This is a genomic window from Paenibacillus tundrae (genome assembly GCF_036884255.1).
Classification (GTDB): domain Bacteria; phylum Bacillota; class Bacilli; order Paenibacillales; family Paenibacillaceae; genus Paenibacillus.
Window position 1 is genome coordinate 2,155,488 of the sequence record NZ_CP145605.1, and the last position, 230,686, is coordinate 2,386,173.

At 44.4% G+C, this 230,686-nt stretch carries 195 protein-coding genes, 2 tRNA genes, 1 other RNA gene, 2 pseudogenes and 1 riboswitch (2 of these 201 only partly in view); of the genes and pseudogenes, 139 read left to right on the forward strand and 61 right to left on the reverse strand.

Annotated elements, in window-relative coordinates; genetic code table 11:
- Nucleotides 1-462: the 3' portion of a MarR family winged helix-turn-helix transcriptional regulator gene (locus V6W81_RS09740; protein ID WP_338542898.1), read on the forward strand. It extends 60 nt beyond the left edge of the window; the window shows 462 of its 522 coding nt (coding positions 61-522); its start codon lies beyond the left edge, outside the window; it ends in the stop codon at nucleotides 460-462.
- Nucleotides 463-692: 230 nt separating this feature from the next.
- Entirely contained in the window at nucleotides 693-2,045 is a 1,353-nt protein-coding gene (locus tag V6W81_RS09745; protein ID WP_338542899.1) for an FAD-binding oxidoreductase, read from the forward strand.
- A gap of 103 nt (nucleotides 2,046-2,148) precedes the next feature.
- Here V6W81_RS09745 and V6W81_RS09750 read toward each other — a convergent pair whose 3' ends face one another.
- The 3 genes from V6W81_RS09750 to V6W81_RS09760 form a co-directional block, all read right to left on the reverse strand.
- The gene (locus V6W81_RS09750) at nucleotides 2,149-2,448 is read right to left on the reverse strand and encodes a putative quinol monooxygenase (RefSeq protein ID WP_338542900.1); all 300 of its coding nucleotides are present in this window, start codon (nucleotides 2,446-2,448) and stop codon (nucleotides 2,149-2,151) included.
- A 70-nt stretch (nucleotides 2,449-2,518) separates the two neighbouring features.
- The gene (locus V6W81_RS09755) at nucleotides 2,519-3,169 is read right to left on the reverse strand and encodes a nitroreductase family protein (protein ID WP_338542902.1); all 651 of its coding nucleotides are present in this window, start codon (nucleotides 3,167-3,169) and stop codon (nucleotides 2,519-2,521) included.
- A 26-nt stretch (nucleotides 3,170-3,195) separates the two neighbouring features.
- Nucleotides 3,196-3,615, reverse strand: coding sequence for a MarR family winged helix-turn-helix transcriptional regulator (locus V6W81_RS09760; protein ID WP_056695410.1), 420 nt, complete (start codon nucleotides 3,613-3,615; stop codon nucleotides 3,196-3,198).
- A gap of 421 nt (nucleotides 3,616-4,036) precedes the next feature.
- Between V6W81_RS09760 and V6W81_RS09765 the strand changes: the two genes are divergently transcribed.
- The 4 genes from V6W81_RS09765 (at nucleotide 4,037) to V6W81_RS09780 (ending at nucleotide 9,624) form a co-directional block, all read left to right on the forward strand.
- Nucleotides 4,037-6,052: an AraC family transcriptional regulator gene (locus tag V6W81_RS09765; RefSeq protein ID WP_338542903.1), complete on the forward strand. Its 2,016-nt coding sequence runs from the start codon at nucleotides 4,037-4,039 to the stop codon at nucleotides 6,050-6,052.
- A 51-nt stretch (nucleotides 6,053-6,103) separates the two neighbouring features.
- Nucleotides 6,104-7,705 carry a helix-turn-helix domain-containing protein gene (locus V6W81_RS09770; RefSeq protein ID WP_338542905.1) on the forward strand — a complete coding sequence of 534 codons (1,602 nt, stop codon included), beginning with the start codon at nucleotides 6,104-6,106 and terminating at the stop codon, nucleotides 7,703-7,705.
- A 107-nt stretch (nucleotides 7,706-7,812) separates the two neighbouring features.
- Nucleotides 7,813-8,793, forward strand: a complete 981-nt coding sequence (locus tag V6W81_RS09775) for an ABC transporter substrate-binding protein (RefSeq protein ID WP_338542907.1) — start codon at nucleotides 7,813-7,815, stop codon at nucleotides 8,791-8,793.
- A complete protein-coding gene (locus tag V6W81_RS09780; RefSeq protein ID WP_338542908.1) occupies nucleotides 8,794-9,624 on the forward strand; it encodes a (2Fe-2S)-binding protein in 831 nt (276 codons plus the stop codon).
- On the opposite strand, the gene V6W81_RS09785 is transcribed toward V6W81_RS09780, so the two are convergent.
- Nucleotides 9,613-10,332, reverse strand: coding sequence for a hypothetical protein (locus tag V6W81_RS09785; protein ID WP_338542910.1), 720 nt, complete (start codon nucleotides 10,330-10,332; stop codon nucleotides 9,613-9,615). The two genes, V6W81_RS09780 and V6W81_RS09785, sit on opposite strands and share 12 nt — an antisense overlap.
- Nucleotides 10,333-10,463: 131 nt before the next feature.
- Here V6W81_RS09785 and V6W81_RS09790 point away from each other — a divergent pair, with 131 nt between their 5' ends.
- The 8 genes from V6W81_RS09790 to V6W81_RS09825 all read left to right on the forward strand — a co-directional run bounded on the left by V6W81_RS09790 (nucleotide 10,464) and on the right by V6W81_RS09825 (nucleotide 19,384).
- Nucleotides 10,464-11,348, forward strand: coding sequence for a helix-turn-helix transcriptional regulator (locus V6W81_RS09790; RefSeq protein WP_338542911.1), 885 nt, complete (start codon nucleotides 10,464-10,466; stop codon nucleotides 11,346-11,348).
- A gap of 159 nt (nucleotides 11,349-11,507) precedes the next feature.
- Nucleotides 11,508-11,747: a DUF896 domain-containing protein gene (locus tag V6W81_RS09795; protein ID WP_145045950.1), complete on the forward strand. Its 240-nt coding sequence runs from the start codon at nucleotides 11,508-11,510 to the stop codon at nucleotides 11,745-11,747.
- 375 nt (nucleotides 11,748-12,122) lie between these two features.
- On the forward strand, nucleotides 12,123-13,547 hold the full coding sequence (locus tag V6W81_RS09800) for an NAD(P)/FAD-dependent oxidoreductase (protein WP_338542912.1): 1,425 nt from the start codon (nucleotides 12,123-12,125) through the stop codon (nucleotides 13,545-13,547).
- A 210-nt stretch (nucleotides 13,548-13,757) separates the two neighbouring features.
- Entirely contained in the window at nucleotides 13,758-14,240 is a 483-nt protein-coding gene (locus tag V6W81_RS09805; protein WP_145045952.1) for a hypothetical protein, read from the forward strand.
- Between the two features lie 417 nt (nucleotides 14,241-14,657).
- Nucleotides 14,658-15,404 carry a DeoR/GlpR family DNA-binding transcription regulator gene (locus V6W81_RS09810; RefSeq protein ID WP_338542913.1) on the forward strand — a complete coding sequence of 249 codons (747 nt, stop codon included), beginning with the start codon at nucleotides 14,658-14,660 and terminating at the stop codon, nucleotides 15,402-15,404.
- Between the two features lies 1 nt (nucleotide 15,405).
- Nucleotides 15,406-16,317, forward strand: coding sequence for a 1-phosphofructokinase (pfkB, locus tag V6W81_RS09815; RefSeq protein ID WP_338542915.1), 912 nt, complete (start codon nucleotides 15,406-15,408; stop codon nucleotides 16,315-16,317).
- Between the two features lie 79 nt (nucleotides 16,318-16,396).
- Nucleotides 16,397-18,364 carry a PTS fructose transporter subunit IIABC gene (locus V6W81_RS09820; RefSeq protein WP_338542916.1) on the forward strand — a complete coding sequence of 656 codons (1,968 nt, stop codon included), beginning with the start codon at nucleotides 16,397-16,399 and terminating at the stop codon, nucleotides 18,362-18,364.
- A gap of 237 nt (nucleotides 18,365-18,601) precedes the next feature.
- On the forward strand, nucleotides 18,602-19,384 hold the full coding sequence (locus V6W81_RS09825; protein ID WP_338542918.1) for a class I SAM-dependent methyltransferase: 783 nt from the start codon (nucleotides 18,602-18,604) through the stop codon (nucleotides 19,382-19,384).
- Between the two features lie 184 nt (nucleotides 19,385-19,568).
- Here V6W81_RS09825 and V6W81_RS09830 read toward each other — a convergent pair whose 3' ends face one another.
- Both V6W81_RS09830 and V6W81_RS09835 read right to left on the reverse strand, forming a co-directional pair.
- On the reverse strand, nucleotides 19,569-20,708 hold the full coding sequence (locus tag V6W81_RS09830; RefSeq protein ID WP_338542919.1) for a zinc-dependent alcohol dehydrogenase: 1,140 nt from the start codon (nucleotides 20,706-20,708) through the stop codon (nucleotides 19,569-19,571).
- A 75-nt stretch (nucleotides 20,709-20,783) separates the two neighbouring features.
- Nucleotides 20,784-21,947, reverse strand: a complete 1,164-nt coding sequence (locus V6W81_RS09835; RefSeq protein ID WP_338542920.1) for an oxalate decarboxylase family bicupin — start codon at nucleotides 21,945-21,947, stop codon at nucleotides 20,784-20,786.
- 220 nt (nucleotides 21,948-22,167) lie between these two features.
- Between V6W81_RS09835 and V6W81_RS09840 the strand changes: the two genes are divergently transcribed.
- From V6W81_RS09840 to V6W81_RS09860, 5 genes are all read left to right on the forward strand, one after another.
- A complete protein-coding gene (locus V6W81_RS09840; protein WP_338542922.1) occupies nucleotides 22,168-24,783 on the forward strand; it encodes a hypothetical protein in 2,616 nt (871 codons plus the stop codon).
- Nucleotides 24,767-25,450 (forward strand): DUF1266 domain-containing protein, encoded by a 684-nt coding sequence (locus V6W81_RS09845; RefSeq protein ID WP_338542924.1) that lies wholly within the window; start codon nucleotides 24,767-24,769, stop codon nucleotides 25,448-25,450. Before V6W81_RS09840 ends, V6W81_RS09845 begins: the two co-directional genes overlap by 17 nt.
- 4 nt (nucleotides 25,451-25,454) lie before the next feature.
- Nucleotides 25,455-26,357: a LysR family transcriptional regulator gene (locus V6W81_RS09850; protein ID WP_056695376.1), complete on the forward strand. Its 903-nt coding sequence runs from the start codon at nucleotides 25,455-25,457 to the stop codon at nucleotides 26,355-26,357.
- A gap of 148 nt (nucleotides 26,358-26,505) precedes the next feature.
- Nucleotides 26,506-27,243: a spermidine synthase gene (locus V6W81_RS09855; protein ID WP_338542926.1), complete on the forward strand. Its 738-nt coding sequence runs from the start codon at nucleotides 26,506-26,508 to the stop codon at nucleotides 27,241-27,243.
- A 162-nt stretch (nucleotides 27,244-27,405) separates the two neighbouring features.
- Entirely contained in the window at nucleotides 27,406-29,019 is a 1,614-nt protein-coding gene (locus V6W81_RS09860) for a sensor domain-containing diguanylate cyclase (RefSeq protein WP_338542928.1), read from the forward strand.
- A gap of 44 nt (nucleotides 29,020-29,063) precedes the next feature.
- Here V6W81_RS09860 and V6W81_RS09865 read toward each other — a convergent pair whose 3' ends face one another.
- Both V6W81_RS09865 and V6W81_RS09870 read right to left on the reverse strand, forming a co-directional pair.
- A complete protein-coding gene (locus tag V6W81_RS09865; RefSeq protein WP_056695373.1) occupies nucleotides 29,064-29,426 on the reverse strand; it encodes a winged helix-turn-helix transcriptional regulator in 363 nt (120 codons plus the stop codon).
- A gap of 278 nt (nucleotides 29,427-29,704) precedes the next feature.
- Nucleotides 29,705-30,697, reverse strand: coding sequence for a Gfo/Idh/MocA family protein (locus V6W81_RS09870; protein ID WP_338542931.1), 993 nt, complete (start codon nucleotides 30,695-30,697; stop codon nucleotides 29,705-29,707).
- 246 nt (nucleotides 30,698-30,943) lie between these two features.
- Here V6W81_RS09870 and V6W81_RS09875 point away from each other — a divergent pair.
- Nucleotides 30,944-31,028, forward strand: a tRNA-Leu gene (locus V6W81_RS09875).
- Between the two features lie 77 nt (nucleotides 31,029-31,105).
- Here V6W81_RS09875 and V6W81_RS09880 read toward each other — a convergent pair.
- Both V6W81_RS09880 and V6W81_RS09885 read right to left on the reverse strand, forming a co-directional pair.
- Nucleotides 31,106-31,291, reverse strand: coding sequence for a hypothetical protein (locus V6W81_RS09880; protein ID WP_338542932.1), 186 nt, complete (start codon nucleotides 31,289-31,291; stop codon nucleotides 31,106-31,108).
- Between the two features lie 280 nt (nucleotides 31,292-31,571).
- Entirely contained in the window at nucleotides 31,572-32,168 is a 597-nt protein-coding gene (locus V6W81_RS09885) for a helix-turn-helix domain-containing protein (protein WP_056695369.1), read from the reverse strand.
- Nucleotides 32,169-32,614: 446 nt separating this feature from the next.
- On the opposite strand from V6W81_RS09885, the pseudogene V6W81_RS09890 reads away from it, so the two are divergent.
- The 10 genes and pseudogenes from V6W81_RS09890 to V6W81_RS09935 form a co-directional block, all read left to right on the forward strand.
- Nucleotides 32,615-33,010 (forward strand): annotated as a pseudogene (locus V6W81_RS09890) (phage holin family protein); the annotation flags it as partial.
- Between the two features lie 266 nt (nucleotides 33,011-33,276).
- Entirely contained in the window at nucleotides 33,277-33,564 is a 288-nt protein-coding gene (locus V6W81_RS09895; protein ID WP_145045974.1) for a Dabb family protein, read from the forward strand.
- Between the two features lie 176 nt (nucleotides 33,565-33,740).
- Nucleotides 33,741-34,196, forward strand: a complete 456-nt coding sequence (locus V6W81_RS09900) for a DUF86 domain-containing protein (RefSeq protein ID WP_145045976.1) — start codon at nucleotides 33,741-33,743, stop codon at nucleotides 34,194-34,196.
- Nucleotides 34,197-34,214: 18 nt separating this feature from the next.
- Complete coding sequence (locus V6W81_RS09905; protein ID WP_338542934.1) at nucleotides 34,215-35,183, forward strand: DUF4261 domain-containing protein; 969 nt, start codon at nucleotides 34,215-34,217, stop codon at nucleotides 35,181-35,183.
- Between the two features lie 168 nt (nucleotides 35,184-35,351).
- Nucleotides 35,352-35,747 carry a YtxH domain-containing protein gene (locus V6W81_RS09910; RefSeq protein ID WP_145045980.1) on the forward strand — a complete coding sequence of 132 codons (396 nt, stop codon included), beginning with the start codon at nucleotides 35,352-35,354 and terminating at the stop codon, nucleotides 35,745-35,747.
- 232 nt (nucleotides 35,748-35,979) lie between these two features.
- Nucleotides 35,980-36,789: a glutamate racemase gene (gene racE / locus V6W81_RS09915; protein WP_145046501.1), complete on the forward strand. Its 810-nt coding sequence runs from the start codon at nucleotides 35,980-35,982 to the stop codon at nucleotides 36,787-36,789.
- 233 nt (nucleotides 36,790-37,022) lie between these two features.
- Nucleotides 37,023-38,240 carry a M14 family metallopeptidase gene (locus tag V6W81_RS09920; protein ID WP_338542936.1) on the forward strand — a complete coding sequence of 406 codons (1,218 nt, stop codon included), beginning with the start codon at nucleotides 37,023-37,025 and terminating at the stop codon, nucleotides 38,238-38,240.
- Between the two features lie 205 nt (nucleotides 38,241-38,445).
- On the forward strand, nucleotides 38,446-38,703 hold the full coding sequence (locus tag V6W81_RS09925) for a hypothetical protein (RefSeq protein ID WP_338542938.1): 258 nt from the start codon (nucleotides 38,446-38,448) through the stop codon (nucleotides 38,701-38,703).
- A 142-nt stretch (nucleotides 38,704-38,845) separates the two neighbouring features.
- On the forward strand, nucleotides 38,846-39,148 hold the full coding sequence (locus tag V6W81_RS09930; RefSeq protein WP_056695357.1) for a hypothetical protein: 303 nt from the start codon (nucleotides 38,846-38,848) through the stop codon (nucleotides 39,146-39,148).
- A gap of 21 nt (nucleotides 39,149-39,169) precedes the next feature.
- On the forward strand, nucleotides 39,170-39,391 hold the full coding sequence (locus tag V6W81_RS09935) for a DUF1450 domain-containing protein (protein ID WP_056695355.1): 222 nt from the start codon (nucleotides 39,170-39,172) through the stop codon (nucleotides 39,389-39,391).
- A 65-nt stretch (nucleotides 39,392-39,456) separates the two neighbouring features.
- Here the strand turns inward: V6W81_RS09935 and V6W81_RS09940 are convergent, their stop codons facing one another.
- Entirely contained in the window at nucleotides 39,457-39,864 is a 408-nt protein-coding gene (locus V6W81_RS09940) for a hypothetical protein (protein WP_338542941.1), read from the reverse strand.
- Nucleotides 39,865-40,074: 210 nt separating this feature from the next.
- Here V6W81_RS09940 and V6W81_RS09945 point away from each other — a divergent pair, with 210 nt between their 5' ends.
- Nucleotides 40,075-40,356 carry a hypothetical protein gene (locus V6W81_RS09945; RefSeq protein ID WP_056695352.1) on the forward strand — a complete coding sequence of 94 codons (282 nt, stop codon included), beginning with the start codon at nucleotides 40,075-40,077 and terminating at the stop codon, nucleotides 40,354-40,356.
- A gap of 140 nt (nucleotides 40,357-40,496) precedes the next feature.
- Nucleotides 40,497-41,327 (forward strand): aldo/keto reductase, encoded by an 831-nt coding sequence (locus tag V6W81_RS09950; protein ID WP_145045988.1) that lies wholly within the window; start codon nucleotides 40,497-40,499, stop codon nucleotides 41,325-41,327.
- Between the two features lie 224 nt (nucleotides 41,328-41,551).
- Here V6W81_RS09950 and V6W81_RS09955 read toward each other — a convergent pair whose 3' ends face one another.
- The 3 genes from V6W81_RS09955 to V6W81_RS09965 form a co-directional block, all read right to left on the reverse strand.
- Complete coding sequence (locus V6W81_RS09955; protein ID WP_338542944.1) at nucleotides 41,552-42,283, reverse strand: DsbA family oxidoreductase; 732 nt, start codon at nucleotides 42,281-42,283, stop codon at nucleotides 41,552-41,554.
- 159 nt (nucleotides 42,284-42,442) lie between these two features.
- Nucleotides 42,443-44,422, reverse strand: coding sequence for an LTA synthase family protein (locus V6W81_RS09960; RefSeq protein WP_338542946.1), 1,980 nt, complete (start codon nucleotides 44,420-44,422; stop codon nucleotides 42,443-42,445).
- A 218-nt stretch (nucleotides 44,423-44,640) separates the two neighbouring features.
- Entirely contained in the window at nucleotides 44,641-45,792 is a 1,152-nt protein-coding gene (locus V6W81_RS09965; protein WP_145045993.1) for a THUMP domain-containing class I SAM-dependent RNA methyltransferase, read from the reverse strand.
- A gap of 297 nt (nucleotides 45,793-46,089) precedes the next feature.
- Between V6W81_RS09965 and V6W81_RS09970 the strand changes: the two genes are divergently transcribed.
- Nucleotides 46,090-46,722: an O-methyltransferase gene (locus V6W81_RS09970; protein ID WP_338543977.1), complete on the forward strand. Its 633-nt coding sequence runs from the start codon at nucleotides 46,090-46,092 to the stop codon at nucleotides 46,720-46,722.
- Between the two features lie 81 nt (nucleotides 46,723-46,803).
- Here the strand turns inward: V6W81_RS09970 and V6W81_RS09975 are convergent, their stop codons facing one another.
- Nucleotides 46,804-48,015 (reverse strand): asparaginase, encoded by a 1,212-nt coding sequence (locus tag V6W81_RS09975; protein WP_338542949.1) that lies wholly within the window; start codon nucleotides 48,013-48,015, stop codon nucleotides 46,804-46,806.
- Nucleotides 48,016-48,433: 418 nt separating this feature from the next.
- Between V6W81_RS09975 and V6W81_RS09980 the strand changes: the two genes are divergently transcribed.
- Nucleotides 48,434-49,636, forward strand: coding sequence for a cytochrome P450 (locus V6W81_RS09980; RefSeq protein ID WP_338542951.1), 1,203 nt, complete (start codon nucleotides 48,434-48,436; stop codon nucleotides 49,634-49,636).
- Between the two features lie 127 nt (nucleotides 49,637-49,763).
- Here V6W81_RS09980 and V6W81_RS09985 read toward each other — a convergent pair whose 3' ends face one another.
- Entirely contained in the window at nucleotides 49,764-50,975 is a 1,212-nt protein-coding gene (locus V6W81_RS09985; protein ID WP_145045999.1) for an MFS transporter, read from the reverse strand.
- 202 nt (nucleotides 50,976-51,177) lie between these two features.
- Here V6W81_RS09985 and hemE point away from each other — a divergent pair, with 202 nt between their 5' ends.
- From hemE to V6W81_RS10015, 6 genes are all read left to right on the forward strand, one after another.
- Nucleotides 51,178-52,242, forward strand: coding sequence for a uroporphyrinogen decarboxylase (gene hemE / locus V6W81_RS09990; RefSeq protein WP_145046001.1), 1,065 nt, complete (start codon nucleotides 51,178-51,180; stop codon nucleotides 52,240-52,242).
- A complete protein-coding gene (hemH, locus tag V6W81_RS09995; RefSeq protein WP_145046003.1) occupies nucleotides 52,235-53,185 on the forward strand; it encodes a ferrochelatase in 951 nt (316 codons plus the stop codon). Before hemE ends, hemH begins: the two co-directional genes overlap by 8 nt.
- On the forward strand, nucleotides 53,185-54,609 hold the full coding sequence (gene hemY, locus V6W81_RS10000) for a protoporphyrinogen oxidase (RefSeq protein ID WP_145046005.1): 1,425 nt from the start codon (nucleotides 53,185-53,187) through the stop codon (nucleotides 54,607-54,609). The genes hemH and hemY overlap by 1 nt, the downstream gene beginning before the upstream one ends.
- A gap of 154 nt (nucleotides 54,610-54,763) precedes the next feature.
- A complete protein-coding gene (locus V6W81_RS10005; RefSeq protein ID WP_338542954.1) occupies nucleotides 54,764-56,176 on the forward strand; it encodes a CapA family protein in 1,413 nt (470 codons plus the stop codon).
- An 80-nt stretch (nucleotides 56,177-56,256) separates the two neighbouring features.
- Nucleotides 56,257-57,009: a glycerophosphodiester phosphodiesterase gene (locus tag V6W81_RS10010; protein ID WP_145046009.1), complete on the forward strand. Its 753-nt coding sequence runs from the start codon at nucleotides 56,257-56,259 to the stop codon at nucleotides 57,007-57,009.
- A gap of 102 nt (nucleotides 57,010-57,111) precedes the next feature.
- Complete coding sequence (locus V6W81_RS10015; RefSeq protein ID WP_338542955.1) at nucleotides 57,112-57,744, forward strand: fumarylacetoacetate hydrolase family protein; 633 nt, start codon at nucleotides 57,112-57,114, stop codon at nucleotides 57,742-57,744.
- Nucleotides 57,745-57,854: 110 nt separating this feature from the next.
- Here V6W81_RS10015 and V6W81_RS10020 read toward each other — a convergent pair whose 3' ends face one another.
- Nucleotides 57,855-58,271: a hypothetical protein gene (locus V6W81_RS10020; protein ID WP_338542956.1), complete on the reverse strand. Its 417-nt coding sequence runs from the start codon at nucleotides 58,269-58,271 to the stop codon at nucleotides 57,855-57,857.
- A 265-nt stretch (nucleotides 58,272-58,536) separates the two neighbouring features.
- Here V6W81_RS10020 and V6W81_RS10025 point away from each other — a divergent pair, with 265 nt between their 5' ends.
- From V6W81_RS10025 to V6W81_RS10040, 4 genes are all read left to right on the forward strand, one after another.
- On the forward strand, nucleotides 58,537-59,346 hold the full coding sequence (locus V6W81_RS10025; RefSeq protein WP_338542957.1) for a DUF92 domain-containing protein: 810 nt from the start codon (nucleotides 58,537-58,539) through the stop codon (nucleotides 59,344-59,346).
- 13 nt (nucleotides 59,347-59,359) lie between these two features.
- Nucleotides 59,360-59,938, forward strand: coding sequence for a TetR/AcrR family transcriptional regulator (locus V6W81_RS10030; RefSeq protein WP_056700222.1), 579 nt, complete (start codon nucleotides 59,360-59,362; stop codon nucleotides 59,936-59,938).
- A gap of 54 nt (nucleotides 59,939-59,992) precedes the next feature.
- A complete protein-coding gene (locus V6W81_RS10035) occupies nucleotides 59,993-61,939 on the forward strand; it encodes an ABC-F family ATP-binding cassette domain-containing protein (protein WP_338542958.1) in 1,947 nt (648 codons plus the stop codon).
- A gap of 250 nt (nucleotides 61,940-62,189) precedes the next feature.
- A complete protein-coding gene (locus tag V6W81_RS10040) occupies nucleotides 62,190-63,131 on the forward strand; it encodes a hypothetical protein (protein ID WP_338542959.1) in 942 nt (313 codons plus the stop codon).
- Nucleotides 63,132-63,318: 187 nt separating this feature from the next.
- Here the strand turns inward: V6W81_RS10040 and V6W81_RS10045 are convergent, their stop codons facing one another.
- From V6W81_RS10045 to V6W81_RS10065, 5 genes are all read right to left on the reverse strand, one after another.
- The gene (locus tag V6W81_RS10045; protein ID WP_338542960.1) at nucleotides 63,319-64,359 is read right to left on the reverse strand and encodes a M42 family metallopeptidase; all 1,041 of its coding nucleotides are present in this window, start codon (nucleotides 64,357-64,359) and stop codon (nucleotides 63,319-63,321) included.
- Between the two features lie 117 nt (nucleotides 64,360-64,476).
- Nucleotides 64,477-64,857: a LapA family protein gene (locus V6W81_RS10050; RefSeq protein ID WP_338542961.1), complete on the reverse strand. Its 381-nt coding sequence runs from the start codon at nucleotides 64,855-64,857 to the stop codon at nucleotides 64,477-64,479.
- Between the two features lie 135 nt (nucleotides 64,858-64,992).
- Nucleotides 64,993-66,783, reverse strand: a complete 1,791-nt coding sequence (gene pepF / locus V6W81_RS10055; RefSeq protein WP_338542963.1) for an oligoendopeptidase F — start codon at nucleotides 66,781-66,783, stop codon at nucleotides 64,993-64,995.
- Between the two features lie 199 nt (nucleotides 66,784-66,982).
- Nucleotides 66,983-67,168, reverse strand: a complete 186-nt coding sequence (locus V6W81_RS10060; protein ID WP_145046026.1) for a hypothetical protein — start codon at nucleotides 67,166-67,168, stop codon at nucleotides 66,983-66,985.
- Nucleotides 67,169-67,172: 4 nt separating this feature from the next.
- A complete protein-coding gene (locus V6W81_RS10065; protein ID WP_056700248.1) occupies nucleotides 67,173-67,406 on the reverse strand; it encodes a hypothetical protein in 234 nt (77 codons plus the stop codon).
- Nucleotides 67,407-67,569: 163 nt separating this feature from the next.
- Here V6W81_RS10065 and V6W81_RS10070 point away from each other — a divergent pair, with 163 nt between their 5' ends.
- Complete coding sequence (locus V6W81_RS10070) at nucleotides 67,570-67,767, forward strand: cold shock domain-containing protein (RefSeq protein ID WP_056700251.1); 198 nt, start codon at nucleotides 67,570-67,572, stop codon at nucleotides 67,765-67,767.
- A 168-nt stretch (nucleotides 67,768-67,935) separates the two neighbouring features.
- Here the strand turns inward: V6W81_RS10070 and V6W81_RS10075 are convergent, their stop codons facing one another.
- Nucleotides 67,936-69,108: an MFS transporter gene (locus V6W81_RS10075; RefSeq protein ID WP_338542966.1), complete on the reverse strand. Its 1,173-nt coding sequence runs from the start codon at nucleotides 69,106-69,108 to the stop codon at nucleotides 67,936-67,938.
- A gap of 36 nt (nucleotides 69,109-69,144) precedes the next feature.
- A complete protein-coding gene (locus tag V6W81_RS10080) occupies nucleotides 69,145-70,485 on the reverse strand; it encodes a multi antimicrobial extrusion protein MatE (protein WP_338542967.1) in 1,341 nt (446 codons plus the stop codon).
- Between the two features lie 178 nt (nucleotides 70,486-70,663).
- Between V6W81_RS10080 and V6W81_RS10085 the strand changes: the two genes are divergently transcribed.
- Together V6W81_RS10085 and pfkA are read left to right on the forward strand one after the other, a co-directional pair.
- Complete coding sequence (locus V6W81_RS10085) at nucleotides 70,664-71,743, forward strand: tetraprenyl-beta-curcumene synthase family protein (RefSeq protein ID WP_200956179.1); 1,080 nt, start codon at nucleotides 70,664-70,666, stop codon at nucleotides 71,741-71,743.
- Between the two features lie 54 nt (nucleotides 71,744-71,797).
- Nucleotides 71,798-72,769 (forward strand): 6-phosphofructokinase, encoded by a 972-nt coding sequence (gene pfkA / locus V6W81_RS10090; protein WP_056700260.1) that lies wholly within the window; start codon nucleotides 71,798-71,800, stop codon nucleotides 72,767-72,769.
- A 64-nt stretch (nucleotides 72,770-72,833) separates the two neighbouring features.
- Here the strand turns inward: pfkA and V6W81_RS10095 are convergent, their stop codons facing one another.
- From V6W81_RS10095 to V6W81_RS10110, 4 genes are all read right to left on the reverse strand, one after another.
- Complete coding sequence (locus V6W81_RS10095; RefSeq protein WP_338543978.1) at nucleotides 72,834-74,183, reverse strand: MATE family efflux transporter; 1,350 nt, start codon at nucleotides 74,181-74,183, stop codon at nucleotides 72,834-72,836.
- A gap of 203 nt (nucleotides 74,184-74,386) precedes the next feature.
- Nucleotides 74,387-75,568 (reverse strand): putative glycoside hydrolase, encoded by a 1,182-nt coding sequence (locus tag V6W81_RS10100; protein ID WP_338542968.1) that lies wholly within the window; start codon nucleotides 75,566-75,568, stop codon nucleotides 74,387-74,389.
- Between the two features lie 160 nt (nucleotides 75,569-75,728).
- Nucleotides 75,729-75,917, reverse strand: a complete 189-nt coding sequence (locus V6W81_RS10105) for a hypothetical protein (protein ID WP_186380855.1) — start codon at nucleotides 75,915-75,917, stop codon at nucleotides 75,729-75,731.
- Between the two features lie 174 nt (nucleotides 75,918-76,091).
- A complete protein-coding gene (locus V6W81_RS10110) occupies nucleotides 76,092-76,913 on the reverse strand; it encodes a YitT family protein (protein ID WP_145046037.1) in 822 nt (273 codons plus the stop codon).
- Between the two features lie 303 nt (nucleotides 76,914-77,216).
- On the opposite strand from V6W81_RS10110, the gene V6W81_RS10115 reads away from it, so the two are divergent.
- The 4 genes from V6W81_RS10115 (at nucleotide 77,217) to V6W81_RS10130 (ending at nucleotide 80,610) form a co-directional block, all read left to right on the forward strand.
- Nucleotides 77,217-78,791 (forward strand): DEAD/DEAH box helicase, encoded by a 1,575-nt coding sequence (locus V6W81_RS10115; protein WP_145046039.1) that lies wholly within the window; start codon nucleotides 77,217-77,219, stop codon nucleotides 78,789-78,791.
- A 202-nt stretch (nucleotides 78,792-78,993) separates the two neighbouring features.
- Nucleotides 78,994-79,803 carry a YesL family protein gene (locus V6W81_RS10120; RefSeq protein WP_145046041.1) on the forward strand — a complete coding sequence of 270 codons (810 nt, stop codon included), beginning with the start codon at nucleotides 78,994-78,996 and terminating at the stop codon, nucleotides 79,801-79,803.
- A 51-nt stretch (nucleotides 79,804-79,854) separates the two neighbouring features.
- A non-coding RNA gene (gene ssrS / locus V6W81_RS10125) (6S RNA) lies at nucleotides 79,855-80,045 on the forward strand.
- Between the two features lie 172 nt (nucleotides 80,046-80,217).
- Complete coding sequence (locus tag V6W81_RS10130) at nucleotides 80,218-80,610, forward strand: DUF1499 domain-containing protein (RefSeq protein WP_145046043.1); 393 nt, start codon at nucleotides 80,218-80,220, stop codon at nucleotides 80,608-80,610.
- Between the two features lie 119 nt (nucleotides 80,611-80,729).
- Here V6W81_RS10130 and tpx read toward each other — a convergent pair whose 3' ends face one another.
- Complete coding sequence (tpx, locus tag V6W81_RS10135; RefSeq protein ID WP_056700278.1) at nucleotides 80,730-81,248, reverse strand: thiol peroxidase; 519 nt, start codon at nucleotides 81,246-81,248, stop codon at nucleotides 80,730-80,732.
- Between the two features lie 144 nt (nucleotides 81,249-81,392).
- On the opposite strand from tpx, the gene V6W81_RS10140 reads away from it, so the two are divergent.
- Both V6W81_RS10140 and V6W81_RS10145 read left to right on the forward strand, forming a co-directional pair.
- A complete protein-coding gene (locus V6W81_RS10140; protein ID WP_145046045.1) occupies nucleotides 81,393-82,019 on the forward strand; it encodes a rhomboid family intramembrane serine protease in 627 nt (208 codons plus the stop codon).
- Between the two features lie 84 nt (nucleotides 82,020-82,103).
- Nucleotides 82,104-83,015 (forward strand): LysR family transcriptional regulator, encoded by a 912-nt coding sequence (locus V6W81_RS10145; protein WP_056700281.1) that lies wholly within the window; start codon nucleotides 82,104-82,106, stop codon nucleotides 83,013-83,015.
- A gap of 39 nt (nucleotides 83,016-83,054) precedes the next feature.
- Here the strand turns inward: V6W81_RS10145 and V6W81_RS10150 are convergent, their stop codons facing one another.
- Together V6W81_RS10150 and V6W81_RS10155 are read right to left on the reverse strand one after the other, a co-directional pair.
- Complete coding sequence (locus V6W81_RS10150; protein WP_056700283.1) at nucleotides 83,055-83,735, reverse strand: zinc metallopeptidase; 681 nt, start codon at nucleotides 83,733-83,735, stop codon at nucleotides 83,055-83,057.
- 28 nt (nucleotides 83,736-83,763) lie between these two features.
- Nucleotides 83,764-84,192: a MerR family transcriptional regulator gene (locus V6W81_RS10155; RefSeq protein ID WP_128101265.1), complete on the reverse strand. Its 429-nt coding sequence runs from the start codon at nucleotides 84,190-84,192 to the stop codon at nucleotides 83,764-83,766.
- 351 nt (nucleotides 84,193-84,543) lie between these two features.
- Between V6W81_RS10155 and V6W81_RS10160 the strand changes: the two genes are divergently transcribed.
- From V6W81_RS10160 to V6W81_RS10170, 3 genes are read left to right on the forward strand one after another with little or no spacing between them, the layout of a single operon-like run.
- The gene (locus V6W81_RS10160) at nucleotides 84,544-85,947 is read left to right on the forward strand and encodes an ammonium transporter (RefSeq protein ID WP_145409400.1); all 1,404 of its coding nucleotides are present in this window, start codon (nucleotides 84,544-84,546) and stop codon (nucleotides 85,945-85,947) included.
- Between the two features lie 41 nt (nucleotides 85,948-85,988).
- Nucleotides 85,989-87,074, forward strand: a complete 1,086-nt coding sequence (locus V6W81_RS10165) for a DUF294 nucleotidyltransferase-like domain-containing protein (protein WP_338543979.1) — start codon at nucleotides 85,989-85,991, stop codon at nucleotides 87,072-87,074.
- On the forward strand, nucleotides 87,071-87,808 hold the full coding sequence (locus V6W81_RS10170) for an exonuclease domain-containing protein (RefSeq protein ID WP_239289714.1): 738 nt from the start codon (nucleotides 87,071-87,073) through the stop codon (nucleotides 87,806-87,808). Before V6W81_RS10165 ends, V6W81_RS10170 begins: the two co-directional genes overlap by 4 nt.
- On the opposite strand, the gene V6W81_RS10175 is transcribed toward V6W81_RS10170, so the two are convergent.
- Nucleotides 87,794-88,279 (reverse strand): Mov34/MPN/PAD-1 family protein, encoded by a 486-nt coding sequence (locus V6W81_RS10175; RefSeq protein WP_338542973.1) that lies wholly within the window; start codon nucleotides 88,277-88,279, stop codon nucleotides 87,794-87,796. The genes V6W81_RS10170 and V6W81_RS10175 overlap by 15 nt on opposite strands.
- Before the next feature lie 207 nt (nucleotides 88,280-88,486).
- Here V6W81_RS10175 and V6W81_RS10180 point away from each other — a divergent pair, with 207 nt between their 5' ends.
- Nucleotides 88,487-89,038, forward strand: a complete 552-nt coding sequence (locus tag V6W81_RS10180; RefSeq protein ID WP_338542975.1) for a TlpA family protein disulfide reductase — start codon at nucleotides 88,487-88,489, stop codon at nucleotides 89,036-89,038.
- Nucleotides 89,039-89,164: 126 nt separating this feature from the next.
- On the opposite strand, the gene cimA is transcribed toward V6W81_RS10180, so the two are convergent.
- Nucleotides 89,165-90,784, reverse strand: coding sequence for a citramalate synthase (gene cimA / locus V6W81_RS10185; RefSeq protein ID WP_338542977.1), 1,620 nt, complete (start codon nucleotides 90,782-90,784; stop codon nucleotides 89,165-89,167).
- Nucleotides 90,785-91,477: 693 nt separating this feature from the next.
- Here cimA and V6W81_RS10190 point away from each other — a divergent pair.
- The 3 genes from V6W81_RS10190 (at nucleotide 91,478) to V6W81_RS10200 (ending at nucleotide 94,754) form a co-directional block, all read left to right on the forward strand.
- On the forward strand, nucleotides 91,478-92,779 hold the full coding sequence (locus V6W81_RS10190; RefSeq protein ID WP_145046057.1) for a DNA polymerase IV: 1,302 nt from the start codon (nucleotides 91,478-91,480) through the stop codon (nucleotides 92,777-92,779).
- A 118-nt stretch (nucleotides 92,780-92,897) separates the two neighbouring features.
- Nucleotides 92,898-93,140: a ferredoxin gene (locus tag V6W81_RS10195; protein ID WP_056700300.1), complete on the forward strand. Its 243-nt coding sequence runs from the start codon at nucleotides 92,898-92,900 to the stop codon at nucleotides 93,138-93,140.
- Nucleotides 93,141-93,332: 192 nt separating this feature from the next.
- Nucleotides 93,333-94,754: a L,D-transpeptidase family protein gene (locus V6W81_RS10200; protein ID WP_338542980.1), complete on the forward strand. Its 1,422-nt coding sequence runs from the start codon at nucleotides 93,333-93,335 to the stop codon at nucleotides 94,752-94,754.
- Nucleotides 94,755-94,852: 98 nt separating this feature from the next.
- On the opposite strand, the gene V6W81_RS10205 is transcribed toward V6W81_RS10200, so the two are convergent.
- Nucleotides 94,853-94,990, reverse strand: a complete 138-nt coding sequence (locus tag V6W81_RS10205; RefSeq protein WP_164848664.1) for a hypothetical protein — start codon at nucleotides 94,988-94,990, stop codon at nucleotides 94,853-94,855.
- Nucleotides 94,991-95,330: 340 nt separating this feature from the next.
- Between V6W81_RS10205 and V6W81_RS10210 the strand changes: the two genes are divergently transcribed.
- The 3 genes from V6W81_RS10210 to V6W81_RS10220 all read left to right on the forward strand — a co-directional run bounded on the left by V6W81_RS10210 (nucleotide 95,331) and on the right by V6W81_RS10220 (nucleotide 97,845).
- Nucleotides 95,331-96,428 (forward strand): quinone-dependent dihydroorotate dehydrogenase, encoded by a 1,098-nt coding sequence (locus V6W81_RS10210; protein WP_145046061.1) that lies wholly within the window; start codon nucleotides 95,331-95,333, stop codon nucleotides 96,426-96,428.
- A 132-nt stretch (nucleotides 96,429-96,560) separates the two neighbouring features.
- The gene (locus V6W81_RS10215; RefSeq protein WP_145046062.1) at nucleotides 96,561-97,376 is read left to right on the forward strand and encodes a GTP pyrophosphokinase; all 816 of its coding nucleotides are present in this window, start codon (nucleotides 96,561-96,563) and stop codon (nucleotides 97,374-97,376) included.
- Nucleotides 97,363-97,845, forward strand: coding sequence for a DUF309 domain-containing protein (locus V6W81_RS10220; protein ID WP_338542982.1), 483 nt, complete (start codon nucleotides 97,363-97,365; stop codon nucleotides 97,843-97,845). The genes V6W81_RS10215 and V6W81_RS10220 overlap by 14 nt, the downstream gene beginning before the upstream one ends.
- Before the next feature lie 230 nt (nucleotides 97,846-98,075).
- Here the strand turns inward: V6W81_RS10220 and V6W81_RS10225 are convergent, their stop codons facing one another.
- On the reverse strand, nucleotides 98,076-98,621 hold the full coding sequence (locus V6W81_RS10225; protein WP_145046066.1) for a thioredoxin family protein: 546 nt from the start codon (nucleotides 98,619-98,621) through the stop codon (nucleotides 98,076-98,078).
- A gap of 242 nt (nucleotides 98,622-98,863) precedes the next feature.
- Here V6W81_RS10225 and V6W81_RS10230 point away from each other — a divergent pair, with 242 nt between their 5' ends.
- From V6W81_RS10230 to V6W81_RS10260, 7 genes are all read left to right on the forward strand, one after another.
- Nucleotides 98,864-100,555 (forward strand): RsmF rRNA methyltransferase first C-terminal domain-containing protein, encoded by a 1,692-nt coding sequence (locus tag V6W81_RS10230; RefSeq protein ID WP_338542984.1) that lies wholly within the window; start codon nucleotides 98,864-98,866, stop codon nucleotides 100,553-100,555.
- Complete coding sequence (locus tag V6W81_RS10235; protein ID WP_338542986.1) at nucleotides 100,552-101,298, forward strand: pseudouridine synthase; 747 nt, start codon at nucleotides 100,552-100,554, stop codon at nucleotides 101,296-101,298. Before V6W81_RS10230 ends, V6W81_RS10235 begins: the two co-directional genes overlap by 4 nt.
- A 721-nt stretch (nucleotides 101,299-102,019) precedes the next feature.
- Nucleotides 102,020-102,823: a Cof-type HAD-IIB family hydrolase gene (locus V6W81_RS10240; protein WP_338542988.1), complete on the forward strand. Its 804-nt coding sequence runs from the start codon at nucleotides 102,020-102,022 to the stop codon at nucleotides 102,821-102,823.
- Nucleotides 102,824-102,932: 109 nt separating this feature from the next.
- The gene (locus V6W81_RS10245; RefSeq protein ID WP_338542990.1) at nucleotides 102,933-104,057 is read left to right on the forward strand and encodes a hypothetical protein; all 1,125 of its coding nucleotides are present in this window, start codon (nucleotides 102,933-102,935) and stop codon (nucleotides 104,055-104,057) included.
- 100 nt (nucleotides 104,058-104,157) lie between these two features.
- A complete protein-coding gene (locus tag V6W81_RS10250; protein WP_338542992.1) occupies nucleotides 104,158-104,712 on the forward strand; it encodes a GNAT family N-acetyltransferase in 555 nt (184 codons plus the stop codon).
- A 241-nt stretch (nucleotides 104,713-104,953) separates the two neighbouring features.
- Nucleotides 104,954-106,090 (forward strand): glycosyltransferase family 4 protein, encoded by a 1,137-nt coding sequence (locus tag V6W81_RS10255; RefSeq protein WP_145046076.1) that lies wholly within the window; start codon nucleotides 104,954-104,956, stop codon nucleotides 106,088-106,090.
- A 211-nt stretch (nucleotides 106,091-106,301) separates the two neighbouring features.
- Nucleotides 106,302-106,880 carry a hypothetical protein gene (locus V6W81_RS10260; RefSeq protein ID WP_338542995.1) on the forward strand — a complete coding sequence of 193 codons (579 nt, stop codon included), beginning with the start codon at nucleotides 106,302-106,304 and terminating at the stop codon, nucleotides 106,878-106,880.
- A 107-nt stretch (nucleotides 106,881-106,987) separates the two neighbouring features.
- Here V6W81_RS10260 and V6W81_RS10265 read toward each other — a convergent pair whose 3' ends face one another.
- On the reverse strand, nucleotides 106,988-108,046 hold the full coding sequence (locus V6W81_RS10265) for a YkvI family membrane protein (RefSeq protein ID WP_145046080.1): 1,059 nt from the start codon (nucleotides 108,044-108,046) through the stop codon (nucleotides 106,988-106,990).
- 202 nt (nucleotides 108,047-108,248) lie between these two features.
- Between V6W81_RS10265 and V6W81_RS10270 the strand changes: the two genes are divergently transcribed.
- From V6W81_RS10270 to V6W81_RS10285, 4 genes are all read left to right on the forward strand, one after another.
- On the forward strand, nucleotides 108,249-108,830 hold the full coding sequence (locus V6W81_RS10270; RefSeq protein WP_145046082.1) for a xanthine phosphoribosyltransferase: 582 nt from the start codon (nucleotides 108,249-108,251) through the stop codon (nucleotides 108,828-108,830).
- 97 nt (nucleotides 108,831-108,927) lie between these two features.
- Nucleotides 108,928-109,257 (forward strand): hypothetical protein, encoded by a 330-nt coding sequence (locus V6W81_RS10275; RefSeq protein ID WP_024629266.1) that lies wholly within the window; start codon nucleotides 108,928-108,930, stop codon nucleotides 109,255-109,257.
- A 120-nt stretch (nucleotides 109,258-109,377) separates the two neighbouring features.
- Complete coding sequence (locus V6W81_RS10280) at nucleotides 109,378-109,596, forward strand: hypothetical protein (protein ID WP_056700334.1); 219 nt, start codon at nucleotides 109,378-109,380, stop codon at nucleotides 109,594-109,596.
- A gap of 112 nt (nucleotides 109,597-109,708) precedes the next feature.
- A complete protein-coding gene (locus tag V6W81_RS10285) occupies nucleotides 109,709-110,038 on the forward strand; it encodes a carboxymuconolactone decarboxylase family protein (RefSeq protein WP_056700336.1) in 330 nt (109 codons plus the stop codon).
- Nucleotides 110,039-110,128: 90 nt separating this feature from the next.
- Here the strand turns inward: V6W81_RS10285 and V6W81_RS10290 are convergent, their stop codons facing one another.
- Complete coding sequence (locus V6W81_RS10290) at nucleotides 110,129-110,593, reverse strand: C40 family peptidase (RefSeq protein ID WP_145046084.1); 465 nt, start codon at nucleotides 110,591-110,593, stop codon at nucleotides 110,129-110,131.
- Nucleotides 110,594-110,598: 5 nt separating this feature from the next.
- Nucleotides 110,599-110,730: riboswitch (cyclic di-AMP (ydaO/yuaA leader) on the reverse strand.
- 444 nt (nucleotides 110,731-111,174) lie between these two features.
- Between V6W81_RS10290 and pelA the strand changes: the two genes are divergently transcribed.
- Both pelA and V6W81_RS10300 read left to right on the forward strand, forming a co-directional pair.
- Entirely contained in the window at nucleotides 111,175-112,131 is a 957-nt protein-coding gene (gene pelA / locus V6W81_RS10295) for a pectate lyase (RefSeq protein WP_430701209.1), read from the forward strand.
- A gap of 190 nt (nucleotides 112,132-112,321) precedes the next feature.
- Nucleotides 112,322-112,406, forward strand: a tRNA-Leu gene (locus V6W81_RS10300).
- A 159-nt stretch (nucleotides 112,407-112,565) separates the two neighbouring features.
- Here the strand turns inward: V6W81_RS10300 and V6W81_RS10305 are convergent.
- Nucleotides 112,566-114,251 (reverse strand): carbohydrate-binding protein, encoded by a 1,686-nt coding sequence (locus V6W81_RS10305; protein ID WP_338543000.1) that lies wholly within the window; start codon nucleotides 114,249-114,251, stop codon nucleotides 112,566-112,568.
- A 338-nt stretch (nucleotides 114,252-114,589) separates the two neighbouring features.
- Here V6W81_RS10305 and V6W81_RS10310 point away from each other — a divergent pair, with 338 nt between their 5' ends.
- Complete coding sequence (locus V6W81_RS10310; protein ID WP_260985311.1) at nucleotides 114,590-115,513, forward strand: divergent polysaccharide deacetylase family protein; 924 nt, start codon at nucleotides 114,590-114,592, stop codon at nucleotides 115,511-115,513.
- On the opposite strand, the gene V6W81_RS10315 is transcribed toward V6W81_RS10310, so the two are convergent.
- Nucleotides 115,488-116,264 carry an N-acetylmuramoyl-L-alanine amidase family protein gene (locus V6W81_RS10315; RefSeq protein ID WP_145046088.1) on the reverse strand — a complete coding sequence of 259 codons (777 nt, stop codon included), beginning with the start codon at nucleotides 116,262-116,264 and terminating at the stop codon, nucleotides 115,488-115,490. The two genes, V6W81_RS10310 and V6W81_RS10315, sit on opposite strands and share 26 nt — an antisense overlap.
- 194 nt (nucleotides 116,265-116,458) lie before the next feature.
- Between V6W81_RS10315 and V6W81_RS10320 the strand changes: the two genes are divergently transcribed.
- Nucleotides 116,459-116,677: a YqzE family protein gene (locus V6W81_RS10320; protein WP_338543003.1), complete on the forward strand. Its 219-nt coding sequence runs from the start codon at nucleotides 116,459-116,461 to the stop codon at nucleotides 116,675-116,677.
- A 129-nt stretch (nucleotides 116,678-116,806) separates the two neighbouring features.
- Here V6W81_RS10320 and V6W81_RS10325 read toward each other — a convergent pair whose 3' ends face one another.
- From V6W81_RS10325 to V6W81_RS10335, 3 genes are all read right to left on the reverse strand, one after another.
- Nucleotides 116,807-117,811 (reverse strand): hypothetical protein, encoded by a 1,005-nt coding sequence (locus V6W81_RS10325; RefSeq protein WP_338543004.1) that lies wholly within the window; start codon nucleotides 117,809-117,811, stop codon nucleotides 116,807-116,809.
- Between the two features lie 181 nt (nucleotides 117,812-117,992).
- Nucleotides 117,993-119,189: a YqhG family protein gene (locus tag V6W81_RS10330; protein WP_338543006.1), complete on the reverse strand. Its 1,197-nt coding sequence runs from the start codon at nucleotides 119,187-119,189 to the stop codon at nucleotides 117,993-117,995.
- A gap of 3 nt (nucleotides 119,190-119,192) precedes the next feature.
- Nucleotides 119,193-120,953, reverse strand: a complete 1,761-nt coding sequence (locus V6W81_RS10335) for a DEAD/DEAH box helicase (RefSeq protein ID WP_145046096.1) — start codon at nucleotides 120,951-120,953, stop codon at nucleotides 119,193-119,195.
- Nucleotides 120,954-121,287: 334 nt separating this feature from the next.
- Between V6W81_RS10335 and V6W81_RS10340 the strand changes: the two genes are divergently transcribed.
- The 9 genes and pseudogenes from V6W81_RS10340 (at nucleotide 121,288) to V6W81_RS10380 (ending at nucleotide 140,093) form a co-directional block, all read left to right on the forward strand.
- Nucleotides 121,288-123,987 (forward strand): adenosylcobalamin-dependent ribonucleoside-diphosphate reductase, encoded by a 2,700-nt coding sequence (locus V6W81_RS10340; protein ID WP_338543008.1) that lies wholly within the window; start codon nucleotides 121,288-121,290, stop codon nucleotides 123,985-123,987.
- A gap of 657 nt (nucleotides 123,988-124,644) precedes the next feature.
- Nucleotides 124,645-125,709 carry a ComEC/Rec2 family competence protein gene (locus V6W81_RS10345; RefSeq protein ID WP_338543009.1) on the forward strand — a complete coding sequence of 355 codons (1,065 nt, stop codon included), beginning with the start codon at nucleotides 124,645-124,647 and terminating at the stop codon, nucleotides 125,707-125,709.
- Complete coding sequence (locus tag V6W81_RS10350) at nucleotides 125,706-126,980, forward strand: ABC-three component system protein (protein WP_338543010.1); 1,275 nt, start codon at nucleotides 125,706-125,708, stop codon at nucleotides 126,978-126,980. Before V6W81_RS10345 ends, V6W81_RS10350 begins: the two co-directional genes overlap by 4 nt.
- The gene (locus tag V6W81_RS10355) at nucleotides 126,970-127,533 is read left to right on the forward strand and encodes an ABC-three component system middle component 1 (protein WP_338543011.1); all 564 of its coding nucleotides are present in this window, start codon (nucleotides 126,970-126,972) and stop codon (nucleotides 127,531-127,533) included. Before V6W81_RS10350 ends, V6W81_RS10355 begins: the two co-directional genes overlap by 11 nt.
- Entirely contained in the window at nucleotides 127,530-130,649 is a 3,120-nt protein-coding gene (locus tag V6W81_RS10360) for a hypothetical protein (protein WP_338543012.1), read from the forward strand. The genes V6W81_RS10355 and V6W81_RS10360 overlap by 4 nt, the downstream gene beginning before the upstream one ends.
- Nucleotides 130,650-130,923: 274 nt before the next feature.
- A pseudogene (locus tag V6W81_RS10365) lies at nucleotides 130,924-131,106 on the forward strand (HAD hydrolase-like protein); the annotation flags it as partial.
- Nucleotides 131,107-131,762: 656 nt separating this feature from the next.
- Nucleotides 131,763-133,832, forward strand: a complete 2,070-nt coding sequence (locus V6W81_RS10370; RefSeq protein ID WP_338543014.1) for an acyltransferase family protein — start codon at nucleotides 131,763-131,765, stop codon at nucleotides 133,830-133,832.
- 341 nt (nucleotides 133,833-134,173) lie between these two features.
- Complete coding sequence (locus V6W81_RS10375; RefSeq protein WP_338543016.1) at nucleotides 134,174-138,754, forward strand: alpha/beta hydrolase-fold protein; 4,581 nt, start codon at nucleotides 134,174-134,176, stop codon at nucleotides 138,752-138,754.
- A gap of 304 nt (nucleotides 138,755-139,058) precedes the next feature.
- The gene (locus tag V6W81_RS10380) at nucleotides 139,059-140,093 is read left to right on the forward strand and encodes a LacI family DNA-binding transcriptional regulator (RefSeq protein WP_338543018.1); all 1,035 of its coding nucleotides are present in this window, start codon (nucleotides 139,059-139,061) and stop codon (nucleotides 140,091-140,093) included.
- A 190-nt stretch (nucleotides 140,094-140,283) separates the two neighbouring features.
- Here V6W81_RS10380 and V6W81_RS10385 read toward each other — a convergent pair whose 3' ends face one another.
- Both V6W81_RS10385 and V6W81_RS10390 read right to left on the reverse strand, forming a co-directional pair.
- Nucleotides 140,284-141,072, reverse strand: a complete 789-nt coding sequence (locus tag V6W81_RS10385) for an FAD-dependent monooxygenase (RefSeq protein WP_338543019.1) — start codon at nucleotides 141,070-141,072, stop codon at nucleotides 140,284-140,286.
- A complete protein-coding gene (locus tag V6W81_RS10390; RefSeq protein ID WP_338543020.1) occupies nucleotides 141,066-141,410 on the reverse strand; it encodes an FAD-dependent oxidoreductase in 345 nt (114 codons plus the stop codon). The genes V6W81_RS10385 and V6W81_RS10390 overlap by 7 nt, the downstream gene beginning before the upstream one ends.
- 287 nt (nucleotides 141,411-141,697) lie before the next feature.
- On the opposite strand from V6W81_RS10390, the gene V6W81_RS10395 reads away from it, so the two are divergent.
- Entirely contained in the window at nucleotides 141,698-142,180 is a 483-nt protein-coding gene (locus V6W81_RS10395) for a MarR family winged helix-turn-helix transcriptional regulator (protein ID WP_145046109.1), read from the forward strand.
- Between the two features lie 204 nt (nucleotides 142,181-142,384).
- Here V6W81_RS10395 and V6W81_RS10400 read toward each other — a convergent pair whose 3' ends face one another.
- Nucleotides 142,385-142,684, reverse strand: a complete 300-nt coding sequence (locus V6W81_RS10400; RefSeq protein WP_145046111.1) for a hypothetical protein — start codon at nucleotides 142,682-142,684, stop codon at nucleotides 142,385-142,387.
- A gap of 237 nt (nucleotides 142,685-142,921) precedes the next feature.
- On the opposite strand from V6W81_RS10400, the gene V6W81_RS10405 reads away from it, so the two are divergent.
- The 5 genes from V6W81_RS10405 (at nucleotide 142,922) to V6W81_RS10425 (ending at nucleotide 147,855) form a co-directional block, all read left to right on the forward strand.
- A complete protein-coding gene (locus V6W81_RS10405; protein ID WP_338543022.1) occupies nucleotides 142,922-144,946 on the forward strand; it encodes a Na+/H+ antiporter in 2,025 nt (674 codons plus the stop codon).
- Nucleotides 144,947-145,039: 93 nt separating this feature from the next.
- A complete protein-coding gene (locus V6W81_RS10410) occupies nucleotides 145,040-145,978 on the forward strand; it encodes an aldo/keto reductase (protein ID WP_145046115.1) in 939 nt (312 codons plus the stop codon).
- Nucleotides 145,979-146,071: 93 nt separating this feature from the next.
- The gene (locus V6W81_RS10415; RefSeq protein ID WP_338543024.1) at nucleotides 146,072-146,854 is read left to right on the forward strand and encodes a polysaccharide deacetylase family protein; all 783 of its coding nucleotides are present in this window, start codon (nucleotides 146,072-146,074) and stop codon (nucleotides 146,852-146,854) included.
- 159 nt (nucleotides 146,855-147,013) lie between these two features.
- Nucleotides 147,014-147,220, forward strand: a complete 207-nt coding sequence (locus V6W81_RS10420; protein ID WP_145046117.1) for a YwbE family protein — start codon at nucleotides 147,014-147,016, stop codon at nucleotides 147,218-147,220.
- A 20-nt stretch (nucleotides 147,221-147,240) separates the two neighbouring features.
- Nucleotides 147,241-147,855 (forward strand): DUF4269 domain-containing protein, encoded by a 615-nt coding sequence (locus V6W81_RS10425; RefSeq protein ID WP_338543025.1) that lies wholly within the window; start codon nucleotides 147,241-147,243, stop codon nucleotides 147,853-147,855.
- On the opposite strand, the gene V6W81_RS10430 is transcribed toward V6W81_RS10425, so the two are convergent.
- A complete protein-coding gene (locus tag V6W81_RS10430; protein WP_338543029.1) occupies nucleotides 147,850-149,283 on the reverse strand; it encodes a hypothetical protein in 1,434 nt (477 codons plus the stop codon). The two genes, V6W81_RS10425 and V6W81_RS10430, sit on opposite strands and share 6 nt — an antisense overlap.
- A gap of 342 nt (nucleotides 149,284-149,625) precedes the next feature.
- Here V6W81_RS10430 and V6W81_RS10435 point away from each other — a divergent pair, with 342 nt between their 5' ends.
- The 20 genes from V6W81_RS10435 to helD all read left to right on the forward strand — a co-directional run bounded on the left by V6W81_RS10435 (nucleotide 149,626) and on the right by helD (nucleotide 177,571).
- The gene (locus V6W81_RS10435) at nucleotides 149,626-151,449 is read left to right on the forward strand and encodes a sensor histidine kinase (RefSeq protein ID WP_145046123.1); all 1,824 of its coding nucleotides are present in this window, start codon (nucleotides 149,626-149,628) and stop codon (nucleotides 151,447-151,449) included.
- On the forward strand, nucleotides 151,449-153,068 hold the full coding sequence (locus V6W81_RS10440; protein ID WP_145046125.1) for a response regulator transcription factor: 1,620 nt from the start codon (nucleotides 151,449-151,451) through the stop codon (nucleotides 153,066-153,068). Before V6W81_RS10435 ends, V6W81_RS10440 begins: the two co-directional genes overlap by 1 nt.
- A gap of 621 nt (nucleotides 153,069-153,689) precedes the next feature.
- Nucleotides 153,690-154,676, forward strand: a complete 987-nt coding sequence (locus V6W81_RS10445) for an ABC transporter permease (RefSeq protein ID WP_338543030.1) — start codon at nucleotides 153,690-153,692, stop codon at nucleotides 154,674-154,676.
- A gap of 17 nt (nucleotides 154,677-154,693) precedes the next feature.
- Nucleotides 154,694-155,602 (forward strand): carbohydrate ABC transporter permease, encoded by a 909-nt coding sequence (locus V6W81_RS10450; protein WP_056700379.1) that lies wholly within the window; start codon nucleotides 154,694-154,696, stop codon nucleotides 155,600-155,602.
- Between the two features lie 124 nt (nucleotides 155,603-155,726).
- The gene (locus tag V6W81_RS10455; RefSeq protein ID WP_145046126.1) at nucleotides 155,727-157,256 is read left to right on the forward strand and encodes an ABC transporter substrate-binding protein; all 1,530 of its coding nucleotides are present in this window, start codon (nucleotides 155,727-155,729) and stop codon (nucleotides 157,254-157,256) included.
- A 191-nt stretch (nucleotides 157,257-157,447) separates the two neighbouring features.
- Nucleotides 157,448-158,146: a hypothetical protein gene (locus tag V6W81_RS10460; RefSeq protein ID WP_338543033.1), complete on the forward strand. Its 699-nt coding sequence runs from the start codon at nucleotides 157,448-157,450 to the stop codon at nucleotides 158,144-158,146.
- Between the two features lie 303 nt (nucleotides 158,147-158,449).
- On the forward strand, nucleotides 158,450-160,219 hold the full coding sequence (locus tag V6W81_RS10465) for a sensor histidine kinase (RefSeq protein ID WP_338543035.1): 1,770 nt from the start codon (nucleotides 158,450-158,452) through the stop codon (nucleotides 160,217-160,219).
- Between the two features lie 78 nt (nucleotides 160,220-160,297).
- On the forward strand, nucleotides 160,298-161,917 hold the full coding sequence (locus V6W81_RS10470; protein ID WP_338543037.1) for a response regulator: 1,620 nt from the start codon (nucleotides 160,298-160,300) through the stop codon (nucleotides 161,915-161,917).
- Nucleotides 161,918-162,040: 123 nt separating this feature from the next.
- Complete coding sequence (locus V6W81_RS10475; RefSeq protein WP_338543039.1) at nucleotides 162,041-163,729, forward strand: sugar ABC transporter; 1,689 nt, start codon at nucleotides 162,041-162,043, stop codon at nucleotides 163,727-163,729.
- 246 nt (nucleotides 163,730-163,975) lie between these two features.
- Nucleotides 163,976-164,866 (forward strand): ABC transporter permease, encoded by an 891-nt coding sequence (locus V6W81_RS10480; protein ID WP_128101310.1) that lies wholly within the window; start codon nucleotides 163,976-163,978, stop codon nucleotides 164,864-164,866.
- A gap of 29 nt (nucleotides 164,867-164,895) precedes the next feature.
- Nucleotides 164,896-165,774: a carbohydrate ABC transporter permease gene (locus V6W81_RS10485; protein ID WP_128101311.1), complete on the forward strand. Its 879-nt coding sequence runs from the start codon at nucleotides 164,896-164,898 to the stop codon at nucleotides 165,772-165,774.
- A gap of 40 nt (nucleotides 165,775-165,814) precedes the next feature.
- The gene (locus tag V6W81_RS10490; protein WP_338543041.1) at nucleotides 165,815-166,894 is read left to right on the forward strand and encodes a glycoside hydrolase family 53 protein; all 1,080 of its coding nucleotides are present in this window, start codon (nucleotides 165,815-165,817) and stop codon (nucleotides 166,892-166,894) included.
- Nucleotides 166,895-166,960: 66 nt separating this feature from the next.
- Complete coding sequence (locus tag V6W81_RS10495; protein ID WP_338543043.1) at nucleotides 166,961-169,033, forward strand: beta-galactosidase; 2,073 nt, start codon at nucleotides 166,961-166,963, stop codon at nucleotides 169,031-169,033.
- A 217-nt stretch (nucleotides 169,034-169,250) separates the two neighbouring features.
- Complete coding sequence (locus tag V6W81_RS10500) at nucleotides 169,251-170,690, forward strand: NAD-dependent malic enzyme (RefSeq protein WP_338543045.1); 1,440 nt, start codon at nucleotides 169,251-169,253, stop codon at nucleotides 170,688-170,690.
- 73 nt (nucleotides 170,691-170,763) lie between these two features.
- On the forward strand, nucleotides 170,764-171,426 hold the full coding sequence (locus tag V6W81_RS10505) for an HD domain-containing protein (RefSeq protein WP_338543981.1): 663 nt from the start codon (nucleotides 170,764-170,766) through the stop codon (nucleotides 171,424-171,426).
- Between the two features lie 304 nt (nucleotides 171,427-171,730).
- Entirely contained in the window at nucleotides 171,731-172,795 is a 1,065-nt protein-coding gene (locus V6W81_RS10510) for an FUSC family protein (protein ID WP_145046141.1), read from the forward strand.
- A 219-nt stretch (nucleotides 172,796-173,014) separates the two neighbouring features.
- Complete coding sequence (locus tag V6W81_RS10515; RefSeq protein WP_338543046.1) at nucleotides 173,015-173,482, forward strand: pyridoxamine 5'-phosphate oxidase family protein; 468 nt, start codon at nucleotides 173,015-173,017, stop codon at nucleotides 173,480-173,482.
- A 72-nt stretch (nucleotides 173,483-173,554) separates the two neighbouring features.
- Complete coding sequence (locus V6W81_RS10520; RefSeq protein ID WP_111270792.1) at nucleotides 173,555-173,872, forward strand: transposase; 318 nt, start codon at nucleotides 173,555-173,557, stop codon at nucleotides 173,870-173,872.
- An 11-nt stretch (nucleotides 173,873-173,883) separates the two neighbouring features.
- Nucleotides 173,884-174,747 carry an IS3 family transposase gene (locus V6W81_RS10525; RefSeq protein WP_338543928.1) on the forward strand — a complete coding sequence of 288 codons (864 nt, stop codon included), beginning with the start codon at nucleotides 173,884-173,886 and terminating at the stop codon, nucleotides 174,745-174,747.
- 448 nt (nucleotides 174,748-175,195) lie between these two features.
- Nucleotides 175,196-177,571: an RNA polymerase recycling motor HelD gene (helD, locus tag V6W81_RS10530; RefSeq protein WP_338543048.1), complete on the forward strand. Its 2,376-nt coding sequence runs from the start codon at nucleotides 175,196-175,198 to the stop codon at nucleotides 177,569-177,571.
- A 391-nt stretch (nucleotides 177,572-177,962) separates the two neighbouring features.
- Here helD and V6W81_RS10535 read toward each other — a convergent pair whose 3' ends face one another.
- Nucleotides 177,963-179,498: a PQQ-binding-like beta-propeller repeat protein gene (locus V6W81_RS10535; RefSeq protein WP_145046147.1), complete on the reverse strand. Its 1,536-nt coding sequence runs from the start codon at nucleotides 179,496-179,498 to the stop codon at nucleotides 177,963-177,965.
- Between the two features lie 523 nt (nucleotides 179,499-180,021).
- On the opposite strand from V6W81_RS10535, the gene ade reads away from it, so the two are divergent.
- Both ade and V6W81_RS10545 read left to right on the forward strand, forming a co-directional pair.
- Complete coding sequence (gene ade, locus V6W81_RS10540) at nucleotides 180,022-181,848, forward strand: adenine deaminase (protein ID WP_338543982.1); 1,827 nt, start codon at nucleotides 180,022-180,024, stop codon at nucleotides 181,846-181,848.
- A 603-nt stretch (nucleotides 181,849-182,451) separates the two neighbouring features.
- Nucleotides 182,452-183,372 (forward strand): hypothetical protein, encoded by a 921-nt coding sequence (locus V6W81_RS10545; RefSeq protein WP_338543050.1) that lies wholly within the window; start codon nucleotides 182,452-182,454, stop codon nucleotides 183,370-183,372.
- Between the two features lie 210 nt (nucleotides 183,373-183,582).
- On the opposite strand, the gene V6W81_RS10550 is transcribed toward V6W81_RS10545, so the two are convergent.
- Nucleotides 183,583-184,497: an AraC family transcriptional regulator gene (locus tag V6W81_RS10550; RefSeq protein ID WP_338543051.1), complete on the reverse strand. Its 915-nt coding sequence runs from the start codon at nucleotides 184,495-184,497 to the stop codon at nucleotides 183,583-183,585.
- A 206-nt stretch (nucleotides 184,498-184,703) separates the two neighbouring features.
- On the opposite strand from V6W81_RS10550, the gene yicI reads away from it, so the two are divergent.
- The 3 genes from yicI to V6W81_RS10565 all read left to right on the forward strand — a co-directional run bounded on the left by yicI (nucleotide 184,704) and on the right by V6W81_RS10565 (nucleotide 189,597).
- Nucleotides 184,704-187,022 (forward strand): alpha-xylosidase, encoded by a 2,319-nt coding sequence (gene yicI / locus V6W81_RS10555; RefSeq protein WP_338543052.1) that lies wholly within the window; start codon nucleotides 184,704-184,706, stop codon nucleotides 187,020-187,022.
- A gap of 133 nt (nucleotides 187,023-187,155) precedes the next feature.
- Nucleotides 187,156-188,166, forward strand: coding sequence for an aminoglycoside phosphotransferase family protein (locus tag V6W81_RS10560; protein ID WP_338543053.1), 1,011 nt, complete (start codon nucleotides 187,156-187,158; stop codon nucleotides 188,164-188,166).
- A gap of 132 nt (nucleotides 188,167-188,298) precedes the next feature.
- Nucleotides 188,299-189,597, forward strand: a complete 1,299-nt coding sequence (locus tag V6W81_RS10565) for an MFS transporter (RefSeq protein ID WP_338543054.1) — start codon at nucleotides 188,299-188,301, stop codon at nucleotides 189,595-189,597.
- Between the two features lie 108 nt (nucleotides 189,598-189,705).
- Here V6W81_RS10565 and V6W81_RS10570 read toward each other — a convergent pair whose 3' ends face one another.
- The 6 genes from V6W81_RS10570 to V6W81_RS10595 form a co-directional block, all read right to left on the reverse strand.
- Nucleotides 189,706-191,007: an MFS transporter gene (locus V6W81_RS10570; protein WP_338543055.1), complete on the reverse strand. Its 1,302-nt coding sequence runs from the start codon at nucleotides 191,005-191,007 to the stop codon at nucleotides 189,706-189,708.
- 30 nt (nucleotides 191,008-191,037) lie between these two features.
- On the reverse strand, nucleotides 191,038-191,460 hold the full coding sequence (locus V6W81_RS10575) for a MarR family winged helix-turn-helix transcriptional regulator (protein WP_056700415.1): 423 nt from the start codon (nucleotides 191,458-191,460) through the stop codon (nucleotides 191,038-191,040).
- A 147-nt stretch (nucleotides 191,461-191,607) separates the two neighbouring features.
- Complete coding sequence (locus V6W81_RS10580) at nucleotides 191,608-192,723, reverse strand: GerAB/ArcD/ProY family transporter (protein ID WP_338543056.1); 1,116 nt, start codon at nucleotides 192,721-192,723, stop codon at nucleotides 191,608-191,610.
- A 22-nt stretch (nucleotides 192,724-192,745) separates the two neighbouring features.
- On the reverse strand, nucleotides 192,746-192,952 hold the full coding sequence (locus V6W81_RS10585) for a hypothetical protein (protein WP_145046162.1): 207 nt from the start codon (nucleotides 192,950-192,952) through the stop codon (nucleotides 192,746-192,748).
- Between the two features lie 41 nt (nucleotides 192,953-192,993).
- The gene (locus tag V6W81_RS10590) at nucleotides 192,994-194,142 is read right to left on the reverse strand and encodes a Ger(x)C family spore germination protein (protein ID WP_338543059.1); all 1,149 of its coding nucleotides are present in this window, start codon (nucleotides 194,140-194,142) and stop codon (nucleotides 192,994-192,996) included.
- Entirely contained in the window at nucleotides 194,139-195,587 is a 1,449-nt protein-coding gene (locus V6W81_RS10595) for a spore germination protein (RefSeq protein ID WP_338543061.1), read from the reverse strand. Before V6W81_RS10595 ends, V6W81_RS10590 begins: the two co-directional genes overlap by 4 nt.
- 205 nt (nucleotides 195,588-195,792) lie before the next feature.
- On the opposite strand from V6W81_RS10595, the gene V6W81_RS10600 reads away from it, so the two are divergent.
- Nucleotides 195,793-196,290 carry a GNAT family N-acetyltransferase gene (locus V6W81_RS10600; RefSeq protein WP_338543063.1) on the forward strand — a complete coding sequence of 166 codons (498 nt, stop codon included), beginning with the start codon at nucleotides 195,793-195,795 and terminating at the stop codon, nucleotides 196,288-196,290.
- Between the two features lie 60 nt (nucleotides 196,291-196,350).
- On the forward strand, nucleotides 196,351-196,971 hold the full coding sequence (locus V6W81_RS10605) for a conjugal transfer protein TraX (RefSeq protein ID WP_260866019.1): 621 nt from the start codon (nucleotides 196,351-196,353) through the stop codon (nucleotides 196,969-196,971).
- Between the two features lie 79 nt (nucleotides 196,972-197,050).
- Here V6W81_RS10605 and V6W81_RS10610 read toward each other — a convergent pair whose 3' ends face one another.
- Both V6W81_RS10610 and V6W81_RS10615 read right to left on the reverse strand, forming a co-directional pair.
- Nucleotides 197,051-200,728: an amino acid adenylation domain-containing protein gene (locus tag V6W81_RS10610; RefSeq protein WP_338543983.1), complete on the reverse strand. Its 3,678-nt coding sequence runs from the start codon at nucleotides 200,726-200,728 to the stop codon at nucleotides 197,051-197,053.
- Between the two features lie 85 nt (nucleotides 200,729-200,813).
- Entirely contained in the window at nucleotides 200,814-202,556 is a 1,743-nt protein-coding gene (locus V6W81_RS10615; protein ID WP_056701142.1) for a methyl-accepting chemotaxis protein, read from the reverse strand.
- A 577-nt stretch (nucleotides 202,557-203,133) separates the two neighbouring features.
- Between V6W81_RS10615 and rpiA the strand changes: the two genes are divergently transcribed.
- The 12 genes from rpiA (at nucleotide 203,134) to V6W81_RS10675 (ending at nucleotide 215,938) form a co-directional block, all read left to right on the forward strand.
- Nucleotides 203,134-203,808, forward strand: coding sequence for a ribose-5-phosphate isomerase RpiA (gene rpiA, locus V6W81_RS10620; protein ID WP_338543066.1), 675 nt, complete (start codon nucleotides 203,134-203,136; stop codon nucleotides 203,806-203,808).
- A 19-nt stretch (nucleotides 203,809-203,827) separates the two neighbouring features.
- A complete protein-coding gene (locus V6W81_RS10625) occupies nucleotides 203,828-204,409 on the forward strand; it encodes a GNAT family N-acetyltransferase (RefSeq protein ID WP_338543068.1) in 582 nt (193 codons plus the stop codon).
- A 40-nt stretch (nucleotides 204,410-204,449) separates the two neighbouring features.
- Nucleotides 204,450-204,911, forward strand: a complete 462-nt coding sequence (locus V6W81_RS10630; protein WP_338543070.1) for a MarR family winged helix-turn-helix transcriptional regulator — start codon at nucleotides 204,450-204,452, stop codon at nucleotides 204,909-204,911.
- 303 nt (nucleotides 204,912-205,214) lie between these two features.
- Complete coding sequence (locus V6W81_RS10635) at nucleotides 205,215-206,303, forward strand: cobalamin B12-binding domain-containing protein (protein WP_338543072.1); 1,089 nt, start codon at nucleotides 205,215-205,217, stop codon at nucleotides 206,301-206,303.
- Between the two features lie 15 nt (nucleotides 206,304-206,318).
- Nucleotides 206,319-208,019, forward strand: coding sequence for an ATP-binding protein (locus V6W81_RS10640; protein WP_338543074.1), 1,701 nt, complete (start codon nucleotides 206,319-206,321; stop codon nucleotides 208,017-208,019).
- A 104-nt stretch (nucleotides 208,020-208,123) separates the two neighbouring features.
- On the forward strand, nucleotides 208,124-209,098 hold the full coding sequence (locus V6W81_RS10645; protein WP_056700433.1) for an alpha/beta hydrolase: 975 nt from the start codon (nucleotides 208,124-208,126) through the stop codon (nucleotides 209,096-209,098).
- Nucleotides 209,099-209,122: 24 nt separating this feature from the next.
- Nucleotides 209,123-209,470, forward strand: coding sequence for a hypothetical protein (locus V6W81_RS10650; RefSeq protein WP_145046181.1), 348 nt, complete (start codon nucleotides 209,123-209,125; stop codon nucleotides 209,468-209,470).
- A gap of 69 nt (nucleotides 209,471-209,539) precedes the next feature.
- The gene (locus V6W81_RS10655) at nucleotides 209,540-209,974 is read left to right on the forward strand and encodes a GNAT family N-acetyltransferase (RefSeq protein WP_338543077.1); all 435 of its coding nucleotides are present in this window, start codon (nucleotides 209,540-209,542) and stop codon (nucleotides 209,972-209,974) included.
- Between the two features lie 223 nt (nucleotides 209,975-210,197).
- Nucleotides 210,198-210,656, forward strand: a complete 459-nt coding sequence (locus V6W81_RS10660) for a MarR family winged helix-turn-helix transcriptional regulator (protein WP_338543079.1) — start codon at nucleotides 210,198-210,200, stop codon at nucleotides 210,654-210,656.
- Complete coding sequence (locus V6W81_RS10665; RefSeq protein WP_338543081.1) at nucleotides 210,653-213,820, forward strand: MMPL family transporter; 3,168 nt, start codon at nucleotides 210,653-210,655, stop codon at nucleotides 213,818-213,820. Before V6W81_RS10660 ends, V6W81_RS10665 begins: the two co-directional genes overlap by 4 nt.
- 267 nt (nucleotides 213,821-214,087) lie before the next feature.
- Nucleotides 214,088-214,714: a GDSL-type esterase/lipase family protein gene (locus tag V6W81_RS10670; protein ID WP_338543083.1), complete on the forward strand. Its 627-nt coding sequence runs from the start codon at nucleotides 214,088-214,090 to the stop codon at nucleotides 214,712-214,714.
- A gap of 159 nt (nucleotides 214,715-214,873) precedes the next feature.
- A complete protein-coding gene (locus tag V6W81_RS10675; protein WP_338543085.1) occupies nucleotides 214,874-215,938 on the forward strand; it encodes a phosphotransferase in 1,065 nt (354 codons plus the stop codon).
- Between the two features lie 154 nt (nucleotides 215,939-216,092).
- Here V6W81_RS10675 and V6W81_RS10680 read toward each other — a convergent pair whose 3' ends face one another.
- Entirely contained in the window at nucleotides 216,093-216,770 is a 678-nt protein-coding gene (locus V6W81_RS10680; RefSeq protein ID WP_338543086.1) for a tetratricopeptide repeat protein, read from the reverse strand.
- 227 nt (nucleotides 216,771-216,997) lie between these two features.
- Nucleotides 216,998-217,867 carry an AraC family transcriptional regulator gene (locus tag V6W81_RS10685; RefSeq protein WP_338543087.1) on the reverse strand — a complete coding sequence of 290 codons (870 nt, stop codon included), beginning with the start codon at nucleotides 217,865-217,867 and terminating at the stop codon, nucleotides 216,998-217,000.
- Between the two features lie 191 nt (nucleotides 217,868-218,058).
- Here V6W81_RS10685 and V6W81_RS10690 point away from each other — a divergent pair, with 191 nt between their 5' ends.
- A complete protein-coding gene (locus tag V6W81_RS10690) occupies nucleotides 218,059-219,576 on the forward strand; it encodes a tagaturonate reductase (protein WP_338543089.1) in 1,518 nt (505 codons plus the stop codon).
- Nucleotides 219,573-221,087, forward strand: a complete 1,515-nt coding sequence (locus V6W81_RS10695) for a UxaA family hydrolase (protein WP_145046197.1) — start codon at nucleotides 219,573-219,575, stop codon at nucleotides 221,085-221,087. Before V6W81_RS10690 ends, V6W81_RS10695 begins: the two co-directional genes overlap by 4 nt.
- A 117-nt stretch (nucleotides 221,088-221,204) precedes the next feature.
- Here the strand turns inward: V6W81_RS10695 and V6W81_RS10700 are convergent, their stop codons facing one another.
- The 3 genes from V6W81_RS10700 to V6W81_RS10710 all read right to left on the reverse strand — a co-directional run bounded on the left by V6W81_RS10700 (nucleotide 221,205) and on the right by V6W81_RS10710 (nucleotide 224,978).
- Nucleotides 221,205-221,885: an AlkZ-related protein gene (locus V6W81_RS10700; RefSeq protein WP_338543090.1), complete on the reverse strand. Its 681-nt coding sequence runs from the start codon at nucleotides 221,883-221,885 to the stop codon at nucleotides 221,205-221,207.
- Between the two features lie 39 nt (nucleotides 221,886-221,924).
- Nucleotides 221,925-222,659 carry a helix-turn-helix transcriptional regulator gene (locus tag V6W81_RS10705; protein WP_145046201.1) on the reverse strand — a complete coding sequence of 245 codons (735 nt, stop codon included), beginning with the start codon at nucleotides 222,657-222,659 and terminating at the stop codon, nucleotides 221,925-221,927.
- Between the two features lie 294 nt (nucleotides 222,660-222,953).
- Nucleotides 222,954-224,978 carry a beta-galactosidase gene (locus V6W81_RS10710; RefSeq protein ID WP_338543091.1) on the reverse strand — a complete coding sequence of 675 codons (2,025 nt, stop codon included), beginning with the start codon at nucleotides 224,976-224,978 and terminating at the stop codon, nucleotides 222,954-222,956.
- Nucleotides 224,979-225,106: 128 nt separating this feature from the next.
- Here V6W81_RS10710 and V6W81_RS10715 point away from each other — a divergent pair, with 128 nt between their 5' ends.
- The 5 genes from V6W81_RS10715 to V6W81_RS10735 all read left to right on the forward strand — a co-directional run.
- Nucleotides 225,107-225,940 carry an AraC family transcriptional regulator gene (locus V6W81_RS10715; RefSeq protein ID WP_338543092.1) on the forward strand — a complete coding sequence of 278 codons (834 nt, stop codon included), beginning with the start codon at nucleotides 225,107-225,109 and terminating at the stop codon, nucleotides 225,938-225,940.
- A gap of 220 nt (nucleotides 225,941-226,160) precedes the next feature.
- Nucleotides 226,161-226,949 carry an alpha/beta hydrolase gene (locus V6W81_RS10720; protein ID WP_338543093.1) on the forward strand — a complete coding sequence of 263 codons (789 nt, stop codon included), beginning with the start codon at nucleotides 226,161-226,163 and terminating at the stop codon, nucleotides 226,947-226,949.
- A 72-nt stretch (nucleotides 226,950-227,021) separates the two neighbouring features.
- Nucleotides 227,022-227,681, forward strand: coding sequence for an SGNH/GDSL hydrolase family protein (locus tag V6W81_RS10725; protein ID WP_338543095.1), 660 nt, complete (start codon nucleotides 227,022-227,024; stop codon nucleotides 227,679-227,681).
- Nucleotides 227,682-227,778: 97 nt separating this feature from the next.
- Nucleotides 227,779-228,681 (forward strand): SMP-30/gluconolactonase/LRE family protein, encoded by a 903-nt coding sequence (locus V6W81_RS10730; RefSeq protein WP_338543097.1) that lies wholly within the window; start codon nucleotides 227,779-227,781, stop codon nucleotides 228,679-228,681.
- 472 nt (nucleotides 228,682-229,153) lie between these two features.
- Nucleotides 229,154-230,686, forward strand: partial view of a X2-like carbohydrate binding domain-containing protein gene (locus V6W81_RS10735; RefSeq protein ID WP_338543099.1) — the beginning only. Its footprint extends 1,554 nt past the window's final position; the window shows 1,533 of its 3,087 coding nt (coding positions 1-1,533); its start codon is at nucleotides 229,154-229,156; its stop codon lies beyond the right edge, outside the window.

The window sequence follows — 230,686 nt, forward strand, 5'->3', positions numbered from 1 at the left end:
AATGCTTATTCAAATACCTATAAGCTGCAGCGAAGTTATGGTACAGATGTTATGTTCTCTGCTTCGCAGATTCAAACCTTGGAATATATCCTTGAAGCGGAGGATAAAGAGGAGAAAATGTCTGAAATGGCGTTACGTCTTGGTGTTAGTCGCAGCACTTTCTCGAAGAATGTGAAGAACTTGAAGGAGAAAGGTTTGCTTGAAAAATATCATTTAAGCGGCAATCGCAAAGACATCTATGTTAAACCTTCGACTAAGGGTCGTGAAGTGTATGCTGAGTACACGGAGTTTGTGCGCAAGCTTTGTTTCGATGAGATTTTTCAATATGCAGATCATATTTCAGCGACGGATCAAGCTAATTTTATTCGCATCTTGGATAAATTAGCTGATGTCTTAGTCTGGTATGGTGAGAAGGAACAAGAGCCGCGCAAGCTCGTTAAGATTGATCCGGCCGACGAATAAACATATACCTACCGAGGATAGTTAATCATGAAATCTCATCTCATAGGAATTTTCCTAGAGCTGCAATTAGCTCACAGGAAGATTCTTTTTTTTATATAAAGGGAAGAAAATAACTTTCTTATGCCCGTAATCATTACATGTGCCCATTCCCTCCGCGAATGTCCTTCATACAGTATAGGGTGCTAACGTGGAGTGGCAATTAACAATAGGTCAATGGGGAGTGGCGTATATTGAAATCATCAACAAAGCTTACTGGAAGGGTCATTTATAAAGGAGATCCAGGATATGAGGCGGCACGCAAAAATTGGGACCCTCATACGGACAGGAAACCTAAAGTTTTCGTATTTGCCCAACAAACGAAAGATGTATCCAATGCCATCAAATGGGCTCGTGAAAATAACGTAACGATCAGACCACGGAGTGGAAGGCATGCACTTGAAGTCAATCTATCACAGGTTAACGGTGGCATTGTCATCGATGTTAGTGAATTGAATACCATTAAGCTGGATTCCAAAAAGGGAACGGTCGTTGTAGGCACAGGAAACAGAGTAGGGAGAATCGCCCATACGCTGGCGAAAAAAGGCTTCATTGCTCCCTTTGGTGACAGTCCAACGGTCGGTATTGGGGGAATTACTTTAGGTGGGGGAATTGGACCACTCCAACGTACTATTGGATTAATTAGCGATAACTTGCTCGAACTCGAAATGGTAGACGCTAATGGAAAAGTAATTCGTGCAAGCCGAAATTGCAACGCAGATCTCTTTTGGGCATCACAGGGAGGCGGCGGCGGGAACTTCGGCGTATACACCAAATATAAATTCAAAGTACGTCGAGCACCTGCAAAGGCTACAGTATATCGGATAACTTGGCCTTGGGCTCAATGGGAAAACGTGCTCAAAGCTTGGCAAAAGTGGGCTCCATCCGTGGATACGAGACTCGGCAGTGAGTTGTCCATTGGTCCTAAAAAGGGCGGAAATGTGAGTATGGAGGGATTATTTCTCGGCTCCAAAACAGAAGCTCTCCGGCTGTTAAAGCCGCTTACCAGTGTCGGCACACCAACTCAAACAATTATACGCTCGGTGCCTTATCCCGATGCAGTAACCTTCTTGTTGCCTCCAGATCCGGTACTTACTCAAAGGTATAGTAACCAGTTCTCTTCCGGTTTCGGCAAGCGTCCATTTCCAGACCAAGCGATTAAGTCGATGCGTAGATTTTTGGAAAATGTAGAAGGGGAGTTTGCCGGGTTCTTTTTCCTCAACTGGGGTGGTGCAGTAAGTCGTAAATCACCTAAGTCTACAGCTTTTTTCTGGCGCAAAGCAAAATTCTATGTTGAATGGAACAGCTCGTGGACGAAACCATCCCAAGCCGCTAAAAATATTGCAATCGTGCGTAATACACGCCAAAAATTGCAGCCATACATTGTAGGTTCATATATTAACGTGCCAGACCAAGGTATTAAGCATTCTGGGCCAGTATATTACGGTGCGAACTACGCCAGATTACGCAGAGTCAAAGCCAAATATGATCCCAAAAATGTGTTCAACAACCCGCAAAGCATCACACCTGCTCGTCCGATTAGATAGGTATCAGGAAAATAAAAAGCCACATGAAATCATCTTACGATGAACTTCATGTGGCTTTAATGTTCTATATATATCGCATAGCCAGGTATGCTAATTGACGATATTAATTCGTTTTAACGGCTTCGCCAGCAAATACTTCAACGTTCATAGGTGCAGCCATGAATGCTGCACCTTGTTGAACAAAAGCTTGAAAATGTGCACTTGCGTTATGAGAAGCAGTAGCTGCTTCATCTTTCCACAGTTCAACCATTGTATATTTTTGTTCTTGCTCAGTATGTTTCAACAATTCATAGCTGATGTTGCCTTCTTCTTGGCGAGTTGCAGCGACCAATTCTTTTGTTGCAGCAAGGAAAGCTTGTTCTTGATCCGGTTTAACTTGCAGATGAGCGTGAATGATAATCATAGTAGTTTACCTCCGGTATTTTGAATTATGAAGTGTAAGAATTAGAATCTATGGTGACCAAGTGCTAATATTATGCCCAAGTTGTGATTGTATCTACAGGCAGACGGTAAGAAGGATGACCTTCTTTTGCGGATTTACCGATGGAGATCAGCATTACTGGTTGATAGCGATCTTTGTCCATCCCGAACGTTTCTGCAATTTGATCTTTCTCATAACCACCAATAGGGTTGGTGTCATAACCGTGTGCACGAGCAGCCAGCATCAACTGCATGGAAGCTAGACCTGCATCAATCAGGTTAACGTCACGCAGATCTGCTGCAGGCATGTTATCATAATAAGGTTTAACAAATTTAACTTGTTGATCTTTGATATCTTGTGGCATGAAACCATGCTCTACAGCTTTGCTGAAAATCTCTTCCAGGTATTCAACATTGTTCATGTCGATAAATACACCAATGACAGCAGCGGAAGTCAGCACTTGATTTTGGTTGAATTTAGCCAAAGGAGCAAGTTTTTCTTTGCCTTCTTGTGTGTCTACAACTAGAAAACGCCATGGCTGCATATTAACAGAAGAAGGTGCACGTGAAGCTTCTGCCAGAATCTCTGTCATTTCTTCACGACTGATTTTAACTTCAGGATCGTAAAGTTTAACGGAGCGACGGCCGTAAGTAATTTCGTTAAAATCATTTGTCTTTTGGAATTTGCTTTCAATTGTACTCATGGATAGTTCTCTCCTCTATATATAGGTTAAAAGTTGTTTTGCATACGTTCCAAGTAATCAGCGAGTGCCAGTACTTCCTCTTCGCTAAAATCTTGTAGAATTTGGTTAATAAAATTGGTTTTCTCTGTCTTATAGCCTTCAATCTGCTTACGACCATGATCGGTCAGACGAACAAACGTTACCCGGTTATCATCGGGGTTCTTACGTCTGGTCACCATCTGATCTGCCTCAAGTTGTTTTAAGTGACGTGTGATAGCAGCACTATCGATATTGATAATTTTCTGAAGCATGGACTGGTTGATCTCATCAACCTGATCTAGCTCATGCAAAATTTCAAAACGAGAGGAACTGATACCTGTACAGCGCTCAAACTTGGGACTAATTTTGTTGCCTAGTACATTCAGCAGATTGATGATCTGTTCTTCCTTGGAAACCATACGTGTCATGACTAGACCTCCCGGGTGAATCTGAATCATGAACAACGGCGTATGTTAACAAATAATTAAAGTTGCCAGTATACAATGCCATTGCCTAATGATTACTACATCGGCTGCTGTCGATCATTGATGGATCAATATTTGAGGCATCAATCATTGACGGCTCAACTAATATATCATGCCTTTTATGAATTTGCAACAGGTCTCAAAAAGATGGAAATTGTAATTTACGCAGCAGATATACATCTAGGTGGATGTAGTTTATCCGTTTGAAGGCAAACATATTGGCTGTAATTCATTGAGAATTATTATCATTTAAACTATAATATAAGAAATTCTTCATGTATGAATAAAACACATTAGACTGGTTTCCTTATCGGTAAGGATTAATGTATAGAGCTGCTCCAGGACAGAGGAGGATAGTACAACAATGAATTTAAATGATCACATCCTTCTATGGAATCATGTTTTTATCAAAATATTGGATGTTCGCAAAAATGCTCTAGAACCTGGCGAGAAGTTAAGCCATTATCAATTACCTGCGAGTGCTTACTTTTATATGATTGACGGAACTGCACGGGTAAGAATTGATCAACATTGTTATATCGTCGATGGTTTCCATGTCGTTCATGGGGGCAAGCTTGCCAATCTAGAGATAGAGACCGATTCCGGCGTTGCTTATTATATGATTTTGTACAAAGCAATTTTGACATTGCCCTGTCGGATGGAGATCCAACAACTGATGGAACATGAACGTCCATTCCAGAATCAGTTCGGCATGATTCCAGCCAATCCGCTGGATATGTATCAATGTATTGAAGCGCTTTACTGGGAATGGGAACAGCCTACCAAGCTGGCTAAACTGCATGCCAAAGTGTTGTTCCAGCAATGGGTCTACTCTTTATTGGAGGATTTACACAACCAGTCTATACAGCCTTTCAAGCCGGATTTGGTGACAAGAGCTGTGGAATACATGAACACACATCTGCAAGAACCTCTTGGTTTGGACAAGATGGGGGAGGAATTGGACTGTAGTGTGGGGCATTTGTCTAGACTGTTTAAACAAAAGTTAAATGTCAGCCCAATTCAATATCTGGCACAGAGACGTGTGGAGAGAGCGGCATATCTAATGACGCATACCGATGCGACGTTGCAACAGATTGCAGAGCAGGTTGGTTATCCAGATGCTCATTCACTGAGCCGGAGCTTCAAGAAAATCAAAGGACTTTCACCTGTTCAATACAAAAAGAAACAGCGTATGAATGGAGCCAAGCAAGCAATCCCATTTCATAAAAAGCATGATTTGCCCCATTTGATGCAAGAAAATGCCCTTCAACCTCTATATCCCCGCCTATATAATGATATTGATTATCAATATCAGAAGAATGTTGGAGGGGAATTATTTATGCAAGGAAAATTTAAAATGACGGCATTGTCGATGCTGCTATGTTTCACACTACTGCTCGCAGCTTGTTCTAGTCCTGCACCGTCGGCAAGCAATACACAACCAGCAACGACTACGCCTACAGCACAATCCAGTAATCAGGCAACGACGGACGGAAATTCAGCTACACCTGTAGAGACGCGGACAGTGTCTACGTTGCGGGGCGATGTTGTGATTCCAGCTAATCCACAGCGTGTAGCCTCAGATCAATATATGGGATACTTGCTAAAGCTCGGAATTATACCTGTCGGTGTGAGAACATTTATGCTGAACGAATCGTGGATTGAGAAGTCTGGTATCTCCGAGGATCTTATCGCAGGCATTGAAGATTTGGGTGGGGAATTCCCAATGAATCTGGAGAAGTTGGTTTCACTTGAGCCAGATCTTATTATTGGTTCGATTGACAAAAATATTGAGGATTACGAGAAAATTGCAACGACCGTCTTTTTACCTTATTGGGAAGGGGAAACGACTTCAGGGCCGCTGGAGAAGCTGCGCCGAATCGCTAGTGTGTTTGGGAAAGAGCAGGAAGCCGAGCAGTGGATTACAACGTATCAAGAAGAAGTGGAAGAAGCGAAGAAGCAAATCGACGGAATCATTAAAGAAGGCGAGACCGTATCCATTGTACAGGTGGGGAATAAAGCGCTATATGTTATGGCGGCCGAAGGTGGGAATTACGGTAGCTCTACCATCTATGATATGTTAAAGCTTCCCCCTACTCAGCAAGCGTTAGACATGAAGGAAGGATTCGTGAATATTTCTCTTGAGGTACTGCCCGAGTATATTGGAGATCATGTCTTCATATATGGTTCACAGGATGAAGGGGCTAACGAAGTGTTGAATAGTGAGGTGTGGAAACACCTTCCTGCTGTGCAGAAAGGCCAGGTCTATGCGTATGGTTCCTTCGGAGACAAAGGGGACGAATTCGTGATGGAAGATCCATTCTCACTGGAATTGCAGCTAGATACAATCAAGAATCTGTTACTGAATGCCAAAAAGTAGATTGTTATTTATGGATTAGTGGGTTTGATCCAAACAGGAAAGGAAGTCAGCATGGAAGAAATGGATTGGATAAAACGACTGGAGCAGCTGTATTTCTCTGCTGTGCATGTCCGTCAATACTCCAGCAATCCGGGAGAAATTCAGCGAAGAACCTGGAATAGATTTGCCATATGTAGAGTTATCGCTGGAAAGGGAACTCTTATGATCAATGACGTTGTACATACCGTGTCACAAGAGGAATGGTTCCTGTTAAAGCCTGGCATGCATGTGGAGCTCCAGACGTATACGGAGGCACCCATCCGATATCAGATCATTTTATTTTCGTGTGTGGCACTTAATCGCAGTCAGCATAATTGGCATGCGTCGACGTTTGATTTTCCTGTTACGGGCAAGCTTCACATGTCATCGAATACACGAGATATTCATGAGCTTATGAATAAACTGGTAAGTGGTAAACGTCCTACAGAGAGTCCAGTAAACTTACGTAGGAAGCATCTCGTGCACCAGTTATTGATACAGCTAATGAATCAGGTCAAGCAAGCAGCTCCACCTGTAGCAGGTATGGATCTGGCTCTTGAATACATGAAGGATAACTATACCGAAGATCTTCGCATGGAGCAGATGGCCCAAATAGCGGGGCTTAGCGTGAATCATTTTACAAGAACGTTCAAACGGCAACTTCATATGACGCCAATGGAATATATATTGAAACAACGCATGGCCAAAGCCAAACAATTGCTGTTCTCCTCCGATAAGATTAAAGCGATCGCAGAGCAGGTCGGCTATAAAGACGAGCATTATTTCAGCAGGATGTTCAAGAAGAAGGAAGGCATTGCTCCAACCCTGTATATGAAAAAGAAAGTAAATCGTATTGCGACCACGTATTACGGGTTGGATGATTACGTCATTACCCTTGGTCTGACGCCGGTATCTGCTCTATCCTATGATCAGAGAGTGGCACATCCAGTTGCTATTCCTATGCTCCAAGCACATCGTCATCAGGGGATAATGTTGAACAGCTTCGATGAGAGTTACGACAAGCTGCGAAGGTTGCAACCAGATTTAATCATTACGAGTGATCGGCTAGAGCCTAATGAAGCACTGCATCACATTGCCCCTACGACTATGCTGGAACACAGTAATCATTTTGATGAAAGGCTTCTGTATATGGCGGACATTATGGGACGAACTGAACAGGCTGAGCGGTGGATTGAAGAGCATGCAGAACTAAGTCAGCTGCTTCGAAGGCGCATTCAATCGAGATGGGGAAAGCAGCGTGTGATGTTTCTTCGGGTGACCGCGACGTTTTGCCGAATGTATGGACGCAATAGCCAGACAGGGGCTTTACTGTACGATGATCTAGGGTTTCATTTGCCATATCAATTTCCAGAGAAGCAGTGGGCTGTTGAAATGCAATGTGATGCTGTGCGCTTATATGAGGCAGATCATATTTTTGTCATGGTCGATCCGACAACTGAGGCTAGGGCTCAACTGCGTCAGTTGCAGAGTTCGGCTGAGTGGTTAACATTGAAGGCGGTTCAAGAGGGTCGTGTATACAATGCAGAGGATATTTTCTTCAAAACGTTAGGGCCTACAGGTCGCATGTGGGCTATGAAATATGTAGCAGAACAGCTTGGTATTACTGCACGGTGAGATTGTCCAAGTGAAGAGAGTGAAATAATCCATGGCAAGCAAGAACTCTTTTCCCTACTATAGTGATAATGATTATTATTATTAAATAGTAGAGGGGTTTTACTAGAATGTTTAGACAGAGAGCATCATGGATCGTACTGATAACCCTGCTTGTGTTTGTTCTAGCGGCATGCGGGAAAACGTCGGAAGTAGCGGAGACTACACCTCAGGATCAGAACACATCGGCAGAACAGAGTGGTACCCAGTCGATTGAACATCTTAAAGGAACAGCGGTTATACCACAGAAAATTGATCGTATGGTTGTCTTGTCTGCTGCTTATATTGATCACATGTTGACGATAGATGAGAAGCCAGCGGGTGTAAATGTAGAAGTGCGTTATGGAGGAGATTACCCTCCTTATCTTGCAGATCAATTGGCTGGAGTTCCGACCGTAGGTTCTGCAGACAGCCCTAACTTAGAAGCTATTCTTCAGATTGATCCAGATGTTATCGTAATTGAGAGCCGAACGGCTGAGAATGCGTATGAGCAGTTGGAGAAAATTGCGCCGACCATCGTTATTGGCACCGAATGGCTCGATTATGAGGACGATACCACCTATTGGACACAGGACTTGTTAACTATTGCAGGGATGTATGACAAGGTCGATCTGGCCAAAACAAAAATTGCTGAAGTGGAACAACAAGCCAACCAGCTTAAAGCAAAAATTGAACAATTGGATGAGAAGAAACTAGCTTATCTACGTGTAAGAGAAAAAACATTACAGATCTATGCGGCAAAAGGACATCCAACCAATACGCTGTTGTATCATGATCTTGGATTTGAACCTACTGGGGTGACACCAGCCGAACAACGTGAGGATCTATCTATGGAGAAGATTTCAGATATTGACGCTGATTTTGTAGTTCTTGAGGTTGACCCAAACGCTGAGGATTATCTAGATGGCATTAACGGAAGCTCCCTTTGGAAGAGTGTTCCTGCGGTCGTTGCAGATCAGGTCTATACCACGGATTCCTTCTGGTTGTTCAAGGGCTGGGGAGCTATTGGACGTAGCGAGATTATCAACGAAATTGAAGATATGATTCAATAGATGGGACGTTATCCAGGTTCAGATCATGATTCAGATCCAAAACACTCCGAGCTAGTTGAGACTTTACAGCATTTTTTTGTGACGACGATTAGAAGTTCGTGGGAGATTTCCGAGTATTCCTTTACGGTGAAGGATCTGCTCAATGGGGAGCAACGGAGATCGTTCCTGCGTGAACAGGCTACGCAGCAGGGGCTTGAGCTTGGAGGTACGGGAAGTATTGCTGTAGGCACACTCTTCGCAAAGCGCTATTCGGTATGGGTTATGGCTGTCATCTCTGCGTTTAGTCTCTATGACACCTTACTCCGAATTGAAAACGATGTTGTACGTGTGGAACTGACTGGATCAGGCAGGATGCGTTATGAGAGCCAGTTGGAGCAGGTCACCGTTGCGTATGCAGATCTTGCTAAACGAAAATCCCAGCTCAGCATGCTCAAAGGAAGACTGCAGCTACAGCTGGGAATGATCTTACAGGGTGTAGCTGCTGATACAGGAGCGAGTGAGAAGGTCATGTGGGCACTTATTGCACACAATGTGCAACAGCTGTATGCACAAATGATCCATGATGAAGGCATATGGAAAACGGCTGAACGATTAACACGAATACAAGAGGATCGCAGCGTATGGCTCGCTCCGCAAGGTGATACCGAATCTCCGTTTGCAATGAAGCACAAATGCTTTGAGCATCCTAAGTGGCAAGGACAGCCGTTTTTGATACGTCGATATTGTTGTTTGGCCTATCAGGTAGGAAGCGGCAGTCATGCACATGGATACTGCAACAGTTGCCCGAAGTTAGATTCGGAATCCCGATTGCGCAATCTCCTACAATCGTGAGCTAATACATTTGTACCGCATCGTGCGAATCTGTTTCAGCTGCTCCATGTTCTCTTCAAAAGTAATACCTGAGGCTCCAGCCAGCCCGAGTCCAAAATCCTTTTTATACTTGAAAGGGGCTTCTGGATATAGCGCTATAATATGAAGCTGGTTCCACCCAGGGTAGTCTGTATGATGCGTCCACACCTGTTCAGTCTCCAGTGCGTAGAAGCTATGACACCATCTTCGTTCATTACAAATAAAGTGCATGGCTGGTCCATTTCGCTGCATCATGATCTCGCGGAATTGTTCCAATTTATTGTGCTTTACATCAACATATTCAACAACCTGCAGCGGCTTCAGCCAGCGTCTGCGGGTTTGTTCATTTTGAATAGGGAAATGACTACGTGGCGTACTAGAGAGCAATTCCTGACGAACAACAACAGCTTCAGGAAACGGCTGTATACAATCTAGTTCATTCTGAAGCGCATCGGCTTGCTCGCGATGATGAAGTTGCAGAACATGTAGAATGTTCCAGACGGGAAAATCACCGTGTTTTTCAATCGTTAACTTGTGCGTGTATAGCTTGTAATCCGTAATCATCGTATTCCAATGGCGGTCATAAACGGGAATAACGTGTGTTTCAAGGTATGTGCGGTATGGTTTAAGCTTCTGCTTGGGGATGTGAAAGGTGAGTGCAACGTAATAAATATGATCTAGGGATTCCATGTAAACTGCTCCTTGTCGAGGTTAGATATGATTACAAGTTAAAGGATCTTGTTGATGTATATGTTACATGGTCTGCTGATGCACTTGTTAGCTCAATCGGGAGCTTGAATAGCTGAAAAAGGAGGAAGCACATGACGACATTTGATGTTCCTGAACATGTAGGGAGTGGGCTGTTTCAATCGTTAAGGCTGGGAGCACACGCCACATGGTCATGGTCAGATCTTACCCCACGCCGGAATACATTCGTAGACGAACAAGGTGAACATGCAGGGGTCGTGCTTGCTTTTAACCTCATGGGTGAGCAGAGATGGCGTAATCGAGATACGGGGCGTGAACATCTTCTGCCGGAGAATTATTTTGGTATATATGATGGTGGTGCATATGCGGCGACCAATACATATGAAGAAAATGAGCGCAGTATGCAAATGGGGTTCCAGATCGCTCCTGGATTCTGTTCCATACTGTTCGAGAAGATTCGGGAGACCGGAGCAATTAGCAGCTTTAATCATGTGCCTAGAATAGCCGGAATGGACATCCCGCCAGTAGCCCGACGCGTTATACAGGACATGCTTGGATGTACATATTCTGAGGACCTTCGTGATCATTATTTGCAAGCCAAGTTGACGGAATTAATCGTTGTGCTTACTGGAGAGCTGACCGATCGATCACAGCCACAATTGCCAGAGATAAAGTTAAGTGATTCCGACCGGGCTGGGCTGAAGGAGGTAAAGCGAATATTGAATGCTTGTTATGCAGATTCACCTACGATTCCGGAGTTGGTTCGCCCCGCGATGATGAACGAAAATAAGTTGAAACGAGCATTCAAGCAGCAATATGGGAAGTCCATTCATGCATACATTATCGAAAAACGAATGGAGAAGGCACGTGAGCTGCTAGAAAGTGGCGAAGTCGGTGTATCAGAGGCTGCTCATCAGGTAGGTTACACGAATACAAGTTACTTCATCAGTAGGTTCAGGCAGATGTACGGTTATAATCCAGGCTCACTTAAACGGTGAAGCAGTTAGATTAGAGCGTCATAAAAGGAACATGAATGACATGAATACTGTCTCAGCGTCATGAGCCTATAGACAAAATCGTAAAGTTGTATTAACTTAGTTTGAAGATATTCGAAATATCTGTTTGAACATTGCAGTAACAAAAGTGAGGTGAATGTCATGATTCCTATTTTGGGACGCATCAACGAATTAAGTAGAAAACAACGCAGCAGTACCGGACTGACGCAAGCAGAACAACTAGAGCAGCAAGAGCTGAGAAAACAGTATTTGCAGGCCATTCGAGGTCAAGTACTTACAACTATGCTAGGCGTGTCCGTTGTGGATCCACTGGGCAATAACGTGACACCTGAGAAATTAATTATTGAAAAAATGCAGCGCCGTAAACAGGCGGAGCAATAGATTCATATATAAAGACAGATCAAGGTAACTTCTTGGTCTGTCTTTTTTGTTACTACACTTTCACTTTTAAACAGGAAAAGTACATAAATTATCAAGCCACCTCAATAAGTGGAGTTTCGTGTAATTTAACAAGTATGCTTGTTGTTTTTAGAACGGATGACAAGAAATCTCCCATCAACTTCAAATGAAGCTTCACAACTCATATAATAACGCTAATCTATTTCCATAAGGACATGAGAAGTGACGAGAATATTCAATATAACGAACAATAAATGAACAATAAACTGACAACGGAAAAGTGAACTGACAGAAAACTAACAATGAAAAATGATCGGTAAATAGTTCATAAGGGTACCAAGAGAGGGTTGATGAGTTGTGAGCCTTGAAGCTTTGAATGAACGTGTTATGCATGATCTTGCTTGTTTGTCTTATGGTGGTGCGGACTGGACATGTGCAAAACAACATACAGAAGGCCATGTCTATGATGTTGTCATTGTGGGCGGGGGGCAGAGCGGACTAGGAGCTGCGTTTGGACTTCTTCGTGAACGAATCTCCAACATTGTTGTTATTGACGAGAATGTAGCTGGATTTGAAGGGCCTTGGGAGACTTATGCACGGATGGTTACTTTACGAACACCCAAACATCTGACCTCCATTGATCTGGGCATCCCGTCGTTAACCTTTCGTTCCTGGTGGGAGGCGCAGACTGGTCGTGAGGGCTGGGAAGAGGTAGACAAAATTCCTCGAGGAGATTGGATGAACTATTTACGATGGTACCGGGAAGTATTGAAACTGCCAGTGATGAATGAGGTGAAATTGACACTTATTGAGCCTATGGAGCATGGCATATATCGACTTCAGGTGAATAGAGCAGGAATGAAGGACTTCCTTTTTGCACGTAAAGTGGTGCTCGCGACGGGAATACAAGGTGGCGGTGAGTGGCATGTGCCGCCGATGATTGCGGATAAGCTACCTCGGGAGCTATATGCACATACTTCTGAAACGATTGATTTTGAACGATTAAAGGGGAAAAAGATTGCCGTGCTTGGTGGTGGTGCCTCCGCTTTTGATAATGCGAGTTATGCGCTTGCTGCCGGTGTGGCAGAAGCTCATGTATTTGTACGACGAGACCAGCTACCGCGCGTGAATCCAATTCGTCAGATGGAACAGTCGGGCATGATTGAACGTTTCCATGCACTACCTACATCAGATAAATATGCAGTTATCTCCCATTTTTTTAAATTTAATCAGCCGCCAACGAATGATACGTTCAATCGAGCAGCGGTCTGGCCAGGATTCAGACTACATCTGAACTCACCATGGCAACAAGTCGAGGCTCAAAATAATAAAGCGATGGTTACAACGGAGCAAGGTACCTTTACGTTTGATTTTCTTGTGGTCAGCACAGGCTTACTTAGTGATCCGGCTCTTCGTTCAGAACTGCGATTAGTTGAAGGTCACATTGCACGCTGGGCAGATCGGTATGAGCCACCTGTAGAACATCGCAATGCCTTACTTGACGCCCACCCTTATTTAACCCCAGGGTTTGCGCTGACAAGTCGAGATGAGGAGGGCACATCTAAGTTACACGGGCTCTTTGTGTTTAATTATTCTGCACTGGCAAGTTGCGGCTTATCCGCGTCGGCTATCTCGGGAACCAGAAGTGCAATCCCCAAGTTAGTTTCATCCATAGCGGATCAACTATTTATGGATGATCGTGACACGATATTACAACGATTTTTTGCTTATAATGAGCAGGAGTTCACAGCCACATGGGCAGAGAATACTGCACTGAAATGAGCATCTATTAACACTGTAGGCACATTCGCAGAGTTATTTAAGTCTGTTCGAAAGTCAGATCATTGAATACTACCCAGTAACTTCAGTTTAAACGTGTGCGCAGGCATGAGCATACGTTTTTTTGCTTTTTTTGTGCGAAAAGATTACACTTCCCGACGATTTGTTGTAAAATGTCGATTGGAACACGTTAGAAGGCAGGTGGTAGTAGAGATGGTTGAAGTTGAGATGAGTTATGAACAATTCAGAGCACATATAAAAAAAGCTTCACGGCAGCGTAATGTACCGTTAATTAAGATCGTTGCTTTTCAAGAAAAGTTCATGAAGATTGAAGAAGTTCAATTTTTTGATGTAGAGAAGAACTATATGAGTGTGCAGGCATGTAATACCGTATGGATGAATCTGGGAAATAAGTCGTTTCACAATCTGGTGTCTCAACACTTGAATGATTTCAAGAACATGGAGAACCTTGGGCGTAATTCGTTTGAGAATTTAATCAGAGAATTATATGACACGGCTGTGCCTATACTTATAAACTACGATCCGAATCAATATTACACGTCAGCCCAGTTGGCAGAGATTTTGGCAATTGATGAGGGCAAGCTGATCGAGCAACTAGAGATGGGGCGTTATAAAGGTGCGTTCATCAATGAAGAAGGGCAGTGGCTTAAGCCAAAACCGCAGATGAATGGATAAAGGAAAATCCTGTAGTGCAGCAGAATGTTGCATTTCAGGATTTTTATCGTTCTAATATAGAATCTATATTGAACTAGACATTTACACAAGAACGGAGAGGACAGAAATAACGTGAAGAAGCGAAGCGTTCGCCTTTATCACCGGATTTTCCCCTTTGAAAAAGGGAATCAAAAAAATCTGGGGAACAGCGATCGAAAGGTTGTTCTGTCATAGGAGTGGTCAGTGTAAATATTTATGGTTCAATCTCCAGAGTCCATGGTTTGAATGAATTTGAACGTTTGGGGTTAATGTGGTTCAATATTGAAAGGTTATAACGTCGAAAATTGCATGTTTTTGAAGGTTTATAAATTATTTTGAACGAAAATGATTGTTTTTTACTGGATTTATGATACTATAGAAGCAGTTGGAGGAATGAAGATGCTGACTGAAGAACGATATGCTGCAATTATAGAGCGCTTACATTTACAGGGGATTGTGAAATTACAGGAGCTTGTCGATGTGCTTGGAGCCTCTGAATCAACAATCAGGCGTGATCTTATCGATTTGGAAAGTCGTCAAATGCTCAAACGAATTCATGGCGGCGCTGCATTGGTCAATGAGAAGTCATTGGAACCTGGCATGGAAGAAAAAACGTTCAAAAACATCCAACAAAAGGTGACGATTGCTCGTTTGGCTGCACAGGAGATCCAAAATGGCGAATGTGTCTATCTCGATGCAGGGACAACGACCCTTGCTATGATTCCTTTTATTGAAGCAAAGGATGTCACCGTTGTGACAAATGGACTATCTCATGTGGAAGCCTTGGTAAGCAAGCGAATTCGTAGCTACTTGCTAGGCGGTATGATGAAAATCCATACAAAAGCTGTGATTGGTAGTATTGCGTTACAGAACATGGATAACTTCCGCTTCGATAAATGTTTCCTTGGAACGAACGGGGTAGATCCCGAAATGGGGTATACAACTCCTGATCCGGAGGAAGCCTTGATTAAAAGGCGTGCACATCAGTTGTCGGGGAAATCTTACGTACTGGCTGATTCCAGCAAAATCGGGGAAATTACTTTTGCCAAATTGTTTGATTTGGAAGAGGCAGATCTGATTACGGAGCAGGTACCAGAACACTGGCGGCACTTAATCGCCCAGAAAACTAAAATAATCGAGGGATAACATGATATATACGTTAACACTTAATCCTTCCATCGATTATATCGTGGAAGTGCATGATCTGAAACTTGGTGGACTGAATCGAATGAACCGGGACTTGAAACTTCCGGGTGGTAAAGGCATAAACGTATCACGCATTCTTAATCAGCTTGGTGCCACGAACACAGCATTTGGATTCCTTGGTGGATTCACAGGACGTTTCATTAATGATCGATTGCAAGAAGAAGCGATCCGTACTGACTTTGTTACCATTGCAGATGACACGCGCATCAATATTAAGCTGAAGCATGGTGAAGAGACAGAAATCAACGGACTTGGACCTGCGATTAGCTCTGAAGAGTCTGAACAATTGCTTCAGAAGATGTCAGGATTGCAGCAAGGGGATATCGTAATTCTGTCGGGAAGTGTTCCACCTGCGCTGGGAGCCGATTTTTATGATCGTTTGATCAAGGTATGTAAACAAGCTGGCGCTGAATTCGTTATTGATACGACAGGTAAGGCATTAATGGATGCTCTTGTCCATGAACCGTTGCTTGTGAAGCCAAATCATCATGAACTTGCAGAACTGTTCGGTGTAACGATTGAAACTCGTGAAGAACTCATAACCTATGGTCGAAGACTATTAGAAGCAGGCGCCAAGCATGTACTTATTTCCATGGCTGGCGAAGGAGCATTGTTCATAACACAGGAAGAAGTTCATCATGCCAATGTTCCTAAAGGCGTTGTCAAAAACTCGGTAGGTGCCGGAGATTCCATGATTGGCGGATTTGTGGGTACTTACGTTCTGAACGGGGATCTGCTTGAAGCCTTTCGTACAGGTGTTGCATCTGGAAGTGCCACTGCGTTCTCTGATGATCTTGCGACAAGAGAGCTTATTGATGAATTACGCACGCAAGTCAGCATTACTAAACTGTAGTTGAACTACAGAAGGTTTACATTGTATACATGATCGGCCTGCGAATGCAGGTCGACTGAACCTAAGGGAGTGTACCAAAATGAGAATAACAGATCTGATGATCCAAGAAACGATGATCATGGATTTACAAGCGACAACAAAGGATGAAGCAATTGATGAATTGATTGCCAGTCTGAATAAAAGTGGACGAATCAACGATCCTGTTTTGTTCAAAGAGATGATCTATAAACGTGAAGCTGAATCCAGCACCGGAATTGGCGGCGGTATCGCTATGCCACATGCCAAAACATCCGCAGTCAATGAACCTACGGTTGTATTTGCAAAAAGCCGTAAAGGCCTTGACTTTGCTGCTCTTGATGATGAGCCAGCTCATGTATTTTTCATGATTGCAGCACCAGAAGGTGCGGGCAACACCCATCTGCGTACACTTGCTGCACTTTCCAGGTTGTTGATTGATAGCGATTTCATCTCGCAGTTGATGAGCACGGATACACCGGCAGAAGTTAGCGCATTGTTCGATGCTAAGCAAGCTGAAGAGGCGAAGAAAGAGGAAGCTAAAGAGAAAGCAAAAGCAGAGAAGGCGGCCGCAGCGGCAGCTACTGCATCAGCTAACAAAGAGCAAACCTCTGGTGTGATCGTTGGAAATGCTAACTCCGAAGACTTTGTCGTTGCGGTTACGGCGTGTCCAACGGGGATTGCCCACACCTTTATGGCAGAAGATGCACTTAAGAAAAAAGCGCAAGAGATGGGCATTAACATCCGGGTAGAGACGAATGGTTCCGAAGGTGCTCAGAATGTTCTGACCGCTGATGAAATTGCGCGTGCCAAAGGCGTTATCGTTGCAGCAGACAAAAATGTAGAGATGGCTCGTTTTGATGGGAAGCCAGTTCTGCAAAGACCTGTAAGTGACGGTATCCGCAAATCCGAAGAACTGATTCGTAAGGCCGTTAACGGCGATGCACCGATCTATCGTAGCCAGGGTGCATCGGGTAAGAATGACGAAGCTGCAGCGGGTAAAATGAGTGTAGGTAGCAAAATCTACAAAGACCTGATGAACGGGATCTCTCACATGCTTCCATTCGTCGTGGGTGGCGGTATCCTGCTGGCAATTTCCTTCCTGATTGAGCAAATTGCAAGCCCGGAAAACCCGCTTGTACAATTGCTGCAAACGATCGGTGGTGGCACAGGTGCATTCCACTTCCTAATCCCTGTTCTAGCTGGTTTTATCGCGATGAGTATTGGTGATCGTCCAGCGTTAATGCCAGGTATGGTCGGTGGTTTAATGGCTGTGAACTCTAATGCTGGTTTCCTTGGCGGACTTGCTGCCGGTTTCCTTGCAGGTTATGTTATCATCGGGCTGCGCAAGGCACTTAAAGGATTGCCAAAAGCAATCGATGGTTTGAAACCTATTCTGTTGTACCCTGTGCTTGGTCTATTGATCGTTGGTACAATCAGTTACTATATCTTTGATCCGATCTTCGGATCTTTGAACACATGGCTTGTCGATGTACTTGGCAATATTGGTACAGGTAATGCGGTATTGCTAGGCTTGTTGCTCGGTGGCATGATGTCCATTGATATGGGTGGGCCGTTCAACAAAGCAGCATATACTTTTGCGATTGGTGTCTTCACATCCAGTGGTAACACAGACGGTGCTTGGATGGCTGCTGTTATGGCAGGCGGGATGGTACCGCCACTGGCGATTGCTCTAGCAACAACATTCTTCAAATCTAAGTTTACCGATCAAGAGCGTAAATCTGGTTTGACGAACTATGTACTGGGCTTCTCGTTCATTACAGAAGGTGCGATTCCATTCGCAGCTGCAGATCCGCTTCGTGTACTCACATCCTGTATCCTTGGTTCAGCTGTTGCAGGTGGACTGACGCAATTATGGAATATTAACGTACCGGCTCCACACGGAGGAATCTTCGTTGCATTTCTGGCAAACCACGCCCTGTTGTTCCTGCTTGCAGTAGCGATTGGTGCAGTGATCTCGGGTCTTATTCTGGGATTGTGGAAGTCGAAATTGCCTAAGGTTGTAAAATAAATAAAATTCAATCATAAGTTATGAATCATGATAAGAGCATCTTCTGAGTAACGTTACTCGGAAGATGCTCTTTTTTTGATTGTTACTTCATTCAGAGGTATGTTATGATTTAATGGTAATTAATGAAACTTAGTTTCATATAGTGAAACGATCGGGATAATGAAAAAAAAAGAAGAGAATGCATTGAAGTTTAAAATCAGATGAAGTTAGATCAAGTGGAACGGAGGAGAAGATTTTATGTCTAATGAGATTAAAGGACAGGTTCAAAAGCAATTTGCTAGTAATGCGTACAAATATGTCACGAGTGCTCGGCATGCCAAAGGTGAGGATCTAGCATGGCTGGTTGCATCCTCCGAAGTGAACGCTTCGATGAACGTACTTGATATTGCTACAGGTGGAGGGCATGTTGCGAACGCGTTGGCACCGCTTGTGAGCCGAGTAACTGCATTAGATCTAACTGAGGAAATGTTGCAGGTAGCACAGCAATTTATCCGCGGGAACGGACACACCAATGTTGATTTTGTAGCAGGCGATGCAGAGCAGCTTCCCTTCCCGGACAATACCTTTGATCGCGTGACCTCTCGGATTGCTGCACATCATTTTCCAGACGTTACAGCTTTCGTTAAAGAATCACTACGGGTCTTGAAGCCAGGCGGCAAGTTGCTTCTCATTGATAACGTTGCACCTGAAAGCGATGTGTATGACCGTTTTTATAATGATATTGAGAAATGGCGTGATCCAAGTCACGGTCGTGCATGGCGTAAATCTGAATGGATCTCAATACTCGAAAAGGCAGGCTTCCGGATCGACGCTATGGTGACTTTTGAGAAGCCTTTCCAGTTTACGGATTGGTGTGAGCGTGCTGCATTGCCAGCAGAGGCGATGAGAGAGTTGGAAGTGAGCATGTTACATGCTGAAGATCAGATTCATAAGTACTTTAAGCTTGAAACATCAGAGGATGGGAACCTGTTAAGCTTCGAGGGAGAAAGTGTGTACATTCAGGCTCGTAAACCTCTGTAGTTGTAGAGGAGTCTAATCAACGGGGACACAGGGTCATCATCGTTGAATGTCATCTTAAGTACTTAACTTATTCATTTGATTTCTCCGAAAAAAATAGGTAGACGTGCCCATCAAACTGTATGGGATGTCTACCTATTTGGGGATGGATTTCATATCTAATGATCTATCATAAGATACATCTGAGTTACGGTTTTAAGATGACTTTGGTACACTCGTCTTCATGATCGTTGAAGATTCTATAGGCTTCGCTGGCATTTTCTAGTGCAATGCGGTGGGAGATGATTTCCGTTGGATCGAATTCCCCAGCCGTAATTTTGCGGAACAATTCTGGCATATAGTGAATAACAGGAGCTTGTCCCATTTTAATATTAATGTTTCGTTCGAACAGATTCCCGAGAGGGAACATGTTGTAGGAGGAACCGTAGACGCCGGTAAGATGAAGTGTACCGAATTTCCGCACGGCCTTCATGCCAATCTCAATGGCTCCGAGGGAACCGCCATGAAGTTTGAGCTTCTGCCCAATTTCCTCAAGTGTCGATTTTTTGCCGTCCATACCCACACAGTCAATAACAACGTCAGTACCTCCCTGCGTGATTTCACGGATGTACTCGCCCATATCATCGTACTCCTCGAAATTGTACACTTCTGCATCATTCATGCGTTTGGCCTTGTCCAGTCGGTAGGGAAGACGATCCACAGCGATCACTCGCTTAGCACCCTTCATCCAAGCAAATTTCTGTGTCATGAGTCCGATGGGGCCACTTCCTAGCACTGTAACGGTATCCCCGGGTTTGACGCCAGCGTTCTCTACACTCCAGTATGCCGTAGGGAGCACATCAGATAAGAACAGTAGTGCCTCATCCTCCAGTTCACATGATTCAGGAATGACGAATGGCATGAAATTCCCATAAGGTACACGCAGGAGTTCTGCCTGCCCTCCGGGATAGTTACCATAACGATCGGTAAAACCGAGATAACCACCGGTATGAATTTCAGGATTTCCATTGGAATTATCGCATTGACTCTCCATGTCGTGGTTACAGTAGAAGCACTCTCCGCAGGAGACGTTAAAAGGCAAAACGACGCGATCTCCTTTTTTTACCTTCGTTACTTCGGGACCAACCTCTTCCACGATCCCCATCGGTTCATGACCAATAACGTAATCTTTCTGAGCAGGAAGGGCTCCCTGATAGATATGAAGATCAGACCCACATATGGCGGTGGAGGTAATGCGAACGATAATGTCATCCTTTTGTTCCAAACGTGGATCTTCAACCTGCTTTACCTGAATATCCTTAATACCTTGAAACGTAACAGCTCTCATTGCAAAATTCCTCCTTAAAGTTGATTTCTCTCTTCTTTACCCAATAATTTCTAATCTAAAAATAATATCGATCGTTTAGACCACAGGCCATTTCTGTTTACGTAAAGCATTGAGCAATTCAGCAGAAGCGTTCAGATTATCCCGAACCAGCTCCCGTGGGGTTAATGCCATCCATTGATTAAGTGAAATATCTTCGAAACGATCGCTTCTGAAAATCTCCAAAAACCATAGTGTGTCCTTACCCGTGTTCTGGATATAATGCCCCATGGCTACAGGAACATACCCTACATCCCCAGCCCGATAGTCAAATGTACGCGCAATACCATTGCCTCCAAAAACAGTCATTCGCCCTTGCCCAGTCAAATAATATTGCCATTCATCTGCATTGGGGTGCCAATGAAGTTCACGCATGCCTCCAGGCTTAATCTCAACCAGTGCGGCTGCTACCGTTGTGGAGATGGGGAAGTTACTCGAATCTACAATTCGCACACTTCCTCCAGGAGTGATGATCGGTGTCTGAGCTAACAAACGATGCTTGAAGGACAGAGGAACGGTTCCGTAGGGTGACTGTACTTCCTGACTTGCGAGGGAACCAGGAACCTGATCTTGAAAAATATACACCTGCTCTGCCGGCATGCCTTCAAATGCGGCTTCAGATACACCGAAATTCAGAGACAATACGTCCTTCGGTGTGTGTGCAAACCAATCGGAAATGGATAGTGTGTTGAGATCTGAGAAGGCTCCATCATCGAAGACGAGTAAAAATTCACAGCCTTCGTCTAGTCCTTGAATGGAATGAGGCACACCCTTGGGGAAAAACCATAGATCCCCTGGACCAACATCAGCGATAAAGTTGCGACCGTTCTGATCAACGGAGGTAATTCGTGCGGTACCTAGAATCATATAAGCCCACTCCGATTGTTGATGCCAGTGGAGCTCCCTTACACCTCCAGGGGTGAGGCTCATATTAACGCCTGCAAGCGTCGTTGCAATAGGAAGATCCCGAACCGTGATCTCGCGTGACCATCCGCCATGATTCAATTGCATATGTGTATCAGAGAAGGACATTCTCAGATTGGGCAACAATCCGTTATCTGTGGATGGAGGTACGAGCATATCCGGATTTTGCAGATCTCTCATCACATCACGCGGCCCACGATCTGGCCCGCCTGCACCATCTTTGCGTATCGGCTGGGGTACAATGAATGGTTTACCATGCTTTTGTGTTCCTTTGCTCATAATCTACAATCCCTCCTTGGAGTGTGCGCATGGAGACGAACCCTATGAAGCTCATATTCATCTACTCGCGATGTCTTTCTTACACCTATGAAGAAGAGCTCGTCGATTATGTTCATTCCGAATATGATATATTAAGGAAGGATTATAGCGAGTGTAGCGCTAGTATGTAGAAAGCAAACTATAGATTGATAAGAATTCTAGAATAGAAGGGAACAACATCATGGACTACTGGGGCATACTCGGTATTGAACCTACCGAGGATTTGAGCGCAATTAGGAAGGCATACACGTCACAATTAAAACATAATCATCCCGAAGACAATCCAGAAGGCTTTAAGAAGCTTCGAGCAGCCTATGAGCAAACTAGAAAGATGGCATCAACGGGCATGATTGCTTCAACCACAGATACTCCATTAGAGGATGACCCTACAGATTATGCAGATCACATCACAGAAGTTGGAGCAGATCCATCACAAAATATACATATTGGAGACCTGCCAATAGGCACTCTGAAGCAGGAAGATCCAGTCGTAGAAGCTGTGAAGCATTTTATAGATAGTACGATTAAGCTTTACGATGATTTTGATTCTCGTATTCGATATGACCTATGGATGCAGCTTGTGGAAGACGAACAATTCTGGAGTATACAGGTTCGGGAGATTTTGCATACGGAATTGTTAATGGTTCTGAGTGAACGTAACTGGCTGCCAATCTCGGTATGGAGGTTGCTGGATGAGACATTTGAATGGACAGACAATGAATTTCAGTTAACCGAGCAATTCTCTTCATCGTTCCTTAGCCATGTTCATTACCAGTGTCATAGCCCGTACGATCTGCAGCTTGAACACTTGCAACAGGCTGTTGCAGAGGGGCTGCCGATAGATGAATATGTATATCTCCGTGAATATGCAAGGCGGGCAATTATCCACCAAGACTTGAATATTGCGCATGAGATGCTGGGTAGAGCATACGAGCTGTGCGAACAAGATCCCGTATTGTTACGTTTAATTGGAAGATATTCGATCAATGTGGAGGACTGGGAGACCGCACTCCATATGTATTCAAGACTGGCCGTTATATCTCCCGATGATCCTCAAATTCTACGCCACTTGGCAGACATGTTACTGAAGACTGGGCACGCGGAAGAAGCGTTATCTGTAAACATGCAATTATCGGAAGCTGCGGAGCCGGTGATCTACAGTCCAGCGCTATCTTCTGCAGCACAATGTCTGGCTCTATTAGGACGCAATCGTGAGGTTATTGATTTATATCAAACAGCGTTAGAGCGCTTCCCAGCGGATCTTGAACTACGTACTCGACTATGGCAGGTTCGAAATGAATATGAGCTAGTACGCATTGCAAGTTTGGAAGCTGAGCTTCAAGATAGTCCCCTCCCTGTAACAGAGCACATAGAGGAGTTAATTGAGCTTTATCTTTTAAGGAAACGATCAGACAAGGTGTTATCCATGTTTGCAGGATTTGATTCCAAGGTGCAGTTAAGCGGTAACGCTTGGTTTTCGGTTGCCCAGATCGCATATGAAGTGGATCTCAATCTTGCTCTAACGTACCTCAATCAGGCTATAGAAATTGCCAACGCGCAAGCTGTTGTCCATACAGAAGCTTTGTATTTACGCACAAAAGTCAATTATGATCTCGACTACTATGAGGATATGATACCAGATGGTTTAATTCTGAAAGAATATATGCCAGAAGTGCCGGAAGTCTATTATTATCTTGGTGAAGCCTATCGAATGTTAGACCAGAACGAACTGTCTGTAGATCATTATTTGCAGGCAAGATCATTAAACGGTCATACAGGATACAACTATGGATTGGCGTTCAGTTACTATAGCTTAGAACAATATGAAGAGGCTGTAACATGCTTTGAGACGTATATGCAAGAAGGTAATAAAAGTGCTAGTCTCTATTACTATTTAGGCATCTCGTATATGAATATTGACAGATTAGAAGAAGCTATTGCGTGTTTCCAAGCATGTTTGAAGATGGAGGATATGCCATCTGCGTTGTATTACCTGTTCAAAACCTATCAAAGACAGAGCAAAATTGACCTTACGTTGTCTACAATTGAACTCTATTTGAACTCGGGTGAGACATCGTACAAAGAAGAGGCTCTTGGTTTGGCGGCAGATTTATATTTCGCTCGAAAAAACTGGAGTATTGCCCATGATTTCTATTTGGCGCTTCATCATGAATTATTGGATGCCTCCATGTTACCTAAAATGATTGCCATCTGTCTGCTTGCAGAACGCAAATTTGAGGAAGCAGCAGTGTGGATTCGAAAGATTCTAAATAAAGAGCCTCAGAATCCGTGGGCACTTCTGCAGATGGTTCGGATCTTGGCAGAACAGAAACGGTGGGAAGAGCTAGACACTGCAATCGTGCATTATTATAAAACGGTAGAACCTACTAAGATTGACGGTTACAGCTACTTTTATGGTGGATTACACTTATATGAAGCACGTAAATACGATGTCGCTCGCAAAATGCTCACTCGTGCATATGAATTTGGTTTACGAGGGGATACCTGTAGTTTGCTGAGCCTGACCTATATGCATCTTGGACAAGGAGAGCAAGCACTGGCTTATGCAAGAGAGGCGGTGGCAGATCGACCGCATCATGCTGATTATATTGCACGTCTTCAGGATATCGAAGAACGTCTGAGTCAGCGTGGAGCCTGGTTCAACAAGTTGAAGTTTAATCTATTCCAGGGGGGATTGAAACAAACGGAACCTCTGCAATTCCCGGATCTTTTGAATGATGAAGAGCTTAGACCGTATTATAACGTGGAGGTATTCAACGATGCATTCTTTGCTTGATGCAAGACAACAGTGGACATTGGCAGCAGGAGCCATCTTACTTGAGGCAAATCGTTTGGAATTTGCTACAGGATACGATATTGATATGTTGGAGGGGAAAAGGGAAGGGATCACGGAGATGCTTGATCGGGCATGGAGTATTCGGGATGAAGAATCATTTCAAAGGCAAGTGGAAAGTTTCCGCGAGAACAGAGGGCACGGCGCTGACTTTGATCAAGATCGAGCATTGCTGTCTGTCATGAATTACCAGGAACAAGAGAATTATATTCGTGGCATCATCGATGAGAAGCGGTCGGCTCAGTTTAAGATTATCCAAGTTTATGATAGTCGCCTGAACACGGCAGGAGTCAGTGCGTGGGATTGGGGAAGAGCGATATCCATTACTCGGATGGCGATGCAGATTGGTTATATGGCCGAGGACGCCGCATGGGCGTTTATGCATGAAATGGCACAGCGGATTCAACGGGCGTATTCAAGTTGGGCAGAATATGCATTAGCATATATTATTGGCCGTCAATATTGGTCAGAGGAGTTCAATGAAGATGAGGCATTGGCGCATTTCGAGCTAATCGAACCTTTGTTGGAACGAACAGACAGTCCTTGGAATTTGGTGCGTTGGGAAGAGGAGAGTGTTGCTCTACCAGTTAATTTAGAAAGAGAGGGGTGAAACGTTGACACTACAACAATTAAAATATGTGATTGAGGTTGCCACACGTGGCTCCATGAATGAAGCGGCCAAGCGGTTGTTTATTTCCCAGCCGAGTCTGTCGAATGCGATCCGTGACTTGGAACAGGAACTGCGAATTACGATCTTTGAACGAACTAATAAGGGCATCTCTCTATCTAAAGAAGGCGTCGAATTTCTAAGTTATGCTCGCCAAGTTGTGGAGCAGGCGGAATTGCTGGAGAATCGTTACCTCAATGCGAAGCCCTCTCCGCAGCATTTTTCTGTATCCACTCAGCATTATGCATTCGCAGTGAACGCTTTCGTTCATCTGGTTCAGCAGTATGGTCAGGAAGAGTATGAGCTTGCGCTACGAGAAACGAAGACGTATGAGATCATTCAGGACGTCAAAAGTCTTCGCAGTGAAATTGGCATTCTCTATTTGAATGAGTTCAATTCGAAGGTCATTAATAAACTGTTGAAAGATGCAGGTCTCGTATTTACGAGCCTGTTTACGGCGAAACCTCATATCTTCATCAGTGTGCAGAACCCACTTGCGAAGCAAGCTTCTGTTGCGATTGAACAGCTTCAGGATTATCCTTACCTGTCATTCGACCAAGGTGAGTACAATTCGTTTCATTTTTCTGAAGAAATTCTAAGCACGTTATCTCATCCCAAAAGCATACAAGTCAATGACCGTGCGACGTTGTTCAATCTGCTCATTGGCTTGAATGGATATACGATCTCAACGGGTGTGCTTAGTGCGGACTTAAACGGCAATGAGATTATTCCGGTTCCGTTAGAATGCGAAGAGACGATCAATGTAGGTTGGATTAGTCACAAAAGCACATCGTTATCTAATCTAGGCGTTGCATATGTACAAGCATTACACGAAGCCATTGGATCATAAATAGACAGGCTAGGGTTTATGTATACGTTAAAACACCGTTTCGGGGGCTTATACGAGCGGTGTTTTTTGGTTTTGTTAAGTGGATTAGTGCCTTATAAGGATTTGATCTATAATAAGTATTTTATAGATGATGGAAGGGTGGATATGGGTGAGAGTTTTGTATCGCAATAAAAGTGAACAGCATGAGCTGAAGGTCTATGACACGAAGCATTTATATGAAGAGCAAGGACATTTTCGCGTATTGGAGTTTTCTAATGAAGCTGTTCAGGGGGCAATGGATCTGAGCTGCCCTGAACGAATCGTATTGGAATATCCGAGAGCCATGGTACATCTCATGGAACGGAATGTGTCTAACTATGAATCTGTATATATTATTGGACATGGGATTGGTACGTTACCTACATATTTGTCGGAGAAGCAGGTAAAGGTAGCAGAGCTTGATGAAGAAGTGTTAGAGATCAGTCGGACATTCTTTAATTATGGGGGAGATGATGTAAGTGTAGGTGATGGACGTGAATTATTGCAGCAGGAACCTTCTAGCGCATACGATTATATCGTTGTTGATGCATTTACAGCTGAGGGAACTCCCAAACAGCTCATTTCAATCCCTTTTTTCAAGATTGTGAAGGAGAAGTTAAGAGCAGATGGTATGGTCATGCTGAATGTATTTGGCCGGGCAGGCAATGATCAGCTCGTGAATGCAATTCATACGACGTTATGTGAGTTATTTGACTATACACGCTCATTTGCATTGCCTGTTGAGACGGAGGACGAGCAGCAGAACAGAATTCTTGTAGCTAGTGATCAGCCGATTGCCTTTCAGACCAAACATATGGCGGGATTTGTTGAACAGGAGCTAGGGGAAGGATATGTGATTCAAGATTAGATCTGATCTGCGTAATCGATTCAAAGAATGAATGGGGTTCATTAAATCGTCACTCAATCGTAAGTTATTGTAAATTCTTCACAAACTTTTTATTTCTTCTTAACATCATTCGTATAGAATGGTAGACATATGTCTTTTCAAGAAAAACCGGGGGAAGTAATAATGACCGCACAGAACAAAGCAGCAACATTAAAAAGCAAAATAAGAAACGTGAAGAAAATTAGTCTTACCGTCTTATTGGGCGGTCTTGTTACCATCGCTGTTTTAATGACTTTGACCATCATCTTTATATCTTTTTATACATCTCAGAAGCAGTCATTAATCGATAACACACTGGCTAGCAATTATTCGAGTGCTACACAGATGAGTCAGACGCTTGATTCATTGTTTCAATCCATGCAGAGTAGCTTGGATTATGCAGCACACTCGTTCTCGGATGCGGACTATACAGACACTGCTAGAATTGGAGGAACGTTGGACCTGATTCGCGGTAGCAGTAACTACTTTAACTCTTTGACGCTTGTGGATAAAACGGGACTTGTCCGAGGTGTCTCGCCAATGGGGGGCAGACTGGGACTTCATATCAGCTCTACGGCAGCTAAGAATGCACTACACTCCAGAACGCCTTATATTTCGGAGCCTTATGTTACGCCGATTAGTCAGCGCAGAATCGTATTTCTGAGTCAACCGATTTTTGGTTCGAATCAAACCTTTGAGGGATATGTCAGTGGGAGTATTTATTTGCAAGAGGGTAATATTCTAAGTCATTCTTTTGGAAGTCAGTTGAAATCCAGTAACGGTTCCTATTTCTTCATCGTGGACGCGAAGGGCACACTGTTATTTCACCCCGATACGGAGCGGATTGGCGAGAATGTCAGCAATAATACGGTTGTACATAAATTGTTAAATGATCAACAAGGGAAAGAAAGATACAAGAATCTATCCGGTCTCGATTCACTTGCAGGGTATACTAAAGTTCCAACTACCGGCTGGGGAGTCGTGGTAGTTTCACCAACCAAGATTGTATTCGACCAGCTTAGTCATCATATTCGCATGTTGCTGATCTATACATCAGTCCCTTTTGTGGTGTTGACTCTAATTGTCATTCGTGTTGCTCGTAAACTAGCCAGTCCTTTCGTCATTCTTGCAGATTTGGTTAACCGGGTGGATCAAGGCAAGGTAGACTTACCTGTGATGAAGCCACACTGGAATCGTGAGGCAGACCTTCTTACACAAGCCGTGCTCGGTGCGCTTGCGAGCTTTCGCAAGCAGACGGATCAGCTAACGTATGATGCTAGAACGGATGTACTGACAGGTATGACGAATCGCAGAACGTTTGAAGAAGTTATTCAGCATTGGATCGATGAGGAGATTCCTTTTTCTCTTATCGTTATCGATATAGATCGATTCAAGTCCATTAACGATACGTATGGACATCATACAGGAGACATTGTGTTGAAACATATTGCTGAACTGATTCGACAGGCCGTACGACCTCAGGATGTATGTTCCCGCTTTGGAGGAGAAGAGTTCGTCGTACTGCTGCGTCAGACCAAATCAAGTACTGCCTACCAAGTGGCCGAATATATTCGTTCCAGTGTAGAGAATAGTGCAATGCCTATCGATCGAACGGTTACAATATCGGCAGGTATAGCGGAATATCCTATTCATTCAGCGGCAGCGATGGAGTTATTTCATTTAGCAGATACGGCTCTGTATCAGGCCAAAGAAGAAGGGCGCAATCGGACAATCACCATTCAATCGGTAGAGAAATAAAACAAAAAAGAAGCTGCTTCGTATACACGGAGCAGCTTCTTTCCTTATTCCGCTTGCTGTGATTTGGCGATAACTTCGTTAGTATATTGTTCTCCCCAGTCTCGCATGCTGTAAATGATCGGCCTTAACGTTTCACCAAAGGGAGTTAACGAGTATTCCACTTTAGGTGGAACCTGAGGATACACCTCTCGGTGTACGATACCGCTATTTTCAAGCTCTCTTAACTGCAAAGTGAGCATCCGCTGTGTGATATCAGGGAATAACTTACGTAACTCATTGAATCGCAAAGAACCTGAGAACAGGTGATATAAAATAGCGCCTTTCCACTTTCCCCCAATGACACTAAGTGTGACTTCTACAGAACAACCATATGGCTTGGGACAAAGGTTAGCGGAATTCTGTTTCATGGATTGCACCTCCAATATAAGGGTGGATATGCAGTACCTAGATTGATACTACAACCTTATATAGACTGTATACTTCTAATGACAGCATATCATGGTTAAGGTACATTATAAACCCTGCAATGAGATATATGAGAGGGATACGTATCCCAATAAGACCTCCAAAAAAACAGAAAAACCCCGAAATTCGCAATGCGAAACATCGAGGTTTAAAGATATATAATTTCTGAGTAGGTGTGGGTATGTTCAACGGATTGTTGTTAATGAATAGCGTATAAACGTCATACGAGTGCCGAAAGGATCGCGTCACATAATGCCATGGTTTTAATATTATCTTGACCACTAGAATGTGGCAAAGAATGATCGTGGCAACATTCCGTAAAGTGTACCATTTCCCCGACGAACCCTCTTAGATAAAGGTCTCGATGAGTTCCAGACATGGGGGAAGCAGAAGGTGTGTACACGATATCCTGCTCCGCTAGAGATTTCCAAGGTAGATTATCAAAGGTCTGAGAGGAATGAATCGTAAGTTTAGTTATCTCATCTGCTGACGCAAATCCGTTGTCGAATGTCACTAGTATGTGTTCACTCTCACGTGACCAAGCACTCATACCTGCAAAATACGCGCTGCCGACGATGCCTTGCTCAAACACGAAGGAAATACTCTGATTGATGTGCTCGCCATCCCTAACTGTCGTACCCGTAACCTTCACCATATCGCCGAAGAGGAAGCGCATCAGATCCACCATATGAATGGCGGCGAGCTTGATGAACTGTTCTTCATCTTTGCAGAAGGGAGTGCTATCGACAGCGAACCTCAACTGAAATGACCGGACTTTCCCCAGTGTCCCGCCATCGATTAATTCTTTTAATTTCAGATACACGGGAGCATACCGTTTCATAAACCCAACCATGAGCACCACTCCAGCTTGCTCGGCTGCGTCAGATATCATCTTGGCTTCTGCTGCATTCCATCCCAGTGGTTTGTCCACATAGACGTTTTTGCCTGCGCGGATACATTCCATCGCCAGAGTAACTTGATCCTGGGGCTGTGCCACGACAACGACCCCGTCACAGTCCTCATGCTCAAGCATAAGGTGTACATTGTCATAAGCCTGTCCTATGCTGCCGAAGCGAAGAAGAGCGGCTTGGGAGCGCTCCAGACTACGGGTAGCAATACCTTGGATGATGGCTCCAGCTTCAATAGCGGAAGGATAGATATTGGTAGATGCATGAAATCCTGCACCGATAAAACAAAGCTTTATTGGATTCAATGTGACTCGCTCCTTCGTTGTGATTACCAAACGTCCACATCATTGACGAAACGGATTGGGTTATACAAGCTAATTCTGTCCTAACGATAGGAGATTCTATGATATTTAAAAAGGACATATGTCCCATCTGTTATACAAATGAAAACGTATTGCATTCTTCTTCCATAACATGTATACTCTACATTACCGCACAACGATTCTTTGTTGTCTGGATGCTTTTCATCATAGTGAAAAGTTACATATTATGCGGTCGTGGCGGAATTGGCAGACGCGCACGGTTCAGGTCCGTGTGGGCTAACCCCCCGTGGAGGTTCGAGTCCTCTCGACCGCATCTACGTTCATAGAAAGACCCGTTCATTGCGATGAAGCAAAGGACGGGTCTTTTTATATTGCGCCTGCATTCAGGCTTCAACGATTCATACGGAGCCCATACTTGGCGATGAATAATCCAGCAAAGGCTCCGATCATCCCAAAGATTGCGACACTACCCATAACACCATAGCTTTGGAGACGAAAGAGAAATGCGACCCCACTGCCAAATGTCGTTCCTGCTAGAAATCCGAGAGAAATGCCGATATCCTTACCTAATTTCATATGATCACCTGTCTTCGAGTGTTGTAGTGAATGGAGTGAACCCAACACAACTAGCCTGAACCGAGGTTGGATTATTTTTGTTCAGGTTAGTACGTTCTGGCGGTGTACTGTCTTAGTGGTATTGTGTGGATTTTCCAGTGAGAATATACAATAGATCTATCAAGATCAGGGAGTGAAAAGAACGCTTATAATTCCGGTAGAGAAGTTATATCATTTTGTCATATTAAAAAGGCTCTGTATTCCTTAAGGAATAACAGAGCCTTTTGGTTGCTCGCTAATTTTAGTTATTGTGACGATCTTTCAAGATGACATCTGCGAACAAAATGGTCTTCGGAATGCGGAAAAATTGCTCCGCTTGTTCTTGAAACGCAGCAGAAGGCAGCGTTCCCTGATGCAGCCATTTGCGGAAGGTGCCGGGGTGAACCCCGATCCAGTGGCTGACATCTGTCACCGACAAATCATGGACCATGCACAAGCCTGTCAAGATACGGTTACTTACCGGGGAACGGGTCACCGTACGCTTCATGAAACGGGAAGGCTCGGGTTGACAAATGACCGGACTTTGACGCACAACCTCTTCATTAAAAAGAATGTGTCGTGGATATCCAAGTAATTGACAAGCCTTGTCCAAATTGGTACTGCCGGGTATCCGCCCTTCATACACCCACGCGCTTACACTGCGTGAAGAGATGGACAAGTCTTCAGCGAGCTGGGACAACTTAATATCATTGGCCATCAGCACGGCTAGAAGAACACGGTTGCGAATTTGACAGCGTGTCGGTTTACGGAACCGTTTGACACGGACGCCTTTTCCCAAATATTTACGGTTGATCAGAGACCACGCCTGGATGGAATGTTGTTCTGGTTGATTAGGCATATTTCCTCCGATTTTTTTAACCAAATACTACAATAAGAGTTGGGGTACTTTCAAGTGCCTGTTGAACTGAATCGAATTATATGAGCTGTGGAGTCGGTTAGGAAGGAGGAGTTATGGACTAGTGGGTGTGCAAATTGCATCCTAGTATATTCCTAGATTACAATGATTCACTAAATTTACGAGGACAAATAGAGCGTATTGAATAATAAAGTGATTCTTAAGAACTATTTATAGGACTATTTTACTTTTTCCTGAATTTTGTTGATGCAATGCGGTTTATTTACCTTATTTCACCAAGATTATTGGATTTTCGTGAATGGCGTGTATCAGTAATGTGCACAAATCTGAAATATGAAATCCGCAAGTTTAACTAGGTAGTTGGCTTGTCAAAATCTCTTATTCTTACATATCTTGTAGGATGACTAAAGGGGAGAGAGGTGGGAAACGTGTATCCAGCCGTAAATACACTTGCTGCAATTTCAGGGGCGTTCGTGACGTTTGCTTTTGGAGGATGGGATCAATTGCTTAGTCTGCTTGCCATTGCGATGGCTATCGATTATATAACGGGGCTTGCAGCTGCCGTGAGGACAGGAACGGGGTTAAACAGCAATATTGGGTTCTGGGGGCTTGCGCGCAAGGGCTTGATGCTAACCGTTATTCTGCTGGCACATCGGATCGATTTATTAATGGGGACGGATATTATCAAAGGCGGGGCGATATATTTTTATCTGGTGAATGAATTGATATCGATTACTGAAAACTATGCCAAGATCGGTCTTCCATTGCCGAACAAGCTTAGACAGGCCATTGCTGTACTTAAGAAACAGGAAGAGTTGTCCGATAAGGAGTGGGCAAAGCCGACGAATACAGAACATCAGAAGCCCAAATCCGAGCAAGAGAAGCAGGATAAACCTGTGGACAGCACCGATGAGCCTGAAGAAGAACAACCCACAAAGTAGCCTTTTTAGATGGTGTATTTCTTTATTTTGCTTGTTCGTCTAGAGAACGTTTTCAAGTATCCTTTCGTAATAGATAACGTTATGATATATTTTGAATACATGAAAAAACATTCATTCCACTATTAATTCACAAACGAGGTGTTTGTTCGATGATTAAACATATTGTCCTGTTCAAAATGAAAGATCGTTCACCAGAACGCATTGAAGAAGCTGCCAATGTGCTTCGTAACTTGGAAGGTAAAATTGATGTTCTTGTATCGCTGGATGTAGGTATAGACGTGCTTCGCTCGGACAGATCCTTTGATATTTCTCTGACAGCCGAGTTTGCATCTCTTGATGATCTGCAAGCTTATCAGGTACATCCGCTTCATCAAGAAGTAATTAAGTATATGAACGAAGTTAGAGAGCAATCGATCGCTGTTGACTACGAATTTTAATTTGCGTATCTCATTAAGAAGCGACTAAAGGAGAGCGGGCATGAGCGATTTAAGAGACGTTATGGAATTTTTATATATTTTTATCGTGTTCCTGATCGCTTGTCCTGTGATGATATTCTGGTTGAAACGAAGAGGCAAACGGAACCGATAATTCACTGAACAGGAAGTGAAATGTATTGTACTACGTAAATAAAGAGCAGATTGCCCATAGGCTTGCTGCGGTACCGGAGGTAGCTGAGGGGCTACGCCTTTCAACACAAGCCTGGGATGGCGGTCTTATGATGGGACTGGTGCAGGAACGATGTCTGCATTTGGCGATTGAGATCGTCACGGACGTCGGAAGCTATCTCATCGATGGTTTTATTATGAGGGATGCAAGCAGCTATGACGATATTATCGAGATTAATCATGAAGAGAAGGTATTTGACGCTTCAATATACGAAGTGCTTCGTCAGCTTGTTACTTTGCGGAAGCCACTCGTACAAGATTATTTCAGTTGGAATCGAGGAGAACTGCATCCACTGAGTTCAGACCTACCCGAAATACTTGAACGCTTTGCAGACCAAGTGAGCGCTTATGTAGATCGAGAACTCGATCCTTTTACGAATCAGGCAGATCGAGGGACAGAGTAAGGAATGAGGGGAAGCAGCATGACAGATATACAGAATGAAGAATTACAAGGAAATGACAAGCAGGAGGCACCATCCGGATTTCATCCGGTTTACATGGTTGAACTGTTGTTTGACAAGTGTCCGGAAATTAATCACGTTCGTTTGCAGGAAGCACTAAGTCGTTATACGGGACAAGTTCGACTTACTGTAAAGCAACAAACTGCAGTTACGAACAACGACAAGCAACCGCAGGAAACGAATTCGCAGGATGAGACACGTACTGCTCCAGAGGCGAAGGAAGAGATGCTGGTTTTCTACCATCTGGATCACAAGGTTTCATTCCAGGAAGGGGATATCCCAGCACAAACCTGTATGCTTGCCGCGACTGAGATGAAGGATATATCACGCTTTGCAGGTGCACTTCAGCAAGCTTGGCATTGGACAGAGGCAGAACAGGCAGTCCAGGGAGCTACGTATTCGATTCGGATTCACGATATGTTTACTGCAGCGATGCCGCGCAAGCAGCGTTTAGGGCTGTTCCAGAAGACGTTGCAGGCTGTGCTTGAAGTCTTGCCGTGTGAGGCAATGTATTGGTACGGCAGTGATAAACTTGTTGAACCAGCAGCGTATAAGCAATCACAGGAACGAGAAGAGCATCTCTATGCAGCGATGAACGTCAGAATGTATCAGGCTGGTGGAACAGAAGAGCAGCGCGAACTTGTGATGGATACGGTTGGACTGTCCGCGCTCGGGGTTCCTGATGTTCAGTGTCACTTCACTGGTCTTGATCCAGATACAGTGGCTCAAACCTTGCTTGGAGCAGCATACTACATATTCGATCAAGGTGATGTGCTACAGGATGGACAAACACTGGGTTCCTCGGGCGGGCGACGCTGGCGGTGTGAACACCAAGCCGCACTGATTGCCCCGGGACGGTATGTTATTGATCTTGATCCTGGGAATACAAATGAAGATTCTTCGTTGGAACCAGCTCAGCATAACCGTTAAACATAACGGTGAGAGTATGACCATGAAAGTTTTTTGATATTTGGAGTGTCAGGTCAAGCCCTTACTGACTATACTGCATCAACAGAGTAGGCATTCGCCCGGGTTAGTAAGTCACAACATCAGTGCTTGTAATCCGGTACTTAACTCGAAGAAGAGGAGAGATGTTGCGTGAAGGAATCAAACAAAAGTTTATTGTGGGGCGCATTAATCGGCTCAGTGGTTGGTTCGGTAACCGCGTTATTGCTGGCACCAAAGTCAGGACGTGAGCTTCGTCAGGATATTTCCGAAGGTGCGCGTCAGGTGACGGAGAAAGGTCAAGAGTTAGCTGTTAAGGTTGGCGAACAGGGTAATCAGATCGTATCCAAAGTGAAAGAAACAGCTGACGTTGTCATCCAGGACATTCAGTCATGGCGCAATTGTGCCGAAGGTAAAGAACTGCGGGTCTCCGCAGTAATTACAGATTCGAATGCGCCAGTTCAGTCTGACAGTGACATCTTGGCAAATGAATCGGACAGTGTTGTTGTAGCTAAACTGCCTTCCGATGATTCAAAAGACGATAACTAAGCCACGCTTGACATAAGCAGCAGGCTTTCCTCATGCAGATGGAGGAGAGCCTGCTTTGTTGTGTGCGCCAATCGCGAGAGAGGTGCACTGTGGGTATTTTTAATTGAACCCTATGATAAAATCGGGTAAGATGGTGGTACCTTTTTGCCTGAAATGTCATACGGTAGGAAGAAAGCACTTGAGCTTTACTAGATATGAGAACCAATTCAATGAAGAAGGAAGCGGTGTGTTCGTGCAGCAAGCAATCGCTATATTAGACTCGGGTGTGGGGGGATTGACGGTCGCTAAGGAAGTGATGCGCCAGCTCCCGCGGGAAAAGGTCATTTATTTTGGAGATACTGCCCGGACACCGTACGGACCCCGTTCGTCCGAACAAGTTAAACAATTCACGGAACAAATCGTAGATTTCTTGATCCAATTTGATCCGAAGGTCATCGTTATCGCCTGTAACACGGCTACAGCAGCAGCGCTCGACTATATTCGGGCTAAGGTGAACGTTCCAGTAATCGGCGTGATTCACCCAGGAGCGCGTGCCGCTATTACAGCTACACGTACAGGACGTATCGGTGTCATCGGCACCGTGGGAACGATCGGCAGCGGCGCATACACCTCCGCACTCAAACAATTGTCACCCTATATTGATGTAGTCAGCCAGGCTTGCCCGGCTCTTGTGCCGTTAGTCGAGCAAGGTGAATTCCGATCCGAACAGACAACTGTGACGGTAGAGCAGTCCTTAAGCCAGATTAAGCAACAGCCGATTGATTGTCTGATCCTAGGTTGTACCCATTATCCATTCTTGATGGAAACCATTCAGGAAGTGATGGGACAGGAAGTGAAGCTCATCAGTTCGGCAGATGAGACGGCGAGAGAAATCAGTACGATTTTGTATGATAAACGAAAATTGGCCAGTGGAAACGATACGCCGGTGCATCAATTTTTCTGTACAGGGGATCCTCGTATGTTCCAAAATATTACAAGGCAGTGGCTCGGTGAGCAAATCTCAAAAACGCCTGTTGTATGGCAGGTCACGCAATTGTCCTAATCCTTTCGTTTCATTCGTATTCATATGATCCAATTCGTTTTTCTTCATCCCAGAGGCCGAAGGCTCTGGGATTTTTGTTATCTATAGAGAGGGAAGAAGTCTGCGAAATATGTCACATGACGGACGAGCGGGTGAGCATACATATATAACATGATCAGGATATAGAGGAGAACAGGCGGTAGTAAGAACAGATCGCAAAAGAGTAAATCTCGCTCAGTGAAAGGAGATTGCACATGGAATTACAGTGGATCATTGTACAGCCAGGTGACACGTTGGCTCGTATTGCGTCGGCGCATCACATGACGAGCGAACTGCTCGCCGCGCTAAATCCAGAAGCAGCATCCCAACCTTATTTGCTGGCAGGACAGATGTTGCGGATCTTACCTGGAACAGGGCGGAGATATGCTGTTCAGCCAGGTGAGCATGTCGGTACAATAGCTGCTCGTTTTGGTCTGGGCGAAGATGAATTACGGAAAGGCAATCCTGAAATCACCAACGTGAGCGATTGGTGTGGTCGGTGCATTCATATTCCTGAATCCGGTGGAAAAGCTATAGTCAGGTTAAATGGAGAGTATGGCTTCCGTGAATTACATCGGGATATTGCATTACTGAGCAGTCATTTTCCCTTTGTGGAGACAGGTTCAATCGGCACAAGTGTGATGGGCAAACCTTTGCACTATTTACGGATTGGTGAAGGTTCGAGACATATCCATGTCAATGCTTCCGTCCATGCTAATGAATGGCTAACCACAGCCGTTGTGATGCGGTTTATTGAAGAGTATGCTAGAGCCTTTAGTTGCCAAGAACCGTGGTATCGGTTTGATCCTCAGCGCTGGATGAAGGAAACAACACTGTGGGTGGTTCCGATGGTTAATCCGGATGGAGTCGAGTTGGTACAAGAGGGTATTGTTAATCAGCATCCACATGCTGAACAACTGCTGGCTTGGAATACAGGGCGGGCTCACTTTACTCATTGGAAAGCAAACATAAGGGGAGTGGATCTGAATGATCAATTTCCAGCTCACTGGGAGGAAGAGGCGGCTAGAAGGGGAATGGCGTCACCGGGCCCTCGTGATTATGCAGGAACAGCTCCGTTATCTGAGCCGGAAGCGCTGGCTCTAGCCGAGTGGACGCGGCAGCATGAGTTCGATGTAGTCGTAACCTTGCATAGTCAAGGGCAAGAGATCTACTGGAACTACCGGGATTTGGAGCCTAGAGAAAGTGCGCCGTTATCCCGAAGATTGGCGAAGGTATCTGGATACAAAGCTGTAAAATTAGGCGGAAGTGATGCAGGGTACAAGGACTGGTTCATCCAGGAGTATCGCAAGCCTGGTTTTACCGTAGAAGTCGGTCTCGGAATTAATCCATTACCCATAGATCAGTTCGATGATATCTGTGTGGAGGTTGGCATGTTGCTGGCAGAGTTATTATCCTATGAATCTAGTGATTAAAAGGTAGAGAATGAAACGATAAGAATGTATTGTTCGTATAACAGACACAGGTGTCGTTACGTGGCCTGTACGCAACAGAGGTTTTCTAAAATAAGATCCACTTTTGGGCATTCGTTGTTCCTTCGGTCAGCTGCTTCGGATCGGAGGAATAGCCCATGTGTGAGTCACTCACATATTATAGATAGTCAGCATGAGGAGGAATCATATGAAGTGGAGAAGATTGTTGTCATTAAAACGATGGTCGGAAGTGTTCAGAAGACTCCCGCGTCTATTGCGGGCAAAGGAGATTCCGATACGCGAAAAACTGCTATTTATTATCCCGGCATTGTTATACTGGGTTTTACCTGATGTGATGCCGTTCATGCCAATTGATGATATTGGGGTCACGCTTATATTGATGAACTGGTTTGTAAGCCGTGCTGAACGTAAATATCCAGTCCTTCCTTCCGGTACAACATCATAAATATATGCAAAATGCATCATTCTAACGTCTGTCTAGAATCATTGTTATTGCGAAGAGCCAAAACTTTCTTTACAATAGATGCTGGAGTTTAAGAATGCTGAAATTGTTGTAACCAGCAATTACGATATAGGAGATGAAGCACATGAACTGCAAAATCACTCGCAATGCGGCTAAAGTATTGAAACTTGAATTGGACAAGCCTGAGAACGAAGGCAAAAAATTGCGTGTTGTTATTACACATGCACACGGGGATCATGCTCACTACGGACTTGATTTGGATACACCAAAAGAGAATGACACGGTAGTATCTACGGATAAAGACATCGATGTCATTATTGAGAATGATCAACCATTGCTGGATGGCGTGAAAATTGATTATCTGTATCTTCCTCAAGAAGGCTTCGTTATTACGAATCCCTCCAAAGGCAATCACGGCGATCACTAGGAGCTTGAAGAAGGGGAAATCATGGCTAACGATATCCGCGTATGCGAAAAATGTAATCACATTCGGTTGAAGTCAATCGTGCCTAAGCTGGAGAAAATGGCTCCAGACACAGAGATTAAGATTGGATGTAAATCCTATTGTGGTCCTTGTGCGAAACGTGCCTTCGTTTTTATTAACGGTCGGTACATCAGTGCTCCTTCGGAAGAAGAAGTATTGGCAAAAGTAGCGAAATTCGTCAAATAAACGCTTTATAGATGATACGAGCATGATATGCTTGTTATCCAGCAGAGAGAGGCCTATGGCCTCTCTTATTTTTGTTTGAATTTGAAATCCGGCTTCATTTCGTATATTTTGAAGGTGTCTTCACGGATGTCAAGGGCAATGATGCGGTCTTCTTTTTGCAAAAAGTGCACATGACCTAAGCGTTCGTTCTCGATTTCTATCCAGCCTTCTTCGGCTAGTTTTTGAAAATAATCAGGTGGAGGATAGAGACCCAGTTCTCCGCCTATATTTTTCAATTCATAGGTGACAGCTACCTTAATATTGGGATTCCCCGAATTTGTTGTTAAGTTAATTTGCTTGGCATTGGTTGGAACCGGAAACTGGGCATTTATCGATGAAGCGGTATATCCGGTAATCTCATACCCTGCCCGATTGCAGGCAGTGGTTAGACCCACAAGACATACGAAGATGAGCAACATAAGCCATTTACGCAAAAATGATTCCTCCTCTTAAAACAACTTACTCTAATTAACGAAATGGATAAGTATAAAGTTACGACATTTTACGTTCGGAAAGGTTGTTTGTCTTAAGGTAAACGAAAAGGTATCCCTTTTTGTAATGTGTCTGAGAAAAAGAGAATAAGGGAGCCTTGGGTTAACCATCCTATAGAGGTAACAGGAACATGATCCCAAGGAGGAATAACTATGCCGAAGCGTTATGATTCCAGTTTGCAGGCGGGTACAACCGTATCTCAGGCGCAGAATGCGGTGAACAAACTTCACTATGCTGTTTCTCAAGCAATGTCTCATCCAACAGAACAAACCATTGAGCAGGCAAGTCGTCGTTTGGCTCACACCGAACAGGCGATGCGGCAAGCGGAGCGTTCACTTGGTGGTCAAGGCGTGGAATTGGCGGAGGAAATGTTCGCCGAGGAGAAGAGAAGATTGAACTCGATCCGGAATCAAAAGCAACCAAAGGATTTCTAAACGTTCCTGTCACCAAACGAAACTCGCAGAGCTAACCGCTTTGCGAGTTTTTTTGCATGTGATCTCCGATGATTCCGCTTGAAATTTTGTCAGAAGGTTAATTAAGCATGAGCAGGCAAATTCCAAGCGGGAGGTAGACGATGACAAAACATATTACAGACTGCACGATACTGAACAACGGAGTAACCATGCCATGGCTGGGATTCGGAACATATAAAGCGAAGGGAAAAGAAGTACACCAGGCCGTTGAAACGGCATTGGAGGTAGGATACCGGAGTATAGACACTGCTTCCGTCTACGGAAATGAAGAAGAAGTAGGACAAGCCATTGCCAGCAGTGGTATTGCTCGGAATGAATTGTTTGTCACAACAAAACTTTGGAATGAGGATCAAGGTTTTGACTCCACCCTTCGCGCATTTGAAGCGAGTCAGAAGGCTCTAGGACTTAATGTCATTGACTTATACTTAATCCATTGGCCTGGACGAGATCAATACAAGGAAACGTGGAGAGCGTTTGAACGGTTATATAGTGAGGGGAGTGTACGTGCCATTGGTGTAAGTAATTTTCAGGTACATCATTTGCGCGATATTATAGATGAAGGCGGCACAGTACCTGCTGTGAATCAGGTGGAATTACATCCGGGCTTGATCCAGCAGGAATTACAGGACTTCTGTGGGGAGCAAGGCATTCAGCTTGAGGCGTGGAGCCCGATTATGAAAGGCAAGCTAAATAATGAATCCACGTTAAAAGCAATTGCCCAAAAGTATGGCAAAACACCTGCACAGGTTATTTTGCGTTGGGACATTCAGAATCAGATTGTGACCATTCCGAAGTCCGTGACACCAGAGCGTATCCGTGAAAATGCAGATATCTTTGACTTTGAATTAACTCCGGATGAGCTTAGACAGATTGATGCTATGGATGCGGACAAACGGACAGGTCCACATCCGGATCAACTTTTCTGGGATTAAGGAGTAGGCTCAGTTGTAATACAAGTGTTTAATCATTAGTTAGTGAGGATATGGAACGGATCGTTCTTCCGATCGCTTTGCTTCTACAGAATCGATTCCGTTTCCTTTGCTCTAACTGTTTACTAAACAAAAACTTATTACAATGAGCTGTGTGTATGTTATATATAAAAAAGCAGCAGGATCGGGGAGGGTTCCCTTGCTCCTGCTGCTTTTGTGTTTGTTTATTATTTTGAATCGCGCTTTGGAACTTCACAGCCTTCTTCTGTACACACTCCGCTACCTTCATTGTCTGCTGCACTTGACTCAACCATCGTGAATGGGGAACGCTCGTCCCATGCTTTCTTGATGGCATCAAGGAACACTTCGTCAGGCTGTGCGCCAGATATAGCGAATTTACGATCCAGTACGAAGAACGGTACGCCGCGAATACCGAGCTGTTCGCCTTCAGCTTGATCTGCGCGAACTTGTTCAGCAAATTGATTGCTTTCCAAGACGACAGCCGCTGCACTACGATCTAATCCCACTTCTTCGGCCAGTTGGAGTAATACCTCATGATCTCCGACATGCTTGCCCTCAATGAACACAGCTTGGAATAACCGCTCACTTAGCTCAAGCGCTTTGTCTTGAGACTTCGCCCAATGTGTCAAGCGATGAGCAGCGAAAGAGTTGGTAGGTACCATTGCATCAATGTTGTACTCCAGACCTGCTGTCCGAGCATTGGCATTCATCTGTGCATTCATGCCTTGTGCTTGTTCTTTACTAATATTGTACTTAGAAACTAAGTAATCTGTGTTGGTTTTGCCTGTGTGTACTTCAGCATTAGGGTCAAGTTCGAAGCTCTTGAACTCAAATTTCACTTCATTCCGGTGTGGAAATTGCTCCAATACATTCTCTAAACGACGTTTACCAATATAGCAGAAAGGGCACATAAAATCAGACCATATCTCAATATTCATTCGAATAACCTCCGTTTTCTGTACATCAACTTTAAATGAAACTATTGTAGTTACAATTATAAAGCGACTTTATATTTTTCGCAAGGGTGCAATTTGCATTGGATAAAAGAAAGAAGTGCTGAAGACATAAATAGTCTTACATCAGCACTTCCGATTTGCTTATAGCCCCTCACGCAAGCGTGTAATTAAATCATAGGTAATGATTGTGTCGGATACACGAAGTCGTTTCGAAGCTTCATCATGTCCTGCCCGGCAGGCGTTAATATCCGTTTCATCACGGGAAGATAAGTCATAGCAGGAACCGTGCTCATAGATGTAATCATCGGACGGAATATAGAACACAGAACCATCCGTAAACGCACCATTACGCAAAACTACAGTCCGACTAGAGCCATCGTAAACATCATTGCCCATATGGTAGTAGGATTGATCGTAAACGCCCAATAGATGGAGCACAGACGGCGTGATATCAAGCTGCCCAGCGGGTTCATCAAAGGTTCCAGCCTCGCCTCCATCTGGGAGATGTACAAGCAGTGGCACCTCATTCATAATCTGCTCCATATCAAGCTGGTTTAACGATCTACCCAGAAATTTTTCGTATTGCGCCTGTTCCTTAATGGAATTATCGTGATCGCCATAGAACATAAATATCGTGTTATCCCATAATCCGCGATTTTTCAAATCCTCGACCAGACTACCCAGTGCTGAATCTACATAATGAACGGATTGCAGGTAGTTACCGAACATTGTACCTTGGAATTCCCCCACATCAAGCTGCTGTTTATCAACCGGTAGAGCATACGGATGATGACTGGAAAGTGTTATAAGGAAAGAGTAGAAAGGCTCTGATACCTCGCTATCCATTTTCTCAACAGACTGTCTAAAAAAAGAGAGGTCAGATAAAGACCAGCCAAGTGGATCATCCTGTGCAAAATCATTTTTGCTATAAAACTTATCATATTTCATATTCTGATACATCGTATAGCGATTCCAGAACCCGCTCTCATAGGCATGAAAGACATTTGTGCTGTATCCATTGTCCTTCAGGATAGAAGGTAAGGAATCATAGGTATGGTCTGCGTAACGTACAAATGCCGAGCCGATAGGCAAGGGGTGTAACGAAATGTTAGCTCCAAAATCAGCATCTGATGTCCGGCCCTGCCCGGTCTGGTGATAGAAATGACTGTAATACTGGCTTTCTTTCATTAATTCGTTGAAATGAGGCGTAATCTCCTGACCACCGATACTCTGGCCAATCATGAAATTCATAAATGCTTCACCTTGAACGACGATAACGTTACTGTCTTTATATTTACCAAACAGTGCGCTGTCTGCCTGTGAGGATTGATTCTGTTTTTCGGCAAAAAAGGATTTGACCAGCTCTACATCAGCAAGATCAACTTCAGGTCCTGATCCGATCTGATCCTTGGCGTAGTTGTACAGATCATAACCGTGGAAAGCCAACAGCCCAGTAACGTTATACATGGAGACATTCCACCAATTGTTATCGAACAGCCCTTTTGCCCAGGTTTTGCTGTAGTAATAAATCGGCCCAACTGCAAGGGATAGCCCTAACACTAAAGCGATGCTGCCGGCCGTAAAACGACGTGTACGAGTCTTGCTGCGATTGTGTCCGTAAGGTAGATCATTGTATCCGTACCGACTTGAGCGGGTAGCGCGTGAACGTCTCGTTAGGATGCGTGCAACACCATAGACCACGAATGCCATCCAGTCGGCAAAGAACAGCAGATCACTAGGTTGAAGAAGGGTTGCAATACTATCTCCAAGTGCATCGACCTGTTTAGCTTGTAAGAGGACAGGAATGGTAAGGAAATCCTGGAAATAGCGATAATAGACCATATCTGCGTAGATTAGTGCTGTAAGGATTATGTTTAGTGCGATTAGCGATATCTTATAGCCTTTCCGAGGCAGCCACCATGTCCAAAAGGAAATGAGTAGCAGGGATCCGATCGCGATAATATTGTCCAACAGTCCCATCGTAATGTTGTAAGCATGCAAGTTGTGGTGTAACCACATTAATTTGAGTAGCATGAGTGCAATGAATAACAGATACAACGATAAAGGATGATGTAGAAGTCTACGTAGCGTGCTGCTACGTGAAGACGAAGTGAAAACCATGAATGTTGTCTCCCTTTGTAAAAGTTTTGTTATCGGAATGTAAATGGAGCTTCATTCATTATAGCGTGGCTTGGTTGCTTTTCAACCAGCAGGTGGCGAATAACCTTAGTATTACGCTGTGTAGTATGGAAATTTCTAAGAGATACCATACAAGTGCGCACAAAAAAAAGAGCGTCCTCTCCTAAAAGGAGCGAACACTCAGATCATCGCGTTTACGTTTAAGCTTGAGTAGATTTATTTCGTGGAGGGAGTGGTCCCAGATACTGATAATATTGGGTCTCGATCCGTCCATTAAACAGTTTGCGGCGCTTGTCCGCTTTGTGTCCGAAGTACTCTTCAAATGCTTTGGTGGAGGTGATTGCAAAAAACGACCATGTTGGCATCTCCAGATAAGAACGTCCAAGGGAACGGAGCAACTTCTGCACTTCTTTTTCTTCACTCAAACGTTCACCGTAAGGTGGGTTGGTAATGATTACGCCATATTCCCCTTGTGGTTTTGCGCGGTGAGCAGGAAGAACGCTTACCTCAATATCCTTGGCAAAGCCTGCGCTTTTGATTGCCGCTTGTGCAACTTCAATTGCCTCAGGATCAATATCACTACCCGAAATCTGTAATGGTACATCATCACGAACAGCGTCAAAAGCTTCTTCCCGTGCTTGTTCCCATAGTTCAGCAGGGATTACATCCCAATTCTCCGAGTTAAATGTGCGGCGAAGCCCTGGTGCGATATTCCAGCCAATCATAGCAGCTTCGATCAGCATGGTGCCTGAACCGCAGCATGGATCGTAGAACGGGCGGGAAACATTCCAGCGACTAAGCTGAATCAGAGCAGCTGCCAGTGTTTCTTTAAGCGGCGCTTCCGTAACAAGTTTGCGGTATCCACGTTTGTGAAGTCCTGGCCCTGTCGTATCGAGCGTAAGCAAAGCGCGGTCATTCAGCAGAATAACCTCAATCACATAGCGTGCTCCATTCTCAGGAAACCATTCCGTGTGATGAGTGAGCTTTAATTTCTCAACAATCGCCTTTTTGACGATACCTTGGGATGCAGGTACGCTACTCAGCTGGGATTTCTGGGAGCGTCCTTCCACCGGGAATTCACCATTTGCGGGAATCCATTCTTCCCAAGGCAGTGCTTTGGTGCCCTCAAACAATTCATCAAATGTGGTTGCGGGGAATTCGCCCATGTTAACCAGCACGCGATCTGAACTTCTCAGCCACAGGTTACAGCGACAAATATCAATATAATCTCCTGTGAAAAATACTCGGCCATTATCGACCCTGGCATCCTCATACCCCAGCTGTTTCAGTTCCCGGGCAACAACGGCCTCAAGTCCCATTGCAGAGGTTGCAATCAATTGCAATCGAGCCATATGAATTCATTCAACTCCATTTCGAGCCGCAGGAGCTTTCCCTTGGCGGCAATATAGTAACGGTGCGGCCTTGCCGCTTTCCGTGAAAAAACTTACAATGAGTAATGCGGCTTACCCGCATAGACTTCAATGCAGGTCATTCGTGTGTAGTGCGTGCGTTGCACTGCGTTGAATAACAAACATTCATTATAAAACATTGGCATCCATATGGAAAGCTATCCAGGGGCATTTATACGGAAAGCTGTCCAAGGGCATCTATATGGAAAGGAATCCAAGTTTGCAAGGAGGAACTTCGTGGTGAATCTGACCCCTGACGAATATGTAAATCAATTATTTCAAGAGGATGAGCTCTTGTTAAAAGTTAAAGAGGCCATTCGTGCGAATGGCATGCCGGAGGTTTCAGTGGCTGCGGCGTATGGACGCCTGCTGACCTTTCTGGCGAAAACCTCGAAAGCGGAAGCTGTGCTCGAAATTGGTGTGTTGGGCGGGTACAGCGGCATCTGCCTGGCTCGTGGTTTAAGTGAAGGCGGAAGCTTGACTTCGCTTGAACTGAAAGAAGAGTATGCAGCCATGGCTCGCGGGCATCTGGAGGAAGGTGGATTTGGCAGCCAAGTGCAGTACCGGATCGGACCTGCGGCAGAAAGTCTGGAGCAATTGGTACAGGAAGGGCGTACCTTCGACTTCTTCTTTATTGACGCAGATAAGGAAAATTATCCGGTTTATCTCGATTATGCGATTCGTTTGGCGCGTCCAGGTGCAGTCATTGTAGGGGATAATTGTTTCCTGCGCGGTCGTACGCTTAATCCGGACAAGCAAGGCCCGGCTGTGCTTGCTGTGCGTCGTTTCAACGAGCAGATGGCAACTGACCCACGTCTTGTCACAACCATGCTGCCTGACTATGACGGCTTGGCGCTGGCTTGGGTGAAATAAGCGCAAGAAAAAAAGGTCGAAGCAGGATAAACCCCAGCTTCGGCCTTTTTCACGTGCATCTGGCAATTGTTCGTTACTGACTTATACCTCTGGTGTGCCGTATGTTTCAAACCATGTTTTGATCTTTTCAAAATCATCACTGAAGGATAGTCCAAGCATCAATAGAATTCGTGCTTGTTGTGGACTGAGATTATCCCCAGCAATAATACCATTACCACCGCCGTAGACGCTACCCGAGCCTGTACGTGTCGTCGTTACAAAAATAACCCCTTCTTCAATCGCTTTTGTACGAGCTTGTCCCATCGCTCTAGAGATGCCGCCTGCCCCTGTACCGGAGGTGACAATGCCCTTTACGCCGTTTTTCACGAAACCTTCTATAGCTCCGCCCCCTGCTTCCTGATAGGAGATCACAATCTCCACTTTGGCGAGATCGGCCTTATTGATTTTACTAAGATCAAATGCAGGTTTTGCAGTACCTTCCGGTTTCATCGCGCGAGCAGGAGCACGGTAAATTCGGATGTTCTCTTCGTCAATATAACCAACAGCACCTAGCATTGGCGTTTCAAAGGTGTCTGTCCGGTAGTCATTGGACTTCGTTACACCGCGGGCGAGCTGAATGGTATCATTCAGCATTAACACAGTGCCGAACGACTGGGTTCGGCCGCTGCCGGCCAGTTTGATGGCATTGTAAAGGTTCGCTTGAGCATCAGAGCCGATTACCGTCCATGGTCGCATAGAGCCTGTGATGACAACAGGTTTATCACTTTGAACCGTCATATCGAGGAAGTAGGCTATTTCCTCCATCGTATCCGTGCCCGTAGTCACCACCACGCTATCATATTGAGCCAGTGCTTTATCTACCGTTTGAGACAAGTCGTACAGATCGGCCATTGTATAGGAGCCTGATCCGGAATTGCCGAACTGCAGTGTGTTCACATCTGCGATCTTCTGCTTATCCGGCAAATCTTTGACCATGTCTGCGATGAGCAGTGTGCCAGCCTTGTAATTTTGGAAACTGGTTGCGTCCTCTGATTGTCCGGCAATTGTCCCTCCTGTACCAATCACAAGTACATTAGGAAGTGGGGATTGCTTGGAAGATTCAGGTACAGCCGGGATAGTGGTGTTGCGTGCCGGCGTGGCTGGAGCGCTCTGCACAGTGGCTGTTGTGCCGTTTACCTCTACTGTAGCAGCTTGAGCAGCAGAAGTTCCCATAGGGGACAGGGAAAGAGTTAGTGCGGTTAGTGCGGCTGTACTCCATACGGCCCAAGGACGAAGGTGAGATGGTTTTTTCATGCTGACACGCTCCTTTAAGTGATTTTTGTGTGAGGTATTTTCTTTTTAATATGTAAATAGATTGAGATCATTTTATTTTATGTTAGATAATATGACAAATATAGATATTGGTAGAGATAACGTTTACATTCGTAGAATTAGAGAGTTATACTGGATTTTTATGCGGTAAACGGCATAATTAAAAAGTATTTTCGTACCGATTATGAATAGTGAATAATAGTTTTTGCGTTAACTTTGAGATATTTATGTTAATAAATATTACATAAAATCTATTCGACAAAATTAAGGTAGTTAGACGCAGAAGATGGGCCAAGAGGCTTATTTACGTTGATTTAGTTGGAATCTCCATCCAGTTGTGTATATAATGAATACGAGTTTATATGTAAATAAATATATATAATTGATTGGAGGAAGCACGATGAAACAAGCGCCCCGAAAATATGCCAATTATATTCCTATTCGGGAATTGCACAGCAAGGAGCGGCAATTATCTCCCTTCCAGGTGTATGCAGAGCTTCGTGAGAACACTCCAGTCCGATATGATGAGCATCGGGAGTGCTGGGATGTATTTCGATATGAAGATGTACAGTATGTATTGAAAAATCCAAAGCTGTTTTCTTCTGAGCGTAACCGCGCGAGTTCCAGTATGTTAACGACAGATCCCCCAAAACATAAACAGCTTCGTGATCTGGTCAATCAGGCTTTTACCCCGAAGGCTATAGAGGCTCTTGCGCCACGGATTCAGGAAATCACAGATGAGCTGCTGGCTCCGCACCTATCGGTAGGAAAGATGAACCTAATTGATGACCTTGCAACACCGCTGCCCGTCATTGTCATTGCAGAACTGATTGGGGTTCCGGCTTCAGATCGCCGTGAATTCAAGCATTGGTCTGATGTGCTTGTGAAAGGCGCACGCGATGACAGTGAAGAGGCCTTTCAGGCGTTGGCGAGAGAGAAGCAGGAGAACATGCAGGAGTTATATGCCTACTTTACAGACATTATGGAACAGCGCCGTATAGAGCCAAAGGACGACCTGATCTCCTTGCTACTCGCTGCAGAGATTGAGGGTCAGAAGTTAACGGAGGAAGAAGTGGTCAATTTCTGTATTCTCTTGCTGGCCGCGGGGAATGAGACAACAACCAACCTCATCGCAAACGCAGTGCGTATCCTCTCTGAACAACCCCAATTACAGGATGAATTGCGTGAGCATCCGGATCGGGTCGCGAGTGCCGTAGAAGAGACTCTGCGTTATTATCCGCCGATTGTGGCGATTGGTCGTGTTGCGAGGGAGACGGTGGAACTAAGAGGCGTAACGATTAAGGCAGGTGAACAGGTAATATCCTGGGTCGGAGCTGCCAATCGTGACGGTGCCCAGTTTGAACATGCAGATCAATTCGTATCCGATCGTAAGCCGAACCGACATATGGGATTTGGATTTGGCATTCATTTCTGTCTGGGTGCACCGCTGGCTCGTTTGGAAGCGAGAGTTGTATTGCACACACTGCTTCAGCGCATGGAACAGATACAGTTAGTCCCTAAAACGCCATTAGAGCCGATTCAAAGCGGTTTTGTCTTTGGTGTGAAGGAATATCCGATTCAATTTCACGCACGACGACTATAGATGATTATAAAAGAAAAGCCGCTCCCAGCCCTGAAATGGCGCTGAAGCGGCTTTTTGCTGCATGTATGCATACATGCGAACACTGCAAATGGCGATGCTATGTTGCTGTACCAAACGTATATTATGTTCAGGTCTCTTCAATACGGACAGGTCTTTTGTACAATTTGAACCGAACCCAGACCATATTGAGAAGTAACAGTCCACCAGAAACGATGAACAAACCTTCGATGCCGATAAATCCGGCCATGAAACCACCGATAATTGCACCTAGCATGTTCCCAAGCGCAAGCGTACTCGTATTGAAACTGAAAGCACGGCTGATCATGCCATCTGGCGTGTACGAACGTATCAGGGCATTCACGCTTGGTAATAATCCGCCCATAAATACCCCCATTGCAAATCGAACTAAGATGAGCTGCCACACGCTCTGCACAAATGCTTGGGGTATTAACATAAGGCCAGTCCCAATGAGCGAAAATGTAAGCACCTTGTGTGCACCAATTCGGTCACTTAGCTTCCCTAAGAATGGTGACATCACCATGTTGGACATACCGGTAACTGCCCCTACAAGTCCTGCCCAGAACGCAACATTTAGAGCTGAACCATGAAGCTCCTGCACGTATAGCGGTAATAGAGTCATTGGACTAATCATCGCAAACTGTAGCAGAAACGTTACGGCGAAGAGTACAGGTAATTGTGGTGACTTATTCAGTTCCTTCAAACCGGACAATACGGATTGCTCAGGTAGCTTGGCTGCTTCTTGGCGATCAAACTTCTCTCTTACAAGGAACATAGCAAGCATAGAAGCGGCGAAGATTAATCCACCTGTAATATAGAATATAGGTCGGAATCCCACAGCATCAGCTAACAAACCTCCCATGAGTGGACCTAAGATTGTGCCGGCAACTTGTCCTGATTGACTGATTCCCATCGCGAATCCCATACGATCTTTGGGTGTAGTTCCCGAAATGAGTGAGACTGCGGCAGGGTTGAAGCCAGAGATTGTACCATTCAGAAGGCGTAATAAGAGCAATTGCCAAGGGTTTTGTGCAAGACCCATCAATGCAATAACGATTGCCATCCCGAACCCCGAGCGCAGCAGCATAATTTTGCGCCCGTATTTATCGGATAACTTGCCCCATAAGGGTTGGAACAAAAAGGACGTCAGGAAATTGGCTGCAAAAATGAATCCCGCCCAGATGCCAATTTCATGCTCGCCCACCACGCCCAGATCCCTTGCGAGGTAAAGGGACAGGAATGGGGTAATCATGGTCATACCAGAGTTGACCAGAAATTGTCCAAACCAAAGCACAATGAGATTAACTTTCCATGTTTTCAAAGTGCTTTCACTTCCTTTCAGAGCTTTTTCTGTAATTCTCGAAAAACACCATCTTACTATTATAACACAATTGGCATATGGATGAGGGGTGTAACGAATGTCATAGTATTGTCATTGGAACACATCTGTATGAGGTTGTTACGGAACTTCAAAAAGGGCATAATGGTAATTATGAGTCCAAAAACTATTGGAGGCTTCTTACATGAGCTATAATGATCGTCTGATTCGGGCGAGTTTCAAACAACAGGTCGACCGTGTTCCGGTATGGTACATGCGGCAGGCTGGACGTTACGACCCTGAATATCGCAAAATTAAAGAAAAGTATTCTTTGCTCGAAATTTGCCAGCGGCCCGAGCTCGCGGCTGAAGTAACCCTCATGCCCGTCCGTAAGTTGGGCGTAGATGCGGCTATTTTGTATTCAGATATTATGAATCCGGTTGCTTCGCTGGGCATTGATTTTGATATTGTCAAAAACATTGGACCGGTCATTGATAATCCGATTCGGACAGCGGCTGATGTGGAGCGTTTGCGTCCCATTGATGTTGAAGGTGATCTGTCACATATATTAGAAACCATTCGAATTTTGGATAAAGAATTAGATGTGCCACTTATTACGTTTGCTGGTGCACCGTTCACGATTGCTAGTTACCTGATTGAGGGTCGACCTTCAAAAGGATACATTCGAACCAAAACGATGATGTATAGTGAGCCGCAAATGTGGCATCAATTGATGCAAAAATTAGGCGATATGGTGATTACATATGTCCGTGCACACATTGCCAACGGCGGTAAGGCATTTCAGTTGTTTGATAGCTGGGTAGGTGCACTTTCACCAAATGATTTTAGAACATTTGTATTGCCTACGATTACTCGTATCTTTACCGAATTGTCCGATTTGAATGTACCGAAAATTTATTTCCCTGGTGTAGCTTCAGGCGAACTGCTGCCAACCCTGGTAGATCTGCAAGCTGATGTGATCGGATTGGACTGGAGAGTATCTATTTCCGAAGGTCGCAAAAGACTAGGTGGTAAATTTGCCGTACAGGGTAATCTGGATCCGTATGTGCTGACTGCACCGATGGAGTTACTTAAACAACAGGCAAAAGTAATCATTGATCAAGGTATCCAAGAGCCTGGCTATATATTTAATCTGGGACATGGACTATTTCCGGAAGCATCTCTTGATAAATTAAGAGAGCTGACAGCATATATACATGAGTATTCATCTGAAGCTTTGAAGACTGAGGTGACTATAACTAATGACTAATACTGTAGGCGTACTGGTGATGTCGTATGGCACACCTGAAAATATGGAGAGCATCGAGGCATATTACACCCATATTCGGAGAGGTCGTGCACCTGAGCCGGAGCAATTGAAGGAACTTAGTGATCGTTATGAAGCGATTGTTGGAGGCGTGTTCCCCCTTCGGGAAAACACCGATAATCAAGTTCGAGCGTTGCAAGAAACATTGAACAAGGATGAGCGTGCGAGTGAGGTAGAATTCAAATGTTATCAGGGGCTCAAGCATGCTTATCCGTTCATTGAAGATGGTGTGGAGCAGATGGCAAAAGACGGAATTCAGTCCGCCATTGGGATTGTACTTGCTCCCCATTATTCGACGATGAGTGTGGGCAGTTATATTAAGCGCGCACGCGAAAAGGCCGAAGAAATGGGCATTCAGATGTCCTTTATCGAGAGCTATCATCTGCATCCGAAGCTGATTCAGGCTCTGTCTACACGCGTAAGTGCGAAGTTAGATATGTTTGAAGAAGCAGGAGCCAAACGTGGGGATGTTCGTGTATTGTTCAGCGCACATAGCTTGCCGGCACGAATTGTAGATATCGGTGACCCATACCCACAACAGCTACTGGAAACGTCTGAGGTTATTGCTTCTCGATTGGGTATCACGAACTGGCAATTTACGTGGCAGAGTGCGGGGCGTACAGCCGAGCCTTGGCTTGGTCCTGATATTTTGGATACACTTCAGGAGCTTTCCCGTGAGCAGGTAGAGGATGTGTTAGTCGCTCCAATCGGTTTCGTATCGGATCACCTGGAAGTCCTGTATGATCTGGATATTGAGGCCAAAGCGATTGCTAAAGAGATCGATATGCGCCTTATGCGTACAGATTCTCTGAACAGTGACCCACTCTACATGGAGACGCTCAGTGACGTCATTCTAAGCCAGTGGCAGCAAGGAACGGATGTGTAATGGAAGATAAGAAACGGCGTGTCGTCGTTGTAGGCGGCGGACTAACCGGCCTCAGCGCGGCATTCTATATACGGAAGCATTATCGGGAAGCAGGGTTTGAACCTGTAATTACTCTAGTGGAGAGAAGCTCCTCCATGGGTGGCATGATTGAGACCCTTCACCGTGACGGATTTGTTATTGAAAAGGGACCGGATTCGTTCCTAGCTCGCAAAACAGCGATGATTGATCTGGCTAAGGAACTTGAGATTGACCATGAACTCGTGAGTCAGAATCCGGAGTCTAAGAAGACATACATTATGCAGCGTGGCAAGCTTCATCCAATGCCAGCAGGACTCGTTCTGGGTATTCCCACGGAGCTTAGACCTTTTCTGCGGAGTGGTCTGGTATCTCCCGCAGGCAAAATGCGTGCGTTAATGGATTTCTTCATTCCTCCCAAACGTACAACAGAAGATGAGTCATTGGGCTATATGATTGAACGACGCCTAGGTACGGAAGTGCTTGAGAATCTAACTGAACCGTTACTAGCAGGCATTTATGCAGGGGATATGCGCCGACTAAGTCTACAAGCTACCTTTCCTCAATTCGGAGAGGTTGAGAGAGATTATGGTAGCCTGATTCGAGGCATGATGACAGGCCGTAAACCTGCAGAAACTCACACAGGCACGAAAAAAAGTGCTTTTCTTAATTTCCGTCAGGGGCTTCAGAGTCTTGTTCATGCACTTGTGCATGATTTACAAGATGTCGAGCAACTGCTGAATACCTCAGTACAATCACTGAATGTTCAGGCTGGAAGTGAAGCTAGATATACGGTTCAATTGGACAATGGGCATAGCCTTGATGCGGATGAGGTTGTGATTACAGTGCCTACGTATGTCGCATCATCGTTACTGCAACCTCATGTCGATACGGCGGCACTTGATGCGATTAATTATGTATCTGTAGCCAATGTTGTGCTTGCCTTTGAGAAAAAAGATGTGGAGCATGTATTCGATGGTTCTGGCTTCCTCGTTCCGCGTAAGGAAGGCCGCAACATCACTGCCTGCACCTGGACATCTACGAAGTGGCTACATACTAGCCCAGATGATAAAGTGCTGCTGCGCTGTTATGTTGGCCGTTCCGGGGATGAGCAGAATGTGGAGCTTCCGGATGATGCGCTTACAGAATTGGTGATGAAGGATCTACGTGAGACAATGGGCATTGAAGCCACGCCAATTTTTGCTGAGATCACTCGACTTCGCAAGTCGATGCCTCAATATCCGGTAGGTCACTTAGAGCATATCTCCGCATTGCGTGAAGAGCTTGGCAAACAGTTGCCTGGTGTATATATCGCGGGTGCGGGTTATGAAGGTGTAGGGTTACCTGACTGCATTAGACAGGCAAAAGAAATGTCGATGCAAGCAGTACAGCAACTTGCTGCAAATTAACAGAGTTTGAAAGTTCAAAAGAAACTCTGTTGAACAATCTCATATAGAGCTGTCTTGAGCGTAGATTTTCTACAGGAAAGACAGCTTTTTTTATACCATTCCATACCATGGCTGGTATAATGATTAAGATTGCTGTATAGAAGAGGAGTTGCCTATGTATCCGCCAAGATCCCAACGAAGTGAAGTAAAGAAAAAAACGAGACGTACTCGCAAACGGATTGTTTGGGTCATTAATTTGTTGCTGATAGTAATGATCGGACTTGTATGCTTGTATTATGTCATTGAAATGAGAGAGCAGGCAGATCGTGCGGTGGAGGTGACAACGGTCACTCCAGAATCTTCTGGTGAGGTAGAACCTCAAGGCGGTGACCCGTTAACGACACCTGAGGCAACCCCTGAGACGGATGATACTGCGGAAGAGGAGCCGGCTGTGTCCAATGACCAAGATGCTGAAGAAGCTAGTAAGGACCAGACGAATAACACAGAAGATGCTACCAACGCGGATTCGAAAGATACGTCTGGAACGGACGTCAAGCAGCCGGCCAAACCGTCTAAGTCAGACAGCTCTAAAGGGAACGGTAGCTCAGCAACAGCACCGGTGAAGCAAGAGCCTGTTAATTCAGCTAATGACGTAACGATTCATTTTGTCGGGGACATACAGTTCTCGGGAAAAGTAGCTGAGCTGCTGGAGAAGAATGGATACGATTATCCCTTTCAGAAGTTAGGCAACCTTTTTAAGGAGGATGACCTGACAATTGGAAACCTGGAAACACCGGTAACGACTGGTGGTACGGGTGCAGCTAACAAAACATATGTATACAAATCTTCGCCCAAAGCGTTAGCGGCTATGGCAGATGCTGGATTTGATGCGGTTAATCTCGCGAACAATCATATTTTGGATCAGGGTGTCGAAGGTCTAGTGGATACGCTAGGTTATCTGAAGGAATATGGAATCGCTCACACCGGAGCAGGTATGAATCAGGATGAAGCATATGCGCCTACATATCTGGAGCGTAAAGGAATGAAAATTGCATTACTCGGCTTCAGCCGTGTCGTACCTGAGGCGAGTTGGAAGGCAGAAGGCAATCGAGCTGGAGTAGCTGAAGCCTACAATTCCACTGCCGCGGTAAAAGCAATTCAAGATGCACGTAAGAATGCGGATCTCGTTATTGTTGTGGCGCATTGGGGTGTAGAGCGAGTAAGCACGCCCAATGATGATCAGACGCGCTTGGCACATGAATTTGTAGATGCAGGAGCAGACCTTGTTATAGGGGGTCATCCGCATGTGTTACAGGGCATGGAATACTATAAGGGTAAATGGATCGCATACAGTACAGGTAATTTTATTTTCTCCAAATCAACTACAGAGGAAACATGGAAAACGGCTGTATTTCAAGCTCGCTGCAGTGCAGAAGCCAAATGCAGTATGAAGGTAATTCCTTATGAGGCTGCACTGGGTCAGGCCATTCCTATGCTAGGCGAAGCTAATAAGCTATTGTTACAGCAGATGACTCAGCTTTCACCAGGTGTTCGCTTTGATGCCAGCGGTGTTGCTTCCCCTATTTAATTAGTCTTGAACATATCGATGATGTAAATGGGTAAGTAGTATATGAATGAAGCTAGAACGTTGTGGAGGAGTGGATCAGATTGAATAATAGCTGTGTCGCGCACCGTGGTTTTTCTTCCATTGCACCAGAGAATACGATGGCAGCCTTTGAGCTTGCTATGGAGCAGCCCCAAGTACAATGGATCGAACTGGACGTACAATGTTCACGTGATGGTGTTCCCGTTGTTATTCATGACTTTACCTTTAATCGAACAACAGACGGAGAGGGTCTTGTACGGGAGACGAATTGGTCGGACATCGAGAAGTTAGATGCAGGATCATGGAAAGGAAAAAGCTACGTAGGAGAACGGATTCCTTCTCTTGGCGAGGTGTTAGATCGCTGTTGTGGAAAGGTTCGACTGAATATTGAACTGAAAACGCAAGGGGACATGTATCCAGATCTTCCTGCCGCCGTCATTCATGAAGTAAGAAAGAGACATATGCAGCATGATGTGGTGTTGACTTCCTTTGAACCAAAAGCATTAGCTAAAGCTAAAGAGATTGCACCAGAGTTTCAAACGGGATTGATCATTGATGCTCGTCCAGGTGATCTAGTAAATCGTTTAAAGCAATTGCAGTGCAGCTTCCTGTCCATTGGTTATACCAATGTGGATAAATCCTTGATGCGCGAGATGCAACACGAAGAGATTCAGGTGATGGCTTGGACCGTGGACGACAAAACGATTATGAAGCGTCTCGCGGCAATTGATCCTACGCTGATGTTATGTACGAACTGTCCTGATGTGTGGGAGAAGGCATTCCACGAAACAGCACGTCACTTTTTTAGACCCTAATTTGCAATCCATTCGAAGTGAATTATAATATGTGCTTATATGAAAAAGTAAAATACATTCTTCATCCGCGCTAATGAATCTGATAAAGGTGGTTATCAACCGATGCTGACAAATATTCGTAATGTATACTGTGTAGGACGCAATTATAAACTTCACGCTGAAGAATTGGGTAATGCAGTACCGGATGAACCGATGATCTTTATGAAACCTTCTCATGCGGTTGTACCGCTTAATGGAGAAACAATTGCATTGCCTTCTACCCAAGGCGAAGTACACTATGAAGCCGAATTAGTGATTCGAATCGGACAGAACTATCAGCCTGGAATCTCTATTGTGAACCTCGTTGATGCGTATGCTTTTGGTATCGATTTTACATTGCGTGATGTGCAGTCAGTGATTAAGAAAAAGGGACATCCGTGGACTGCAGCCAAGGGATTCAAAAATTCAGCGCCGATCACGGAGTTTCAAGCCTTCACAGATGTAGATTCATTGCAAAAGGCTGATTTTACGCTGAACAAAAATGGTGAAGAGGTTCAGCGTGGTAATATTCGTAATATGATCTTCGATCTCCAGACGATTGTGGATTACGTGGGACAACACTACGGTCTTGGAGAAGGTGATGTCATTTTCACAGGTACACCTGAGGGTGTAGGATCAACTGTAGCTGGCGATGTACTTGAACTCACTTGGAATGGCGAGTCTGTAAGCCAATGCACGATTGTGGCAGCCAATTAATCAAGGAGCATTTGCTCTTGAGTAACATGAGTAACAAGAGGGGCGTGCAAACGCTCCTTTTTTATATGCCAATGGATGGTTGTTAAGCCTCTATTAACTGTTTCTGCAACTTATATGGATAGATATGAGGTGTTGACGCTCTCAGTCACTAACGAGGTGAGTTCTGCTTGTTGTGCAGTGTGCTGTTCCAAGCTAATGCTTCCGTTCGCGAGTCGCTCATCCAACTGTTTGTTTAGCTCAGCGACTTGTAGTTCAATGACCGCATCAATATCACCGTCGTTCGCCTCAGCGATCATTCGTAGCGATTTACCGGCATACAAATCTCGAACGAGTGCGACGTCCGAAGTTTGATTAAGCGCACGAAGCAAAGCATCCTCATTCTGTTCCCTCTGTTCCGTTGCGTTCATGCTGATAATAGACCATTTGGCAAGGGGAATCGGTGTAATTGCGGACTTACTCCAAGCCGTTCCGGCAAAAGACATCGTTACAATCATCGTACCAACAATAATTACCCGTTTCATATTCATAAAGGTCATCCTCATTTCCATTTAGAATTAAAGTTCACTTGCTATGTACTAGTTCTAGATTTAGTGTAATTGAAGAACCTGAAGTCAAACTTAAATAGACATAAAACGCATGTGGTAATGAATTCCATTCTTATGAGCGGAATTTATCTTGTGATTAGCTAGTGAGTTCGTATTTCGGCATTGGGATCAAACCGTGGTATAATTAGATTTCAAAAATAAAATGATGTCATGTGGGCGATGTGAGCTACCACGTGCAGGAGAATGTATGAACTGGATCATTGGCGCGGTGTGCGCTTTAATCGTAGCTGGAGCAGCCTACCGGAAAAAATCACTTACTCGATCTGGCAGCCTAGCGGCTGTGCTGATGGGTACGATTTATTATGGGGCAGGTAACCTGTTCTGGTTTGGAACGCTGCTATTATTTTTCATTACTTCAACGCTACTCTCCAAATATCATAAGGATCGCAAGCAGGAGCTGGAAAAGTCGTATGCCAAAACAGGAAACCGGGACGCTGGTCAAGTGCTGGCTAACGGTGGGATCGGCATGGTGCTGTGTCTAGGAAATTGGATTGCTCCACATCCATTCTGGATGTATGCATTTATCGGTGTAATGGCTACTGTTACATCGGATACATGGGCGACGGAGTGGGGAAGCCTGAGTCGTAGACCCCCACGCTCAGTAGTGACATGGAAGGTACTTACACCTGGTACTTCGGGAGGGGTATCTTGGCTAGGAACTATGGCTGCTGCTGTGGGTGGAGCCTTAATCGGATTAGGTGCATTTTTCTTTTCCTGGATTGCGGGACTGGAAGGACTAGGCTTGTTTCGGTGGATGATGGTTGGACTAGTCGGCGGGCTTGGAGGCGCATTTGCAGATTCTTATCTAGGTGCAACGCTACAGCATATGTATCGATGTACAGTGTGCGGACGCGAGGTGGAAGTTGCAGAACATTGCGGCCACGCAACAGTGCATTCACGTGGATGGTCATGGATGAGTAACGATCTGGTAAACGTGCTAAGCTCGGTTATTGGTGGATGTTTGGCTATTGTATTGGGGATTATTTTGGCGTTGTAGGGAGGGAGTACTGTTGAGTACTGTTCAAGGAGACAAATCAGAGGCTATTTTGGATGCGGCTTATGGTATCTTTGGTTCAAAAGGATTTTATGAGACCAAGATGTCTGATATTGCAGACGAGGCAGGCATTGCAAAGGGCACGATTTATTTATATTTCAAAAGCAAGGAACAATTATTCATTGCCGTATCGAAGCGGGATTGCAATAGCTTTATTAGCCGGCTTGATTATGCTCTGAAATCCAATGAAAATACGGGTGACAAGCTTGGTGCTATCGCGAAGACGCACTTAACTTATTATTATGAGCGGCGTAATCATACTAAACTATTTTTTATGGCACCTAATAATGACCCTGACCTGATGAAGTTTATGAAGGGGTTCATGAATGAATATATGAGTATGGTATGCGAGGTGCTGAAAAGCGCTAATGTACCTGAGCCTGTGCTGTTAGCCGAGGCTTATATTGGGATTCTGGATCGGCTGAAAATGGACATTATGCTTAACCCGGAGTTTAACGAGGACGATCTGAACAAACGTATTTCCTTTGCAGCTGCGCTGTTCTTGGATGGCTGCCGTTCGTTCATTCAAGTATAGAACGTATTAACAACTTATATAGAATATCAATTTACAGAGAAGTAGGTACAAACAATGAACATAATGACTGTAGAGCAAATTTCAAAAAGCTATGGCGAAAAAATATTGTTCAAGGATGCCTCATTTGGTATGGGGGATCAAGACAAAATTGGGGTCGTAGGTGTGAATGGAACAGGAAAGTCAACGTTCCTACGTGTAATAGCAGGCATGGAGCCTGCGGATAGTGGACAGATTGCCACCGGGAACGATGTACGCATTCAATTTCTCGCACAAAATCCTCAATTTAATCCAGACAATACCGTACTGCAACAAGTGTTTGAAGGCGACAGCCCTGAGATGAAGACAGTGCGTGAATATACCGAGACGATGGAATTATTGGAACTTAATTCTTCTGACCCAGCCTTGCAAGAGCGACTGATGCGTTTGAATCAACAGATGGAACAGCTCCAGACTTGGCAGATGGAGAGCGAAGCCAAAAGCATTCTATCCAAGCTGGGCATTCGACAATTCGATGCACGTATGGGCACATTGTCTGGAGGACAGCGTAAAAGGGTAGCTCTAGCTTCCGCGTTAATTCACCCGTGTGAACTGCTTATTTTGGATGAGCCGACCAACCATATTGATAATGACTCTGTTGTGTGGCTGGAGCAATATTTGCAAAAGCGTCGTGGAGCTCTCTTGATGATTACGCATGACAGGTACTTCCTCGATCGTGTTGCTAATGTCATGCTTGAGCTAGACCATGGACGATTATTCCGGTACGAGGCGAACTATACGCGTTTCCTAGAATTGAAAGCAGAGCGAGAAGAACGTGAGTCTGCATCAGAGCAGAAACGGCAAAATCTGCTGCGTACAGAGCTTGCTTGGATTAGACGCGGTGCAAAAGCTCGTACGACCAAACAAAAAGCGAGAATTGATCGCTATGAGCAATTGAAGGATCAACAAGGGCTGAATCGTTCCGGCTCAATGGACGTTTCTGTTGGCTCCACCCGTTTAGGGAAGAAGATTCTGGAGATTGAGCATTTATCCAAATCTGCAGGTGGACGTAAACTGATTGAAGATCTGAGTTACATCGCTGTACCAGGAGATCGAGTAGGGATCGTTGGCCCGAATGGTAGTGGTAAATCGACGCTGTTACAGATGATTTCCGGTAAGCTGGAACCGGACGCAGGTGAGGTTTCTGTGGGGCCAACTGTTAACCTCGGTTACTTCACACAGGAACATCAGGAGATGGATGAATCGCTTCGCGTTATTGAGTACATCAAGGAAGTTGCTGAGAACGTGAAAACGGCAGATGGTTCGCTAATAACTGCATCGCAAATGTTAGAACGTTTCCTCTTCACGCCTACAGCACAATGGACGCCAATCTCTCGGTTGTCGGGTGGGGAGAAGCGTAGACTTTATTTGCTTCGTGTATTAATGGCTGCACCTAACGTTTTACTGCTCGATGAGCCTACGAATGACTTGGATATTCAGACATTAGCTGTACTAGAAGATTATTTGGATGATTTCCCTGGCGTTGTATTCGTTGTATCCCATGATCGATACTTCTTGGATCGTACGGTAGATAAGGTTCTTTCCTTTGAAGGTGAAGGTGCTGTGAGGGTTCATGTGGGCGATTATAGTGAGTATGCAGAATGGATGTTGAAGAATGTGACATCTAATACGGCTACGGCCTCTCAGACAAACAGTGCGGCGGCAAGTACTGATTCCAAATCATCAACGGATGAGCGTAAGTCGGCTACTTCTACAGCGAAGCCTAAGCTGAAATTCAGCTTCAAGGAACAACGTGAGTATGATCAAATTGATGAGAATATTGAGAAAGCTGAGTCCAATCTGGGAAGGATCAATACCGATATGGAGGCAGCCTTCAGTGACTCTGCCCGTCTGCAGGAGTTGATGTCGGAACAGGCAGAGGCCGAGCGTCATCTAGAAGAACTGATGGAGCGTTGGACGTACTTGAATGAACTGGCAGAGCAAATTGAGCAAAACAAATCGTAAAATTGTTTTATGGTTTGCTCGGCAAGGGCGATGCCGAAATGTAAGTAATGATTCATTTAACTCATTAGCCCAAAGCAAGGCTCTTTTTCAAATGCGACATCACGTGCTGATGAAAAAGGGTCTTTTTTATATTCAAAAATTTCAGCCTTTGTTTGATTTCTTTAAAAGTATGAACCACTAAATATGAAACGTTTCTCCTGTTATTACGTTGTAATAAGTAAAGAATTCCATAGGAGGGAGCCGGTACCACATGAATTATAAAGAATTGAATGAGCAATTGGCGATTCTGAAGGAAAAGGGGAGAATTTACGAGAAGTGGAAGAGCAGGCTTGCGAAACTAAACGAGGAAGAGAACGAGTGGAAAGCCAAAGTAGAGCGACGCTTGGAGCATCTGGAAAAGGAACAAAGCGATGTAGATCGTCTAAATAGCATGACATTGTCGGCATTTTTCTATAACTTAATTGGTAAGAAACAGGAACGGTTAGAGAAGGAAGAGCTGGAGCTTATGGAGAGCAAAGCTGAGTATGACACGGCATGCCGCATGTTACAGGATGTGCAAGAACAGCGTTTACAGGTACAGCGTGAGCTGGATGGACAACGTGAACTTCAGTTCTGGGAGAGTGATTACAAGCAGCTATGGGGCAAGAAGGAACACCATTTGCTAGCCAGAGATCATGAACTACAACAGATGGCAGAGGATCGTGAACATGTCATCGGGGAATTGAAGGAGCTACAAGAGGCGGAGCGAGAAGGTAAACGTCTAATGCTCGCTTTGGATCGTGCAGCAGAGGCTCTAAAGTCAGCTGGGAACTGGGGAGTGTATGATATGATGGGTGGCGGGATGATATCCACTCATATCAAGCGTAGCCGGATGGATGATGCACAATCTGCCATAAATGAAGCTGGACGACATCTGAAACGTTTCCAGAAGGAGCTGGATGATGTCAAAATGGCAGTAAAAGCCGATTTAGAACTCGGAGGTTTATTATCGTTCGCTGATTATTTCTTCGATAACCTCTTCGTGGATTGGATGGTTCAGGACAAAATTCGTAAAGCTGAATCTCAGGTGCAGGAGGGACAAAGTACGATCCGTCGTACTATGCATGTGCTCAAAAATGAAATACGTGCACATCAGGCAACCAAGGAAAGCCTGGAGCGTCGTTATCATCAACATATTGAGCTTGCCGATTAGCTTCATGCTTCTATATCCTATAAAAAAATCTAAAACAGGGTACACCCTGCATCCATGAAGTTATGGTGCAAGGCGTACCCTGTTTACGTTAATTACCGGTTACTGAGTATTCAACTTGATAAGACGGATAGAAGACGGAAAGTGCTTCTTTTTACATTATGAAATTGCCTATTGTACGACGATCAGATTATTTGGTTGTTATATATGCTGTAAGCAGTCGCGCGGTGTTTAACACAGCATCTTTATGAGTACGCTCCATGGAGTGAGAGGCGTGTACCCCTGGGCCAATGAGTGCAGCTCGAATGTTGTTGCCAGCACGTAAGGCGGCGGAACCGTCTGATCCATACTGTGGATAAATGTCGATGGCATAATCCATTTTGCTTTCTTTGGCTAGCTCAATTAAACGGCTTGTCATCTCATAGTCGTAAGGGCCGGAAGAATCCTTGGCACAGATTGATACATCGGTTTCTTTACAACTGAGATCATCACCCATAGCTCCCATATCTACAGCGATCATCTCACTGATCTCAGCAGGAATATAGGATGCCCCGTGTCCAACTTCTTCGTAGTTGGAGATTAACAAGGACACGTTATGTAGAGGTTTCCAGCCCTCGCGGTGAGCTGACTCCAGTATGCCAAACAAGGCAGCTACGCTGGCTTTATCATCAAGATGTCTTGATTTGATATAACCACTTGGTGTAATCACAGCTCTGGCATCGAAGGAAATGAAGTCACCGACACAGATGCCGAGTCCTAATACATCCTCTTTGGAATGAACGACCTCATCAATTCGGACTTCCATATGATTTTCTTTTCGCTCGAAGGTACGTGCATCCGGATAGACGTGTACTGAGGGGTGGAGAGAGAGAATGGTACCTGTGTAACTTCTACCATCCCGAGTATGAATTGTACAGTACTCATTTTCAATACTCTGCATAGAGAAACCGCCAACCGACGTTAGCTTCAAGGTGCCGTATGAAGTAATTGAGCGAACCATCGCGCCTAGTGTGTCAACGTGTGCACTAAGTCCAATTGTTTTGGATGAATCTTGCCCAGCCAGCGTGAGAATGGCGCCGCCTTTATTGTTTAGTTCAAAAGGAATGGATAATTTCTCGGCTTCCTCACGAATCATCTCGATGATATGGTGAGTATATCCACTTGGACTTGGTGTATCGAGCAATTTTTTTAGCAGAGTTAAGACATAAGATTCATTAATGGTAAATGTCATGGTATAACTTCCCCCTTCAAAATCATTGTTGTGGAACAAACGCGGTAACAAATACAGCCTGTCTGGCAGGAATGTTAAAACTCACCCATTCCTTAGGCCAGCAGGCTGTCTGCTTTTTTACAACGTACCCGTCGGATTTCCTTTACGCTGGCTTTCGATAGATTCATTAGAAATAGAACCTTCCGGTTCAGTTGTTCCGATTGTATCCATCGAAGCGTAGGAATCGAATGTGTCAGTGCTTGATTTGGCATTCTCTAATTCAGATACGCGTAACTTCAACTGTTTGTTCTCACGCTGCAGTCGATATTGGCGATAGATGCCGTATGACCCTACAATAATTCCACCGATCAGCGTACAGCCGAGAATCAGAAGAATTAGCGGGATTTGGAACGTGTTAAAGAGCAGGTTAACCTCCACCGAATTCACATTAATTACAGCAAATATTCCGGTAAAAAGTGCAAAAACAAGACCTGCAATAAGCGCCCATTGCATTTTCATGGTGTTGCCTCCTTGTTGAACAATTCAGGACTAAGATACATTACCCCATTAGCCTGAGGATGTATCCTGCAATGATTATAAAATCCCCTGCCCGAATGGGCAAGGGATGCAGGTCGTAGGGATGGAACAACAACCTTATTTAGTTAATTCCTCCATCTGCTCGATCAGTTCTTTGAACACGCTCATAGCTTCACGGATCGGCTGTGGCGAGGACATATCTACGCCAGCTTTTTTCAAGATGTTGATGGAGTAATCGCTACCGCCACTCTTCAGGAAACCAAGATAGCGATCTACAGCAGGCTGACCCTCTTCCAGAATTTGCTTCGAGAAGCTTGTTGCGGCTGAGAAGCCTGTAGCGTATTTGTACACGTAGAAGCTGTTATAGAAGTGGGGAATACGTGCCCATTCCATTTCGATTTCTTTGTCCACCGCCATATCTTTACCATGATATTGTACATTCAGATCATAATAAATTTCGGATAGCAGCTGTGGAGTGAGCGCCTCACCTTGTTCCGCACGTTCATGAATGATCTTCTCGAATTCGGCAAACATCGTTTGGCGGAATACAGTGGTGCGGAATTGATCTGCATAATAAGTTAATAGATACAACTTCTCTTTTGGATCGGTTGATTTATTTAATAGATAATCCATCAATAATGCTTCGTTCGTGGTAGATGCAACTTCAGCAAGGAAGATGGTGTATTGCGCATCACGATATGGAAGAGTGGTATCTGAATAATGAGAATGCAGCGCATGGCCCATCTCATGAGCAAGTGTAAACATGCTGTTCAGATTATCCTTGTGATTGAGCAGGACATAAGGATGGGTGCCGTAAGCTCCCCATGCATAAGCGCCTGAGCGTTTGTTTTCATTCTCATATACATCGATCCAGCGATTTTCATAACCTGCCTGAAGAGTATCTGCATAATCCTGACCTAGTGGTTTCAGGCCATCTTTGACGATTTGTTTTGCTTCATCATAAGAAATATCCATCTTGTATTCATCTACGAGTGGGGCAAAAAGATCGTACATATGCAGTTGATCCACATTAAGCAGTTTCTTACGCAGATCCATGTAACGGTGCAGCAAAGGAAGGCTTTCGTGAATGGTATCCACGAGGTTGGTGTATACGTCCTTCGGAATGTTGTCACCGTAGAGGGACATTTCTAGTACAGAAGGGTACTTACGTACGTCTGCATAGAACATATTTTTCGTTACATTGGCATTAAGGGCAGCAGCAATTGTATTTTTTTGTTTACCATAGGTTTCATAAACTGCCTTAAAAGCGCGTTCGCGAACTTCACGGTTCGGATTCTCCAGGAATTGAATGTAACTGCCATGTGTCAGTTCAACTTCGTTTCCATGCTCATCCTTGATTTTTGGGAACTTGAGATCCGCATTGTTCAACATGCTAAATATCGTTTGCGGAGCTTGAGAGAGGTTACCTACTTGGGCGAGCAAAGCTTCCTCCGTTTTGCTCAGGACATGCGCTTTTTCACGTTTCATTTCTTCTAAAGTGAACTTGTAAGCTTTAAGCTGCTGATCAGCAATTAATGCATCCAGTTGATTGTCTGGAAGTGCCAAAATCTCAGGTGTTACAAACGAAAGTGCTTCCCCAACTTGAACACTCAGCTTTTGCGCTTTTTGGGAAAGATTTTGATATGTAGGATTAGCTGTGTCTTCATCTTGGTGCATGCGTGCGTAAACAAAAAGGCGCTCGATCTTGAGAGATATTTCATCTTCCAATTCGAAACATGCTTTTAATGCTTCGGGTTTATCCAGTTTGCCTTGAAATTCGGAGGCTTTCTTCGTCAAAGAAGAGACTTCTTCATACTCCTGATCCCAAGCTTTCTGATCGGCAAACAAATCTTCCAGTTTCCAAGTGTGTTCAGTTGGTACCTCGGAACGTTTCAATAATTGACTCATGGGAATCCTCCTTAATGGTAATGATGAATCTATGGATGAAGCAGTCTTCGCCTCGACCGCTGAAATGGGCAGAGACGAAGGAATCAAGCTAAATACCAGTAAAATAGCAAGTGATCTGCGATATTTCAACGTACTTCCTCCTCAGCCATACCAATATTTCATATAGTATGACCTGGCGTACGTTGAATTATTTGAGAAGCTAAGCTCCCATATTGTAGAGGAAATATACAATCAGGAAAAAAGCAAAGCAAATCATAAGCGTGGCGATAAGAGCCATGCCTCGTCTCAGTCGATCTGGGATGGACTCACGTCCTAGAATCAGCACAATCCCTAGAGAAAAGGCAAGAATAATAAATATGACGACATTACTTGAGTCAAGCTGCATCAATTTAGACCTCTTTGAAGGCAGCCATCAGCTGGCGCCATTCATCCTCGCGGTTCTCGAAATCAGCTTTTGGGAAACGGCGCTCAGCCCAATGCATTAAGGCTGGACGGCTTAAGAACGTATGACATTCTTCGCCCCATTCTTCCGAGATTTCACGAAGCACGAGATACTTGCCTTGTACTTCCACAGTCATCATATTCCATTTGTCTGTTTTGTATATTTCATGTTTTTTTATCATAGGTAGTCTCCAAACTAACGGTTTTGGTAAAATGATACCGTACCCTTCGATTCAAAGCAAATTTTTTCGGGATTTATAAAAAAGAAAAATTGCAAAATGGAGGGGCTTACAGTATAATAAGGGTATTCGCCATAGATGGCGATATTTTTAGGAGGTTGTTCATTTGAAAGGTACAGTTAAATGGTTTAATGCAGAAAAAGGCTATGGCTTTATTTCAGTTGAAGGCGGCGAGGACGTATTCGTACATTTCTCCGCAATCCAAGGCGACGGCTTTAAAACATTGGAAGAAGGTCAAGCGGTAGAATTCGAAATCACTGATGGAAACCGTGGTCCTCAAGCAGCTAACGTAACTAAATTGTAAGAATCTTTCCGGTCAACGGACTTCTTATAAATGACTTATAGCTGAATATACGAACACAAGCACAGTCCCCATTTAGGAGGCTGTGCTTTTTTTGATGATTATTTATCATTATGTGTAGTTTGACGTATTTAATTCAGTTAGCCGAGAATTTGAATGAATTCCATTTCATCAACCTGTTCGACGCGTAACGCTGAATAATAGCTTAAGGCCGAATCCAAGCAACGCGGTTAGAGAGAAGGCCATCGCGGTCAGGTAAAAGGTTTGTCGGCCAGCATGCTGAATTAGAAGCCCACCCAGTGTGCCACTAAGCAAACCGGCTAAGCTAGACCATACGATCGTAAAGAGAGCCATGCCCGTAGCGCGGTATTCATCTGGCACAAGGTTGGTAATGTATCGAACTGCGGTAACGTAGAATATGCCGAATGTTACACTGTGCATGAATTGAATAGCTACCACTGCTTCAGGCGTATGAGATATCGACATCAGTAATAGACGTAGGGCATACATCAGTGCAGCAAAGGCAATCAAAGGCAACTCCTTATATCGACTGCCGTATTTACTCAGTAACATGAAAATTGGAATTTCGCTCACAGAAGAGATCAGTAGTGACCAGCCAATTAAACCTTCGCCAGCCCCTAATTCTTTGAGCGTAATGGTGAGAAAGGCTTCATTCATTCGGTGACCCATGGCAAGCAAAAAAACACAGGCGAAGAAGCTCAGCACATCTCGGCGTTTTAGAATAGCCCATAACCCCGACAGATCCATCTTAGTGCTGCCACCGGAAGGTTGATCCTGCAGTCGTAAGCTAATGAGGAACGTCGTTCCAGCTAGAGCTATACATAACCACATCGTCCAACCTACGCCAAACGAGCCAAGAAAGTAGCCGATGGTGAGGGCGAAGAACGCATATCCAATTGAACCAAATACACGTATGGTCGTAAAATTCCTGCCGTATTTATTAGCGGTCGTAATGGCCATCGTGTCTGCAAGCGGATAGATCGGATAATAGAAAAAGTAAAATAATGAAACAAGTATAAAGACTTCTCCAAACGTTGTCGCATTGGCTAGCAAGATCCCAGTAATAAATTGTCCTGCTAGCAAGATGATCATGACTTTACGTACTGTTTTGTAACGATCACTCGCCATACTCCAGAACATGTTGGAGAATACAGATACAAGTGGGCCAATCCCGTACAGGTAACCAATTTCTGCGCGAGAGAATCCAAGGTGACTGAAGAATAGTTGGAAGTAAGAAACCACCAGTACGGTTGACCCAAAAATAGTAAACATCAGTGCCCGCAACCAGGTCTGATCTGGGCGGGCGTTGTGACTTAATTTCATGTTGAGAAAACTCCAATCCTATATAACTTTCTAGCATTAACCCTTAAGGGAAGTTGATTTCCTAGAGGATCGAGAAGACATCGAAGGTTCCTTGGTCGTACGTCGAATGACCAACCACACGATAACCAGTTCCGCAAGTAACCCCAGAGATTGCGCAACGGCTCCAATCATTCCATTCCAGGCAGGGAAGATGCTCACTAGAATAAGAAGGACGATAATTGTGCAGATTGCATTGGCTGTTTGTGAGCGAAACATCGTTTTGGTCTGTCCTCGTAATAGGATGAGCCCATTGCTGTAATCCAGAAAAGGCGAGATCAGAGGAAAGAGGACAAAGGCACGCAGCGTCCACAGACTTTGCTCTAATAGAGTTCCCTGAACACTCATGACATTTTCCATCACCCATGGGCCCAGCGGTGTATACGCTATCGACACGGTCATGGCAAAAGGGATAAATCCAGTGACGAGTGCAAACTTTTTGACTAGTTTAGCGTCAATCTCATAAAAATTCAGCACAATCTGGTGAATGTACGTAAAAAAGCTTAGCATCAGCTGCATCAAACTGCTGGCAATAGCAAAAGAAGAGATTGCTAAGGCAATGCCTGTTGTTTTGCCAAGCACGATATTAATGACCGGTCCGATGAAGAGCGCGACAAAGCTGGACAGCAGTAAAGGTTTGTAGAATCGAAATACATCATTTCTCGTTTCGACGGGATGATCCTCAAGCTTAGCAGGCATGTTACGTTTAATGTTATTTCCTTCGATAAAACTGACCAATGCCTCAATCATCATGCCTGCCGCAAAAATGATGGCACCTACACGTCCGCTATTAATGGTATCAGTATAGATAAAATATAGGGACAGACCATACATTCCGGCTAAGCGAAATAACATGCCGATGGTCAGCCACTTTGTTCGATTATTCGTTATGATAATGCCTTGATAGACGTTACGGATAACAGAGAAAATACTGACGTACATCAGAATTTCATACACATCGATTACATGGGATAACAAATCTGGACTTACGCCAAATAAATATTTGAAAACACCTGTACCGATAGGGGAATAGACAATGGCGAATCCGATCAAAAGGACACAGGCGAGAAAAATTTTGGTTACAAAGGTGAGTGCTTGAAAAGAAAGTCGATCCCGAACGAGTGCAGAACAAGTTTGCCGTAACAAGGTAGAGGGGCGTTCGGTGAGAGTAAGCAAGCTGCCGGCAATTGCATAACTAGCAATGATCGTCTCTGGGTGAGCAGAGCGGGCAAGCGTGCTATTGATGATAACGTGAGAGATGGTGACAAGAGAGGCAGATATGCCGAGAGGCACAAAAAAAGCAAATAACCGTCTCCACGAGAGCGGTTCACTTGACGTCATGTGAAGGACTCCTTTGATGATTCAAATAAAGCTAGTATATCATAAACCCTTGACAGTGGAAGCGATTTTTTGCCCTGATTATGCGGTACATCATTTGTACAATTAAGGGGTTCATATTATAATAGGATTGGTTAAAAATCGCTCTAATACGTATCAACCAAGTGGAGGCACATTTATTTTGAGCCAATCAAATCAGAGTCGTCATCAATATCCACGAAATTCATTGGATTTGATGAGAAAGGTGTACAAGTACACGATTCCGGAGACGCGGAAAAAATTAGATGAGTGGCGTGAACAGGCTGAGAAAATTCCGAATGAAGAATTGCGGAATCAAGCTCTTGCCAGCATCAGGGACAAGCAATTCCACTGCGAAGGCGGTACGGTCTATGCTTTGCCCGATATGCCGAAGAGGCATATCTTAATTCCGCTAATTGTTGCTTACCAAACCATCAGTGATTATTTAGACAATTTGTGTGACCGCAGCACATCGATGGATCCGAACGACTTCCGTCTGCTCCATCAATCCATGCTTGATGCGGTAGATCCCGAGGCGACACCAGTCAATTATTATGCTCTTCGTGAGGAGCAGGATGACGGTGGGTACTTGCGGAATCTGGTGACTACATGTCAGGAGTTGACTCGTCAGCTGCCTGGATATGCGTCCGCCAAGCCTCAAATTCAGGATCTGGCAGGCCTATACACGGACCTGCAGGTATATAAGCATATCAAACCGGAACTGAGAGAAACGGCTTTGCTCGAGTGGTGGTCGGAGCATCGTCACCGCACGCCTCAGTTTCGTTGGAACGAATTTGCCGCCGCTACTGGCTCTACGCTGGGCGTATTCATGCTGTTTTTGGCTGCGAGCGACGAGCAGTTAACTGAAGAGCAGGCTGCCTCGATCCACACCGCCTATTTTCCGCATGTATGCGCATTACACATTATGCTCGATTATTTAATCGACCAGGATGAGGATCGTGTCGGGGGAGATCTCAACTTCTGTAATTACTATGAGAATGTAGAGACGATGCTGGACCGAATTGCTTTTATTGTGGAGATGGCGCGCAGTGATGTGCAGAACATTCCGGGAAGCTCCTTTCACCGAATGATCATTGAAGGATTACTTGCCATTTACCTGTCTGATCCCAAAGTAAGCGAACAACATGAAGTTCGCGCCATTTCCAAGCGTTTGATGAAGAAGAGTCCAATGACAAGAGTATTTTTCTTTATCTTTAGTCGCTGGATTCGCAAGCACATGTAAGTCAGGCGATTTGTTGCGGGAGCCTGAAGTGAAACTAGAGGAGGAAGAAACATCATGACAGCAGTAAAAAAAATCGCAGTTTTAACGAGCGGTGGCGATTCACAAGGGATGAACGCGGCCGTTCGTGCGGTGGTTCGCAGCGGACTATTTCACGGTCTTGAGGTATATGGTGTGCAGCGTGGATACCAAGGCCTTCTGAACAACGATATTTTCCCAATGGATCTCCGTAGTGTTGGTGATATCATCCAACGTGGGGGCACCGTTCTACAATCAGCGCGTTGTAAAGAGTTCTACACAGCCGAAGGTCAGGAAAAGGGAGCGGATATTCTTCGTGCTCGTGGCATCGACGGTTTGGTTGTTATCGGTGGAGACGGCTCTTACAATGGTGCGAACAAGTTAAGTAAGCTGGGCATCAACACGATGGGTCTTCCAGGAACCATTGACAACGACATCTCATTCACTGATTACACCATCGGATTCGATACAGCGGTAAGTGTAGTTGTTGATGCAGTGAACAAATTGCGGGATACGATGTCTTCCCATGAGCGCTCTTCCATCGTTGAGGTCATGGGTCGTCATTGCGGCGATATTGCTCTGCACGCAGGACTTGCTTCTGGTGCGGAAACGATTCTCGTTCCTGAAGTACCGTTTGATATGGATGAAGTAGCAGATCGAATGAAAGCGAACTTCGCTCATGGCAAACGTCACAGTATCATCATCGTTGCAGAAGGTGTAGGTAAAGGTGAGGATGTTGCAAAAGAATTAATGGAGCGTTGTCCTACGTATGAACCGCGAGTAACGGTGTTGGGTCACATTCAACGTGGAGGTACACCAACTCCATTCGACCGTAACTTGGCAAGTCGACTAGGTGACTTCGCTGTTCGCAGTCTGATTGCAGGTGAGACGGATAAAGGTTGTGGTATTATCAAAGGTGAGCTTGTCCTCACTGATATTGATAAAGTCGTGAATACGAAAAAAGATTTTGATGTGGAAACGTATGAACTGGCACAACGTTTGTCCCAATAATAAATAAGTAACAACAAAAGAGCACAGCCCTTATCAAGGGGCGTGCTCTTTTTGCGTTTGCCATTTATGCTTCAGTGGCAGCTTTGCGCTGTACCAGGAACAGTCTCCACAGCAATGCTACCGCACCGACAGCCAGACCTGTAATCAATCCAACCCAGTAACCAAAAGCACCAAGGGACGTATACGTGGCTGTAATATATCCAACCGGCAGCCCGATGATCCAATAGGCTACAAACGTAATGATAAGAGCGGGGTTCACGTCCTTATACCCTCGAAGCGCTCCCTGCGTCGGCGTAGCGATGGCATCCGAAATCTGAAAGAAGATCGCATAGATCAAAAAGTGCTGCGTCAGTGCAATAACTTGCTGATCATTCGAATAGAGACCGGCAATTTGTTCACCGAATACAAGCAATACGACGGCGGTTAACAAAGACAACACAATCGCCCCGCCAATGCCAAGGAGGCTATATTGTTTCGCATCTTTGGCTCGCCCAGCACCTGCTTCAAAGCCTACTAGGATCGTAAGAGCCATACAGATGCTTACAGGTAACATATAGAGCGTAGAAGCGAAATTCAGGGCAGCCTGATGAGCAGCAATCGTAATCGTATCGAAACGACTCATCAACAGCGTAACAGCTGCAAAAATAGAGGTTTCAAAAAAGGTAGCGAATCCGATGGGGATTCCAATTTTGAGAAGTTCTTTCCACTTTCCAAATGATACTTTAGACATTTGACGGAAAATGCCATACTGAGCGAATGGTTCTACCCGATGTACAACGAAAAGACTGATAAGGAATATGAGCCAATAGGTAACGGCAGAAGCTACACCAGCGCCTACTCCGCCTAATTGAGGAAAGCCCCAACGTCCGAAAATAAGCAGGTAGTTCAGCAGTATGTTCACAGGTAATGAGATCAACGTAATTAACATACTAATTCGCGTCTGCCCGAGAGCGTCCATAAAGCTTCGAAGAACGGTATACCCGAATAGGGGAGTTATGCCGAAGGCAAGGGCGCTCAAAAAGTAAAGAGCAACCTGAGCCACTCGCGGCTCCAGCGGCATAGCATTCAAAATGGGCTTTAACAACAAGGCTCCAGCGGCAAGAACGAATAAACTGACTGCAAAGCCAAGATATAAAGCCTGTATAACATTGTAGCCGATCTGATCCTTGCGTTTAGCGCCGAGTAAATGGGAAACAACAGGTGTTATTCCGATTAGAATACCACTAAGACCTGTCTGTACAGGCATCCACAGACTTGTACCAATGGCTACACCTGCCAGGTCAGATGGAGAAAATTTGCCTGACATGTTGGTATCGAAGAATGACATGGCAGATAAGGCAATCTGTGTGGTGAAAATAGGTAGAAATATGATCAAAAATTGTTTTGCTTTCTGTGAAAAGCTTGTTGTGGTCATGTTCACGTGAGGCGCCTCGCTATTCTCATAAAGTTATCATCATCGTGTCATTACTGGACAGCTACTTATTGTAGATGATTTTATTCTGTTTGAACAGAGAAGAGCGTTGTAGCATGAAAAACCCGCTCCGTCTAATACGGTGCGGGCTGTCATTGCTCGTTACATAATACATAAGAAATTCAGATAAGTGCCTTCTTCAATATTTATTCGTAATTAACACCTGGCGTATAACGATTGGATGCATTCCATAGTAGATATTCATCCACATTCATATCTTTCATAGCTTTAATCTGGTCTTCGACTTGTTTCTTCCCGTATTTCACGTAATGCCCACTACCTAACCAGCTAGCCGTAAAATCTTGAATCCATGGCCGTATAATCGGCTTAAGCTCCTTGGTTGGATCAAGCTTCTTATGTGTATCTTCCATGGATCCTTTGATCGTTGTATATGGGTCTTTGTCCGGATCCTTCACGCCGTACCAGCCTGTAGAGTAATGACTAGGGTATACCATGGGTGAGATCACATCTACATTCTCTGAAATCTTCACAAAATCCTGTCCAATCCCTTCAGCAGCAGGGACAGATGCCGCATATCCAAATATATCGACAGATACTCTAACGCCCAATGGAGCAAGCTCTTTACGAGCGTACTGTACGAACTCAGCCACAATATCAACTCGTGATTTGTCTGTTTTCGTATATTTTAACGTATCCGCGCGATTCTCAAAGCCTTCCGGGAACCGAACATAGTCAAATTGAATTTCTTTGAATCCTAGTTTTGCTGCTTCTTTGGCAATTGCAACATTGTAATCCCACACCTCTTTGCTATAAGGGTTCACAAAGCTGTCTCCCTTACTGTTGGCCCAGACGCTTCCGTCTTTGTTCTTGAAAGAAAGTTCCGGATTCTTTTCAGCCAAAATGGTATCTTTGAAAACGACGACTCGTGCGATGGGATACACCTCATGTTTCTGAAGTCTTTTCATCAGTGCATCAATATCCCGAATAAAAGGTTGGGATGTACCCATTTCCAGTAACGTTTTATTTTCTGTGGGGTATGTAATATATCCTAGATCGTCTTTAATATCGATGACCATGGAGTTCAACTCTGAATTGTCTATTAGTTCCAGTAATTCTTTCATGCGTGCCCCACCAGCACTATAGGCAGTTACATAAATACCTTTGACAATGGGTGCGTCGGGTTGAGGATCAATTTTAGCAGGGGGATTGTCTGCATCGATGACCACCTGATCTTGTTGAGATTGAATAATAGCTGTATTAAAGTTATTCGTTATCGATGGAAATGCCTGCACTCCCTGATCTGATGTTACCGAAGAACCGCTGAAGCTTCCCCAGGCCATGGCAAGTAAGGCCCAAAACATATTCATTGTATTCCACTCCCTTAATGTATTTCCATGTCTGCGTTATACAGTAAACCCCTCCCGGCTTTTAACCTTATTAACCAAGTAATGAAACATGTGTAAAAAATGAAAACCGCTTCCTGTATGGGGACAACCCTCACAAGAAGCGGCGTGATCAATCTAAAGATTATTGAATGTAAATATCGTTCTGATGCTCACAAATACTGTACTGAATGATTTCCATTGCATCTCCCTGCTCCAAGATGCCCAGCCCATCTCGGAGGACAATCAGTGAGTCGAGCTCATTCGGTTTCAAGAAAGGGAGCATTTCCGGGCACCATTTGTTGACGATCTCAAACAGTTTTACCGTTTCCATATCCACAATAATCACCCTTTCCTACTCGAATTCCAAAATGGTAAGTCATTCGGCGCGAATCGGAAAAGCAAAGTGCCTGTGAAATTGAAGGGCAGATCCTGCTATACATCATATTTAGGAGCCGTGCACAATTATTATACCACATTTATGATAATTGTTAACCGTACAGGTGTCTTAACTTCGACGGAAGGAACCCATAACGCCAACCGTTTCCACAATATTCACAAATGCTTTTGGGTCGGTTTCTTTAATGATTCGTTTGATCTCAACCAGCTCATATCGAGTCGTTACAGTCATTAACATGTCCTTTTCGATATCGGTATATGCTCCTTGGGTTTTAATCTTTGTAACTCCGCGTGGACGAACGAGTAATTTCTTCAGCATGGCCTCGGTCTCATTCGTAATGATGTACAGTGTTACTTTGATGTGGCTGATGTGGATCAGATCCAGCACTTTACCTGTGATATAGATGGATACCATGGATGCCAAGGCAATAGTCCAATTATCACTCAAGTAACCAGCGAGCATAATAATCGCTCCGTTCATACCGGCCATAACGGTACCGATAGGGAAGTCACGGTTACGTGTGAAGATCGAACCGACAATATCAAGCCCACCGGTTGAACCGCCCACTCGGAACGAAATGCCTGTGCCCAATCCAACAAGAATACCACCAAACACACAGCTAAGCAGAGGATCTGGTGACACAGCAAAAACAGGCAGCAAACCGATAAACCAGGATGTGGCTGCTACAGAGACAATACTCAATATAATGAAACGTCGTCCAAGAATAAACCAACCTGCGATGAGCAAGGGAATGTTAAGAACAAAATACATTATACTAAGATTCAGGGTTGTGAAATAACCCAGAAGCATGGAAATACCGGATACCCCGCCGCTAAGCATTTGATGCGGAATTAAGAACCAGTTGAAGCCGCAGGCAATAGCTGCAGCACCCAAAATGATCACTAAACAGTGCCAAATTATTTTGGGCAATTTAATCACCTCATTTATATTTAAAACCAGATTGCTGGTAATCTTGAATTGTTTTGTGATATAATGATTTGTGGATATTCTTGAGTAGGAAACTTTTTCCAAATGTATCAATAAAATTTGAAATGTTTCAAACGCATGTGTGTAGTTTTAGTCTTATGTTGGGGACCCATACACGAATTATAATGAATTGTGATAATAATTTGACCAGATGGGATAACCTATAAATATTAACGCTACTTAAGAATACAGACAACAAAGTGGATTGTCCACCATGTCCACCATATAGAAGGAGTATGAATAATTTTGACAAATTTAAATTTCGCAGATTTCAATCTTGAACCACTGGTGCTACAAGCCATCACTGAGCTCGGGTTTGAGGAAGCAACACCGATTCAATCCAAATCGATTCCTATCGCACTTCAAGGCAGAGATTTGATCGGTCAAGCTCAAACAGGTACAGGTAAAACAGCAGCATTCGGTATTCCATTGATTAGCAAAATCTCCAAGACTGACGACAAAATCCGCGCCCTCATCATGGCACCTACACGCGAGCTTGCGATCCAAGTTGCCGAAGAGATCGAAAAACTCACTCGCTTCAAAGGATTGCGCTCCCTGCCAATCTACGGAGGACAAGATATTGTTCGCCAAATCCGTGCACTGAAAAGAAAACCACAAATTATCATTGGTACACCTGGACGTCTTCTAGACCACATCAACCGTAAAACAATCAAACTTGATGATGTACAAACGGTTGTATTGGATGAAGCAGATGAAATGCTCGACATGGGTTTCATGGAGGATATTCAATCGATCCTGAAACAAGTTCCAGATGACCGTCAAACAATGCTGTTCTCAGCAACAATGCCTCCTAACATTCAAAAATTGGCTCAACAATTCCTTAACAACCCTGAGCATGTATCCGTAATTCCGAAACAAGTTAGTGCACCTCTGATTGACCAAGCTTACATCGAAGTGCCTGAGCGTCAAAAATTCGAGGCATTGAGCCGTTTGCTGGATATGGAATCTCCAGAACTGGCAATTGTATTCGGACGTACGAAACGTCGTGTTGACGAATTGGCTGAAGCGTTGCAAAAACGTGGTTATTCTGCTGATGGTCTCCATGGTGACCTATCTCAAAACCAACGTGATACAGTAATGCGTAAGTTCCGTGACGGCAGCATTGATGTACTCGTTGCAACTGACGTTGCTGCTCGTGGTCTCGACGTATCCGGCGTAACTCACGTTGTGAACTTTGACCTTCCACAAGATCCTGAGAGCTATGTTCACCGTATCGGTCGTACTGGCCGTGCTGGTAAAGAGGGTGCTGCTTGGTCATTCGTTACACCACGTGAGATCGATCACTTGCACTTTATTGAGCGTGTAACGCGTCATCGTATTCCACGTAAACCATTACCAACAATGGCAGAGGCTGTAGAAGGTAAACAACGCTTGACAGCTGAGCGTTTGCTTGAGATCGTACAATCTGGTGAACTGAATGAATACAAAGGCATTGCTATTCAGATGCTTGAGCAATATGATTCGGTTCAACTCTTGTCGGCTGCTCTGAAGCTCCTGACAGGTGACAAAAAAGATGCACAAGTTGATCTGACTCCAGAAGATCCAATCCGTGCTAAACGTCGTAAACCAGATGTTCGCTCCGGTGGACGTAAACCATCAGGTTACAGTGGTAACCGCAGTGGCGGTGGCGGCGGCTACAACCGTGATCGCAACAGCAGTGGCGGCGGACGTGGTGGCTACAACCGCGATCGTAACAGCGGTGGAAGTGGAAGCAGAGAAGGTGGTTACAACCGTGACCGCAAACCTCGTCCAAGCAACAATGAAGGACGTCGTCCTGCCAAAGATTCATCTTTTGAATAACATTTAATTCAATAACATATAAGCGTGATTTAAGGAATGGGGCAGGTGACTGCCTCATTCTTTTTTTTTGTATGTGGAAGATCAGAGGACGAGATCAGTTGAATCATCTCTTTTGCGGAAGTACTGGCTTTTACTATATAAAATAAGGTATATTAATATTAGACTTCAGGTTACACGCAAGGCTGCGGAGGAGGAGAAATGTTTGGAATTTAAAGGAGCTATGGGCGGGATATACAGGCTTACAGAGTGGATTACACGACTTGCCGCAACCAACTTGTTGTGGGCTATTTGCTCGTCTCCATTCTTGTTTTTCATGATTATGAAGGTCTTAGTAATGCAACAGAACTTGGCTAACGAATCATTGCAAATGAACTGGGCTATGGCGATTGTGGCACCGCTTACACTGTTCCCGGCAACCTCGGCTTTATTTACGGTTGTGCGTAAATGGAATATGGGTGATACGGATGTACCGATTTTCCGCACGTTCTTTGTAGGTTACAAAGAGAATTACAAGCAAAGTTTGATCGGTGGTATATTCTATACACTGCTTTTTGCCATTATGTATCTAGATTACACGGTTTATATGACACAGTTCAAAAATATGCAGCTCGTAGGTATCATCATGCTTGTGTTGCTGCTGCTATTGTTCGTTTCACTGTTTAACTTTTTCTCAATGGTTGTGCACTACCATATGTCGATTGGATTAATTATCAAAAATGCAGTTTTGTTAACGCTAATTAGACCGTTTCGTGTATTTTCAACCTTGCTGGGAAGTGGGTTGTTAATTTACATCGGCTCTAGGTATCCAGTATTGTTTGTCTTCTTTATTGTAAGCATTATCGCTTGGTTCGCGTTCTTTAATTTCTATGCTACCTTCATGAAGATGCAAGAGCAGATGGAGAAAATGCAGAAGCAGAAGGAAGAAGAGGAAGCGGCACAAGCTGGAGATGCTGTCGAAACAATTGAGGGTGCAAACCCTGTGGAAGACAAAAACGAAACACTGCGAAAATAAAACTTACGTTGTCGGCATTTACTTTTTACACAGTTAGGGATATAATAACTGTACATCCTGCGATGTACGTTTCGGTTATTCGTTGTTTTGAACCAATGATGATGTCTTCGGGAGATCTATACAAAATGTTGCTGAAACGCCCTGTCTATACGACATGGGGACTTCAAATTCATTTTTGCGGCCACCCACCTGCCAAGCAGGTTCATAAGACAATGTAGCCGGACGGCATAGGCGGGTTCCTATGTTACAAGTACAGCACCCTGACACTTTCCTCTAATCCAGGAGTATCAGGGTGCTTTTTTGTGAGGAGAAACGTATTTTTGTTAAAAATGCGGCTTACCCTTTTGTTACTTCTTGAACAATGTTACACTAGAATACATAAATGGAACGGTTACACTCAAAGGAGGAAGGGTCTTGACCTTAAAGAGAACGCTCGTAGGTATCATCCGAAGCATGGAGGGAACCAGCGATCGAGCCAAGGATCCCAAATTAAAAACACGGTATTATAACCTATCTAAAGAGAGAGCGTGGGAAGAGGTTTCTTCTACACTAAAGAAAATCCCAGGTTATAAAGTGCTGCACGAAGTGCCATCTGTTGGAGAGATTATCTTGGAAAAGCGTACAACGTTTGGCCGGACGATGGATATCACCGTTTCTATTATCTCCGTTAGCCCTGTGCGTAGTGCGGTAGATATGTATTCTGCTTCACGTGGTTCACTTGGAGATCTGGGATCGAATTATCGTACAATTATGAATCTATTCTCTGTGCTTGATAAGAAGCTGGCAAAATACAAAGCAAATGATTAGGGCGTGTCTGAAAACTGCGTCCTTCAAGGTTTTCAAACACGTACTAAATAGATGATGACAAAACAAAAAGCGAGAGAAGGTGAGCCTTCCTCGCTTTTGTTCTGGGACGTGTATGACTTCTACAGCAGAGCTTTTACTGCAGCAATGGCTTGCTCGAAGTTAGGGGATTCTGTCATTTCAGGCAGATACTCCACATATGTAATCTTATCTTCGGCATCCACTACGAAAATGGAACGCATGTCCAGTTGGAATTCCTTGATCAGAACACCGTAATTTTCACCGAATGAGCGTGTTTTGTAATCAGACAAAGTAACAACGCGGTCTACGCCGGCTGCTCCGCACCACCGTTCCTGTGCAAACGGAAGGTCTACGCTTACAGTCAGGACAACTACGTTGTCTCCGAGCTCTCCAGCTTCAACGTTGAAGCGACGAGTCTGCGCATCACATACGCCGGTGTCCAGGGAAGGAACAACGCTAATCAATTTAATTTTGCCTGCATAGTCTTTCAGAGATACTTCTTCAATCAGGTTTTTGCTGAGTGTAAAATCAGGTGCTTGATCGCCTACTTTCAGTTCAGGACCGATCAATGTGATAGGGTTACCTTTGAATGTAGCTGCGCCTGTACGTTCTTGTGCCATAATAATGTTCCTCCTTATTAATTGGTGATCCGTGCCAAAATCCATTATAATCTTTTATGAAAGACATTGTCCAATGTGGACGTAGTTTATTACGATGGATCAGATGAAAGCCGATCTGACAGGGTGGAGTGAAAGTAGAAACGTATGATATTTATTAGGTATGAGAACTGGAAGAGTTATTTGAAGTTTTTCCCTTTGACGTCAATGTTATTAGTTGCAAATGTAGTGATGTTCATTCTTTTGTCTTTGAATGGTGGTTCAACCAATCCTGTAACCTTGGTCGAGTGGGGGGCACTGACGAACCTTCCGGTTTATTCGGAGGAGTGGTGGCGGCACTTTACGTCCATTTTCCTACACGCTGGTTTTAGTCACTTGTTATTCAACAGTTTTGCTCTCGTTGTGTTTGCGCCTCCGATGGAGCGAATCCTCGGGTCAATCAGGTATGGAGTGTTGTACCTTGCTAGCGGTGTTTTGGGCAATGTGCTCGCACTTGCTTGGTACAATTCATTGGGGCAAACAACTATATCCGTTGGTGCCTCGGGCGCGGTGTACGGTATTTATGGTGCGTTTCTGTATGTTGCCTTGTTCCAGCGAACCATCATGGATGAATCTTCGCGCAAAACGTTATATACACTGCTTGTATTCGGGATTATATTCTCGTTTGCGATGTCGGGGATTAACTGGATGGCTCACTTAGGTGGATTATTAGGTGGATTCTTTATTTATGGACTTATCATTCGGTTGTGGCGTCCGCGGATGTTAAAGAGGTAACAATAATGGTAATGAAGATGATCTGTGATCTTGGTATGCATGTAAGGATAAGTAGGGTATAGCAGAATGGAGCGATCAGGCTAAGTGGAATTAAGACAGTTGCATTACTTTTTGAAAGTAGCACAGAAGGAGCATGTTACCCAGGCTGCAGAAGAATTGCACGTGGCGCAGTCTGCGGTAAGTCGACAAATTCATCAACTAGAGGAAGAGCTCGGTGTGGATCTGTTTATGCAGAAGGGGCGGAATCTGCAATTGACTGCTGTGGGGCAGCTCTTCTGTAAACGCATAGAAGGAATTTTGAAGGATTTGGACAAAGCAGTTGGAGAAGTCCATGAATTTTTGGATCCTGAACATGGCGAGATTCGGATTGGTTTTCCGCACAGTCTGGGTATTCATCTAATTCCATCTGTTGTGGCCGCATTTCGTCAGCGTTATCCTAATGTTAAATTCCGATTCAAGCAAGGCATGTTTCCTACTCTAATTCGTGACGTGCTGTCCGCCGAAGTGGATCTAGCGTTCATTTCTCCTTTTCCGGAGAAGCACGATCAGGTTGCTGGGGATATTGTACTTACGGAGGAATTGCATGCAATCCTTCCGCCTAACCATGCACTTGCCAATGAAGAAACGATTGCGTTAGAACAACTGAAAGATGACAAGTTCGTGTTGTTCAGCAAAGGCTACTCGCTGAGACCGATTGTATGGCATGCTTGTCTGGAAGCTGGATTCACACCCAAAATCGCCTTTGAGGGTGAAGAGACAGATACGATTCGAGGATTAGTTGCAGCGGGGATGGGGGTCAGTCTTCTTCCTGAGATGGCTCTATTTCAAACGAATCCTTTGCAACCAGCCCATGTAGCAATCTCCCATCCCAAAGTGACACGTACGATTGGATTAATTCATCGGGCGGATGATAAGCTTCCTCTTGTGGCACAGTCGTTCCGATCATTTCTATTAAATTATTTCGGTCTACAACAAAACAATACCCCATCCGGTTAACGGTGGGGTATTGTTTTGTTGTTTATGTTAGATATTTAATTAGTCACGGCTGTTGAAAATCCCGATATAACGGATCAATTCAAGCAATGAGATTAATGCTGCAGCAACGTAAGTTAGAGCTGCGGCGTTCAGTACTTTTGCCACACCTTTTTCTTCCTCGTTGCGGATATATCCTTCGGATACCATAATCTCACGTGCACGGTTGCTGGCGTTGAATTCTACCGGCAAGGTAATTAGTTGGAAAGCAACGGTAACGGAGAAGAAGATGATACCGATCCCGACAAGGTTCATAGCGTTGAAGAGGAAACCGGCAATCAGCAAGAATGGAGCTAGGCCAGATGCAAAGTTCACGATTGGGAAGATCCGGTGACGCAGTGCAAGCATTGGGTAGCTTTCTTTATGTTGAATCGCATGTCCAACCTCGTGACAGGCTACAGAAACGGCTGAGATCGAATTCTCGTAGTATACGGGCTCTGACAATCGTACGACTCGGTTCATCGGATCATAGTGGTCAGAGAGGGTTCCGCGAACGGGTTCAATCGGAACATCGTGCAGACCGTTAGCGTCAAGCATGTGACGAGCAGCATCGTAACCAGTCATTCCATTTAGGTTGGGTACATCAGACCAACGCCTAAACGTACTTTTTACACGGAATTGCGCCCATAAGGAGAGCAAAAACGCGATAATGATCAAAACGAACATACCGTTATTGAAACTCATATTCATTCCTCCACTTTCTAATAATAAGTTACATCATGGTGTTTTCGAGCAGAATTTTCAGTGCTTCCATCGTACCTGCGCTCTTCGTGAGCAGTCCTGCCATCATTTTGCGTGCTTGTACAGGTTTCATCTCGCCAAGGAGAGGTTTGAGCTCGTTAACCTCACGCTCAAGCTGCTGCACATGAAGTTCTAAGGTAGTCAGTTTATGGGCAACCTGCTCTTCAGTGCTCACCAGACTCCACTTCTGAAGAGATTGTTTAATCTCGTCGAGACTATACTTCTCTTGTTTCATTTGTACAATACGTTCTAGTCTGGTTAAGGTTTCACTACTATAGAGACGATAATTTTTCTCTGTACGCTCTTCAGGGTCAATGAGTCCCAGTTTTGTGTAATAGTCAATCGTCCGTTCGCTTACACCCGCGGTCTTGGCAAGTTCGCCAATTCTAAATAGTTTCATATCCCCAATGATATTCACCTCGCTTGCAAGTTCAAATGTAGGGAATTGTAGATTCCACCTGCGGCTTAATACAGTTCGCCCAGTTTTTCTTACTATAGATATGATACATGATCTTTAACCATACAGTCAAACGTTATGCTTTGAAGATGAGAGGTGTATCCATCTATATCTATGTGCTCACACCCTATGATTATGTACTTAAGTGCAAGAAAAAGACGTATGACTTTATTCCCAGAAATAATTTTCAATTTTGTTGAAAATACTCTTGTCAACTTTCCTGTCTTCTGCTTATAATGACATTAAGAGTTTCACGATGTGTGAAGAAACTTAACATGTGAGGGAGTGGGGTTCATGAGAAAGAAATGGTTGGTTTCGGTGTTAGTAATGCTTACTTTATTGGCTTTTCCGGTCAGCGCATTCGCTGCTGCTGAGGGGCCGACTAATATCGAGCTTCAAAGTGGTTTGAACTCAGCCTTTACGTTCTTGGCTGTTGTGTTGGTGTTCTTGATGCAAGGGGGATTTGCTCTACTTGAAGCAGGCTCAACACGAATGAAAAACGCAGGACATATTGCGGGTAAAACGATCCTGACGTTAGGAATCTCAGTAATTGCGTTCTGGGCACTAGGTTTCGGCCTTGGATTCGGTAACGGTAATGCCTTCTTCGGAACAACAGGATTCTTCCTGAGTGGGGACAAAATGGCTGCTTCCTTCGAGTCATTAGCATTCTCCGATGTTCCACTGACCGTTAAATTTGTATTCCATCTAGCTTTTGCTGCGGTGTCATTAGCCATTGCTTGCGGTGGTATGGCTGAACGCGCAAAGATGAGCGTATATATCGTTTTCGGTACTCTTTATACTATTATAATGTATCCTGTTGTTGCTCACTGGGTATGGGGTGGCGGCTGGCTCGCAGAGCTGGGTATGCAAGACTTTGCAGGTTCGACAGTCGTTCACTTAACGGGTGCTACAGCAGCATTGGTTGCTACAATCTTGTTGAAACCTCGTATCGGTAAATATAACAAAGACGGTAAACCTAACATTATCCCAGGTCACAACCAAGTGTATTCTGTACTCGGGGTTATCATTCTCTGGATTGGTTGGTTTGGTTTCAACCCAGGTAGTACATTAACAGCTTTGGATGATGGATTCTTCGGTTATGTTGCTTTGACTACCAACGTAGCTGCGGCTGCTGGTGGTGTAGCTGCACTCTTGATCTCTTGGGCAGTTCTTGGTAAATCCGATATTCCAAGTATGTTGAACGGTGTGCTTGCGGCACTCGTTGCAATCACTGGTGCTTGTGCGTTCGTTGAGCCTTGGGCAGCTCTCGTCATCGGTGCTTTGGCAGGTATTATCACATTCTTCACAGCTCAATATTTCGATCGTAAAGGTATTGACGATCCAATCTATGCTTTCTCTGTTCACGGTGTTGCTGGTATGTGGGGAGCGATCTCTACAGGATTGTTTGCTACACCAGAGCTTGCTGAGCATGCGGGTGTAGGTCAAGCGGGTCTGTTCTATGGCGGTGGTTTCCACCAATTGGGTGTACAGCTTCTCGGTCTTGTAGGCGCATTTGCCTTCGTACTTGTTGTATCCTTCATTATCCTGGGCGGTATGAAAGCGATTATGGGTATCCGTGTTACGGAAGAAGAAGAAACAATGGGTCTGGATATGAGTGAGCATGGTACTTACGGGTATCCTGAGCAAATGAAACATGCGGAAAGCAAATCCAACGGAGGCGGTACGTTCAGCTCCTAAGTTGAAGATTGCTGAATCATGCTTCAAGGAGGCCGGACATGATGGAACCCATCCCGTTTATCAACCATTCTTGGTCCTATACGGAAATAGATGTTGCAGCATCTGTTGAAGAATTGCGCCAGGCACGAATCGTATTACAGAATGAGCTCCAGGAATTGTTGTCCGCTTCCTTGTCGAAGGTTGAATGGTACCAAACGGTAAATGAGCTGCATGACCGGATTGCCCGGAAAGCAGTAGAGTTATGCATCCAGGGGATGGTAGAGGAAGGCTTCGGCCAACCTCCCGTCCCCTATGCCTTTATCGTTTTTGGTAGTTCAGGCAGGGAAGAGTCAACATTATGGAGTGATCAGGACAATGGCATGATCATTAGTGATATGCCGCATGAAGAAAAAGAATCCTATTATGCTGAACTTGGTCAGCGCATTACGGATGTGTTAGAAGAGCTTGGGTATGCCAAATGTGAAGGTAAGGTCATGTGTTCCGAGCGGCTGTGGAGAAAGACGCTGGAAGCTTGGAAACAACAGCTGTCGGAATGGCGTTCAGATCTAGCCTGGGAGCCAGTTCGTAATCTCATTATAGCTTCAGATATGCGCTTTATTACAGGAGATCATCGACTTGCGGAAGAATGGATTAACGAATTTTACGAAGGGTTCAGACAGGTGCCTGAGCTTTCCGATGCTGTTCTACGCAATACAGTCAAACATAAAGCTACATTAAATATTCTTGGGCAGGTGGTCACTGAGCGTTTTGGTGAACATGCAGGAGGATTTGATGTGAAATATGGTTTATACATTCCGTTGGTCAATAGCGCAAGATTTCTAGCATTACAGCATGGGATTAAAGAAACATCCACACTCAAGCGGATAGAGCGATTGGTTTCGCTGGAGGCTGTTCCACTTACCTTGTTGGATGCGGCTGGCAGAGCATTCGTATCCGCACTTGAATTTCGTCGTAATACACCGGCTGTGCTCAAACGGGATCTACAGCAGAGCAGTGGTTTTTTGGATGAGAAACAAATGAAGCAAAAGCAAATGCATTATGAACTGAGGAATACATTAGGGCTGGTACGTCGTGTGCACCGCGCACTGCAACGACAGCTGCGTTTCGCGGAGAGGAGACGTCCATGAGAGAGCCGGCACGGGGCAATACAGGATTTTGGAATTCGCTGCGCCAGGGAGGGGTTCCTTCCGCCATCGCTTCCATAATGGGAGCCCCTACGGCGCAACACATGGCTTTTATCCGTTCCATGATGAGAGAACAGCGTAGACCTGAGGTGCTTCACACCCCGTTGAACGAGTTGGACGCAGTTGTGTTCGATCTGGAAACGACGGGCTTTTCACCTCAACATGGAGATGAGATTCTTTCGTTTGGAGCAGTACGGATTAATGGAGGTGTCATCGTGGAGGGTGAGCAGTTCTACACGTTGGTACAGTCCAAGACGGCAGTTCCAGAACATATCACTGAACTCACGGGAATTACGCAGGAGATGACATTGGATGCACCCTCCCTCCTAGAGGGATTACATGATTTTATGTCATTTGTCGGAGGTAGTGTGCTCGTCGCACATGCGAGTGGGCATGATCGTGCTTTTCTGAATGCAGCGTTATGGCGCACAACCAAGGTAAGGCTTACGCACCGACTGATCGACACGATGATGTTGGCGCGGTGGCTGGAGCCTGGTAGACCAGGTTACGGGCTGGATGAGCTGCTGGAATCGAGAGGCATTACCATTCAGGGTCGTCACCATGCTCTGGAAGATGCGAAGATGACCGCACAACTGTGGTCATGTTACTTGGAAGATATGATTCAGCATAATGTAGAAACGTTGGGGGATCTGTACACTCAGTTAAGTCATGCGTAATTGTAATGGCTGTAATCTATATTCGATACCTTCGTCAGGTGTCTGTGTCGCGGATTCAATCTCATAAGCACGTAAGTTCATCTTGTTATGACTTGTTGAATCACTGGGATGAACAGGTGATCCAATGAGATATACGTTTAGCAAACCGGCAAAAGTCGGAAGGGCGTCGATGTCCTCCAGAGATGGTAACGGCTCTGTTCGAGGATGGGAGTGGAATACGCCAACAAGCGTAGGTTCCTGAAAGATGCAACGAATCCATTCCGCCTGCTCCAGTTGGAAATGATGCAGCGGGTCAGGTGCTACGTTACGAATGGGCTGAAACCGACTGATTCGTATGCCGCCCGCTGCAGCTTCACCCAGCACAACCCCGCAGGCTTCCTGTGGCAGCGAATGGAACATGTAATCTGATATTTCTTGCTCCACGGAGGAAAGGATGTAGATTGTGTTCTGCTGTCCACGAAGTGCTGCCATTTGTATTCACCCCTCTCTCTTTGGCTCCTGTTTCGGCAGGAGTCCTTTTTCATTTTATTTTATAGAAGCTGTTCAAAAAGTCCAATTTTTATGGATTCAGATTGTAAAAATTTTAAGGAAAAGGGTACAATATGAGAGAAGATCTAGGTTTGTTCCATATGAACGTTAAAATCATGCGGGATACTGACGATAAGAGGGTGAATAACCGTGAAAAGAAACCTATACATATGGATTGTTGCTGTATTACTCATTGGTTTTGCGTTAGCGCAAAATGCAGGGGATGGGATTGCAGCGGTATTCAAGCAGGAGGAACCTCTTCCTACGGAGACTGGGCCTCGTGCAGGGTTGCTTGCTCCTGAATTTTCTCTAACAGCCATGGACGGGAAAACCTACAATGTAGGTGGAGCTAAGGATAAAGCGATAATTGTGAACTTTTGGGCGTCTTGGTGTGAGCCTTGCAAACAGGAGGCACCAGAGCTAAATTCCTTGGCAGCAAAGTACAAAGATAAATTAGACGTGTATGGTGTTAATGTGACATCTTACGATAAACTTAAGGATGCCAAAGCCTTTGTAGATGAGTATAAGCTCACCTTCCCAATCTTGCTGGATGAAGACGGAGCTACTTATGCAAAGTATAACGGAGTGGCCTTTCCTACAAATGTACTGATTGATGCCAACGGCGTGATTCAGGAGGTTATTCTTGGCATTTTGCCTGAGGAAGAGTTGGAACGTAAAATAAAGGCAGTGATTAAAAAGTAACTGTCTTAAAGGAAATCCTAATGATGTCTTCAATAAGGCGACAAACGATGGATTCAACCAAAAATAAAGCGCCCATTCTCCGTTGCTGGAGAAGAGCGCTTCTTTTATTTTCCGGGAAATATGCGTTTAATGATTATTTAGCCCATGTGCAGCGATTGAAACGATGCTAGGCTCGTCCTGTATGTTTTCCTGAAGTAACGCGTAGCGGAAACTGTGCACGAGTGCTTCCCAGCTCGCTTCAATAACGTTCTCAGATACACCAACTGTATTCCACGTGTTTTCCGTATTTTTGGATTCAATCAGAACACGTACTTTGGCTGCTGTAGCATCTTTCTCATCTAAGACACGTACTTTGTAGTCAGAAAGATGCATGTTGCCGAGTGAAGGGAAGTATTGTACAAGCGCCTTACGAACAGCATTATCGAGTGCGTTGACAGGACCGTTACCTTCCGCAGCGGTGTACACACTGTTTCCGCCTACATTCAGTTTAACAAAAGCTTCGGAAACAACGGGTTTTCCGGCTGTTTTCTCCACTAACATTTTGAAAGATTCAAAGGTGAATAGTTCTTTGATGTCTCCATTGGCCTCACGAATCAATAATTCGAGTGAAGCATCCGCACCTTCAAACTGGTAGCCTTGGTGCTCCAGACCTTTAATTTTCTCAATAATCTGGCGAGAATTTTCGCTGCTAGGGTCGAACTCAAGCCCGAGTTCTTGAGCCTTAGACACAATGTTACTTTGTCCAGCGAGCTCAGAGACAAGTACACGTTGTTTATTCCCAACAAGTTCTGGCACGATATGCTCATACGTTCGGGAATCACGCAAGATGGCGGAGACGTGAATTCCACCTTTGTGTGCAAAAGCAGCATTACCAACGTATGGCTGGTTAATTGGCATGTTAACATTCGCGATCTCACTTACGTAGCGTGCTACGTTGGTCAGTTGTTTCATCGAATCTTCAGACACGCACTCATAGCCAAGCTTCAATTGTAGGTTAGGGATAATGGAAGCCAGGTTGGCGTTACCACAACGTTCTCCATACCCATTCATCGTACCTTGTACCTGTCTTGCACCGGCTTGTACGGCGCTTAATGTGTTGGCAACAGCCAGTTCACAGTCATTGTGCGTATGAATGCCAAGCTGAGCCAAGGGCAGTCCCTGGTAGAGTGTCGATACAATCTCATGCACCTCATGGGGCATTGTTCCGCCGTTGGTATCACACATAACCAGCCAGTCTGCTCCAGCTTCATGCGCTTTGGTCAGCACCGCTTGGGCATATTCTGGATTATGTTTGAAGCCATCAAAGAAGTGCTCTGCATCAAAAATGACTTCCATTCCCTTTTGTTTAAGATAGGCGATAGAGTCATAGATCATGGAGAGGTTTTCTTCTAAAGTGGTTTGCAGTGCAGTGTGCACGTGGAAGTCCCATGACTTCCCAACAAGTGTCGCTGCATGAGCACCTGATTCAAGAATTCGTTGTAAGTTAGCGTCCCCACTGGCGACAGAGCCTTTCCGACGTGTGCTGCCAAATGCAACCACCTTGGCGTTCAAGTTCAATTCCTTGACTCTTTTGAAAAACTCAATGTCCTTGGTGTTGCTGCCCGGAATTCCGCCTTCAATATAATGAGCACCCAGGTCATCGAGCTTTTTGGCAATTTTGAGCTTGTCATCTGCCGATAAGCTGACACCCTCCCCTTGTGTGCCGTCACGTAAAGTCGTATCGAAGATGGAAATGGCCTTTGACATGAAGATCCTCCTTTGAGATAAAGCGCTTTTTTAAAAGTTAATTGGTTAGTTGGGAAAGTAATAAAGTTTAAGTTGTGTAAATCCTTCGATTCTGCAACGCTACACTGTGTTAAACTGGCTGCGTTGATTTGTCCTAAAGTCGTGAATTTGTATAATTAATTATTATAGCACCATTATAGCCAAATGCTACATAGAATTCGCAGTTTCATGTAACAAAAATAGGATTTTTGAGTTTTAGCACAGCGTGAATGACTGAGAAAATTATGTTATGCTTGTTAGAATTGGATAAAGGAGGGAGATATATTGAGCTTTGTTTGGGAAAATACAATTATTTCATTAATAGCTACAATCATATTTGGAGTCGGCATATGGGCAATTGTTCGGTTGATCATCAAGTCCTTTCAGAAATAAACGCCATCTAGCTCATGATGAAGCTAGTATAAATATGATGGAATTCAATTGAACGATAAGCATTTTGCATCTAATCAAAATTTATACAAGTCCATTGAAGCAGTTTGAATTCCATGATGATGATTAACAAGATGCAAAATGCTTGTATAAATGAGAGTTCTTGCACAACCTCTATAAATAATTTTACATAAGAAACTGGAATATTATAAACTATAGAGTGTGGGGTGTGATGTTACATTTCCAATGGTCTACGAATCGGTATGCGAAGGGCGGAGGTTAAATATGTCTTCAGACGGAACGCATTATACCCATGTTGAACAATATTATCCTGCCGCCGGGCGGGTCATTTTGCATGTGGATATGAACGCTTTTTACTGTTCTGTGCATGAAGCGGAGGAGCCAGAGTTATATCGAGGCAAGGCGACGGCTGTGGCTGGCAGCAGCGAGGTGCGAAAAGGGGTCATTGTGACCTGCTCCTACGTAGCTAGAGGTAGAGGAATATCAACAGGCATGGTTGTCCATCAGGCCATGAAGAAATGTCCTGATTTAATTGTGATTCGACCTGACTTTCATTTATATCGGAAGTATTCCAGAGCATTCATGCAAATTGCATACAGCTATACACCGCTGCTTGAGGCAACCTCTATTGATGAGTGTTATCTTGACATCACCGGTTCGAAACAGTTCGGCACACCTATGGAAATTGCAGCCAGCATACAGGATCGAATTCGAGAGGAGTTAGGATTACCCTGTTCTATTGGAATCGCGCCTAATAAGCTGCTGGCTAAGATGGCATCGGATCTGAAAAAGCCTAATGGGATTTCCATTCTGCGAATGAGAGACGTGCCCAACATTCTATGGCATAGACCATGCAATGAACTGTTTGGCATAGGTAAGAAGACAGCGGAGAAGCTAAAGAAAATCGGTATTGAGACGATTGGACAGCTTGCCCATTCAGATGAGCGAATGCTCACAGATCTATTTGGTGTCAACGGTACCTGGTTGAAGAATTCAGCTAAAGGGATTAATCATTCGCCTGTGCAGGCTGAGCGGGAAGCGAACAAGTCCATCGGACACACAACAACATTGCCAGCGGACATATCGGATATGAATGATGTGCAGCGAGTTCTATTAAATATTAGTGACCAGGTCGCCAGAAGGCTGCGTAAGCATGAAATGTTGAGTCAGGGTATTCAGATCACCATTCGCACGCCGGACATGAAGACCATTACCCGCTCTCGGTTAATGGAAGTGCCTACAGAGGATTCGTCCATCATATATCGGGAAGCTTGTGCGTTGTTCGCTAAACACTGGGGAAGTGGGAAACCGGTTCGAATGTTAGGAATCACCTTACAAACGTTGATCCCGCGTGAAGAATCTGCCATTCAGATGGATCTGTTTGAATATGAGCAGAAGCCGAAGAAGGAGAGCTTGATTCGGATCATGGATCAATTGCGTGACAAATTTGGGGAAAATGCAGTTGTAACCGCGGGCATGATCGGTGACGATCCATCCGTGTTACTGCGCGACCATAAAGTAAGGGGAACTTCCTTGCAAAAAGATAATTTGCAAAGTCTTGATTAAATAAGGCATAATAGAGACTTGCGGTTATAAAATTGTTTGTAATTACTCTTACTTTGTATTAATATGTTTCTAGATAAAAATACTGTACGTTTGTGAATTTTTAGGAGGAGAGATTGTAATGAGTAAATATACTTGGGTTGAAAAAGATACATGTATTGCGTGTGGAGCTTGCGGAGCAACAGCACCTGACATCTACGATTACGACGATGAAGGCTTGGCAGAAGTAATCTTCGACGGTGATGCAAACAAAGGGATCAAAGCTATTCCAGATGAGTTCTTCGATGATATGCAGGACGCTTGCGACGGTTGCCCTACAGATTCCATTAAAGTTGCGGATGAGCCTTTTAACAAAGAAGGTTAAATCATTATCTATATTGTAACATGCTAAGCACTTTCTGCTGTCTTCCACAGTGGGACGTGCTTTTTCGTTGTTTACACGTATGTGTCAGAAGATAGTGGAAAATAATCCGAGGACTCAAGTCCTATGGATTTCAATCGTTAATCTGCCGATATATAAGAAGAAACGGAAAATGGCGAACTGATGGAGGATCGGATGCAAAATACTCATTTACGTACATATGTGAAGAAGCACCCAGACAATAAAATGGCTTGGTATTTGCTTGGCAAGGAGTACTTGAATGAAGGCCAAGAAGCCAAAGCCAATTACTGCTTTCAACAGGCTGGGGAGGTATATGAAGCTTTTGAGCGCAGTAAAGCGCCAGCAGATATATGGGTGGATTATCAGAATAAACTCGTGGAGATGGGCGAGCAAAAAGAGAAGAAACAACGGGTTCGCAAGTTATGGTTAACCTTGGTCATGTTGCTAGTGCTTGCGTTGGTACCGCCTGCCGATGCTCCTGGCTTCAGCCGTGATACAGCCACAGCACTCACAGATGCGCTGGCTGCAACAGATGATCAGGAAGAACAAGCTGGGGAAGCATCAGTTGCAGATCCAGAGGGGAATGATTCCAGTGTATTTACTGCCGGGAGCTTCGGGGGTGGAAGTCAGGGCGAAACTGCATTAGCTGCAGCCTGGGCTGGTGCGGGATCGAACGTGCAGACGTCAGCCGTTCTCGGTATGCAGGTGTCTGGTCAATGGTCGTTGTGGAAGCGTATTATGCCAGTAAAGTACATCATACAGACCAACAACAAAGGAAGATTGACAGCCCAAAGCTATGATGCGAAACAGTGTGACTGTGAACCTCCAGAGGTTTCAAAGGAAGTGAAACAGTTGGCGGCGGCTTGGACGGCCAAGCAAGAGGTGGCAGTATCGCTGTCTAGTGCAATCGGATCTTATCGGAAAAAGAATGGAGCTTGGCCCAAAAATGTAAACCAACTTGCGCAGCCGTTTCCTAATAATGTGCTAGGTGAGACCTCGCCCGGCATGAGTCAAATGTTTCCTGTTCTACTTGCAATGCATCAACAAGGTAAGGCAACTAAGCCTCAAATGGGTACCGCTGCAGGCGACAATACAGTAGATTCAGCCGATGTGTTTGGAGATACGCTAGGTGGTGTGCCTTTCCTGAAGGAACCGCTCGAGATTGTTGTGGATAAGAAGAATCACAGGCTTGCGCTCCTCAGTGGGGACACGATTATTCGCAATTATGAGGTGGGTCTAGGCGGGGATCGAACGCCAGAAGGTACCTTTGTCATCAGCGATAAAGTGGTTAATCCAAATGGCCGCTCCAACGGAGAGTTTGGGACAAGGGGAATGCAGCTCTCGGATACCAATTATGCCATCCATGGGACCAACGAGCCAGATAGTATCGGACTAGATAAATCCCTTGGATGTGTGAGGATGAACAAGGCAGATGTGGAAGAGCTATTCGCACTTGCTCCTCAGGGAACTCCCGTGCGGATTGGGGCGGATCTGCTTCCGAATACCGTGGTTGTTCCAGAAGCGAAAGATCGCTACAAGGACACGCTTGTGCCTAAGCAAAATAATCCGAACAAGACGTATCACTGGTTGAACTAGGTACATACATGGCACATTAATGCACCTTCATTATCATCGAACTGCCCTTATACAGCCTGCTAATGATTATGTAAAATGTAAAGCATGGGTTGGTTCATTTACATATTGGCGATAATAATCAGTGCGCTGATAATAATGATTAATCCGACCACACTGGCTGCTGTCCAGATGATAGCTTTTCGATTCACTTCTTCTTTTTTCTGCTGAAGTGTTGGTGGTTTACGTTTGGGAGCCATAAGCTGTTCCTCCTTATCATCGAGCTGTTGTTCATGTGACTATGGTATCATTGTAAAGAATTCCCCTTCTCTTTTCCAGTATGCAGGTAGATTTCTTATCATGCCTTTTTGAAATAAGAAATCAGGTATCGCGTGTAAGGTTCTGATCATAGCATTCTTATGGAAAGCGTATACTTGTATCCGATCTTTGGATGATCTGAATAAATGATTGTGTCTATACGTAAATTACTTTCCTTTTGAAGAAGAAACGGATAGACTTGTGTATAGAGTGTTTTTTTACATATGAAAAGACGGGAGAGCCTTTTTTAAAAGCGTACCGGACGAGAACGGAGTGAACGATTTGTTATACAGAAGTCTTGCAAAACCGCTATTGTTCAAAATGGATCCTGAGCAGGCTCATCATCTCATTATTGGTGGCCTTAGTGGTATGGGGAGCATACGCCCGGTGCCTTCTGGTTTACGTGTAATGTATGGTGTGCGTGAAACGGCTGATCTCGCAGTGGATATGTTTGGATGCCACTTCCCTACGCCTGTAGGATTAGCAGCAGGCCTGGACAAAAATGGACAAGCTGTAACGGGGTTCTCTTCAATTGGATTTGGGTTCATGGAGGTTGGGACTGTGACGCCTCTAGCACAGCCAGGAAACGATCAGCCACGATTGTTCCGTTTGCCTCCCGATGAGGCGTTAGTGAACCGTATGGGGTTCAATAACCTGGGTGCGGAAGCAATGGCAGGTGAACTATCTCGTCTGAAGGAACGCCGTATTCCAGTTGCTGTGAATATCGGTAAGAACAAGGCAACGCCAAATGAAGAGGCACATCTGGATTATGCGAAGTGCATCCGAGCACTATACCAATATGCTGATCTGTTTGTCGTGAATATAAGCTCACCAAATACACCGGATTTGCGTAATCTGCAACATGGGAATGAATTAAAAGAATTGCTTGCTGCAGTTATGAATGAGATGGAAGCCCAGCGAGCAAGTGTTGGTGGCGCAGCCAAATCCGTTCTTGTGAAAATTGCACCAGATGTTAACGATCAGGAGCTTGAATATATGGTGAGAACGATAGCTGATAGCGGTGTAGCTGGTATTATCGCAACCAATACGACGATTAGTCGGGAGGGGCTGTCTCACCAACACGCGAAGGAAACAGGTGGACTAAGCGGTAAACCGCTCCGTGATCGCTCTACGGAAATCATTCGTCAGATCTATCGCCAGACCGAAGGTAAGCTCCCGATTATCGGCTCAGGTGGTATTTTTACAAGCGAGGACGCTTATGAGAAAATTAAGGCGGGAGCAAGCCTTGTGGAAATTTATACAGCTCTGATCTATGAAGGGCCAGAAATAAACCGCCGCATCCATGCCGGATTACGCGAATTGTTGCGCCAAGACGGGTATAGTCATATTTCCGAAGCGGTAGGTGCGGAGCACAAGTAAGAAGAGAAGGAAGTTCCCCAACAGCAAAACATAGAAGCTTGGAAGAGGTTAAGTGTACGGGACTCTTCCCCCCGACAAACATCATGTATAATAGGTAATATAGGGGACGCTATAGAGACAGGAGGCATAAGCATGGACGGTAGAGACTGGGGTACATTTTTACTTCCTTATGAACAAGCGGTAGAGGAATTGAAGGTTAAGTTCAAGACGATGCGGGCGGAGCTGAAGAAAAGGGAAGAATACGCTCCAATCGAATTCGTGACGGGTCGTGTCAAAAAAATATCCAGCATTTTGGAGAAGTCCAGGCGTTTGAATGTGCCGCTGGATCAGGTAGAAACCGGGATAGAGGATATTGCAGGAATACGGATTATGTGTCAGTTCGTGGATGATATTCGTCGAGTAGCCGAATATATTCGCGCACGTAAAGATCTAACCGTTCTCATTGAAAAAGATTACATTACCAACTTCAAAGAGAGTGGATACCGCAGTTTCCATATGATCATTGAATATCCTGTTCAGACGGCACTTGGACAAAAGATCGTGTTGGCCGAGATTCAGATCCGGACGTTAGCGATGAATTTCTGGGCGACCATCGAACACTCCCTCAGTTATAAGTTTCGGGAGAGTCTTCCCGATGATATGCGAGCTAGGCTGAAAAAGACGGCTGAAGCGGCATTTGTACTTGATAATGAGATGTCTGCAATTCGATTGCAAATCCTTGAGGCACAGAAGGCATTTGAGGATGACTCTAATATCGTATCAAGAACACTGAACATCATACATCAATTGTATTTCTACCATCTGGTGAATGAAGCAATTGAAGCTCAGAAACGGTTCAATGATTACTGGGAGCGTCATGACATGGAAGGGCTGAAAGACCTTCTAGATGATGTGAAGGCACTTTTGAACAATGCGAGGAAGGGCGAGAACCCAGATGAACAGCTATGAGCCACTGTACATCGACTACTTAATCTACTTTAATCGTGATCAGGACTATTTTGAATGCCATGAAGTGTTGGAAGAGCTGTGGTTGAAATGTGATCGTGATTCATTCTATAAAGGGATGCTGCAAATTGCTGTTGGACTGTATCATTTTAGAAACGGCAATCTTCGTGGAGCGCGGATGATGTTTCAAAGTGCAGTAGAGCTTCTGGAGGCGTATCCTGCTGCTCAACAGGGAATTGAGCTTGGACGATTAGTCCAAGAAGTTCGTGAGCTATTAGAGGGGCTGACAGTTTCAGATTCGGGCAGCTTCCCTTATCGTGATCTCACGATTGTGATTCAAGATGAAGCGCTGATTCAGGCTGTTAGCCAAAGAAGCCAGCACGTCAAGCCTAACATACCGCAGCGGCGAAGTCCGACGCGTGGACGGATCTATGAAGAGAAGATGAAGGCTTTGCAGCAGAAAGAGCAATAAGACGGAATACATGATTACTCAAGCATAATTATCCTTACTGATAGGGCTGTGATAGCCTTGCAGGACAAATATAAAAAACACCCCGATCAAGCCATTCAGGCTATCGGGGTGTTTCGTATTCTAGCGATGGATAAAGAAGGAGGGACAAGCATTGAGCAGTGCAACCTAAATGCTTGTCCCTCCATCAACAACATCTCCAAGTAACGGTGTCCATAACAGTGAACTTGTGCTTAGCTTGCTGCAGGCGTTGCGTTTTCCTTGTATTTGTCAAAGAATTGTTTGTAGTCATCCAGGGTATAGCCGTTATCACTGCCATTCTCCTGAAGTCCGCCCACCATGCGATCCTTCTCAACACCGTCTTGGTAATAAACAAGCGTTGGTGTGAACTCGATATTGTAATCTGTCCATCCAGAGTCAAACTCACGTAGGTTGAACTGCGGCAATTGGATACCTTCTTGATCTACGAGCGGCATCAATTGAGGCGTTGTAGCACGGCAGTGTGAGCAATCCGATGCGAAGAAATAAACAAAAAAGCTTTCTTTGTTATCAATCTTAGCTTTCATGTCATCAGGCAAAATAATTTGTTGGTAATTCGGATCATCGAGTAATTCGCGAGTAGCTGAAGTGAGCTTGGAAGCCGGAATACCATACGCATTCTCTACAGCATCCATCTGCTTCTTGGATTGTTGATTCACCAGTACAAGTGCAGCTAGCAAAATGACAAAAATGCCTAGGAAAATAAGGATCGTGGCACTTTTCTTTTTCTTAGATTTCATTGAACATCCCCCATTATTGATATCATGATATGGCTTTGGCAAAAATAGAGTCTGGGATAATATGCATAATAAACCGAATTTTTGCTCAAGAATTAACCTACTTGTCATTATACAACATTACAGGCTGTAGTGGAATATCTACTGAACCGATAAGACAGCAAAACTCGGATATGATAACATAGAGCAAGATGTAGGCATTCTAAGAGATGCTGGTATTTTAACAGGACAGGATGAGTGCAATTATGGCTGTACAGCTACCTTTGAAATTTGCTGAGCGCATGAAAACATTGCTCGGTAATGAATTTGAACAATTTATGTCATCATATGATCAGTCCCCACACGCGGGGCTTAGAGTGAATACGTTAAAAATATCCATGGAGTCGTTCGAGCAACTTGCTCCATTCGATCTGCGTCCTATTCCTTGGTGTGGGACAGGTTTTTATGTGCCTCACGGGGTGAAGCCGGGCTTGCATCCTTATTATCATGCGGGTCTATATTACATTCAAGAACCAAGTGCGATGGCCCCTGTTGAATTATTAGGCGTACAGCCAGGAGACCGAGTGCTTGATCTGTGTGCTGCGCCAGGAGGGAAGTCTACCCAGATAGCAGGCAAACTGCAAGGTAAAGGTGTGCTTGTAACCAATGACATTCATGCTGAACGAACGAAGGCACTCGCCAAAAACGTGGAATTGTACGGAGTTCGAAATGCAGTTGTGTTGAACGAATCTCCAGAGCGCATAGCAGGTGCATTTGAGCATTATTTTGATAAGGTCTTAATAGATGCTCCTTGTTCAGGGGAAGGTATGTTCCGCAAGGATGAGGACATGGTGAAATCATGGGAGGATCATTCCATTGATAAGTGTGTTCTGATGCAACGAGACATTCTAGAGACGGCTGCAAGATTGCTGGCTCCAGGAGGTACGATCCTTTATTCGACATGCACATTCGCACCTGAAGAAAATGAAGCAATGATTGCGGAGTTTCTGCAGTTGAATCCTGATTTTGTTGTGAAAGACATCCCTAAGAAAGCAGGATTTGAGCCGGGTAGACCTGATTGGGTGCGTCAAACTATGCCAGAAACGGCTCAGGAGACAGCATTGGTATTGGATCAAGTGGCTGGAACAGCGAGATTATGGCCTCATTTGTTAGAAGGGGAAGGTCATTATGTGGCAGTGCTACAGCATCGGAGTCAATCTTTCGCTGGACAAGATCTGGTGGATTCAGAAGTGGATGACATTGCGGACGGAGTAGCAGATGATATAGCCCATGTCGATACTGAGCATGATTCAGAGCAAGAGCGTTTCATTGCAGCGTCTGCCCCCCTTAGTAAAGCGGATCGTAAACGAGAGCGTCTTCTGAGAACAGAGGCGAGAGAGAACAAACCTAGACAGGACTATGATGGGAAATCGAAGGGGAAACAGGTGAAAGGAAGCGAACGTGGCGGACGCAAATCAGAGCGACGTGGACAGGGGCGTGGAACAGAGCAGCTGGAACCGGAGATCATCTACAAGCAGTTTGTACAAGACCATCTGGGGATAGAGCTTCCAGGAGAAACGGTGTATTACGGTGACCGTGTATATCAATCTGCGGTAGGTGCTGAGCGTCTAAAGGGACTTAAAGTCATTCGTCCTGGATGGTTCATGGGAACGGTGAAAAATGGACGATTTGTGCCATCCCATCCGTTGGCGTGTGCGTTGCATATTGCAGAGGCAGTGCGAGTGATCAACCTGGATTCTGTAAATGGTGAGGCAGTAAGGTATCTAAAAGGAGAGACTTTAAATGTTGAGGAGTCTCGGGTTCAGCTCAAGGCGGGAGTAGTTGCCAAGGGTTATGCTTTAGTGTGTATTGATGGTTATGCCGCTGGCTGGGGAAAATGGCTGGATGGCGTGCTGAAAAATGAATATCCGGCAGGCTGGAGGTGGACATCGGTATGAGTGGAAAGGGAAAACAGACCTTACGTCTGGACAAGATCCTGAGTCATATGGGTGTGGGTACACGAAGTGAACTCAAAAAGTTAGTGAAGCAAGGCCGCATACAAGTGGATGGCAAGGCTGTGAAAGATAGCGGATTACAGGTGAATCCAGACCTGAATGTCATCGAGGTAGATGGCGAACGGATCGTCTACCGGGAAATGATCTATCTGATGTTGCATAAACCCCCGGGTGTTGTGTCGGCTACCGAAGATAATAGAGATCGAACGGTATTAGATTTACTCCGCAAAGAGGATCGTGTCTTCAACCCGTTCCCGGTTGGACGTCTGGATAAAGACACAGAAGGTCTGCTGATCCTAACCAATGATGGGCCGCTTGCGCATGATCTTCTATCCCCACGTAAACACGTTCCTAAGACGTATGAAGCTCGTGTATTAGGACGGGTGGATGAAGAGGATATCCGGCAATTCAAGGCAGGTATACAGTTGGATGATGGCTATAAAACTTTACCGGCGGATTTAACGATTCTTCATCACGAAGAGACGGATGAGGGTGTGTATTCATCCATATCGTTGATTATTCACGAAGGCAAGTTTCACCAAGTAAAACGTATGTTTCAGGCTGTTGGCAAACGAGTGGTTTACCTTAAACGAGTAGCCATGGGTGACCTGCAGCTAGCAGCCGATCTACCGATTGGCAGCTATCGCGAACTTACCGCAGAAGAATTAAATATTCTGCGCAAATAAGCTCCCGCCCTTCGCGGAGCGGAGCAGGGAGCCCGGGCAAGGGGCGAAGCCTTGCCCCCGCGCCAAAGGCGCAAGCTCCCGCCCTTCGCGAAGCGGAGCAGGGAGCCCGGGCAAGGGGCGAAGCCTTGCCCACCGCGCCAAAGGCGCAAGCTCCCGCCCTTCGCGAAGCGGAGCAGGGAGCCCGGGCAAGGGGCGAAGCCTTGCCCACCGCGCCAAAGGCGCAAGCTCCCGCCCTTCGCGAAGCGGAGCAGGGAGCTCGGGCAAGGAGCGAAGCCTTGCCCCAGCGCCAAAGGCGCAAAGCTCCCGCCCTTCGCGAAGCGGAGCAGGGAGCCCCGGGCAAGTGGCGAAGCCTTGCCCCCAGCGCCAAAGGCGCAAAGCTCCCGCCCTTCGCGGAGCGGAGCAGGGAGCTCCGGGCAAGTGGCGAAGCCTTGCCCCCAGCGCCAAAGGCGCAAGCTCCCGCCCTTCGCGAAGCGGAGCAGGGAGCTCGGGCAAGGAGCGAAGCCTTGCCCGAAATGGTCCCAGTAAGCTTGGGCAGGATCACCGCTATATTTAGCGGTGATCCTGGCAGACAAGCGCTCCCACACCAACCGTGACATAGCAAGACCCGACCCACCGCCGTTTCCGCAAACGGGAGTCCAGAGGGCAGAGCCCTCTGGGGCCCTCCCTCGGAAGGGAGGGTTTGGGAGGGTGCGATCCCCCCTAATTAAGGAGTGAATACAAAATGACATATAAATTAATTGCACTTGATGTCGATGGAACATTGCTGAACGATCACCATGAACTAACTGAGATGACACAAGAAACCTTGATTCGTGCATCCCGTCAAGGGATAGAGATTGTGCTGTGCTCAGGAAGAGGACCAGCCAACACGATTCCTTTTATGGAGCAGATGGGTTTGGCAGGCTACGTGATAACACATAACGGAGCGGTAACTGCTGAAGTAAGCACACGTGAAATTGTTCATCGTTTTGCTATGGAGGGTCAGGGGCTAGAGCCGTTTATCACGTATTGTCGGGAGAACGGGGTTCATTTTGACATTAACACGGCATTTGGATTGTATGTGGATCAGCCGGAAGGGCTGGAATTGCAAGTACAAGAGATGTATCGCAACTTTATGATGAAGCCACAACAGTTGCCACAATGGGCAGATCTAACTGAACCACTGGTCAAATTTACGGCCTTTGGACCGTTAGAGCAAATGAACACAGTACAGCAAGAGTGGGGGAACTGGAATCTTCCCTACTACATGACACGTAGTGGAGACTTTTTCATTGATCTGATGCACCCCGAAGCAACCAAAGGTACAGCATTGAAAAGATTAGCTGAATCCAAAGGCATTCAGCCCTCTGAGGTAATGGCTATTGGTAATTATTATAATGATATAACGATGCTGACCTATGCAGACAAAGGAATTGCGATGGACAATTCTCCTGATGAAGTGAAAGCAGCTGCAGATGAAGTGACACTTTCGAACAATGATCAGGGCGTGGCACATTCGATTCGAAAACATGTATTAGGTGAATAGGATCAAATTAAACGGACGAACTAGAAAACGCTAAGGGTTGATCTCATAATCTACTGTCTTCCTGGGCAACCTAAGAGAATAATCTTAGAAGACCAAGGAGGACGGATTCATGGAACTACATGTGGAGCTCATTCCGAATCTGCGAACATTAGGCGGCGAAGTACTGGATGTAATGGTACATGGTCAATACGTAGGTTCGCTTTTAGTCGTGTATAGAGAGAATGATCGGTTATCGGGAAGCCTTCAATTGGAACGTGGATCGCTAACAGAAGCATCTGAAGAAATCGTTATGGACAAGGTACATGAATATGTTCGTGCGCTTGTTGATGCGGTGGAAGCTGATTATTACGAAGTGTTAGTCAACTGCGGAACACTGCGTTCGGTGTTGCTGAAACCCGATACCGAGGTTGAGGTGGAATGGTACGAAGAAGAGAGCCTATATGATAGGGATTACGATGATACGGATGTGAGTGAGATTCAGATCATTCCAGGCTCGCAAGATGAATCTTTTACATATCAGGATCAGGAGCATCTGCTGGAGATGGAACTAGTATCAGCGGGACGCAACATATCGACGTATGTATTTAATGATGTACAAGGTCAGGAACTTGCCGAAGCGACGCTGAAACAGTATGGAGCAGATGTCCAAGGTGAAATTCACTGGTATGACGAGCCGGATGAACAACAGCAAGAGATTGCTGCAGAGTTGCTTGTGCGAGAGTTGGATGAAGAATTGATCGATACGATCACGATTCACTTCTGGCATCAGGGGAACCAATTCGATTCGGTAGAGTGGGTGCACCGTGACTTTGCTGGGGAAGATGACCACGAAGATGAAGATGATGTAACTTCGGATGACGAATACCGAGCAGTTGGTGCGCTAAGTAATGCTTCTCATTACGATACAACAGGTCGAACTGTAGATGAGATGCAAGACAGAGATGCAGAGGATATCTCTTACGTCATGCTTGTACGTAAAGACCGAGAGTTCCGTGAGTACGCACTGTACCTTCAGGAACGTGGTGGACTGCCAGTGGGAACAGCTACAATTGATACTTCACATCCGGATCTAACCGGATATATAGATTATCAGATTCCGGGTACCAATGTGCAGCGACAGAGCTTAGTTGAGGTGCTTCTGAAGGAACTGGACAAAGAGCTTGAGTTCGATACGTTGCATCTGACGATGTTATATCGCAATCAGATTATTGATGAAGCAAGGATTGACAGGTAAAGGGCTGCGGCTCTTTACTTTTTTATTTGCTTTTTTGACGAAATATACATTTCCGGGTATAGTTCCATTATTCATTAGAGACAAAGGAGTGCGGAGAAAGATGGAGCAATCATTTACAATCATCCAAGACATCATTAACGAAGACTTTCGAGCTAAGTTGGCAGAGCCAAAAGATACGGAGGCGGTCATGGCTCTTCTGACAGAGACAGCGGAATGGCTGCGTAGTCAGGGTTCATCCCAGTGGAGTGCCCTACTAGAGGGAGAGGATTCGCATGATACGGAAGGCGCTATTCGGCGTGGTGATGTTTTTGTGTTCAAAAAAGGCGCTGATATCGCTGGAATGGTCATTCTGATGCGTAAGCCGAGTGCTTGGGACAGTCAACTATGGGGAACGAGAGCACATGCGGAAGATGGAGCAGTTTATTTGCACCGCCTAGCCATTAGTAGAGAGTATGCTAAAACAGGTCTCGGACGTAGTATATTGGATTGGGCAACCGAAGGCATTCAGTTTGAGGGTAAACACACGATGCGATTGGATTGTGGTGCGGACAATGCTACTCTCAATGCGTTTTATGCTCGTCATGGTTACACGTTTGTAGGTGATACTGAGGGATACAGCACGTATGAGAAGTCTTTAGGGTTAAATGAATGTTAAGTTGGTTGCGTATTGAATAAAATAAATATACTGAGCCGGGAGCGTAGATTACAGCTCACCGGCTCTTATTATGCAACGTATAATGATAAAGGGAGAAATGACTCATCATGTAACATGTTATCCCAGTGTAAGAAGAATGGAGAGGAAATGTTCAGTTATTGCTTTACTGAAACATACGTTCTAATATATCATAATTGAAGATGTACTTATAAGATCGAAGCAAGAAAGGGGGAAACTAACGGTGAAATTGCTGCAGGCGCTATTCTTTCCTCCGGAGCAGCCCGGAGGTGTATCCTCTATGATACCGTATATGCAAGAGAGGTTCACAACTCCCCGATGGGAAATGGATCTGTTCTCGCTACCCAAACGTATTCGCAACAAAGGTAGAGAAGATATTGCTTTTGAGACGTTCGATTGGACCTTGTATCAGGACAGTCCGATTGTTCAGAAATATATGCAAACGTATCGTGATTACTTATGGTGGACTAAATTACGAATTCAGAAGCCGTATGATCTCATCCACGCACATCATCCAATTGCCGGTCTTGCGATGAAAAAGGTTTTCCCAGACACACCTCTCATTCAAACGATTCACTCTAGTTATGAACGAGAGTTGATTCTGAATGGTCGGATCGAGCCCGATGGATTGGAACATCAATTCCTGGTGGCGATTTACCGTGAGCTGGAGCATCAAGCAGAACGGTTGTTAACCGTGTCTGACTCGTTCCGTCGTTATTTGGGTGCTTATGTTCAACAACCGGATACCATCGGCATAATACCGAATGGATTCGATGAAAAAAGGTTTAAACCGATTGCGCATGACAATGCCATCCCACAGTTAGTTACCGTATGTCGCCTTGTGCCGGCCAAAGGTCTGGATATTCTGTTCAAGGCATGCGCGGAACTTAAGGATCGAGGACTAGATTACGTTCTTCATATTATCGGAGATGGACCGATTCGCCCTGATCTGGAGGAGTTGGCACAGCGCCTTGGGATATATAACGAAACGATATTTTATGGTTACACGCTGCATCCTGAGGAATTTATGCCGTTCTTTGATATTTTTGTACTTCCTTCACGTGCGGAGGCCTTCGGATCTGTCTTTGCAGAGGCTGCACTGAGCTGTCTAGCGTTGGTTGGTACAGATGTTGGAGGAATCCCTGAACAGATTGAGAATGGTAGTAACGGACTGTTGGTTCCTTCTGAGGACCCGTCTGCGCTTGCAGAAGCTTTAGAGAAGGTGATGGTCGACCCAGCTTATCGTTATGAGCTTGCACGCTCAGCATGTGAGAAGGCGAAGACGCATTATTCTCTAGGTAGATCAGTCAATGAACTAAAAAAAATGTATTTGCAATTCGCTAAACCCTCTTTAACCTAATAAAATAACGATATCTTAGAAGAACACAACATAATTGCTGATACATAAGCAGTTATGCTGTGTTTTTTATTTTCTGACTTTATGGTTAAGTTCTAAATAGTAGTCATTAATAGCGTGTATTAAACAGATAGATGCGAACGTGTACTACAAATTAGATACTTACTGAATTGAAATGTTCAATTCGAAGGAAAGGGAGGAAGGAAGTTTGAAGATGTTGGCTAAACCTCTTATAGCCTGTACGACCATAATAATGCTTCTTATTGCTGGTTGTACTGATCCGAATCATCGTGGACAATCCAAGGAATTAAGTGATATGGAAAGTAAGATTGCGTATCAGCCTGAAGTATTTTTAACTGATGTGGTGAACGATCATTTCAACATTACAGCTACGATTAACTATCGTAATAAGGAAAATGTGGAGCATATCATTTACGAAATGTTCATTGAAGAACCCAAAGTGGAGATGGAACAGCTGCAAATGAGCTTTCATCTTCATCCACAAATGCTGAGTAAAATAGGTACAACCAACATTTTCGAATCAAATGTCCTCTTTGATAACCTGCCAACAATTGCACCACATGGCACAAGTACAGGGGCATCCCTATTTAGGGCGTTCTTGTTAGATCCATCGAAGGTAGATCGTGAGACATTGGAGATTTATACAGATCTGTACGTGAAGGTAAGCTATCAAGTAGATCGAGAAGAGTATGTTCATTATTTCAAGTTAAACGCAGAGCCCTCGGATGAGCTTGTGAATGTTCTTCATAATACTGCGATGACGCTGATTTGACTTTTAAAACTAAACAATAGATAAAAAAATACAAATAAAAACCGACTCTTAAAATAAATGAATTATCCTAGAGTCGGTCTATTCAGCTCAAGTTGCCACAAAGTGAACTAGTATTTTTCTTTTGTCCCTCGGAAACTGCCCCAACGATCCATAATTAATTTAAAAGCCCAGATGAGTGCCAAACATCCGAAAATGGGGTAAAGAATAGATAATAGAGAGCTGAAGCCAAATTGACTAAAGGAGTAACATAGCAACATAATAACCAGCATAATGACCCGCGGGTGTACACGAATGTTTTGTCTGACCTGTAGCGTCATACCATAAATATCTGCCACAAAGGTGCTGAATATTTCCATGAAAATCAGGGATACATAAACGGACTGAACGATCCAACCAAGCTGAAAGGCAATGCTGCCCATCGGAATTTCAAATTGTGTTATTCCCGGCATCTGTGCAGACATTGCAAAATGAGCAGCGAGCAGCATAAAGCCTACTCCAATTCCGCCTAGTACGCCGCCCCACTTCAGCATGTTTCGACTATGAATCTGGTTACCTAAAGGTACGAGTACAGCTTGAGCCAATACCAGATTAAATGAAGTGTACAAGAGTGGGGACAGCCATACCTGTATCAGACTTTTATCGGTTGTTAACGTGATAAATCTAGAAGCCCCAGGATGATGGAGTGTGCTGGTAATCATAAGTAGCGAGAGCAGCAGCATCATCGGCACAACGATACTATTCATCTGCATGATGGCTCGGATACCTCGTCCCAGAAGAAGGTAAGTACCGACAAGTGTAACGAGCAAGCCGGTCTGGTAATGCAAGCCGAGATGTTCAACAAAGACGGAGCCTGCTCCAGCCAACATGACGCTGTTCACTCCAATGAGAATGAGAAGGGTAATCCAAGTGATCCATCTGCCTGCTTTGTAACCGAATAAATGCTTATTAAGATCTTCATAGGAGCGGGAGCCTGTATCGTGTGCAATGAGCATCATTTTGGTGCCTAGCCAGACAAAAAGTATGGTGGATAGGCCGATGGTGAGTGTTGCCCATTTGCCATACTGGGTAAAAAACTGCAGGATTTCCTGACCTGTTGCAAAGCCGGCACCTACCACCGTTCCAATGTATGTAAATGCGATCTGCAGCACCCGAAATGCCTGTTTCATGCGTTTCCCCTCTCAGGCCCCTGAATAGTTTGGACATGCGGGTGCCATGGTACAAGGTATGCTTGACCCTGGAAACTCATGACAATGAGCTCATTCTTTAAGCACGATTGTAAGGCTAAGTAACAATAAAGCTGATTCGCTTGAATTGACAGTCATATCTATGATACTTTTACGTCATAGGATAGGCTTGGGAGGTCAAATCATGGAAGTGTTGAAACAACGTATTTTAGAAGAAGGAGTAGTCATCTCTGATCAGGTGCTTAAATTGGATGGACTGCTGAATCATCAGATTGACCCTGGTTTGACAATGGAAATGGGACGTGAGTTTGCCTCACGTTTTCGTGAGAGTGGTGTAACACGTGTTATTACGGTAGAGTCTTCTGGCATCCCGGTAGCTTTTGCTGTTGCACATGAGCTAGGAGTACCTCTTGTATTCGCTAGACGCAAAAAAACGCTACTGGCTGACCCTGATGCCTACTGTGAACGTGTACCATCGTTTACGAAAGGAATTGTGACCGATATTATGGTGTCTCGTGAATATATTCATGAGAATGATCGTATTTTGTTCATAGACGATATTATTGCTAATGGGGATGCAGCTCGCGGTGTTATCAAGATCATTGAACGCTCTGGGGCTGAATTAGTTGGTTTCGGAGTAGTCGTCGAAAAATGTTTTCAAGCAGGAGCACGAACTATTCGTGAACAGGGAATTCCTGTTGAAGCCTTGGTACGTATTCGTTCCCTGAACGATGGAAGCATTCAGTTTGACGATAACGAAATGTGACATTTTAAAGGAAAAGGGCCTATTTTTTGAACAATGCCTTTGCATGACCGCAGAATTCATTTATAATGGGGTTATGTTAGGGAGAGGAGGCAACACCATGGGGAACCAACCGGCAACAGAACAATTTTTCATTGATAAGCTGGCGGAATCGAAAGTTCATTTTGAACGTGCCCTGGATTGTAAACATACGGAATTCGATGACCTTTATCCCTATATGATTGAACATCCTCAATTTTTCTGGTACAAACGCTATGTTGCCTGGTCAGAACTTCTGACGATTGTAGGCTTGTGTGAAGAGTTGTCCTTCTCTTGGAAAGAGCAATTTACACCGCATCAAGTGGAGTACCTTGAAGAACGTGTGATGTCCGCCAAAGTGCTTGATTTTTGGTTTGAGAAGAATGACAGCAAAGAGCACGCGCAGCGGTAAATTTCAGTCGGGACATACGTTTCGTATGACATGACAGTCCAATACAGTCACGTGAGACCTAAATGAGTTGTCATTTAGGTCTCTTTTTGTAAATTAATTTGGAACATAGGAGCCATAGACATGATTAGTGATACAGAGCTGGATGCCCTGCGTTTGTCAGGTGAAAAGGTTAGAGTGGTAAGGGACGAGCTTGAGTCCAATGATGTAACAGGAATTGTTGTTGCTTGGGATGGAGAGCAGGTACTCATTCGGCGGCAGAATCGACGTGTGGTTAAGCTCGATCGTAGTTATCGCTATCAGCTGTTCAGCGAGCCGCGCCAGAGTCCACTTAGCGAGTAGGAAATGAGCTAACGGGATTTACCATCCTCCTATAGGCATAATCGATTCGCTCAGGAGAAAGGATAGTTACAGTGAAGGATGTGGAACTATCTCCGAGAGGGCGTGCAATGATATGACATTGATGAATGAAAAGGTTCACGCGTATAAGGATCAGATTGGTGAGTTGAGCGATGTGCTACCGGGAGTGGTGAAGTCTTACCATGAGTTTACGGGAGAATGCTTTCAGCCAGGAGCCATTGATGCCAAAACGAAACAATTAATCGCCTTGGGCATTGGCTTATTTGCGAATAACGAAGTGTGTACCTTCTATCACGTGGAGGAAGCTCGTGCGAAGGGTGCTACCGATCAGGAGATCATGGAGACCGTTGCAGTGGCGGGTGCCGTAGGCGGCGGTCATGCACTATCTCAGGGCGCAATGCGCGTACAGAAGGCGCTGCACTAAGCAGGATGGGGCTATATCAATGAAAATAAGGACGTATTCCTTGGCAAATGCTACGGGAATAGGTCCTTATTTATGTACATCGAAGTTATATTATATTTTTCCAATCATTTTATTATACATAAACTGGCCAGTAACTCGGCGAGCCGTAACATAACGGTCTTTGAAGTAAGGGTTAGACAATTTAGTGATGCTGACACCTTTGCTGCTTGATGCGTGTGCGAATTGGCCGTCACCGATGTAAACACCTGCGTGTGAAACACCTTTACCCATTGTATTGAAGAATACGAGATCGCCTGTGCGAAGGTTCGCTTTGGATACAGGAGTTCCTGCTTTCGCTTGCTGCTGGGAAGTGCGGGGTAGATCGATGCTATATTTATCAAAAAGATATCTCATAAATCCAGAACAATCGAAGCCGGCCATTGTTGTACCGCCCCATTTGTAAGGAATACCTGCCATGTTATTAACGACGGTGTTGATTGTGCTTGCCTCTGTACTTGTTGCACCTGAAGTAAATAGTACTGCTGCTCCAAAAATGGAGATGATAAGTTTTTTCAAAATCAATGTTCTCCCTTCGTTGCCTACGGAGTTAGCTAAGGGTTCGGTAGAAGGTTCCCTATATTTCCTATGTATAAGAATAATTCACCCAAAATGGTTCCCCCGTTTTCAAACATGAAACTCGGCAAATGAATAATTAAGTTTTTGTAACCTTTTGAAACTATATTGCATATATGCGTAAATGTCAAACCCATCTTAATACCTTCTTTATCGCCCAATGTTAACGGAACTATTGATTTTTATGAAGAATAAACACGAAATGACAGCGTAACTAATTACAAAATAGTAATATGTGATTCAAATCCAAACTAGAGTGTATACCACTCGAGGTTTGTCATGTGCAGTTTGAACTATTCTGATAGATACAATAATCGCGGAATGTTACAAGATGTTGCATTAATTGACAAAGTTATTTTTTTTGCATAAGATCGTTCTATCCAATCCACATATTGGATAAAAATATAGTCGTTATAATTTAATTCAAATAAAGGAGTTGGTGGAGAGACGTGTAATTAGAGGGTGAAAGTAAGTGGAATGAAGAATTGGATGATTTCAATAATAACGGGGAGTGTGTGATCATTTTGAATACAAAAACAAAGTTAGTTACATTAGTTCTAGCATTTTCAATGGTATTTTCTGCGGTAGGTATGGTCATTCAACCGGTTAGGATTGTATCTGCTGCGGATGCTTCGGGAACAACAGCAAGCATATCCGATATCTTGAAGAATCAAAGAGCCGATGGAGGCTGGAGAAAAGAATATAAGCAATCCACTGGTGAGTGGGCGAAATCTACGATCGACAATAAAGCTACATACTCAGAAATTAGAAGACTAGCTAAAGAATTCAAAAAGACAAACGACCCACGTTATTCTGCTGCCGCGATTAAGGGAATTAACTTTTTGCTGAATATGCAGTATTCCAATGGTGGGTGGCCTCAAGTTTATCAAAGTTCTGGTTATCACAAACATATTACCTACAATGATGATGCGATGATTAATGTAATGTACATGTTGGATGAAGTTGCGACACGAAAAGGTGACTTCTCCTTTATTGACAGCAACCTTGCCAATCGTAGTAAAAATGCGGTTGCTAAAGGTGTGGATGCGATTTTGAATACACAGGTAGTTTCAGGTGGCAAGCTCACAGCATGGGGGCAACAGCATGATTCAAGCACACTTAAGCCTGCAGGTGCAAGAATCTATGAAGTACCATCATTAACAGCTGGAGAGAGTGTAACGATTGTTAAATTCCTGAAAACAAGACCTTCCAACGCCAAAATTACAGCATCCATCAAGGGAGCCGAAGCTTGGTTTAACAAAGTGAAGATCACCGGTTACCGATATGAAAGAGCGAACGGCGATAGCAAAATTATTGCTGATTCCAAAGCTGCACCAATCTGGGCTCGTTTCTATGAAGTTGGAACGGATAAACCCATCTTTATCGGTCGTGACGGCATCGTGAAATACAAATTGAGCGATATTGACAAAGAAAGAAGAGGCGGTTATGCATGGTATGGTAACTGGCCATCCAAGCTGTAACTTAATTTAGATTCTAAACTGGTACCAATCGTGCCAGATCATATGCCAGCTCCTAAACATGAAGCCCGATCCGGAAGTGACTATCTGGATCGGGTTTCTTCCTGAGCATTTGTATATTGACATGTAGATGCTTGCGTGATATATTATTTTTTGTCGCCGAGATACATATATATCACGGAGATATACATATGCGGTCGTGGCGGAATTGGCAGACGCGCACGGTTCAGGTCCGTGTGGGCTAACCCCCCGTGGAGGTTCGAGTCCTCTCGACCGCATCGAATGAAAAGGTTCCCTGTTAGACATTAGTCTATCGGGGAACCTTTTTTTGAACTCATATGGGGGATCTCACAGCTTGTCCATCCATTGTCGGTTACAACGACCTACGACTAATCACAGGCTTGGGCAATTTTTTGCCAATTATATTACTACACGTATTATGATGCTGTAACTGTAATGTTATCGATATTAGGCCCTTCTGTACCTGTTGTTACAACTCTGATGGTATTCGTTCCAGAATTCATGGGTACCTGAATGGTTTTCTCGCCCCATGTCGACCAGCTTCCTGTTGCTGAAAAAGAGGTATTGCTGATCACTTTGTTTCCGTTAACGTACACATCGAGGTTACGCGTGCCACTCTCTAATGCATAACGAAACTTTACGTTTTTGGTACCACTTGTCGCATTGTTAATATTATTCCATTGAATGGCAGAGTTCGTTAGTGCATTGAAATTAACATACCCCGAGCCGGTGTAACCTGGGTAGATTGTCTCAACTACAGCATCAGTTAGGGTAGTTCCTGTTTCAGCTTCATACGTTGTACCACTTGTGTTACCACTTCCTGGCCCAGTGATATTCGCTACAAATGTGGTTACACTTTGAGCAGGAAGCTGTGCAGTAAATGCGCCGTTAGACACATTGATCGGTGCTCCACTTGCTAGGTTACGGCTGCTATCCGTTACCCATGAGGATACAGTAGAGGCGTTACCATTTTGCAGGACAAATCGCTGACTGGTTGCAGAAGTTCCTTTGTTAATTGCGACGACGACAACCTTGTTATCTCCTTTGTAGGCAGACACAAACGTATTGGTATCTGGGTTTTTCGTTGCATCCACTCGCAGATAGCCTGGACGTACGAATTTGGAGAAATGAGCCATATTATAACCGCGTTTGCTAATCGTGCCATCCTCTTTCATCGGTCCGTACTGTCTACGGATGTACCACCATACATAGGCTTGAAAATCTGCTTCTACCATTGCATTGTGCATGTGATGGGAGACTTCCAATGCTTCTGGCCAGCGGTCTGCAGAATTGTTATCACTGTTTGGATAATAAACTTCGGTCATCCACAGTTCTTTGCCTGCACCTTTTTGCTTGAAGAGTGGGTATGCAAAGTTATTGACTTGAGTACCGTACAAATGTGCTCCTAGAATGTCCATATTCGCGAGCGCTTGTGGATCATTGAGAATCGGGTCAGATATGTTTTTTAGGTATTGGAAGGATTCAGGCGCCATCACTTTGGTGTTCTGGATCGATCCTGCATTTTCTTTCATGAAGCGAAGGATCTCCTGTGGTGTCCACCAGGTCCAATCGTGAGCGTAATCTGGTTCATTTTGAACGGAAATGGCATACAAGTTTACGCCGTTATCTTTCATGTACGTAACGAAGTCATTCAGGTGCTGAGCGTAAGCAGCATATTTGTCATATCTCAGACGTTTAGCATTCGTATCGCCATTCCGGTTGAACGTCTCGACCATGTCACTTGGAGGATTCCATGGGGAGGCGAACACTAGAGCTCCTTGTTCAATCGCTCTTTTGGCTGTATCTACTTCCTTAGACCAGTTACTTCGATTAGGATCGACACTGATTCTTAAGATGGAGAAGCCTAACTGGTTTTGCCCGTTGCCAAAGGCTGTATCACGTTGAGCTGGCGTCAAGTCACCGATCCAAACCGGGTGATTAATTCCTCCGAAGCCCTTGATGAGCTGCTTCTCCGAGGATAAATTAATGGTAGCATCACTTGCTGCCGAAGCTTGTGTGGGTGTTAACATCAGTGGCAGAGCCGTTAAGCAGGCGAGTAAAACGTTAAAGGTTTTTTTGAATTTAAATTTCACTGCGATCATCCTCCTCGAAATGGTTATCCTGAGAACTGCTAAACCAATGAAATCTTAATTTTGCTTAGATTCAGTTGTAAGCCCTTACATAACCTCCTTTCGAAAATAAAAGGAAAGAAAATCAATTTATTCTTTCTTTTGTTTATTTTAATAAAATATTGTTGAACTGAATACCTGACAAATTTCAGGTCTTTTACTAATTTATCTCAAATTATCGGGAATCGATGACATTTTTTATCCCTATTCAGAAGTTACAAATTTTCCTTTAGTTACGTCAAACCGTTTTTTACATAGAACTCCCTACAATATCAAACAATGAGAACAAAGATCTAAGGGAGGGAATCAACATGGAAAAGAAAGTGAGTAGCAAGTGGTATACACGGTTAGTGGGGGGCTTCGTTCTTTTACTACTTGTTAACGTGGGATGTATGGCAGGTGGAGAGATAACGGTGGCATCTCAGGTGCCAAAAGAAGCGGATACAGTCAATGCTTACGCACTGTCGAATCGTGATCGGATGCATGTGGCAGCTCAACCTAAACAATCCGTAACCCCTCATAACCGTATGGCAATTATCATTGATGATGTAGGTAATGACATGAAGGGTACAGCAGAAATCTTGGCGATGCCAGTCAAGCTGACCGTTGCGGTCATGCCCTTTCTGCCAACAACTCAAAAAGATGCCGCTGCGGCACATGAAAAGGGAATGGATGTGATTGTACACATGCCTATGGAGCCGAAGAAAGGAAAACCGGAGTGGCTGGGCCCTGGAGCAATTACGTCCAATCTAACAGATGAGGAAGTTCGTGAACGGGTGGAAAAAGCAATTGATGATGTCCCGTATGCCATTGGCATGAACAATCATATGGGTTCTAAGATTACTTCGGACAAACGGATCATGTCGATTGTGTTGGACGTATGCCGAGAGCGAGGTCTCTTTTTTGTAGACAGTCGAACCAATTTTCGCTCGGTAGTAGGTGAACTGGCAGCGTCCAAAAATATGCCACCTGTCGGTAATGACATCTTCTTAGACGACCAGAACTCTAAGCCGCACATTCGCAAGCAAATGGAACTGGCCGCTAAGCGTGCCGTGGATAAGAAAAGCTGTGTAGTCATCGGTCATGTGGGTCACACGGGACTTAACACATCTGCTGTTCTTCGTGAAACCGTCACCCAACTACAGGGACAGATTGAATTTGTAGGTATTGGTGATCTGGTGCGAGAGGTGTGGGATTGGCATATTGCGCCTACACTACCGACAGGTAATAAATAATGCCGTTTGCGATGGATTCAGCAATGCGCTTTTGCTCGGCAGGATCACTTATTTTGGCTCGGTCTGCTGCATTACTCAGAAATCCAGTTTCTACAATGACGGCAGGGTGCTTCACATAATTCAACAGGTAAAAGGGTTTACCCCACACAACTTGCCGTTTAGTTCCATATAAGTCATTCATGGCATCTTGAATTGATTGTGCTAAGAGGTAGCTTCTACCTTCTTTTTGGTGCAGTACCACCGGACCGTGTGTTGCAGCTCTTGAACTCCAATTGGCATGGATACTGACAACGATATCCGTGCTGACTTCTTCGCTGAGACTTTTGCGTTGTGCTAAATCTCTGCGATGCCGGGAGCGACTGTTAAGCCAGCGGTTATCATCGCTGAGCGCATAATCACCAAGTCGGTTAATGATGACGGCATATCCTTTGCTGCGCAAGAGAAGATAAACCTTTTGACTTATAGCTAGGTTAATGTCCTTCTCCAGCACACCTTGTGCTGACGTTCCTCCATCGACTCCTCCATGTCCTACATCAATTAGGATTACGGGAGCTGCGAAGGCATGATGGCTGGAGCGATAAGCTTCACCGTCGGTTATTGGTAACATGGATGGACTGTTCGTTGATGGTTTAGCTTGGATGGGGGCAACAGATCCAACTGGTTGGATTGCCTGTCCCTGAACAAGTGGAAGAACCGGAAGACATAACAAGCTAACTAGCAAAGCGGTCGAAGCAACCAGCAGCTTATACATGGGACATACACTCCTTCATGATCTTGGTGTTTGGTGTATATTAGGGATTCGATGGATAGCTTTGGCATTAGACTGTGCATTCTGCCGATTTTCATACACGTGGCTCACAAAAAAATGTTTAACGAGAACACTTCCTGCACACAATAGAACTATCGTAAGCTTCGTCAAATGATGGAGCCAGGGAGGCAGAGGGTATGGCCAAAAGTGATGAATTGGTAAAATATATAACGCAACGTGTGGTGCATTATATTGATACTCCGAAGGATGAGCGGAAGGGGCGTACCAAACAGAAGGAACCATGGGCCATGAAATGGTTTGGCATGATTCCGTTTGCCGTGTCGCTGTGGGTTGGCAAGAAGGGAAAATCTGTGGAATCGAACTCGAGGACACGAAGCTCTTCAGACAAGGAATAGATGGACGGGAGCGGTTACCTTACTGAAGATCGATCATTGAATAAACGATGTCTGTATACAAAATAGACGCACTTCCTGTATGGTCAGGAAAAGGCGTCTATTTTTGCATGAAACTCGTAATCTATCATTTCAGGGGTTAGCGACATAGAATTGTCCGTCTTCCAATAGAGTATCCAATGGTACGAATCGTTGCGTGGAAGTATGTCCACCAATCGCTACATAGAGAACTGATTGTGATTCAGCTTTGTTATGCCACAACTGATAACCACTAATGGGTAAAGGGCCACCGTAAAAAATATTTCGATCATTCGCTGAATAAACAATTCCAAGCTCCTTATGAAGCTGAATCCAGTCTTGCACACGGGTGAGCTTCACTGGTTTGGAGGTGATCCATAACAGGTTGTCCATTGGGTTAAAGGTAGGTCGCATATGAATAGAATCGACAAGCCAGGATGAGGTCGCGGAAGCTACGGTATCTATGATGACCATTGGTTTGGAAGTCGTCTCGATCTGTCTCAAAGTCTCTGAGGGTAAAAGGTCACCATTAGTGGCATCGATATAAAGAGCTTCTTGGTTCGGTCGTTCTACCTTCCAGTAAGCAAGTAGAGGAAGAGCATAACGAAGCCCGAGCTCTCCTCCATCAGCATGTATCATCGTAAGGCTGAGGTGTTGTCGTTCTAACGCATGGCTTAGCAGCTCGCGATCATAGGGTGACTGTTCTCCTGATCCGTATTCGCTAAGCTTCAATTGTCCCTGATCTGTGGCAGAAATAATCATATACCCCATTAATTTCTCTTCAAAAGTAGCTTGCACGAGCCAGCTATGTGTACCTGGCCCAAGTGGCGTAAAGTTGAGTTCAGCCTTCTTCCAGTTGAACTCCCCATCTACTGAACCAAGCGCAAGAGCGTGCTCATGAGCAAACTGTTGTACAGCAATAGGAGCTAGCTTGTCATGCTGGAGAGCAGTGATGTCGTCTTCGAGATCAGTTAATGACATGGGAGCAAGCGAAGGAGTGCTTCGACCTTCGGCACTTGCAGTCGACCAGAAAGTAGATAAGGCTGCACAACTGAGTACAGCTAGAGTGATCAAGGTTATACGTTGTAGTAAGATCCGTTGCGTAACGGTTCGTTCCAAATAAACACCTTCTTCTTCGAGATACGCTGAATGAAAAGTATCTACGAGTATTGGTTGCGCATGCGACGCTAATATTCATTCTAGGGGACGAGTTATGCAAAGGTTGCTGTAACCTGTCGGGCAACTGCTTATGAATAAACACTACTTTTGCCAGCATTTGCAGGAAAAGTAGTGTCTTCGTCTATCTTAAGTGAAACATGCCGCTGCTAATAGCGGTCACCTTCACTTTGGGTTCATATTGCCAGATCATTTCAGTTCGGCGTGTCTCATATTGCAGTTTCATCGCCTCACGGTCAATGACCGCCTGTTTGGCTTTTTCTTGCTCCGGATCTGCCTCAGTTTCTAACGGAGCAGCTGGCTCTGCTGCCTGCTCTACATCCTCACGAATACGATGGTTCGCCCCCGCATAATCGGTTGTTACATTTGTTCGTAAAGGGAAAGGTTCGGGCGTTGAAACGGCACGTTGATTGTCAGAGTCAGTTGTGCTCGTAGTTTCTATCTCAGGCATCTCCTCGCGCAACACAGCTTCATAATACGTATCTACAACGTCAAGCTCCAGTGCAAGCCGTTCTTTGGCTTTTTCTGCCCAGCCGTAATCAAGCTCAAGCAAACGGTTCGTGAGATGGGACTCTAACGCTGCTCCGGCAGTAGATAATGAAATTTTGGCCGCCTGCGCATGCATATTCTCTGCCAATCGCGGGCTAAGATCGCGCCGGTTAAGCTTTGCCCCGAATTGTTCAATGATCTCACCGGAGCGAAGAGAGATGCCGAGAAAATGAAGTTCCTCCCGTTTCAGATCACAGGCGAATTCCACCTTGAAGCAAACGCCTAGCCAAGGCTCATAAACGGCCGGCGCTGTCGCTCGCAATTGTCGTTTGGCCGCTTGTTCGAACAGATTAACAAAAGCCCCGCCCTCACGTGCCGCATCAAAAATTTGCTGAAGTCGGCGGCTGCCATAAACGACGTCTTCACGCAAAATCCGTCCTGGTCCCAATTGCGGTAAAGACGGCGTTATGCCAAAGTAACGTCCTAGAATGGTTTCTTTTGCAGGTTCAGCACCAGGGATGCTGGTACTGGTTCCGCCACTGGCTGCACCAGATCCATTCGAAGAGCTCGCCTGTGCTGCTGTGGCTTCCGCTGCCTCAATGGCTTGCTTATAAGCTTCCGGATCAAATACAAACGTAAATGACATGGTTTCTGCTGGTGCGCCAGTGCGCTCCACAAATCCCCAATAGTACGGTCGATTCGTCAGCGCTTTATCAGCCTCGGGTGAGAGTTTAACCGTCACATGGGCGGGAGAGCGTTCTATGATCTGACAATCCAAGGCTTCGAGATAGGTAAGTACATAAGCCTGAATCTCGTGGGGTGACATGGTCATAGGTTAGCCTCCTCCTTTACGAAGATCGAGCTTGGTAATCAAAGGCACTTCATCTGCGACCTCGCGCTGGATGGAGTTCAGTGATTGTCCTAGTGAATCCATCTTGAGACGTAGATCCTCTTCATTTTGCGATTCCAGCAAAATTTTGGTTAAGCTTTTCTCGATGGATTCCTTCTTCTCAAGCCGCTCCAGAATAACATCTAGTCCACCGATCACCATCTCAAACATGTTGATTTTCTCATGTAGTAGATGCAAAATATGCTCTTCAATGGTGCCTGTCGTGGATAGATTGAAGATATTAACGTCATTCTGCTGTCCCAACCGGTGTACCCGTCCGATTCGTTGCTCCACCCGCATGGGATTCCAAGGCAGGTCAAAGTTAATCATATGGTGGCAGAATTGTAGGTTAATGCCTTCACCGCCGGCTTCGGTTGCAATCATGGCCTGAACCCGTCCACGGAACAGATCCATCATCCAATCCTTTTTCCCCCGGTTCATGCCGCCTCGGTAGGGTACAGCAGTAAGTCCGTTATTGCGAAAATAATTAAGGAGATACTCCTGCGTTGCCCGGTATTCAGTGAAAATGATTACCTTCTCATTCATATTGCGAATCAGTTCCATCGTTTTCTCAGCTTTGGTATTTTCCTTAATCGCTTTGATATGAGCAACGAGTTCCCAGATTTTGTCGCGAAGAGGGGAGTCGAGTGGAAGCTTCTTCGACAGGTTGACGAGTGTTACGAATACAGCATCCCTACTGCTACATACTTCTCGTTGTAATGTAACGAGTGAGAGCATGCTGCTCAGATTGCCACCAGCTTCCTGATACTGGTCCTTCACAAACGAGGTCACACCGTCATATAGTGCCTGTTCTTCGGGTGATAGTTGCAGATTGACGTTGGAGACGTTCCGCTTGGTGAACTGAACAGGCCCTTCGCCGCGTCTGTTACGGATCATGACTTTGGACAATTCATCCTTAAGCTGTTCTTGGTTTTTCGGAACGCGCTTATCCACGACGAAGTTGGCGGCAAAATCACCCTGACGGCCAAGCTGACCCGGCTTGAGCAGATTAATCAGATTAAACAGTTCACTCATGTCATTCTGCACCGGTGTCGCTGTAAGCAAGAGACAGTATTTTTTGCGCAATTTGAGCATGAATTGATAGTTTGTTGTTTTCTTATTTTTGAGCTTATGAGCTTCATCGATAATAATCATGTCATAATCGATATTCAGTAACATGTCTTTGTGCGGATCACGCTTGGCAGTGTCCATGGAAGCAACAACAACTTCATTTTGCCAGGAGTATGCTTTTTTCTGAGCAACGGCAGGAATGCCGAATTTCGAATTCAGCTCTCGTACCCACTGCAGTACAAGTGAGGCAGGGACAAGGATAAGCACTTTGGATACAAGACCACGAACCATATATTCTTTGAGGATAAGGCCGGCTTCAATCGTTTTACCCAGTCCCACTTCGTCGGCGAGAATGGCTCGGCCAGACATTTCAAATAACACTTTGCGCGCCGTGTCCATCTGGTGAGGGAGTGGGGTCAGACCTTGCAAATGCTTCAAACATTGGATTTCGTCAAAATTCGGAATTAGATTCGTCTCTTCGGCCTGAATACCTAATTGAAAGAGTCGATAATCTCCCCAAGGCCCCCCTTTATCCAAACGGGATTCAAGCTGGGTAAGCCAGCTTCGATCAAACTCCAGTGGTACCGGCATTTCGGATATAGTCTGTTTGCTGTGGAGCGGATTTTTCCGGTTCATGCTGCTACCTCCCATGCCATTCGAGATGACGTTTATTCGTAGGTAATAGTATGGACGAATGAGAGACAGTTCATAACCAGATTCAGAATTCTATATGCACGGCTGTATTTTCCCAAAAAGTTCACAGAGTTCGTATTCATACGTCTGAGGGTGATTGAGGAAGCTTGTCCGAGTATTCATGAATGCGAGGAACGGCTATGATATAAATCACATGGAAAATCAATATATGGTGTAATATACTTGAATATAATCACTATATGTGGTGTTTAGTCATAATTTAATCGTAGAGCAAAATTGAACCGTTACTGTTATTCCGGGGAGGCTGAGCGTGGCGATGAAAACGAACAAACGATCACACAAGTTAGAGGGACTAAGCGAGAAAATATTTCTAGACCGATATGCCTGGAAGAACGCAGATTCGAATCATGCAAAGGTCGGGGATGTTGTATTGGTATTAACAAAGGATGACCCTAAATTTCCAACGAAGGAAGTTGGGGAGATCATAGAACGTGAGGGTCAGCTGGTTCAAGTGAGAACCCGAAGCGGAGAGATCGTCAAGACGGATGTAGAGAAGCTGACGCTTAATATAGAAAAGACACCTGAAGAGATGTGGGATCGCCTGGCTAAAGCGATGGCCTCCGTTGAATTCACCCCTGAACAACGAACGACATGGGAATCTCGATTCCGCTCGGTATTAGATGATTGGAAGCTCGTACCAGGAGGTCGGATTGCTGCGGGTGCTGGTGCAAGTGATGAACTCACGCTGTTTAATTGTTATGTTATCCCTTCGCCGCAGGATAGCCGCGGTGGTATTATGAAAACGTTGACTGAAATGACTGAGATTATGGCACGCGGAGGTGGCGTGGGGATTAATTTGTCTTCCTTACGACCTCGCCGAGCTGTTGTTAAAGGGGTTAATGGATCATCGAGCGGATCCGTGTCTTGGGGTGGCTTGTTCAGTTATACTACCGGACTGATTGAACAAGGAGGAAGTCGGCGAGGCGCCTTAATGCTGATGATGAACGATTGGCACCCTGACGTGCTTGATTTTATTACGGTGAAACAAACGATGGGTCAGGTCACGAATGCGAACCTATCCGTATGTGTAAGTAATGGATTTATGGAAGCCGTTAAACAGGACGGTGACTGGGAGCTTGTTTTTCCAGATACAACTGACCCCAATTATGATAACGAGTGGAACGGAGACCTTCAGAAATGGAGAGATGCTGGTCGCTCTGTCATTCCATATCGTACAGTTAAAGCCCGGGACATCTGGCGTACTATCATTGAATCTGCTTGGAAATCCGCAGAGCCAGGCGTTGTATTTATGGAGTACTACAATCAAATGTCGAACAGTTGGTATTTCAACCCGATTATCTGTACGAATCCCTGTGGAGAACAGGGCTTGCCAGGGTGGGGGGTATGTAATCTGTCAGCAATCAATCTATCCAAATTCTATGACGCAGATGCAGATGATGTAGCTTGGGGAGAACTGGCGGAGACTACACGTGTTTCGGCGAGATTTTTGGATAATGTAATTGATGCGACGCCGTATCATTTTGAAGAGAATAGACAGAACCAGCAGCATGAACGTCGGGTGGGGCTGGGCACGATGGGACTCGCAGAGCTAATGATCAAACTTCGTATTCGATATGGCAGCCCAGAGTCACTGGAGTTTCTAGATAAGCTGTATGGATTCATTGCGAAGGAAGCCTATCTGGCATCGGCAGAGATCGCGGCTGAGAAGGGCTCGTTCCCTGCTTTTGAAGTAGAACCATATCTGCAGAGCGGTTTTATGAAAAATATGGTTGCGACGTATCCGGAAGTGGGGGAGGCTATACGGAAACAGGGCATTCGTAATGTCACCCTAATCACTCAGGCTCCGACTGGAAGTACAGGAACGATGGTGGGTACATCAACAGGTATTGAACCATACTTTGCTTTTAAGTATTTCCGTCAGAGCCGGCTTGGTTATGATGAACAGTTTGTACCGATTGCACAGGAGTGGCTGGATGCCCATCCAGATGAGTCACTTCCAGCGTACTTTGTAACCGCGATGGATCTATCCGCTGAGAATCATATTCGCGTGCAAGCAGCCATTCAGCAGTGGGTGGATAGCTCTATATCCAAAACAGCTAACTGTCCAGCCGATTTTACGGTCGAAGATACTGCGCAGCTCTACGAGCTTGCCTATGATCTGGGTTGCAAAGGGGTTACGATCTATCGAGATGGTAGTAGGGATGTGCAGGTGTTATCCACTTCGAAGAAGGAAGAGGTAAAGGAAGAACGACAAGTAGCGGCAAAAGCACAGGAAGCACACGAAATGCAAGAAAAGGCATTGAATACACAAGAATCTACGTCAGAAGCAAAAGCAGGATTAGAGACAGTAGTTGGATCGGATGTAGCAGCCACCTCTGCCAAAGTGCTGGATAAACAGTACAGAAGCCGCCCTCAGGTGCTGCGTGGAGCCACTTACAAAATTAATACCCCATTTGGAATGGCTTATATTACGATCAATGACCTAGAAGGTATTCCAGCCGAGATTTTCCTAAATGTAGGTAAAGCAGGTTCAGATGTATTTGCCATGGCAGAGGCTCTTGGACGGGTCTGCTCTCTGTTTCTGCGGTACGGTGACCATGGACATAAAGTGGAACTGCTCATTAAGCACTTGAAGGGCATCGGAGGTTCAGGAGCAATTGGATTTGGCGTGAATCGGGTTGAATCTATTGCAGATGCAGTTGCCAAAGCTTTGGAAAGTCATGTACAGAATCAAGGTATAGAGAACGAGCCAAATTTAAGCATAAATCACAGTCATTCGGATTCCCTCCAAACGGATACGGGTAACGTAGAGACATGGAGAGAAGATTTAATCAAGGACACGAACCATGCTGCTACGCTTGAATCAACAGGAGGAACGGGGCGTGTTTCTATTACTGAATCGAGAGACTTATGTCCTTCATGTGGTTCAGCAACCCTAATCAATCTGGAAGGATGCAAAACGTGTAGCAATTGCGGGTACAGTAAATGTAGTTGAATGAAAAGATTGAATTAATCAAGACGAAACTGTGATTGTGTAAAATAAGAGATAAATATTGCAATAATAGCGAAGAAATTTCGCCAGAAAAGTGATAAAATTAATTTTGCAATAGAATGTATTAATATTCATCTATGTTTCAAAAAGCTTGTAGCTATTAAGTTACAGGCTTTTTGAAATATTTTTATTTTTAGTGTTCCTCATGAGTTCCGAGTTATTAAGAGTTCAAATGCATTCTTGCTAAATTTTAAAATCGATTAATAGCTGATCTTTTTTAATTTTGTCACCAGTAGCCATATTATGTTCAAATCACTTTTATTTTTATGAAACAGAGTTCATGTCTTGGATAGAGTTCTGTGGTGCTGGTCTCCGGGACTGTAAATTGTAGGGAAACGAGGGTAAACTCCAGCGCTTTTAAATTACAGGTCTGGATTAAAATACGAATTAATAGCAGGGTCTTTTAATCATCAAAATTTCTTGAAAATCGAAGTTCCGTTTTTGAAAGACTAATTTTTGTCAAAAATAAGGCGTGTAGTTCAAAAGAATTATATAAAAGGTAGGGCTAATGTATAAAATAATTGAAATTTTATGTTATAATTTGGATAAAAGAGATCTCTAATATGTATATTATATCTTTGAAAGGAGAGTGTTGCTACTTTGTCTATTCATGTCAAAGTATTGCCTGCGACTTACGGTGACTCAATTATAGTAACTTTAGTTAATGATTTAAAAGAAAAGCGAAATATTTTAATTGATGGCGGAGTAGGGTGGTCAAGCTATAAATCATTAAAAAATGAAATAGAGTTAATTTGTGGACGGGGGGAAGAAATAGATTTATTAGTAGTGACCCATATCGACGAGGATCATATATCAGGGATTATAGAGTTGTTTGAAGACAGTGATATTAATAAACAAATATTTAAAGAAATATGGTTTAATACTGGTCAAAATGTTGCTGAGTTATTTGGAGAAGTGTGGGATGAAAGTCGCGGTTATCCCATTGCAGATACAAGAAAAATTGAGAAAAGTATAACAGATGGTGTGATTTTCGAATCTTTAATTGAAAATTTAGAAATGTGGAAGAATGATTTATGGTACTTTCAAAAGGATGCCATTATTGAAAGATTTGGTGCTGAAATTAAGATACTGTCGCCTAGTAAGTTGGGTTTGGAAAAATTACATAAAGAATGGACCTATGAGAAAAATAGTAATGTGAAAATGTCACGTCCATGTTCAACAGATTATCATTTACCACTCAGCGAACTAATTAAGAAGAAATATAGTAAAGATCGCTCCATTCCAAATTTAAGTAGTATTTCGTTACTTATAAAGTTTCAAGAAGATAATGTTCTTTTACTAGGTGATTCTCATGCGGAGACTATTGTAGAGTCGCTTACAGTATTGGGCTATACAACTCAAGATAAGCTTCAAGTTGCTTTAACAAAGGTATCCCACCATGGTAGTAAAAGAAACACGAGCGACGATCTGCTTAGTCTTATTGATTGTAAGAATTTTGTTATTAGTACAGATGGTAGTAGTCATTGTTTGCCGAATAAGGAGACAATTGCAAGAATAATTTCGAGCCAACCGGATTGTAACATCATTTTCAACTATAGAATCCCCGGTATCTTTTTGGATGATGACTTAAAATCTTTTAATTTCACATACGAATATTTAGAAGATAAGCAATACACATTTGTTATAGGAGAAGATGAGGTTTGAGAGCTGAAGAAGTATTACAAAGAGTTGCAGTTATTGTTGATGGTGTCGGGAATTCCGGAAGTGGATTCTTAATTCAGCCAAACACGGTGGAGTTCTCTTATGTCATAACTGCAAAACATTGTTTAGGAAAAAGCGATAGCTTTCCTGTAATTCGTACTTTTAATTTGTCTACAGGGTATCAACAAAATATAACTGTCTTAGATGTCACATCAACAAACGATGAAATTGACGTTACAATAATAAAGGTAAACTATATTGAAGGACTTCCTACTTTAACCTTTGGTGAAGCTGAATTAAATATGGAAGCATTCGTTTATGGATTTCCAAATAAATTAAAAGTTGGGGAAGTTAAAGATAAGAGACATGCTGTAAAGGCAAAAGTTTCTTTTCGTCAAGAACCAAAAATAGAATTAACATCTGAACCAGCAATGTTTACATTTGGTAGTAGTGCAGCTGCAAATTTTGAATCTCTCTCTGGTTCAGGAGTTTATTGGTTAGCGGAAGACAATATTAGCGTGATTGGTATGTTTACTGGTTTTAAAACACCAGATGGAGCATGGGATTGCTTAGTGGCTACAGATTCAAAAATGATAAATATTCATTTGAATTCTGTAGGCTGGCCATTAATTATACGGCAGTCTCATAAGGATTTTAAGCAATATATTGAAGAAACATTTACTCACTTAGATGAATATGCACAAACATTATTAAAGGTGAAAGCAACACAACTAAAGCAAATAACGCCCTCACATATTATCGAAACTTTTCAGGAAAAGTTATATCTTCCACATGATGATACATATAATCATGACCAGGAATTATGGAAAGGTTGGTTGGCATTACTGACATACCTTTCCTTAGAAATGGATATAAATAAGCTTAACCTTAATCAAATTAAAAGAAACGAAAACAATCTACGCTTTTATTTCACAAAGGATAGATTAGAAGATGTTGTAAAAGTGATTTTCACTAAAGGACTGATTTTCGATTTTGAACAAAATGATACTATTCTTATTAATAGTAAAGGTAAAGTCGGAGTAGCCACTTTATCTAAAGAGAGTGTCAAGAGAATTGCTAGTAGAATTGATCAAGCTCTACTGTATGAAAAAAGAATTAAAATTGATCAACCTAATATTACTAAAGATATTTCTTGTCTTCATTTAGATCAATTTAACCGAAAAATCTCCGAAATAGGATTAGTAGATAGTATTTATGAATTAGAGGAATTGCTAAAAAATGTTGTTGCAGGGGTGTTTGAAAATGTTGAATAAAAGAGATGATATATTGAAACGGATTTCAATCGATGATTCTCCAATTAATTATTTACAAGTTGATGTCTGGTCGAAATCAGAAAAAAACTATGATTGTTATGTTTTTGTCTATCATTGTAACAATGTTGAGGATCTAGAGGCTTCTTGGCAATATTTTAGTAATGATATAGCTGTGAGGTTTCAAAGTAAGCTGCAGAAACCCATAGAGATATGGAATATATACCTTGTTTTTATTGTTAGGGATGTGGTGTTAAAGGAAGTCAAATATAAAATAGAACAGGATAAATATTCTTGTCGAAAAGTAGTGATTGATAATGTCAACTCAAACATTACACAAGAAAACATTATTAACAAAATTATGAGAAAGCTATTTCAACTAAGTATAAATACTAGAAGCGAAGATGAAGAAAACATCGATAGTGTCAAAAGTAATGAGAAAAGTTTAATGGAAAAGTTAGATCCTATCAACTCACGATTATCTGCGCTGATAAACAAGGGAATTGAACCATCATTAATATATAATTTATATTTGAAGGAAGGAGAGCTCACATGAAGCTTAGGTCAATTGAAATAACTTCTTTTCGGGCATACAATAATTGCCAATTATTTGATTTTGAAACACAGAACGGTGAGCTCGCTAATCTTATAGTTTTATACGCTCCAAATGGATTTGGGAAAACTTCATTTTTTGATGCAGTTGAATGGGCAATAACTGGTGAAATCAGTCGAATTTCTAATAATTCTATTCTCAAAGCGGATGCGAAAAGTCATAAAGGTTTTATTTTGAAAAATGGAGATTCATCTGATGATTTTGGTAAAGTTATTTTCAGAGATAAGCAAGGGGGAATTTTTGAACGACATACCAAGATAAAACGAGGTAGAATGTTCAATGATTATCACGAAGGTCAGTATGATAAACTACCTTTAATCTATAGAGATATCGCAAAAAGCGAATATCCCAGTACGCATTTATTGCCACATGATAAAATAGATTCCTTCTTGAGAATGACTAATCCAAAAGGGCGATATGATTCTCTAAAACCTTTTTGGGATAATAGTAATGATAGTGAATTACATAAAGAAATTATAAACATTAAAACAGAAGGCGAGAAAAAATATACTGAGTTAAACTCAAAAAAAGATAAGCTTTTGTGTGAACTCTCTAATCTATCTAGTGTGGATTCTCAAATTTCAGTAGTAGTAGAAAGGATTAAAATTTTTAATGATCTAGGTATTCAGTATAAAATTGATTTTGATGAACAGAAAGTTGATTTTAATACAGTGAAAAAATTAGTAGAAGAGTGTGTCGAATTTAAGAGAGCATTGAGTGCTGAAAAAGATAATCTAATTAATAGAAACACAAAGTTAATATTCTTGATTGAAAATTATGAGCAAATTCTTAGAATTAAAAGAAATATACAATTGCTTTTAGTGGACTTAGAAAATAATAAATCTTTAAGTAATCGTTTTTTGCATAGAGACGAAGTTCAAAAAAAGCTTAGTATTATTGAATCTAATTTATCTGGCAAATTGCTCGAAAAGAAAGGTTACGACGACACCATTAAATGTTTGCCCAAATACTTAGAAGCAATTAATAAGATCAGTAGAGTAGAAGAAGAACTTAGACAAATGAAATCTAATACAACAATTACAATGAAATTGTTAGCCGAGAAACAAAAAGATCAAAGTATATTAACTAGAGATATATCCCTTAAGAGAGAAGAATTAGAGAATGTGACCAAATCACTTCTTCAATTAGAAAGCAATTCATTTAAATTAAAAGATATGGAGATTAGAAGGGGACGTTACGAAACAAGAATAAAAGTATTATCACAAATTATCACCAAAAGAGAAGAAAAACGTGCATCTCTTCAAAGTGAAGTAACAAAATATCAGAACTTACTTAACATATTAGATTATGATTTTGTTAATAATGTAGAGTTGGCATCGTTTGATATTAAATTATTTATTCAAACTACAGAAGAATTTCATAGTTTAGAGTCATTAAAGTTAAAGCAACACTCATTAGTTGATCTTTATCAGAAAGAATTAGAAACTAGTACTCAAGTTGAAAACTTGATTGCTTTAGGTATGAACATCATTGAATTATCCAATGATCCGTCTTGTCCGCTATGTAATGCAAGATATAATAATATTGAAGATATGCTAAACAATATTAATCTTCATGAAAAAGCTTCGAATAATTTAAACTCTTTAAAGCAGCAAATGGATGAGATTCAGTTGAATATTAAAGAAAAAGAATTGATTTTTTATCATTTGAAGCAAAATTTAAAAGATAAGATATCTGAGAAAATAAATATAAATTTAAAACAAGTTTCTAACGAAAGTACAAAAATTATGTGGAATTATGAATTGCAGAAAAGATTAAATGAGAAACTCTTTTTAATCCAGTCAGAAGTCAAACTTCTAAGAGACTTTTTTAGCAGCTTAGAAAGACAGATGGGCAATGTATTAATTACAACTGATAATCTTGTATTAATATCTAAAGAATTACAATTTCGCCAAGAATCAATATCAAAAGAAATCTTAAACCTTGAATTGAATCTGAGCGAAGCAACTTCTCAAGTTAATGATGTTTTACTTGCATTAAATGTTATTGAAAATAATATAAATATCGAGAATGCATCATTAGAAGAACTGAAATCAAATAAAATAGTGCAAAATGTCAAGGGTTTCCTTTACTCTGCTCGAATAGTAGATGATATTGAAAGGAATTTAACAACGAAAAGAGATGAACTTGTAATAACGATATCCAACGATTTAAAGAGTTTAGAAGAGTATAAACAATTAATGAACGATATAGGTACTGAACTAACTGGAAAGGAACAAAAAGAGTTATTAGATGAACAAAAAAATTTAAGAGAACAAATTTCTGGGCTGGAAGAACAAGTTATCAGGTACGACCAACTGCTAGTGGAAATATTCGAATCAAAGGAGGTTGATCTAAAAATAATAGAAAAGGAATCTTTCCAAGCGAATTTCTCTGCTAAATTAAATATCTCTGCTCTAGAAGTTTTATCTTATATAACAGAAAATATTCGGTATGTTGAAAGACGACTTGAGTTATACAAACAGGAGAGTGATCTAAAAGAAATAGAAGAACAAATTAATAGAGTAACAAAAGCGAACAATGAAATCGACTTGCTTTTGAAAATTAGTAAAGAACACATTGAGGAAAGAATTTCACAGGCGTTTAACTTTGAAATTATCAATGAAATTTATGAAAAAATTGATCCACATCCTGACTTAACATCTATATATTTTGAACCGATTTTTGATAAAAATTCAGAACCAGAATTAAACATATTGACAGGAAGAGACTCTGCGGAAGTTTCTCCAACACTATATCTTAGTTCGGCTCAATTAAATATTCTTTCGCTAAGTATTTTTTTTGCAAGAGCTTTGCGTTCAGGGACTAAAAGGTTAGAGACTATCTTTATGGATGATCCTATCCAACATCTCGATAGTATAAATATACTGTCATTTATTGATTTGCTAAGGACAATTACATCAGATATGGGAAGACAAGTAGTAATATCAACCCACGACGAAAACTTTTATCATTTAATAAAACGGAAAATTGATCCGGAATATTACAATTCAAAATTCATTGAGTTAAGTTCATATGGCACTGTAAAACTTGATTAATTTGCAAGAAATTGTTTTGTGTAAACTTTAAATACATTTGAGACAGACGGGATAAGGCAGAAGATAGTTGCTTCATCCTGTTTGTGCTTTTTTGAAAGTTTTTAAAAACGACTTCGTATGGGAATAAGTACTATAAACTGAAAAGGAGAAGGTATGAAAAAAAATAATGAAACAAAAATAAGAAGAGCTTCGTGATATTTCAGGTATGAAAGAGCTATCAACTAAAGTAACAAAATAAAGAGTTTAAAACATGCAGAAGTATAAGATCACTCAAGGGATTGTCGTTGGAGATCGGTTGTCCGATATCCGAGCAGCCAAGGAAAATGGGTTGAGGTCTATTGGTTGCAATTTCGATTTTGCTCAACCAGATGAGTTAGCACAGGCCGATCGTGTGATTAATAGCTTAATAGAATTAAGAACCGAGATCTCGCATAGATTAGAATCAATGAGTTACTAGCGTAATGGGATTGTGGAGATGTCAGTTCGAAATTGTCAAGGAGCTTAGCTGATTAAAGCTCTTATCTAGTGAATGTTTGTAAAATTTACCCTTTTCGGCTCTTGAGTCCTAGGCTTCGAGATGCATTTATGAGCAAAACTTTCAATCCAGCAAAGGATAGGTTTATAATGGTTAGTGGCTGCTGAGTAAGTCGGCAGCCTTTTTCCATGGATTACATGTTTCTTAATCGTAATATATGAGGAATCTCTCATTTGACAATGCAAGGTAATATTCTCCATTCGATGAAAAGCACTGTATTAAGCTATGAATATAGAGTATGATTTTACAGCTATAGAAGCTTGGAAGATAAAGTTACATCGTTTTAAACTGTTGTAACTGTTCTTGTAAATTCTACCGAATTGATCGAGCGTATACTGTGATATAAACGCATGGTGCGATCAGATGAATCTGACTATGTTATCCACGTCGTGGATTAATAATATTGATGTTATAGATGCAACGCAGAAGATATGTTATACGTCTTCTTTAATGTGGAAATGAAAGATGAAAGGTGCAATACGTATGTTAAAGACAACGAGAACCAGTACCACTGCGAGCTTCAAATTGCCCCAGACAGCGAAGATGTCAACTTGCATGAGTAAGGAGGGGCACAGCATATGTCACAATCTTTGAGTAGCAAACGCCACATGAACGGATTGGATGGTTTACGAGCCATCGCGGTGCTTGGCGTAATTGCGTATCATCTAAATTTGGATTTTATCCCTGGTGGATTGCTCGGTGTGGGCATATTCTTCGTACTATCGGGTTACTTAATCACAGACATTCTCCTGACACAATGGAAGGAACATGGCCGAATATTACTCGGTGACTTTTGGGTAAGACGGGTGAGAAGACTGTTACCCGGCATGTTAACGATGACAGCAGTTGTTATGATCTGGTTGCTCTGCACCGATCCTTCCCGCTTGGCCGCTCTTCGTGGTGACATTGTCGCAGGGGTATTATACATAAGCAATTGGTGGTATATCTTTCATCATGTATCCTATTTCGAAAGCTTTGGTCCACCGTCCCCATTTGGTCATTTTTGGTCGCTAGCTGTAGAAGAGCAGTTCTACATCGTGTGGCCTTTATTGATGGTCGCGGCAATTGTTTTATTCAAACGTAAGGGATGGCTAGTTGTCTTTATTGTGATCATGGCTGAATTATCAGCAGGTGCAATGGCAATTATGTACAACCCAGATCTGGATCCAAGCAGGGTCTATTACGGAACAGATACCCGTGCATTTGCGTTACTAGCGGGTGCTGCGCTAGCTGTAGTCTGGCCTAGCCGGAAGTTGTCTTCGTCACTCGCAAATGGTAATCGATTGGGCATGGATGCAGCAGGTATAGCTGCTCTATTACTGTTAATCTATATGATGCTGAACTCCAGTGAATACGATTCTTCGTTATATCAGGGGGGCATGGTAATCCAAGCTATTGCAACGACGATATTAGTTGCTGTACTTGCGCATCCTTCGTCGTTCCTGGCACGGATCATTGGTGCTAAACCACTACGTTGGATAGGTGAACGTTCATATGGGTTGTATCTGTGGCATTATCCGGTGATCGTGCTGACGAGCCCAACTGTAGATACGGGTGGTGCACACCCGGTACGAATCATTCTACAGGTGCTGGCAACGGTTGTTCTGGCATCACTATCACTTAAATATATTGAGAACCCCATCCGTTATAATGGATTCCGTAACACGTTATCGAGGATGTGGGGGCGAGGTCATCGGCATGGAGTTTCCCACATGTGGTGGAAACGTTCAGCTCTCGTTCTCTCCATGCTCCTGATGGTTGTAACGGTGTCACAGATGGTGATTGCCTCTGAATCGAATTCAGATTCCCATTCGGAGTCCATGTCAACCACGCTTAACAGCGATCATTCGGTCACGGAAGAGAAGGGACAAGATGTTGTACCTGCAACGGTCGCTCCATCTGACCCAGGTAATAAGCAAGATGAGAAGACCGATAAGCCGGTTGCCGGGTCAGATGATCATTCAGGTAAGAATGACCCACCTGCCAATCCGCCAGATTCCTCCTCTAAGCCCGAGGAGCAAGCAACGGATGGAGGTAAAGAAACACCTACGGAACAGCAAGATAACAGTGGAGAATCGGGAGAGGGTGCGGAAAATTCTACCGATCAGGCTACCCAGTCACCTGAGGAATCTGATCACACATCGGATGAGCCTAAAGGCGATACCAATTCAGCAGCTTCAGACGAGAAAATCCGCTATACAATCATCGGTGATTCAGTCATTCTCGATGCCAAGCCTTATCTGGAACAGACAATGGCAGGCGTGCATGTCGATGGGCATGTTGGTCGTCAGATGTGGCAGGCTGCGGATGTATTAAGTGAATTGAAAAAGAACAATCAGATGGGCAGTAAGGTTATATTGGAACTAGGCACCAACGGGTCATTTAATTCCAAAAATCTAAAATCGGTTCTCGAATTCTTGAAGGACGAGGAACATGTGTATCTGGTTACGGTACGAGTGCCTAGACCTTGGGAACGGACAGTTAACAAAGCATTGAACGAGGCGGCTACGGAGTATAGCAATGTCTCACTTATTGATTGGAATGCTGCGAGCGAAGGCCAGGATGCTTATTTTGAAAAAGATGGCGTACATCTCACGGCTGAAGGCTCAGAAGCTTTTGCTGCGCTCGTGAAAAATAGTATCAAATAAATGGCTGGAATGAGCCGATTCTGCTTCTACTTCATTAAGCACTTATTCAATTTATTTTGTATTAATCACCATTTTCCAACGTTTCAACGAAAATGTTCATGAAACAGCCCTCCTAGTGAGGGCTGTTTTTTTTACCAATCAGATGGGGTTATAAGTTACATTTCAGCTATTCTTAACGCTAAACATCGGATTACGCTACGCTTAGAGAAAAGGAAAAATGTACTTTGAAAATAATTTTACTTAATACTAGTAAAATTTTATTGATTTTTTACTAAAAATAATGATAAATTAGTGATGTTCAATTGTAAACGTTCTCATAAAGTAACTAGGGAGGTTAGTTCATGAAAGATTCTAGATCCAGATCCAAGAAAACGAAAAGAAAGACAATCCCCATCGCCGCATTGTCGGCAGCTCTGATGTTAACCTCATCGCCAAGTCTCATATATGCGGAAACAACAACGGCTGTGCAGGAGGAAACTGTGCAGGGAGAATCTATACAAGAAGAGTCTGTAAAAGAAGAGTCGATACAGGGTGGACAGGAAGCTGTGGTCGATGATCCATCTGTAACTGCACCAATAGAACAAGAGTCTGCTATACCTGTCACTCAGCAGAACACCCAGCTGAGCACTCAGTTAATCTCCAGCACTCCGGAGGGATCACCTGAAGCACAGAAATCTAGATTTTACACAGCAACGTATGTGTCCGATAGCTTGAATCAGAAGGAAATGAGTTATCGGGTATACCTTCCAGAAGGATATTACGATAGCACAAGAACGTATCCTGTTGTCTATTTGCTTCATGGAGAGAATAATACCAGTGAGCAGTTTGAGTCCAGTGGCATTGCAAACAAGCTAGATCAGTGGATGAAGGATGGAACACTTCAGAAAATGATTGTCATTATGCCAGACTCAAGCAAAGGGAGCTATTTCGTCAATCAGACGGAAGGTGATGATCAAGGAAACTGGGAGAATATGATTGTAAATGATCTGGTTCCCGTAGTTGATGGTAAATTCAGAACAATTGATAAACCACAGTACAGAGCAATTACGGGTATTTCCATGGGTGGTTTTGGTGCTTTTGTCGTCGGGCTTGATCATCCAGAGGTATTTGGTTCGATTGGAAGCCATCGAGCTCCGCTGGGCATGACCATTGCTGGAAAGAATCCGATGGAGATGATAAAGAGCAAATCAGAGAATGAGTTGAAAGCGTATTCCATTTATCTGGATGGCGGTGCGGATGACCCTAATACATATGCAGATAACTCCACGAATGCTATTCACGCTCATCTGCGTTCCAAATCCATCTCACATGGCTACCAGATGCGTCCGGGAGATCATACCACCGATCCACTCGTGGATCTGAACCGTTCTTTGGGTGCTTTTAATGCTAAGTTTGCCAAAGGCATTCTAACAGGCAGCTTTACGGCTACGCCTCAAGCATTGGGTACCGATACGAATGAGGTTCGTGTAGCCTACACAACTCAATTGGATCGGACTGCGGCACAGCTGTTCCAGAATAACGGTACAGATCAGGATTTTGAGTTGTCTGTATCGCTGAAGGTAACTAATCCAGCGGGTGAGCTCTTGTACAGTGATACGAATAACGCAGGGGACATGATTACGGGTTCGGCTGAATCTACTTTTGAGGACAGTTTTAATATTCCAGTGGATCAGCTGGGCAGCAGTAAAAGTACAACTGTTTCTCTCGAAGCCTCGTTACTTGGCTCAACGATATCGCTGGGTTCCAAACCCTTAATCCGCGTTACGCCAACAGGTACGTTGCCTGAAGATATTCAGATTGATCTGCTTGGTGATTGGAAATTTAAGAAAGATTCATATCCAGGGCCATCGCTACATGGAGAAGCCGACAATGTGGACACGACGGATTGGGCAACTGTGCAGCCGGGTCTGGACTGGTGGACAGACGGGTTCGGCGGTTATGAGGGGCTGAATAATTATTACGGAGCTGCTTGGTATCAGAAGACATTTTTTGTTCCTGAAGATTTCCCAGATCAGGATCTGACCTTAATGGCTGGCAAAATAGATGATGCTGACATCACCTATATTAATGGGACTAAAGTTGGCGAGACAGGTTTCGAGAACGGCGTGTATAAGTCCTCTTACTGGGCAGCATCACGTGAGTATAAAATCCCGAGTAATCTGCTGAAACGGGGTCAGGTCAATACGATAGCCGTGTACATGCTTAACGATAACGGCGGCGGTGGCTGGTATTCGGGGCCTATAGGCATTTACACGAAGGCGGCGATGCAAAAAATTAAAGACCTACCTTCTGAGGTGCCTAGTGAGAATGAAGTAACGTCAGTGAAGGAGTTTGCGGCTAAGCAGTACCAGGCCATAGATCAGAAAAATCTGACTGCTTACGCAGATACATTGTCGGCTAAATATTTTGAGAAAGGCATTGATAAACTGAAGTTGCTGGAACAACGTCAACAGTGGACTAAAGATTATGCAACAATCAAAACCAAGATCAACAATCCGTATGTGTTCACACTGGATAACCGTTACTTGTATACGGCTGAAGTTGTCGTAACAGGAACCAAAGCAGATGGAACGGAGACGGTACTCCAGCAGGGAACGGTATCCCAATATTATCAGCAGGAGAACGGTAAACTTCGAGAAACAGGTGACCAAAAACTGTTCTTTGTGACGGAGTTTTATTCCGAAAGTGCGAAGCGGACGGTCAAATACAGAGTTTATCTGCCACAGAGTTATTTGACGAATCCAGACAAGCGTTATTCTAGTGTGTATTTACTTCACCAGTTTAACAGTGATAGTGAGTCCTACGAGATTGACAAAATCGATCAGATTTTGAACAAAGAGATCGCTGCAGGACGATCCAAAGATATGATTGTTGTTATGCCTGACTCTTCCGGAATGAGCTGGTGGGTAAATGGTGCAGAGCCTGATGGTGTGAAATGGCAGGACATGGTAGTTAAGGATCTGGTACCGCATGTAGATCAGGAATTCAGAACGATTGATGATGCACGTTACAGAGGAACCTCCGGTGTGTCTATGGGCGGATTCGGTTCCTTCGCGATTGGTTTCCAATACCCGGATCTATTCTCTTCAGCAGCAAGTCATATGGGGGCAATTAACTTTACTCAAGCAGGCCAGAATCCAGTTGAGATTATTAAATCTTATCCTGTTGAAGCGTTGAAACGGTATTCCATTTACTTAGATTCAGGTAATGAGGATGTGTACAAATTTGATGTGCCGGTAACGACGCTTCACAAGTATTTGAAGGATAATCATGTAGAACATTATGCCGAGATTCGTGACGGACTACATGACAGTGCCTTCTATACCAAGTCGATAGACTTGTCGTTCGCTCAGCACAGCAGACATTTTGCTGATGCACATGTTGCAGACGGAGTTTTGGCTGGAAGTCTCAATATCCAGAGTGGAGCTGGCAACAAAACAGTGGCATATCAGGTAACTGCAAAAGAACAGTTAAACGCTTATGTAGATCACATTCCGACTTCACCTTATGTGAAAAATCAGACGCCAGATCTACACATTCCTGTCATTCTTGAACTCGTTAATCAGGCTACAGGAGAGCGAGTTGCAGTACAACAGGATGCACTTAAAGCTCGTACTGGCGGTGTATCGAAGGAGGGTACACTAACTGTTCCTGCTCTTCAAGATGGCAATTACAGCTTAAGACTGAAAGCTTCGGTACTAGATCGCACGTTTACACTTGCTACTGCGAATTACACGGTAGGTGGTTCAACGGGAGGATCTTCCGGTAATACTGGGGGGAGCTCCACAGGAGGTTCTTCATCTGGTACACCAGCTGTCACTCCGGCTCCACCGGTTGCTACACCAGGAGCAAATACGAATACGGACGGTGTTAACGGTGCAACCACGGTAAGCCGTGAAGATGTTGCTGCTGCGCTGGAGAAGCAAACAGAATTATCGATCAAACTCGCAGAGGGAATCTCACTTGTGCTTCCATTTGATGCTTTGAAACAAATCGTGTCAGAGCTGGGTTCTGAATTCAAGTTATTGAATCTGAAATCAATACCTGTTGCAGCCACTGAACAAAATTCGAAGATTGCGTCGGCTGGACAGCGTTTGGGCGGTCAGCTCAAGTCAGCCGGATCGTTCATCAGCTTGGAACTGTCTGCTACGCTTGAAGATGGCACAGTTCGCCAGTTGAATCCTACGTTTGGGCGGCCGGTTCAAATTGAACTTGCAGCAGATGCTGGAACCGATCACCACCTTGTCGGTGTGTATCACTGGAACGAGAAGGGTGAAGTAGCATTTAAGCGCAGTACATGGAATAGCGAGACAGACACAATGGAAGCCCAGATCAATGAATTGGGAACCTATAGTCTGATGACTTTTACGAAGCCATTCAATGACGTTCAGTCCGGTTCATGGTATAACCGTGCTGTCGAAGTGATGGTTGCTCAGCACATCGTTAAAGGAGTTAACGATGCGGATTTTGCACCTCAAAGTCCTGTGACGAGAGCAGAGTTTGCCGCTCTACTTACCCGTATGCTGGGGCTTGAAGAAACAGCAAATGCACCGTTTGCTGATGTGGCTCAGGACAAATGGTACGCTTCCTCCGTTGCGGCTGCATATCAAGCAGGTATTATCAACGGTGTGTCTGATGCGGCTTTTGAACCAAACAGACAGATTACACGAGAGCAGATGGCTGTTATGACTTATAATGCATTGCAAACGCTATACCCAGGCGAGGGTGGAACCAGTCATGATGCGTTGGCTGAATTCACCGATGGAGGAGATATTCATCCTTGGGCTCAGCAGCAACTGTCTACACTTGTACAGCTTGGATTAATCCAGGGTAATGGTAAGTCTATGAAGCCTCAGGGTACTGCAACCCGAGGTGAAGCTGTGCAGGTGTTATTGAACCTAATGGAACATAAGGGTCAGTAATACCCTACGGAACAGCTAATTGATAGATACGTAATAATCTTAAAAGGACAGACAAGTTTTAAACCTTCTGCTCGCGGCCACGCGGGCTGGAGGTCTTTTTTTCATAATAGGGTGTTACTCTGTGCAGGGGATTCTTCAAGGTTCTAGGATGTTATTGTTGGGCATTCAACCAGACATCTGATACACTATTTATCAGGTGAATTAATTGTGATGATCTCACTGAATTCGCAACAGGCTAACGTATTCGGAATTGCAGAATTGTTCATGATGGGGTCATAGCTGGAAGAAAGGAACGTTATGTATTATGGCAACGATTAAGGATATCGCAGGTCAGGCAGGTGTATCTATTGCTACCGTCTCTAGAGTACTGAATTATGACCCAACCCTCTCCGTATCAGACGAGACGCGTAAGCGTATACTCGAAATTGCTCAACAATTAAATTATCGGACGCCAAGGGAGCGTAACGGTAGTGGGGCTGCACATGGGGTACCCAAAGAAACTCGGCGTATTGGACTCATGAACTGGTATACAGATCAGGAGGAGATGTTGGATCCGTATTACCTGGCTATTCGACTTGGCATTGAAAGAGAATGCTTCAAGCATCAGTTCGAACTTATGAAGATGTATAAGCACAGCACTGGAGAGGGCATTGACTGGAATGGGGAAGCCCCTGATGGAATCATTGCCGTTGGAAGGTTTGAGCAGAAGGATATCGATTGCTTTCCGGCTAATCTAGATGCAGTTGTGTTTGTCGATTCATCACCGGATGAAGAGCATTTTGATTCGGTTGTTTTTGATATGCGTCATGCGGTTCGAGGAGCGCTGGATTATTTAAGTAACCTTGGTCATAGCAGAATTGGTTATATTGGAGGACATAATGAGTCCTATGCTAGAACGACGCGTGATGAGAGGGAGCTTGCTTTTGGTGAATGGCTTCAAGAACACAATTTGCATGACTCTGCCTTCGTATATATGGGAACTAATTGGTACCCAGAGGACGGATATCAGCTAATGAAAAGTGCCCTGGAATCGCAGCTATGCCCAACGGCTTTTTTAGTTCAAAATGATTCGATGGCTGTAGGGGCTCTTCGTGCCCTTCATGAAGCAGGCGTCAAGGTGCCTGAAGAGATGTCCATTATTGGCTTCAATGACATTGCGATGTCGGCATTTATGCAGCCACCGTTAACGACCGTAAAGGTACATATGGAGTACATAGGCGAGACCGCCGTAGAACTGATCGCCGAGCGGCTTCTCTCCAAGCGTGATATAGCCAAAAAAGTAGTTCTTCCTACGAAACTTATCATCAGAGGAAGCTGTGCTGAACTTAAAACTCCGTAGCAGGAAAAACAACAACAATTGGTTAAACCTTATTAGATGGTTGATCTCTTGATTAGAATGAATACCACCATAATAAGCCATGAACTCCGAGCTGGAGGGTCATGGCTTATTGTCGTATAACGTTATGATGATTGTATGGGGCGAGCCCTAGTCAGCTCAGTCATATGAGCAATTAGACCATCGTGCTTCCTTAATTAAGGAAGGATGCATAGCGTTGCTGGAAAGATACCTCCATCTCGATCTGCCGTGCAAGCTGCTGTTTCACTTTATCTCCGCGTAATGACTGCAACTGTTGCAGGGGCTTCATCGAAGCGAACTGATCCTGTGCCATACGGGTCAATAGTTCTGCAAGTGTATCCGCATCCTCTAGAGCAGCATTGAGTCCGAATGCACCTGTTGGAGTCATCGTATGGGCAGCGTCACCGATAAGAACGATATTATCTTGCGTCCAAGTCTCGGAATAACTGCTTTCTACAGATAACAATACAAAGTCACTCCATGTTTGGATGTGCGCTTTAACCGAGTCAGCCAAACAAGGGAACGCCGTGACTAGTTTCTGAACAAATGGTGTAAAGGGTAGCTCGCGTAACTTGGAATAAGATCCTTGCGGGATGTTCCAGCCGATCTGAACATAGCCGCCGAATTGAGAGAAGAGAGCCAGCTGTTGCCCATCCATGCTTGCCATGCGTACCGCAGGTTCCCAGCCTACAGGTGCTGGGATGCGAGCCCATAACAGGTCATATCCATGCTTACGAATATCGGGGATCATTCCCGAATGTTTCCGTACAGCGGAGTATCGACCGTCAGCGCCGACAATAATGGAAGCTTCAATGGATGACGGAACACCATTTTGACGGATATTGACGCCAACAGGCTTGCCGGCCTTATCTCGCAATATCCCGGTCATGATTGTATTGAAGAGAATATGCTCCTGGGTGTGCTCTTGCTGTTGTGACTGGGAGACGATAATCTCTAACAAATATCCTGTGGTACATGGATGCCAACGTGCGAGACTTCATCACTTGGGAAAATGGTTTTAATAATTTTGCCGTCTTCCCAATATTGAATCTCCTCCAGCGGAAGTGCACCGCGCTCAGCAATAATGGAGTACAGTCCATGTTTGTTTAATATAGCTTCTCCATCGGTATTCAGCAGCTCTCCGCGGAACGACTTGTGAAGATGAGGCTGTCGTTCAATTAAAGCTGTGGATATGCCTTGTCGATTCAACAGATTCGATAAAAGCGCTCCACCAGGCCCAGCCCCAACGATACAGACATCGACGGTCAGCGTTTGATTTGTTTCATTTGTTTTATTCATATGTTAGAATTCCTTCGCTGTATTATAGGTGACAATTCATATACTTTATAACAATAAATTTATAAAAATAATTAAGTAACTAAAAGTAACTTTGAGCATAAGTAATTATAAACAAACTCCTTAAGATATTGCAATAGGTTGTTTGAGTACCTGTCTCTAAACTTGCCTAAACGTTTGACATTCATCCCATTTGAGCCGGTTGAATGCCAACGCATATTTCACAAACAAAATAGTACAAATATGTTACAATATAAGGTAGGTTATGATCATAGGTAGGAGGGACAGTTATGAGTCCGGATACGGAGCGAAACTCTCAATTGGCAAATATCGATCAATTGTTGGAGGCCTTCTTCAGATATAAAAATAAAGTGTTGGATCAGCAACAGAAGAATGAAACAAACTGCAAACTGAATCCAACCAAAAATCATATATTGGCCATGATATTACGTGAAGAACGTTGCATGGCTGTTGATGTGGCAAGACAGCTCAGCCTATCTTCGGGTGCAACGACAATTGTCCTGAATCAGTTAGAGAGTGAGGGGCTTATTCAACGAGTGCGCAGTGAAGAGGATCGGCGGATTGTCTGGTTATCCCTTACTAGTGAAGGAGAGCAGCTAGCCCGTACATTGATCGCGAATCGTGGCCGTATGACTTGGGAATTGTTGCAGGCACTTACAGAAGAGGAACAACAACAGATGATCGGCATGCTCAAAAAAATTGAGCTGAAGCTGCTGGAGAATATGAAAGCACTTGAGCAAGCGAATCGATAAGGTAATACGTCTCAAGCTAAGGCGTCAGCCTTCAAGAATTTCAGACCTTCGTTAGGTCTAACTCTTGAAGACTGGCGTTTTTTTATTGTAGATCTTAATTTAATTCATTCACTACAGGTTCATAAGTGGTCTTTGAATTTGGAGGAATATGCATTTCATATCGCGCATCCTTCGTAATCAAAAGCGGACTTTTTGAACAACCTCTTATAGGTGGAATCGGCGAATATGCTCTGTAAGGCCTTCAAGCTGCAAGATTTGCTTTTGCTTCTCACCCAGAAGATCAAAATGAGGAAAAGGCTCACGTCGATGAATATAACGAGGATTAAGTCCATGTGCACGGCACCATTCTTCGAGTCTTTCCAAATCTGCACATCCCACTTTGGTCACACTCTTCACGCCAGGGAAACGGGGGTCAATCCAAAAATGAGTGAGATAGGCAATTTCGCCACGGGAGACACGCTCTTTCCAGGCTGTCAGTTCATTCCGCTTAATTCCAAATGCCATAATTACCAAAATCCTTTCCAAACGGGTATTGTCCTGAACGTATTGTAACATCTTATAGTGGTAGTTCAAAAAGTCCGCTTTTGATTACGAAGGAACAGATTCAATCACAATTGTTCAAACGAAGCTATTATAAAATGTCGTGGTTGGGTAAATGTATATGACAACATTTTTATAAGAAGTATTCGTTATATGCTAAAATAAGGCATCAATGTCCTCATGCGGAAAGGGAATGACATCATGGAACTATTTATCGCAGTGCTCGTTTTACTGGTTCTGATCGGTTTATCCAATATCCTGAACCGATTTGTACCTTTTATCCCCGTTCCGCTCATTCAGATTGCGCTTGGTTTTGCTGTAGCGTTGCTACCAGCAGGCGTTCATCTGCCACTGAATCCGGAATTGTTCTTTGTGCTGTTTATTGCTCCATTGTTATACAACGATGGCAAACGAACACCTCGCAATGAATTGTGGAATCTTAGAGCGCCCATTCTGCTTCTTGCTCTAGGGCTTGTATTTGTCACCGTACTGGTGGGCGGATATGCGATTCACTGGCTTATTCCTACCATTCCACTTCCTGCTGCCTTTGCGCTAGCTGCAATTTTGTCCCCGACAGACGCTGTAGCTGTTGGAGCGATGGCAGGACGTGTACATCTTCCCAAAAGCATACATAGGTTACTTGAAGGAGAGGCGTTAATGAACGATGCCTCTGGATTGGTTGCTTTCAAATTTGCAATTGCTGCAACGGTTACAGGTGTTTTTTCACTTGCGGAGGCCTCGGTTAGCTTCTTAATTATTGCCATCGGCGGGCTACTTGCCGGTGCATTATTGTCGTTTCTGCTGATCCGGCTTGGTGTATGGATTCGTCGTCTTGGAATGGAGGATGTCACCATTCATATGCTTCTGCAGATTCTGACGCCATTCGTTATTTATCTCGTGAGTGAAGAGATCGGTGTCTCGGGGATTTTGGCAGTCGTGGCTGGTGGCATCATTCATGCGATTGAGCGTGATCGGACGGAATCCGTGCAACTGAAGATGCAGGTTGTATCGATGAGCACGTGGTCTGTAATTTTGTATATTCTGAATGGTCTGGTGTTTGTCATTCTAGGCGTGCAGATTCCAGATGTGTTAAATACTATTTTTGCCAATGCTTCGTTTAATAATGGACAGGTTCTCGGCTACGTAGGTCTGATTACGTTGTTGTTGTTAGTATTACGTTTTGCGTGGATTTATGTATTCTGGCGTGGGAACAAATGGTTTCGTCCTCAATCTTCGATTGGGAAGCCAAAATTCAAAGCAATGAGTTTGATTTCTCTCTCAGGTGTGAGAGGGGCAGTGACACTAGCAGGTGCATTCTCCATCCCATATGTACTCGAAGATGGGTCGCCTTTCCCAGAACGGGATCTCATTATATTTTTGGCGGCAGGTGTCATTCTGTTAACATTAATTGCAGCGAGTGCCTTGCTCCCGGTATTAGCCAAAAATGATGAGAAAAACACGGATGGCGAGCCACTTAGAACCGAGCGTAAAGCTCAGGATATTATGCTTAATGCAGCCATTCGCGCGGTAAAGTCAGAGATGAACGAGGAGAACAAGGCAGCAGCGCTTGCTGTAGTTTCAGACCTATCGAAGTATATCAGACAGGCAGCTGGTCAGCTCACTGCGGGTAAACGCAAAGATATCCTTAAACAGGAAGCGGCCCTTAACCTGATCGGTACACGTGCTGAGCGTAAGGAAGTGCAGAAGATGCTGGATGAAAATGTAATTGCATCTGACGCAGCATTCCGGTGTAATAGCTGGCTGGATCGCAAAGAAATGATGCTGGCTAACCGCACCAACACGCAAATGATGTTTTCCATCAGTGAAATTGGACGTGTGATCGGACATCTGTTCACCGAGCGCCAAGAAGCACCGACACCGCAGTTTATGATCGAAAATGCAGAACTGTATCAACAGGTTAAACTTCGTACCTCTGAAGCAGCAATTAAGGCGATCCGTGCCCAGATGAACGATGCTAATCGTACGGTGGCGATAGCGGTCATTGCCAAGTATGAGCGCGTCATTTCCAAATTGCGTAGCTGGAATCAAGGACAGAAGGAAGATCCATTCGATCAGAACAAGATGGAGCTGCAGATGGTAGCGATTCAAGAGCAGCGGAATACAGTACAGCAACTGTATGAGAATGGTGAAATTAACCGGGATGTGGCTGCTAAATTACGGCGTTTTATCAATGATGTGGAGGCAACCGTGCTCAAAAATAGTTAATCTGACAAATCCGATATTTTAAATGTGGTTATTCGTTTGATATAATACAGGAAGCACGTGAACATACCTTCAGAAAAAGGAGATAGATGAGATATGGCAGAACAACACACTCGTTTAGGCAAAACAGATCTAGTCGTTAACCCCATCGGGTTAGGTGCAAACGCAGTAGGTGGACACAATATCTATCCAGATATGTTGAATGATGAAACGGGTAAAGAAGTCGTTCGCACGGCATTGAAGCAAGGGATTAACTTTGTGGATACAGCCTTCATCTATGGTCCGGAGCATTCTGAGCGATTAATTGGCGAAGTTCTCAAAGAAACAGGTCAGCGTCAAAATACAATCATAGCAACCAAGGCTGCACATAAATTGGTCGATGGAAAGGTTGAGATTGATAACTCTCCAGCCTTTCTAACCGAAGCTGTTGACCAAGCACTAAGACGTTTACAGACGGATTACATCGATTTATTCTATATTCATTTCCCAGACAAACAGACACCGAAGGACGAGGCAGTAGGTGCGTTAAAGCGATTAAAGGATGCAGGCAAAATTCGGGCAATAGGTGTATCCAACTTCTCCGTTGATCAGCTTCGGGAAGCCAACCGGGATGGGCACGTGGACGTCCTGCAATCCGAATACAATCTATTCAAACGAGAAGCAGAACAAGAATTGCTGCCCTATACAACAGAACATCAGATTTCATTTGTTCCTTACTTCCCACTGGCGGCAGGGCTACTAGGCGGTAAGTATAATCGTGATACAACATTCCAAGACGGACGTGCGACGAATCCACTCTTCACTGGCGAGAACTTTATTCGCAATTTGGACAAGGTAGATCAGCTTCGCAGTATCGCAGAATCCAAAAATGCTGAGGTTGCTCATCTTGTCTTGGCATGGTACCTATCCCAACCTTCCATTGATGCCCTGATACCAGGAGCGAAGAAACCTGAACAGGTGATTAATAATTTGAAGACGTTGCAGGTAGAATTGTCTGCTGAAGAAATTGCAGTGATAGATCAGATTTTTCGCTAGGGCGAGTTTTTAGACACGTTCTAAATAGTTCCGGGGAATCGGGTAATGCTAACAGGGAGAGTGTAGGTTCAACAACATAGAAAGGACATGAACATGACCCTGATCCCAAAAAAAGCCCGAATGCTCGGAATATTCATTGTGATTCTCTTATTGAGCTGTAATACGGTATATGCGAAGCCGGCGCAGAAGAACCGGCAGTATTACGAGGAACGTGGAGAGATTGTGTGGGAAGTGCCTACACAGGATAAGCTTATCGCATTAACGTTTGATGATGGCCCTGATCCTGTGCAGACACCCGAAATTTTGGCTCTGCTCCGCCAGTATGAAGCCAAAGCTACGTTTTTTGTGTTAGGTAAATGGGCTGAGAAATTTCCGCAGCTTGTCATGCAAGAGCAGCAGGAAGGACATGAGGTAGCTAATCACACGTATGCACATACGTATGCCGTGCGATCTACGGGTGCTGACACCTATATCCGAGACATGGATGATGCCGAGAAATCTATCCTTGGTGCGGGGGTTGCTCGTCCTATGTTGTTTAGACCTCCCGGTGGCTACTATAACGATATGGTGATTCAAGCTGCCAAGCAAAAAGGGTATACCATCGTGTTATGGTCTTGGCATCAGGACACTCGCGATTGGGCTTCCCCAGGAGTCACTACCATTGCCAACAAAGTGTTGAAAAACGTTCGTAACGGGGACATTGTTCTATTCCATGACAAAGTGGAAGGTAAGTCTCAGACGGTGCAGGCGTTAGCACGAATCTTGCCTCAACTTCAACAAGAAGGCTATCGCTTCGTGACCGTTTCCGAGTTGCTAGCTGTTAAAGCTAAGGAGGCAGCGAAGAACGGCGTATCATCTTCGAAAGTTCACCCGTAATTGAAATTCAAACCCGCCGTCTCTGGAATTCAGAGCGAAGCGGGTTTTTGCATTTGGCAGGCACAGCTTTTGTTTTGATCTCAAAACGTCTACAATAGATGAAGCTTTGGTACAGGTGGCGTTATGAATTAGGACTGACTTATATAAGGAGGAGAACGGATGAACGGACAACAACGGGTTAACATTAGAGCAGGCTTAGAAGTGGATATCGTGCTGAAGCAGGATCAAGCTACTGGCAAGCTGACACGGGGGATCGTAAAGGATTTACTGACCAAGTCACCCACACATCCTCATGGAATTAAGGTTCGTCTCACCAATGGACAGGTAGGACGAGTTAAGCAGATTATCGGTGGAGCAACGCAGTGATTGAATGCGTGAGACAATAGATGAAGAGCACAGCAGATGTAATGGCACATCTCGCAGGAGGAAATGAACGACAGCAGGATGCTTATCGAGTTCTCCAAGAAAGTAGAGTGTTACTTATCTTGGCAGCATTTCAGGCTTATCCTGCGGGAACTGTACCTATTGATATCGACATTCCAGGTAGTGATCTAGATATCCTTTGTGAGGCATATGATCTGGATGCTTTTGCAATTCATATTGAACGAGACTTGGGTAACTTGCGGCATTTCCATTGTAATCGTGGTACCCGAAGTATGGATGGAACATCTTACGTGACATGTAATTTTCAGATTGACCATTGGCCTATAGAGATTTTTGCTCAAGCTGTCCCCATTCAACAGCAGAACGCATATCTTCATATGAAGGTAGAGTGGGAGCTGTTACAACTATGGGGATCCGAGGGACAACGTGAAATTCGAAGATTAAAACGTTCTGGACTCAAAACTGAGCCAGCCTTTGCTCAAGTACTTGGGTTACAGGGTGATCCCTATGTGGAGATGCTGCATCTGGCAACGTGGAGTCAGATCGAGCTTAGAGACTGGGCGCGTAAGCAGCCGTCATTCTTACAGTTTTCTTCAATGATTACTGAATCATCATAATAAGAAAATGGCTACAATCGTCGTGACTGTTAAGCCCAGTAATACAGGCTTCAGGTTTCGACGAGCAAGTTCAAACGGACTAACCCCGCATATGGCGGCGGCTGGAATCAACGCCCAAGGAATTAAGGTTCCACCGCCGACCCAAATCGCGGCAACCTGCCCGAGAGCGGTAAGTGTAGCTGCAGATGAAGCTGTATCCGCAAACATTGTTGCAATCGAACCAACGAGAGAGATCCCCGAAAACCCTGAACCATCCATACCTGTGACCGCACCGGTCAGTGTGAGTGTAATTGCACCGATCGAATCATTCAAAGGTACGAGTCCCGCTAAGGCAACGCCTAGATCATTCACAATACCGTGAGATCCATCAGGTAATGGATTGTTGAACAGCTCAGTGATGGCTGAATCTCCGAGATAAAAGAACGCTGCGATTGGGATAACGGGGCCAAATACTTTGAATCCAAATTGAAACCCTTCAATGAGGTAACTCGTTGTTTCTTCGGGGCCTGTGAGGCGATGGGCTACAAGGGTTACTGCGATCAGAATCAGCACAGCGGTACCGCCAATCAGGGCTGTAGCATCTCCGCCTTGAAGATTTAACACAAACATAAGAATAACATCAACTGCAAATAACAACGGAATTAGAATGGCGAATGCCCTTTTCCAAATGGAAGGCAGAGGTTGTTGTTCAATGGAAGGGGGCGTAGCTTCCGGTGCAGAAGTGGATGCGGTAGGATTCACGTGCAATTCCCCTGTGACTGGGTTGCGAAGGGTATTGGTGTGATTCGCCTGCATCTCTTTGCGAAGCATCCAGAATGCCGTAATGGTGGATACGACACCCATAACAATGACGAGAGGAATACTCGCCGTAATGACAGAGCTGACTGGAAGTCCGGCAGCATCTGCTGTGAGTTTGGGCGCACCTTGGATGATGAAATCTCCTGATAAGGCAATCCCGTGCCCAAACAGATTCATGGCGATGGCCGCTCCGATGGGCGGAAGCCCTACACGAACCGCAACAGGCAGCAAAACGGCTCCTACTAGAGCAACTGCAGGCGATGGCCAGAAAAAGAAGGAGACCACCATCATAATGAGGCCGATGCCCCAAAAAGCGACCTGCGGGGAACGGATAAACCGTGTCAGTGGCGCTACCATCACTTCATTAATACCTGTTCGAATGAGCACCCGGCTCATAGCTACAATGATCGAGATGATGAATATAGTGCTGATCAGCTCTTTCACCGCATAGATAAAACTGTTAAATATGCCTGACACAGAACCGGTTAATGATTCGGTAGCCAGCAGACCAATGGTCATAATACCAGCGACACAGATAATGGTTGTATCTCTTCGCCGAATCATTACAGCGATGATAAGTACGATAAACGCCAGATATACATAATGCAACGGAACAAGTTGAATATTCACATTGTAAGTCTCCCTCCATCTTAAGAGCCCAAGGCGTGCTATATCGTATGCATGTCAGCATCAGGCGTTCATAGAGAAATGCATGGTGTAGGAGGATTTTTTTTACAGATAGAGAACTTAATTAACTATACAATGTGTATCGTTCATACTACTGTAGGTCACCAGAGTAGTAATTAGAGGTCACCAAAGTGCATAGACAATGCAAAGCGAGCATGATTACAATGAACATGCCATCATAAGGAAGAAAAATGGAAAAAAAGTCGATCTATCCTCTACATGAATACGAAAGAACATGTATTGTTGATAACGTTTACAATTAAGGGTTATGGCAAGAGGATTTTAATGCTGAACAAAAAAGGGCGGTCATCTATGAACTTCATCCGTTCATTACGTTTCAAATTTATTGTCGGTCTGACACTCATCATGCTGCCCCTGTTTCTTTTGATGTACTATAACAATGTGTACGCTATGAATGTTGTACGTGACCAAGTATCGCTTACGAGTATGAATCATCTAGTCAAGAGCGTTGAACAAAATGAACGAGTCCTTCAAGAAACGAATCGTTATCTATATAGCTTGGGTGAACGCGACCCCGATATCATTTCCTTGTTTTTTCTAAAATACGGCAGCGGGGATTATATTATTGCTAAACAACGGATTATGAATAAATTTATGACAGATATTGGCTTCTACAATCTGATCGATTCCTTCTTTTTATACGACGCTATCAATGATGATCTACTGCTCGCCACCTCCGGTGATTACGACATCAAAATGTCACTCGTGCAGCAGAGTATGCCCGTGCAGATGCAGCAATTCGAAGGGGATATTCAGCAGCCTGAATGGGGGATCGTCCGCGGCGAATCGAGAAATGCACTTGTGAAGACGGTTCGCATTAACCAGCAATTCTACGCGGGTGCTCTTGTGGATATGAACGCACTGAATTATCCAGAGCAATTCACGGAATCGGGAGATCGTGGTGGAGCAGTTATTGTAGGGATAGATGGTGTCGCTTTGTCCAATTCATCCTTGAGTGCAGATCAGATTAAGCTGGCGGCTGCCCATCTTCCCGGATTGAAGAACCCCTATCAGGTTATCTCGGAAGAAGTACCCAAAGGTAAGGCACGTCAATATTTGATGCTCGGCTTGCCTTCGGCGATGTCGAAGATGAACTACGTTGTGCTCTTGCCCGAAGAAGACATGATGCGAAACTTACCGTTCTTCCAGCGGATTATTCGTTTGCTGCCTATTGGTGCAGCTGTCATTCTTATTACTGCTCTTGTCTTTGTCCGTCAATTACTGTTCCGGCCGATGAATATGCTCATCCGTGGTATGAGAAGGGTGAGTCGGGGAGAACTGGATGTTAGGTTAGAGCCTCCCGCCTCTTCGGAGCTGGAGTTTGTTACTCGAAGCTTCAATCAGATGACGAGTCAGATCCAGCATCTTAAGATCGATGTTTATGAGGAGCAGCTAAGAACGAGGGAAGCAGAGTTCAAGCAGCTCCAGATGCAGATTAACCCTCACTTTTATCTGAACTCCCTCAATATCATTCATAGCCTGGCCTCTCTACAGAAGCATGAGCTGGTGCAACAGATGGCGGGTCATCTAGCTGACTATTTCCGTTTCAGTCTACGAGCAGGCAAACGTGTCATTAGACTTGATGAAGAACTGGAGCATATACGCCATTATTTGGAGATTCAGAAACTTCGTTTTCCCAACAAGCTTAGTTTTTCGCTGGAAGTTGAAGCTGGCCTGGGGCATTATGTGCTGCCACCGTTAACGCTACAACCCTTCGTAGAAAATGCAATTATACATGGATTCCAGCGGCGTACAGAGCCTTTTGTCATTCACATCAAAGGTCAGGGTACAGCAATCGTACCTGGTTCTACTGCAAACGATGAGGAGACAGAACAGCTTCCGATGTTATTGATTACGATAGAGGACAATGGCGTAGGCTTTAACCAGGAGTTGCTGGATCGTTTGCAGCAAGGGCAATATGCAGAAGATCCAGGGGGACAGCATATTGGGATCTGGAATGTAGCACACCGATTGATGGTGAAATATGGAGATGTAGCTGGGCTTGCCTTCAACAATCAAGCAGATGGTGGTGCCACAGTCGTAATTCATATACCCGCTCAGACGGAAGAGGAAGAAGGGGGAGCCTAATGCGGAATCTATTAATTGTGGATGATGAAGTATATGCCCTACAGGCCATGGTTGAAGGGGTGGACTGGCACTCGGCGGGCATTGATCAGGTATTTAGTGCAGGAGATGCTGAAGAGGCGAGAACAATACTGAAGCGACACGCTATCGATATCATGATCTGTGATATTGAAATGCCTGGTGAGACAGGGCTCGATCTACAGAGCTGGGTTCTTAAGCATGATCCAGGTATGTTAACTATTTTCCTTACAGGTCATGCTTTGTTTGCATATGCGCAGTCGGCAATTAAGCTGAACAGCTTTGATTATGTGCTTAAGCCAGCTCCTGCGGATCAATTGCTCAAGATAGTAAGTCAGGCCGTAGATAAAATCAAAGCAGGTGAGCAGCGCACACATACAAATAAACTCTACGAGACCGTCTATAAACGGTGGCAGACACATAAGCCATTGTTGACAGAGCGGTTCTGGAAAGATGCGATATCTCAACGAATGACGTTAACTAAACAGCGCTTGCAGGAATTAGCCGAAGTGTATGGAGCCGAGATTGATCCGAATGCACGAATTGTACCAATCGTCATTTCGGTGGAGGAATGGGTTCGTGAATTTGACCTTCGGGATGAAGAGGTATTGGAATATGCGCTGCGAAATGCAGCCAAGGAGATGCTGCTCGGGGACAGACCTGGTGAGGTGTTTCAAGACCATGGAGGTCTAAATATTGTGCTTGCGTATGAACAGGATGGCATCGTGGCCTCGGCGAAAGAGATGGAAAAGGATTGCCAGATCTATATTCGAGAATGCGGTACGTACTTCTATTGCCGATTATCCTGTTATGTGGGTGTCCCTGTAGCGGTTACTGAGTTACAGGGGATGCTCAATGAGCTGATGGATATGGAGCGTCGCAATATTAAGGAACTCGAAGGTGTATTTGTATACGATGAGCAAGGCCGAGATACTGAAGATCGCTTTTTACCGATTCCGTGGTTCTCCGAATTGTCCATTCTGTTCGAGACAGGCAAAGTAGGAGATTTACATGAACGTGTCGATGAGATTTTCGAGTTGTTGGCTGGTCAGGAGAGGTTATCACCGGAGATTCTGCGACTGTACTATCATGCGATGCTACATGTGGTATACCCTTTGCTTCATCAGAAAAATGTATCTGTACGCAGTCTTTATCCAGGGGAACGCGAGCCGGAAGAGAGTGTCGTAACACGTTCTTTGCCACAGTTGAAGCAGTGGACCCTAGATCTAATTAGCCGTGTGGTACCTGTGCTGTATCCAGACGATCATAGTCCAATGACAATCGTGGATCAATTGTGCATCTACATTGAGAATCATATCGGTGAAGAGCTAATGCGAGAAGAGCTAGCTTCCTTTGCAGGATTTAACCCCGCTTATCTGTCTCGTCTCTTTCGGAAGGAGAAGGGCATGTCTCTTTCGGAGTTTATTTTACAGCGCAGAGTAGCGAAAGCGAAAACGTTATTATCCCAGTCTACCGTGAAGGTAACGGATATTGCCGGCAAGGTGGGATATTATAACTATTCTCATTTTACAAAAATGTTCAAGAAGTGCACCGGCATTACCCCCCAGGAATTTCGCAAACAATCGCGTACCGTACAGCTATGACGCAGCATGCTGCGTCTTTTGTATTTTTAGAAGTTGTTCAAAAAGTCCGCTTTTGATTACGAAGGATGCCAGGCGGCATCTCAGCGTCGAATATGGGATTCAGCCGAAATGTCCGTTGCTCACGTAGGTTTGCCTACGCTCCGCTACTCCATTTCTAGCTTCATCCCATCTTCTTGGCACTGAAAATCGAACGTTTTGAACTTTAATGGTAAGAGGTTGTTCAAAAAGTCCGATTTTGATTACGAAGGATGCCAGGCGGCATCTCAGCGTCGAATATGGGATTCAGCCGAAATGTCCGTTGCTCACGTAGGTATGCCTACGCTCCGCTACTCCATTTCTAGCTTCATCCCATCTTCTCGGCACTGAAAATCGAACGTTTTGAACTTTAATGGTAAGAGGTTGTTCAAAAAGTCCGATTTTGATTACGAAGGATGCGCGAGTGGCATCTCAGCATCGAATATGGGATTCAGCCGAAATACGAGAAAGTCATAATTTGATCATTGAACAGGTCACCACAGTAGATATTGGATCAGATCTCACAGCCGTATACTTGAACCACAGGAGACACAATCGGTGCTAAGTCCTGAGGAAGAATTCAAGAGGAGTGAGGGAGAAGAGGCTATGAAGACACAACCCGAGACGGGTAATCGCGCACGGATATCAGATGTAGGAGTGGGGTCAGTTCGCAAACGTAAATCGGTCTTGTACAATCTTGGAAAGTTTAAGGTGCTGTATCTCATGTTTCTGCCAGGGATTCTGTTTCTTCTGGTAAACAACTATATGCCCATGTTCGGCGTACTCATTGCATTCAAAAATGTAAACTATGCCGACGGTATCCTAGGTAGTCCTTGGAGCGGATGGGATAACTTCAAGTATTTGTTCTCCACGAGTGACGCGTGGGAGATCACGCGGAATACACTTGCGTACAATACCGTGTTCATCGCACTAAATCTATTTGTCGGCGTAGGCCTCGCGATCTTGCTCAATGAAGTTAAGAACAAGGCTATGTCGAAATTATACCAATCACTTATGCTGCTGCCTTATTTCTTATCCATGATTGTAGTCAGTTACCTGGTACTTGCGTTCCTGGGTAAGGATTCGGGGTTCATGAACTCTACCATATTACAGATCTTTGGTGGACAGCCAATTGACTGGTACTCTGAGCCGAAGTATTGGCCTTATATATTGCCACTGGTGAATACGTGGAAGAATATAGGATATTATGCTGTCATTTATCTGGCAGCCGTCGTAGGCATTGATGAAGAGTATTATGAAGCGGCTGTCTTGGATGGAGCAACGAAATGGCATCAAATTCGTTTCATTACGGTTCCGTTTCTCATTCCGCTGATTGTCATTATGACGCTGTTACAGATTGGCCGTATCTTCTATGCAGATTTCAGTTTGTTCTATCAGGTTCCTTTGGAATCGGGTGCGCTGTTCCCTGTAACGAACGTACTTGATACTTATGTGTACCGTACATTCTTGATCGGCGGCGATATAGGGATGTCCTCTGCTGCAGGTCTCTATCAGGCTATCGTCGGCTTCGTGCTTGTCTTGGTATCCAATACCATCGTAAGGCGAATTGACAAAGATAATGCATTATTTTGAGAGGGGGCAAGTCAACTGTGAAAACACGTGATCCATTGGCCGTTTCGCGGCGTTCCGCTTCAATTATTCACGGCATGTTTCTCTTTTACGCCATAGCCTGTATCGTGCCGATCCTGCTTGTCTTCGCCATCTCTTTCTCGGACGAAACAACAGTAATCGCAAACGGCTATAAGTTAATTCCTGAGAAGTTCAGTCTGACAGCTTATGAGTTTTTGTTCAAGGATATGGATCAGATCATTCACTCCTACGGCATTTCCATCATTGTAACTGTGGTGGGAACGATTACGAGTGTGGCTCTGACTGCATTATATGCTTATCCGCTATCACGTAGGGATTTACCATACCGAGGATGGTTTGCTTTCTTCATCTTCTTCACTATGTTATTCAATGGTGGCTTGGTACCGTGGTATCTCGTCTATGTGAATGTGCTTGATTTGAAAAATTCGATTCTGGCACTTATTTTGCCGCTGCTTCTATCACCGTTCTTCGTACTCGTTATGCGTACGTTCTTCGCGAATTCGATTCCAGTCTCCATACTGGAATCGGCACGAATCGATGGGGCGGGTGAGCTGAGAACGTTTACGCGCATTGTACTTCCGCTCTCACTTCCAGTTATGGCAACGGTTGCACTCTTTAGTACGCTTAATTATTGGAATGACTGGTATTTAAGTATGATCTTTATATCGGATAACCGGACGATCAGCCTTCAGTACCTGATGTACCGAACGCTGCTCGATATTCAATATTTGACTTCTAACTCGAATGTGTCCTCACAGATTTCATCACAGGGTGGATTGCTGAATCTACCGAACAAAACATTGCAGATGGCAATGGCTGTAGTCGGAATTGGACCTATTGTGCTAGCCTATCCGTTCTTCCAACGGTATTTCATCAAAGGGCTTACTGTAGGTGCAGTGAAGGGCTAACTCCGGCCGGTTAGCGGAGGAAGAGTAGGAACACGAAGATAGCTGAAGGGGCATATACAAAATCGTGAATTGGGGTAATTGGCGGTCAGGTTGTAAGGTTTAACACACGACGGGAGGGGTTCATTTGGTTAAAACATTAAAAGTATGGCCGCGACTTGCGGCGGCAGTCATGGCACTGAGTCTCGTGCTTGCAGGCTGTTCAACGGACAAGAGCGGAACAACAACGCCTGGGGCAGAAGGCGGAGGTGCAGCAGAAGGTGGAGGGAAGCCTTATGAAGTCACGCTGTATTATCCAGGAACACCACAGAAGGATGTTGCCTTGGTGGAAGCTGAGATCAATAAAAAGATGGAACCGAAAATCGGAGCAACGCTTAAGATTAATGCGATCGACTGGGGACAATGGGACAACAAGTTGAATCTGATGATATCCTCCGGTGAGAAGTCAGACATTATCTTCACAGCAGCGTGGCAGAACTACACAGTTAATGTTGCCAAAGGAGCTTTCCTGCCGCTGAACGATCTGCTTGAAGAGCATGGTCAGGACATTAAGAAAAATCTAGACCCAGCCTTCCTTGAGGGTTCACAAGTAGATGGGGTCAACTATGGTGTGCCAACGAATAAGGAACTTGCGGCAACGCGTGGTGTGCTTGTGCGTCAGGATCTAGCTGACAAATACAAGTTGGACTTAGCGGCTGTGAAAACTTGGGCAGACCTAGAGCCTTTGCTCAAAACCATTAAGGAAAATGAACCAGGCATCACACCGTTCTACATGTCCAATACCAACGGTAATGGATTGTTAGAAAATCTGGATTGGGATTACCTTGGAGATGCATCTGTACCAGGTGTTATCTCGAAGACAGCAGGCTCCACAACGGTATTAAACGAAGTGGAGACGGCAGAATTCAAGGAAGCTGCTGAACTTGCCCGTAAGTGGTACCAAGCAGGATATATCAATAGTGATGCAGCGACATCCAATGTGTTCCCGAAAGACCAAGCCAAAGCAGGCAAAGCATTCATGTGGACAGACGGTATGAAGCCAGGTAAAGATAAGGAAGAGGAAGGCTATGTTGGCTTCCCGCTCACACAGATCGAAATGACTCAACCAACAATTACAACGGGTGATGCTTCCGGTGCGATGCTTGCAATCTCTCGCTCTTCTGAGCAACCAGAGAAAGCGATGCAAGTGATCAACCTGTTGCACTCTGATAAAGAAATTAATAACTTGCTTAATTTCGGTATTGAAGGTCAGCATTATGTCAAAAAAGACGGAGCAGAAAACATCATCACACTGCCTGACGGCGTAGATGCGAACAGCCGCACTTACAACCCAGGTGCACAATGGCAACTCGGTAATCAATTCCTGAACTTCCTCTGGGATAATGAAGACCCTCAGAAATGGGAGAAATTCAAAGAATTTAATGCCAAGGGTGTGAAGTCTCCTGCCTTAGGATTTACGTTCAACAGCCAATCGGTCAAAAATGAAATTGCTGCGGTGAACAATGTGAACAAACAGTTTAAACCAGGTATGACATCTGGAGCAGTAGATCCAAACGAGATGATCCCTAAATACTTGGAAAAACTGAAAGCCGCAGGAATTGATAAGATCATTGCAGCGAAACAGGAACAACTGGATGCATTCCTCTCCAAAAAATAATTTAGTAGGTAAACGAACCAAGCCATAAGCAGATTTTGATGATCTGCAGAATGCTTACAGAGTTTACCCATGCAGACATCTTCGGTACAAAACCGAGGATGTCTTTTTGTCGTTTGATACATGCATTTGGATTGTTAATGATAATTAGGAAAAATATGATATAATCAGGTGGTTGATTAGGGGGTGTTTATGTGTCGAGGGCGAAACTCACGTTCTCAATCATTTTTTTGCTATTTTCGATCATTTTTACCTTCAACCATCATCTAGGCTTCTCGGTAGGCGATACGATATTGAGTAAAGTGGGATTGTTACCTTATACAACGACATATGTTAGAGGTGTTCATATCACGCTTTTTATAGGTCTGGGCATGCTGGTCTGTAGTTATTTCATTACACGTAAATTGTTGGGGTCATCGTTCCCACGACTTGCCAGCAAGTTATGGTTGATGGTCTTGGTCATTGTTCTTAGCTATTCCTTCATCACGGATAAAGTTATGTACGTCGTCAAATGGAATGCAACGGGAACCAATGCCGTTTCTTATGTACAAAACCAAAGTTCGTGCATGTACGATGTAGTTGATGATGGCGATACCTTAGCGAGCTGTTATCTAATCATCAAAAACTACAGTGGACAACTCGTGGTTGCTATGGTCAAACCTGATCTTGCACGTAGTTACAGAAATCAAGATGATCCTCTCTACGAATCGTTAAGCTCTGTTGAGCTGAAGCCTGTGCGCATTGAGATTGAACCCCGTAGTACCTTTGCGGGTCAGCTTGCATTTAGCGGTCTAGCAGGATCACCACTCCCTTTTCAAGGCAAATTACATGATATTGTGCTTGATATCGGGATTGAAGGGCAGAATATCGTATTTGATTATGAGATGCCTTAGCAGCATAGAATACATACATACATAATTTCCATTACAATGGATTAAGAAGGGTCGGCGAAAGCCGGCTTTTTTGGATTATATAGCTAGAATTAGTGCAGAAATATTGAATTTGTGACCTGTACCTTAGGCTTGGAAACGCTTACGATGGAGAGTGAGTTACTCTGCTTGTATAGTAAGAAGGGTGTAAGAAAGTGATGATGTGAAAACGGATCAGGTGAGAGTACGAAAATAATCATTTATGTTTATAGCATGTATAGCTAAAATAGATGTCACTGACAATTTGAGACAAGGTGAGATGAGAAAATGTCATATCGGACAAACCTATTTTCCAAGATGGTTATTTTGATTTTAATTATGTTAATTCCTGTCGTATTGCTCTATTGGTATTCCAATCACAAAACAACAGCTGTGCTTCGGGATGAGCTCAATCGCTCAAACAGCAATCAGCTTGAGTTCTTTCAGAATCAGGTGAACACACATATTGAATTGTTATCATCTTGGCCGAATCTGCTCATTCATGATCCCGATATAGCTAGCTTTCGACGGATCTTTGCAGATAGCTCGTATTTTGATCTGGATACCATCAATCTGGTAAAACGAATCCAGAATAAGTTAAGCATTCAGGAGAGCTCCTCTAACTGGGAGACAAAATTGTACTTATACTCACCTTCCTTGGGCAGGGTTGTATCTGAACGTGACGCCCGCTCATATGACAAGCTGTCCTTACAGAATTCAATCTCTTCAGGCTGGGACGTACGCCGAATTGCTGGTGTAGCAGGAGAGGACGATCGCTTCATGTTCAGCTGGATTACGGTATCGCCCTATGGGATTAGTGACCCGGCAGTGAATGCCGAAACGATCATTAAACTGGAGTTTGATAGCAGCAACATCCGTGACATGTTAGACAAGTTTAAGGATGACGGAAGGCATGATCCCTTCTATTATCGCGAAGATGCAGGGGTGATCTATAATCGTACCTCGGATCGAACGCTAACCGGCCAACTTATTAATCAGTTGTCCATTCATCAGCTGAAGGATGTGGACAATCGAACTGTTGTTATTGATGGGGAGCCTTACATGGTCAACACGGTGAAATCAAGCACAACAGGCTGGTATCTGGTAGATTATATGCCGCTGTCAGCGATTTTGAAGCCGATCCATCAATCGAATCTATTATTTTATTCCTCGATGCTCTGCCTATTTCTAATGAGTTTTCTGGCAGCGTATATGTTATATGTTCAGGTACAGGTTCCGGTGAAGCAGCTGATTCGTGGTTTCCAACGCTTGAAGCAGGAGGATTATTCTGTTCGTATTCAGCCTAAAGGACGTAATGAATTTAGCTTCCTGTCCGAACGGTTCAATTCAATGGTAGATCAGATTCAGCAGTTGTTTGAACATGTGTATTTGGAACGAATTCATGTGCGTGAAGCTAGGCTGAAGCAGCTACAGTCACAGATTAATCCGCATTTCTTCTATAACTGCTTCTCCTTTATTACTAGTATGGCTAAGCTCAAACGGGTGGATGCCGTCGTGGCGATGTCCCATAATCTGTCTAGATATTATCGTTATACAACGAGACAGGAACGGGATGTCGTACCACTTACAGAGGAGATCGAATTCGTAAATTGTTACTTAGAAATTCAGAAGATGCGTATGGATCGCATTCACTACACCATTGACTTATCCGAAGATATACTGCTGCAGGAAGTTCCGCCACTGATTGTTCAGCCATTGGTAGAGAACGCGGTGATTCATGGGATTGAAGCAAGTGCTGAAGCGGGAGAGATCAAGATCACGGGGGAATGCCGAGATGGCATGATGATCCTTCAGGTCGAGGATGATGGTCAGGGGATGAATGCAGAAGGGCGAGAAGCTCTGCTGTTAAAACTCAGAGGAACGATGGATCAGGAAATGGGCTGTGGCCTGTGGAATGTGAACCAGCGTTTGCAGCTGAGATATGGTGAGAAGGCAGGTCTTCATATTGAAGAATCTCAGCTTGGCGGATTGCAAGTGACGTTAAGATGGTCTGTGGGTGCAGAGAAAATACCAGCATTACAGGCGCCGATGGATTAAGAGTAGATGTGATGTAGGACTATGACGATGTGCTATGAGAGCTAAGAATTGCAGCGTTGAAGATGAGGAGTGTGCAAATTGATTGATATTTTATTGGTGGATGATGAGACGTATGTAACAGAAAGTCTGGAACTGACGATCCCTTGGGGTGAGCTTGGGGTAACGACAGTGTTTCGTGCTGCTTCTGCAAAAGAAGCATTAGACATTATGGAAGAAAATGCAGTGGACATTGTAGTGACAGATATTCGTATGCCAGGCATGTCGGGACTGGATCTTGTTGCAGAAGTCAGTACCCGATGGTCGCATATCCGTTGTATTTTGTTAACAGGTCATAGTGATTTTGAATATGCGAAAAAGGCAATTCAGTTGCAGGCTGCCGATTATATACTCAAACCAGTTAATGATGATGAATTCATGGCATCCGTATCCGCAGCGATCACGTCACTTCGAGATGAATGGGATGAATTCGATAAATATCACCGCTTGTTATATAGCCGCAAGTCCGATTACAAAATTTTGCGCGAAAATTTGATGCATGATCTATTGTTAGGCCGTGAGATTACAGCTCGGGCACTCGGTGAACAGTTGCAACAGTACGAAATTCAAATGGAACCAGAACAACCAGCTGTTATGATGTTAATTCGCCTTGCCGGTCGATTCTCAAGTATGGATCAACAATCATTAGATCTGATGGATTTTGCAGTGGGAAATATCGCGGAAGAGGTGTTTGGTCCACAATTTAATGTTTGGTTTGGTCATGGCCCTCATGAATGCCTAGTCATGTTGATACAGCATCAGAACTTAAACGGAGTCGAAGTGATGACTCAGGACGAGATTAAGGAACCTACCGCTACCTTCAGGGAGCATGTCATTCGATATTTGCAGGGAGATATCTCTATGGTCGTAACGCAGCCCTTTGCTTTTGAAGAACTAACGACGGCTTATCGCCGAGGATTAGGCTCACTTGTGCTTACCGGACCCGAGGAGAATATGATTCAGTATCTCGATACGAACACGACCAAGCGCTCTGATAATGATGCGCAGGCATTGGATGAGCTATACAAACCGCCAGTTCTGCCTCAGTTGCTGGAAACCAAACAGTGGGATGCAGCCGCACGTAAGCTTGATGCTGTATTTGATGAGGCAGAGCGTGTGCGATTGTCACGAGAGCATGTCTATGAGATGTATTTATCTGTAACGAATGCATTTATGTATATTGCGCATAAGCAGGGGCATCTCGTACATGAGATTGATCATGCCGGCTTTGACTTACTATTGGCACATCAGCTGATTCAATCACCCGAGAAGCTGCGCCGCTGGGCAACAGAAATGTTAACCAAGCTCCAAGAAGAACTATCGGATCAAGAAGGAACACAGAGCCGAAGACATGTTATTAAACAAGTCCAAGAGCTAGTCACCCGTGAAACAGGGCAAGAGTTATCTGTGAAGATGATTGCGGACAAAGTGTACTTGCATCCAGTATACCTTTCCAAAATCTATAAGGCAGAAACAGGAGAGGGTCTAGGGGACTATATGATTCGCATGCGCATGGAGCGTGCACTGTATCTATTGAAAAATACGAATAAAAAGATATACGAGATTACGAGTGAGCTTGGGTATCAAAATCCGCAATATTTCAGCAAAATGTTTAAAAAACATTACGGGATGACCCCAAACGAGTATCGAGATCAGTCGTAATTACAACATGATTCCAGAATATAGGTTGGCAAAGGTGCAGAAATCTTGATTTCGTATCATAGGAACAAAGGCCTGGCCAGCCTATAATGAAAGGGTAACCAAAACGATTGAAGGGGGAACAACATGAGAGCGCAATCAACGAAAAAGAAATTTTTGTCGCTTCTCGCTACAACGCTGAGTCTGACTGTCGTTCTTGCAGGATGTTCAGGAGGCAGTGCGGAGGAGAGTGCAGCACCAAGTACATCTGGTGTTCAGAATGAATACAAAGAAAAGTATGACCCAGAGGTAACCATCACGACTGCATGGGGGATTGACCCTGAACTGAAATTCAAAAATGGTGAATCCATGGAAAATAACGTAGCGACCAAGTGGGCGAAGGACAAATTCGGCATTAACATTAAATCACTTTGGTCGGTAACGGATACAAACAGTGCGTTTGCAACTAAACTGCGTCTTGCGATGTCTTCAGGGCAAGAAATGCCTGACATTGTAACGATCGGCCAGCCAGATAACCTGGTTGCTCAAGATTTGATCGACTCCGGCATGTATCAGGAAGTAGGGCCATTGTTCGATAAATATGCTTCGGACACATGGAAAGAGGCTATGGCTCAGGATTCAAACGTATGGAATCAGTACAGTCGTGACGGCAAGAGAATGGGAATTCCCGTACTCGACTATGCATACAACAATGATTACCTGCTCTGGATTCGTCAAGATTGGTTGGATAAGCTGAACCTTGAAGCACCAAAAACAATTGACGAGCTGGAAGTTGTTATGGAAGCGTTCAAAAACAAAAACCCGGACGGTTTGGCTCCGGATAAAGTAACACCACTTAGCATCGGTTTCAAAACATCCATGAACACATGGATGGGAGATCCATCTTGGATCTTCGGTGCATACGGCACGCTTCCTACCCAATGGAATGTGGGAGCAGATGGCAAGCTGGAATATGGTTCAATTAACCCAGGCATGAAACAAGGTCTTGTTAAATTGAATGAATGGTTGACCAAAGGTTACATCCCTCAAGAAGCAGCACTTTGGGATGAGAACAAAACTGCAGAACCAGCAGTTGCAGGTACAGCGGGTATTATCCCTGGTCCTTATTGGATGAGTGGCTGGCCATTGGCTGATACAGTGAAGAACGTATCTAGCGCTGTGTGGAAGCCAATTGAAATTCCGGTAGGCCCTGAAGGAAAAGCAATGCGTCACGGTACGCAATTCGTTAACGGTGTTACGCTGATTAAGAAAGATATGCAGAATCCAGAAGCATTCTTCACATATCAAAACTATCTGTTTGACAATTATGCTAATCCAGCACCAGGCAGTGAGTATGATAACGGTCTCTTTGAAGGCTATGACTTTGAATTAGATGCAAACGGAAAACAAAAACGATATGAAGATATTGAAGGCGGGTATGTTAACGTAGTACGTTACTTGCTCGTGCGTGATGGCGCTCGTATTCCAGATGCACAAATGAAAGCCTTGATGAATCTGGCTGATGGCAAAGAGCCAGAGACGAAGCTTGAAAAAGATGTTGCCGCAAACTATGGTACAGAAACACCTGCCGCAGCTAAAGTGTTGCTTGCGCAGGAAGATATCTCATTCAAAAATATGTTTACTGGCCCTACGACAGCGACAATGAAATCCAAATTGGATTACCTCAACAAAATTGAGAATCAAACCTTCAATGAAATTATCTATGGCAAAAATCCGGTAGATTCGTTTGATACGTTTGTTCAAACGTGGAAAGCCGGCGGTGGAGATCAGATCACTCAAGAGGTTAACGAGTGGTATGACGGTGTAAGAAAATAAGGTTTTAACCAGCGCGCAGGCTACTTGTAGTCTGCGCGTTTTTTTGTTTTTTTGAGAGGATAGGAAGACGTCATTCATGGAAATTGGTTCCAAGACACATGAAGCTTTGTATGGTTCTAAAGTAGTTGCTTTTGTGCCATTTATATTGCTTTTATGCGCTGTTTGAGTGCCTCAAAAGCTTGATATAATCGCATTATAAGCCACTCAGGGAGTACTTGAGTAGGAAGAACTACAGGGGGAGCAATCATGAGAACTTTGAAACGTACTTGGCCATTCCACGTAATGCTGCTGCCAGCCATCATCTTTCTGATCATCTTCAGTTATGTGCCTATGGGCGGGATCGTTATGGCATTTCAGAACTATAAGCCATGGCTTGGAATTAGTGGCTCCGATTGGGTCGGATTGGACAACTTTAGATACTTGTTTGAACGTGAGGACAGCTTGCAGGTTATCTGGAATACATTAATCATTGCTGTGCTCAAACTGATCTTTAACTTATGTGTACCGTTTGTGTTTGCGATCCTGTTGAACGAGGTTCGTAAGATGGCTATTCAGCGGACCATTCAAACGTTGGTATATCTGCCTCACTTCTTGTCTTGGGTTATCCTGGGCGGGATTTTGCTAGACTTGTTGTCAACTGGAGGATTGGTTAACCGAGTATTGGGAAGCTTCGGACTCGGACCATACTTCTTCCTAGGAGATAACAGCTTGTTCCGACCAACGATCATTCTAACGGATGTGTGGAAGGAATTCGGTTATAACATGATTGTCTTTCTGGCTGCACTTGCTGGTATCAACCCGGCGCTATATGAAGCAGCTGAGATCGATGGAGCGAATCGTTGGAAGCAAACCCTTCATATCACCGTTCCGTCTCTCGTACCGATGCTGATGGTTGTTGGAACACTGGCACTGGGAAATGTATTGAATGCCGGTTTCGACCAGATTTTCAACTTGTACAACCCGCTCGTGTATCAAACAGGAGACATCATCGATACATTCGTATATCGCTCGGCACTGGAAAATGGAGAGATGGGCTTCGCTACTGCGATTGGATTGTTTAAATCCGTCATCAGTATGGTGCTGATCCTCGTATCGTACAGCTTAGCCAAGAAGTATGCCGGATACCGCATATTCTAATCGAATGAACAGAGAAGGAAGGGACTACGATGTATCATAAAACGAGATCATATCGCGTGTTTAACGTTATCAATATTTGCTTTCTACTGTTAGTTGCCATCATGTGTATCGTCCCGATGATTCACGTACTGGCAGTCTCCTTTAGTAATAAAGCTGCTGCGGATGCTAACCTGGTCAGTCTCTGGCCAGTAGGCTTCTCGCTTGAAGCTTACAAAAAGACCATGAATAATCCCATATTCTTGAACTCTCTCTGGATTTCACTGCTTCGTACCGTGATTGGTACAGCGATTACCTTGCTGATTACGTTCTTGGCAGCCTATCCGTTGTCTAAAGAAAACAGTGAATTCAAAGGCAGAACGATCTATTCCTGGATTTTTGTATTCAGTATGATTTTCAACGGTGGACTGGTTCCATTCTACATGGTTATCCAAAAGATCGGATTGATGGATTCCTTCTGGGTGCTGGTACTCCCAGGTGCAGTAAACACATTCCTTGTCATCTTGATGCTGAACTTTTTCCGTGGTATTCCAAAAGAGCTGGAGGAAGCAGCACTGATGGACGGAGCGAACCATTTTAGAACATTGTTCAGTATCTTCCTGCCGATCTCCATGCCGTCGATCGCAACTATTGCATTGTTCAGTATGGTATTTCACTGGAATTCCTGGTTTGACGGTTTGTTGTATATGAACAATGCCAAGGATTACCCGCTGGCTACATTCATGCAGACCGTTATTATCAAGCGTGATATGAGTACGATGGCGATGAATCCGAAAGAACTGGAAACGATCTCTCAGACAACGGTAAGAGCTGCACAGATTTTCATTGGTAGTGCGCCGATTCTGATCGTGTATCCTTTCTTGCAGCGCTTCTTTGTTAAAGGTATGACACTGGGCTCAGTTAAAGGCTGAGCTCAGAACGTAATTACTTCGTTCAATGGAGGTTGATCGTGTGAATAACCGGTATAACGGACCATTCATTCTTGGAATGGATGTGTCATTTATGGATGAGATCGAACAGCATGGAGGCAGTTTTAGTGATGTAGATGGTAAGGAACAAGATCTGTTGTCTATTTTGAAACATAACGATACCAATGCCATTCGACTGCGGATCTGGAATGATCCGGCTGGTGGCTTCTGTAACCTAGAGCGAACAGTCGCTGTAGCCAAACGTATTAAGGCTCATGGGCTTCAATTTTTGCTTGATTTCCATTATTCAGACCGTTGGGCTGATCCGGCTAACCAGTGGAAGCCGAAGGCATGGGAGGAGCTGTCTTATGAAGAGCTTCAACGTGCGGTGTGTAACTATACGGCAGAGGTATTACGAACGCTGAAGGAGCACGATGCATTGCCGGATATGGTGCAGGTAGGTAACGAGATCACGCCTGGTATGCTGTGGGATGAGGGTCGAGTAGGTGGAGAGGAACATGATACCGATGAACAATGGGAACGCTTTGCAGGGCTTGTGAAGTATGGTATCGCTGCCGTGAAATCGATCGATTCAGATATTAATATAATGATCCACATTGATCGTGGCGGTGATAATGCTGAGAGCGTCAAGTTCTATGATCGCTTTGAAGCGCTCGGTGTAGAGTTTGATACCATTGGTCTCTCTTACTATCCTTGGTGGCATGGCACACTCGACGCATTGAAGGAGAATATGCATGATCTGGCGAAACGTTATGGTAAAGAAATTGTCGTTGTAGAAACCGCTTACCCATGGACGTTAGAAGAGCTTGAAGGTCATGAGTGGATTATGAGACAGGAAGATATGCTGTTGCCTGAGTACCCAGCGACCGTTGAAGGTCAACGTCGTTATCTGAGAGATATGTTGCAGATTATTCGCGAAGTACCCGGTGGCTTAGGTGTCGGATTCTACTATTGGGAGCCGGCATGGATTCCTAGTAAACCCGAATGGTCGGTTGGACATGCGAATAACTGGGCGAACTTAGCGATGTTTGACTACAAAGGACGTAAGTTGGAATCGTTTGCAGCATTAACGGATGGTCAAGATACATTAATAACTAAATAGTGTATAGCTACAGTTTGAACAGAGTTATCACAACAATAGATTACATCATTAAAGGAGTTTTTCCCTATGACATACAAATTTCCACCTGTAAGCTCGAAAGCACCACACATGCTTCACGGAGCAGACTACAATCCGGAGCAGTGGCTTCGTTACCCTGAGATCCTTGAAGAGGATATTCGCTTGATGAAGCTTGCCAAATGTAATGTGATGTCCATCGGCATTTTCTCTTGGGTATCCCTTGAACCGGAAGAGGGCGTATACACGTTCGAATGGCTTGATCAAGTATTGGATCGTTTTGCGGCAAACGGCATCTATGCTTTTCTAGCAACACCAAGCGGAGCGAGACCGGCTTGGATGTCTGCTAAGTATCCAGAGGTGCTGCGTGTGTCCGAGAACCGTGTTCGTAATCTTCATGGTTTCCGTCACAATCATTGTTATACTTCACCGGTTTATCGGGAAAAGGTGACTGCAATCAACTCCAAGCTTGCTGAGCGTTATTCGGATCATCCGGCAGTGATTGGTTGGCATATTTCCAATGAATTCGGTGGGGATTGCCATTGTGATTACTGTCAAGCAGCATTCCGCGAATGGGTTCAGAACAAATATACAACGCTCGATGAGCTTAATCATGCATGGTGGACTACATTTTGGAGTCATACCATCACAGATTGGAGTCAAGTTGAGTCTCCTGCTCCACATGGGGAGACACAGGTACATGCCATGAATCTGGACTGGCGCCGCTTTGTGACAGACCAGACAGCAAACTTTATCGTTCACGAAACTAAACCTTTGAAAGCTAAAAATCCGGATTTACCGGTTACAACCAACCTGATGGAGTTTTACGGTGGATTGAACTACTGGAAATTTGCCGATATTCTGGACTTCCTCTCCTGGGATAGTTACCCGACATGGCATGACGCGGATGAAGATGGCAAACAAGCATCCAGAATCGCGATGATGCATGATATCGTTCGTTCCATTAAAGGTGGACAACCATTCTTGTTAATGGAAAGCACACCTAGCTCAACGAACTGGCAAGAAGTGAGTAAGCTGAAACGTCCAGGTATGCACCTGTTATCTTCATTACAGGCTGTAGCGCACGGATCAGACAGCGTGCAGTACTTCCAATGGAGAAAGAGCCGGGGTTCTAGTGAGAAGCTACATGGTGCAGTGGTAGATCATGTTGGAACGGAGCATACACGCGTATTCCAAGATGTGACTGACGTAGGTACAGCACTAGAAGGCATGGAGGCGATTGTTGGAACAGCGGTTCCGGCAGAAGTAGCCATTATCTTCGATTGGGAAAATCGCTGGGCGGTTAACGATTCACAGGGACCGCGCAATATCGGTGTGAAGTACGAGCAGACGGTGGAAGCGCATTACGAAGCGTTCTGGAAAAAGGGAGTCGCTGTAGACGTTATCGATATGGATGCAGACCTCTCCAAATACAAATTGCTTGTTGCACCAATGCTTTACTTGATGAGAGAAGGCGTTGGAGAGCGCATCGAGAAGTTTGTTGAAAATGGCGGAACCTTTGTGGCAACGTACTGGTCCGGCATTGTAAACGAGAATGATCTATGCTTCTTGGGTGGATTCCCAGGTCCGCTTCGCAAAACGCTGGGCATCTGGTCAGAGGAAATTGATGGATTACATGATCGTGAACTTAACGGAATTATTCCAGAGAAGGGGAATGAGCTTAAGCTGAACACAGAGTATGATGCAATTGAGCTGTGTGACCTTATTCATCTGGAAGGTGCAGAGTCCCTCGCCACGTATCGTTCTGACTTCTACGCAGGACGTCCTGCATTGACAGTTAATCGTCTCGGATCAGGTAAGGCATATTATATGGCGGCACGTCTGAAAGCACCATTTTATGATGATTTCTACGGTAGCTTGATTCATGATCTGAACATTGAACGTGGATTGCAAACAGAGCTTCCAGCAGGAACCACTGCTCATACTCGAACCGATGGAACAGCAGATTATGTGTTTGTGCAAAACTATACATCGGAAACGAAACAAGTGGAACTGGACGATCAGTCCTATACCGATCTGCTTCGTGGAGAAGCGGTTCCGGCGCAAATCACACTGCAACCGTATGATATCCGTGTATTGCGCAGAGCTGTAGAGCGTAAATAAAAATATCCATCTTATCAAGGCCGCCTTGAACGTCGCTTAGACGTGCAGGGTGGTTTTTTTGCATGGGTTAGGTTAGTCGGTGATCACAAGGGTATATTCATAAGGCCAATGAACCCTTTTAGACTTTTTCTGGGTAAGATAAAGGAAAAGAGTGCATGTGCAGCGAAGAGAAAAAGGTAACATGCAACTCAAGACTTACAGTCTGGGAGGAATTGGAATGAATCAAAGAAATCTAGATGGCAACAGCATTATTATTCGGCTGGAAATGACAACGAAAGATATCAAGTTTGGCGAAGTGGCATCGGCCATCTCGGAAGCTGGCGGAGACATCATTGCCATTGACGTGATTTCAACGAACCAGGATGTTAGTGTCCGTGACTTAACTGTGGCCGTAACTGATTCACAGGATAACAGCAAAATTATAGACGCGGTACGCGAGCTAAAAGGCGTATCCATCGTTAACGTATCAGATCGAACATTCCTCTTACATCTGGGAGGTAAGATTGAGGTAACTCCGAAAACACCGATTCATAACCGGGAGGATCTGTCCCGTGTGTATACACCTGATGTGGCTCGTGTGTGCTCAGCCATTGCGGATGAGCCAGGCAAGGCCTTTTCACTAACAATTAAGCGTAACACTGTAGCAGTTGTATCGGATGGAAGTGCTGTTCTTGGTCTTGGCAATATTGGCCCGCGTGCCGCAATGCCTGTAATGGAAGGTAAGGCGATGTTATTCAAACAATTCGCTGGTGTGGATGCTTTTCCAATATGCCTAGATACGCAGGATACCGAGGAGATCATTCGAACTGTGAAAGCGATATCACCAGCATTCGGTGGTATTAATCTGGAGGACATTTCCTCACCGCGGTGCTTCGAAATTGAACGCCGCTTGAACGAGGAGTTGGATATTCCTGTTTTTCATGATGACCAGCATGGCACAGCAGTTGTGCTATACGCTGGATTGATCAATGCACTGAAATTGGTCGGAAAGTCGATTACGGATGTGAAGATCGTTGTATGTGGTATTGGTGCGGCAGGCGTGGCTTGTAGCAATATTTTGTTGTCCGCAGGGGCTAATCGACTAATTGGCGTAGATCGTGAAGGTGCTCTTGTACGCACCCAGACATATGAGAGTGAGGTCTGGAGCGACTACGCTGCTCGAACGAATCCGGAGCTTGAGACAGGCTCTCTGCGTGACGTTATCCGTGATGCAGATGTATTTATTGGTCTCTCACGAGGCAATCTGCTATCTAGGGAAGATGTACAATCGATGGCAGCAGATCCAATCGTTTTTGCCATGGCGAATCCTGTACCAGAGATTATGCCTGCTGAGGTGGAGGATATCGTAGCCGTGATGGCGACAGGACGTTCGGATTACCCGAATCAGATCAATAACGTGCTGTGCTTCCCGGGAATGTTCAGAGCTGTGCTGGATTGCCGTGCGACAGAGATCAATGAGGAGATGAAGTTAGCTGCGGCGAAGGCCATTGCTGCTGCGATCTCCGATGAAGAGCGTTCTCGCTATTATATTATCCCAAGTGTGTTTAACGACAAAGTTGTCAAGGCGATGCGTAATCGTGTGGTCGAGGCGGCGGTAAAAACAAGTGTGGCTCGTCGTGTACCACGGGAACAAACGCGTGAAAGCGAGGAATTGTAAGATGGGTGAGCATGCTTCTGAGCGCTCTACAGCAAATCTGCAGGATTCAGGTATGAACCATCAGAACGATGGCATGCGGGTTGGCGAGGGAATTCTTCAAGCCGCGCGTACCTTTGTTCAGGCAGATTTAGCAGAACATGCGGATGGCCATGACTGGTCTCATATTGAGCGGGTCACTGCTCTGGGGGTAGAGATTGCTCATCGGATGGGAGCAGATCCATTTATCGTGGAACTCGCAGCGTTACTGCATGATGTGCCTGATGAGAAGCTGAATGCAAGCTTGGAGGCTGGCATGGCGAAGCTGCACGCATGGCTGGATACACAGCCGCTTGAGGCAAGTACACGCGATACGGTCGTGAACATTATCAGTACGATCTCTTACGCAGGTGGACAACGCCCTGAAGTCTCCAGCTTAGAGGCTCAGGTTGTACAAGATGCAGATCGTCTCGATGCGCTAGGAGCAATCGGGATTGCCCGTGCTTTTTCATTTGGCGGTTCCAGAGGACGGCTGATGTATGATCCTACCCTTCCCCCACGGGAACAGATGACACGGGAGGAATATCGCAATGGGCGCAGCACAACGATTAACCACTTTTACGAGAAACTGTTTAAGCTGAAGGATCTTATGAATACATCATATGGTAAAGAGCTGGCGGAGGAACGACATGCTTATATGGTGCAATTCGTAGAACAGTTCAAACGTGAATGGGAAGGAACCGATAAAGACAACGTATAAGCAGCGTATCCTACATCAATTTGGGGGATAACATGAAAATAGCATGAATAGACCGTTACCTCTCCCGCAGAGTGCGGTCTATTCTTGTTGCAATGGATTGAGGAGGAGTCAAAATCGCTTCTCTCCTTCGGATTAGTGTGTATGAATGCACTTTCGAATAGCACAGACTACATATTCCGTGGTACAATGAATCGTTCTTGTGAGAATATGACATGAAACTAAAGATCAATACAATGAAATACGGGGTAATAATGATTAATAATGCAGTTTACAGAAAAGATAGGTTAGGTAAGGAGGGGTTGCCGTGTCGTTCGGAGCACGAGTGCTTAAGACAGGGATTGCGGTAACGCTTGCTCTGTACCTCAGTATGTTTCTTAACCCGCAGTCGCCTGTGCCGGCTGCGATCGCGGCAATTTTTGCCATGCAGCCATCCATTTATCGATCATGGAAATACTTCTTGGATCAGTTGCAGACAACAACACTTGGTGCCATTGTTGCCCTACTTGGTGGTATGGTTCTGTCCAATGAACCCATAGCGGTTGGGTTGATTATTGTGCTCGTCATCATGATCTGTCTTAAGCTGAACATGGGCGAAACCGTTGGTCTGACATTGGTTACCGTTGTTTCCATTATGGAAGCTTCGGGAGATTGGCATTTTGCACTGAATCGGTTTCTCTTAACGCTTATTGGTATCGTGTCAGCCTTCCTCATCAACATTACAGTCTTTCCTCCCAAACCGAAGGTGCAGTTTGTGAAACAGATTCAGAATGTATTTAACAGCATGTCGCTCTTGCTACGAACGTCGATCTCAGATGAGATTAAGGAAGCTGTATTCCGAGACGAGAAGAGCAATTTGGGAGGCTCCATTAAATCCCTGTCAGATAAGTACAATTTGTTTGAAGAAGAACAGAAGAAGATGAAACGCTCGAAGTTCAGTCAGACCCGCCAAATGGTTGTGTATAAGCAGATGTTACTGAGTCTGCAAAAGGGTTATGAAGTATTGGACTCGGTTGAACGTCACTATTTCCAAGCACAGCGAAGCCCTGAGTTGGATCGTTTCTTCGATACGCACTTGGAGAGATTGATTAAATTTCACGAGCACGCACTTCTCAAATTCGAAGATAAGCTGAAGCCTAATGGTGAAGAGGCGGAGCAATTTATTTTGGACAATGATCATTTTATGGAGCAAGCGATCACGGAGTTTGATGTTGACCAGAACGGCATGCTTCGACTGTCCATTGTTGCTGCGGCAATCTATGATTATGGCTATCAGCTGGAGCGCCTCAACCGCCTTGCTGATCATGTACACAGTGGCAGTGATGATAAGGATTCACAGGATCATATCCTGAATTGGATTAAGTGGCCATAACAGTGAATTGCAGTTGGCGGCATACTCATATACAATAGAACCACAACTTAGCCCGGGCAGTCTTGTCCGGGTTATTTTGTTGCAGGTATTCAAACATTTTTTTATTATAAGTGCGTTCAAAATTCTAACCCCTTATTCGATGCTGAGATGCCACCAAGCACCTTCGTAATCAAAAGTGGACTTTCGGAACTGCCTCTATAATGAACTGAAGGAGATATTATGACTTCAATAATAACAGAACTTAACCCTGAATTAATGCAGTGGTTCGATGGGCAGCATTTACAACATAAAAAACATGAAGCCATGCAGCTACTAACCGTTTCAGAAGATGCATGGCCACATCAAGCTATGATTAGTGTGGGGGAACTGGTTGCGATAAGTCCAACCGTGCTGAGAGTTGCATTGTGGTCTGGCACGCAGACAAGCCAAAATATGGAGCGGACAGGCAAGGCTACTTTGATGGCCATTATAGATCATCAGTTGTTAACCATTCGACTGACGTTACGTGCGCTTCCTCCCTTACCTGAGTCTGTTCATCCAAGGGATCGCTATGAAGGTGAGATAAGGAATATTCGTGTAGATCATGCACCTTACGCGGATATCACTTCCGGGATTACCTTTCAATTGAAGGATGAGCCTGGCACATTAAAGCGGTGGGAAGAGACAATTGCAGAGTTGCGACTATGAATGGAGCTAGAATAAAAAGTGGACACCCAATAACGGACAGAAGGATAATAAGGCTAACGGAGGTGTGTCCACATGGGAGAACAGCGGCAACGATACAATGAAGAATTTAAGAAACAAACGGTAAAATTTATCCAAGAACAGACCAAGACACTCGGAGACTTGGCAGAAGAACTCAACATTCCAAAAAGTACATTACACCAGTGGATGGGCAAGTATCGCGAACTTAAACATGAGCCCGTAGCTAGCGTAGATCGAGTGAAAGAACTGGAAGCAGAGCTTAAAGAAATGCGCCGGTTACTTCAAGAGAAAGAGCATACGCTTGCGGACACGCAAGAGGAACTGGCTATTGTAAAAAAAGCAGTGCACATCTTCAGCAAACCAAAGAGCTAAGGTTTCAGTTTCTGGAAAACCATCGCTCCCTGTTTTCTTTGGAGAAGATGTGCACTCTGTTACACGTGTCACGGAGCGGATATTACAAGTGGCGGATGGATCGAACAAGTAAACAGCAGCACCGGAGAACTGAGATCATGAAGCGTATTCGATTTCATTTCTACGACCACCAGAAGCGGTGTGGAAGTCCGAAAATTACGTATGCGCTCCATCTGGAAGGATACAGAATCTCTTCCCGTACCGTCAGTATATACATGCGTCAAATGAATCTTCGTTCCGTGCACACTCCTCGGTATCGTGTCCAAACGACGGATTCTAACCATCATCATCCCATTGCACCAAATACGCTGAACCAGCAATTTCAAACGTCCAAACCGAACACCGTATGGGTCACCGATATCACCTACATTCCCTGCCGAGGAGGCCGGTTATATCTCGCCAGTGTTCTGGATTTATGTACGCGTGAAATTGTAGGCTGGCGTCTGTACAACCATATGGAAACGAGTCTGGTGCTAGGTGCATTGAATGATGCTTACCGGGCCAAACGCCCCGCTCCAGGACTGCTACATCACTCGGATCGTGGCTCGCAGTACACGTCAAAAGAATACGTGGAGCAACTGAAATCGTATGGTATGGAGCTCAGTATGAGCCGCCGAGGAAACTGTTACGATAACGCATGTATCGAGTCTTGGCACAGTATTTTGAAGAAAGAACTCATTCACTGTAACCCTCGTTTTAAGAATCCAGAAGAGGCTTATAACACCATTTACCAGTACATTGAGTTCTATTACAACCGCAAGCGAATGCATGGTGCGCTAGGTTATCTTTCCCCTGCTCGTTTTGCGAAGAAATTTACGGACAAATCCGTCGCGTAAGTGTCTACTTTCTTGACATAGGTCCAGAAGATTGCTTAAAGATCTCTTATCAGTACGTAAACAATCATAATTACCATGTGAAATTATCTATATCGATCCATATGGTGGGTAATAATAAGCTAAGAAGAGATGATGTTGCATAGGATATATGGGTGTTGGAGAAGAGCTAACAGCAGGGTAGTGCGTCATTAAACGTAATGAACCCAAGAGCATACGACGATACATTGAAGAAGTAGGAGTTAGAAAATAACATTAGAAAACAACAAAAAACGCCTCCACTTGCATCGGGACGTTGTCACTGGTACAATAAAAAATGGTTTTCAAAAAATTAGAACTAATTAACATAAATTTAAAATGTTTACTTTCTAATAATTATACCATGGCCTAGTCGGGCATGTCAAATGAGCTTTTGAGGACACATTCCGGGGAAAGAGGGGCATAGGATTATATGAGTACAGATCAGCAATGGAGCGAAGAACAGCATCGGGTCGACAGTGTAACCAATCAGATTGAACGTAAAATTACAACTCTTGAACAAGAGGTTGGTTCCTTTCGAGACGAAGTTGTAGAGATGAGAAAGGACTTCTGGGACGAGGTTACGATGAACTTTAGTGAAGCCGATGATGTAGGGGAAACCTCTACAAGTATGCGGCAGCAGTCACAGGTTCTATCGGATCGGGAGCGTAGCCATTTGAATACGGCAGCGGCACTCGACAAAATGAAAAGACTACATCACTCGCCTTATTTTGGACGCATCGATTTCAAAGAGGACGGATATCCGCAGGCAGAGCGCATTTATCTTGGCATTGCTTCCTTATTGGATGAGAAGGAGGAATCCTTCTTGGTGTACGATTGGCGTGCCCCAATATCCAATCTGTATTATGACGGTGCGCCAGGACCGATCACATATGAGACACCTAGCGGTGAGATTAGCGGCGACATTGAGATGAAGCGGCAATTTGTCATCCGTGAAGGTCGTATCCGGTTCATGTTTGACACAGGCGTAACCATCGGTGATCAATTGTTGCAGGCCGTTCTGAGCCGGACGTCAGATGCGCAGATGAAAAGTATTGTGGCGACGATCCAGAGAGAGCAGAACCGTATTATCCGTAATGATCGAACACGTATGCTGATTGTACAGGGGGCTGCTGGAAGCGGCAAAACGTCGGCTGCCCTTCAGCGAGTGGCCTATCTTCTATATAAATACCGTGAACATTTGTCAGCGGATCAGATGGTACTTTTCTCGCCAAACCCAATGTTCAATAGTTATGTATCAACGGTATTACCTGAGCTAGGGGAAGAAAATATGTTGCAAACGACGTTCCAAGAGTATTTGGAGCGCCGTCTTGGACGGGAATACCAGCTTGAGGATCCGTTTATTCAACTTGAATATGTGCTCTCGGCTACAGAAGACGCAGCTTACCCTGCGCGCATGTCTGGGATTCGATTCAAATCGTCCGAATCGTTCCTGAAGGTGATTACGAAATATAAAGACAACTTAATGCTCGCTGGTATGAAGTTCAAGCCGGTTCGTTTCCAAGGACGTGCTGTTGTTACGGCTGAAGCGATGGAGGAGAAATTCTACAGTTATGAACCATCGGTAAAACTGGTGAATCGGCTCGAAATGTTAAGAGACTGGATGTTGAAAGAGCTCTCCGCATTCGGGAAAAGTGAGCTAGAGGCACCTTGGGTAGATCAGCAGCTTGATCTGATGGAGCCAGAAGAACTACAACGAGCGTTCCAGCGTCTGAAGCGTAAGCAAAAAGGGAAGGTGGATACATTTGATGATTTTGTGCAGGAACGTGAGATTCTTGCCAGAATGGTTGTAAGTAGTCGCCTTAAGCCTTTACGAAAATGGATCAAATCTTTGCGCTTTGTTGATGTTCGCAAGCTTTATTCACAATTGTTCAAGGATCAAGGACAGATTGTTCGACTGCTGGATAACGAACCATTGCCTGCATACTGGGAAGAAATCAGCGATATGACTCTTCGGAGAATGAAAGAACAAGAGCTTGCCTATGAAGATATCACACCGTATCTGTACTTACGTGAACTATTGCTTGGGTTCCATATTAACTCTAACATCCGGCATGTAATTATTGATGAAGCTCAGGATTACTCTGCGTTCCAGCTGGCTTTTATGAAAAGACTGTTTCCGCGAGCCAAGATTACAGCGCTAGGTGATTTCAATCAGGCGATTTATGCCCATTCCTCTGTGCTGAGTGGGACAGGACCATTGACGAACCTATACGGCCCTGAAAATACCGAACTTATTGAGTTAACCCGTAGTTATCGCTCAACCCAAGAGATTGTGGAGTTCACGAAGGGAATGGTTCCGGGTGGAGAAGAGATAATTCCGTTTAACCGCAGTGGGGAGAAACCTCAAGTTATCGTTACAACGTCTGAGCAGAAGCATCTTGATCTGATCACTGCGGACCTTAACGCCTTAATTGAGGAAGGATATGAGTCCGTAGCAGTGATCTGTAAGACCGCAGAAGAAAGTAGAGAAGTGCATGAATCACTCAGTAAGGTATTAACTACCGCGCCGAAGCTGATCAAAAAAACGACTTTAGCGTTTGAACGAGGTGTTCATGTCATACCTGCCTACTTAGCAAAAGGTGTAGAGTTTGACGCCGTACTCATCTACGATGGTTCTGAGGAGCATTATGCCCAAGAGCATGAGCGCAAGTTGTTCTACACGGCGTGTACACGGGCTATGCATTTGCTTCATATCTATTGTTTAGGTCAACCGAGTCCATTTATCACTTCGCAATCAGAAACGTTATATGATACGGGGAAGGTATCTGCCGCTCAGGCGGATTAAGCAAGGTGATATAGATTTAATGAAATGAAATAGCGGCTGTTTCGAAAGTCAGAAAAAGCATAAGAATTAAGAATATAACAACGTAAGCCCAAAATGGGACAAAGCAGAAGTTTACTCTGCTTTGTCCCATTTGCTTTTTGATGCAAATAAGCACTTTGATAAGGTAGATACGAATTGTTCAGACACTAACCAACAGCCTATAGTTTATAACCCAAAAACGTAATGCGTCTTCGCACATGTTTAGGGATTTCCTAGTTTTATAAGATTCCATTGGCGATTTCAGAGAAGTCGGGTTCTACATGAATTGCATCTTCTTGTTTGGATTACTTTATTAAAAAAAAATAGGCTGTCCCAAGCCATTTAATGACTTATGGGATAGCCCTCATAAATATTAGTATTCATTTACCTCGAAAGTAATGATTTTGTCGTAAATAATGTAATCTTGTCTTTGCTTAAACGGACCAATATTATTGTTGTGTTTATTAATGGCAAATGTAATTGGTGCACCTATTGCTCTGTTTTCGTACCATCTAATAAATTCTTGTACTTCGGCCATTGAGAGATCATATTCTTTAACTGTCCCGTTAATTAAGGTCAGGACAAAAATAGCACGCTCACCTACAGGGTTTGGTTGGTTTGGTTCTTCTGGGTCAGGTGTCTCCGGGTTTGGTGTTTCTGGATCCGTTGGGCTCTCTGGGTCTGTAGGCTGCTCGTTATCAATTGGGAAGTCTGACTCATGGAGATCATTAGTTCCTGTTATGAGCATAAGGGTGTTTAGTGAGTTCACTAACAAATCTCCATTTTCGGCAATGGAGATAAAACCACTTAAACCAAAATTATTACTAAATGAGCTATGTACCTGACCGTTAGGAGTAACAGCACTAATGCCGAGAGTACTATGTTGGACAAAGATCATCCCAGTTTTATCAATCACAGCATTACTAGTATTATTTCCAACTGTCTCTGATGTCCATTTAATTGATCCATCGAGATTAACCGCGGTTAGTTTATTGGAAGTAACATAAAGTGTCTCTCTTGCTTCATCTAATAATAGACCCGAGTTGGTATTTACATTATCTAATTGTAAAGTCCAGTTCAGATCCACACTAGGGCTTATTGAATAGATTGTAGCATTGTTACCAGTACTCATAACATATATATTTCCATCTTTATCAAGTATGGGAGCGCCACGTTTCATCGATATTTGGTTAGCGGCAGATCCATTCAGCTTTTTGTTCCATTTGAGAGTGCCATCAGGATTGATTGCAGTTAATGATAGTCCGCCGTTCATATGCGCAATGTATACTGTTCCGTCAGGTGCAATAGCTGGATGACTATTATAGTTACCTATCACACCCTTATAGGACCATAACAATGTTTTGTTTGTAAGATCGAATGCATGTAAAGTTCCATTTCCAGTTCCTAAATAAGCGACATTGTTTCCGCTGATTGCATACTCTCTTATTGATCCACTACCTGGGTAGGCTATTTTTGAATTAAGTGTTCCATCTGGATTAATGGCGTATAAGTTCGTTCCACCGATAGTAAAAATTAGCCCATCTTTACCTATAATGGGTTGATTGGTAGCATCTTTGAATGTCCATAACGGTGAGCCATTGGCCGAAACCGCACGAAGACCAGAAGATGTTATGGTATAAATGGTTCCATCTTTACCGATAACAGCAGGATATCCAGCGGTCGAACCAGGAATGCTCCACTTCTCTAAAAAGTTACCATCAACCGCATCGAATCTTGATTTCCCTGTCCAGTTGAATTTGGTAGGTTGTACTGCTTCAAGATCATAACCGCCAATAGAGTATCCAGATCCTTGCTCAAAATCAGGAGAGGCGGCGTGAGATACACCTCCCAGTAAGGTTAATGCGATTGTAAACCCGGTTAGCATACTAAGGCATTTTTTAAATCTCAATCAAAATCCATCCTTTCCTAATGTGATTATGTAATTCGTCTAACGATGTACTGATGATTTATCGGTTTTAATTTCCCTAATGTTTATACTTATATTAATATTGTTTTTTTATTTAAAACTAACTCATTATTACCATTTAATATAATATCTAACGAGAGAACATTGTAATAATACGAGATGCAAACAGGAACTCATAAGACTTGAACAGAGCCGTGATACCATGAGTTCATTCATCTTTACTAGTCTCTTTAAGCTATTGCGTAACGGTATGGAAGACGTCTATAACGGGAAAATTACCTGAATTAAGATGTATATATTTTCTGACATTATCGATGAGCAAAGTTAGGTGGTTTGGATGCTTTGGATAAATTTAGCATCTGAATTTGGATTTAAACACAATTGGTGTAAATGTTCTTTACACTTAGAGTTCGGGCTCATATAATCGAAACAATATACTTTTTTGGAGCGTTTAATTCAGGAGGAGGCAACAACATTGAACAACTCATCTTTTGACCGACCGCTAATGGCGGATTGTGTACCTGATCTAGTGGCGACAGCACGCGGGGATCTGCCAGCAACATTGGTCATACGTGGCGGGACACTAGTCAACGTAATATCCGGTGAAATTTTAGAAGGTATGTCTGTAGCTGTACAGGGCGCACGGATTGCATATGTCGGCAAAGATGTAAGTCATACGATCGGAGAACACACTCGAATCATCGAGGCGAAAGGCAAGTATATAGCTCCGGGACTACTGGACGGTCACTGCCATATTGAAAGTACGCAGATGAAGGTGACAGAGTTTGCACGAGCCGTGCTTCCGTCTGGTACAACGGGTGGATTCTTTGACCCTCATGAAATCTCCAATGTCCTTGGACTTCAAGGTCTGAGAATGATGCTTGATGAAGCTCGGACGACACCAATGGCTGCCTATATGCAGGTTGCATCATGTGTTCCTTCCACGCATCCAGGACTAGAGACGACTGGCGCTCACATTGGTCCAGAGGAAGTCGCTGAAGCTCTCTCTTGGGGGCCAGATATGATTGGCTTGGGAGAGGTGATGAATTTTCCAGGTGTTGTGTATGGTGATGAAACGATGATTGGAGAGATTCAGGCTACGCTTCGAGCAGGCAAAGTAGCTGATGGACACTTTACCTGGGCAGCAGATGACTGGCGGTTGCCAGCCTATGCGGCTAGTGGAGTAACTGGAGATCATGAATGTGTGACGAAGGAAGATGTGGTTGAACGTCTGCGACTAGGCATGTATGCCAAAATGCGTCAAGGATCAGCTTGGCATGACGTAGCTGAGACGATCAAGGCTTGCACGGAGCTCGGCTTGGATACACGCCGGATGATGCTGGTTACGGATGACCGCAGTTCAGAGTCGTTGTTGAAGGAAGGACATATGGATTTTGTCGTGCGTCTCGCGATTTCACAGGGCGTGAAGCCGGTAACAGCGTTTCAGATGGCAACCATTAATACGGCTGAGCGGTTTGGTGTGGCTCGGGATATTGGCGCAATCATCCCGGGTAATATGGCTGATATTATTTTGCTGGATGGGCGACTCGCGGATGTGCGTGTTGGTATGACGATTGCGGCTGGGCAAGTCGTGGCAGAGAATGGTCAGATGACTGCCGTATGGGACAATTTCATCTATCCTGAAGAGGCATTGAATACGGTAAAATTGGAACCTACCATTACGCCTGAGCAGATGGAACTTGCTGCGCCGATTGAAGAAGGCACGATTGGGGCTAAGATTATCCATGTAACGGAGAATCATGTGGATACGAAGGAAAAACACCATCCTGTTGCTGTACAGGATGGTCGGGTTGTCGTATCTACAACAGGTGATGTATGTAAAATTGCAGTGCTGGAGCGCCACAAACAAACCGGGAACCGGGCTGTAGCTTTAGTTGGAGGTATTGGCTTCACGGCACCAGCGGCCATCGCAATGACGGTAGCTCATGATAGCCATAATCTATTGATCATCGGTAATGATGATGCTTTGATGGCTGAAGCAGGTAACCGGGTCATTCGCATGCAAGGTGGCGTTGCAGTAGTAACAGGTTCAGGAGTGACGGAGTTCCCGTTACGGATTGCCGGATTGATGTCAACGGAGTCCTTTGAAGAGGTGGCTGTTCAATCCGCCGCCGTTAGCGAAGCGTTGCAATCGGTTGGCTGTACACTGAATAATGCATTTATGACCTTATCATTGCTGGCATTGGTTGTCATTCCAGAACTGCGGTTATCTGATAAGGGGTTGGTACGGATCTCCGCAGAAGGGATCGAGCTGGTTTCTTTGTTTGATGAGACAACAGAGAACGTGAATGCTGCCCCGGCTGGTTCGTAAGTAGTTTAATGTATCATTACAACGTCACATTGGAATTGAAATGCAATTGACGATAAATGAGCAAGCCATCTAGAGCGGATCTAGATGGCTTTTTTTGTGCTTTTAACTGAGCAAAACATATTGAATTTTGTGCTTAAAGGCGAAGATGAAACGGAGCGATTGTCTGAAAATTGTCTAAAAAGCAGAGTGAACCACCGGAAGCAGCGAAATAATCCGTCGGACGTAGCCTAGCAGAAGCTTGTTGCAGAACCACACAGAGGGATATAGTGAGCGATGCAATTTGAACAAACTAGCAAGAAAACGCTTCCTAGGTCTTCTGTCTGTAGGTTTTATATGTTCATAATGACTGAAGTCTTGTGTGTTAATTCGCTAAATAAGAAAAATTATCGTTAATTGAGACTTTAGAACTATAAATACAGAAGTGTGAATACCCGAAATAATGTTATATGATTCTTTCGTCGTAAGTCTTATAGATGACGTTGCATATAGAAGCAATTCACTAGAGAAAGCATTTGGTAAATACGTCAAAATGCTTAAATTACGACAGTTTTTTGCCGGGTGCTAAAGGTCAGAGAGATATAACATTTGAGGGAGTGTACGAATATGCAACAGAAGTCCAAATACCATTTTATCAAACTTGTTAGTTGTCTAATCCTCGTCGCTGGTGTTACGTTTTCTTCGAGAACAATTGCAGAGGGTTCAGTTGAAAGTTATGAGAGCATTCACGGTGCGATTGAACAGCCTATCCGAGCTACATGGGTTTGGGATACTACGCAGATTCAAAGTCGTCCACAAGAAGTGCTGAAATTTGCCAAAGAAAAAAAGGTGAATACAATTTACCTGCAATTGAATCGGGATGTGAAAATTCCTTATTATACAAGCTTTATTCGCGAGGCTAGAGCGAATCATATTGCAGTGGATGTGATGGATGGCAGATCTGCATGGGGATTGACCGAAAGTAGAGGACAAATCGCTGATTTTCTGAACTGGATTGAGGCGTATCAAAATCAGGTACAACCAAATGAGAAGTTTGCTGGCATTCATTTGGACATTGAACCCCATGTGCATCCACAGTGGAAAACGAATCAAGCGAGTGTTATTGCGCAATGGATGGGAAATGTGCAGTACATTATGGATCGTGCTAAACAGATGAAGATGCCGGTTGGGGCAGATCTGCCGTTCTGGCTGGATAATTACAAAGTTCCTGGTTCGACGCAGGCGGTTAGCAATTGGATGATTCAGAAATATGATTCAATCACAATCATGGCCTACCGGGATACAGCAACCGCAATTTATAATGTGGCGAAGGATGAACTTATCGATGCAGCACAACAAGGCAAGAAGATATCCATCGCTATAGAGACGAAGCAAAGTAAAGAGGGCGACTTTATTACCTTCTATGAAGAGGGTTCGGAGTACATGGAGTCTCAGCTTAAGCTGGTGGAGAATATGGCAAAAGTACATTCATCCTTTAACGGATTCTCAATTCATGAGTACACGTCTTGGAAAACTCTAAAGAACTAGTGAGTATAAGCTTCTAATTTTAATGTAGAAAAAAGAAAACACCCTTCCCAAAGATGTCGCGACGATTCCTGTTGCTGACATCTTTTTTGACTTAGGGAAGGCTGTGAGATGCTTGAATCAAGAGCTTTTGAATGAATTTTAGCGAACATGCCGGGATCCATGTGTATGAGCTAATATGTTACCATGTACCCGCAGGCTAAGTAATGACGATCAGATTAGCATGGGCTCTACGTCAACTTTCTCATAGAACATTTTTCGATACTGTGATGGGGTGGTGCTCTTATGTTTCTTGAACGTGGTAATAAAGTAGCTTAGGTGCTCAAAGCCAACGTCCATCGCAATGTCTACGATTTTATGATCGGTATTCTCCAGCAGGTAGCAGGCCTGTTGCACTCTGTAATAATTAATGTAATCGACAGGACTTTTTTGCACCATCTGTTTGAAGAATCGGCAAAAGTGGCCTTCACTCATGTTTGCCTCATCTGCTAATTCCTTCAGCCTTAATGCTTCTGGATAATGTTGATGAATGTACGATAGCACCGACTTCAAGCGTTCCATTTTATCATGGCTGCCTGTAGGAAGAGTACCATTAGTAGTAGCTGGAAGCATGTGCTCGAACATCTGTGCAAATATAAGATACAAATATGCTTTGGTGGTCATTTCACATGTCTCTGAGCTCGTTGCGTGTTCGGCAAATATGCGTTGTAAATACAGCAGGATTTCTTGTCCCCAAGCATCGCTAGGCTTGATGTGGTTGGGAGGCACGAGTGTCTTGTGAACGAGCGGATGAATAAACTTTTCTTGAATCGTATCAAAAGTGCGACTCCCTAGCAGTTCAGCGCTAAACACAATGGAAGAAAAGACGCAAGGAGTAGTACCCTTCAAATAACCAACGTGAATTTCTCCGCGGTTAACAAAAATGGCTTCCCCAGCCTGTACCTCAACGGTGTTCATATCAATCTGAAAGACCGCACTTCCCTGTGTAACCATAGTAAACTCCATCTCGTCATGCCAGTGGCAATCAAGAATGATATCACCGTCCAACTGTTGAATATCCGGATATACACTAACAGGATACATGGCATCTCCGTGTACCCGATCCTCTCGTAAACGTTCGCGTTCCATGATGTGACTCCTTCAATGATCATTATTAATGAGGCAATTAAATGTAAATGAAATTGATGCTAATGTAATCGTTTCCATTGATTGGTGTTATTTATCGAGAAAACGTTCAGAAATATCAAAATCGTGATATATTTGGTCAAAATAAGAGAAGAAATTCATGATTAATATCAATATTATTATAGTATAACCGAAGGGGGTAATCAAAGATGAAATTTACGGACGGCTATTGGCAAACCCGCGAAGGATATCATGTACAAAATCCTGCGGATATTCGAGATATCGTACAAAAAGGTGATTCCTTTACAGTATATGCAGCAACGAAACGCATTGAACGCAAGGGAGATACGTTGAACGGCACATTGCTCAAAGCAACGTACAGCTCACCGATGCCAGATGTGATCCGGGTACAACTGAACCATCACAAAGGCAAAGTGAATCCTGGTCCCGAATTTGCTCTGAACACATTAAATACGGATGTAAAGATCACTCGTGATGAGAACGGTGCAGAGTTGCAAAGTGGCAACTTACGTGTAACCGTTAACAAAGCAAGTGGTTGGGACATCGGTTTCCACTATAATGAGAAACGTTTGACAGGCAGTGGCTGGAGAGGCCCAGCATACATTGAGTCTGCGACTGAAGGCGCATTCTTCCGCGAGCAGCTTGAGCTTGGAGTTGGGGAATATGTATATGGCTTGGGTGAGCGCTTTACGCCGTTTGTGAAAAATGGTCAAGTCGTGGATATCTGGAATGAAGATGGTGGTACAAGTAGTGAACAAGCGTACAAAAATATTCCATTCTACCTGTCCAACAAAGGATACGGTGTGTTCGTAAACCACCCAGAGAAGGTATCTTATGAGATTGCTTCCGAGAATGTATCTAAAGTACAGTTTAGCGTAGAGGGCGAGTCCCTGGAATACTTCATTATCGGTGGTAACAATCCGAAGGAAGTTCTGGACAACTATACGAAGCTCACTGGCAAACCGGCATTGCCACCGGCATGGACGTTCGGTTTGTGGCTGACAACTTCATTCACAACAGACTATGATGAAGCAACGGTTAATCATTTTGTAGATGGCATGGCTGAACGTGATCTGCCACTTTCCGTATTCCACTTTGACTGCTTCTGGATGAAAGAATACCAATGGTGTGATTTTGAATGGGATGAGGATATGTTCCCAGACCCAGTAGGTATGCTTAGTCGTTTGAAAGACAAAGGTCTCAAAATCTGTGCATGGATTAACCCTTACATTGCTGAGAAATCCATTTTGTTTGATGAAGGTATGGAGAAGGGTTATCTAGTCAAAACAGCAGACGGAAGCGTATGGCAATGGGATAAATGGCAAGCGGGTATGGGTCTCGTAGATTTCACGAATCCAGAAGCTACCGATTGGTATAAAGGTAAATTGAAAACATTGATTGAGCAAGGTGTAGATTGCTTCAAAACGGACTTTGGCGAAAGAATTCCAACGGATGTGGTCTATTACGATGGTTCCGATCCGGTGAAAATGCACAACTATTATACGTTCCTATACAACAAAGCTGTGTTTGAAGTATTGGAAGAGAACCTGGGCAAGAACGAAGCGGCATTGTTTGCACGCTCTGCAACCGTTGGTGGCCAACAGTTCCCTGTACACTGGGGCGGCGATTGTTCTTCCAACTACTCATCGATGGCAGAATCACTGCGCGGTGGATTATCCCTTGGTCTGTCAGGCTTCGGCTTCTGGAGCCACGATATTAGTGGATTCGAGAAAACAGCAGAACCAGACGTATACAAACGCTGGGTACAATTCGGTCTACTCTCATCCCACAGCCGTCTCCATGGTAATGAATCCTATCGTGTACCTTGGTTGTTCGATGAAGAAGCTGTTGATGTGGTGCGTGACTTCACGAAGCTTAAACTTAGCTTGATGCCATATCTGTTCAATTCTGCAGTGGAATCGACTGTTCGGGGATTGCCAATGATGCGTGCAATGGTGCTGGAGTTCCCTGAAGATCCAACATGTGCAACAATTGATACGCAATACATGTTTGGTGATTCTATTCTGGTCGCACCAATCTTCAATAAAGAAGGCGATGTAACATATTACCTACCAGAAGGCACATGGACGAACTATCTGACAGGAACCAAGGTAGAGGGTGGACGTTGGGTTAGCGAGAACCATGACTTCAAAACACTGCCTATGATGATTAAGCCGAACAGTCTTATCGCTGTAGGTGCAGTTGATGGCAAACCAGACTATGACTTCGCTCAAGATGTTTCCTTGCACTTGTTCGAATTAGCTGATGGTCAGCAAGCTCAAGCGGTAGTCGTGAATCAAGGCGCTGAGCAGGAGCTTGCTGTTCAAGTATCACGTAATGGTTCGGTTCTAGAAGTTACCGCAGAAGGTGCGGGCAAACCTTGGAGTCTTGTACTTCGTGGTCTTGGTAGTGTATCCAGTGTTGAAGGTGGCTCCTACGTTTCTGGTGAGCATGGTGTAGTTGTTACGCCAGCATCTGATGCAAAACAAATCTCCATTCAATTGTAATGTTCTAATCGTCTAAATGAAGATAGAATAGAGAAGAAGGACGGTGCCGAAAGGTGCCGTTTTTCTCTTGCTGTTGTTATCCGTTTTCTCTAAATAGCTTCAACATATCATTACAGTTAGGGGATTAAGCTATATGGACTCCATTCACTCCAAATTACATCAACCTATTACGCCAGAAATGCTGTACACCTTAGTAGAACATACATTTGGTGCAAATACTCATGTAAAGCAATACGGTCTGTTACAAGGTGGTTTGTTTAACACCACTTATCGTATAGAGCTCGATCATCCTAAGTACCCGGATGTCATTTTAAGATTAGCACCTGAGCGAGTACAAGGAGATGGCAGTGAACATTCACTCCTTGATCCTTTATTTTCATTTGAACGTACCATGATGGCATCTGAACCGATCATCTATGAGTATTATCGCGAGCAAGGCATTCCATGTGCATCGGTTATTGCCTGTGACTCTAGCGGGATGAAAATACCAAGAACGTATATGTTCATGGGATTTATCCCTAGTCAGCAGTTAAATGATTCTTCGTTGTTAGCAAAAGACAAAAAAGAACTTTATCGCCAATTAGGCGCATATACCGCTACAATGCATACCATTCAGGCAGATACATTTGGATGGCCACAAGCAGATGGAACGATAAAGGGGTCTACACGTTGGTCGGAGGTGTTAACAGCCTATGCAGCGGAGACAGCAGCTAAGGCAGCACAGGCACAGTATATGGCTGGAGTAGGCGAAGAAATCTTAGCGATTCTAGAAGTTAATCAACTTGTCTTAGACCAGGTGACGGAGCCAGTTTTAGTTCATAATGACTTATGGGAAGCTAATGTGTTAATCCATGAGCAACAGGGACAGCTAAGTATTGCGGCCATTATTGACGGAGATCGCTCCATGTTTGCTGATCGTGAGTTCGAGGCGATCTTATCGACTGAATCAATCGACTTTCATGAAGGTTATGGACGCTCGCTTGATATGTCTGAAGAAGGACAGTTACGGCGGTTTATTTACCGCCTAGTGTCAGCTTATTTTAATGCCTATGTTCATGAGCATCAGGTCAATCAGCATGAAGATGCACAGAAGTATCAACACAGGACGTTGAGTCTGCTCAAGGAATGGAGAGAACGGAATTAGTCGCATCGTGTAAAGGTTCATGAAGTGTTGCTCTATGTAATTCAACGAACTTTTTACATATCCCGAATAAACATCTGCACAATGACCCACAATAACATTGATATTCCTGATCCCTTTAAAGGTGGTTGAGGTATGAGTGATAAAAAGTGGGATCTTGTCGCACTTGCTTCTATTCCGGTAATTATGACCTTGGGAAACTCCATGTTAATTCCGATTCTTCCTCAGATAGAGCGTGAATTAAAGGTGTCGTCCTTCAAAGTCAGTATGTTGATTACCGTGTACGCCATTGTTGCTATCCTCCTGATCCCGATTGCCGGATATTTATCTGATCGGTTTGGGCGTAAGGTTGTTATTATTCCCAGCTTGATCATCGCGGCTGCTGGAGGTGCGGTGGCGGGTGGTGCCGCATGGTTAATGAACGGAGATGCCGCTTACTGGGTGATACTCGGAGGCAGGCTATTGCAAGGTATAGGTGCTGCAGGTGCATTCCCCATCGTCATTCCGCTTGTGGGTGATATGTTTAGCGATGAAAATGAAGTCAGCAAGAGCTTAGGCATCATTGAAACATCCAATACCTTCGGTAAAGTATTAAGTCCTATCCTTGGTGCAGCTCTGGCTGTCTGGTTATGGTATTTACCGTTTATGGCAATCCCTGTATTATGTCTCATTTCACTGTTGCTGGTTATCTTCTTGGTGAAAACACCTAAGAAAAAAGAAAAACCTCCTACGTTCTCGGAATTCATCGCTTCTATACGGAACGTGCTCAAGCAAAAAGGTCGTTGGCTCTATGCGCTGTTTGCCATCGGTGGAATCTGCATGTTTGTTATTTTTGGTGTGCTTTTTTATTTGTCTGAGACCTTGGAAACGGAGTTCAAGCTAAAGGGTGTGCTAAAAGGGCTTGTGTTAGCTATTCCATTAGCAGCGCTATGCCTGGCTTCGTTCCTGGCAGGAAAGTGGATTGGCAAGAGCAAAACCCGTATGAAATGGATTGGATTCTCGGGTTTAGTGATTTTGACTGCCTCACTGGTTGTTATGGGGCTATGGGACAATATATATGCTGTCGTAGGTTTATTTACCTTAGGCAGTGCAGGAATCGGTGCAACGTTGCCATGTCTTGATGCATTAATAACCGAAGGTGTGGATAAGAAGCAACGAGGCACGATCACTGCTTTATTCAGTAGTATGCGCTTTATCGGAGTGTCCTTGGGGCCACCTGTCATATCCTTGTTAATTGGACGTGCTCATCTCTTAATCTTCGGCGTACTTGCTGCGACAGGGGCAATTGGTGGTTTGCTTACACTCTTTGCGGTGAAACCTGAGAAAAGTAATACCGGAACAGAAGACGGTAAGCAAGAAGATGAAGAAGAAGAGAACGTGAAAGAGACGGGACGAGTGCTGCCGAAATTAGGAAAAAGAAGAAGCCCATTCTAAAGAGAATGTTGCTTACGCACAGACACAAAGCAAAAATGCGTTGCGCATGAGATACGACCGATGTACTCATGTGACAACGCATTTTTTGTTGATTTCTAGGATGTAAAATTAATGTTGATTGCTATCATTAGAAGGTTTAGTTTGGTTAGAGGATTGCTCCTTGTCTGGACTAATATGGGTGTGCTCTAGCAGAGGATGAGGGGTTATCGTGAAGCCGCCACTTCTCTTGCCTTGAACTAAATAGATGAGCAGGAACACAATCATGAACATGACCGAATAGCGATACATATCCGTGTAACTTGTGAGGGATGCAATACCACCAAGCAATAGAGCACCAGTTGCGATACCTAAATCAAGACTATTCAAAAACATGCCATTGGCCATTCCGCGCTGAGAAGGCGCTACAATCTGAATCATCCAGGTTTGCAGAGAAGACTGCATGGAGCCATAGCCAACACCGTAAATAAATGCTGCTATAAATAACACCAGCATAGAGGTTGCATACGAAAGAATAATTAACCCAATCGCGATGAATATCGCTCCAGGAATCAGCAGCGCTTTGGGTCCTTTTTGATCATAAAGACGCCCAGCAAAGGGTCTGACCAGCAGAACTGCAATTGCATTAAATAGGAAGAACAGTGCGGGATTAGAGAGGTTAGCTTCCTTACCGTATAACACAATAAAACCAACAAGTCCCCCATATGTGATGGATAATAAGCCATTCAGCACACTTGGCAAAATCAATTTACGATTGAAAGGGATCTTTTCACCTTTTGCAGCTGACGTAGGAACTGCTCCTGCTCCTATGTGTGTCACTTGGTCGTGCTGAGATGCCTTTTTCCGTGTTAACGAATAACTCAGCGGGTAAATGACAGCAATTACACCTGCTGTACATAACATTAACGTAACGAATCCTTGGCCTTGCAGCAATGTGACCCCGATAATGGGACCCATGGACATGGCAAGACTTGTGGATAAGCCGAAATAGCCCATTCCTTCACCCATCCGTTTAACCGGAACAATATCAGATGCCATTGTTGGGAAAGCAGTACTGCTCATACCAAATCCCACACCAAATAGCATACGTAGCAATAGCAGAACTACAATGCCTGCAGCAAAGTAGTAGCCCAGTGTAGCTAATAGAGCGATGGACAGACCCACATAGATCATCGTGTTCCGTAGACCTTTCTCTAAAGCCTTGGCAGAGTACAGTCTTGCAGCAATGGCACTAAGTGCAAAGAGACAGGTGAACAAACTGACCTCGAATGCATTGGCATGAAAACGATCCTGCACATAAGCGGGCAGTGGAGAGACGATCATATGCAGCTGCAGAAACAGCAAAAAATTACATAGCATTAATAATATAAAATCGGTTGTCCATAATTTCACTTGTGTAGATTGTGTATTCATATAACAAAATTCCCCCTGATGTTCTTTTCTCTAAAGGTTGTGATTAATGAGGGAAAGAGTATGCTTAAATGCTTCCATCTGGTCTTCAGGTATACCTTCAGCAAGTTCTTTATTCATTTCTCTTTCGATGGGGACGAGGTTGTCCAGCATAGTTCGACCCTCAGTTGTCAGATACAGTAGGTAAGCTCTGCGATCTTGTTCACTTGTCTGACGTTCTACCCATCCCTTCTTCTCCAGAAGATCAATGATACGGGCAGTCGTTGGCTGGTCCTTAAACACACGCAAGGCGACTTCCTTCTGATTCACACCTTCGCCTTTACCAATATTGAACAGAACAGAGAACTGCTCTGTTGTGATGTCGTACGGTTTGAATTTGGTCGCGAGCAGTGCAACTGCTTTGCGATGCGTCAAACCTAACATGAAACCTACGGATTGCTCCAATGAATAATCCATATTTAATGAGAACCTCACTTTCAACAAGGATGAAAACACACTGTACATAAATAGTTGTTACAACAACTATATGCCAAACAAGTAATTTTGTAAAGAGATGGACAGCAGTTGTTCCGTTATTCACAATGAGCTTCAGCGGCAGAAAAGTCATGATGATGATGTGGAAGAGGGTTGAAGTTTTCGATGTTTACCATATCGGAGCCAGTGAACAATAACGTACAGTATAGGCATAGATTCGATGAGCAAGGTATACATCGGCACAGCGTAAGAGCGTGTAGCTAGCTCGTATGCAGTTACATCTTTGGCGTATTGCATCACAATGGCAGCGGCTGTTCCACCAATTAAGTACACAACCGACTTTTGTTGTCTAACACCACTAATTTTGGACAGACACACAGAGGCGACATATAACAAAAAAGAACTTCGTGTAAACATTGTGGTTGACCAGATCGCAATCAGTACGGGATCTAGATTATCAAGAAAGTCGCCGTATCGAGCAAACCTAATCATCTCAAGTAAAGGATAACGGAGGCTCGCTGCTACATAAGGACCAAAGTTCATGAGTGTGTAGATCCAGAAAAAAACAACAAACAGAATAACGGTAATTCCCGCGAATATCATACTCCTCAGTAAGGGGCGTCTAAACGCAACAGTCGGAGCGAGAAACAGAAACATCATCCACTCGGAAAACCAGGGCAGGGTAGAAAAAGAACCCATGACAATCTCGCCTAGATCATGATGTGTTGTCAGAGCCAGAAGTACATCTGGATTGCCACCACTGCCTACGGTTGGGATCAGCAGAGTGGATGTGAGAACTTGCACCAAAAAGATACCTTCTGCCATGAAAATAATAGTCACTATGCCTGAGCGCGCTGATAAGCTGACACATAACAAAGTAAGTGTTGCGGTAACCCAAATGGGAGTCTCAGGTAAGTACATCGATTGCAGAAAAATAATGAAATTCTCTACATCAATCGTCACTAAATACAAACACAACAAGGCGATCATCCCAACGAAAAAGAGATGTACCCATTTGCCAACAATGTCTTCTCCAAAGCTCAGCCAAGGTCGATCCGGATTAAGGGCTCCGAGTCTATATGTAAAAAATAAGAAAATGAGGCTGATCAAAAAGCCACCAATCGTGGATAACCAGCCCTGATAACCGCTCATCTTGAATAATCGTTGTAGGAGGAAAGCAATGGGTTCAGAGTATAGATATACAAACATGAAGCGATAAGCTTGCCCAGCTGTTAGATGATTCATAGATAATTGGTACCTCCTGTTCTTAATGAATCAAAGGATCAATCCAGCCAAAGATCAGTTGAATGATATCATTGGGATTGGGCCAGGCTGACCAGCTCACCGCGAGTGTATTCCACACGATAAACAGCCCGAGTAAGATGAAGTAACTGCGCCTAATTGTCTTTTTACTCGTTTTCACGGATGCGTAGTCAGATAGATAGAGCCCAGCGAACAACAAAACAGCGATCATGATGTTCCTCCTTCAGCACATGTCATTACGCTTCGTTTAGATCAATAGCTGGACTCTGATCCAACAAACTGAATGTTAATCTGTGTATTAACGCGAAATTGCAAATTTTTCTTCACATACGTAGTCCATTGAGGACGAAGCTTAGACCAGATCTTGGGATACTTCCATTCCAAGCGGTATCCTAGATTCAAAATATCCGCTTCTTTCTGCTGTGCGGTAACAATGGCTTGTTTTAGGTGTTCGTCGATTTTTTTACTCGCCTCCACTTGCATTTCCTGCACACTTCCGACGTCTTTGGCTTTCAATATTGGGATGACGGAATTAAGCTCACCCTTACCCGTTAGATTAATGTCGAAGAAGGGCTCACCATCGACTAGTCTGACACGAATGTCTGAGTCCATATCGAAGAGAGTCATGCTGGCCTTTACTCTGTCCGTCTGGATGGAGATCGACATTGAATCTAGTTTGCGACCAGCCCAAGCCACAGCGCGCGCCTCATCATCTGAAAGAGTCCCCACCATACGCATTTGTTTGAAAATAGCTCCGCCAATCTGACTAACCCACTTTTTCTTCGCCCCTTCTTCGCTTACCATAGGTAATTGTTTGGCTTGCAGAAGTGATGCAGCGAAGCCTTGATTCATTTTGTCAGAAGCATAAACGTTTAGCGTCTGGGTCTTTAACAAATTTTCCTCGGTGGAGAATTCGCGTAGTACATCACTCGGGGTTTCCTCAAAGACCGGAGTTAAGTCGGATACATCCTTCGCTTTACCCTCAGCGACCATGACGTAGCTGCTCAGGTGAAATAGTGGCTCTCTTGCAATCCATTCCATCGTATCGTCGATCCCTGCTCGGGCATATGCTTGTCCGAAGACAACAACACGTGTATGTCCCCAGGAGATTCTTCTCGTGAGATCTGTCTGGATTCGTTCTAACGCATCGGCAATTGTAGGGGCTACCGCAGATACTACGGCATACGGCTCCTTGCTCGATCCTCCTCGATCTGGTGATAGCCGGTTTGGAAGCGGCATTGTTAATGAAACCTCAACTTCTCCAGGCGTATCGGTCTTGTCAACATACATGGCAGTGATAAATGTGCGCTCGTTAATTTCGACTTTAGACCAGCAGCCACCACAGAAGAGGCAGCATGTCACGAATAGAGCTAGTTTAGGCAAAATATAGCGAAGGCTCATGGCGTATCTTGCCTCGTTTCATTATCCGCTGCATATGCTTTGGTTCGTTTTTTCATAAGGAACCAGGGCACCCGAATGAACGTATCCTTGATATCACGAAGGACAAGCGGCGCAAAAGGTTGCATATATGGAACTCCGAAGGAGCGCAGACTTACCATATACCAGTAAATTAGATAGATCGAAATGACTACGCCAAACAGACCAAGTGTTCCACCGACGAGTAACACAGGAAATCGAAGAAGCCGGAATGCCAATCCTAATTCAAAATGTGGAATGATAAAGGCGGCAATACCAGTAATGGAAACGACAATCACAAGCGGGGCAGAGACAATACCTGCCTGCACAGCCGCCTGACCGATGACAATACCGCCAATAATGGACACGGTTTGCCCTAACGGCTTCGGAATACGTATCCCTGCTTCACGCAGCCCCTCAAAGGTGATTTCCATAATGAAGGCTTCAACCAATGCAGGAAAAGGAATGTTCTCCCTGGCGGAGGCGATCGTAATTAGCAGATTCGTTGGGATGATTTCTGGATGAAAGGTGGTGACTGCCACATAGACCGAAGGTAACAAAAACGCAAAAAAGGCAAATAGCAGACGAATGATCCGAATGAAAGAAGCAGAATGAAACCGTTGATAGTAGTCTTCAGAAGATTGCATTAACGAGAAGAAGGTGACGGGAATAAGTATTGAGAATGGCGTGCCATCCTGCATGACGCCAATACGCCCCTCAACGAGTGCAGCTGCGACGGAATCTGGCCGCTCGGTATATTGGTACTGGGGAAATGGTGACAGCGGATGATCCTCCAGAAACTCCGATAAATAGCTGACGCCTAAGCTGCTATCCATATCAATTTCATTCAAACTGTTCAACACGTTTTCTAGAATATCCGGTTTGCATAACCCTTCAATGTACACGACATATACAACGGTTTTGGTATATTTGCCGATTGTGAATTGGATCATTTTGAAGTCAGGGTGTTTAATTTTGTGCCGAAGTAGAGACATATTCGCATGAATATCTTCAATGAATGCCTCTTGAGGGCCAACCACAACTACCTCGTTCGTGGATTCGGGTATAGAACGTTTCTGATAATCTTGAATCGAGAACACAATCCAATTGGCCAATCCTTCAAAATGAAGAACGGCATTACCAGAGACGATGTCACTCACCAGTTGTTCAGATGATTCTGTGAGCTGTGAGTCCAGTGTGAAAAAAGAGCCACTAACAATTCGCGCTGTAAGCATAGGGTCTATTTCGTCGCGTGATGCTTCTTCTAGCAAGGGTTTAACGATGGCTTCTCTCATCGTGGCGGTATCTACAATGGATTGGATGTAGATGAGCTCACAATGAATCGTACCAATCTGAAAGGGCTGATAGACAATATCCGTAGCGCCCAAGAGACGGGTCTTCACCTGTTCAAGCGTGCTGCCTGTTTCCATTCCATGTTTCCTCCTTGATTCGCCAGTCTATATGATGACTTGTCATCTTCCTGTAGTTTGTGACGCCTGACCTTAAATATTCTTGCATTTGTGGAAAAGTCAAAAAGATTGCAAACTTTAGTGCAAATGATGAATGTGGAATTTTGAGATAACCTATATAATAAGAGGACATTGATTAAGAGGAAGAGATAAGGAGAGAAACGAGATGACAGACCAGATTAGAATCGCTGAGCTTGCTGATGTTGAACATGTGAGTGAGTTATTTAATCAATATCGTATCTTCTACAATGAACCTTCAGATCTAGAAGGAGCCGTACAATACATAACGAATCGAATGCAGCGTAATGAATCAATAATTTTAGTAGCTGAAAGAAATACGGGATCGGAAGTGCTTGAATCAATGAACGGTAAGGAACATAGAATTGACCAAGCCATGACGGGATTTGTACAGTTGTATCCAACGTTCAGTTCACTATCTATGCGCTCCAATTGGATACTGAATGATCTGTACGTTCACCCAGAATATCGTCAGCAAGGGATTGCCCGCAAACTATTGCAGGCGTCCAGAGCGCTTGCTGAGGAAAGAGGTGTGGGTGCATTGTCTCTATCCACCGCGGTCGGTAATAAGCAGGCTCAGGCGTTGTATGAGTCAGAAGGTTATGTACTGGACACCCAATTCCTGTATTATGATCTTGATGTATAAAAAAATTAGGAATGTGCTTGTGTCAGTGCACCACGAGGAACAGGGGAGGTCTTCATAACCATGATGCAGTGGATTGCCATGATAACGATGCTGATTGATCATATAGGTGCTGTTTTTTATCCACAAGTGGAGGAACTGCGAATCATTGGACGTATCGCGTTTCCAATCTATGCTTTTGCCGTTTACGTTGGCTATAAGCACACACGTAACATGAAGAAATATATTATGCGCTTATTCTGGATTGCGGTCATCTCACAGATTCCTTTTATGGCGGCATTTAACCACTTCTCACTGAATGTTGTATGGACGTTATTGTCCGGACTGCTGGTAGTACTGGCGCTGGATCGTTTACCCGTTCGCTGGTTAGGCATTCCGATTGTAATAGGTGCAGGATGGATTATGGAAATCACACATATGGATTATGGGATGTACGGGTTACTTCTCGTGCTGTTATTCCGGTACTTCCAAGGTGCGATCCTGGTTGTCGGGCATTTCCTATTAACGGCAGCCTATATTATGCTGTATAGCAGTTCTGTGCAGATGTATAGTGTTATTGCTACCGTAGGAATCGCCATTGCGCAATATTATGGTGCAGGCTTTCGCTTGCAGGGGCCGCGCTGGATATGGCGTTATTTCTATCCGGCTCATCTAGCCATCATTGCCCTTATTCGCTGGATATAACATGTTGGAGTAATATAAGAGGCCCCTGTTCCGTTAGTGGAACAGGGGCCTCTTATGAAAGATAAAATGCTGAACCGATCTACTCCAGTGTTGGAGAAGTGCCGAATGTCGGCTTGATTGCTGCAGGGAAGTATCCAATCGCAACCGCATGCTCAAGCATGTTCAAAATAAAACGATCATCGGCTTTAGGGCAAGAAATGCCTGCAGGTTGTACATAAGCCGTTGTAACGGGAGAGGCGTATACGTACGCTGAATCCTTCGCACCGTCCCCTTCAAGCTGAGCAATAGCCAGTTGAAGCGCCTCAGCATCTTTACTGATGCTAGCATCAAACAACCACTGCGTATATTCGGCGAAAGGAACCGTCTCAACTTCATAACCAGCACGATTAATTGAATGGATCAATTCATCATAACGAATTGACTCTGGATTACAGATGTGGAATACACGGCCAGCAGTGTCTTCGCGTAATGCCAGATGTACAATCGCTTCGCTTGCGTAATCAATTGGAGTGAAGTCCACCATCCAATCCGCAGCAGGAGCTTTGCCAAGCAACAACATCGCTTTAATCATGCGGTAGAAGGCATTGCTGTCAATATTGGACTGGAAACGTCCTGTTTTCGAATGGCATGTTAAGTTTCCGGCTCGATAGATACTTACCGGTACGCCTTCCTCTGCTGCAATCATAAGCACTTTTTCAGCTTCAAGTTTACTGTCAGAGTACACGTTCTCCACATGCAAATCGGCTGGGAAATGATCATATTGCAATGAAGATTCCCATTGACCGCTAAGCGCTAGATCTTCTGGGATCCCCATCGTGGACACATGATGGAAGGAGGCACCTGGTTTGCTACGAATCAGATCCAACAGTGCTACAGTTCCTTCTACATTCGTTTTCGCGAATTGAGCTGCATCCCCGAAGTGCCGCACATCTGCCGCACAGTGAATCACGCGATCAATTGTGACTTGTACATAAGTCTTTTGTTCACTAGTCAACCCAAGGTTCGGCTGCTCTAGATCTCCTTCAATAATCTCAACGCGAGATTGCAATTGAAGCGCCACTTCATTTCCGAAATACCCCTGCATCACATTGCTCAATCGTTGCATAGCTGTAGTTCCATCCGATGGACGACGAACCAATGTGTAAATTTTCGTATCAGAATGCAGGATTAATTGCTGAAGTACATGAGAGCCTAAGTAACCTGTAGCACCTGTTAGGAGAACATGTTCTGGCTTGAGAATTTCAGGGTACCCGATCTGTGTAGCAAGCTCAACAGGATGCTCGGATAGTTGAGTGATCAGACCACTTGTCCCGGATGAAGCCGAGCCTGACTGTTCTGTCGCTAACGCTAATTTCTCCACTCGACGTGCCAATGCGCGAATCGTCTTCTCTGCAAAAAAGTCTGCAATCTTCAATAGTGGATAGTGAGGCTTCAGTAGAACAAGCACGTGAATGACCCGTAGAGAGTCTCCACCGATGGTGAAGAAACTATCTTCGACACCGAAGTCGTCGTGTTGAAGGATTTCTTTCCAGGCGTTCAGAATAATTGTCTCAGTTTCAGTTGCAGGCAGTACACGTTCCGCACGATTCTCATGACGTTCTTCATGAGGGAGAGCAACCATCGCTTTGCGATTGATTTTACCTGTTGGCGCAATTGGCATTTCATCCAATTGGCAGATCCATTTTGGCACAAAATACGAAGGGAGCTTCACAGCAAGCTGTGCTTTGATCTCTTCAACGGACAATGTGCTGCCATCCACGGAGGTAAAGTAACCGACGAGCATATTTTGTCCGTCTGATTCTTTTTTAGGGATTACAGCGACATCTTGTATCTGTTCTAAACGTGCAAAATGATCCTCGATTTCGCCAATCTCAATCCGATGACCGCGGATTTTCAACTGTGAATCACTACGTCCCACATATTCTATTAATCCATTGTCTAGCAATTTAGCAATATCACCAGATTTATAGATTTTTTCACCCATCGCAAATGGATTCTCGATAAAGGCTTGAGCAGTACGTTCGGGTTGATTCAGATATCCCTTAGCCAGAGCGGGGGTGGAGATGTATACTTCACCAGGCACGCCAACCGGGCAGAGCTGCTGCTCCTCATTTACGATGTAAACTTTGTAGTTATGAATTGGCCTACCAATTGGCATATTAACGACATGGTCAGGAACTTGCTCGCTGATTCGATGTGTCGTCGTTGCTACTGTACATTCAGTAGGACCGTATACATTGACGATGTCAATCTGGTTGCCAAATTTACGCTGGAATGCACGGACTTGTTCGCCATATAGTGCTTCGCCCGCAACGGTAATTATTTTGACCTTAGCCAGCTTATGGAAACCTTCATCGGACAGATAGGAGGCAAGCTGGTTGAAGAAGATCGTAGGCAGAATCGTAATGATCGTTGTGCCTGTACGTTCGATTGCAGCAGCAAAATCCTCAACGGATACACGTTCTTCCGCAGATAGAAGATAAAGCTCAGCACCGTAGAACAGGGCACCAATCGTATCCCATACGGAGGCATCGAAGCTGTATGTAGCAAACTGGGTCAGCACATCGCTAGGCATAATATCACAATCTCGCTGAACGACACTACCAAGGTTCGTTACACCGCGATGAGCCACGAGCGCACCTTTTGGTTTACCTGTAGAGCCCGAAGTATAGATGATGTAAGCTAAGTCATCCGGCTGAACATCGACATTAGGGTTGCTTGCTGCAAATCCTGCCAGACGACCATCTACCGATAAAATTTGACGCACGGTTGTGATGCCCGAGAATAGACGTGAAGCTTCAGTGAAGGAAGAATCTTTCGTTAGGACAAAGGATGAAGCTGTATCTTCTACGATGTAGCTATTGCGTTCTTGTGGGTGTTCAGGGTCAACAGGAACATACACACCCCCGGCTTTGAGAATACCCAGAATGGAGATGATTGTCTCTAAGCTTCTTTCCATGAAGATGCTGACAAATTCCCCTTTTTGTAAACCGTTGGATAGAAGAACTCGAGCCACTTGATTAGAACGCTCATTCAATTCTCGATACGTATATTTCCCTGAAAGTGACGTGATTGCAGGTGAATTAGGATACTCGGCCGCAACAGCTTCGAACCAACCATGGATCGTTTGATGTTCAGGCTCTAGAACAGCCGTATCGTTCATCTCACGGTACAACAGTCGATCAGAGGCGGATAAAATATCAACGGAGCCAATTGACTTGTCCGTATTGCGGATCATAGCGAGTAGCAGTGTCTCAAAATACTCCGCATATCTCATGATGGTTGCCTCATTTAGCAGGGAAGCATCATAGAACGAATCAAGGATAAACTGGCCGCGATCATCGCGGATGTTCCAGTTTAATATTTGCGGAGCTTGAGGCAATTGCACACTGTTGTGCATGAAAATCGTTTCAGGGTATGCCCCAGGATGAGTGGTATTGTTGTTCAGAAGTTGCTCTGAAATTTGTTCAATCAATTCCCGGAAGGTCATTTTCCCATGAATCTGCAGTATCACGTTAGCAACCGCGTGCTCAGGAGCCAGTGTGCCTATGGCTAGCTCCTGTTCGCCTGAAAGTCGGAATAACAAGGCGGCGTACGTGGATAAGAGAGCAGGGTAAGTCAATGCTGAGCCGAATTTTTGTGTAAGTTCATGACTCAAGGCAGGCTGTAAAGGAATATGCGTTGATTCATAAACGAATGATTGCTGACGACGTCCGAAATCCAGCGGAATCTGAAGTACCGGCAATTCAGTTTCCATAATATGAGCTGATGAAGAATGATTATCAATCACTTCAGTTTTTCCTCCTTTGTCCAATTCAAAAAATTATAATATCCCTGTATTCTTAGCCTTTGCTTACATTAAAGTGAGAAATTAATTCTTGCAGTTCCTCAGACATGCTGCTCAGTCGGTTGGAAGAATCTACAAGCGTAATCAGTGAACCTTTTTGCTCGTCAACCGAAGAAGAGATCCGTTCACTGCTATCAGCAGTCTTACTTACGCTGGATGAGAGATCATCAGCCGTTGCAGTCATCTCTTCAGTACCCGCAGATATCTCTTGCGTAGCGCTGGACACTTCTTGAATCTGGTTGGAAACTTTCTTAGCTGCTTCCAGGATTTCTTCGAACAATTGCCCTGTTTGATCAGCAACATCAAGGCCTGTGTCAACCTCGGCTGTACCTTGTTCCATCGCACGAACGGCTTGTTTGATTTCGGTTTGAATTTCTTCAATTAACACAGAGATCTGTCTAGTTGATTCTTCGGACTGCTCAGCAAGTTTACGAACTTCACCGGCTACAACGGCGAAACCACGACCTTCTTCACCGACACGCGCTGCCTCAATGGACGCATTCAGTGCGAGCAGGTTGGTCTGACTGGAAATACCAGAGATGATATTGAGGATATCTCCGATTTCTTGCGAACGACTTTCAAGTACATTAATAGCTGATGCTGTATTTTTAACGGATTCGGTAATCAGAGTCATTTGTTCAGAGACCTGACGAACGACTGTGTTACCTTGCTGGGAACGACGCTCCATCTCATAGGCTTCATCAGCTACATTTGCTGAACTGCTAGCAATCGTTTGAATCACTGTAGCCATCTCTGCCATTGCACGTGCACTGTCAATCGTTGCTTGTTCTTGTGCACGAATATTAGATGCGATCTGAGATACATTGATGTTGATCGTATCGGCATGATCACTGTTTTTCTCCGAGACTTCGTAGAGTTCTTTGGCAGACTGGTTTACCTCGTGAGAAGTCATCTGTACTTTGACGATCGTGTCATTAATTTTGCGAACCATAGTATTGAACTTCTCGTTAACAAGTCCGAGATCGTCTTTACCTGTCGGAATGTTGACATTCAAATTACCCCGGCTAACGTCATCAATTCCTTTGATTAAGTGACGAATAGGGGATAGTGTGTTTTTGACAACGAGATATTGAATGATTAGGAATAAAAGTAAAAAGGCTACCAAAATGATGATACCGTTTTTGAGCAGTGAGCTCAGTCCGGCAGGTACAGCAGATGCATCCGCATCAATCGCGAAATAGGAGAAGATTTTGCCGTTGCTATCCTTGATTGGATAAGCGATGGTAGTCCATGTTCCAAAGTCATCTTTATAAAATGTAGTAAAGGTTGGGCGATCTGTATTTAACATTTCTTTCAATGCATTTGCTACAACAACCGGTTGCTCATACATATCGCCAATGTTTACGTTATCGCTTTGAAAAGCTTCTCTGAGATTAGTTGGCATCGCGACTAGGGATGTATTACGCTGATTTTCCCCATCAAGTTCAACGCCGAAAATATAGGCTTGGGCAATATTAGGATAGTACTCTTGCATTTCATCAAAGTAAGCTCGTAGTTTAGCTTGTACGGTTCCGTCATAGCTGCCTTCCGCAATGGCTGCCTCGACCTCTGATGGATTAATTCCCTCAGCCCATTTCTGTGTAATGACTGCAACTTGCCCATGCAATTGATCCACAAGCACTGTCTTTTGGAAGTAATAGCTGCTGGCAATTAGTGCCACTCCAATAATGACGATGTTGGTGAATGAAAGTAATAGATTTTTCGAGAAAAAAGACATACTTTTCCAACTAAATGATTTCACAAAACTCCACTCCTGATCTTTGTTTGATTAACAACCCTTTGTTTCTTGCATGATTTCAGCCAACTAGGCCATTGGTAGATCCCCTCCAAAGTTATGTATGCGACCATGGTCTTGGGTTTTTTGGTCATAAATGCGAATTTTTAGTACCCATGATCCATAGGTGTCTAATTATTAAAACACATCTACCTATAATATGTCGTATAAAATGTCGTTAAATTGAATAGTTTTGTTAAAACTTTTTTAATATTCTACATATTTATGGACATGGCAATAAATACATAGGTATAAAGAACTATAACCTTGGGATAATTCCCATTTTTTAGTTTCATTATGTATTCTATAACAATAAGAGATAAAAAACATCATGTAAGTATGAAAAAACATGCTAAATACTTATTTGGGAAGTCTACCTTGCATTTATCAGGTGGAATGGATTGTGCACGATCCGTTTTTGGTTTGCTTACAAGGATGGATATACATCGGAAGCGGTTTTATCTATAATAAATACAGTATGCATTTCTCAAATTCATAAACAGGCGGGGGTTTATTCTAGATGAATCTGAAACAAATTGCAGCAGAGCGGGCGGCAGAATACATTCAAGATGGAATGAAGGTGGGGCTAGGTACAGGCTCTACAGCTTACTATGCGATTTGCAAGTTAGGAGAGCGTGTGCGTGATGGCTTGCAAATTCAAGCTGTAGCCACGTCTGAGGCATCGGACAAGCTTGCTAGAGAATGGGGCATTCCAATCATTCCCTTCGATCAGATTGGACGACTGGATATTACCATTGATGGCGCCGACGAGGTTGATCCGGATTTTAATCTCATTAAAGGGGGCGGCGGTGCTCTCTTGCGTGAGAAGATTGTTGCAGCGAACAGCGATCAACTTATTATTGTAGCCGATGGTAGCAAAGCCGTAGACAAGCTAGGCCGATTCCCATTGCCGGTAGAGGTTGTTCCTTTTGCTTCTGAATGGACGTTCAAGGCTTTAGAAAGTATGGGCTGTTCTCCAGAATGGCGCATGAATGGTGACGAGCGTTATCTGACAGACAATGGAAATCTGATTGCTGACTGTCGGATGGAAGCGATTGAGCAGGCTCCCGAATTGAACATTCAGTTAAATATGCTTCCAGGAGTAGTGGATAATGGCTTATTCATTAACATGGCGAATATCGTCATTTTAGCGAAGGAAGATGGTAGTATTGATGAACTCCATCGTTCCAATTAAGGAATGAGGGGGAGTTCAATTGAAGGAGAATCCGATCGTTGAAGGTGACCTTGTACTTCGGTGCATAGAAGAAGCAGATCTACCGGAGCTTTATCAACTTATATATAGTGAAGAAGTTCCGGAATGGAAGCAATGGGATGCACCCTATTATCCGCTTGAGCATGAGAGCTATACTCAGTATAGTCAAGGTATAATGAAGTGGATCGAAGCATCAGAGTCCAGTTCTGATCCAATCTCCATGCGAATCGTTGAAGTAAATGGTCAAATTATTGGTACAATCTCATACTATTGGGAGCATCAACCATCGTTATGGCTTGAGATGGGAATTGTTCTTTATCGTTCTACGACGTGGAGTAAGGGTGTTGGCACCCGTGCGCTTCAGCTCTGGTCAAGCCATTTGTTTAACCATTTGCCGATTGCAAGAGTCGGGTTAACGACTTGGTCAGGTAATGAACGAATGATGCGAGCAGCGACCAAGGCAGGATTGCAGGTCGAAGGAAGAATGCGTAAATGCCGTATTGTGGAGGGGAAGCACTACGATTCTATTCGTATGGGAATGCTGCGTGAGGAATGGGAACAGCTGTCTTCTCCCCGTGTTTAGGACGAAATGAAATGTAAACAATTGATGGAGGATTATAGAAATGCTGAACATAGAGGACAATCGGGAACTTTCTTTACAACTATTTGTAGTTCTCGTCCGAGCATACAATTCCGTTACATCCAAATCCAATCGTGACATTCAGAGTCATGGGCTTAATACAACCGAATTTGGCGTACTTGACCTGTTATATCACAAAGGCCCCCAGGCTCTGCAGAAAATTGGGGAGAAGGTTCTAATGTCTAGCGGTAATATCACATACGTTGTCGATAAATTGCAGAATAAAAATCTTCTGGTTCGCAGAGCTTCCAAAGAGGATCGGCGTGTAATTTATGCAGAACTTACAGAAGAGGGACAAGAACTTTTCACACAAATTTTTCCTCAGCATCACCAAGTTATTATTGATGCAGTAGACGGATTGGAGCCTTCAGAGAAAGCGGCTGCAATTCGACTGCTGAAGAAGCTGGGACTTGCTGCAGAAGGTAAAACCGACTTGCGTTCATAAACGCAAGTCGGTTTTTTCGTGAGCGATACATGAGGCACACACTAGCTAAATGACTTGCAGTATTCTTCATAATATAGGAAAATTGTCACCAAGTGACGATCTAACACTAATTATTATCTATTGAATTCATGTACAATAGAGAACGTTCCCAATCAAGCGCTGATCGATATCAAACCAATTATAGAGTCGTGTTCCCATTCATATATTTCCAGTACGGATAACCCGATGTTCAACACAATCTCTTAGGCGGTATTTTAGCATTTGGATTGAGATGAAATCGCTGCAAGAAGGGGGATAAGCAATATGACACATCAAGAGGCTGGTGAGCAACTGTTACAGTCAGCGGGTGAACTAGCTGATAAAGTTACAGACAAGCAATATTTGCTACAGCCGGACCTGATGCAACGCTTTGGCGAAAATGGGCGTATGCGTACGAAACAAGATTCACAGTATAGCCTGAATTATCTAGCGGAGAGTGTGCTCGTTAAGAGCCCCAATCTATTTACCCATTACATCTCGTGGTTAAAAACGTTGTTAGCTGGATACAATGTTTCCTCCGAAGATTTGGCTGTTAATTTGAGATTGATTAGAGAAACGCTGGAGGAAGAGTTCGATAACTCGTCCAAGGATCTTGTCCTTGACTATTTGGAGATGGGAGTACATCAGATTCATCAGCGGGAATCTGCACAAGGGTTTATTTATGATTCTCTCCCGTACGGTAAGGCTGCGCAGGCGTATTTAAGTGCTTTGCTTGATGGCAAGCGCAGAGAAGCTTATCACATCGTTGAAACGGAGCTTGAGGGCGGAGCAAGCATACGTGATATATATCAATACATTTTTCAACCTGTTCAGTATGAGATCGGACGATTATGGCAAATAAGCCAGATCAGCGTGGCTCAAGAACACTTCTGTACTGCTGCAACTCAAGCGTGTATATCCTTACTCTACCCACGCTGGCTAGTTGAAGCAGGTCACGGGAAGAAGTTAGTAGCAGCATGTGTAGGTAGTGAGCAACACGAGATTGGCTTACGCATGCTTACCGATGTTTTTGAAATGGAAGGCTGGGATACGTATTATCTCGGAGCAAACGTTCCGAATGGTAGTTTAGTAGAAGCGATTCAGCGGCACAAAGGTGACGTAGTTGCTATTTCAGTTACAATGACGTATCATCTCCATCTTGCTAAAGAGTTAATTCAGATGATTCGTAGTAACCCTGCTACTGCACATGTGAAGATTATGGTCGGGGGATATCCTTTTAATATTGATCAAGATCTATGGAAAACGATTGGAGCCGACGGATATGCTCAAGGAGCAGATGAAGCCGTTGCGGTGGCGGAGACTCTGCTAAAGAACGGGACGATTACGGATCACATAGAAATGATGACTGATTAGGAGAGGGGTGATGTGATGTCCCATGAGAATGAGACGAATGAAAAGCTACGGAGAACGATTGAGCAGCTATCGGATCAGATTATTCGTAGTAAGGAAGATGAGGAGCGTGTACTTGGCGAATTCTCACAAATGAACAATGAATTGGTTACCTTGCAGCGCAAGCTTGCAAAGAATAACGTCAGCTTGGAAGCGGCACGCGAAGAGGCTGTTGCAGCAGGGGAATCTAAGAGTTCGTTTATTGCCGTAATTAGTCACGATTTTCGAACTCCGTTAAATGGAATACTTGGTATGGCTGAACTATTGCAATTATCTCCTTTGTCCGAGGAACAGCGCAATTCGGTAGATGTCATTCAGGAAGCTGCCAAACTTCTGCTTAAGCTAATTCAGGATCTACTGGACATGTCCAAGTTAGAAGCAAAACAGTTGAAACTTGAAATTGGAGACGTCGACTTGCAATCTATTCTTAAATATATCATGCGTTTACTCGAGCCGAAGATTCAAAAAAATGGAAATGAGTTAATCATTGATTGTGATCCAAGGATTTCTTCCATTTTGCAAGGAGATTCGACGCGAATTACGCAGGTTCTCATTAATCTAATTCAGAATGCGAACAAGTTCACACAACAGGGTTCAGTGTGTATTCGAGTGAAACTGATGAATGATAATGAGCTTGCTCAGCGGATTCGATTTGAGGTGGAGGATACGGGGATCGGCATCGCCGAAGAAGATCTGCAAAAACTGTTTAGACCCTACGCTCAGACAGAACGAGGAAAGGCGAAAGAATACGAAGGCACAGGGCTGGGGCTGTCCATCTGTAAGTCTCTAGTTTTGCTAATGGATGGCGATATCGGTGTGCATAGCATTGAAGGGAAAGGGTCTACCTTTTGGTTTGAGCTATTGCTGGAGAAAACAGCTGCCAATCAAGCAGACATCTCTCCAGATACTGCTTCCTCCGATAGTCAATCCTTAGAAACTGTGCCTGAGACTTCGCTACCTATTCTCTTAGCAGATGATAACGTCATTAACCGTCAAGTCGTGCTGATGCAACTCAAAAAACTGGGGATCACTGAGGTCGATTCTGTCACCAATGGTGAAGAAGCTGTGGCTGCCTATCTTAGCAAGAAATATAGTTTAATACTGATGGATAATATGATGCCAATCATGGATGGCCTTGAAGCAACGCGCAAAATCCGTGCGATGGAACAGGACGAAATGCGGCATGCAATTCCGATCATTGCAATGACAGGTAATGTGCTGGACGGTGAAAAGGACAAGTGTCTTGCTGCCGGAATGAACGACTTTATTGGTAAACCATTCACCCTTGAAGCATTGGGCAATGTTATTCAGAAATGGCAGAACACATCGGAGCATCGTGAAATACTAAATATGAGTATTGTGAATGAGATCGCGGAATTAAATAGTGAAGGTGACGAGACACTGCTGGAGATGTTGCTAGACATGTATCGGTCGGAGACACCGGGCAAAATTGAGGTGCTGCGCAGACATATCGTTTCGGGTGATCATCTGGCTGCCGCAGAGGTGGCTCATGATCTGAAATCTGGAAGTCTCAGCTTAGGGATTGAGTACTGTTCCACCCTCTTTGCACGCATTGAGCAATTAGCGAAGCAAGGTGAGACGATTAAGGCAGAACCGCTACTCGATCAATTAATGCCAGCATATAAAGAAGCGTGCTCTGCACTAGAAAAAGTCATCTAAAGGGTTTGTAGTCTTGGCGGAAGTCGGGACTGCAAACCTGTTTTTGCGCCTAGCTTCGTGTATAGGTACGATGTAGGTTGCTACGATGGAGAGAAGGAGAGGCCATGTTGACTCTATATTTTGGAATAGCTATTTTAATTTTAATTCTACTCGTGCTCATTGCAACCTGGGTAGGGGGGCTATATTTTTTCAAAACAGCAATTCGGCGCACGCCCAAATCGTTTCTGGTGGATAACCCGAATTTAATGCCTGAACCTGACAATGAATTGATTAGTAGTGCGGCTGATCTAAAGTGGTTGGATCAACAGCATGGAATACAGGTACGCATACACTCTCATGATGGACTCCAGTTACACGGAACCTGGCTTCCTTCAGCCACCGGATCATGCCAAACGGTAATATTGGCTCATGGATATTCAGGAAGAGGGAGAGAGATGGCTGGCTTTGCACGTTTTTATGCTGAGCAGCGAGGGTATAACGTACTTATGCCTGATGATCGAGCACATGGGGAAAGTGAAGGGAATATGATCGGTTTTGGCTGGTTGGATCGTATGGACTACATACAATGGATTGATTGGGTTATTACGAAGATTGGAACCAAAGCAGAGATCGTATTACATGGTATATCGATGGGTGGAGCCACTGTGCTCATGACGGGGGGAGAGAAGCTCCCAGCACAAGTGAAATCCATTATATCAGACTGTGCTTATACTTCGGTGCAAGAAGAGCTTACCTTTCAGCTTAAGCAACTCTACAAATTGCCGCCATTCCCCTTTATTCCCGTGACCAGTCTCATATCCAAATGGAAGGCCGGTTATTCCTTCACTGAAGCGTCTGCGCTAAAACAGCTTGCCCAAGTAAAGGTGCCGGTGTTATTTATACACGGAGAAGCAGATACGTTTGTGCCCACGGAGATGGTATACCGACTTCATGACGCATGTCCAACGGAGAAGCAGCTACTCACAATTCCGGGTGCAGGACACGGAACAGCCTTCCAGGTGGATCGTTCCAGCTATGTAGCTGCTCTTCATACGTTCTTAGATCAAACGATTGAACGCTCCGTTCCTGAAGGCAAGTAAACACATTGAAAGGAGGTGTGCGATATGTCGCGCATCAGTAGAGTTTGTTCCTATTGCGAGAAACCGATGGGAGCAGATGAATTCAAGTGTAAATCCTGCGGCAATCTGGTTGCCACCAAAACAGCGCAGCCTGAGCGAACACATATGACGGAGGATTATAACCCCATACTGGATCGATTTGCTATCGTGCTACTCGTCGTCATAACGATTTTCTTTCCTCCAATCGCCATGACCATAGGTGGGGTTATGTTGTTTAATGATCATCCGTATAAGAGGGACACAGGTAAACTGCTTGTTACGAGTGCTATTGTTCTAATGATCGTCTTTATATTTATTTTTATTGGAACTGGAACATTGACTATCAGCTTATAACTTGAACTTTGCATGGCTAACGACTACAATACGATAACGGATACAAGCAAGATACAGGAGGAATGAACGTTGTTAATTAATCTGAAATCACGAATTCAGGAGCCTGAGGTGCAAGAACTGTTGGCCTATTCGGTTTTTCCTGAACCTGAACATTTGAATCAAGCCATTCAACAATATACAGAGAGCGATGAATTGCATCTTGAAGGGTATGAAGGCGAGGGGCAGCTCATTGGCTTACTTGGTTATATTCATACAGGAGCAGATGAAGTGACGATTAAGCATATTGCGGTATTGCCTGAGAATCGCTTCAAAAATTATGGACGTGGAATGATCGCACAGCTTCTGGAGAAACATAATCCGGATCGTTTGATTGCCGAAACGGATCAGGAGGCTGTCGAGTTCTATCGAAATTGTGGATTTGTCGTGTACAGCCTTGGCGAACTATATCCAGGCGTTGAGCGGTTCCGCTGCGTGTTGGAGAAGGATGAAGACACGGAAGAGTAATCCGTTGAGAATATGGAGTATGAATCTGAATACAAATAAATAAATAAAATATAAAGCAGAACGTTTGAAATTAGTGAGAACTAAGTCAGACGTCCTGCTTTTTTTGTTTTGTTCTTAGAGGATAGGAAAAAAGTATTGCTTCGCCATATAGTTTCAGTATAGAATAGTTTCATTGATAAATAGTTTCACAAGTGAACTACTTTTCGAGAGAGGAGAATAAGATATGAAAACACCAGACGCTCAAAGTTTGGTTAACCGCTACTTGGATGCCTCGTTTTTGGTGACCAAACGTTTCGATACTCGAATTCGTGAACGCGTGGGTCAGACGATGACGACGGATCAATTTATTGCATTACGACTGATTAATGAGAAGGAACAATGCACTCCTTCCGATCTAGCAGAGTTACTCTGCGTGGGCAAGAGCAGTATTACCGCTCTGGTCAACAAACTGGTAGATCGTGATCTGGTACATCGTGCGGGGGATGAACGTGATCGTAGAGTTGTCTACCTGACGTTAACGGATCACGGGCGCAAGGCATACCGAGAGACGGAGCAAGAGATACAGCAGCTTCTTGAGCCTTATTTGGTCCATTTCAAGCCGGAGGATGTATACAATTTTATTGAATCGTTTGAGAAGCTTGCAGCTTTGCTAACGCATGAGGGAGGACCAGATCAGAAATGAGAACGATTTTGAAAGCAAGATGGTGGTTGATGGGGCTGTGGATCGTCATTGCCGCAGTATTGATGCTTACTGCTCCCAATATGGGAGAGTTAATTCGAGAAAAGGGTCAATTTTCCGTTCCCGAAGGTTACTCTTCAACGAATGCAGCCGCCATTCTCAATGAAGCTGCCGCGCAAAAAGGCGAGCAGCAGGGTAGTCAGATCGCTCTTGTATTTTATAACCCAGACGGCCTAGGTGAGTCGGGAAAACAAGAAGCAGAGAAGGCTATTCAGCAATTGAAGGCTAAGCAGGAGCAGTTGGGCATTCTGTCTATTCTGGAACCTTTTTCAGAACCTGAATTAGCAGAACAGATGATCTCTGAAGATGGTAAGACAATCTTGACGTCTCTTTCCATCAATCAGGGTGAACGTACTACGAAAGAGATGCGTGATGACCTGAATGAAGCCTTAGATTCGGTCAACGTAGAGCATTACATAACCGGTAAGGGTCTAATTGATGAAGATACGATCGAAAGCTCTCAAGAGGGACTTAAGAAGTCGGAATACATTACGGTTGTATTTATATTGCTAATTTTGTTCCTTGTCTTCCGTTCATTTGTAGCGCCATTCGTTCCACTGCTTACCGTAGGTGTTAGTTACATTGTATCGCAGCAGATTGTGGCATTCCTCGTGGACGCAGTGAACTTCCCAATCTCTACGTTTACACAGATCTTTATGGTGGCAGTGATGTTTGGTATTGGTACAGATTATTGTATCCTGCTGATTAGCCGCTTCAAGGAAGAGCTAGCACATCATGAGAATACATGGGATGCAATCATTGCAACGTATCGCACAGCAGGCAAAACGGTGTTTTTCTCCGCCTTAGCCGTATTGGTTGGTTTTATTGCCATTGGTTTTGCGCAGTTTATGCTGTATCGCTCCGCTGTAGCAGTTGCTGTGGGTATAGCAGTGATGATGCTCGCCTTGGTAACGATTGTTCCATTTTTTATGGCTGTACTCGGCAAAAAGCTATTCTGGCCTTCTAAAGGTTCATTAGAGCATGCTGAGAGCCGGATCTATGGAGTGGCAGGTCGTTTCTCTCTGAAACGGCCGTGGGCAGCCTTGTTAATTGTAGCAGCTGTTTGTGTACCATTACTAAGCACATACGATGGTAAATTATCGTTTAATAGTTTGGATGAGATTGGCGACAAATACGATTCAGTCAAAGCGTTCAATATTATATCCGACAGCTTTGGTCCAGGAGAATCTCTACCAGGTCAGGTCGTTATTCAGAACGATGAGACTATGGACAATGCTAAATATATGGCTGTTGCCGAGAAGATTAGCCGTGAGGTAGAGAAGGTTCCGGGCATCTCTGGCGTCCGTAGTATGACACGACCAACAGGTGAAGAGATCAAAGATTTTGAAGTGACCGAGCAAGTGGGTACTCTCTCCGATGGATTGGGTGAGGGCAAGACAGGTTTGGACAAAATTCGGGATGGCTTGAGTGAAGCCAGCAGCCAGTTAAGCCAAAATGAACCACAGTTAAAAGAAGCAGCTGATGGTGCGGGAGAACTGACCAAAGGCACTACACAGCTGCAGTCGGGAATTACCCAATTAACCGAAGGGCTTCGTCAAATTGAAAAAGGAATTCGAGATGGCTCGGCAGGAGCAGGAGATCTGAAAGCAGGGCTTCAACAAGCGAAGTCAAGCGCTGATCAACTCGCACAGGCGAACAGCCAGTTATTACAGGCATACCGTCAAGCAGGAGCAGGGGTTTCGGCTCTTGGTGAAGGTGTTGGTGAAATTGTACAGCAACTCACCGGCGTTTCAACTGCGCTGACTCAACTAAATGAATCCTTCGCAGCATTGGAAGAGCGCTATCCTGAACTGCAGACCGATGCGGACTATCAGCGGGTGAAGGGAACCCTTGGGGAAACCGGAACAGGTACTGCACAATTAGCGCAAGGTCTGGGACAAATTCAGACGAACCTGGGTGAAGCAGCCGCAGGTATTAACCAGGCGAATGAAGGCTTTGCAGCGGCGGCATCTGGGCAAAAGGCGCTTGCAGACGGATTGAGCCAGATTGTAACAGGCATCGGTCAACTGGAGACAGGTTTGACGCAGGCGGCTAATGGGCAAGGCAAAGTCATTAATGAAATTCCTGCTATTCAAAACGGGCTAGGGCAGCTCCAGGGTGGACAGGAGAAAATCCAACAAGGATTTACCGATCTGAGCGGTCAATTGACGCAATTAACAGATGGTCTCAATCAGAGCGTAGATGGTATTAAACAGGTATCCGGTGGTCTGGAATCAGCACAAGACTATCTAACGCAGTTGCAAAACTCACCTGATTCGGATCTGGCCGGTTGGTATGTACCTGATGAAGCATTAAACAGTAAGGAATTCAAGCAGGTGTTTGATACGTATCTGTCCACAGATCGGAAAACGATGACGATCGATGTCATTTTCGCCGAAAATCCATACGGCACAGAAGCGATTGATCGTGTACCGGATATTGAAGCAGCGGTGCATCGTGCCGTGCAAGGAAGTGCGCTTGAAAAAGCAGATATTGCTGTAGGTGGGGTTACGAGTACTTTTGCCGACTTACAGGAAATATCCAATAACGATTATAAACGCACCGTTACGCTGATGCTTGTAGGTACATTTATTATTCTTGTGTTGTTATTACGTTCTGTCATTATGCCATTATATTTGATCGTATCATTGCTTCTGGCGTACTTCACATCGATGGCGATCACAGAAACCGTATTTGTTAACATGCTTGGATTCTCAGGCATTAGCTGGGTAACGCCGTTCTTTGGCTTTGTTATGCTCATAGCTCTCGGCGTGGATTACAGCATATTCTTGATGGATCGTTTCAACGAGAACAAGGGCATGAAGGTACAGGATGCAATGCTCTATGCTATGAAAAACATGGGGACTGTTATTCTGTCTGCCGCGGTCATTCTAAGCGGAACCTTTGCTGCAATGTATCCATCAGGAGTGCTATCCATGATGCAGATTGCTACGGTAGTTCTCAGTGGATTAGTGTTGTACTCCTTGTTATTCTTACCGTTCTTCGTACCAGTCATGGTGAAGATGTTTGGTCGTGCCAATTGGTGGCCATTCCCGAACAAAGAGCAGGAGGAATCTGTTGATTCTGATCGCACCCTAGGCATGTAAGAGAGTAAAATGCCGAGTAAGTCATGAATAAGTAACGAGTAAGCAACGAATAGGCTATTGCATTAACGCTGTCAGAGATTCTGACGGCGTTTTTGCGTCTTAGGACATTATTTTCTTCTATAATAATGGAACTGAAAAAATGGGGGATAACCGTGATCGAACAAAATAAAGGTGAATGCCCAAGGACACTGTCCCGCGCTATATGTTTCGATTCCTCATACACTATAGCAATGAGTGAGTATGAGCATGTAGAGAGGAGCGATGGTGATGGTATATCGATATGCGGCGATCGGGGACTCGTTAACCGTAGGTACAGGAGCACTGTTAGGCACGGGATTTGTTCCTTTGTATCGCAGAATGGCAGAGATCAACGTTCGGACATTTGTATCGATGGATAACATGGGTGTGAACGGGCTAACCTCGGGAGAACTATTACAGATGGTGTCCTCGCATAATAGGGTGCGTCAATCGCTTCGAGAAGCAGATATTATCACGATATCCATTGGGGGCAATGATCTCATTCGAACATTCAAAGGAAGTAATGGCGTTCCGGGTACAAGCAAGATGACTCAGGTGCTGGGAGATACACGCAATCACGTTTCACAGATTATGAAGCAGATCCGCCAGTTGAAGGGCAATAGTGTCTACATGGTCCGAACGATTGGATTGTACAACCCGTTCCCCCAAGCGGCAGAGGCGGCATACTGGGTACAGCAATATAATTCCTTCTTGAATGGTGCGGGATCAAGGTATTATGCATGCGCGCAGGTGTATGACCGGTTTCTGGGACATGAACGTGAATTATTATTCTGGGATCGGGTACACCCCAATGCTAGAGGATATCGTGTCATTGCTGATCAGTTAAACCGAACAGGCTATATTCCTTTTTCCTAAGGATGGTACACCATTGGGGATGATGGTGAAGTCTTTCAATCACTAGACCCGCTTACCTGCTTCCGTTAAGATGAGAATATGTAAGTGTTCTCTCCCTTAGGAGAAGTATCTTAAGCTTGAACAGGTCAGTTGATAATGAAAGGTAAAGGAGTTTTTTTGGTGCACAACATTCATTTACGTCCTTCAGATGATCCAGAACAACAGCTAATCCAGCGTGTGCTGTCCACATATACAATGGAACCAAGTTGGGAAGCAGAGCGTGGAAGTGGGGGAATGAACAATTCTACTTATATCGTAAAAATGAACGACGAGCGTTATGTGCTTCGGCAATATGAAACGCATAATGATCAAGCCAAGATTAGGTTTGAGCATGAGGTGCTGCTAACCTTGGGACGTTCCAATTTTGCGATCAAGGTGCCATCCCCTGTCGAAATAACGATTGATGAGCATACAAGAACCTTTTTGCCGATTCAGGACTCGACTGGCAAGCATAAGATCGTAGCTTTGTTTCGATATTGTGCCGGAAGTAACCCGGTGTGGAATACCCCAGAGCAACTATTCGAACTGGGCTGTGCTGCTGGAGCATTATCTTCGGCAATGTCGAAACTGGATATCATACTTCAGCCTGCTTATCCGCCATATTATCAGATTCAAGATGCCTACCCACTGTGCACTCCGCATAAATTATTGCATCTATGTCAGACACCACCTCCTGAACTTCATGCTTGTGCGGATGATATGCGAGATTTAGCTCGGGTATTACCGGCTCTATTTGAAGCGTTGAATGGAATGGAGCAATTGCCACACCAACTGGTTCATGGTGATCTGAATGCATCGAATGTACTTACCAATGAACAGGGACAGATCTGTGCCATACTTGATTTTGAATTTGCTACATGGGATTTGCGGGTGATGGAGCTGGCTGTTCCAATGTCAGACCTGTTGACACAAGATCAGAATGAAGAATGGATGTGGCTTGCACTGGAGGCGATGATTCAGGGATTCTGTGAGAATGTTACCTTGCAGCCTACTGAACGAGAAGCCATACCGCAGCTTATATTGCTACGAAGTCTAGATGTTGTGATGCATTTTCTAAGTCGCATGTTTGAAGGTACCGATGAACCTGTCGTAGCCGTGCAGCAGATCCAGAAGCTGAAGGAACGTGCAGATTGGATGGCTCTCCATGAGGGGCGTTTGCGTGAACTACTAGTACAGGCGATATAATGGTGGTTTGCTAGTGAGGGGATAGTTCTTTTCGTTGTTTACGCCTAGAATCAAAAAGAAGTGCACGGTACGAGGCCACTGGCAAAGCTCCGTGCACTTGCAATTTATAGACATATATTTGCCGTAAACACTGAAGCAGGCTTAGATAGACAGGCTACAGTCCTCGTTTGCGGAACCAGCTTCGCACAGCCCAGCGGCGTTCCTGACGTTTCTTGTACTTAGGAAGCGAACGGTACACATGCAAGGATTGTTCATAAGCTTGCTTTGCATCCGCGTTTCTTCCAAGGGAGCGATATACCGAGCCGAGTAAGTAATAAGCTTCGCTTGATGATGAATGGATCTCTTGGAACTGGTTCACGTAATGCAAAGATTTCGTCTGATCTTGATCCTTGAAGCTGTTAGCCAGCGTAAGATAAGGACGACCATACTTCACCCTTGGGTTAATATCCAATGCCTGCAAGATATGTTGTTCTCCTTCTTGGATTTTCCCAAGATGCAGCTCGGTTGTACCTAGTGCTTCCCAGTATTCAGCCGAATGTTCATAAGGTCGCTCAATCTCCAGTAGTATGACATGTGCTTCCTCATAACGTTTGCGTCCCATTAATAGGCGAGCCAGATCCAGCTTGGAGGAAACCTCGTTGGGATTCATGGCGATCTGCTGGCGTAATCGTGAAATACTACGTAACCGCTTGAGTGGCTTCATGAAGCTAGGGAATACTCCGACGTAACGACGATCCAAGAAATACAAAATAAGAAGAAGGATGAGAATAGCTACGATGGGATTACCTACAATCTGCCAGAGTAAGCCAAAAATCAAAAATTTGATCAGCACGATAAGGTCAACTCCGTTTGTAATGTAATCGCGTATATACGCTTAGGAAGGGAGTTCCACAACGTCCGAGGACGCATAGGGGTACCTCTTCAAACCATCTTTGGCTTGATCCAAAGATGATGTCTGCCCCTTATCATACCATACGAAGTGTATGGAAGAATATGTTACACTTCAAAAAAATGAGTCACCCTAAAAGGATGAAAAAACATAGGTCTTAGAGTCATCTGCTAACGGCTCATAGTTCTCCGATAGGCTGCTGGAGTGGTTCCCGTAAGCTTCTTAAACTGACGATAAAAATGAGGCAGGCTTTCGAATCCACAGGCATCCGCAATAGAGGCCATTGTTTCATCACTTTTGAGCAGATGCTCCTTAGCCATAATAACCCGACGTGCAAGTGCATAGTCGGTTAGTGTCATGCCTGTATATCTCTTGAAGGCACGGCTGAAATGGGCAGGTGAGACGGCAGCTTGCTGCGCGAGCTCTGGCAGAGATAAGCCGTTACGAAGTTTGTCGTCGATGCTGCTTAGCGTCGCAGATAACCAGCTTGGCCCAGGTACCGGGCGAGGGGGATTCTCGGGATCTGTGGCATCAAGCCTTTCTAGTGTGATCAACAATAGTTGTAGTCTGAGCAACGCGGCATGTGCGCTAAGATGACTGTTCAGTTCAAACTCATGCTGAATATCTTCAATTAATGCAGCGACTGTGGAACGTTCGGCTGAGGATAGCTGGCGTTTATACACGCGACGTTTACGACAACGTTCAAATAAGGCTAGTAAAGCGGATGAACTGACACCAGCCGCAGACGCTAATAAACCTGGGCTGAAGAACAGCGCAGAAGAGGTAACGGGGTTCTTTTCATCAGGTAAGGCTCGGTGCACCGTGTTTCCTGGAATAATGAAGAGATCCCCCTCAGTCATATCCTCAAGCCCCATGTCGATAAAAATAGTTCCTTGACCACGGTATACATAGATAAGCTCATGCCAATCGTGAAGATGATCGGGCAATTCATTCTGAGGTGATTTGGTATCTGCATACACCAATCGAAATGGGATGCCTGATTCTGCCTGAATGGTTGTACGAACAGGTGAACGATTCATGCTGTCTCCTTTCCAATCATTACTCAGCGATCCAGAGGAAGAATATGATCATGAAAGAGTATATTTACCGCATTATAAGCAATTTAATTTCCTTTTATTGATGATACAATGAATTTAAAGCGTTTTCAACGGATGTTATAAGATCGTGATCACCATCCGCTGAAGATAAATAAATAATGAGGTGAGTGCTCATGTCGGCTAGCACCAAACGTCCAAGATTAAAGTTAAATTTGCTAGGCAATGATGGACAACGGAAGTGCAAGGAAATCATTGAACGCCCTGTTAAAGTACTACAGATTGGTGAAGGCAACTTCCTCAGAGGATTCGCTGACTGGATGCTTCACGAGAGTGCTAGACAAGGAAAATTTCATGGCAGCATCGTGGTGACGCAGCCTCGTCCGGGAGGAAAAGCGAAGTTAGAGCAGATCAGAGAACAAGATGGATTGTACACGATGATTACTCGCGGATTGTCCGATGGTAAACCTGTGGAGCGTACAGAGCTGATCTCCATATTTTCCCGCTGCATGAATCCATACGAAGAATGGCAGGATTTCTTAGAGCTAGCGGAGCTGCCATCGCTTGAGTTTGTTATTTCCAACACGACCGAGTCAGGTCTGAAATATATATCTTCGGAATATGTAGAAGGGGAGCCGGTTCAATCCTTCCCAGGCAAACTGACGGTGTTTCTCCACAGACGGTTTGAACGTTTTGCAGGAGACCCAACTAGAGGATTAATTCATCTTCCTTGTGAACTTCTCGAAGGTAATGGAGATGTGTTACGCAGCTGCGTCCTTCGCCACAGTGAGGATTTTGGTTATTCAGATGCTTTCCGCACCTGGATTACGGAGCATAATTTATTCTTAAACAACCTGGTAGATCGAATTGTTACAGGAGCTCCAACACAGGACGAAGCAGATGCGTTGACGAATCGCTGGGGATATGAGGATCAGCTAATTAATACAGCAGAGCCTTATCATTTTTGGGCGATCCAAGGGGATGAAGCGTTGGACAAGAAGCTACCCCTGAAGCAGGCAGGATTAAATGTACATTGGGTGAAGGATCTAAAGCCGTTTCAGCTTCGTAAAGTACGTATTCTAAACGGTGCACACACACTTATGTCCTCTTTAGGTATTCTGCAGGGCAAGCAGCATGTGCGGGAGACGATGGAAGATCCTCAGTTCGGATCATTTATAAGAGAAGCTGTGCATGAAGAGATTATCCCTGCATTGAACATGCCAGATCTCAATTTAGGATTATATGCAGAAGAAATTTTTGAACGATTCCTCAATCCATACATTGATCATAAATTGCAGGATATTGCGTTAAACACCATTGGTAAGTTCAAGGTTCGTGTTCTGCCAACACTCCTCTCTTACGAACAAAATGAAGGCAACTGGCCGTCCCGCTTGTTGCGTGGATTTGCAGGGCTGTTATATTTGTACCGCCCAGTGAGTACGCCGGAAGGGTATCAGACACAACGCTTGAACGGAGAGTCATTTATCTTACGAGATGACCCTCAGGTTCTATCCCTCTTAGCTGGGTACTGGGAAGACTACGATACGTTGAATAGCAATGAGCAACAATTAGATCGTATTATTGGTTCCGTATTATCCGATGTATCCATCTGGGGCGAAAACTTGGATGAACGTGAAGGGCTGCGAGAAGCGCTCGTACACGAAATTTCGCTGCTGAAAGGTGAGAGTCTATGAATACAACAAGTACAGTTCAGGACTGGATTGCAATCCATCCTCAGGATGATGTTATTATAACGCTACGCGAATACACAAAAGGCGAAACGATTGTATTGCCTGATGATGTTTCTTTTGCTCTGCTAGATGATGTGCCTAAAGGTCATAAAATTGCGGTGCATCATATCGAAGCTGGAGAAGATGTGATGAAATATGGCTTCTCCATTGGTGTAGCGAAGGAACAAATTGCGCAGGGAAGCTGGATTCACAGCCATAATCTAAAAACGGGTCTGCATGGATTGCTTGATTATGAGTATAATCCAGGACTCGCTTCTAAGACAGAGATGCCTCCCGAACATCTGCGTTCGTTCGATGGTTACCTTCGTCCTAATGGTGAAGCAGGCATACGTAATGAAATTTGGATCGTAAATACTGTCGGCTGCATCAATAAAGTGTGTGAAGCATTAGCGCGAATGGGTCAGTCCCAGTTCGGCAATCGTGTAGATGGTGTATTCCATTTTCCTCATCCGTTTGGATGCTCTCAGCTCGGCGATGACTTGAAATATACACAACAATTGCTCGCTTCGTTGGTAGAACATCCGAATGCAGGCGGAGTGCTGGTCATTGGTCTTGGCTGTGAGAACAATCAGGTAGACCAGTTCCGTGAATGCATTGCGCCTGAATATCAGGGCAAGGTTCGTTTTCTCAAAGCTCAAGAAACAGACGACGAGTTGGAGGAAGGACTACGCCTGATGGAGGAACTGGTAGAAGTTGCTGAACAGGAAAAGCGCCAGCCTCTCCCACTTAGCAAGCTCAAAATTGGTTTGAAGTGTGGGGGATCTGATGGATTATCGGGCATCACGGCCAACCCACTTGTCGGCTCAGTAGCTGATATGCTTGTCGCGGCAGGGGGGACAGCGATCCTGACAGAGGTGCCAGAAATGTTTGGTGCAGAGACGATATTAATGAATCGTGCTGCTAATGAGCAAGTATTTGAGGACTTGGTCGATCTAGTTAATGGTTTTAAGCAATACTTTGTTAATCATGGACAGAACATATATGAGAATCCTTCACCGGGTAATAAGGCTGGTGGCATCACGACATTAGAGGAAAAGTCACTTGGATGTACACAGAAGGGCGGCCGCTCTGAGGTTGTTGATGTGTTGCGTTATGGTAAACGTGTAACCAAAACCGGATTAAATATAGTAGAGGCACCAGGCAATGATCTCGTATCGGTAACGGCGCTTTCTGCTGCGGGTGCTCATATCGTGCTGTTCACGACAGGACGAGGAACACCGTTTGGTGGGCCTGTACCTACTGTCAAAATTGCGACTCAATCTGACCTAGCGAACCGTAAAAAGCATTGGATTGACTTTAACGCAGGCCAACTGCTCGAAGGCCAGACGATGGATGATGTGAAGGTTCAACTGTTCAGTCAATTAATCGACATCGCTTCTGGACGGAGTCAGACGCTGAGTGAGCAACATGGTTTTCGAGAGATTGCCATATTCAAGGATGGGGTAATCTTATAGTTGAATGAGTAACATTCATTAAAGTAGGATCGTTCCCATTGGCTTATACTTTCGATATGTCTTGCGCAATCCCAGTTACCCTTCTTGTGCGGTAACTGGGATTTATTTGTCTTCATTTTATTGAATACCTAATGCTTTTTTAATCTTGGATAGAGCAATTGGGGGAGTGTGCGGTTCAAGCTTGCTTACGAGTAATGCCTGAGCTTCGGCAATGCTACCACCGAATGGCTGTACGCCATGAGAATTCATCCAGTGTCCTGTCGTTTCATAGGCTGAGCTGTTCCAAGCCACTTTGCCTTCTTCGAGTCCTTCCTTTTCCTTGGTACCACTAATAACAATCATTGTTTTGGACTGAAGTTCCAGCAGCCCCTGATCAAACGACTTTTTGTGTTCTTTGGCTGCAAAACCTGCCTGTGCACGCAAGGTACGTCCATCGATCCCTTCTTGCTCACTAATTCGCTCATATAGTTTAAGTGCCTCTCGGGATCGTAGACCTGCATCATACTGTTCCTGTATGCTCGTCTGGTCTGCCAGCAATCGGTGGATCAAAGGGAAATAATCACGTGCGATCAATACAGCTTTCTTTTTAATACATTTTCCGTATGCGGCGATTCCCTCTTCGGCGAAGCGTGTGCGCCAGAGCCACGGGTCAAGTGCGTTATCCTTATGCCAATTCTCTTGTGGGGTTAGTGAAGAGAGTGAAGGATACTCGGGGAATAAAGGTGCTAGTGGGAGTATGCCTATGGTTTGGATGCGCTGAACCGCCTCTTCATAAGTCGTGATAGGGTCGTTAATCATGAAATGAAGTCCTCCTTGTATCGTTTGGTTTAGTATAGTTCAACAGCGGTTGAAAGAAGATGCATATAATTGAAATACGTCTGCGGCATGCTGGCGTATTTCGTTCCGAAGCTCTTCAGGTTCTAAGACCTCTGCTCCCTTACCTAATCGATAAAAGAAACGTACGACCCATGACCAATCTTCGGATGGACAGAGAAAAGACAGTTCCCATAGACCAGGGCTGACCTCGGTCATCCCTTCTCCAATATGCTCGTCTTGCTGTGCTTCAACCATTGCCGAATGGTTCAATAGCGCTTTCACTCGAATTAAAGAAGACTCAGCCCAGCCTTCATAAGGTACTGAGGACTTAGAAGGCTCAAAGTGCATGATATGTTCATTATGTTCATGAATTCGATGATTTAGCTGGTTCAGCATAAGGTCGATTCTAGCCATAACATCCTCTGGAATAATACCTCTGATCTTGTCCATGACCGTCCAACGTGAATCCTGAAATGGTGTATGCACATGGTGACTTATCCCCTCAAGTGCGAAAATAATCGTTGCAGCTTCGACAGGATCTAATTGCAGCGGAGGTAACACATACCCCTCCATGAGCTGAAAGCCACCACCCGGGCCGGATATGGCGATGATCGGAACATTCATCTCTGACAGGGACTGGATGTCCCGTAAAATGGTACGCCGTGACACTTCGAATTTGTCAGCCAACGAGCGTGCCGTTTCGTGACCGTGCTGCAAAGCCATAACAATGGCGGCTAGCCGGTTTATTTTATTCATGTCAGTCACTCCGTTTCAAAGGTAGAGCTTCATAGAATGTGTGTATCGTCCAATTCGAGCTATAATACACTATTTCCTTCTATACAATGATACGAAAAAACCGTACCCGGCATAGCCGGATACGGGAAGTAGCAGTTCCTGAACTCCGCAGAGAACAGATGAATATTACAGATAGCCTCGTTATTTTACGATAAAATAGTAGAACTATAGATCATGAGGTGACAGTTTGTATCGAATAAATTCTTTTGGGAAGAGCTTGTTCGATATGATTTTTCTTCGATAAGCTCTTATGAATTACTTTTTGAGCAGTTGTACACCACGACCCTCAATTTCTACATGTCCAGTTAGCTCGCGATCTGTCAGCAGCTCACGAACCTTGGTTGCACCCAAATCATAGGATTGAGTGGACGCATTGTGGTTCATAACAAATAGGTATTGCTTACCGTCTTTGGTACGTGCGCTAACCTCAACACCTTCGGGTGTCTCTAGTAAAGCATGAATGTTTTTGTCAGCAGCGAGTTGTCCAAGCAGACCGTCTAGGAAACGTTCTTCCGGATCAGAGGCAACATACCATGCTTCCCCTTGACCGAATGTATTACGAGTAACGACAGGCATACCTTGATAGAAATCATCTCCATACTCAGCGATGACCTCAGCACCCTCACTGTGCAAGAGATCGCATAACATTCCGCACTTATAATCCCCTTGCAGATCACCGTAGGTTTCTTTGAGCACGATACGATTTTTTTGTTCAGGTAATAAAGCATCGATCTCTTCGACCCAAATGCCTAGCAACTTGCGAAGCTCTCCAGGATAGCCACCTGTAGTCACCAGATCGCTCTCGTTAACAATACCGCTGAAGAAGGTTGTCAGGAATGTGCCGCCTGCTTCAACGAATTTCTCCAGTTTATCAGCGAAGCCAGGCTTCACCATGTATAGGACTGGAGCAAGAACGATGTCATATTTGCTTAGATCGGTATCCACGCTAACGATATCTACCTGAATATTGCGGCGGAAGAACGCAGCATAGTATTTGTGAATTTGATCTACATAATTGAGCGCGACTGTAGGGCCGCTTGATTTTTCAATCGCCCACCAGTTGTCCCAGTCGAACACAATGGCTACTTTAGATTCAACGGTAGCGTCCAGCGTTTGGTCACCAAGTAATTGTAATTCTTTGCCGAGCTCAGCAACTTCACGGAATACACGTGTATGCTCATGTCCTACATGCTCAATGACCGCACCATGATACTTTTCACAGGCGCCAATCGAGCGGCGGAGCTGGAAGAACATGATGGTGTCAGCACCGTGTGCAACGGACTGATAACTCCACAGACGCATTACGCCTGGGCGTTTCAGTGAGTTGTAGGGTTGCCAGTTCTGTTGGCTAGGTGTTTGTTCCATCAGCATAAACGGTTGACCGTCCTTCAGTCCTCGCATAAGGTCATGTGCCATCGCGGTGAAACTGAAAGGCGTCGCAAGACCAGGATAACTATCCCAAGATACGATATCCATATACTTCGCCCATTTGAAATAGTCCAACTGCTTGAAGAAGCCCATTAGATTCGTAGTTACAACAGAATCCGGGATGTGTTTTTTGATTGCATCGTACTCTAAGCGATAACAATCCAGCATGCTGTCCGAGTTGAATCGGGAGTAGTCCAGAGAGATTCCTTGGAAGGTAGAGTTGTTGTTCCCCCAGTGCTCACTCAGGTTGCTTGGAAGCACAATCTCATCCCAATCATAGAAGGTATGTCCCCAGAAGTTGGTGTTCCAAGCTTTGTTCACTTGATCTAGTGTCTGATAACGTTCTTTCAGATACACGCGGAACGCTTTCTCACAATTGTCACAGTAACAGTCTCCGCCATATTCGTTGGAGATGTGCCATACCAGAACAGCAGGATGATCCTTGTAACGTTCGGCGAGCTTATCAGCAATCTTCTCGGAATATTTGCGATAAGTCGGGCTGTTTGGACAAGAGTTATGACGACCACCGAACTTGCGTTTACGTCCGTCAGCATCTACACGGAGCACATCCGGATATTTTTTGGCCATCCAAGCTGGATGAGCTGCTGTACTTGTAGCCAGGCATACGTAGACACCGCTTTCATACAAACTATTAATTAATTGGTCGAGCCCTTCAAAATTATAAGTAACCTCATCAGGCTGAATTAATGCCCAAGAGAATACGTTGATGGTTGCCATATCAATGCCTGCTAATTTGAACATTCTCAGGTCTTCAAGATGGGTTTCGTGATCCCACTGCTCAGGGTTGTAGTCTCCACCATAGAACATTTTGGGCAATTTGTGACTAATCAATGTGTTCACCTCTTGTATAAGAATAATTGTATAATATATGATTCATATAACATTTAAAATATAAGAAAAGTAATGACGCATATAAGAATATGGAAATGATATATTTGCAATGATGAGGAGGGAAGCATGTGATCATATCAGCTCAGCATGAACGTTACTTTATGACTTCAAGGGATCAGACCCTTCCGCTTTACATCGAGAGCATTGGTTATAATGGGAGCCAAGAGAGCGTGAAGAGACCCGCAGGATACCCCTGTTATCACTGGTTGCAGACGGTTAAGGGAGCTGGAGAGTTCAGATTTGCCGGTTCAACCTTGATCCTGGGGGAGTCATCCGGCATATTAATGCCACCAAACGTACCTCATGAATACTTGCGCTCCCAAGGCGATTGGGAGACTTTGTATATTACATTTGCTGGTTCACAATGTTCTGCGATTACGGAGGGGCTCGGTTTGGGAGAGGCGGCTATCTATCAATGGGAAGTAGACAGTCCGCCAGAGCATTATGGTAGACAAGTGCTTGGTTCAATGGGAAGTGATCAGGATTTATCTGGACTAGAGGCTTCTGCGGATATGTATCGATTTTTGATTCTATTGAAAAAGCATGGGATGAAAGGCAGTCGCTCATCGATCTCACATGCAGTTGAGAGACTGGCGCCGTTAATAGCCTATATGGAGCGGCATTATGCTGATCCAGATATTGGACTGGAAGAGATGGCAGCAATCCTTGGAATCACACCTAGACATTTGAATACTCTATTTAAGCAATCCTTCGGTATGACGGCGTACAGCTATTTTATTCTTTTGCGCATTCGCAAATCGAAAGAGCTCATGACTGGAGATCGTATGCTAACGATTAAGGAAACGGCTACCAGGGTGGGTTTCCGTGATGCGAGCCATTTTGTCGCTACATTTCGCCGTATTGAGCATGTAACGCCTGAACAATTTCGGACATTATACTAATCTTTATATCTACAATTGTGCCAAATCTCACTATGCATGTGGACATAATTCATGTAACCTATAACCAAATGACTAGGGAGCTTGAGATAAGCCCTAAATAATGATGCTGTTCAGATATTGATGACCGAAGCTGGTTGCCGTTATGATGGTATCAATTCCAAAAGTAGTGAGCCTGTGCAAAGGAATGAAACCGTTGTACGGAGAGAAAGGATGAGTCGAATTGACATCAATTATTCCATTATGGGATCACGCCGCACCTTATGCAGCGATTGGGCATGAGGATGAAATGCCTCATCTGATTCCTTTTATTCACCCGGGTTCCGAGAGCGCTGTCATTATATGCCCAGGAGGCGGTTATGGATTTCTTGCCGACCATGAAGGCGCACCGATCGCTGAATTGTTGAATCGTGCAGGCATTAGCGCATTCGTGCTTAAATATCGCGTGGCACCACATCAGCAACCTGCACCCCTAACAGACGGTCAACGGGCTATCCGATATGTGCGTGCCCACGCAGAAGATTTCGGGATTCATCCTTCCAAAATTGCTGTGCTTGGTTTCTCAGCTGGCGGTCATCTGACAGCTATGCTGGGAACGGTATACGATGAAGGGCAAACCGAGCATGCTGATCCAATTGAACGTGTGAGCTCACGCCCGGATCGAATTATTCTGTGTTATCCGGTCATCACGATGGAATCTTATGGACATGCTGGTTCTCGGGAAAATCTATTAGGTCCTGAGGCTTCAGACGAACTAGTTATAGCGTATAGTGCGGAAAAGCAAGTGAAGGCCGATGCACCTGAAGCATTCATCTGGCATACAAGCGATGATGGAGCGGTTCCTGTCCAAAATAGTTTGCGTTACGCTCTTGCACTAGGCACACATGGTATTCCGTATGACTTGCACGTGTTTGAGAAGGGCTCCCATGGATTAGGACTCGCTGAGGACAATGCAGCGGTAAGTGCCTGGTCTGGACTATGTCTTACCTGGTTGAAAAATCAAGGCTGGTAAGGGTGAGAGCTGAATATCATCACCATCCTTCAACATGCTTCATCATGCCTGAATGCAGAGGAGAAATTGATCATGAAATTTCAAAGAAATGATAAAGTCCTTTTTATCGGGGATTCCATTACAGATTGCGGACGTGAACATCCTGTCGGGGAAGGAAGCAATGGTCTAGGACACGGTTACGTAGCCCAAGTGTATGCTCTGCTTCGTTCCATATATCCTGAATTGATGTTACGTGTGCAAAATGTGGGTAATGGTGGGAATACGATTCGTGATCTGAAGCAGCGCTGGGATCGGGACGTCCTGGATCTTAAACCAGACTGGCTGACCATCATGATCGGAATTAATGATGTATGGCGTCAATTTGACAATCCATTATCTACAGACTCACATGTATTCCTTGAGGAATATGAATCCACACTGCGAGAGCTGGTTGCATCGGTTCGTCCAAGCCTAAAAGGACTTGTGCTTATGACGCCTTATTATTTGGAAGCGAATCCAGAAGATCCAATGCGTGCTACGATGGATATTTATGGTGAAGCTGTGCGCAGAGTTGCTGCGGAATTCGATGCAATCTATGTGGACACACAGGCTGCTTTTGCTCCATTCTGGGATCATTATTATACTTCGGTTCTGACGTATGACCGGGTGCATCCGGATGCAACAGGTCACATGGTGTTGACGAAGGCGTTTCTAGATGCGGTTGGATTCGAATGGTCAGGTGGAAGCAAGTAACGGTCAGAATTATTTGTTCAAACGTCTGCTATATTTCTATCTTCTCGGCACGGAGAACCTGAACTTAAACATGCACTTATAGAAAGGATGCGATGAAATGAGTAGCTTGAACATTGCGGTACATAGTCATGCGTTGTTGGGGGAAGGTCCAAGCTGGGACGCTGAACAAGGTCGCTTGTTGTGGGTCGATATCGAAGGCTTCAAGGTACATGTCTTTGATCCGTCTACAGGTAGTGATCAGGCTTATGATGTGGGCGAACATGTAGGAGCCGTTGTCCCTTATCGTAGAGATGAAGTCATCGTGGCTTTGCGAAGTGGATTCCATGCTTTTCATCTGGGGACAGGACAACTTCAACGTATCGAAGAAGATCCGGAACGCGGCATCGAAACGAACCGTTTCAATGATGGCAAGTGTGATGCCCGTGGAAGATTCTGGGCTGGCACGATGGGGATGGGCAATGGTGATCGAGAAACGGGAGCTTTGTATTGTTTAGAAGAGGGGAAACCAGTTAGAAAAATGGTCGATCATATCTCCACCTCTAATGGTCTGGGCTGGAGTGTGGATCATCGTTCAATGTATTATATCGACACACCTACAAGATCCATAGATCGGTTCGATTATGATTTGGAAGAGGGCACCATCGCCAATCGTACTTCGATCATCTCCATTCCTGAGGAAATGGGCTATCCTGATGGCATGTCCGTAGATGCAGAAGGCATGTTATGGGTCGCGCATTGGGGCGGAGGACGTATTACACGTTGGAACCCTGATACAGCTGAACTGCTTGAACAGATCGTAGTGCCTGCTGATCAGGTGACCTCGTGTTGTTTTGGCGGTGTAAACTTGGAAGACCTCTACATTACGACTGCAAGAATTGGTATTTCCGAAGAACGACTCTTGGAAACACCAGATGCAGGCTCTGTATTTGTCATTAAGCCAGGAGTGAAAGGGCAGAAAACCAATGCATATGGCAGCTCCAACCATCTAACTTGCGAGTAGTGAGTTGATTGAACGGTAAATTGGACTATGCCTGTTTTTGGATGGATAACTCAGCCATCGATCTCAGCATCACGTAGAATATTTTTATCGCATATAAATAAGACCTTCTTAGGTTAGCCAGGACTACTGGTTAGCCTTTTTGTTGTATTTTGATACGACAAAAAATTCACCAAAAAAATTAGTGTATGACAAGAATTGGAGCAGGATTTTTATTTTTGCCAACGAATGTTATTTATTGATAATATTTTACAATATTTAAATCGGTAATGACATGCAAGAGAAGTTGTAAATTATAGGTCTTTAGTTCGTTTTGTAAGCGCTTAACTATAATGGGCGGAGAGGAGGTGGGGCTTGTTCCGATATGAGGTCGCACCGCAGGTCTAGAAATACGATATGCTTACGCATTAAGTCATCCTGAGACAGCAGGGTTGAACCGGATGTAATGAACATATTGAAGAGGAGGCGAAGTTAAATGAAAACGTTTTTGGGAAAATTGCGGGTGGTCAGCCTAACGCTTGTTGTGGCTACAGCATCTTTAGGAATACTAGCAGGTGCAACGGAAGCTGCACCATCGGAGCCCTATCAGTGGAAAAGTGTAGTGACAGGTGCGGGTGGTGGCTTTGTTCCCGGGATTATTTTCAATGAATCTGAGAAAGACCTAATCTATGCTCGTACGGATATTGGAGGAGCCTATCGATGGAATCCGTCCAATGAGAGCTGGATTCCGCTGACTGATTTCGTTGGCTGGGACGACTGGAACAAAAACGGGGTAGATGCTCTTGCAACAGATCCGATTGACCCTGATCGGGTATATATGGCTGTTGGAACCTACACCAATTCATGGGATCAAAATAATGGTTCCATCCTCCGATCAACGGATCGAGGTGATACTTGGCAGACAACGACTCTTCCATTCAAGGTTGGCGGTAATATGCCAGGACGTTCGATGGGAGAACGGCTGGTCATTGATCCGAATGATAATCGTATTTTGTACTTTGGTGCGCGAAGCGGCAACGGGCTCTGGAAAAGCACAGATTATGGAGTAACCTGGAGCAAAGTGACGAGCTTTCCGAATCCAGGAACCTACGTACAAGATCCTAGTAACGATTACACCAGTGATATTGTCGGTCTAGCATGGATCACTTTTGATAAAACGACGGGTTCATCAGGACAAGCTACACAGACGATCCACGTGGGGGTGGCTGACCAAAACCAAAGTATCTATCGTAGCACGGATGCAGGTACGACCTGGACGGCGGTTCCAGGCCAACCGACAGGCTTCTTGCCACACCATGGTGTGCTGGATTCGGATGGTAGCCTCTATATCTCATATAGCGACGGAGTAGGTCCGTATGATGGCGAGAAAGGTGACCTGTGGAAGTTGAATACCACAACAGGTGCATGGACCAACATCAGTCCGGTGCCAAGCAGCAGCTCAGATAATTATTTTGGGTATGGTGGACTCACTGTAGATGCGCAAAACCCTGGCACGTTAATGGTTGCTACCCTGAACTCATGGTGGCCTGATGCCAATCTGTTTCGCAGTAAGGATGGGGGGGATACCTGGACACGAATCTGGGAATTCGACGGTTATCCCAACCGTAAAATGCGTTATACACAAGACATATCAGCAGCCCCTTGGTTAACATTCGGCGTCAATCCCGCTCCACCGGAAGTGTCTCCGAAGCTTGGATGGATGATCGGTGATCTGGAGATCGACCCCTTTGATTCGGATCGAATGATGTATGGAACGGGTGCAACGATATATGGAAGTGATAATCTAACGAATTGGGATAAAGATACGAAAATTGATATTTCCGTGAAAGCCAAAGGTTTGGAGGAAATAGCTGTACTGGATTTAATCAGCCCACCTAGTGGAGCACATCTAATCAGCGGCGTGGGGGATGTTGCAGGTTTCCGTCATAATGATCTGGATCAAGCCCCTGCAACCATTTTTACGAACCCCAATTATGCTTCAACAGAAAGTCTTGACTTTGCGGAGCTA

What these genes read in the sequence shown, in the direction of transcription:
- V6W81_RS10080 (WP_338542967.1), bottom strand. Translation starts at nt 70,485, where the DNA reads ATGACGTCAAGTGAACCGCTCTCGTGGAGACGGTTATTTGCTTTTTTT.
- V6W81_RS10020 (WP_338542956.1), bottom strand. Translation starts at nt 58,271, where the DNA reads ATGAATATGAAACGGGTAATTATTGTTGGTACGATGATTGTAACGATG.
- V6W81_RS10315 (WP_145046088.1), bottom strand. Translation starts at nt 116,264, where the DNA reads ATGTATAAGCTGCTGGTTGCTTCGACCGCTTTGCTAGTTAGCTTGTTA.
- V6W81_RS10465 (WP_338543035.1), top strand. Translation starts at nt 158,450, where the DNA reads ATGTCATATCGGACAAACCTATTTTCCAAGATGGTTATTTTGATTTTA.
- V6W81_RS09785 (WP_338542910.1), bottom strand. Translation starts at nt 10,332, where the DNA reads ATGGAATCCCTAGATCATATTTATTACGTTGCACTCACCTTTCACATC.
- V6W81_RS10595 (WP_338543061.1), bottom strand. Translation starts at nt 195,587, where the DNA reads ATGGAAACAGGCAGCACGCTTGAACAGGTGAAGACCCGTCTCTTGGGC.
- V6W81_RS10640 (WP_338543074.1), top strand. Translation starts at nt 206,319, where the DNA reads ATGTCCCATGAGAATGAGACGAATGAAAAGCTACGGAGAACGATTGAG.
- V6W81_RS10550 (WP_338543051.1), bottom strand. Translation starts at nt 184,497, where the DNA reads ATGGAACGCGAACGTTTACGAGAGGATCGGGTACACGGAGATGCCATG.
- V6W81_RS10565 (WP_338543054.1), top strand. Translation starts at nt 188,299, where the DNA reads ATGAGTGATAAAAAGTGGGATCTTGTCGCACTTGCTTCTATTCCGGTA.
- V6W81_RS09980 (WP_338542951.1), top strand. Translation starts at nt 48,434, where the DNA reads ATGAAACAAGCGCCCCGAAAATATGCCAATTATATTCCTATTCGGGAA.
- V6W81_RS09920 (WP_338542936.1), top strand. Translation starts at nt 37,023, where the DNA reads ATGGAATTACAGTGGATCATTGTACAGCCAGGTGACACGTTGGCTCGT.
- V6W81_RS10095 (WP_338543978.1), bottom strand. Translation starts at nt 74,183, where the DNA reads ATGACCACAACAAGCTTTTCACAGAAAGCAAAACAATTTTTGATCATA.
- V6W81_RS10285 (WP_056700336.1), top strand. Translation starts at nt 109,709, where the DNA reads ATGACATTGATGAATGAAAAGGTTCACGCGTATAAGGATCAGATTGGT.
- V6W81_RS10355 (WP_338543011.1), top strand. Translation starts at nt 126,970, where the DNA reads ATGTTGAATAAAAGAGATGATATATTGAAACGGATTTCAATCGATGAT.
- helD (WP_338543048.1), top strand. Translation starts at nt 175,196, where the DNA reads ATGAGTACAGATCAGCAATGGAGCGAAGAACAGCATCGGGTCGACAGT.
- V6W81_RS10645 (WP_056700433.1), top strand. Translation starts at nt 208,124, where the DNA reads ATGTTGACTCTATATTTTGGAATAGCTATTTTAATTTTAATTCTACTC.
- V6W81_RS10515 (WP_338543046.1), top strand. Translation starts at nt 173,015, where the DNA reads ATGACTTCAATAATAACAGAACTTAACCCTGAATTAATGCAGTGGTTC.
- hemE (WP_145046001.1), top strand. Translation starts at nt 51,178, where the DNA reads ATGAGCTATAATGATCGTCTGATTCGGGCGAGTTTCAAACAACAGGTC.
- V6W81_RS10425 (WP_338543025.1), top strand. Translation starts at nt 147,241, where the DNA reads ATGAAGAGCACAGCAGATGTAATGGCACATCTCGCAGGAGGAAATGAA.
- pfkB (WP_338542915.1), top strand. Translation starts at nt 15,406, where the DNA reads ATGATATATACGTTAACACTTAATCCTTCCATCGATTATATCGTGGAA.
- V6W81_RS10305 (WP_338543000.1), bottom strand. Translation starts at nt 114,251, where the DNA reads ATGATCGCAGTGAAATTTAAATTCAAAAAAACCTTTAACGTTTTACTC.
- V6W81_RS10150 (WP_056700283.1), bottom strand. Translation starts at nt 83,735, where the DNA reads ATGAGTTTCAATAACGGTATGTTCGTTTTGATCATTATCGCGTTTTTG.
- V6W81_RS10670 (WP_338543083.1), top strand. Translation starts at nt 214,088, where the DNA reads ATGGTATATCGATATGCGGCGATCGGGGACTCGTTAACCGTAGGTACA.
- V6W81_RS10205 (WP_164848664.1), bottom strand. Translation starts at nt 94,990, where the DNA reads ATGGCTCCCAAACGTAAACCACCAACACTTCAGCAGAAAAAAGAAGAA.
- V6W81_RS10700 (WP_338543090.1), bottom strand. Translation starts at nt 221,885, where the DNA reads ATGATTAACGACCCTATCACGACTTATGAAGAGGCGGTTCAGCGCATC.
- V6W81_RS09895 (WP_145045974.1), top strand. Translation starts at nt 33,277, where the DNA reads ATGATTAAACATATTGTCCTGTTCAAAATGAAAGATCGTTCACCAGAA.
- V6W81_RS10485 (WP_128101311.1), top strand. Translation starts at nt 164,896, where the DNA reads ATGTATCATAAAACGAGATCATATCGCGTGTTTAACGTTATCAATATT.
- V6W81_RS09805 (WP_145045952.1), top strand. Translation starts at nt 13,758, where the DNA reads ATGGTTGAAGTTGAGATGAGTTATGAACAATTCAGAGCACATATAAAA.
- V6W81_RS10725 (WP_338543095.1), top strand. Translation starts at nt 227,022, where the DNA reads ATGAAATTTCAAAGAAATGATAAAGTCCTTTTTATCGGGGATTCCATT.
- V6W81_RS10005 (WP_338542954.1), top strand. Translation starts at nt 54,764, where the DNA reads ATGTATCCGCCAAGATCCCAACGAAGTGAAGTAAAGAAAAAAACGAGA.
- yicI (WP_338543052.1), top strand. Translation starts at nt 184,704, where the DNA reads ATGAAATTTACGGACGGCTATTGGCAAACCCGCGAAGGATATCATGTA.
- V6W81_RS10585 (WP_145046162.1), bottom strand. Translation starts at nt 192,952, where the DNA reads ATGATCGCTGTTTTGTTGTTCGCTGGGCTCTATCTATCTGACTACGCA.
- tpx (WP_056700278.1), bottom strand. Translation starts at nt 81,248, where the DNA reads ATGGCACAAGAACGTACAGGCGCAGCTACATTCAAAGGTAACCCTATC.
- V6W81_RS10560 (WP_338543053.1), top strand. Translation starts at nt 187,156, where the DNA reads ATGGACTCCATTCACTCCAAATTACATCAACCTATTACGCCAGAAATG.
- V6W81_RS09865 (WP_056695373.1), bottom strand. Translation starts at nt 29,426, where the DNA reads ATGAAACAGAATTCCGCTAACCTTTGTCCCAAGCCATATGGTTGTTCT.
- V6W81_RS10705 (WP_145046201.1), bottom strand. Translation starts at nt 222,659, where the DNA reads ATGAATAAAATAAACCGGCTAGCCGCCATTGTTATGGCTTTGCAGCAC.
- V6W81_RS10695 (WP_145046197.1), top strand. Translation starts at nt 219,573, where the DNA reads ATGAATACAACAAGTACAGTTCAGGACTGGATTGCAATCCATCCTCAG.
- V6W81_RS10545 (WP_338543050.1), top strand. Translation starts at nt 182,452, where the DNA reads ATGCAACAGAAGTCCAAATACCATTTTATCAAACTTGTTAGTTGTCTA.
- V6W81_RS10375 (WP_338543016.1), top strand. Translation starts at nt 134,174, where the DNA reads ATGAAAGATTCTAGATCCAGATCCAAGAAAACGAAAAGAAAGACAATC.
- V6W81_RS09955 (WP_338542944.1), bottom strand. Translation starts at nt 42,283, where the DNA reads ATGAATATTGAGATATGGTCTGATTTTATGTGCCCTTTCTGCTATATT.
- V6W81_RS10520 (WP_111270792.1), top strand. Translation starts at nt 173,555, where the DNA reads ATGGGAGAACAGCGGCAACGATACAATGAAGAATTTAAGAAACAAACG.
- V6W81_RS10665 (WP_338543081.1), top strand. Translation starts at nt 210,653, where the DNA reads ATGAGAACGATTTTGAAAGCAAGATGGTGGTTGATGGGGCTGTGGATC.
- V6W81_RS10230 (WP_338542984.1), top strand. Translation starts at nt 98,864, where the DNA reads ATGGCTGTACAGCTACCTTTGAAATTTGCTGAGCGCATGAAAACATTG.
- V6W81_RS09930 (WP_056695357.1), top strand. Translation starts at nt 38,846, where the DNA reads ATGAACTGCAAAATCACTCGCAATGCGGCTAAAGTATTGAAACTTGAA.
- V6W81_RS10570 (WP_338543055.1), bottom strand. Translation starts at nt 191,007, where the DNA reads ATGAATACACAATCTACACAAGTGAAATTATGGACAACCGATTTTATA.
- V6W81_RS10340 (WP_338543008.1), top strand. Translation starts at nt 121,288, where the DNA reads ATGAAAACGAACAAACGATCACACAAGTTAGAGGGACTAAGCGAGAAA.
- V6W81_RS10590 (WP_338543059.1), bottom strand. Translation starts at nt 194,142, where the DNA reads ATGAGCCTTCGCTATATTTTGCCTAAACTAGCTCTATTCGTGACATGC.
- V6W81_RS10405 (WP_338543022.1), top strand. Translation starts at nt 142,922, where the DNA reads ATGGAACTATTTATCGCAGTGCTCGTTTTACTGGTTCTGATCGGTTTA.
- V6W81_RS10045 (WP_338542960.1), bottom strand. Translation starts at nt 64,359, where the DNA reads ATGACATTTACCATTAATGAATCTTATGTCTTAACTCTGCTAAAAAAA.
- V6W81_RS10320 (WP_338543003.1), top strand. Translation starts at nt 116,459, where the DNA reads ATGGCCAAAAGTGATGAATTGGTAAAATATATAACGCAACGTGTGGTG.
- V6W81_RS09965 (WP_145045993.1), bottom strand. Translation starts at nt 45,792, where the DNA reads ATGGCTCGATTGCAATTGATTGCAACCTCTGCAATGGGACTTGAGGCC.
- V6W81_RS10650 (WP_145046181.1), top strand. Translation starts at nt 209,123, where the DNA reads ATGTCGCGCATCAGTAGAGTTTGTTCCTATTGCGAGAAACCGATGGGA.
- V6W81_RS10015 (WP_338542955.1), top strand. Translation starts at nt 57,112, where the DNA reads ATGCTGACAAATATTCGTAATGTATACTGTGTAGGACGCAATTATAAA.
- V6W81_RS10685 (WP_338543087.1), bottom strand. Translation starts at nt 217,867, where the DNA reads ATGAATCGTTCACCTGTTCGTACAACCATTCAGGCAGAATCAGGCATC.
- V6W81_RS10475 (WP_338543039.1), top strand. Translation starts at nt 162,041, where the DNA reads ATGAGAGCGCAATCAACGAAAAAGAAATTTTTGTCGCTTCTCGCTACA.
- V6W81_RS10225 (WP_145046066.1), bottom strand. Translation starts at nt 98,621, where the DNA reads ATGAAATCTAAGAAAAAGAAAAGTGCCACGATCCTTATTTTCCTAGGC.
- V6W81_RS10025 (WP_338542957.1), top strand. Translation starts at nt 58,537, where the DNA reads ATGAACTGGATCATTGGCGCGGTGTGCGCTTTAATCGTAGCTGGAGCA.
- V6W81_RS09860 (WP_338542928.1), top strand. Translation starts at nt 27,406, where the DNA reads ATGACCGCACAGAACAAAGCAGCAACATTAAAAAGCAAAATAAGAAAC.
- V6W81_RS10435 (WP_145046123.1), top strand. Translation starts at nt 149,626, where the DNA reads ATGCTGAACAAAAAAGGGCGGTCATCTATGAACTTCATCCGTTCATTA.
- V6W81_RS09845 (WP_338542924.1), top strand. Translation starts at nt 24,767, where the DNA reads ATGCATTCTTTGCTTGATGCAAGACAACAGTGGACATTGGCAGCAGGA.
- V6W81_RS09975 (WP_338542949.1), bottom strand. Translation starts at nt 48,015, where the DNA reads ATGAAAAAACCATCTCACCTTCGTCCTTGGGCCGTATGGAGTACAGCC.
- V6W81_RS10420 (WP_145046117.1), top strand. Translation starts at nt 147,014, where the DNA reads ATGAACGGACAACAACGGGTTAACATTAGAGCAGGCTTAGAAGTGGAT.
- V6W81_RS10155 (WP_128101265.1), bottom strand. Translation starts at nt 84,192, where the DNA reads ATGAAACTATTTAGAATTGGCGAACTTGCCAAGACCGCGGGTGTAAGC.
- V6W81_RS10190 (WP_145046057.1), top strand. Translation starts at nt 91,478, where the DNA reads ATGTCTTCAGACGGAACGCATTATACCCATGTTGAACAATATTATCCT.
- V6W81_RS09935 (WP_056695355.1), top strand. Translation starts at nt 39,170, where the DNA reads ATGGCTAACGATATCCGCGTATGCGAAAAATGTAATCACATTCGGTTG.
- V6W81_RS10040 (WP_338542959.1), top strand. Translation starts at nt 62,190, where the DNA reads ATGAATTATAAAGAATTGAATGAGCAATTGGCGATTCTGAAGGAAAAG.
- V6W81_RS10245 (WP_338542990.1), top strand. Translation starts at nt 102,933, where the DNA reads ATGGAACTACATGTGGAGCTCATTCCGAATCTGCGAACATTAGGCGGC.
- V6W81_RS10195 (WP_056700300.1), top strand. Translation starts at nt 92,898, where the DNA reads ATGAGTAAATATACTTGGGTTGAAAAAGATACATGTATTGCGTGTGGA.
- V6W81_RS09950 (WP_145045988.1), top strand. Translation starts at nt 40,497, where the DNA reads ATGACAAAACATATTACAGACTGCACGATACTGAACAACGGAGTAACC.
- V6W81_RS10280 (WP_056700334.1), top strand. Translation starts at nt 109,378, where the DNA reads ATGATTAGTGATACAGAGCTGGATGCCCTGCGTTTGTCAGGTGAAAAG.
- V6W81_RS09810 (WP_338542913.1), top strand. Translation starts at nt 14,658, where the DNA reads ATGCTGACTGAAGAACGATATGCTGCAATTATAGAGCGCTTACATTTA.
- V6W81_RS09830 (WP_338542919.1), bottom strand. Translation starts at nt 20,708, where the DNA reads ATGAGAGCTGTTACGTTTCAAGGTATTAAGGATATTCAGGTAAAGCAG.
- pepF (WP_338542963.1), bottom strand. Translation starts at nt 66,783, where the DNA reads ATGAGTCAATTATTGAAACGTTCCGAGGTACCAACTGAACACACTTGG.
- cimA (WP_338542977.1), bottom strand. Translation starts at nt 90,784, where the DNA reads ATGTCAAAGGCCATTTCCATCTTCGATACGACTTTACGTGACGGCACA.
- V6W81_RS10395 (WP_145046109.1), top strand. Translation starts at nt 141,698, where the DNA reads ATGAGTCCGGATACGGAGCGAAACTCTCAATTGGCAAATATCGATCAA.
- V6W81_RS09765 (WP_338542903.1), top strand. Translation starts at nt 4,037, where the DNA reads ATGAATTTAAATGATCACATCCTTCTATGGAATCATGTTTTTATCAAA.
- V6W81_RS10370 (WP_338543014.1), top strand. Translation starts at nt 131,763, where the DNA reads ATGTCACAATCTTTGAGTAGCAAACGCCACATGAACGGATTGGATGGT.
- V6W81_RS09880 (WP_338542932.1), bottom strand. Translation starts at nt 31,291, where the DNA reads ATGAAATTAGGTAAGGATATCGGCATTTCTCTCGGATTTCTAGCAGGA.
- V6W81_RS10220 (WP_338542982.1), top strand. Translation starts at nt 97,363, where the DNA reads ATGAACAGCTATGAGCCACTGTACATCGACTACTTAATCTACTTTAAT.
- V6W81_RS10690 (WP_338543089.1), top strand. Translation starts at nt 218,059, where the DNA reads ATGTCGGCTAGCACCAAACGTCCAAGATTAAAGTTAAATTTGCTAGGC.
- V6W81_RS10635 (WP_338543072.1), top strand. Translation starts at nt 205,215, where the DNA reads ATGACACATCAAGAGGCTGGTGAGCAACTGTTACAGTCAGCGGGTGAA.
- V6W81_RS10610 (WP_338543983.1), bottom strand. Translation starts at nt 200,728, where the DNA reads ATGGAAACTGAATTGCCGGTACTTCAGATTCCGCTGGATTTCGGACGT.
- V6W81_RS10200 (WP_338542980.1), top strand. Translation starts at nt 93,333, where the DNA reads ATGCAAAATACTCATTTACGTACATATGTGAAGAAGCACCCAGACAAT.
- V6W81_RS10140 (WP_145046045.1), top strand. Translation starts at nt 81,393, where the DNA reads ATGATATTTATTAGGTATGAGAACTGGAAGAGTTATTTGAAGTTTTTC.
- V6W81_RS09885 (WP_056695369.1), bottom strand. Translation starts at nt 32,168, where the DNA reads ATGCCTAATCAACCAGAACAACATTCCATCCAGGCGTGGTCTCTGATC.
- V6W81_RS10505 (WP_338543981.1), top strand. Translation starts at nt 170,764, where the DNA reads ATGCGGGTTGGCGAGGGAATTCTTCAAGCCGCGCGTACCTTTGTTCAG.
- V6W81_RS10660 (WP_338543079.1), top strand. Translation starts at nt 210,198, where the DNA reads ATGAAAACACCAGACGCTCAAAGTTTGGTTAACCGCTACTTGGATGCC.
- V6W81_RS10035 (WP_338542958.1), top strand. Translation starts at nt 59,993, where the DNA reads ATGAACATAATGACTGTAGAGCAAATTTCAAAAAGCTATGGCGAAAAA.
- V6W81_RS10060 (WP_145046026.1), bottom strand. Translation starts at nt 67,168, where the DNA reads ATGCAGCTTGACTCAAGTAATGTCGTCATATTTATTATTCTTGCCTTT.
- V6W81_RS10260 (WP_338542995.1), top strand. Translation starts at nt 106,302, where the DNA reads ATGTTGGCTAAACCTCTTATAGCCTGTACGACCATAATAATGCTTCTT.
- V6W81_RS10275 (WP_024629266.1), top strand. Translation starts at nt 108,928, where the DNA reads ATGGGGAACCAACCGGCAACAGAACAATTTTTCATTGATAAGCTGGCG.
- rpiA (WP_338543066.1), top strand. Translation starts at nt 203,134, where the DNA reads ATGAATCTGAAACAAATTGCAGCAGAGCGGGCGGCAGAATACATTCAA.
- V6W81_RS10480 (WP_128101310.1), top strand. Translation starts at nt 163,976, where the DNA reads ATGAGAACTTTGAAACGTACTTGGCCATTCCACGTAATGCTGCTGCCA.
- V6W81_RS10445 (WP_338543030.1), top strand. Translation starts at nt 153,690, where the DNA reads ATGAAGACACAACCCGAGACGGGTAATCGCGCACGGATATCAGATGTA.
- V6W81_RS10380 (WP_338543018.1), top strand. Translation starts at nt 139,059, where the DNA reads ATGGCAACGATTAAGGATATCGCAGGTCAGGCAGGTGTATCTATTGCT.
- V6W81_RS10605 (WP_260866019.1), top strand. Translation starts at nt 196,351, where the DNA reads ATGATGCAGTGGATTGCCATGATAACGATGCTGATTGATCATATAGGT.
- V6W81_RS09750 (WP_338542900.1), bottom strand. Translation starts at nt 2,448, where the DNA reads ATGATTATCATTCACGCTCATCTGCAAGTTAAACCGGATCAAGAACAA.
- V6W81_RS10270 (WP_145046082.1), top strand. Translation starts at nt 108,249, where the DNA reads ATGGAAGTGTTGAAACAACGTATTTTAGAAGAAGGAGTAGTCATCTCT.
- V6W81_RS10440 (WP_145046125.1), top strand. Translation starts at nt 151,449, where the DNA reads ATGCGGAATCTATTAATTGTGGATGATGAAGTATATGCCCTACAGGCC.
- V6W81_RS09925 (WP_338542938.1), top strand. Translation starts at nt 38,446, where the DNA reads ATGAAGTGGAGAAGATTGTTGTCATTAAAACGATGGTCGGAAGTGTTC.
- V6W81_RS09960 (WP_338542946.1), bottom strand. Translation starts at nt 44,422, where the DNA reads ATGGTTTTCACTTCGTCTTCACGTAGCAGCACGCTACGTAGACTTCTA.
- V6W81_RS10105 (WP_186380855.1), bottom strand. Translation starts at nt 75,917, where the DNA reads ATGGAAACGGTAAAACTGTTTGAGATCGTCAACAAATGGTGCCCGGAA.
- V6W81_RS10330 (WP_338543006.1), bottom strand. Translation starts at nt 119,189, where the DNA reads ATGACCATGTCACCCCACGAGATTCAGGCTTATGTACTTACCTATCTC.
- V6W81_RS10500 (WP_338543045.1), top strand. Translation starts at nt 169,251, where the DNA reads ATGAATCAAAGAAATCTAGATGGCAACAGCATTATTATTCGGCTGGAA.
- V6W81_RS10215 (WP_145046062.1), top strand. Translation starts at nt 96,561, where the DNA reads ATGGACGGTAGAGACTGGGGTACATTTTTACTTCCTTATGAACAAGCG.
- V6W81_RS10400 (WP_145046111.1), bottom strand. Translation starts at nt 142,684, where the DNA reads ATGGCATTTGGAATTAAGCGGAATGAACTGACAGCCTGGAAAGAGCGT.
- V6W81_RS09770 (WP_338542905.1), top strand. Translation starts at nt 6,104, where the DNA reads ATGGAAGAAATGGATTGGATAAAACGACTGGAGCAGCTGTATTTCTCT.
- V6W81_RS10310 (WP_260985311.1), top strand. Translation starts at nt 114,590, where the DNA reads ATGGAAAAGAAAGTGAGTAGCAAGTGGTATACACGGTTAGTGGGGGGC.
- V6W81_RS09760 (WP_056695410.1), bottom strand. Translation starts at nt 3,615, where the DNA reads ATGACACGTATGGTTTCCAAGGAAGAACAGATCATCAATCTGCTGAAT.
- V6W81_RS09755 (WP_338542902.1), bottom strand. Translation starts at nt 3,169, where the DNA reads ATGAGTACAATTGAAAGCAAATTCCAAAAGACAAATGATTTTAACGAA.
- V6W81_RS09775 (WP_338542907.1), top strand. Translation starts at nt 7,813, where the DNA reads ATGTTTAGACAGAGAGCATCATGGATCGTACTGATAACCCTGCTTGTG.
- V6W81_RS10600 (WP_338543063.1), top strand. Translation starts at nt 195,793, where the DNA reads ATGACAGACCAGATTAGAATCGCTGAGCTTGCTGATGTTGAACATGTG.
- V6W81_RS09840 (WP_338542922.1), top strand. Translation starts at nt 22,168, where the DNA reads ATGGACTACTGGGGCATACTCGGTATTGAACCTACCGAGGATTTGAGC.
- V6W81_RS10265 (WP_145046080.1), bottom strand. Translation starts at nt 108,046, where the DNA reads ATGAAACAGGCATTTCGGGTGCTGCAGATCGCATTTACATACATTGGA.
- V6W81_RS10235 (WP_338542986.1), top strand. Translation starts at nt 100,552, where the DNA reads ATGAGTGGAAAGGGAAAACAGACCTTACGTCTGGACAAGATCCTGAGT.
- V6W81_RS10615 (WP_056701142.1), bottom strand. Translation starts at nt 202,556, where the DNA reads ATGTCTTTTTTCTCGAAAAATCTATTACTTTCATTCACCAACATCGTC.
- V6W81_RS09795 (WP_145045950.1), top strand. Translation starts at nt 11,508, where the DNA reads ATGATTCCTATTTTGGGACGCATCAACGAATTAAGTAGAAAACAACGC.
- V6W81_RS09820 (WP_338542916.1), top strand. Translation starts at nt 16,397, where the DNA reads ATGAGAATAACAGATCTGATGATCCAAGAAACGATGATCATGGATTTA.
- V6W81_RS10175 (WP_338542973.1), bottom strand. Translation starts at nt 88,279, where the DNA reads ATGGCAGCACTTCGTGGACAGCAGAACACAATCTACATCCTTTCCTCC.
- V6W81_RS09825 (WP_338542918.1), top strand. Translation starts at nt 18,602, where the DNA reads ATGTCTAATGAGATTAAAGGACAGGTTCAAAAGCAATTTGCTAGTAAT.
- V6W81_RS10075 (WP_338542966.1), bottom strand. Translation starts at nt 69,108, where the DNA reads ATGAAATTAAGTCACAACGCCCGCCCAGATCAGACCTGGTTGCGGGCA.
- V6W81_RS10630 (WP_338543070.1), top strand. Translation starts at nt 204,450, where the DNA reads ATGCTGAACATAGAGGACAATCGGGAACTTTCTTTACAACTATTTGTA.
- V6W81_RS10100 (WP_338542968.1), bottom strand. Translation starts at nt 75,568, where the DNA reads ATGAATATGTTTTGGGCCTTACTTGCCATGGCCTGGGGAAGCTTCAGC.
- V6W81_RS10065 (WP_056700248.1), bottom strand. Translation starts at nt 67,406, where the DNA reads ATGATAAAAAAACATGAAATATACAAAACAGACAAATGGAATATGATG.
- V6W81_RS10415 (WP_338543024.1), top strand. Translation starts at nt 146,072, where the DNA reads ATGACCCTGATCCCAAAAAAAGCCCGAATGCTCGGAATATTCATTGTG.
- V6W81_RS10050 (WP_338542961.1), bottom strand. Translation starts at nt 64,857, where the DNA reads ATGAAAATGCAATGGGCGCTTATTGCAGGTCTTGTTTTTGCACTTTTT.
- V6W81_RS10730 (WP_338543097.1), top strand. Translation starts at nt 227,779, where the DNA reads ATGAGTAGCTTGAACATTGCGGTACATAGTCATGCGTTGTTGGGGGAA.
- V6W81_RS09790 (WP_338542911.1), top strand. Translation starts at nt 10,464, where the DNA reads ATGACGACATTTGATGTTCCTGAACATGTAGGGAGTGGGCTGTTTCAA.
- hemH (WP_145046003.1), top strand. Translation starts at nt 52,235, where the DNA reads ATGACTAATACTGTAGGCGTACTGGTGATGTCGTATGGCACACCTGAA.
- V6W81_RS10160 (WP_145409400.1), top strand. Translation starts at nt 84,544, where the DNA reads ATGAGAAAGAAATGGTTGGTTTCGGTGTTAGTAATGCTTACTTTATTG.
- V6W81_RS10580 (WP_338543056.1), bottom strand. Translation starts at nt 192,723, where the DNA reads ATGAATCATCTAACAGCTGGGCAAGCTTATCGCTTCATGTTTGTATAT.
- V6W81_RS10170 (WP_239289714.1), top strand. Translation starts at nt 87,071, where the DNA reads ATGAGAGAGCCGGCACGGGGCAATACAGGATTTTGGAATTCGCTGCGC.
- V6W81_RS09945 (WP_056695352.1), top strand. Translation starts at nt 40,075, where the DNA reads ATGCCGAAGCGTTATGATTCCAGTTTGCAGGCGGGTACAACCGTATCT.
- V6W81_RS10240 (WP_338542988.1), top strand. Translation starts at nt 102,020, where the DNA reads ATGACATATAAATTAATTGCACTTGATGTCGATGGAACATTGCTGAAC.
- pfkA (WP_056700260.1), top strand. Translation starts at nt 71,798, where the DNA reads ATGACAGCAGTAAAAAAAATCGCAGTTTTAACGAGCGGTGGCGATTCA.
- V6W81_RS10495 (WP_338543043.1), top strand. Translation starts at nt 166,961, where the DNA reads ATGACATACAAATTTCCACCTGTAAGCTCGAAAGCACCACACATGCTT.
- V6W81_RS10335 (WP_145046096.1), bottom strand. Translation starts at nt 120,953, where the DNA reads ATGAACCGGAAAAATCCGCTCCACAGCAAACAGACTATATCCGAAATG.
- hemY (WP_145046005.1), top strand. Translation starts at nt 53,185, where the DNA reads ATGGAAGATAAGAAACGGCGTGTCGTCGTTGTAGGCGGCGGACTAACC.
- V6W81_RS09835 (WP_338542920.1), bottom strand. Translation starts at nt 21,947, where the DNA reads ATGAGCAAAGGAACACAAAAGCATGGTAAACCATTCATTGTACCCCAG.
- V6W81_RS10390 (WP_338543020.1), bottom strand. Translation starts at nt 141,410, where the DNA reads ATGAATAAAACAAATGAAACAAATCAAACGCTGACCGTCGATGTCTGT.
- ade (WP_338543982.1), top strand. Translation starts at nt 180,022, where the DNA reads ATGGCGGATTGTGTACCTGATCTAGTGGCGACAGCACGCGGGGATCTG.
- V6W81_RS10575 (WP_056700415.1), bottom strand. Translation starts at nt 191,460, where the DNA reads ATGGATTATTCATTGGAGCAATCCGTAGGTTTCATGTTAGGTTTGACG.
- V6W81_RS10410 (WP_145046115.1), top strand. Translation starts at nt 145,040, where the DNA reads ATGGCAGAACAACACACTCGTTTAGGCAAAACAGATCTAGTCGTTAAC.
- V6W81_RS10250 (WP_338542992.1), top strand. Translation starts at nt 104,158, where the DNA reads ATGGAGCAATCATTTACAATCATCCAAGACATCATTAACGAAGACTTT.
- V6W81_RS09905 (WP_338542934.1), top strand. Translation starts at nt 34,215, where the DNA reads ATGACAGATATACAGAATGAAGAATTACAAGGAAATGACAAGCAGGAG.
- V6W81_RS10165 (WP_338543979.1), top strand. Translation starts at nt 85,989, where the DNA reads ATGGAACCCATCCCGTTTATCAACCATTCTTGGTCCTATACGGAAATA.
- V6W81_RS10360 (WP_338543012.1), top strand. Translation starts at nt 127,530, where the DNA reads ATGAAGCTTAGGTCAATTGAAATAACTTCTTTTCGGGCATACAATAAT.
- V6W81_RS09780 (WP_338542908.1), top strand. Translation starts at nt 8,794, where the DNA reads ATGGGACGTTATCCAGGTTCAGATCATGATTCAGATCCAAAACACTCC.